This window comes from Paenarthrobacter aurescens (assembly GCF_041549525.1).
GTDB classification, from domain to species: Bacteria; Actinomycetota; Actinomycetes; order Actinomycetales; family Micrococcaceae; genus Arthrobacter; species Arthrobacter aurescens.
The window spans coordinates 851,867-1,082,552 of sequence record NZ_CP157456.1; the positions used below are offsets into that span (position 1 = coordinate 851,867).

204 protein-coding genes, 3 tRNA genes, 3 rRNA genes and 4 riboswitches (1 of these 214 only partly in view) are annotated in these 230,686 nt (G+C 62.1%); of the genes, 118 read left to right on the top strand and 92 right to left on the bottom strand.

Going from position 1 to position 230,686, the window contains the following annotated elements; translation table 11 throughout:
* Positions 1–4: 4 nt before the first annotated feature.
* The 3 genes from ABI796_RS04115 (at position 5) to ABI796_RS04125 (ending at position 2,973) form a co-directional block, all read left to right on the top strand.
* The gene (locus ABI796_RS04115; protein ID WP_141285577.1) at positions 5–844 is read left to right on the top strand and encodes an aldo/keto reductase; all 840 of its coding nucleotides are present in this window, start codon (positions 5–7) and stop codon (positions 842–844) included.
* A gap of 170 nt (positions 845–1,014) precedes the next feature.
* Entirely contained in the window at positions 1,015–1,788 is a 774-nt protein-coding gene (locus tag ABI796_RS04120; protein ID WP_141285579.1) for a formylglycine-generating enzyme family protein, read from the top strand.
* Positions 1,789–1,806: 18 nt separating this feature from the next.
* Positions 1,807–2,973: a DUF6226 family protein gene (locus ABI796_RS04125; RefSeq protein ID WP_141285581.1), complete on the top strand. Its 1,167-nt coding sequence runs from the start codon at positions 1,807–1,809 to the stop codon at positions 2,971–2,973.
* A gap of 98 nt (positions 2,974–3,071) precedes the next feature.
* On the opposite strand, the gene ABI796_RS04130 is transcribed toward ABI796_RS04125, so the two are convergent.
* Positions 3,072–3,144, bottom strand: a tRNA-Thr gene (locus tag ABI796_RS04130).
* Positions 3,145–3,375: 231 nt separating this feature from the next.
* Between ABI796_RS04130 and ABI796_RS04135 the strand changes: the two genes are divergently transcribed.
* A complete protein-coding gene (locus tag ABI796_RS04135) occupies positions 3,376–4,119 on the top strand; it encodes an HAD family hydrolase (protein WP_373092319.1) in 744 nt (247 codons plus the stop codon).
* On the opposite strand, the gene ABI796_RS04140 is transcribed toward ABI796_RS04135, so the two are convergent.
* Genes ABI796_RS04140 through tmk form a run of 3 tightly spaced genes read right to left on the bottom strand, consistent with a single transcriptional unit; the run spans position 4,116 to position 7,608 of the window.
* Positions 4,116–5,768 (bottom strand): alpha/beta hydrolase, encoded by a 1,653-nt coding sequence (locus ABI796_RS04140; protein ID WP_141285583.1) that lies wholly within the window; start codon positions 5,766–5,768, stop codon positions 4,116–4,118. The two genes, ABI796_RS04135 and ABI796_RS04140, sit on opposite strands and share 4 nt — an antisense overlap.
* Before the next feature lie 8 nt (positions 5,769–5,776).
* Positions 5,777–6,928 (bottom strand): DNA polymerase III subunit delta', encoded by a 1,152-nt coding sequence (locus ABI796_RS04145; protein ID WP_141285585.1) that lies wholly within the window; start codon positions 6,926–6,928, stop codon positions 5,777–5,779.
* A complete protein-coding gene (gene tmk, locus ABI796_RS04150; RefSeq protein ID WP_141285587.1) occupies positions 6,925–7,608 on the bottom strand; it encodes a dTMP kinase in 684 nt (227 codons plus the stop codon). The genes ABI796_RS04145 and tmk overlap by 4 nt, the downstream gene beginning before the upstream one ends.
* Before the next feature lie 73 nt (positions 7,609–7,681).
* On the opposite strand from tmk, the gene ABI796_RS04155 reads away from it, so the two are divergent.
* Both ABI796_RS04155 and ABI796_RS04160 read left to right on the top strand, forming a co-directional pair.
* A complete protein-coding gene (locus tag ABI796_RS04155) occupies positions 7,682–8,866 on the top strand; it encodes a trans-sulfuration enzyme family protein (RefSeq protein ID WP_141285589.1) in 1,185 nt (394 codons plus the stop codon).
* Positions 8,867–8,876: 10 nt separating this feature from the next.
* Positions 8,877–9,218, top strand: a complete 342-nt coding sequence (locus tag ABI796_RS04160; protein WP_141285591.1) for a DUF2516 family protein — start codon at positions 8,877–8,879, stop codon at positions 9,216–9,218.
* Between the two features lie 21 nt (positions 9,219–9,239).
* Here ABI796_RS04160 and ABI796_RS04165 read toward each other — a convergent pair whose 3' ends face one another.
* Positions 9,240–10,061, bottom strand: a complete 822-nt coding sequence (locus ABI796_RS04165) for a class I SAM-dependent methyltransferase (RefSeq protein WP_174754593.1) — start codon at positions 10,059–10,061, stop codon at positions 9,240–9,242.
* Positions 10,062–10,213: 152 nt separating this feature from the next.
* Here ABI796_RS04165 and ABI796_RS04170 point away from each other — a divergent pair, with 152 nt between their 5' ends.
* Entirely contained in the window at positions 10,214–10,960 is a 747-nt protein-coding gene (locus ABI796_RS04170; protein ID WP_141285593.1) for a phosphoglyceromutase, read from the top strand.
* A gap of 74 nt (positions 10,961–11,034) precedes the next feature.
* On the opposite strand, the gene phoU is transcribed toward ABI796_RS04170, so the two are convergent.
* The gene (phoU, locus tag ABI796_RS04175) at positions 11,035–11,688 is read right to left on the bottom strand and encodes a phosphate signaling complex protein PhoU (protein WP_141286485.1); all 654 of its coding nucleotides are present in this window, start codon (positions 11,686–11,688) and stop codon (positions 11,035–11,037) included.
* Between the two features lie 199 nt (positions 11,689–11,887).
* Here phoU and ABI796_RS04180 point away from each other — a divergent pair, with 199 nt between their 5' ends.
* A complete protein-coding gene (locus ABI796_RS04180; RefSeq protein WP_174754632.1) occupies positions 11,888–13,174 on the top strand; it encodes a cell wall metabolism sensor histidine kinase WalK in 1,287 nt (428 codons plus the stop codon).
* The gene (locus ABI796_RS04185) at positions 13,171–13,851 is read left to right on the top strand and encodes a response regulator transcription factor (protein WP_020608526.1); all 681 of its coding nucleotides are present in this window, start codon (positions 13,171–13,173) and stop codon (positions 13,849–13,851) included. The genes ABI796_RS04180 and ABI796_RS04185 overlap by 4 nt, the downstream gene beginning before the upstream one ends.
* An 84-nt stretch (positions 13,852–13,935) precedes the next feature.
* On the opposite strand, the gene ABI796_RS04190 is transcribed toward ABI796_RS04185, so the two are convergent.
* A complete protein-coding gene (locus ABI796_RS04190) occupies positions 13,936–14,472 on the bottom strand; it encodes a hypothetical protein (protein ID WP_141286487.1) in 537 nt (178 codons plus the stop codon).
* A 293-nt stretch (positions 14,473–14,765) separates the two neighbouring features.
* Between ABI796_RS04190 and ABI796_RS04195 the strand changes: the two genes are divergently transcribed.
* The 6 genes from ABI796_RS04195 (at position 14,766) to rlmB (ending at position 19,624) form a co-directional block, all read left to right on the top strand.
* Positions 14,766–15,248, top strand: a complete 483-nt coding sequence (locus tag ABI796_RS04195) for a CarD family transcriptional regulator (protein ID WP_011690592.1) — start codon at positions 14,766–14,768, stop codon at positions 15,246–15,248.
* Positions 15,249–15,381: 133 nt separating this feature from the next.
* Positions 15,382–16,164 carry a 2-C-methyl-D-erythritol 4-phosphate cytidylyltransferase gene (ispD, locus tag ABI796_RS04200; protein WP_141286483.1) on the top strand — a complete coding sequence of 261 codons (783 nt, stop codon included), beginning with the start codon at positions 15,382–15,384 and terminating at the stop codon, positions 16,162–16,164.
* Between the two features lie 11 nt (positions 16,165–16,175).
* Positions 16,176–16,715, top strand: coding sequence for a 2-C-methyl-D-erythritol 2,4-cyclodiphosphate synthase (gene ispF / locus ABI796_RS04205; RefSeq protein ID WP_141286481.1), 540 nt, complete (start codon positions 16,176–16,178; stop codon positions 16,713–16,715).
* Positions 16,708–17,061 (top strand): hypothetical protein, encoded by a 354-nt coding sequence (locus ABI796_RS04210; RefSeq protein ID WP_141286479.1) that lies wholly within the window; start codon positions 16,708–16,710, stop codon positions 17,059–17,061. The genes ispF and ABI796_RS04210 overlap by 8 nt, the downstream gene beginning before the upstream one ends.
* A gap of 35 nt (positions 17,062–17,096) precedes the next feature.
* A complete protein-coding gene (cysS, locus tag ABI796_RS04215) occupies positions 17,097–18,551 on the top strand; it encodes a cysteine--tRNA ligase (protein ID WP_141286477.1) in 1,455 nt (484 codons plus the stop codon).
* Between the two features lie 80 nt (positions 18,552–18,631).
* Positions 18,632–19,624 (top strand): 23S rRNA (guanosine(2251)-2'-O)-methyltransferase RlmB, encoded by a 993-nt coding sequence (rlmB, locus tag ABI796_RS04220; RefSeq protein ID WP_141286475.1) that lies wholly within the window; start codon positions 18,632–18,634, stop codon positions 19,622–19,624.
* Between the two features lie 317 nt (positions 19,625–19,941).
* Here the strand turns inward: rlmB and ABI796_RS04225 are convergent, their stop codons facing one another.
* Complete coding sequence (locus tag ABI796_RS04225) at positions 19,942–20,751, bottom strand: carbon-nitrogen hydrolase family protein (RefSeq protein WP_141286473.1); 810 nt, start codon at positions 20,749–20,751, stop codon at positions 19,942–19,944.
* A 238-nt stretch (positions 20,752–20,989) separates the two neighbouring features.
* Here ABI796_RS04225 and glgX point away from each other — a divergent pair, with 238 nt between their 5' ends.
* From glgX to ABI796_RS04240, 3 genes are read left to right on the top strand one after another with little or no spacing between them, the layout of a single operon-like run.
* Positions 20,990–23,104: a glycogen debranching protein GlgX gene (gene glgX, locus ABI796_RS04230; protein WP_141286471.1), complete on the top strand. Its 2,115-nt coding sequence runs from the start codon at positions 20,990–20,992 to the stop codon at positions 23,102–23,104.
* A 30-nt stretch (positions 23,105–23,134) separates the two neighbouring features.
* Positions 23,135–23,623 (top strand): ribonuclease domain-containing protein, encoded by a 489-nt coding sequence (locus ABI796_RS04235; protein WP_141286469.1) that lies wholly within the window; start codon positions 23,135–23,137, stop codon positions 23,621–23,623.
* Positions 23,624–23,640: 17 nt separating this feature from the next.
* On the top strand, positions 23,641–24,000 hold the full coding sequence (locus tag ABI796_RS04240; RefSeq protein WP_141286467.1) for a barstar family protein: 360 nt from the start codon (positions 23,641–23,643) through the stop codon (positions 23,998–24,000).
* A 142-nt stretch (positions 24,001–24,142) separates the two neighbouring features.
* Here ABI796_RS04240 and glgP read toward each other — a convergent pair whose 3' ends face one another.
* Positions 24,143–26,767: an alpha-glucan family phosphorylase gene (gene glgP, locus ABI796_RS04245; protein ID WP_174754628.1), complete on the bottom strand. Its 2,625-nt coding sequence runs from the start codon at positions 26,765–26,767 to the stop codon at positions 24,143–24,145.
* Between the two features lie 125 nt (positions 26,768–26,892).
* Here glgP and ABI796_RS04250 point away from each other — a divergent pair, with 125 nt between their 5' ends.
* The 8 genes from ABI796_RS04250 to ABI796_RS04285 all read left to right on the top strand — a co-directional run bounded on the left by ABI796_RS04250 (position 26,893) and on the right by ABI796_RS04285 (position 41,539).
* On the top strand, positions 26,893–28,977 hold the full coding sequence (locus tag ABI796_RS04250; protein WP_174754630.1) for an alpha-1,4-glucan--maltose-1-phosphate maltosyltransferase: 2,085 nt from the start codon (positions 26,893–26,895) through the stop codon (positions 28,975–28,977).
* Positions 28,977–30,773 carry a maltose alpha-D-glucosyltransferase gene (treS, locus tag ABI796_RS04255; RefSeq protein ID WP_141286461.1) on the top strand — a complete coding sequence of 599 codons (1,797 nt, stop codon included), beginning with the start codon at positions 28,977–28,979 and terminating at the stop codon, positions 30,771–30,773. Before ABI796_RS04250 ends, treS begins: the two co-directional genes overlap by 1 nt.
* A gap of 1 nt (position 30,774) precedes the next feature.
* On the top strand, positions 30,775–34,431 hold the full coding sequence (locus ABI796_RS04260) for a 1,4-alpha-glucan branching enzyme (protein ID WP_141286459.1): 3,657 nt from the start codon (positions 30,775–30,777) through the stop codon (positions 34,429–34,431).
* Between the two features lie 492 nt (positions 34,432–34,923).
* Positions 34,924–36,445 (top strand): 16S ribosomal RNA (locus ABI796_RS04265).
* Between the two features lie 547 nt (positions 36,446–36,992).
* A 23S ribosomal RNA gene (locus ABI796_RS04270) occupies positions 36,993–40,147 on the top strand.
* Positions 40,148–40,312: 165 nt separating this feature from the next.
* Positions 40,313–40,429, top strand: a 5S ribosomal RNA gene (gene rrf, locus ABI796_RS04275).
* Together the 16S, 23S and 5S rRNA genes form the textbook arrangement of a ribosomal RNA operon.
* Before the next feature lie 101 nt (positions 40,430–40,530).
* Positions 40,531–41,025 (top strand): SRPBCC domain-containing protein, encoded by a 495-nt coding sequence (locus ABI796_RS04280; RefSeq protein ID WP_141285798.1) that lies wholly within the window; start codon positions 40,531–40,533, stop codon positions 41,023–41,025.
* Complete coding sequence (locus ABI796_RS04285; RefSeq protein WP_373092331.1) at positions 41,018–41,539, top strand: N-acetyltransferase family protein; 522 nt, start codon at positions 41,018–41,020, stop codon at positions 41,537–41,539. Before ABI796_RS04280 ends, ABI796_RS04285 begins: the two co-directional genes overlap by 8 nt.
* A 41-nt stretch (positions 41,540–41,580) precedes the next feature.
* Here ABI796_RS04285 and ABI796_RS04290 read toward each other — a convergent pair whose 3' ends face one another.
* Together ABI796_RS04290 and ABI796_RS04295 are read right to left on the bottom strand one after the other, a co-directional pair.
* On the bottom strand, positions 41,581–42,603 hold the full coding sequence (locus ABI796_RS04290; protein ID WP_141285796.1) for a LacI family DNA-binding transcriptional regulator: 1,023 nt from the start codon (positions 42,601–42,603) through the stop codon (positions 41,581–41,583).
* Between the two features lie 19 nt (positions 42,604–42,622).
* Complete coding sequence (locus tag ABI796_RS04295) at positions 42,623–44,365, bottom strand: glycoside hydrolase family 13 protein (RefSeq protein ID WP_246095877.1); 1,743 nt, start codon at positions 44,363–44,365, stop codon at positions 42,623–42,625.
* A 208-nt stretch (positions 44,366–44,573) separates the two neighbouring features.
* Here ABI796_RS04295 and ABI796_RS04300 point away from each other — a divergent pair, with 208 nt between their 5' ends.
* From ABI796_RS04300 to ABI796_RS04340, 9 genes are all read left to right on the top strand, one after another.
* Entirely contained in the window at positions 44,574–45,872 is a 1,299-nt protein-coding gene (locus ABI796_RS04300) for a maltose ABC transporter substrate-binding protein (protein ID WP_141285792.1), read from the top strand.
* Positions 45,873–45,969: 97 nt separating this feature from the next.
* The gene (locus ABI796_RS04305; RefSeq protein WP_373092334.1) at positions 45,970–47,625 is read left to right on the top strand and encodes an ABC transporter permease subunit; all 1,656 of its coding nucleotides are present in this window, start codon (positions 45,970–45,972) and stop codon (positions 47,623–47,625) included.
* The gene (locus ABI796_RS04310; protein ID WP_141285788.1) at positions 47,625–48,557 is read left to right on the top strand and encodes a sugar ABC transporter permease; all 933 of its coding nucleotides are present in this window, start codon (positions 47,625–47,627) and stop codon (positions 48,555–48,557) included. The genes ABI796_RS04305 and ABI796_RS04310 overlap by 1 nt, the downstream gene beginning before the upstream one ends.
* A 2-nt stretch (positions 48,558–48,559) precedes the next feature.
* Complete coding sequence (locus ABI796_RS04315; RefSeq protein ID WP_141285786.1) at positions 48,560–50,518, top strand: glycoside hydrolase family 13 protein; 1,959 nt, start codon at positions 48,560–48,562, stop codon at positions 50,516–50,518.
* Positions 50,519–50,587: 69 nt separating this feature from the next.
* Positions 50,588–52,051 carry an FAD-binding oxidoreductase gene (locus tag ABI796_RS04320; protein ID WP_141285784.1) on the top strand — a complete coding sequence of 488 codons (1,464 nt, stop codon included), beginning with the start codon at positions 50,588–50,590 and terminating at the stop codon, positions 52,049–52,051.
* Positions 52,052–52,401: 350 nt separating this feature from the next.
* Positions 52,402–53,691 (top strand): MFS transporter, encoded by a 1,290-nt coding sequence (locus ABI796_RS04325; RefSeq protein WP_141285782.1) that lies wholly within the window; start codon positions 52,402–52,404, stop codon positions 53,689–53,691.
* A 107-nt stretch (positions 53,692–53,798) separates the two neighbouring features.
* A complete protein-coding gene (locus tag ABI796_RS04330) occupies positions 53,799–54,107 on the top strand; it encodes a DUF4190 domain-containing protein (RefSeq protein ID WP_218028024.1) in 309 nt (102 codons plus the stop codon).
* A gap of 102 nt (positions 54,108–54,209) precedes the next feature.
* A complete protein-coding gene (locus ABI796_RS04335; protein ID WP_141285780.1) occupies positions 54,210–54,701 on the top strand; it encodes a pyridoxamine 5'-phosphate oxidase family protein in 492 nt (163 codons plus the stop codon).
* A gap of 113 nt (positions 54,702–54,814) precedes the next feature.
* Positions 54,815–55,486 carry a GntR family transcriptional regulator gene (locus tag ABI796_RS04340; protein ID WP_246095876.1) on the top strand — a complete coding sequence of 224 codons (672 nt, stop codon included), beginning with the start codon at positions 54,815–54,817 and terminating at the stop codon, positions 55,484–55,486.
* Positions 55,487–55,548: 62 nt separating this feature from the next.
* Here the strand turns inward: ABI796_RS04340 and ABI796_RS04345 are convergent, their stop codons facing one another.
* The 5 genes from ABI796_RS04345 to ABI796_RS04365 form a co-directional block, all read right to left on the bottom strand.
* A complete protein-coding gene (locus tag ABI796_RS04345) occupies positions 55,549–56,964 on the bottom strand; it encodes a DUF4032 domain-containing protein (RefSeq protein ID WP_141285776.1) in 1,416 nt (471 codons plus the stop codon).
* A complete protein-coding gene (locus ABI796_RS04350) occupies positions 56,961–58,541 on the bottom strand; it encodes a beta-N-acetylhexosaminidase (protein ID WP_141285774.1) in 1,581 nt (526 codons plus the stop codon). The genes ABI796_RS04345 and ABI796_RS04350 overlap by 4 nt, the downstream gene beginning before the upstream one ends.
* Before the next feature lie 107 nt (positions 58,542–58,648).
* Positions 58,649–59,731 carry an ABC transporter ATP-binding protein gene (locus ABI796_RS04355; RefSeq protein WP_141285772.1) on the bottom strand — a complete coding sequence of 361 codons (1,083 nt, stop codon included), beginning with the start codon at positions 59,729–59,731 and terminating at the stop codon, positions 58,649–58,651.
* A gap of 206 nt (positions 59,732–59,937) precedes the next feature.
* A complete protein-coding gene (gene otsB, locus ABI796_RS04360) occupies positions 59,938–60,735 on the bottom strand; it encodes a trehalose-phosphatase (RefSeq protein WP_141285770.1) in 798 nt (265 codons plus the stop codon).
* The gene (locus ABI796_RS04365; RefSeq protein WP_141285768.1) at positions 60,725–62,218 is read right to left on the bottom strand and encodes a trehalose-6-phosphate synthase; all 1,494 of its coding nucleotides are present in this window, start codon (positions 62,216–62,218) and stop codon (positions 60,725–60,727) included. Before ABI796_RS04365 ends, otsB begins: the two co-directional genes overlap by 11 nt.
* Positions 62,219–62,394: 176 nt before the next feature.
* Here ABI796_RS04365 and ABI796_RS04370 point away from each other — a divergent pair, with 176 nt between their 5' ends.
* On the top strand, positions 62,395–63,273 hold the full coding sequence (locus tag ABI796_RS04370; protein WP_174754604.1) for a thioredoxin domain-containing protein: 879 nt from the start codon (positions 62,395–62,397) through the stop codon (positions 63,271–63,273).
* A 143-nt stretch (positions 63,274–63,416) separates the two neighbouring features.
* Positions 63,417–63,493 (top strand) — tRNA-Thr (locus ABI796_RS04375).
* 99 nt (positions 63,494–63,592) lie between these two features.
* Here ABI796_RS04375 and ABI796_RS04380 read toward each other — a convergent pair.
* A complete protein-coding gene (locus tag ABI796_RS04380) occupies positions 63,593–64,867 on the bottom strand; it encodes a Fic family protein (RefSeq protein ID WP_141285766.1) in 1,275 nt (424 codons plus the stop codon).
* A 310-nt stretch (positions 64,868–65,177) separates the two neighbouring features.
* Positions 65,178–65,441, bottom strand: a complete 264-nt coding sequence (locus ABI796_RS04385; RefSeq protein ID WP_141285764.1) for a hypothetical protein — start codon at positions 65,439–65,441, stop codon at positions 65,178–65,180.
* A 42-nt stretch (positions 65,442–65,483) separates the two neighbouring features.
* Here ABI796_RS04385 and ABI796_RS04390 point away from each other — a divergent pair, with 42 nt between their 5' ends.
* On the top strand, positions 65,484–66,173 hold the full coding sequence (locus ABI796_RS04390; protein ID WP_141285762.1) for a helix-turn-helix domain-containing protein: 690 nt from the start codon (positions 65,484–65,486) through the stop codon (positions 66,171–66,173).
* Positions 66,166–66,984, top strand: a complete 819-nt coding sequence (locus ABI796_RS04395) for a hypothetical protein (protein WP_141285761.1) — start codon at positions 66,166–66,168, stop codon at positions 66,982–66,984. The genes ABI796_RS04390 and ABI796_RS04395 overlap by 8 nt, the downstream gene beginning before the upstream one ends.
* Positions 66,985–67,200: 216 nt before the next feature.
* Here ABI796_RS04395 and ABI796_RS04400 read toward each other — a convergent pair whose 3' ends face one another.
* The 5 genes from ABI796_RS04400 to ABI796_RS04420 all read right to left on the bottom strand — a co-directional run bounded on the left by ABI796_RS04400 (position 67,201) and on the right by ABI796_RS04420 (position 69,158).
* The gene (locus ABI796_RS04400; RefSeq protein WP_141285759.1) at positions 67,201–67,602 is read right to left on the bottom strand and encodes a hypothetical protein; all 402 of its coding nucleotides are present in this window, start codon (positions 67,600–67,602) and stop codon (positions 67,201–67,203) included.
* 100 nt (positions 67,603–67,702) lie between these two features.
* Positions 67,703–67,936 carry a cold-shock protein gene (locus ABI796_RS04405; RefSeq protein ID WP_141285757.1) on the bottom strand — a complete coding sequence of 78 codons (234 nt, stop codon included), beginning with the start codon at positions 67,934–67,936 and terminating at the stop codon, positions 67,703–67,705.
* Between the two features lie 143 nt (positions 67,937–68,079).
* A complete protein-coding gene (locus ABI796_RS04410) occupies positions 68,080–68,253 on the bottom strand; it encodes a hypothetical protein (RefSeq protein ID WP_170224973.1) in 174 nt (57 codons plus the stop codon).
* Positions 68,187–68,444, bottom strand: coding sequence for an SdpI family protein (locus tag ABI796_RS04415; RefSeq protein ID WP_141285755.1), 258 nt, complete (start codon positions 68,442–68,444; stop codon positions 68,187–68,189). The genes ABI796_RS04410 and ABI796_RS04415 overlap by 67 nt, the downstream gene beginning before the upstream one ends.
* A 222-nt stretch (positions 68,445–68,666) precedes the next feature.
* Entirely contained in the window at positions 68,667–69,158 is a 492-nt protein-coding gene (locus ABI796_RS04420) for a DUF2306 domain-containing protein (RefSeq protein ID WP_141285753.1), read from the bottom strand.
* A gap of 302 nt (positions 69,159–69,460) precedes the next feature.
* Between ABI796_RS04420 and ABI796_RS04425 the strand changes: the two genes are divergently transcribed.
* Positions 69,461–71,911 carry a carboxypeptidase regulatory-like domain-containing protein gene (locus ABI796_RS04425; RefSeq protein ID WP_170224975.1) on the top strand — a complete coding sequence of 817 codons (2,451 nt, stop codon included), beginning with the start codon at positions 69,461–69,463 and terminating at the stop codon, positions 71,909–71,911.
* 52 nt (positions 71,912–71,963) lie between these two features.
* On the opposite strand, the gene ABI796_RS04430 is transcribed toward ABI796_RS04425, so the two are convergent.
* Together ABI796_RS04430 and ABI796_RS04435 are read right to left on the bottom strand one after the other, a co-directional pair.
* Positions 71,964–72,272 carry a hypothetical protein gene (locus ABI796_RS04430; RefSeq protein ID WP_141285749.1) on the bottom strand — a complete coding sequence of 103 codons (309 nt, stop codon included), beginning with the start codon at positions 72,270–72,272 and terminating at the stop codon, positions 71,964–71,966.
* A 306-nt stretch (positions 72,273–72,578) separates the two neighbouring features.
* On the bottom strand, positions 72,579–73,181 hold the full coding sequence (locus ABI796_RS04435) for a TetR/AcrR family transcriptional regulator (RefSeq protein ID WP_141285747.1): 603 nt from the start codon (positions 73,179–73,181) through the stop codon (positions 72,579–72,581).
* Positions 73,182–73,271: 90 nt separating this feature from the next.
* Here ABI796_RS04435 and ABI796_RS04440 point away from each other — a divergent pair, with 90 nt between their 5' ends.
* A complete protein-coding gene (locus tag ABI796_RS04440) occupies positions 73,272–74,720 on the top strand; it encodes an APC family permease (RefSeq protein ID WP_141285745.1) in 1,449 nt (482 codons plus the stop codon).
* Complete coding sequence (locus ABI796_RS04445) at positions 74,713–76,407, top strand: amidohydrolase (RefSeq protein WP_141285743.1); 1,695 nt, start codon at positions 74,713–74,715, stop codon at positions 76,405–76,407. The genes ABI796_RS04440 and ABI796_RS04445 overlap by 8 nt, the downstream gene beginning before the upstream one ends.
* 42 nt (positions 76,408–76,449) lie before the next feature.
* Here ABI796_RS04445 and ABI796_RS04450 read toward each other — a convergent pair whose 3' ends face one another.
* The 6 genes from ABI796_RS04450 to ABI796_RS04475 form a co-directional block, all read right to left on the bottom strand.
* Positions 76,450–77,103 carry a DedA family protein gene (locus tag ABI796_RS04450; protein WP_141285806.1) on the bottom strand — a complete coding sequence of 218 codons (654 nt, stop codon included), beginning with the start codon at positions 77,101–77,103 and terminating at the stop codon, positions 76,450–76,452.
* A gap of 155 nt (positions 77,104–77,258) precedes the next feature.
* A complete protein-coding gene (locus tag ABI796_RS04455) occupies positions 77,259–78,338 on the bottom strand; it encodes a LacI family DNA-binding transcriptional regulator (protein WP_174754599.1) in 1,080 nt (359 codons plus the stop codon).
* A gap of 38 nt (positions 78,339–78,376) precedes the next feature.
* A complete protein-coding gene (locus ABI796_RS04460) occupies positions 78,377–79,279 on the bottom strand; it encodes a carbohydrate ABC transporter permease (RefSeq protein ID WP_141285741.1) in 903 nt (300 codons plus the stop codon).
* The gene (locus ABI796_RS04465) at positions 79,276–80,157 is read right to left on the bottom strand and encodes a carbohydrate ABC transporter permease (protein WP_141285739.1); all 882 of its coding nucleotides are present in this window, start codon (positions 80,155–80,157) and stop codon (positions 79,276–79,278) included. Before ABI796_RS04465 ends, ABI796_RS04460 begins: the two co-directional genes overlap by 4 nt.
* Before the next feature lie 46 nt (positions 80,158–80,203).
* Positions 80,204–81,541 carry an ABC transporter substrate-binding protein gene (locus tag ABI796_RS04470; RefSeq protein ID WP_141285737.1) on the bottom strand — a complete coding sequence of 446 codons (1,338 nt, stop codon included), beginning with the start codon at positions 81,539–81,541 and terminating at the stop codon, positions 80,204–80,206.
* 44 nt (positions 81,542–81,585) lie between these two features.
* Positions 81,586–83,022 (bottom strand): GH32 C-terminal domain-containing protein, encoded by a 1,437-nt coding sequence (locus ABI796_RS04475; protein WP_141285735.1) that lies wholly within the window; start codon positions 83,020–83,022, stop codon positions 81,586–81,588.
* Positions 83,023–83,620: 598 nt separating this feature from the next.
* Between ABI796_RS04475 and ABI796_RS04480 the strand changes: the two genes are divergently transcribed.
* Complete coding sequence (locus tag ABI796_RS04480) at positions 83,621–84,241, top strand: dihydrofolate reductase family protein (RefSeq protein ID WP_141285733.1); 621 nt, start codon at positions 83,621–83,623, stop codon at positions 84,239–84,241.
* Positions 84,242–84,369: 128 nt separating this feature from the next.
* Positions 84,370–86,034, top strand: coding sequence for an ATP-dependent DNA helicase RecQ (locus ABI796_RS04485; RefSeq protein ID WP_174754603.1), 1,665 nt, complete (start codon positions 84,370–84,372; stop codon positions 86,032–86,034).
* Between the two features lie 11 nt (positions 86,035–86,045).
* On the opposite strand, the gene ABI796_RS04490 is transcribed toward ABI796_RS04485, so the two are convergent.
* Positions 86,046–86,975, bottom strand: coding sequence for an NAD(P)H-hydrate dehydratase (locus ABI796_RS04490; RefSeq protein WP_174754598.1), 930 nt, complete (start codon positions 86,973–86,975; stop codon positions 86,046–86,048).
* Positions 86,953–87,738 (bottom strand): histidine phosphatase family protein, encoded by a 786-nt coding sequence (locus ABI796_RS04495; RefSeq protein ID WP_141285729.1) that lies wholly within the window; start codon positions 87,736–87,738, stop codon positions 86,953–86,955. The genes ABI796_RS04490 and ABI796_RS04495 overlap by 23 nt, the downstream gene beginning before the upstream one ends.
* A 125-nt stretch (positions 87,739–87,863) precedes the next feature.
* Here ABI796_RS04495 and ABI796_RS04500 point away from each other — a divergent pair, with 125 nt between their 5' ends.
* Entirely contained in the window at positions 87,864–89,159 is a 1,296-nt protein-coding gene (locus tag ABI796_RS04500) for an NAD(P)/FAD-dependent oxidoreductase (RefSeq protein WP_141285727.1), read from the top strand.
* Here the strand turns inward: ABI796_RS04500 and ABI796_RS04505 are convergent.
* Complete coding sequence (locus ABI796_RS04505) at positions 89,145–89,429, bottom strand: DUF3040 domain-containing protein (RefSeq protein ID WP_141285725.1); 285 nt, start codon at positions 89,427–89,429, stop codon at positions 89,145–89,147. The genes ABI796_RS04500 and ABI796_RS04505 overlap by 15 nt on opposite strands.
* Positions 89,430–89,537: 108 nt before the next feature.
* Positions 89,538–90,224, bottom strand: a complete 687-nt coding sequence (locus tag ABI796_RS04510) for a 3-keto-5-aminohexanoate cleavage protein (protein ID WP_246095875.1) — start codon at positions 90,222–90,224, stop codon at positions 89,538–89,540.
* 152 nt (positions 90,225–90,376) lie between these two features.
* Between ABI796_RS04510 and ABI796_RS04515 the strand changes: the two genes are divergently transcribed.
* Positions 90,377–90,838, top strand: a complete 462-nt coding sequence (locus ABI796_RS04515) for a GatB/YqeY domain-containing protein (RefSeq protein ID WP_141285723.1) — start codon at positions 90,377–90,379, stop codon at positions 90,836–90,838.
* A 4-nt stretch (positions 90,839–90,842) separates the two neighbouring features.
* On the opposite strand, the gene ABI796_RS04520 is transcribed toward ABI796_RS04515, so the two are convergent.
* From ABI796_RS04520 to ABI796_RS04570, 11 genes are all read right to left on the bottom strand, one after another.
* Positions 90,843–91,574, bottom strand: coding sequence for a DUF72 domain-containing protein (locus tag ABI796_RS04520; RefSeq protein WP_141285721.1), 732 nt, complete (start codon positions 91,572–91,574; stop codon positions 90,843–90,845).
* 361 nt (positions 91,575–91,935) lie between these two features.
* On the bottom strand, positions 91,936–92,082 hold the full coding sequence (locus ABI796_RS04525; RefSeq protein WP_170224974.1) for a hypothetical protein: 147 nt from the start codon (positions 92,080–92,082) through the stop codon (positions 91,936–91,938).
* 604 nt (positions 92,083–92,686) lie between these two features.
* On the bottom strand, positions 92,687–93,943 hold the full coding sequence (locus tag ABI796_RS04530; protein ID WP_246095874.1) for a hypothetical protein: 1,257 nt from the start codon (positions 93,941–93,943) through the stop codon (positions 92,687–92,689).
* A gap of 236 nt (positions 93,944–94,179) precedes the next feature.
* Positions 94,180–94,875 carry a hypothetical protein gene (locus tag ABI796_RS04535; protein ID WP_141285719.1) on the bottom strand — a complete coding sequence of 232 codons (696 nt, stop codon included), beginning with the start codon at positions 94,873–94,875 and terminating at the stop codon, positions 94,180–94,182.
* A gap of 17 nt (positions 94,876–94,892) precedes the next feature.
* Entirely contained in the window at positions 94,893–96,146 is a 1,254-nt protein-coding gene (locus ABI796_RS04540; protein ID WP_344762412.1) for a hypothetical protein, read from the bottom strand.
* Positions 96,147–96,306: 160 nt separating this feature from the next.
* Positions 96,307–96,948: a hypothetical protein gene (locus ABI796_RS04545; protein ID WP_373092351.1), complete on the bottom strand. Its 642-nt coding sequence runs from the start codon at positions 96,946–96,948 to the stop codon at positions 96,307–96,309.
* 479 nt (positions 96,949–97,427) lie between these two features.
* On the bottom strand, positions 97,428–98,069 hold the full coding sequence (locus tag ABI796_RS04550) for a hypothetical protein (RefSeq protein ID WP_344762416.1): 642 nt from the start codon (positions 98,067–98,069) through the stop codon (positions 97,428–97,430).
* The gene (locus tag ABI796_RS04555) at positions 98,066–100,408 is read right to left on the bottom strand and encodes a DNA/RNA non-specific endonuclease (protein ID WP_344762418.1); all 2,343 of its coding nucleotides are present in this window, start codon (positions 100,406–100,408) and stop codon (positions 98,066–98,068) included. Before ABI796_RS04555 ends, ABI796_RS04550 begins: the two co-directional genes overlap by 4 nt.
* 2 nt (positions 100,409–100,410) lie before the next feature.
* Positions 100,411–100,749, bottom strand: a complete 339-nt coding sequence (locus tag ABI796_RS04560) for a DUF6507 family protein (protein ID WP_141286420.1) — start codon at positions 100,747–100,749, stop codon at positions 100,411–100,413.
* Between the two features lie 30 nt (positions 100,750–100,779).
* The gene (locus ABI796_RS04565) at positions 100,780–101,085 is read right to left on the bottom strand and encodes a pore-forming ESAT-6 family protein (protein ID WP_141286422.1); all 306 of its coding nucleotides are present in this window, start codon (positions 101,083–101,085) and stop codon (positions 100,780–100,782) included.
* 2 nt (positions 101,086–101,087) lie between these two features.
* The gene (locus ABI796_RS04570) at positions 101,088–101,426 is read right to left on the bottom strand and encodes a hypothetical protein (RefSeq protein WP_024819983.1); all 339 of its coding nucleotides are present in this window, start codon (positions 101,424–101,426) and stop codon (positions 101,088–101,090) included.
* Between the two features lie 456 nt (positions 101,427–101,882).
* Between ABI796_RS04570 and ABI796_RS04575 the strand changes: the two genes are divergently transcribed.
* From ABI796_RS04575 to ABI796_RS04600, 6 genes are read left to right on the top strand one after another with little or no spacing between them, the layout of a single operon-like run.
* The gene (locus ABI796_RS04575; RefSeq protein WP_105694255.1) at positions 101,883–102,146 is read left to right on the top strand and encodes a hypothetical protein; all 264 of its coding nucleotides are present in this window, start codon (positions 101,883–101,885) and stop codon (positions 102,144–102,146) included.
* Positions 102,143–103,495: a type VII secretion integral membrane protein EccD gene (gene eccD, locus ABI796_RS04580; RefSeq protein WP_141286424.1), complete on the top strand. Its 1,353-nt coding sequence runs from the start codon at positions 102,143–102,145 to the stop codon at positions 103,493–103,495. Before ABI796_RS04575 ends, eccD begins: the two co-directional genes overlap by 4 nt.
* Entirely contained in the window at positions 103,488–104,543 is a 1,056-nt protein-coding gene (locus ABI796_RS04585) for a hypothetical protein (protein ID WP_141286426.1), read from the top strand. The genes eccD and ABI796_RS04585 overlap by 8 nt, the downstream gene beginning before the upstream one ends.
* Positions 104,544–104,547: 4 nt before the next feature.
* The gene (gene eccCa / locus ABI796_RS04590) at positions 104,548–108,522 is read left to right on the top strand and encodes a type VII secretion protein EccCa (protein ID WP_141286428.1); all 3,975 of its coding nucleotides are present in this window, start codon (positions 104,548–104,550) and stop codon (positions 108,520–108,522) included.
* Positions 108,512–108,892, top strand: a complete 381-nt coding sequence (locus tag ABI796_RS04595; protein ID WP_141286430.1) for a hypothetical protein — start codon at positions 108,512–108,514, stop codon at positions 108,890–108,892. The genes eccCa and ABI796_RS04595 overlap by 11 nt, the downstream gene beginning before the upstream one ends.
* Positions 108,893–108,906: 14 nt before the next feature.
* Positions 108,907–109,833: a DUF6177 family protein gene (locus ABI796_RS04600; RefSeq protein WP_141286432.1), complete on the top strand. Its 927-nt coding sequence runs from the start codon at positions 108,907–108,909 to the stop codon at positions 109,831–109,833.
* A gap of 5 nt (positions 109,834–109,838) precedes the next feature.
* Here ABI796_RS04600 and ABI796_RS04605 read toward each other — a convergent pair whose 3' ends face one another.
* The 5 genes from ABI796_RS04605 to ABI796_RS04625 form a co-directional block, all read right to left on the bottom strand.
* Positions 109,839–111,104, bottom strand: a complete 1,266-nt coding sequence (locus ABI796_RS04605) for a MinD/ParA family protein (RefSeq protein ID WP_246095904.1) — start codon at positions 111,102–111,104, stop codon at positions 109,839–109,841.
* A gap of 105 nt (positions 111,105–111,209) precedes the next feature.
* Positions 111,210–111,980 carry a DUF6882 domain-containing protein gene (locus tag ABI796_RS04610; protein ID WP_141286434.1) on the bottom strand — a complete coding sequence of 257 codons (771 nt, stop codon included), beginning with the start codon at positions 111,978–111,980 and terminating at the stop codon, positions 111,210–111,212.
* Positions 111,981–112,068: 88 nt separating this feature from the next.
* Positions 112,069–112,599 carry a hypothetical protein gene (locus tag ABI796_RS04615; RefSeq protein ID WP_141286436.1) on the bottom strand — a complete coding sequence of 177 codons (531 nt, stop codon included), beginning with the start codon at positions 112,597–112,599 and terminating at the stop codon, positions 112,069–112,071.
* A 78-nt stretch (positions 112,600–112,677) separates the two neighbouring features.
* Positions 112,678–112,896, bottom strand: coding sequence for a hypothetical protein (locus tag ABI796_RS04620; RefSeq protein WP_141286438.1), 219 nt, complete (start codon positions 112,894–112,896; stop codon positions 112,678–112,680).
* A gap of 118 nt (positions 112,897–113,014) precedes the next feature.
* Entirely contained in the window at positions 113,015–113,473 is a 459-nt protein-coding gene (locus tag ABI796_RS04625; protein ID WP_062070546.1) for a MarR family winged helix-turn-helix transcriptional regulator, read from the bottom strand.
* A 139-nt stretch (positions 113,474–113,612) separates the two neighbouring features.
* Between ABI796_RS04625 and ABI796_RS04630 the strand changes: the two genes are divergently transcribed.
* The 11 genes from ABI796_RS04630 to ABI796_RS04680 all read left to right on the top strand — a co-directional run bounded on the left by ABI796_RS04630 (position 113,613) and on the right by ABI796_RS04680 (position 123,639).
* On the top strand, positions 113,613–114,551 hold the full coding sequence (locus ABI796_RS04630) for an SDR family NAD(P)-dependent oxidoreductase (protein WP_141286440.1): 939 nt from the start codon (positions 113,613–113,615) through the stop codon (positions 114,549–114,551).
* 2 nt (positions 114,552–114,553) lie between these two features.
* Positions 114,554–115,444 (top strand): amidohydrolase family protein, encoded by an 891-nt coding sequence (locus ABI796_RS04635; protein ID WP_141286442.1) that lies wholly within the window; start codon positions 114,554–114,556, stop codon positions 115,442–115,444.
* A gap of 1 nt (position 115,445) precedes the next feature.
* Positions 115,446–116,681, top strand: coding sequence for an acyl-CoA dehydrogenase family protein (locus ABI796_RS04640; RefSeq protein ID WP_141286443.1), 1,236 nt, complete (start codon positions 115,446–115,448; stop codon positions 116,679–116,681).
* 31 nt (positions 116,682–116,712) lie between these two features.
* On the top strand, positions 116,713–117,168 hold the full coding sequence (locus tag ABI796_RS04645; RefSeq protein ID WP_026542563.1) for a MaoC family dehydratase: 456 nt from the start codon (positions 116,713–116,715) through the stop codon (positions 117,166–117,168).
* Between the two features lie 67 nt (positions 117,169–117,235).
* Positions 117,236–118,561 carry an MFS transporter gene (locus tag ABI796_RS04650; protein ID WP_141286445.1) on the top strand — a complete coding sequence of 442 codons (1,326 nt, stop codon included), beginning with the start codon at positions 117,236–117,238 and terminating at the stop codon, positions 118,559–118,561.
* Between the two features lie 12 nt (positions 118,562–118,573).
* Positions 118,574–120,124, top strand: a complete 1,551-nt coding sequence (gene menE / locus ABI796_RS04655; RefSeq protein ID WP_141286447.1) for an o-succinylbenzoate--CoA ligase — start codon at positions 118,574–118,576, stop codon at positions 120,122–120,124.
* Between the two features lie 188 nt (positions 120,125–120,312).
* Positions 120,313–120,783 carry a DUF805 domain-containing protein gene (locus tag ABI796_RS04660; protein ID WP_141286449.1) on the top strand — a complete coding sequence of 157 codons (471 nt, stop codon included), beginning with the start codon at positions 120,313–120,315 and terminating at the stop codon, positions 120,781–120,783.
* Positions 120,784–120,962: 179 nt separating this feature from the next.
* A complete protein-coding gene (gene lhgO, locus ABI796_RS04665) occupies positions 120,963–122,180 on the top strand; it encodes an L-2-hydroxyglutarate oxidase (protein ID WP_141286451.1) in 1,218 nt (405 codons plus the stop codon).
* Between the two features lie 62 nt (positions 122,181–122,242).
* Entirely contained in the window at positions 122,243–122,449 is a 207-nt protein-coding gene (locus ABI796_RS04670) for a hypothetical protein (protein WP_141286453.1), read from the top strand.
* Between the two features lie 125 nt (positions 122,450–122,574).
* On the top strand, positions 122,575–122,877 hold the full coding sequence (locus ABI796_RS04675; RefSeq protein ID WP_024819766.1) for a DUF4193 domain-containing protein: 303 nt from the start codon (positions 122,575–122,577) through the stop codon (positions 122,875–122,877).
* Positions 122,878–123,093: 216 nt separating this feature from the next.
* Complete coding sequence (locus ABI796_RS04680) at positions 123,094–123,639, top strand: hypothetical protein (protein WP_141286455.1); 546 nt, start codon at positions 123,094–123,096, stop codon at positions 123,637–123,639.
* A 108-nt stretch (positions 123,640–123,747) separates the two neighbouring features.
* Here ABI796_RS04680 and ABI796_RS04685 read toward each other — a convergent pair whose 3' ends face one another.
* From ABI796_RS04685 to map, 4 genes are all read right to left on the bottom strand, one after another.
* A complete protein-coding gene (locus ABI796_RS04685; RefSeq protein ID WP_141286724.1) occupies positions 123,748–125,286 on the bottom strand; it encodes an APC family permease in 1,539 nt (512 codons plus the stop codon).
* Positions 125,287–125,298: 12 nt separating this feature from the next.
* Complete coding sequence (locus ABI796_RS04690) at positions 125,299–126,309, bottom strand: agmatine/peptidylarginine deiminase (RefSeq protein WP_174754634.1); 1,011 nt, start codon at positions 126,307–126,309, stop codon at positions 125,299–125,301.
* An 11-nt stretch (positions 126,310–126,320) separates the two neighbouring features.
* On the bottom strand, positions 126,321–126,461 hold the full coding sequence (locus ABI796_RS04695; protein WP_170224993.1) for a hypothetical protein: 141 nt from the start codon (positions 126,459–126,461) through the stop codon (positions 126,321–126,323).
* Between the two features lie 224 nt (positions 126,462–126,685).
* A complete protein-coding gene (map, locus tag ABI796_RS04700) occupies positions 126,686–127,459 on the bottom strand; it encodes a type I methionyl aminopeptidase (RefSeq protein ID WP_141286728.1) in 774 nt (257 codons plus the stop codon).
* Positions 127,460–127,528: 69 nt separating this feature from the next.
* Between map and ABI796_RS04705 the strand changes: the two genes are divergently transcribed.
* A complete protein-coding gene (locus ABI796_RS04705) occupies positions 127,529–127,831 on the top strand; it encodes a helix-turn-helix domain-containing protein (RefSeq protein WP_141286730.1) in 303 nt (100 codons plus the stop codon).
* Between the two features lie 17 nt (positions 127,832–127,848).
* Here the strand turns inward: ABI796_RS04705 and ABI796_RS04710 are convergent, their stop codons facing one another.
* Positions 127,849–128,430: a helix-turn-helix domain-containing protein gene (locus ABI796_RS04710; protein ID WP_303409116.1), complete on the bottom strand. Its 582-nt coding sequence runs from the start codon at positions 128,428–128,430 to the stop codon at positions 127,849–127,851.
* A 101-nt stretch (positions 128,431–128,531) separates the two neighbouring features.
* Here ABI796_RS04710 and ABI796_RS04715 point away from each other — a divergent pair, with 101 nt between their 5' ends.
* Positions 128,532–129,536, top strand: coding sequence for an NAD(P)/FAD-dependent oxidoreductase (locus ABI796_RS04715; RefSeq protein WP_141286681.1), 1,005 nt, complete (start codon positions 128,532–128,534; stop codon positions 129,534–129,536).
* 75 nt (positions 129,537–129,611) lie between these two features.
* Positions 129,612–129,824 (top strand): hypothetical protein, encoded by a 213-nt coding sequence (locus ABI796_RS04720; RefSeq protein ID WP_141286679.1) that lies wholly within the window; start codon positions 129,612–129,614, stop codon positions 129,822–129,824.
* Between the two features lie 163 nt (positions 129,825–129,987).
* Here the strand turns inward: ABI796_RS04720 and ABI796_RS04725 are convergent, their stop codons facing one another.
* The gene (locus tag ABI796_RS04725) at positions 129,988–131,211 is read right to left on the bottom strand and encodes an amidohydrolase (RefSeq protein ID WP_141286678.1); all 1,224 of its coding nucleotides are present in this window, start codon (positions 131,209–131,211) and stop codon (positions 129,988–129,990) included.
* 90 nt (positions 131,212–131,301) lie between these two features.
* On the opposite strand from ABI796_RS04725, the gene ABI796_RS04730 reads away from it, so the two are divergent.
* Positions 131,302–131,961 (top strand): cyclodeaminase/cyclohydrolase family protein, encoded by a 660-nt coding sequence (locus tag ABI796_RS04730; RefSeq protein WP_141286676.1) that lies wholly within the window; start codon positions 131,302–131,304, stop codon positions 131,959–131,961.
* A 70-nt stretch (positions 131,962–132,031) separates the two neighbouring features.
* On the opposite strand, the gene ABI796_RS04735 is transcribed toward ABI796_RS04730, so the two are convergent.
* On the bottom strand, positions 132,032–133,582 hold the full coding sequence (locus ABI796_RS04735; RefSeq protein ID WP_141286674.1) for an MFS transporter: 1,551 nt from the start codon (positions 133,580–133,582) through the stop codon (positions 132,032–132,034).
* Positions 133,583–133,655: 73 nt separating this feature from the next.
* On the opposite strand from ABI796_RS04735, the gene ABI796_RS04740 reads away from it, so the two are divergent.
* The 9 genes from ABI796_RS04740 (at position 133,656) to ABI796_RS04780 (ending at position 145,915) form a co-directional block, all read left to right on the top strand.
* Positions 133,656–134,195 (top strand): TetR/AcrR family transcriptional regulator, encoded by a 540-nt coding sequence (locus tag ABI796_RS04740; RefSeq protein ID WP_026542543.1) that lies wholly within the window; start codon positions 133,656–133,658, stop codon positions 134,193–134,195.
* A 93-nt stretch (positions 134,196–134,288) separates the two neighbouring features.
* Positions 134,289–134,386, top strand: a riboswitch (glycine riboswitch).
* A 181-nt stretch (positions 134,387–134,567) separates the two neighbouring features.
* On the top strand, positions 134,568–137,414 hold the full coding sequence (gene gcvP, locus ABI796_RS04745; RefSeq protein WP_141286672.1) for an aminomethyl-transferring glycine dehydrogenase: 2,847 nt from the start codon (positions 134,568–134,570) through the stop codon (positions 137,412–137,414).
* Positions 137,415–137,424: 10 nt separating this feature from the next.
* Complete coding sequence (gene gcvT, locus ABI796_RS04750) at positions 137,425–138,573, top strand: glycine cleavage system aminomethyltransferase GcvT (RefSeq protein WP_141286670.1); 1,149 nt, start codon at positions 137,425–137,427, stop codon at positions 138,571–138,573.
* A gap of 239 nt (positions 138,574–138,812) precedes the next feature.
* The gene (gene gcvH, locus ABI796_RS04755) at positions 138,813–139,199 is read left to right on the top strand and encodes a glycine cleavage system protein GcvH (protein WP_141286668.1); all 387 of its coding nucleotides are present in this window, start codon (positions 138,813–138,815) and stop codon (positions 139,197–139,199) included.
* A 302-nt stretch (positions 139,200–139,501) separates the two neighbouring features.
* A complete protein-coding gene (locus ABI796_RS04760) occupies positions 139,502–140,914 on the top strand; it encodes an L-serine ammonia-lyase (RefSeq protein WP_344762444.1) in 1,413 nt (470 codons plus the stop codon).
* A gap of 38 nt (positions 140,915–140,952) precedes the next feature.
* Entirely contained in the window at positions 140,953–141,774 is an 822-nt protein-coding gene (locus ABI796_RS04765) for a DNA/RNA non-specific endonuclease (RefSeq protein ID WP_141285894.1), read from the top strand.
* Positions 141,775–141,883: 109 nt separating this feature from the next.
* A complete protein-coding gene (locus ABI796_RS04770) occupies positions 141,884–142,972 on the top strand; it encodes a peptidoglycan bridge formation glycyltransferase FemA/FemB family protein (protein ID WP_141285892.1) in 1,089 nt (362 codons plus the stop codon).
* Between the two features lie 111 nt (positions 142,973–143,083).
* A complete protein-coding gene (locus ABI796_RS04775; protein ID WP_141285890.1) occupies positions 143,084–144,400 on the top strand; it encodes a peptidoglycan bridge formation glycyltransferase FemA/FemB family protein in 1,317 nt (438 codons plus the stop codon).
* A 27-nt stretch (positions 144,401–144,427) separates the two neighbouring features.
* The gene (locus ABI796_RS04780) at positions 144,428–145,915 is read left to right on the top strand and encodes a threonine/serine exporter ThrE family protein (RefSeq protein WP_141285888.1); all 1,488 of its coding nucleotides are present in this window, start codon (positions 144,428–144,430) and stop codon (positions 145,913–145,915) included.
* A 76-nt stretch (positions 145,916–145,991) separates the two neighbouring features.
* Here the strand turns inward: ABI796_RS04780 and ABI796_RS04785 are convergent, their stop codons facing one another.
* The gene (locus ABI796_RS04785; protein ID WP_141285886.1) at positions 145,992–146,831 is read right to left on the bottom strand and encodes a siderophore-interacting protein; all 840 of its coding nucleotides are present in this window, start codon (positions 146,829–146,831) and stop codon (positions 145,992–145,994) included.
* A 69-nt stretch (positions 146,832–146,900) separates the two neighbouring features.
* Entirely contained in the window at positions 146,901–147,671 is a 771-nt protein-coding gene (locus ABI796_RS04790) for a uracil-DNA glycosylase (RefSeq protein WP_141285884.1), read from the bottom strand.
* A gap of 106 nt (positions 147,672–147,777) precedes the next feature.
* Between ABI796_RS04790 and ABI796_RS04795 the strand changes: the two genes are divergently transcribed.
* The 5 genes from ABI796_RS04795 to ABI796_RS04815 all read left to right on the top strand — a co-directional run bounded on the left by ABI796_RS04795 (position 147,778) and on the right by ABI796_RS04815 (position 152,369).
* Positions 147,778–148,113, top strand: coding sequence for a DUF3263 domain-containing protein (locus tag ABI796_RS04795; protein ID WP_141285882.1), 336 nt, complete (start codon positions 147,778–147,780; stop codon positions 148,111–148,113).
* Positions 148,114–148,162: 49 nt separating this feature from the next.
* Entirely contained in the window at positions 148,163–148,813 is a 651-nt protein-coding gene (locus ABI796_RS04800) for a LytR C-terminal domain-containing protein (protein WP_141285879.1), read from the top strand.
* Positions 148,814–148,987: 174 nt separating this feature from the next.
* The gene (locus ABI796_RS04805) at positions 148,988–149,191 is read left to right on the top strand and encodes a cold-shock protein (protein WP_011773737.1); all 204 of its coding nucleotides are present in this window, start codon (positions 148,988–148,990) and stop codon (positions 149,189–149,191) included.
* A 322-nt stretch (positions 149,192–149,513) separates the two neighbouring features.
* Positions 149,514–151,139 (top strand): chaperonin GroEL, encoded by a 1,626-nt coding sequence (gene groL / locus ABI796_RS04810; protein ID WP_011773738.1) that lies wholly within the window; start codon positions 149,514–149,516, stop codon positions 151,137–151,139.
* Between the two features lie 210 nt (positions 151,140–151,349).
* The gene (locus tag ABI796_RS04815; protein ID WP_141285877.1) at positions 151,350–152,369 is read left to right on the top strand and encodes a ribonuclease HI family protein; all 1,020 of its coding nucleotides are present in this window, start codon (positions 151,350–151,352) and stop codon (positions 152,367–152,369) included.
* 156 nt (positions 152,370–152,525) lie between these two features.
* On the opposite strand, the gene ABI796_RS04820 is transcribed toward ABI796_RS04815, so the two are convergent.
* From ABI796_RS04820 to ABI796_RS04835, 4 genes are all read right to left on the bottom strand, one after another.
* Positions 152,526–152,816 (bottom strand): WXG100 family type VII secretion target, encoded by a 291-nt coding sequence (locus tag ABI796_RS04820; protein ID WP_141285875.1) that lies wholly within the window; start codon positions 152,814–152,816, stop codon positions 152,526–152,528.
* 193 nt (positions 152,817–153,009) lie between these two features.
* Positions 153,010–154,503, bottom strand: a complete 1,494-nt coding sequence (locus ABI796_RS04825; protein ID WP_141285873.1) for a cell wall metabolism sensor histidine kinase WalK — start codon at positions 154,501–154,503, stop codon at positions 153,010–153,012.
* Positions 154,504–154,506: 3 nt separating this feature from the next.
* Positions 154,507–155,217 carry a response regulator transcription factor gene (locus tag ABI796_RS04830; RefSeq protein ID WP_024819794.1) on the bottom strand — a complete coding sequence of 237 codons (711 nt, stop codon included), beginning with the start codon at positions 155,215–155,217 and terminating at the stop codon, positions 154,507–154,509.
* Between the two features lie 88 nt (positions 155,218–155,305).
* On the bottom strand, positions 155,306–155,941 hold the full coding sequence (locus ABI796_RS04835; RefSeq protein ID WP_141285871.1) for a LysE/ArgO family amino acid transporter: 636 nt from the start codon (positions 155,939–155,941) through the stop codon (positions 155,306–155,308).
* Between the two features lie 69 nt (positions 155,942–156,010).
* On the opposite strand from ABI796_RS04835, the gene ABI796_RS04840 reads away from it, so the two are divergent.
* Together ABI796_RS04840 and ABI796_RS04845 are read left to right on the top strand one after the other, a co-directional pair.
* Positions 156,011–156,958, top strand: coding sequence for a LysR family transcriptional regulator ArgP (locus tag ABI796_RS04840; protein WP_141285867.1), 948 nt, complete (start codon positions 156,011–156,013; stop codon positions 156,956–156,958).
* Between the two features lie 68 nt (positions 156,959–157,026).
* Entirely contained in the window at positions 157,027–157,248 is a 222-nt protein-coding gene (locus ABI796_RS04845) for a hypothetical protein (protein WP_141285865.1), read from the top strand.
* 8 nt (positions 157,249–157,256) lie between these two features.
* On the opposite strand, the gene ABI796_RS04850 is transcribed toward ABI796_RS04845, so the two are convergent.
* From ABI796_RS04850 to ABI796_RS04870, 5 genes are all read right to left on the bottom strand, one after another.
* Positions 157,257–159,299, bottom strand: coding sequence for a multicopper oxidase family protein (locus ABI796_RS04850; protein WP_141285863.1), 2,043 nt, complete (start codon positions 159,297–159,299; stop codon positions 157,257–157,259).
* Positions 159,300–159,311: 12 nt separating this feature from the next.
* A complete protein-coding gene (locus ABI796_RS04855) occupies positions 159,312–159,785 on the bottom strand; it encodes a hypothetical protein (protein WP_141285861.1) in 474 nt (157 codons plus the stop codon).
* A 208-nt stretch (positions 159,786–159,993) separates the two neighbouring features.
* On the bottom strand, positions 159,994–161,652 hold the full coding sequence (locus ABI796_RS04860; protein ID WP_141285859.1) for a DNA repair helicase XPB: 1,659 nt from the start codon (positions 161,650–161,652) through the stop codon (positions 159,994–159,996).
* A gap of 13 nt (positions 161,653–161,665) precedes the next feature.
* Positions 161,666–164,131 (bottom strand): helicase-associated domain-containing protein, encoded by a 2,466-nt coding sequence (locus ABI796_RS04865; RefSeq protein WP_141285857.1) that lies wholly within the window; start codon positions 164,129–164,131, stop codon positions 161,666–161,668.
* A gap of 77 nt (positions 164,132–164,208) precedes the next feature.
* On the bottom strand, positions 164,209–164,424 hold the full coding sequence (locus ABI796_RS04870; protein ID WP_141285855.1) for a hypothetical protein: 216 nt from the start codon (positions 164,422–164,424) through the stop codon (positions 164,209–164,211).
* A gap of 237 nt (positions 164,425–164,661) precedes the next feature.
* Between ABI796_RS04870 and ABI796_RS04875 the strand changes: the two genes are divergently transcribed.
* The 3 genes from ABI796_RS04875 to ABI796_RS04885 are packed head-to-tail and all read left to right on the top strand — an operon-like array spanning position 164,662 to position 166,992.
* The gene (locus tag ABI796_RS04875) at positions 164,662–165,045 is read left to right on the top strand and encodes a cold-shock protein (RefSeq protein ID WP_141285898.1); all 384 of its coding nucleotides are present in this window, start codon (positions 164,662–164,664) and stop codon (positions 165,043–165,045) included.
* Positions 165,046–165,053: 8 nt separating this feature from the next.
* On the top strand, positions 165,054–165,638 hold the full coding sequence (locus tag ABI796_RS04880; RefSeq protein ID WP_141285853.1) for a DUF3027 domain-containing protein: 585 nt from the start codon (positions 165,054–165,056) through the stop codon (positions 165,636–165,638).
* Positions 165,639–165,681: 43 nt separating this feature from the next.
* Positions 165,682–166,992, top strand: a complete 1,311-nt coding sequence (locus tag ABI796_RS04885; protein WP_141285851.1) for an MFS transporter — start codon at positions 165,682–165,684, stop codon at positions 166,990–166,992.
* Positions 166,993–167,070: 78 nt separating this feature from the next.
* Here the strand turns inward: ABI796_RS04885 and serC are convergent, their stop codons facing one another.
* Entirely contained in the window at positions 167,071–168,201 is a 1,131-nt protein-coding gene (gene serC / locus ABI796_RS04890; protein WP_141285849.1) for a phosphoserine transaminase, read from the bottom strand.
* A 296-nt stretch (positions 168,202–168,497) separates the two neighbouring features.
* Here serC and ABI796_RS04895 point away from each other — a divergent pair, with 296 nt between their 5' ends.
* The 10 genes from ABI796_RS04895 to ABI796_RS04940 all read left to right on the top strand — a co-directional run bounded on the left by ABI796_RS04895 (position 168,498) and on the right by ABI796_RS04940 (position 181,888).
* Entirely contained in the window at positions 168,498–169,193 is a 696-nt protein-coding gene (locus tag ABI796_RS04895; protein ID WP_141285847.1) for a metal-dependent transcriptional regulator, read from the top strand.
* A gap of 182 nt (positions 169,194–169,375) precedes the next feature.
* A riboswitch (cyclic di-AMP (ydaO/yuaA leader) is annotated at positions 169,376–169,617 on the top strand.
* A gap of 4 nt (positions 169,618–169,621) precedes the next feature.
* Entirely contained in the window at positions 169,622–170,458 is an 837-nt protein-coding gene (locus tag ABI796_RS04900) for a M23 family metallopeptidase (RefSeq protein WP_141285845.1), read from the top strand.
* A gap of 139 nt (positions 170,459–170,597) precedes the next feature.
* A riboswitch (cyclic di-AMP (ydaO/yuaA leader) is annotated at positions 170,598–170,767 on the top strand.
* Between the two features lie 4 nt (positions 170,768–170,771).
* Positions 170,772–171,515: a C40 family peptidase gene (locus ABI796_RS04905; protein ID WP_246095879.1), complete on the top strand. Its 744-nt coding sequence runs from the start codon at positions 170,772–170,774 to the stop codon at positions 171,513–171,515.
* 99 nt (positions 171,516–171,614) lie between these two features.
* A complete protein-coding gene (locus ABI796_RS04910; protein WP_141285841.1) occupies positions 171,615–172,406 on the top strand; it encodes an NlpC/P60 family protein in 792 nt (263 codons plus the stop codon).
* 216 nt (positions 172,407–172,622) lie between these two features.
* Positions 172,623–173,123 carry an HNH endonuclease gene (locus tag ABI796_RS04915; protein WP_011773756.1) on the top strand — a complete coding sequence of 167 codons (501 nt, stop codon included), beginning with the start codon at positions 172,623–172,625 and terminating at the stop codon, positions 173,121–173,123.
* Between the two features lie 42 nt (positions 173,124–173,165).
* The gene (locus tag ABI796_RS04920) at positions 173,166–174,107 is read left to right on the top strand and encodes an NTP transferase domain-containing protein (protein ID WP_141285839.1); all 942 of its coding nucleotides are present in this window, start codon (positions 173,166–173,168) and stop codon (positions 174,105–174,107) included.
* Positions 174,104–175,462, top strand: a complete 1,359-nt coding sequence (locus tag ABI796_RS04925) for a molybdopterin molybdotransferase MoeA (RefSeq protein ID WP_141285837.1) — start codon at positions 174,104–174,106, stop codon at positions 175,460–175,462. The genes ABI796_RS04920 and ABI796_RS04925 overlap by 4 nt, the downstream gene beginning before the upstream one ends.
* A 51-nt stretch (positions 175,463–175,513) precedes the next feature.
* Positions 175,514–177,820: an FdhF/YdeP family oxidoreductase gene (locus tag ABI796_RS04930; protein WP_141285835.1), complete on the top strand. Its 2,307-nt coding sequence runs from the start codon at positions 175,514–175,516 to the stop codon at positions 177,818–177,820.
* 1 nt (position 177,821) lies between these two features.
* A complete protein-coding gene (gene fdhD / locus ABI796_RS04935; RefSeq protein WP_141285833.1) occupies positions 177,822–178,733 on the top strand; it encodes a formate dehydrogenase accessory sulfurtransferase FdhD in 912 nt (303 codons plus the stop codon).
* Between the two features lie 125 nt (positions 178,734–178,858).
* Positions 178,859–181,888, top strand: a complete 3,030-nt coding sequence (locus ABI796_RS04940) for a glycoside hydrolase family 38 C-terminal domain-containing protein (RefSeq protein ID WP_141285831.1) — start codon at positions 178,859–178,861, stop codon at positions 181,886–181,888.
* 18 nt (positions 181,889–181,906) lie between these two features.
* On the opposite strand, the gene ABI796_RS04945 is transcribed toward ABI796_RS04940, so the two are convergent.
* The 7 genes from ABI796_RS04945 to ABI796_RS04975 all read right to left on the bottom strand — a co-directional run bounded on the left by ABI796_RS04945 (position 181,907) and on the right by ABI796_RS04975 (position 187,802).
* Entirely contained in the window at positions 181,907–182,914 is a 1,008-nt protein-coding gene (locus ABI796_RS04945) for a hypothetical protein (protein ID WP_141285829.1), read from the bottom strand.
* Positions 182,915–182,916: 2 nt separating this feature from the next.
* Positions 182,917–183,828: a hypothetical protein gene (locus ABI796_RS04950; RefSeq protein ID WP_141285827.1), complete on the bottom strand. Its 912-nt coding sequence runs from the start codon at positions 183,826–183,828 to the stop codon at positions 182,917–182,919.
* 50 nt (positions 183,829–183,878) lie between these two features.
* Positions 183,879–184,685 carry an amino acid ABC transporter ATP-binding protein gene (locus tag ABI796_RS04955; RefSeq protein ID WP_141285825.1) on the bottom strand — a complete coding sequence of 269 codons (807 nt, stop codon included), beginning with the start codon at positions 184,683–184,685 and terminating at the stop codon, positions 183,879–183,881.
* Positions 184,672–185,331 carry an amino acid ABC transporter permease gene (locus ABI796_RS04960; RefSeq protein WP_141285824.1) on the bottom strand — a complete coding sequence of 220 codons (660 nt, stop codon included), beginning with the start codon at positions 185,329–185,331 and terminating at the stop codon, positions 184,672–184,674. Before ABI796_RS04960 ends, ABI796_RS04955 begins: the two co-directional genes overlap by 14 nt.
* Complete coding sequence (locus ABI796_RS04965) at positions 185,332–186,147, bottom strand: amino acid ABC transporter substrate-binding protein (RefSeq protein ID WP_141285822.1); 816 nt, start codon at positions 186,145–186,147, stop codon at positions 185,332–185,334.
* A gap of 228 nt (positions 186,148–186,375) precedes the next feature.
* Positions 186,376–187,083, bottom strand: a complete 708-nt coding sequence (locus tag ABI796_RS04970; RefSeq protein ID WP_141285820.1) for a hypothetical protein — start codon at positions 187,081–187,083, stop codon at positions 186,376–186,378.
* Entirely contained in the window at positions 187,080–187,802 is a 723-nt protein-coding gene (locus tag ABI796_RS04975; protein ID WP_141285818.1) for a hypothetical protein, read from the bottom strand. Before ABI796_RS04975 ends, ABI796_RS04970 begins: the two co-directional genes overlap by 4 nt.
* Positions 187,803–188,001: 199 nt before the next feature.
* On the opposite strand from ABI796_RS04975, the gene ABI796_RS04980 reads away from it, so the two are divergent.
* Both ABI796_RS04980 and ABI796_RS04985 read left to right on the top strand, forming a co-directional pair.
* A complete protein-coding gene (locus tag ABI796_RS04980) occupies positions 188,002–189,663 on the top strand; it encodes an ABC-F family ATP-binding cassette domain-containing protein (protein WP_141285816.1) in 1,662 nt (553 codons plus the stop codon).
* 2 nt (positions 189,664–189,665) lie between these two features.
* Positions 189,666–191,579 carry an ABC transporter ATP-binding protein gene (locus ABI796_RS04985; protein WP_303409118.1) on the top strand — a complete coding sequence of 638 codons (1,914 nt, stop codon included), beginning with the start codon at positions 189,666–189,668 and terminating at the stop codon, positions 191,577–191,579.
* A gap of 28 nt (positions 191,580–191,607) precedes the next feature.
* Here ABI796_RS04985 and ABI796_RS04990 read toward each other — a convergent pair whose 3' ends face one another.
* From ABI796_RS04990 to ABI796_RS05000, 3 genes are all read right to left on the bottom strand, one after another.
* A complete protein-coding gene (locus ABI796_RS04990) occupies positions 191,608–192,021 on the bottom strand; it encodes an NUDIX domain-containing protein (protein WP_141286664.1) in 414 nt (137 codons plus the stop codon).
* Positions 192,018–192,476: a DUF6314 family protein gene (locus ABI796_RS04995; protein WP_141286662.1), complete on the bottom strand. Its 459-nt coding sequence runs from the start codon at positions 192,474–192,476 to the stop codon at positions 192,018–192,020. Before ABI796_RS04995 ends, ABI796_RS04990 begins: the two co-directional genes overlap by 4 nt.
* A gap of 1 nt (position 192,477) precedes the next feature.
* Positions 192,478–192,550, bottom strand: a tRNA-Arg gene (locus ABI796_RS05000).
* Positions 192,551–192,658: 108 nt separating this feature from the next.
* Between ABI796_RS05000 and ABI796_RS05005 the strand changes: the two genes are divergently transcribed.
* On the top strand, positions 192,659–193,444 hold the full coding sequence (locus ABI796_RS05005) for a DUF998 domain-containing protein (protein WP_141286660.1): 786 nt from the start codon (positions 192,659–192,661) through the stop codon (positions 193,442–193,444).
* A gap of 88 nt (positions 193,445–193,532) precedes the next feature.
* Here ABI796_RS05005 and ABI796_RS05010 read toward each other — a convergent pair whose 3' ends face one another.
* Positions 193,533–194,159, bottom strand: coding sequence for a hypothetical protein (locus tag ABI796_RS05010; RefSeq protein WP_141286658.1), 627 nt, complete (start codon positions 194,157–194,159; stop codon positions 193,533–193,535).
* A gap of 33 nt (positions 194,160–194,192) precedes the next feature.
* Between ABI796_RS05010 and ABI796_RS05015 the strand changes: the two genes are divergently transcribed.
* From ABI796_RS05015 to ABI796_RS05045, 7 genes are all read left to right on the top strand, one after another.
* Positions 194,193–195,038 (top strand): inositol monophosphatase family protein, encoded by an 846-nt coding sequence (locus ABI796_RS05015; protein WP_141286656.1) that lies wholly within the window; start codon positions 194,193–194,195, stop codon positions 195,036–195,038.
* Positions 195,039–195,208: 170 nt separating this feature from the next.
* Complete coding sequence (locus tag ABI796_RS05020) at positions 195,209–196,498, top strand: choice-of-anchor G family protein (RefSeq protein ID WP_170224990.1); 1,290 nt, start codon at positions 195,209–195,211, stop codon at positions 196,496–196,498.
* A gap of 42 nt (positions 196,499–196,540) precedes the next feature.
* Positions 196,541–196,723, top strand: a complete 183-nt coding sequence (locus tag ABI796_RS05025; protein WP_141286652.1) for a peptidase — start codon at positions 196,541–196,543, stop codon at positions 196,721–196,723.
* A 90-nt stretch (positions 196,724–196,813) separates the two neighbouring features.
* Positions 196,814–198,175, top strand: a complete 1,362-nt coding sequence (locus ABI796_RS05030; RefSeq protein ID WP_141286650.1) for a glycosyltransferase family 2 protein — start codon at positions 196,814–196,816, stop codon at positions 198,173–198,175.
* 5 nt (positions 198,176–198,180) lie between these two features.
* Positions 198,181–198,771 carry an exosortase S gene (xrtS, locus tag ABI796_RS05035; RefSeq protein WP_141286648.1) on the top strand — a complete coding sequence of 197 codons (591 nt, stop codon included), beginning with the start codon at positions 198,181–198,183 and terminating at the stop codon, positions 198,769–198,771.
* Positions 198,761–199,708, top strand: a complete 948-nt coding sequence (locus tag ABI796_RS05040; RefSeq protein WP_170224989.1) for a septum formation family protein — start codon at positions 198,761–198,763, stop codon at positions 199,706–199,708. Before xrtS ends, ABI796_RS05040 begins: the two co-directional genes overlap by 11 nt.
* Entirely contained in the window at positions 199,701–201,314 is a 1,614-nt protein-coding gene (locus ABI796_RS05045) for a hypothetical protein (protein ID WP_141286644.1), read from the top strand. Before ABI796_RS05040 ends, ABI796_RS05045 begins: the two co-directional genes overlap by 8 nt.
* 40 nt (positions 201,315–201,354) lie before the next feature.
* Here ABI796_RS05045 and ABI796_RS05050 read toward each other — a convergent pair whose 3' ends face one another.
* Genes ABI796_RS05050 through ABI796_RS05060 form a run of 3 tightly spaced genes read right to left on the bottom strand, consistent with a single transcriptional unit; the run spans position 201,355 to position 204,433 of the window.
* The gene (locus tag ABI796_RS05050) at positions 201,355–202,056 is read right to left on the bottom strand and encodes a LuxR C-terminal-related transcriptional regulator (RefSeq protein ID WP_141286642.1); all 702 of its coding nucleotides are present in this window, start codon (positions 202,054–202,056) and stop codon (positions 201,355–201,357) included.
* The gene (locus ABI796_RS05055) at positions 202,050–203,198 is read right to left on the bottom strand and encodes a hypothetical protein (protein ID WP_141286641.1); all 1,149 of its coding nucleotides are present in this window, start codon (positions 203,196–203,198) and stop codon (positions 202,050–202,052) included. Before ABI796_RS05055 ends, ABI796_RS05050 begins: the two co-directional genes overlap by 7 nt.
* Positions 203,195–204,433, bottom strand: coding sequence for a sensor histidine kinase (locus tag ABI796_RS05060; protein WP_303409120.1), 1,239 nt, complete (start codon positions 204,431–204,433; stop codon positions 203,195–203,197). The genes ABI796_RS05055 and ABI796_RS05060 overlap by 4 nt, the downstream gene beginning before the upstream one ends.
* A 74-nt stretch (positions 204,434–204,507) precedes the next feature.
* On the opposite strand from ABI796_RS05060, the gene ABI796_RS05065 reads away from it, so the two are divergent.
* The 5 genes from ABI796_RS05065 (at position 204,508) to sucD (ending at position 210,855) form a co-directional block, all read left to right on the top strand.
* Complete coding sequence (locus ABI796_RS05065; protein WP_170224970.1) at positions 204,508–205,191, top strand: response regulator; 684 nt, start codon at positions 204,508–204,510, stop codon at positions 205,189–205,191.
* Positions 205,192–205,246: 55 nt separating this feature from the next.
* Complete coding sequence (gene pcrA, locus ABI796_RS05070) at positions 205,247–207,793, top strand: DNA helicase PcrA (protein ID WP_141285327.1); 2,547 nt, start codon at positions 205,247–205,249, stop codon at positions 207,791–207,793.
* A 14-nt stretch (positions 207,794–207,807) separates the two neighbouring features.
* Entirely contained in the window at positions 207,808–208,506 is a 699-nt protein-coding gene (locus ABI796_RS05075) for a hypothetical protein (protein WP_141285329.1), read from the top strand.
* 264 nt (positions 208,507–208,770) lie between these two features.
* A complete protein-coding gene (gene sucC, locus ABI796_RS05080; RefSeq protein ID WP_011773779.1) occupies positions 208,771–209,940 on the top strand; it encodes an ADP-forming succinate--CoA ligase subunit beta in 1,170 nt (389 codons plus the stop codon).
* Positions 209,941–209,952: 12 nt separating this feature from the next.
* Positions 209,953–210,855, top strand: a complete 903-nt coding sequence (gene sucD / locus ABI796_RS05085; RefSeq protein ID WP_141285331.1) for a succinate--CoA ligase subunit alpha — start codon at positions 209,953–209,955, stop codon at positions 210,853–210,855.
* A 191-nt stretch (positions 210,856–211,046) separates the two neighbouring features.
* Here the strand turns inward: sucD and ABI796_RS05090 are convergent, their stop codons facing one another.
* Entirely contained in the window at positions 211,047–213,965 is a 2,919-nt protein-coding gene (locus ABI796_RS05090) for a chitobiase/beta-hexosaminidase C-terminal domain-containing protein (RefSeq protein WP_141285333.1), read from the bottom strand.
* A 198-nt stretch (positions 213,966–214,163) separates the two neighbouring features.
* Here ABI796_RS05090 and ABI796_RS05095 point away from each other — a divergent pair, with 198 nt between their 5' ends.
* Positions 214,164–215,297: an LOG family protein gene (locus ABI796_RS05095; protein ID WP_170224971.1), complete on the top strand. Its 1,134-nt coding sequence runs from the start codon at positions 214,164–214,166 to the stop codon at positions 215,295–215,297.
* 19 nt (positions 215,298–215,316) lie between these two features.
* Here the strand turns inward: ABI796_RS05095 and ABI796_RS05100 are convergent, their stop codons facing one another.
* From ABI796_RS05100 to ABI796_RS05110, 3 genes are all read right to left on the bottom strand, one after another.
* On the bottom strand, positions 215,317–216,318 hold the full coding sequence (locus tag ABI796_RS05100; protein ID WP_141285335.1) for a matrixin family metalloprotease: 1,002 nt from the start codon (positions 216,316–216,318) through the stop codon (positions 215,317–215,319).
* Between the two features lie 51 nt (positions 216,319–216,369).
* The gene (locus ABI796_RS05105; RefSeq protein ID WP_141285455.1) at positions 216,370–217,206 is read right to left on the bottom strand and encodes a matrixin family metalloprotease; all 837 of its coding nucleotides are present in this window, start codon (positions 217,204–217,206) and stop codon (positions 216,370–216,372) included.
* 142 nt (positions 217,207–217,348) lie between these two features.
* Positions 217,349–218,515, bottom strand: coding sequence for a VIT1/CCC1 transporter family protein (locus tag ABI796_RS05110; protein WP_141285457.1), 1,167 nt, complete (start codon positions 218,513–218,515; stop codon positions 217,349–217,351).
* A gap of 265 nt (positions 218,516–218,780) precedes the next feature.
* Between ABI796_RS05110 and ABI796_RS05115 the strand changes: the two genes are divergently transcribed.
* A complete protein-coding gene (locus ABI796_RS05115; RefSeq protein WP_141285337.1) occupies positions 218,781–218,972 on the top strand; it encodes a hypothetical protein in 192 nt (63 codons plus the stop codon).
* On the opposite strand, the gene ABI796_RS05120 is transcribed toward ABI796_RS05115, so the two are convergent.
* Together ABI796_RS05120 and ABI796_RS05125 are read right to left on the bottom strand one after the other, a co-directional pair.
* Entirely contained in the window at positions 218,969–219,286 is a 318-nt protein-coding gene (locus tag ABI796_RS05120) for a hypothetical protein (RefSeq protein ID WP_141285339.1), read from the bottom strand. The two genes, ABI796_RS05115 and ABI796_RS05120, sit on opposite strands and share 4 nt — an antisense overlap.
* A gap of 16 nt (positions 219,287–219,302) precedes the next feature.
* Positions 219,303–219,422, bottom strand: a riboswitch (SAM riboswitch).
* A gap of 338 nt (positions 219,423–219,760) precedes the next feature.
* Positions 219,761–221,278, bottom strand: a complete 1,518-nt coding sequence (locus tag ABI796_RS05125) for a sodium:solute symporter (protein ID WP_174754591.1) — start codon at positions 221,276–221,278, stop codon at positions 219,761–219,763.
* Between the two features lie 264 nt (positions 221,279–221,542).
* Here ABI796_RS05125 and ABI796_RS05130 point away from each other — a divergent pair, with 264 nt between their 5' ends.
* On the top strand, positions 221,543–222,118 hold the full coding sequence (locus ABI796_RS05130; protein ID WP_141285343.1) for a helix-turn-helix domain-containing protein: 576 nt from the start codon (positions 221,543–221,545) through the stop codon (positions 222,116–222,118).
* A 31-nt stretch (positions 222,119–222,149) separates the two neighbouring features.
* Here ABI796_RS05130 and ABI796_RS05135 read toward each other — a convergent pair whose 3' ends face one another.
* Both ABI796_RS05135 and ABI796_RS05140 read right to left on the bottom strand, forming a co-directional pair.
* Positions 222,150–223,055, bottom strand: coding sequence for a type IV toxin-antitoxin system AbiEi family antitoxin domain-containing protein (locus tag ABI796_RS05135; protein WP_141285345.1), 906 nt, complete (start codon positions 223,053–223,055; stop codon positions 222,150–222,152).
* A gap of 250 nt (positions 223,056–223,305) precedes the next feature.
* Entirely contained in the window at positions 223,306–225,279 is a 1,974-nt protein-coding gene (locus ABI796_RS05140) for an APC family permease (protein WP_141285347.1), read from the bottom strand.
* Between the two features lie 246 nt (positions 225,280–225,525).
* Here ABI796_RS05140 and speB point away from each other — a divergent pair, with 246 nt between their 5' ends.
* The 4 genes from speB to ABI796_RS05160 all read left to right on the top strand — a co-directional run.
* Positions 225,526–226,596 (top strand): agmatinase, encoded by a 1,071-nt coding sequence (speB, locus tag ABI796_RS05145; protein WP_141285349.1) that lies wholly within the window; start codon positions 225,526–225,528, stop codon positions 226,594–226,596.
* Positions 226,593–228,296, top strand: a complete 1,704-nt coding sequence (locus ABI796_RS05150) for a thiamine pyrophosphate-binding protein (protein ID WP_141285351.1) — start codon at positions 226,593–226,595, stop codon at positions 228,294–228,296. The genes speB and ABI796_RS05150 overlap by 4 nt, the downstream gene beginning before the upstream one ends.
* Positions 228,297–228,491: 195 nt before the next feature.
* Positions 228,492–228,974 (top strand): MarR family winged helix-turn-helix transcriptional regulator, encoded by a 483-nt coding sequence (locus ABI796_RS05155; protein ID WP_141285353.1) that lies wholly within the window; start codon positions 228,492–228,494, stop codon positions 228,972–228,974.
* Between the two features lie 10 nt (positions 228,975–228,984).
* Positions 228,985–230,686, top strand: partial view of an MFS transporter gene (locus tag ABI796_RS05160; RefSeq protein ID WP_141285354.1) — the 5' portion only. Its footprint extends 371 nt past the window's final position; the window shows 1,702 of its 2,073 coding nt (coding positions 1–1,702); the start codon lies at positions 228,985–228,987; the stop codon falls past the right edge of the window.

The window sequence follows — 230,686 nt, forward strand, 5'->3', positions numbered from 1 at the left end:
AGACATGACTTCGTCACCAACACTTACTTTCAACGACGGCAACACCATCCCCCAGCTCGGCTACGGGGTGTGGCAAGTTGAAGACGATGTAGCCGAAAAGGTGGTGCGCCAGGCTTTCGAGGCCGGGTTCCGCCACATCGATACCGCCAAAATCTACGGTAATGAGGCAGGCGTCGGCCGGGCCATCGCGTCCTCCGGCCTTTCCGCCGAGGAAATCTTCATCACCACCAAGCTGTGGAACGCCGATCAGGGCTACGAATCCACCCTCGCAGCCTTTGAGGAGTCCATGGACCGCCTCGGCTTGGAGACCTTGGACCTTTACCTGATTCACTGGCAGCAGCCCAAGCAGGAAAAGTACGTTGACACCTGGAAAGCCCTGATCGAGCTCAAGAAGCGCGGCCGGGTCAAGTCCATCGGCGTCTCCAACTTCACCAAGGAAGGCCTGCAGCACATCATCGATGAGACCGGAGTCGTTCCGGCCATCAACCAGGTGGAACTGCACCCGTTCTTCAACCAGGCTGAGCTTCGTGAATTCAACGCTTCCAAGGGCATCCTCACGCAGGCATGGTCCCCGCTGGGCCAGGGCGGCGAACTCCTCGAGAGCGCAACTGTTGCTGAGATTGCTGCGAAGCACGACGCAACCCCGGCTCAGGTGATCATCGCCTGGCACCTGGCTATCGGCAACGTGGTGATTCCCAAGTCCGTCACCGAGTCCCGCATTCAGGAGAACTTCGCGGCCCTCAACGTTACGTTGGACGCCACCGACGTCGAGGCCATCAACGCCCTGGACCGCGGTGCCGAAGGCCGTATCGGCCCGGACCCGGCAGTCTCTGACTTCGCCTAAGTCCCAAGCCTTAGCGCAATGCCCCGCCCCTTTCCTGGGGCGGGGCATTTGCAGTTAAGGCTCGACGACGGCACCCGCCTTAAGGATGCCACTGGCCTTGAGGGTCCGGCCCGCTGGGGCTACTACAGCCGTCGCCGTACTGATGTCCGGGCTGGGCTAGCATCAAACGGGTGAAAGCCCTCGACCTCGTCACCATCCCGCCCGGGGAAATCCAACTACGGGATGCCCGATCCCGCGGCACCCGCTTGGTTGTCCTGCAGTCCTTCTTGCTGGCTCCCATCTCTGTGACGGCCTCGCAATGGGCAGCGCTGGATGGGAGCGCGGAACGCCACGAGATGTCCGGGAACGCCCCGGTCCACGCAGTAACCTGGTTCGATGCCGTCCGTTGGTGCAACCGTGCCTCGGAGGCGGAGGGCTTGACGCCTGCCTATTCCCAGGAGAATCGAAACGTCGTTTGGCATCCCGGGGCCGACGGGTACCGGCTCCCCACCGAGGCCGAATGGGAGTGGGCCTGCCGGGCAGGTACAACCACGCCCCGGTATGGAGAGCTGGCAGAAATCGCCTGGACAGCCGCGGACGAGGTGGAAGGTCCCCAGGGCGTCGCGGGTAAAGCTCCCAACGGCTTTGGCCTGTTCGATACACTCGGCAACGTCTGGGAGTGGTGCTGGGACTTCGCGGACACTGCCCGGTACGGCGAATACCGCAGTCTGCGAGGCGGTGGTTGGGCCGATCCCGAGTGGAGTTGCCGTGCATCTGTCCGCCGGGGGAGCGCCCCGGACGCCGTCTTGGAAGACGTTGGTTTCCGGGTAGCCCGCGGGGCGGTTGAAACTTCAAGTGGGCAGTCGGCGCAAGGCTGGTCCGCCGTCGAGGACTGGCAGCGTGCGCAAGTCCGTGGGCCATTGCCCCTGGGGTGGACTCCGCACCGTGAGCTGAGAAGACCTTGAGAGTCCTAGGATGGCCTTATGGGGGAACTTGAAGGGCTCTTTGACGGGCCTGCAACTGGCTTGCCGGCGCTGATTTCGAACAAGGCCGTGCTAAGCCGGGGCACCGCTCAGTACAGGCTGGCGGCGGAGGAAGAGGCCCCGGTCAAGCACCTAGCCGGGTATGCGCCCTTCGTGATGTTCTGCGAAAGCAGGGGAGTTTCTGCTGGGCAGTTTGCCACCGACGTGAGCGCGCTGTTGGCATTCTTACGCACCACCATCGGCGACATCTCGGCTGAACCCGGGCTCAGCGAGTCCACCACCATCTTTGTGGGCAACGTCATTGCGGCCATGCGCCCGGACGCGCACTGGCGGGTTATGGCGGACGGGGCACGTGAAGTAGGAACCCGCGGAATGATGATCACGGTAGACCGCCTGATGGACGGGCTGCCGGAGGCCGACGACGGGATGGTGGCAGGTCTCCTCCGGCACCTTACTGAGTGGGCGGATGAGGAGTCCGATGGTCCGGCCCTGCCCCCGTTGCGGCCGGTTCCCACGGGGCAAGCCGCTGAGCTGTATGTGCGGCCGGAGTTGCCGTCCCGTCAGTATCGCCACGCTGAGGGCCAAGAGATCGAATACGGAAACCGGTGGGGTTCGGAGGGGCCGCCAGCGGACGCCTACAGTGTGGAGACCCACGGCGAACGCTTTGAGGGGCTCCATCTGGTGGCCCACGCACTGATCGAGTACCTGGGTGGCGCGTACTACGTCGATGTCAGCCGCGATCCGGCTCACGCAGCGGATGTTTCCGTGAATGCCCGTGAGGTGATTGATGTGGCGCGTCTGACACCACGGGACCCGCTCGCGGCTCCGCTGACGTTCGTGTTGACCAGTGCTCCGGGAGTGGTGGTCCGTGCAGGTGTACTGCACAACTTCCCGTTCCCTGTTTGCGGTTGCGATGCCTGTGACGAGACCGCAGAAAGTGAAGCTACCCGTCTGGAGGAACTGTCGCTGGCCGTTGCAGCAGGTGGCTACGGTGAACGCTACCCCGTGGGCAGAAAGAAATGGGCGGAGTACGCGCTCTTTGCTGCTGACGGATCCGGTAATCGCAGAGGTGCGGGTCCTCGGGGAGCCACCAGCGAACAACTGGCCGCCGCTGAGGAACGGCTCCGAGACGTCCCCGACGGGTGGAGGGCGTGGCCGCTCAGATGAAGCGGGCAGCCTCTTCGGGCACGCGCGGACGGCTCCGTCCCGGCCGTGGCAAGCGAAAAGCCCCGCCGGTTCAACGAGCCAGCGGGGCTTTTTCTCTGAGCTTCCTATCAGAATCGAACTGATGACCTTTTCATTACGAGTGAAACGCTCTACCGACTGAGCTAAGGAAGCACCGCGTTCATCACCGGTTTCCCGGGCGATCACGCAAGACATAACTGTAATAGAGGCACCGCACCCGGGTCAAAACGACGGCGGCGGCGGCCGTTGCGGGGATGTTCACCCGGGCGTCGGGCCGGGTTCAGGCGGTGGTTTCCCGGCGGCCGGAAGCTGGGGAATCACCTGTGGCGCGGTACGCCCGCCACCCCTACGAATCGAAGGAGCCGCTGTATGTTGGGGGACGCAATGAACGCAGGTCCAGTGATGGGACACGCGCTAACCAAGCAAAACCACGCACCGAACCGGCTGAGGCTCGCTGTGGTGGACATGGTGGGCACCACCATTACCGATGACGGGCGCACCGAGCGGGCAGTGTCCCGGGCGCTTGTAGAACACGGGATCGAACCGGGAAGTACCCGGTTTGAGGGCATGCTCGGCTATGCACGGGACACCATGGGCTTCTCAAAGTTGACGGTGTTCAGCCACCTGTTCGATGACCCTGCCGTGGCCTCCAGCGCCAACAAGGTTTTCGAGGACACCTATGACGAGCTGATTAAGGACGGTGGTGTCCGCGCCATCGCAGGAGCGGAGGATGCCATTTTGTGGATGCGTGAGTCCGGCATGCAGATCTGCCTGGCCACCGGATTCGGCCGCCATACCCAGAACATGGTGCTGGAATCGCTCGGATGGATGGGTCTTGCCGATCTCAGCCTTTGCCCGTCGGACGCCGGACGCGGACGGCCTTACCCGGACATGATCCTGACCGCCGTGCTCGCATTGGACCTCGACGACGTGCGGGAGGTGGCAGTGGTGGGCGATACCAGCTCGGACATGCTCTCCGGCGTTCGTTCGGGAGCATCCCTTGTGGCGGGTGTACTCACCGGCTCCCATTCCGAGGCGACCCTACGCGCGGCCGGGGCCACCGTCGTCGTAGATTCCATCAAGCAGCTCCCGCTGCTGATAGAGAAACGCGAAGCCAGGCACCTCTAGCACTTGAGGCCGTCCTGCGGCAGCTTGCCGTCAACAAAGTAGTCGTCGACGGCGGTGCTGACGCAGGTGTTCGCGCGGCCGTAGGCGGTGTGCCCCTCACCTTCCCATGTGACGAGGGAAGCATTTTCCAGCTGTTTGCGCAGCGACTGGGACCACTCGAGCGGAGTTGCGGGGTCTCCCGTGGTGCCGACTACCACGATGGGTGCAGAACCGTTGTACTCCACAGGTGCCGGAGTGCGCGTGCTTGGGTAAGGCCAGTCCTTGCAGGTAACGCCACCGTAGGCAAAGAAAGCGCCGAACGTGGGGGAGTCCTGCATGAGCCGTACTTCCTCGGCCCGCATGGCTGCGGTGTCGGTGACCATGGGGTAGTCCAGGCAGTTGATGGCCTGGAATGCAAAGGCGGAGTTGGAGCTGTAGGTTCCATTAGGTTCGCGGTCGGCGCCAAGATCGGCCAAGCGCATCATTTGCGTGACGTCCCCGGAGAAGGCGCTGTCCAGCGCCTGGGTCAGGGCGGGCCAGCTTTGGTCGTTGTAGAGGGGCAGGATGAGGCCGTTGACGAAGTCGTTGGCGGTCACCAGCCTGCCGTCCTTGGCGGTCTGGGGGTTCTGATCCACAGCAGCAATGAGCTCCCGGATTTCCTGAACACCGTTATCCGGCGATCCGCTCAAGGGGCACTGTTGCTGCTGCTGGCAGCTGGCAACGTAAGTTCTCAGGGCCTTTTCGAAGGCACGAGCCTGTCCGGCTGTCAGTTCCTCGTTACTGATGGCAGGGTCCACGGCACCGTCAAGGACCACCCGGCCCACGTTGTCCGGGAAGAGTGTGGCGTAGGTGGAGCCCAGGAACGTCCCGTAGGAAAAGCCCAGGTAGTTGAGCTTGGCATCGTTCGCCACTGCACGCAGGACGTCCAGGTCCTTCGCGGCGCTCACAGTGTCTATGTGCCCCAGGACGTCACCGGTTTGCTGGGCGCACTGCTCAGCGAAGGACTTGTTGAAGGCAAGCGCCGCGGCCAGTCCCTCGTCAGTGTTCTTCCGGAACACCTTTGCCCGGGCTGCGTCACGCTCGGCGTCAGTCATGCAGGTGACCGGGGCTGAGCGGCCCACACCGCGGGGATCAAAGCCGAGGACGTCGTAGTTGGCCCGCAATTTCTCCGTGAAGTGCGTGTTGCCGGCGTCCTTGACGAAGTCCACGCCTGAACCACCAGGTCCGCCGGGGTTCACCAGGATGGAACCTTGCCTGTTTCCGGTGCTGGGCAATTTGATGACAGAAAGCGTGATGTCCCCGGCGCCGGGATTGGCATAGTCCTTGGGTACCTGGACTTTGCCGCAATGGAAACCGTCTTCGCATGAGCTCCACTCCACGGACTGCGAGTAGTACTTCTCCAAGCCCTCGGGAGCTGAGGCGGCAATGGACGGATCCACGGTGCTGGTAGATGGCTGAGCTGTTGGAGCCGGCAGGAATGGAACGGTGCAGGCGCTCAGTACCAGCACGGAAGCAAGCGCGACGCAGAGCGCCGCAAAGCCGCGAAGGCGTCTACGCCCTGCAGCACTACCCCTCGCCGCGTCCCAGCCTGCCGAACCACCGCCCGCATCAAGCTGGGCAGACCGGTCCCTTGAAGGGGTACCGGCGGACCTGCGGGGTGCGGACTTCATGCATTCTCCTATTGCTGGATGAGGCTCGTGGCCATGGACTCGACCGCCAACAGCGGCGCCACGTTGGTGGTGGTAATTCGGACACGTGCTTTATTGATGGCGTCCATGCGGGCCAACGTGGTTTCCGGCGTTGAATGGCCCGCGTATTCTTCCAACTCGCTCTTGAGTTCAACGTTGACCAGTTCCACCGCGTTCCCCAGTTGAATGATCAGGACGTCCCGGTAAAAGGACAGCAGATCCGTCAGCGTGCGGTCCAACGAGTCCGTAATGGAGCGTTTGGCGCGGCGTTTTTGGTCGTCCTCAAGCTGCTTCACCTGGCTTCGCATGGACGGTGGGAGCGTGCCGGATTCGGGCGCGCCCAGGGAAGCCAACAGTGCGATTTTCTCGGCAGCGTCGCGTTCGTCGTTGGAGCTGTTGGCTTCCTCGGTAGCGATCTTGACCAGTTTCTCGGCCATCATCACCGCAGCGGTGACGCCGCGCAGCCCCAGGGGGATCCGAACCGTGTCCATCCGGCGCTGCCGCGCATCGGCGTCGCGGGCCAAGCGGCGCGCAATCCCTATGTGGCTTTGCGCCGCACGGGCCGCACGGTCCGCGAGTTGGCGTTCGACGCCGTCGCGCCTCACCAGGAGATCGGCGACGTCCGAGGCCGGGGGGAGCCGAAGGCTTACCGGACGGCATCGGGAACGGATGGTGACCAGGACGTCGGCAGGGGAGGGAGCACACAACATCCAGATTGTCCGGGGAGTGGGTTCCTCAATGGCCTTCAGCAGGACATTGGTGGTCCGCTCGGCCATACGGTCCGCGTCCTCCACCACAATGATCCGCCACCGTCCCGTGGCCGGGCGGTCACCGGCCTTGGAGACAAGTTCACGGGCTTCATCGATGGTGATGGTGACCTTTTCGGTGCGCACGAACGTCACGTCCGAGTGCGTCTCACCGAGGATGGTGTGGCAAGCCGCGCACTGGCCGCAGCCGCGCAGGGAAACGTCGTCCTGCTCGCAGTTCAAAGCTGCCGCGAAGGCCTTGGCTGCGTTTGAACGGCCCGAGCCCGGCGGCCCGGTGAAGAGCCACGCATGGGTGAGGCCCGTATCGCCCTGAGCCGCCTGCTTGAGCTGGGCAACAACGGGTGCCTGGCCCTGGAGGTCATCCCAAACGCTCACGGGTGCTCGCCCACAACGGTTTCGCTCTGGCCAGCCAAGGCATTCTCAGCCAGGAGCGACTCCACGCGCTCCAGGATCCGGGCGGCCAACGTCTCAATATCGGCGTTGGCGGGAAGCACCAGATAGCTGGCAGGCGCAGCTGCTGCAAGGTCAAGGAAAGCGTGCCGGATGGCGGAGTGGAAATCGTCAGGCTCGGACTCCAGCCTGTCCTCAGTGGCGTCCCCGGCAGTCCGGCGCTGCCGGCCATCGGAGGGGTCGACGTCGAGCAGTACCGTCAGGTCCGGATGGAGCCCCTCGGTGGCCCATTCGTTGAGCGACAAGACGCCTTCAGCGCCAAGGCCCCGCCCGGCGCCCTGATACGCCACGGACGAATCGATATAGCGGTCCGTAATCACAACTGTGCCATCGGCCAGGGCAGGACGGATCACCTGGGTGGCATGGGCAGCGCGGGCGGCCGCGAACATGAGCGCTTCCGTCCGGGGATCGATGGTGCCGTGCCCGTGGTCCAGGACCAAGGACCGCAGTTTCTCACCAATGGGGGTGCCCCCGGGTTCCCGTGTGCGCAGCACGGAGAGCCCCTGTGCTTCAAGGGCGTCGGAGAGCCGGGCGGCCTGGGTGGACTTGCCCGCTCCGTCCCCGCCTTCAAAGGCGATGAAAAGGCCTGGGCTCTTAATACTCACTGGACTAGCCTACCGATCACCGGCATGCGAGACGGCTTTTATCCACAGCATTGCCCGCGGCTACGCTGAATCCATGAGCCTTTCCGATCAGCACGCCGCCGATTTGTCTCCGGAAACCGTTGTAGTTGCAGCTGGTCGCCCCGACCGCGCCCATGACGAGCCCGTCAACCCGCCCATCGTCCTGTCCTCCACATACTTCGGGACAGGTTCATTGGGCGACGGAGACCGCGGCTACGGGCGCTACGCAAACCCCACCTGGGATCCTTTTGAGGACGCGCTGGCCAAGTTGGAGGGCGCCAGCCTGCCGGGCCTGCTCTACGCCTCCGGCCTTGCCGCGGTCAGCTCTGCACTCTCACTGGTCCCCGCCGGCGGTGTAGTGGTGATGCCCTCTCACAGTTACGCGGGCTCCCTGGTCATGGCCACTGAACTGGCAGAGAAGGGCTTCCTGGAACTGCGCACAGTGGACATCACGGACACCGAAGCCGTGAAAGCCCTCATCGATCCCGGTAACGGCAAGACCGCAGACCTGCTCTGGATCGAAAGCCCCACCAACCCCATGCTCGGCATCGCCGACGTTCAGGCCCTCACCGAAGCCGCTCACGCAGTGGGCGCAATCGTGGTCACGGACAATACTTTCTCCACGCCCCTGGTGCAGCAGCCCCTCAGCCTGGGGTCCGACGTCGTTCTTCACTCGGTGACCAAATACCTGGCCGGGCATTCGGATGTGGTCCTGGGAGCCCTCGTCACCTCCAATCCGGAACTGCGCGCCACGCTCCTGCACCATCGCATCATCCACGGTGGCATCGCCGGGCCGTTCGAAGCCTGGCTGGCTCTGCGCGGCCTCCGCACCCTGGCGCTGCGCATTGAGCGCTCGCAGGCAACAGCTGCAACCCTCGCCGAACGCCTCAGCACCCACCCGCGGGTTGAGGCGATCCGCTACCCCGGCCTGCCCACAGATCCGGGACATGAGCGCGCCAAGGTGCAGATGAAGGGCTTCGGTTCCATCCTCTGCATTCAGGTGGCCGGAGACGAACAGCGCAGCGGTGCTGACGCCGCGGACCAACTGGTCCGCGCTCTGCAGCTATGGCTGCCTGCAACATCCCTTGGCGGGGTGGAGTCACTGATTGAACGCCGACGCCGGCACACGGCTGAGCCGCTGAGCGTTCCGGAGAATCTGGTCCGGTTGAGCGTGGGGATCGAGAACGCGGAAGACCTCTGGTCCGACCTTGAGCAAGCGCTGAAGTCGCTGGACGGCTAGGCTAAAGGGCGTGGACGGAAAAATTTTGATCGCTTACGTTACCAGCGGGGTTTACTTCATCCTGGGCCTGGTAGCTCTTGCCTTGGAACTGTGGGCCTTTGCGGACTGCTTGCGCCATAGGCCGACGCTCTTCGTTGCTGCGTCCAAGCGCACCAAAACGTTCTGGCTGGCGCTCACTGGCGTGGCGCTGGCGATCGGCGCCCTGACTCTCCTGTCAGGCGGTAGCGGCCTGGGACTGTTCGGCATCGCCGCGGTTACCGCAGCATGCGTCTACCTTGCCGATGTCCGTCCCGCCCTGCGCGAAGCCGGCAGCGGCGGCAACCGCAATGTGGGTCCGTACGGCCCCTGGTAAGCAAGGCTTACAGCGGCCGGCTCACAGCGGCGCTACCGCGTCCCACGCCACCGTAACTTCACCCAGGCGCCACCTGGCGGGTCCATCCAAAAGCGGCCACCCGGCGTCGCGCAGTGAACGGCACATGCCCGTCCAGCGTTGCCGGTTACCGAACGATGCCATGGGAGCAGCTTCCAGCCATGCCTGGTCCATGGCCTGTAAGAAGGCATGGATAGGCTCGCCCGGCACGTTGCGGTGAATCAGGGCTTTCGGCAGCCGCTCCGCCACCTCGGATGGCAGCTCAAAACTGCCGAACCGCACGGAAAAACTGAGGCTCAAGGGCTTCGCAGCATCCATGGCCACCCATGTGACGCGCCTGCCGATTTCGTCGCAGGTGCCATCAATGAAGAGCCCGCCGGGCGCTAACCGCGACTGCACCAGCCGCCAGATCCCGGGGACGTCAGCTTCCTCATATTGGCGCAGCACGTTGAACGCCCTTACCAACACAGGATTACCCGGCACGGGAACTTCGAATCCGCCCACGTGAAAGCTCAGCCCGGGCCGTTCCAGCGCTTTGGCGGTCCGTACGCGCTCTGGTTCAATCTCGATCCCGCAGACCCGGACATCCGGCCGCACGGTCTGTAACCGTTCAAAAAGCTCCACGGCGGTGGTGGGCGAGGCACCATAGCCCAGGTCAACCACCAAGGGCTCGACGGCGGCGCGGAGCCGCCAAGCCTGCGGCCCGGCAAGCCAGCGGTCCAGGCGGCGCATCCGGTTGGGGTTGGTAGTCCCGCGGGTAATGTTGCCAACCGGCTTGCCGCCCCTGCTGCGGGGAGAGCCCACCCGTTCCGCTTTTTGCACCACGGCCCCTACTTTATCGCTGCGGGCGTGCACTACACCCCTATGCACTACGGCACCAGTGCTCTGGTGGTGCGCCGGGCGGGAACAGGTGCAGGAGTCCGTTGCCCTTCGTAACGCCGGGCAGGGCACGTGGCCGCTCAGCTAGGATGAAAACCATGACTTACAAGCTGATTCTGCTGCGCCATGGCCACAGCGAATGGAACGCCAAGAACCTGTTCACCGGCTGGGTGGACGTTGACCTGAACGATCAAGGCCGCAAAGAAGCAGTTCGCGGTGGAGAGCTCCTGGTTGAGAATGACATTCTCCCGGACGTCCTCTACACCTCGCTCCTGAAGCGTGCCATCAACACCGCCAACATGGCCTTGGACAAGGCTGACCGCGGCTGGATCCCGGTCAAGCGCGATTGGCGCCTCAACGAGCGCCACTACGGTGCGTTGCAGGGTAAGGACAAGGCCCAGACCCTGGCCGAGTTCGGCGAAGAGCAGTTCATGGAATGGCGCCGCAGCTACGACACCCCGCCGCCGCCCCTGTCCGATGACAGCGAGTTCTCCCAGGCGCACGATGTCCGCTACAAGGATCTCGGCGACGCCCTGCCCCGCACCGAGTGCCTCAAGGACGTCCTGGTCCGTTTGCTCCCTTACTGGGAATCGGACATCAAGGAAGACCTCAAAGCGGGCAAGACTGTCCTGGTCACGGCCCACGGCAACTCGCTGCGCGCGCTCGTGAAGCACCTGGACGGCATTAGCGACGACGCCATTGCCGGCCTGAACATCCCCACGGGCATCCCGCTGGTGTACGAACTGGACGAGGACTTCCAGCCGGTAAACCCCGGCGGAACGTATTTGGATCCCGACGCCGCAGCCCAGGCCATCCTCGCAGTGGCCAACCAAGGCAAGAAATGACGATTTAGTCGACGACGGCGGCCGGTCACCTTTCCATGAGAGGTGACCGGCCGCCGTCGTTTAACGCTGTGAAGCTAGAAGCCTTCCGGCTGCCATTCGCCCGTCACCAGGTAGGTGACCTTGCGGGCTACCGAGACGCCGTGATCGGCGAAGCGCTCGAAGTAGCGGCTTGCAAGGGCCACATCCACGGTGGTGGACGGGCTCTCGTTCCATTCGGGGGCGGCGATTGCCTTGAAGACGCTGAGGTGAAGGTCGTCCACGGCGATGTTGATCTTGAGGATGTCGCGGGCCACCTCAAGGTCCCGGGTCTCCAAAAGTTCAATGACCTTCGCGGTGATCTCGATGTCGTGCTGCGCCATGGCCTTGAAGGTCTGGGTCAGCGATGCGGGGATAACGGTGGCCGGGTAGCGCAGCCGCGCCAGCTGGGCAACGTGGCGGGCGAGATCGCCCATGCGCTCCAGCGACGCACTCATGCGCAGCGAACCCACAATCATGCGAAGATCGCTGGCCACAGGGCCCTGCAGAGCAAGGATGTCGATGGCGCGCTCGTCCAGGCTGTTCTGCAGGAAGTCGATTCGGGCATCTGCCGCGATGACGTCCTGGGCAAGATCCACGTCTGCGCCTTCGAAGGAAGTAGTAGCCTTCGTGATCGCTTCGTGAACCAGTTTGGAGATCTCGATGAGGTCGTCACCTACCTGGGTGAGCTCCTCCTGAAAAACCTTGCGCACTAAGGCGTCCTTTCCTTGGAAATCCTGCTCCCATGCCGGGCGGCGGATTTCAAAACCATTGACAGTCCAACCAGTAACTGTGTCAGGGGCCAGTGAACGGTTTGGCACCTTTAGATGAACGTTAGTTGAACCGTCAGCGTTTGGAGCCGGATCACTGCTTGGCCGTCTTTCCACAGCATAAGCTGGACACGTGGATCCATTGCTCATAGGTGTCGTCGCTGGCCTGGTAGGCCTGTCGTTGGGCGTCTTTGGCATGCTCGCGTTCAGAATCAGCGAGCGGCAGCGCAGCATCGTGGATCTGGATGTGAATGAACCCCTGCTCCCTGAAGGTGCCGCGGAGGTGCTGTCCGTGGTGGGGCGTGCTTTTGTGGTGGTGGATGCGATCGACGGCGTGGTTCGCGCCAGCCCTGCGGCTTATGCGTACGGACTGGTGCGAGGGCACACGGTAGTGCACAAGCAACTCCTGGACATGACCGCCAAGGTCCGCCGCGATGGCGTAATCCTGGAGGAACAATATGAGCTCCCGCGTGGCCCGTTGGGCAAGGGCACCATTGTGGTGCAGGTCAGGGCAGCCATGCTCGGATGGGAATACATCGTGCTCCTGGCCGATGACCGCACCGAGATCACCCGCACTGAGGAGATCCGGAATGACTTTGTTGCCAACGTCTCCCACGAACTAAAAACTCCGGTGGGTGCCATCTCGCTCCTGGCCGAAGCCCTCGAAGCTTCGCCCGATGATGAAGAAGCAGTCCGCCGGTTCGCCAAGCGCATGCATAAGGAATCCGGCCGGTTGGCGGCCCTTGTCCAGGACATCATTGAACTTTCCCGCTTGCAGGGCGCCAACGTGGCCCAGCAAGGTCATCCGGTGGATATCAATACCGTCATCTCCGAGGCCGTGGACCGCTCCCAGTTGCCGGCGGAGAGCAAGAACATTCAGATCGTGGTGGGTGGCCATTCGGATTCCTTGGTGTTCGGAGACCGGGACCTCCTGGTCACGGCCCTGCGCAACCTGATTGACAACGCCATCCGCTACTCCCCGGAAAACACCCGGGTGGGTGTAGGTGTCCGGACGCGGGAGGGCGTGGTCGCCATTTCCGTCACGGACCAAGGCGAAGGCCTCACCCCGGAGGACCAGGAGCGGGTGTTCGAACGCTTCTACCGCGTGGACGCCGCACGTTCCCGTCATACCGGCGGCACCGGCCTGGGCCTCAGCATCGTCAAGCACGTGGTGTCCAACCATGGCGGTGAAGTGACGGTGTGGTCACAGCCCGGCCAAGGATCTACGTTCACCGTCCGGCTGCCGGAGATGGAAGGCCAGGATGACGACGCCGGCCTGCCGCCTTCCGCTGCGACGGCGCCTTCCGAGCAAGAGCCGACAGCCGTCGTCGAGCCTCATCCCGTGAGCCAGCAACCGCATCGCGTGAGTCAGCACGTGAATGATCAAAAGGGCGCCAGCGGCGCCCAAGAGCAAGGAGCCAGCGCTTGAGCCGGATTTTGATAGTGGAGGACGAAGAGTCCTTCAGCGACCCCCTGTCCTATCTCCTGGGCAAAGAGGGTTTTGACGTAGAGGTAGTGGATAACGGCAGCGACGCCTTGGTGGAGTTTGACCGCAACGGAGCCGACCTCGTCCTTCTGGACCTGCAGTTGCCCGGTACTCCGGGGACCGAAGTGTGCCGCCAGCTCCGCCAGCGCTCCAGCGTCCCGGTGATCATGCTGACCGCCAAAGATTCGGAAATCGACAAGGTTGTGGGCCTGGAGCTCGGCGCCGATGACTACGTCACCAAGCCCTACTCCTCCCGCGAACTGGTAGCCCGTGTCCGTGCGGTTCTGCGCCGGCAAGGGGAGCCGGAGGAACTGATCACCTCAACGGTTCAGGCTGGTCCTGTGCGCATGGACATCGAACGCCACGTGGTGAGCGTCAACGGTGAGCAGGTTTCCCTGCCGCTCAAGGAGTTCGAGCTGCTGGAAATGCTGCTCCGCAACTCGGGCCGGGTTTTGACCCGTGGCCAGTTGATTGATCGTGTGTGGGGTTCGGATTATGTGGGGGACACCAAGACCCTCGATGTCCACGTGAAGCGGCTTCGCAGCAAGATCGAACCGGACCCCTCCGCGCCCCGTTACCTGGTGACTGTGCGCGGGCTGGGCTACAAGTTCGAGCCGTAAGCGCTGCGGCCTGTTCTCAGACAGACAAAGGAAGGGTCCCGCCACGGCGGGACCCTTCCTTTGTCTGTCTGATCTTGTGGCCTCTTAGTGGCCGGCGGCCGGAGCCTCTGAAGTAGTTGCCGTGGATGTAGGCGTTGCCGTGGGGCTCGGCGTAGTGGGCAAGTACTTGGCGTACTCGGGCAGTGTGCCGTCAAGTACGGGTACGTTGACCGTGGCGGAGTCGGAACCGCTGCGGATGGTGATCGGGACCAAACCACCGGGGATAACGCCGGCAGTGCTGAGGATCGCAGCATCGGCGGTGTCATTCAGGAAGGTTTCGCCGTTGGCCTTGACCGGGATCTCGGTCTGAGCCCCATTGGCACCGCTCATGGTGAGGGTTGCATCCGTCGCGGAGGTGTTGAAGACGGCGCCAATGACGCGGCCCGGCTCCTTCTCGCCCGAGGAAACAATCAGGATGTTACGCAACTGCAGGGGACCGAGATCAGCTTTGATCCCGTCCGATGCCGAGTACTGGTGGGTAGTCTGCTGGGCGTTGACGAATCCACAGCCGGTGACGGACAGAAGACCGACGCCGATTGCAGCCGCCGCAATTGCCAGCTTGCCGCGCTGGACAGGGTTCATCGCAGTATTGCGCACGACACCTACTCCTCAAGAGTCATTGGAACACTTTTCAGCCATAGCCTATCGGCAAACCGCCTGAAATATGGATTCGGGAAGGCTATGTGGCGCTGTGACCGGAAGAGATCTTGCTCGCACTTGGCCTCGTTGAAGCATCTTTCGCTGAATACGTCAAGACCTTGGACGAAGTCGTTTAAGGCCTTATTCCCTTTATTGGCGCGGCAGAAGGGGCTATCCGGTGCCAGTCGTATGCCTTAATCGTGATAGACTAATCTGCGGGAAAGGGGAAAGTCCACATGGTTTTTGAGGTCGGCGAGACAGTAGTTTACCCTCACCACGGTGCAGCAAAAATTGAGGAAATCAAGATGCGCACCATCAAGGGCGAAGAGAAGATGTATCTCAAGCTCAAGGTGGCTCAGGGTGATCTGACCATTGAAGTTCCAGCAGAGAACGTTGACCTTGTTGGGGTCCGGGACGTAGTGGGCAAAGAAGGCTTGGAGCACGTTTTTGACGTTCTCCGCGCCGAGTTCACTGAAGAGCCTACCAACTGGTCACGTCGTTACAAGGCGAACCTGGAGAAGCTTGCTTCAGGCGATGTCATCAAGGTGGCGGAGGTCGTTCGCGATCTTTGGCGTCGTGATCACGATCGCGGCCTTTCCGCAGGTGAGAAGCGGATGCTGGCCAAGGCGCGGCAGATTCTGATTTCAGAACTGGCCCTGGCTGAGAAGACAGATGAAGAGAAGGCTGCAAGCGTTCTCGACGAGGTCTTGGCTTCCTAAGAATTGAGCCCGGTGGTGCGAAAGCGCCGCCGGGTTTCTTTTTTTGCCTCAAGCCGGACACAAGCCGGCCGCGGCCTCGCGGAATCAGCCGGCATGCGGGTATTCCGCGCAGATTCCGCATAATCTTGGGCGCATGAGTATTCCTTCCAAGCGCGCCGTAACGGCTGTGATCGTGGTTGCTGCCGGTTCCGGCGAACGCCTCGGCTACGGCATGCCCAAAGCCCAGGTACCGCTGGGCGGCGAAACCATTCTGATGCACGCCCTGCGCGGCGTGGTTGCCTCGGATGTTGCCCGCCAGATCTGCATTGCCGTGCCCAAGGGGGACACCGCACTGCGTGAGTCCATCGCCGAGTTCACCATCGACCTCGTGGACGGTGGTCCTGAAATTTCAGTCGTCGACGGCGGTTCCTCCCGAGCGGATTCGGTTCGTGCCGCCATGGCCGCCTTGGAGGACGGCACGGAACTGGTCCTGGTTCACGACGCCGCACGGGCTTTGACCCCCGAGCGCGTGTTCCAACGTGTGTCCGACGCCTTATCCTCAGGAGCGAAGGCCGTCATCCCCACCATGCCGGTGGTAGACACCATCAAGACGGTGACTGAGACCAGTGGCACCGATGCCGCCATAGCTCCGGAACTCGTGACGGGCACCGCCCCCAGGGAACAACTCCGTGCCGTCCAAACCCCCCAAGGTTTTGAACTGGCAACCCTGCGCCGCGCCCACGAGGCTGCCGGACTCTTTGATGACAAGCAGTCTGCCGCTGTGACGGACGACGCCATGCTGGTGGAACTCCTGGGCGTCCCGGTCCACGCTGTCCGCGGAGCGAGTCAGTCCTTGAAGATCACCACGCCCCTGGACCTCATCATCGCCGAAGGCCTGCTCGAAGGGCCGCTGGGAATTCGTTGGGTGGAAGGCTAGTGGCGCCGGACATGGTCCTTCCTCGCACCGGAGTTGGCATTGATGTCCATGCATTCGCCCCTGAAGACGACCCGCAGCCGCTGTGGTTGGGCGGGCTTTTCTGGGAAGGCGAGCGAGGGCTTTCAGGGCATTCCGACGGCGATTGCGTAGCCCACGCTGCCGCCGACGCCCTCTTCTCCGCCTGCGGGATCGGGGACCTGGGTACCCACTTCGGCACCGACCGGCCCGAGTACTCTGGCGCGTCCGGGGTCAAGCTGCTCAGCGAGGCCGCCCGCATTGTGCGTGCTGCCGGATTTGAGATCGGCAACGTGGCGGTGCAGTTCGTAGCCAACCGTCCCAAGTTCGGGCCGCGCCGTGAAGAATCCCAGCGGGTCCTGAGCCAGGCCGCGGGTGCGCCGGTCAGCGTCACGGCAACCACCAGCGACGGATTGGGTTTCACTGGCCGCGGGGAAGGAATCTCTGCTGTTGCCACCGCCCTCGTGTATCCGGTATCCGCCCACGAGGACCACGCAACAGCGCCGGGACCCGCGAAAGGCGCGCCACATGCCTAAGCCAAGCGCCGGCGTCGTGCGTTCCGTTGTGGTGGCTGCAGCCCTGGCAGCCTCGCTCCTGCTCAGTGGGTGCGGCGGGAGTCAAACCATGGACGTGGCGGCCAGTTGCGCGTTCCTGAACGAGGACACTTTCAAGCCCGAGGGCAACCAGCAGCAGCAGTCCAAACAAATTGCCGAGCACTATCACCAGATCGCTGGGAAACTGGCGCCGGAGATCGGAAACCCCATCAAGGAGATGGCGGCAATCATGGATGAGGCGGCGGCATCCTCCCTTGGCGCAGCTACCCAGGACCAGCAGGAAAAGCTCAAGGTTCAGTTCAACAAGATCGGCGAATACTGCAAGTAGGCAGGTCACGCTTCGTCATCGGCTAATCTGGAGCGGTGACCCTGCGCTTCTATGACACCGCCTCCGCCGAAGTCCGTGACTTCGTTCCCATCGAAGACGGCAAGGCCAGCGTGTATTACTGCGGGGCCACTGTCCAGGGAATGCCGCACGTGGGCCACGTCAGGTCGGCTATCGCCTTTGACCAGCTGACGCGCTGGCTCGAGTTCCGGGGCCTCCGGGTCACGGTGGTACGCAACGTCACGGACATCGACGACAAGATCCTGGCTAAGTCCGCGCAGTCGTTCGGACCGGACTGGGACGCGGAGCCATCCGCGCGCCAGGCCGAAGAATGGTGGGCACTGGCATACCGCTACGAGCAGGAATTCGAGAACGCGTACGATTCCCTCGGCGTGCAGCGGCCCACCTATGAGCCCCGCGCCACTGGCCACATCCCGGAAATGCATGCGCTCATCCAGCGCCTCATCGACCGTGGCCACGCATACCCTGCATTGGACGATTCCGGCGATGTCTACTTCGACGTCCGATCCTGGAGCAAGTACGGCTCGCTGACCCGGCAGAATATTGATGACATGCAGGGAGCGCCCGACGCTGACCCCCGCGGCAAGCGCGATCCCCGCGACTTCGCGCTGTGGAAGGGTTTCAAAGACGGCGAGCCCGTCACCGCCAAGTGGGAGTCGCCTTGGGGCGCGGGTCGTCCCGGCTGGCATCTCGAATGCTCGGCGATGGTCACCAAGTATCTTGGTCCGCGGTTTGATATCCACGGTGGAGGATTGGACCTTCGCTTCCCGCACCACGAAAACGAGATGGCCCAATCCCAGGCTGCAGGCGACGATTTCGCCAACTTCTGGATGCACAACGGCATGGTCACCTACGAGGGTGAAAAAATGTCCAAGTCCATTGGCAACACCGTGAGTCCGGCCGAAATGCTTGAGCTCGCATCCCCGCGTGTGGTCCGCTATTACCTCGGCCAGGCCCACTACCGGTCCGTGCTGGACTACCGTCCCACCTCGCTGCAGGAGGCCGCGGCCGCCGTCGAGCGTATTGACGGTTTCATCCACAAGGCATCCGCCAAGGTGGGCACAGGTTCCTTGGAAGTGTCCCCCCAAGCCAACATGCCCGCCGCTTTCATAACGGCCATGGATGACGACCTCAATGTTCCGCAGGCGCTCGGCGTGCTGCACGAAACCGTGAGGGCAGGAAACACTGCCTTGGCTTCCGGTGATGTGGACGCTGCCAAGACCGCTCTCTGCAGCGTGCTGTCCATGACCGAAGTGCTTGGCCTGGATTCGGTGAAACGCCCGGAAGCTGTGCAGGGACGGGAGCATGCCGCTCTGGAAGTGCTGATCGAAGCCCAACTCGAAGCCCGGGCCGCCGCCAGAGCCGCAAAGGACTGGGCGGCATCCGACGCGATCCGCGACACCCTCGCTGCCGCCGGCGTCGTGGTCGAAGATGGTGCGGACGGCGCCACCTGGAGCCTCAAACGCGACTGACAAAACGGCGCGGCGGCCGAATTGCATCGGGTCAGTAGACTTGATTCCAGACTTACTCACAAAATCAAGGATGGAAACTCATGGCCAATAATGGTCGCCGGTCGGTCAAGCAGAAGAAGGGCCCCACCACCGGAACCGGTGGCCACGGCCGCAAGGCCCTGGAAGGCAAGGGTCCCACGCCCAAGGCGGAGGAACGCACCTACCACAAGGCATACAAGAACAAGCAGCTGGCTGAGCGCTCCGCCGCCAAGCGCGGCTCGGGCACCCGTCAGGGTGGCGCCGGCGCCCGCTCCGGTCCCAAGGGCCGTGCCACTGAAGAGCTGGTCACCGGCCGTAACTCGGTGGTCGAAGCCCTCCGCGCCGGTATCCCCGCCAAGGCCCTGCACGTGGCTATCCGCATTGAGATGGATGATCGCGTCAAGGAATCCCTGAAGCTCGCGGCCGAACGTGGGATCCCGCTGCTCGAAACCGGCAAGGTGGAGCTGGACCGCATGACTGAGGACGCTGTCCACCAGGGCCTCGTACTGCAGATCCCGCCGTACGAATACGAGGACGCCTACGACCTCGCCGAGACGACTCTCGCCAAGTGGAAGAAGGGGCACATCTCCAACGCCCCCATCTTCGTTGCACTGGACGGCATCACCGACCCCCGCAACCTCGGCGCGATCATCCGCTCCGTCTCCGCGTTCAGCGGCCACGGCGTCATCGTCCCCGAGCGTCGCTCCGTCGGCGTCACCGCGTCCGCCTGGAAGACCAGTGCCGGTGCCGCTGTCCGCGTACCTGTCGCCCGCGCGTCGAACCTCAACAACGCGCTCAAGCAGTTCAAGAACATGGGCATCTACGTCCTTGGCCTGGACGGCGACGGCGACGTCTCGCTGCCGGATCTTACCGTGGCAACCGAGCCTGTGTGCATCGTTGTGGGCTCCGAAGGCAAGGGCCTCAGCAGGCTCGTGCGCGAAAACTGCGATCAGATCGTCTCGATCCCCATCGACTCCGCCATGGAGTCACTCAACGCATCCATGGCCGTTGGTATCTCGCTGTACGAAGTGTCGAGGCAGCGCGCCGCTAAGTAATCCTCAAGAAGGCGCCGCAAGCGCCATCCTCTGCGTGCTGCTCCACCGTCGCTTTGACGCACGCTTCCGGATGGCCCTTGTGGCGCCTTTCGCATGCCCGACCGTCTCTCACATCCCATGGGCTTCCTGCGGACCCTCTTCCACATCCCTCGGGTTTGAGTCGGTCGCTCTCTCATGTCCCGCGTGCCTCAGCCTTCTCAGGATCTGTTCCGAACTTGACGAACGACGTCGACACACGCCTTAGAGGGCCGTCCGCCGCGGCGAGGATGTGAGAGAGGGATGGCCGGAAGGGCTCGGGAAGTGAGAGAGGGCTGGGGTTAGAAGTCGCGGCGGTTGGCCAGCACGGGGAGCTTGGTGCGGGCCTCTTCCACCACGGCGGGGTCGAGGTCGTAGAAGATCATGCCCGGCTCACCTTCGAGGGCTTCCAGTACCTGGCCGAACGGGGACACGACGGCGGAGTACCCCACGCCCGTGGGTGCGGCACCTTTGGCTTCGATGCCCCGGGTTGCGGGATCGCCTTGGCCGCAGGCGAGCACGAACGTGGTGGTGTCCACCGCGCGGGCACGGGCCAGGAGCTGCCACTGATCGGCTTTGCCCGGACCTGATCCCCACGAGGCAGAGACGATGTTCACCACAGCTCCGCGCTGGGCGTTGGCGGTGAACAGGGCCGGGAAACGGATGTCGTAGCAGGTAGCCACACCAAAGGTGAGGCCACCGGCGTCGAACGTTACTGGATCCGTGCCGGCCTCAACGGTGTCCGATTCGGCAAAGCCGAACGCATCAAAGAGGTGGACTTTGTCATAGCTCGTTTCCACACCCGGGCCTGTGACCAGGAGAGTGTTGCGTACCCGCGGGGACCCGGAGTCTGAGGGAGTTCCCGGGGTGAACATGCCGGCTACGATCACCAGCTGGAGTTCCCGGGCGAGGGACCTTACCCGGCTTGCCCACGGCCCATCCAAGGGTTGGGCGATGTCCAACAGCGAGTTTCCGAACGCGCGCATCATGGCTTCGGGGAAGACCACCAACTCCGCGCCGCCTTCCTTGGCCAAGCGGGCGTTCTCCTCAAGGAGCCGCAGGTTGCTGTCCGGATCCCGGCCGGTGATGACTTGGGCAAGTGCCACGCGCACGATAAAACCTCCAGTTGTCTTGGTCCCAGTATGCCAAGCGGGCTGGTCCCGGGAGGAGCATGCCGACACAATCGGCCTCGAGCTTTCGAATGCGCACCCGGTCAGGACAGCATTGCAGCAGGTGAGCGGCGCTTGAAATGCAGCAATCCTGGGGCAAGTAATGAAATCGAGACGCTGATCGTCGTCACATGGCCGCCCAGCGCGGTACATACTTTGCGTGGAACTAAACTTGCAAGCAATGGTTATGCCTATTTTTGACACAGCAGCTGCCCTGGATTCGTCAATGCCCAGGCCCCTCGGACTGAGCGCGCCCCAGCCCGGAGTTTTCGACGCCCAAAGCGCTCCGGACAATTCGGTGAACGTGGCCGTCTTCGCACCGGATCTGGATCGCGTGGAGGTGGTGTTCCAAGCCCCTGGCGAACCATGGCAGTCCCACATCCTGTCCAACACGGAGGACGGTGTGCACTTCGGCCTGGTCAACGGCATGCCGCCCGGCACCCGCTACGGCTTCCGCGCAGCCCCGGGCGAGGGCGGCCTTCCGCTGTCCATCCCCGCGGTGGATCTGGATGACGACGGCGGCCAGCCCCTGCTGCTTGATCCTTACGGCCGCGCCGTGGACCAGCGGGGAGAGTTTCTTACCAGCGTCCACGTCGATACTGGCTTTGATTGGGGCGAGGACCACCCGCCCCGCACACCCATGCGTACCTCGGTGATCTATGAGGCGCACGTCCGTGGGCAGACGATGCTCCACCCGGACATCCCTGAACACCTCCGTGGTACGTATGCGGGCATGGCGCACCCTGTGATGATCCAACATCTCACTGAACTTGGCATCACTGCCGTTCAGCTCCTGCCTATTCATTTCCACCTGGATGAGTCCCATCTCCAGGATCTGGGCATGACCAATTACTGGGGCTACAACACGGCGGCGTTCTTCGCCCCGCACGCCGCTTACGCCACGGAGGCGGCCCGCAACGCTGGTCCGCATGCGGTGCAGGATGAGCTCAAAGGCATGATCAAGCTGCTCCATGCGGCAGGGATCGAAGTCATTCTTGACGTGGTGTACAACCACACTGCCGAGGCGGGGCCTGACGGACCGGCCTTGAGCTTCCGCGGCTTGGCCGAGACGCGTTACTACCGCCATGATGCCCACGGCCGGTACTTGGACACCACCGGTTGCGGCAATACCTTGGATTTCAGTGATCCCGTAGTGGTGGACCTGGCGCTGGATTCCTTGCGGTACTGGGTGAACGACTTCCATGTGGACGGTTTCCGCTTCGACCTCGCCGTGACCCTGTGCCGCGATGCCAGCAACACCTTCGATCCTCAGCACCCGTTCCTGCAGGCGATTGCCGAGGACCCGGTACTTTCCGGGGTCAAGCTGATCGCCGAGCCTTGGGATGTTGGCTACGGTGGCTGGCAGACGGGACGTTTCCCTCAAGGATGGTCGGATTGGAATGACCACTTCCGCGACGGCGTCCGGAGCTTCTGGCTTTCGGACAGGGCTGCCATGGAAGCCGGTGGCCAAGGTGGCTCAGTTGCTTCATTGGCTGAGCTCATGGCGGGCTCCGCCAACCTCTTCGCATCCTCAGGACGCACCCGGCTGGCCAGCGTCAACTTTGTCACGGCCCATGACGGTTTTACCCTTAAGGACTTGGTCAGCTACGACCGCAAGCACAACGAGGCCAACGGTGAGCAGAACCGTGACGGCCACGGGGACAACCGCAGCTACAACCACGGTGTGGAGGGCAGGAGCGAGAACGAGGCCATTGTTGCCGCCCGTGCCCTTTCCGTCCGCAACCTCATGGCCACCTTGCTCCTGTCTTTCGGCGTTCCCATGATCACGGCGGGTGACGAGATCGGGCGCACGCAGCAGGGCAATAACAACGCTTACTGTCAGGACAATCCCACGGCCTGGCTCGATTGGAGCAGGACCCAGGAAGCCAACGCCATGTTCAGGACCACTCGTGAACTGGTGAGGTTGCGCCGCTGGTTCCTGCGGCATCAGCCGGAGAGCTTCCCGGGCAGCGCCAATGACTCGAGCCTTCAGTGGTTTGATGACAAGGGCAAGAAGATGACTCCGGCGCGCTGGAATGATCCCAACGTCCGCTCCGTCCAGCTCCTGATGGGTCACGAGGACAGTGAGATCCGCGGGTTGATCTCAGTGAACGGCAGCAACCAGGACGTGAAGATGGTGTTGCCGGAGATTTTGAGCGAATCGGGCATAGGAAAGCGCATGTTTGAGCTTCGTTTCACCACCTCGGTGCTGCATGAGCGCAGAAAGGGCGCGTTGGTGGCCTCCGGCGAGCGGGATATCCTGCAAGCCAACACCATCAACATCTACCGAACGTAGCCAGCCGAGCATCGAGGGGAGCCCGCCAGGGTGAATCGCAACCGCAACAAACTGGTGGCCTTCGCGGCGCTGGTGATCGCCGTCGTCGTGCTGGTGGTCGCCATGGTGGGCGGCGGCTCGCTGACGGCGCAAACCACGACGCCGGAAGCCGGGTCCACGTCTACGTCACCGGCGGCACGCAGCACCGCAGCGGCCAATACAGCAGCGGCCAGTTCAGCCATTGCCAATCCGTCCACACTGCCTGCCATCAACGCCTCGCAGCTGCCCAAGGAAGCACGCCAAACGCTGGCCCTGATTGCTCAGGGCGGCCCGTACCCGTACGAGCGCGACGGCGTGAACTTCGGCAATTTTGAGGGATTGCTGCCTAAGAAATCCGGTGGTTTCTACAAGGAGTACACGGTGCCAACACCCGGGGAGCCGGACCGCGGCGCACGCCGGATCATTGTGGGCAAGGACTCAGCCAAGTACTACACCCCGGACCACTACGAGTCGTTCACGTTCATCGAAGAAGACAAATAGCCAACAAGCAGGAGCCCATGAAGATCTATTCCGCCGACACCTGGACCCTTGAAGAACTGCAGGAGCAAATCTCCGACGCCGGCCGCCGCACCGTCCTTGTCCCGCCGGCGTCCACCAAGCAGGCAGTCCTTGAGGTTTTCGGCCAGGTCCTCGATTTCCCCGAGTACTACGGCGTGAACCTGGACGCCCTCAACGACTCCTTGCATGATTACGCGGATGCCCTTTCAGAGGACGACGGCGGCCCTGTCACCATGATCTGGCAGGTCCCGGCGGTCTACCGCACAGACCGTTCCTTCGGCGTCGTCTGCGAAATCCTCCAAGACGCAGAGAGCTACGCCGGCCGCGACCTCAAGGTCATCGCCGTCTTCGAGAATTAGTCGCGCCAACGGGTCCTATGGATCCCAACCGTAGCGGGCCTTGAGACGCAATTGGCGACCGCGACCCGGCAGCGTGCGTCAAAGCGACGAAGGAGCAGCACGCAGAGGGTTACGGTCGCCAATTGGGCGACGTGGTTCAGGCTTAGGCGTTCGCGATCAACCCCAGTTCAGCCTTGGATGCCAACGCCGAGTGCTTCGGGAACACCCGGACGGTGTAACCGAAGGAGCCGGAGCGGTTGATCACCAGGGAGCCGCTGAACAGGTGGCGTCCGCCGCCGAGGTCTTCAACGGAGTCCAGTTCAGCCACCACCACGTCCTCGAGTTCATCGGATTCCTCAGCGCGACCGAAGGCCACCTCCACTGAGACATCGTCCGGGGTGAGGTTGTTCAGGGCCACGTAGGCGTTGACTTGGAGGGTGTCGCCCACCTGGGGTTCCTCTGAGACGCCCACGGAGTCCACGTGTTCCACCACAACCTCGGGCCACGCATTGCGTACCTTGGTGGTCCAGGCGGCGAGTTCCTTGGCTTCCTTGAAGGACTCAGCAACAGCGCGTCGGCCGGACACTGCGGCCGGGCAGTAGAGGTTGTTGACGTAGTCGTGGAGCATGCGTTCGGCCGAAACTGCGGGGCCCAGGTTAGCCAGGGTGTGCTTGATCATGGACACCCAGTGGGTGGGCACGGTCTCGCGGCTGGATTCCGATGGCCCTGCGGCACCGGCGCCTTGGGCAACAGTGGTGCCGTAGAAACGCGGTGCTACCTGAGTTTCCAGGAGTTCGTAGAGCGCTGATGCTTCAATGTCGTCGCGTTCCTCGGAGGATGCGTTGTTGTTGGCGGTGGGGATTGCCCAGCCGTTTTCGCCGTCGTACATTTCGTCCCACCAGCCGTCCAGGACGGAGAGGTTGAGCGAGCCGTTGATGGCGGCCTTCATGCCGGAAGTGCCGCAGGCTTCGAGCGGCCGGAGCGGGTTGTTGAGCCAGACGTCGCAGCCGGGGAACAGCGTCCGTGCCATGGCGATGTCGTAGTTGGGCAGGAAGACGATCCTGTGCCGCACCTGGGGGTCGTCGGTGAACTTGACCAGGTCCTGGATCATTTTCTTGCCGGCGTCGTCCGCCGGGTGTGACTTCCCGGCGATGACCAACTGGATGGGGTGTTTGGGGTCCAGGAGCAGGGCCTTCAAGCGTGCCGGGTCGCGCAGCATGAGCGTGAGCCGCTTGTAGGTGGGCACGCGGCGTGCGAATCCGATGGTGAGGACGTCGGGGTCCAGCACGGAGTCTGTCCACCCGAGTTCGGCGTCGGCGGCGCCGCGCTTCTTCCAGGAGGCACGGAGCCGGCGTCGAACGTCGTCGATGAGTTGGGCACGGAGCTCCCGGCGGAGGGCCCAGACGTCTTCGTCGCTGACGTTGTAGGCCAGGTCCCAGCGGCCCATTGCCTCGGCTTCGGCCCCGAATTGGGTGCGTGCAAGGGCGGAGATCCGGGGATCCACCCAAGTGGGCACGTGGACGCCGTTGGTGACGGAGGTGATGGGGATTTCGGAGTGATCGAATCCTGGCCAGAGCCCGGCGAACATTTCGCGGGAGACCACGCCGTGCAGTTTGGCCACGCCGTTGGCGCGCTGGGCCAGGCGTAGGCCCATCACTGCCATGTTGAACACTGAGGGGTTGCCGCCGTCGAAGTTTTCGCGGCCGAGTTCCAGGATGCGTTCGGTGGGCACAGCGGGCGCCAGCCCGGCTTCGAAGAAGTGCTTGATCTGCACGGTCTCGAACCGGTCGATCCCGGCTGGGACGGGCGTGTGCGTGGTGAAGACCGTGGATGCGCGGCCGGCGGCGAGGGCTTCATCCCAACTGAGCGGGTGCTCGGGGTTGGACATGGCTTCCTGGATGCGTTCTATGCCGAGGAATCCTGCGTGGCCTTCGTTGGTGTGGAACACTTCGGGCGCGGGTGTGCCGGTGAGTTCCTGGTAGACCCGCAGGGCCTTGACGCCGCCCATGCCCAGGAGGAGTTCCTGCTGGAGCCGGTGATCGCCGCCACCGCCGTACAGGCGGTCTGTGATGCCGCGGGCGGCTTCGTCGTTGGAGGGGACGTTGGAGTCCAACAGCAGCAGCGGAACACGTCCGACGTCGGCACGCCACACGTGGGCGTGAAGCTCGCGTCCGTTGGGCAGCGGCAGCGAGATATGAACGGGCTTGCCTTGGGCGCCGTCCTTGGCCGGGTGGCGGAGAAGCGTCAGGGGGAGGCCGTCGGGGTCCAGCACGGGGTAGGTTTCCTGCTGCCAGGCGTCGCGGGAGAGGGACTGCTTGAAGTAGCCGGCCTGGTAGAGGAGCCCGACGCCGATCAGCGGCACGCCGAGGTCCGAGGCAGCTTTGAGGTGGTCACCGGCGAGGATGCCCAGGCCGCCGGAGTACTGCGGGAGCACTTCGGTGATGCCGAATTCGGGGGAGAAGTACGCGATGTAGGCCGGGGCGTCCTCGTTCAGTCCCTGGTACCAGCGCGGTTCGCTGAGGTAGCGGTCCAGATCGGCTGCGGCGTGTTGAACGCGTTCCACAACTTCACCGTCGTTGGCCAGGTCCTGCAACTGCTCGCGGCTGATCGAACCCAGAAGGGCTATGGGGTCATGCTGCGAGGCCTCCCAGAGAGCCGGACTAAGGCTCGCAAAAAGTTCCCGGGTTGGCCGGTGCCAGGACCAGCGCAAATTGGTCGCCAACCGGGCCAGGGGCCGGATGGGCTCGGGGAGGACGGTACGGACTGTAAACCTTCGAATTGCCTTCACGAGCGCCACACTAACGGACTCACATGGCAGCCGGAACCGGATTGGGTTTCTTTTAGGTAAAAGTCACCTTGCGTCGAGTAGATAGGTCGTGTGCTTAGCATTCTGTGATTTTTGTCGCTAACGTCGTGGTTGTGACGAAAACCGCGCGAACCATCACCGCCCTGAAATCCAAGACGACTACGGACATCACCGAGGGACTTCGCTTCGGCCGGTTCCCCATCACGGCCGTGCAGCCGGTGGTTGAGGGTGGCCGTTTCCCGGCGAAGGCTTTGCCGGGTGAAGACCTGGCTGTAGGCGCCACGGTCTTCCGTGAAGGCCACGACCAGCTTGGCGTCTCTGCCGTTCTGCTCGATCCCAGAGGCAAGGAGCGTCAGCGTGTCCGCCTGACCCCGGCCCAGGGCGAGCAGTGGAAGGGCCTGGACCGCTGGGAGGGCTTGATCACCCCCACCGGCACCGGTGCCTGGTCCTTTGTCATCGAGGCCTGGCATGACCGTTACGGCACCTGGCACCACAATGCCGAGGTCAAGGTAGGAGCCGGCATTGACGTTGAGTTGATGCTCGCCGAGGGCGCTGCCCTCCTGGCCGAAGCAGCCGACGACGCCGGTCGCAGCGCCGTGGAAAAGCGCACCTTGCGTGCCGCTTCGGTGGTGTTGGCCGATACCACCAAGACTGCCGAGGAGCGCCTTGGCGCCGGTTTCAGCACTGAGGTGCTGGCCGCCGTCGGACGCGTTCCCATCCGCGAACTGGTGACCGTTTCCGAGCGGTTCCCGCTGCAGGTGGAGCGCGACCTCGCAGGCCGCGGTTCCTGGTACGAGTTCTTCCCCCGCTCAGAGGGCGCCGTGCTGGATCACTCCACCGGTGTTTGGACTTCGGGCAACTTCCGTACGGCGGCCGGAAGGCTCGACGCCGTAGCGGACATGGGGTTCGACATCATCTACCTGCCGCCCATCCACCCGATTGGTTTCCAGCACCGCAAGGGGCGCAACAACACGTTGACGCCGGGCCCGCAGGATCCCGGTTCGCCGTGGGCCATCGGCTCGAAGGATGGCGGCCATGACGCCATCCACCCGGATCTGGGCACGTTTGAGGACTTTGATGCGTTCGTGGCCCGTGCCAACGAGTTGGGGCTCGAGGTTGCTTTGGACCTGGCCTTGCAGGCAGCTCCGGACCATCCTTGGGTGACGTCCAACCCGGAATGGTTCACCACCCGTGTGGACGGCTCCATCGCTTACGCGGAGAACCCTCCGAAGAAGTACCAGGACATCTACCCCCTGAACTTCGACAACGATCCCGCCGGGCTTTCCAAGGAGATCCTGCGGATCGTGCAGTTGTGGATCAGCCACGGCGTGAAGGTTTTCAGGGTGGACAATCCGCACACCAAGCCTGTCTGGTTCTGGGAATGGTTGATTGGCAAGATCAACAAGAAGAACCCGGAAGTTGTTTTCCTGGCCGAAGCCTTCACCCGTCCGCCGATGATGCACGCATTGGGTCGCGCCGGATTCCAGCAGTCCTATTCCTACTTCACGTGGCGGAACACCAAGACCGAACTGGAGCAGTACTTCCAGGAGGTCAGCCATGAGACCGCGGCATTCTTCCGTCCCAACTTCTTTGTGAACACCCCGGACATCCTCACCGAGTACCTCCAGTACGGTGGGCCCGCGGCATTCAAGATCCGCGCAGTCCTGGCCGCTACGGCCAGCCCGTTGTGGGGCGTCTACGCCGGGTACGAGTTGTACGAGCACGTGGCCCGTCCCGGCGCGGAGGAGTACATCGATAACGAGAAGTACGAGTACAAGGCCAGGGATTGGGAAGGCGCTGCGGAGTCCGGACGGACGTTGGCGCCGTACATCACCAGGCTCAACACCATCCGCAAGGACCACATGGCCCTGGGCGATCTGCAGAACCTGACGCTGCACAGCAGCACTGACGACGCCACGATTGTGTACTCCAAGCACAAGACGCTGCCGGACGGTACCAAGGACACCTTGATCATTGTGGTCAACGTGGATCCGCACAGCACCCGCGAAAGCACAGTGTCCCTGGACCTCGCGGCACTGCAACTGGACCCTTCGGACCTCAACGAGGACGGACAGTTCCGCGTTGATGACCTCATCAGCGGCCAGAGCTGGGCGTGGGGCGAGCACAACTACGTGCGGCTGGACGCGCATGTTGAACCGGCGCACATTCTGAGCATCCGGAGGCAGCCTTAGTGAGTTTTTCTCCGCAGAACCCCAGCCAGTACTTCACTCCGAAGAACACCTTCGAGTTGAACGCCCCAGGTCTCCAGCATGATCCGCACTGGTACCGCAAGGCAGTCTTCTATGAGGTACTGGTGCGGGCCTTTGCGGATGCCAACGGGGACGGTTCCGGCGACTTCCACGGCTTGATCGACAAACTGGATTATCTCCAGTGGCTGGGCGTTGACTGCCTGTGGCTGCCGCCGTTCTTCCAGTCCCCGTTGCGCGATGGCGGTTACGACATCGCGGACTATACGTCAGTACTGGACGAGTTCGGCACCATCAGTGATTTCAAACGGTTGGTGGCCGAGGCCCACGCACGCGGCGTCCGGGTGATCATTGACCTTCCGTTGAACCACACCTCGGACCAGCACCCGTGGTTCCAGGAATCACGGAAGGACCCCACGGGACCTTACGGCGATTTCTATGTGTGGAGCGATACTGATGAGAAGTACCAGGACGCGCGGATCATTTTTGTTGACACCGAGGAATCCAACTGGACGTTCGATCCCATTCGCCGGCAGTTCTTCTGGCACCGTTTCTTCAGTCACCAGCCTGACCTGAACTTTGAGAATCCGAAGGTCATTGAGGCTCTCTACGACGTTGTGAGGTTCTGGCTGGACCAGGGGATCGATGGCTTCCGTGCTGACGCCATTCCTTACTTGTTCGAAGAGGACGGCACCAACTGCGAGAATCTGCCGGCCACGCACACCTTCCTGCAGGACCTTCGCAGGATGGTGGACTCGAATTACCCCGGCCGGGTGATCATTGCCGAGGCCAACCAGCCACCGCATGAAGTGGTGGAGTACTTCGGCACTGAGGAAGCCCCCGAATGCCACATGGCCTTCCATTTCCCCATCATGCCCAGGCTGTACTACGCCTTGCGGGACCAGAAGGCCGCTCCCATTATTGAGACCCTGCGGAACACGCCGGAAATTCCCAAGGGGGCACAGTGGGGGACCTTCCTGCGCAACCATGACGAGCTGACGCTGGAGATGGTGCCGGCCGAAGAGCGTGCCGCCATGCTCGGCTGGTACGCCCCGGACCCGCGGATGCGGGCCAACATAGGTATTCGACGCCGGTTGGCGCCGCTGCTGGATAACTCCCGTTCCGAGATCGAGCTGATCAATGCGCTGCTGCTGTCCTTGCCGGGCAGTCCTTTCCTGTACTACGGGGATGAAATCGGCATGGGCGACAACATCTGGCTTGATGACCGCGATGCCGTTCGAACACCCATGCAGTGGAACCCGGACCGTAATGCAGGCTTCTCCAGCGCTGATCCGGGCCAGCTTTATCTTCCGGTCATCCAGTCTCTGGTTTACAACTACAGCATGGCCAATGTTGAGGCCGAGGCTGCGCACTCAGGTTCGCTGCTGCGCTGGACCCGGCAGATCCTGAGCGTTCGCAAGAACCATCCGGTGTTCGGTTTGGGCGGCTTCCGCCACATTGAAGCGGACCATGAGGTGGTGCTCGCGTACGTTCGGGAGTTGCCTGCCGGCAACCACGAAGGGGAAGACGCCGAGACCATCCTGTGCGTTTTCAACCTTTCCCAGCACCCCGTGGCGGCAAAACTGGACATTCCGGAGTTTGCGGGCCGGGGCCTGCGCGATATTTTCGGCGGCCAGCCTTTCCCGGCGGTCGGCGACAACGGTCACTTGACCGTGATGCTGGGCAGCCACAGCTTCTATTGGCTGCGGGTCCGCTCAGCATTTTCCAATCCCTCGTCGCCTTATACTCAGGCGATTCCCGTGGTGACCTCCAAAGGATGAGATGAACAAGGAAAACTTGAACCCCTCCATTGAAGGACTTCTCCGGACCTGGCTGCCGGGCAAGCGATGGTTCCCGGTGAAGAGGCCGGACTTTGCCTTGGAGCAGGTGGGCGGCTTCAGCCTGCCCCCTGCCGGCGGCGAAACGCAGCTGGAAGTTGTGCTGTTGGCGGTAACCCACAGAACGGCCGACGGCGGCTCGCGGACTGACGTTGTCCAGGTTCCGTTGAGCTTCCGGAGCCGGCCGCTGCCCGAGGCGCCCACGGCTTTATTGGGTGAGTTCACGGATCCTGATCTGGGCCTGCGGCTCGTCTATGACGCCGTCTATGATGCTGACTTCGTTACCGCCTGGCTGGAACTGATGCGCAGTGAAGGGAAGGTCGGCGGCGCCCAAGGACATCTGACGCGTGGCCGGGTGGCACTGCCCGAGCATCCCACGTCAGTGAAGGTCCTCTCCGGCGAGCAATCCAACACGTCCGTCATCATCGACGACGGTCATTCGGCAGCGATCATCAAAATCTTCCGTGTGCTCGCCGCCGGCAAGAACCCTGAAGTGGAACTCGGTGCCGCACTGACGGCAGCCGGGACTACCGAGGTTCCGGCCACGCTCGGTTGGATTACCGGCTCGTGGGACGGGCCGTCGTCGAACGGTTCCTCAACGGCCACGGGCGAGCTGACGGTCGCCCACGAGTTCCTCCTTGGGGGCTTGGATGCCTGGCGCCTGGCGGTTGAGGCCGCGGCAGCGGGCAAGGATTTCACGGCAGAAGCCCGCGGGCTCGGTGCCGCTACTGCCACGGTTCACGCCAGGCTGGCGGAGACGTTCGGTACCCTGGACGGGCAAGAGCAGGGTCCGGAGATCATCGCAACAGTAGACCGGCGTGTCCGGGGCTCATGGGCGGAAGCCTCTTCCGCCGTCGGGCCCCATGACCAGCAACTGAACGAGTTGCTGGCTGCTCTGGACCCCCGGGATGTGGGCCAGTTGCAGCGTGTCCACGGCGACCTCCACTTGGGCCAGATTCTTTTGGTACCCGGCGCTGAAGGGCAGCCGGGCAGATGGGCCATTCTGGACTTCGAGGGCGAGCCGCTCCGGACCATTGATGAACGCAATACCCCCGATCTTCCCTTGCGGGATGTCACCGGGATGCTGCGCTCCTTCGACTACGCAGCGGGTGCCGCCACGCGCGAGAACGCCGATGCCAAGGTGCCTGAAACCTGGGTGGATGACTGCGCTGCCGCGTTCCTTGAGGGTTATAGCGAGGTCACCCCGGGAACCATCGACCGCCGCTCGCCGCTCTTTGTGGCATTGTGGCTGGACAAGGCCTTATATGAGGTTGTTTACGAGTTGCGGAACCGGCCCGACTGGTTGTCGATCCCCGTGAATGCATCCCGACGAATCCTCGATAACACAAGCCGCGGCAAGCATGCGGCAGCTACAGCGGAAGGTAATGACATGACTGGCTCTGCACGCACCGAACGGCCGCGGGTTCCCCTGCACGTGGACTCCGAGACCTTGGAACGCGTGGCGGCAGGCGCCTACCATGCGCCCCACTCAGTTCTCGGCGCGCACCTGGACGACCACGGGCACGTCACCATCCGTACTGTGAAGCACCTGGCGAAGTCCGTGGTTGTGGTGACCGAAGCGGGCCGTACGGACATGGCCCACGAGGCACACGGTGTGTGGACTGCGGTCCTGGAACCGCTCCAGGCAGGCCACGTGCCTGACTACCGTTTGGAAGTGGTGTACGACGTCGAACCGGTCACCATTGATGACCCGTACCACTACCTGCCAACGGTGGGCGAGGTGGACCTGCACCTGATCGGTGAGGGCCGCCACGAACGTTTGTGGGACGTCCTCGGCGCACACGTTCAGCACTACCGCTCCGTGTTGAGCGAGGTGGACGGCGTCTCCTTCGCCGTCTGGGCACCCAACGCCCAAGCAGTCCGTGTGAAGGGCGACTTCAACGGGTGGGACGGCCGCTCGCACGGGATGCGTTCACTGGGCTCCTCGGGTGTGTGGGAAATCTTCATTCCCGGCGTTGTAGCAGGGGCGTGCTACAAATACGAGATCCTTACCAAGTCCGGACACTGGATTGAAAAGGCTGACCCCCTGGCCTTCGGCACCGAGGTCCCGCCACTGACTGCCTCCCGTGTTGTGGACGCCAGCTACCGGTTCAAGGATGCGGAATGGATGAATGCCCGCGCCGCCAAGGACCCGCACAACTCGCCCATGAGCGTCTATGAAGTCCATTTGGGATCCTGGCGCCTGGGCCTTGGCTACAAGGAACTTGCCAAGGAACTGGTGGACTACGTCAAGTGGCTGGGGTTCTCCCACGTTGAGTTCATGCCGGTGGCCGAGCACCCGTTCGGCGGTTCGTGGGGCTATCAGGTCACGTCCTACTTCGCTCCCACCTCGCGGTTCGGGCACCCGGATGAGTTCCGGTTCCTGGTTGATTCACTCCACCAGGCCGGGATCGGCGTCCTGCTGGACTGGGTACCTGCCCACTTCCCCAAGGACTCCTGGGCACTGGCGCAATTCGACGGCCAGCCGCTGTATGAGCATTCCGACCCCGCCCTGGGCGAACACCCTGACTGGGGAACCCTGATCTTCGACTTCGGTCGCAGCGAGGTACGGAACTTCCTGGTGGCCAACGCGCTGTACTGGCTGGAGGAATTCCACATCGATGGCCTCCGCGTGGACGCCGTTGCCTCCATGATTTACCTGGATTACTCCCGTGAAGAGGGGCAGTGGAGGCCCAACAAGTTTGGCGGCCGAGAGAACCTCGAAGCTATTTCCTTCATGCAGGAAGTCAACGCCACCGTCTACAAGTCCCACCCCGGCGCCATCATCATTGCGGAGGAATCCACCGCATTCCCTGGTGTCACGGCTCCCACCAACCACGGCGGGCTCGGCTTCGGCCTGAAGTGGAACATGGGCTGGATGCACGACTCCCTGAAGTACATCTCCGAGGACCCCATCAACCGCAAGTGGCACCACGGCACCATTACGTTCTCCTTGGTGTACGCCTTCACCGAGAACTTCCTGCTGCCCATCAGCCACGATGAAGTTGTTCACGGCAAGGGCTCCATGCTGCGCAAGATGCCCGGTGACCGCTGGCAGCAGCTGGCAAATCTGCGGGCCTTCTTCGCCTACCAGTGGGCGCACCCTGGCAAGCAACTGATCTTCATGGGCACTGAGTTCGGCCAGGAAGCGGAATGGTCCGAACAGTACGGGCTGGATTGGTTCCTCGCTGACATCCCCGCCCACAGGGGACTGCAACTCCTGGTCAAGGACCTCAACGAGCTCTACACGTCGACGCCGGCCCTTTACCAGCGCGACAACGAGGCCGGTGGTTTCCAATGGATTAACGGCGGCGACGCTGATCACAACGTCCTGACCTTCATCCGTTGGGACCATGAGGGCAAGCCTCTGGTCTGCGCGGTGAACTTCTCCGGCGGCCCGCACAAGGACTACATCCTGGGCGTGCCGGCGGCAGGGGAGTGGACTGAGGTCCTCAACACCGATGCTGAGACATATGGCGGCTCGGGCGTCGTGAATGCGGGATCGCTGAAGGCAACAACTCCTGGAACCGATGGCCAACCTGCAGCACTGTCTGTAACGCTGCCGCCGCTTGGTGCCTCGTGGTTCGCGCCGGCTGAGTAGTTCTTTGGATTCAGGGAGGGCCCGGAGCACGGCTTCGGGCCCTCTTTCCCTTTGTTTCCGGGGATTTTCCTCGGAGAACAGGGTGTGTCGTTGACGGGTTTTGCGATCCCGGGCAAGTAGGGGTATAGTTAGTACCCGCGCTGCTCCACGAGTAGAGATCGCAAGCTGACAAGAAACCGCAAGGAAAAATCAAGTCAAGCTTGCCGATTTGACTCGGAGGAAGCCAGCCGGTAACTTTGAAAAGTTGCTCCGGAGCGATCTTGGCCCCTTTGTGGGGGTTGAGTGGTGCCGGGTGTGTCTGTTGTTTGAGAACTCAATAGTGTGCCAAGTTTGTTGATGCCGATTGTTTTATTGATTGGTTGAAATTATGGCCGGATTGTCGCGCACCCCCGTGTGTGGTGGTCTGGTTTTCAGCTGGTTTCGAATTTTGTGCAGCCGTGTCTTGCCGTTATTTCCGGTGGGTGTGGTTGTGTCTGTTTGATTTGTTTTACTTCAACGGAGAGTTTGATCCTGGCTCAGGATGAACGCTGGCGGCGTGCTTAACACATGCAAGTCGAACGATGATCCCAGCTTGCTGGGGGATTAGTGGCGAACGGGTGAGTAACACGTGAGTAACCTGCCCTTGACTCTGGGATAAGCCTGGGAAACTGGGTCTAATACCGGATATGACCATCTGGCGCATGTCATGGTGGTGGAAAGCTTTTTGTGGTTTTGGATGGACTCGCGGCCTATCAGCTTGTTGGTGGGGTAATGGCCTACCAAGGCGACGACGGGTAGCCGGCCTGAGAGGGTGACCGGCCACACTGGGACTGAGACACGGCCCAGACTCCTACGGGAGGCAGCAGTGGGGAATATTGCACAATGGGCGCAAGCCTGATGCAGCGACGCCGCGTGAGGGATGACGGCCTTCGGGTTGTAAACCTCTTTCAGTAGGGAAGAAGCGAAAGTGACGGTACCTGCAGAAGAAGCGCCGGCTAACTACGTGCCAGCAGCCGCGGTAATACGTAGGGCGCAAGCGTTATCCGGAATTATTGGGCGTAAAGAGCTCGTAGGCGGTTTGTCGCGTCTGCTGTGAAAGACCGGGGCTCAACTCCGGTTCTGCAGTGGGTACGGGCAGACTAGAGTGCAGTAGGGGAGACTGGAATTCCTGGTGTAGCGGTGAAATGCGCAGATATCAGGAGGAACACCGATGGCGAAGGCAGGTCTCTGGGCTGTAACTGACGCTGAGGAGCGAAAGCATGGGGAGCGAACAGGATTAGATACCCTGGTAGTCCATGCCGTAAACGTTGGGCACTAGGTGTGGGGGACATTCCACGTTTTCCGCGCCGTAGCTAACGCATTAAGTGCCCCGCCTGGGGAGTACGGCCGCAAGGCTAAAACTCAAAGGAATTGACGGGGGCCCGCACAAGCGGCGGAGCATGCGGATTAATTCGATGCAACGCGAAGAACCTTACCAAGGCTTGACATGAACCGGAAAGACCTGGAAACAGGTGCCCCGCTTGCGGTCGGTTTACAGGTGGTGCATGGTTGTCGTCAGCTCGTGTCGTGAGATGTTGGGTTAAGTCCCGCAACGAGCGCAACCCTCGTTCTATGTTGCCAGCGCGTTATGGCGGGGACTCATAGGAGACTGCCGGGGTCAACTCGGAGGAAGGTGGGGACGACGTCAAATCATCATGCCCCTTATGTCTTGGGCTTCACGCATGCTACAATGGCCGGTACAAAGGGTTGCGATACTGTGAGGTGGAGCTAATCCCAAAAAGCCGGTCTCAGTTCGGATTGGGGTCTGCAACTCGACCCCATGAAGTCGGAGTCGCTAGTAATCGCAGATCAGCAACGCTGCGGTGAATACGTTCCCGGGCCTTGTACACACCGCCCGTCAAGTCACGAAAGTTGGTAACACCCGAAGCCGGTGGCCTAACCCTTGTGGGGGGAGCCGTCGAAGGTGGGACCGGCGATTGGGACTAAGTCGTAACAAGGTAGCCGTACCGGAAGGTGCGGCTGGATCACCTCCTTTCTAAGGAGCTGCTAACAACTGGTTGCTGTGCCTGTATGGGTGTGGTGGTGGTTGTCAGTGTTGCCCATTGCGCAGGCGTATGTTCTGCGGTGGGTGCTCATGGGTGGAATATCAACAAATCAAAGTTTCTTTGGCATGGCCTTTCCTGGTTGTGTCCTGGTGTTAGTACGGCTTCCTGTGTTCCTGCTTTGGTGGGGGTGTGGGTTGTGTGGAACGCTGCCGGGGCGTGGTTTGTGGGGGTTGTGTTTGGCGCACTGTTGGGTCCTGAGGCAACAGGACCTTTTTGCAGCAATGCATGGGGGCACTTCTGGTGTTTCTTTTGTTCCTGCGGCCGGTTCCTCTGGTCACCGTTGAGCGGCTACTCCTTTTGTTGGGGTGGTTGTGGTGGTTGGGGGTGTGGTTGACGGGGTTGTTGTTTGAGAACTACATAGTGGACGCGAGCATCTGAAACACACGCCTTTTTGGTGTGTGTTTCTACAGCAATTTCTTATGAATGAACCTGGCCCTTGTGGTCATGGTTCTCTCGAGTAAGTTTTTGATCTTGTGTGGTCAAGTTTTTAAGGGCACACGGTGGATGCCTTGGCATTAGGAGCCGAAGAAGGACGTAGGAATCTGCGATAAGCCTGGGGGAGTTGATAACCGAGCGTTGATCCCAGGATGTCCGAATGGGGAAACCCCGCACAACGCTGTCATGGTGATTGTGTGACCCGCATCTGAACACATAGGGTGCGTGGGGGGAACGCGGGGAAGTGAAACATCTCAGTACCCGCAGGAAGAGAAAACAATAGTGATTCCGTTAGTAGTGGCGAGCGAACGCGGATCAGGCTAAACCGTTTCCATGTGTGATAGCCGGCGGGCGTTGCATGGGCGGGGTTGTGGGACTTTCCGTTCTGGTTCTGCCGGACCAGTGAGGTGAGGTGCAGGCATAGGTGAACGGTCTTGAAAGGCCGGCCAGAGAGGGTGTGAGCCCCGTAACCGTAATGTTGTGCACGGCCTGGGGAGTATCCCAAGTAGCACGGGGCCCGAGAAATCCCGTGCGAATCTGTCAGGACCACCTGATAAGCCTAAATACTTCCTAATGACCGATAGCGGACCAGTACCGTGAGGGAAAGGTGAAAAGTACCCCGGGAGGGGAGTGAAACAGTACCTGAAACCGTGTGCTTACAATCCGTCGGAGCAGTCGTGAGTAATCACAAGTAACTGTGACGGCGTGCCTTTTGAAGAATGAGCCTGCGAGTTAGTGTTACGTCGCGAGGTTAACCCGTGTGGGGTAGCCGTAGCGAAAGCGAGTCTGAATAGGGCGAGTGTAGTGGCGTGATCTAGACCCGAAGCGGAGTGATCTACCCATGGCCAGGTTGAAGCGACGGTAAGACGTCGTGGAGGACCGAACCCACTTCAGTTGAAAATGGAGGGGATGAGCTGTGGGTAGGGGTGAAAGGCCAATCAAACTCCGTGATAGCTGGTTCTCCCCGAAATGCATTTAGGTGCAGCGTTGCGTGTTTCTTGCCGGAGGTAGAGCTACTGGATGGCCGATGGGCCCTACAAGGTTACTGACGTCAGCCAAACTCCGAATGCCGGTAAGTCAGAGCGCAGCAGTGAGACTGTGGGGGATAAGCTTCATAGTCGAGAGGGAAACAGCCCAGACCACCAACTAAGGCCCCTAAGCGTGTGCTAAGTGGGAAAGGATGTGGAGTTGCGAAGACAACCAGGAGGTTGGCTTAGAAGCAGCCATCCTTGAAAGAGTGCGTAATAGCTCACTGGTCAAGTGATTCCGCGCCGACAATGTAGCGGGGCTCAAGTACACCGCCGAAGTTGTGGATTTCACATAATGCCCTAGCCTTCGTGGTTCAGGGGTGTGGAGTGGTAGGGGAGCGTCGTGTGGGCAGTGAAGTCGCGGTGGAAACCAGCGGTGGAGCCTACACGAGTGAGAATGCAGGCATGAGTAGCGAAAGACGGGTGAGAAACCCGTCCGCCGAATGATCAAGGGTTCCAGGGTCAAGCTAATCTGCCCTGGGTAAGTCGGGACCTAAGGCGAGGCCGACAGGCGTAGTCGATGGACAACGGGTTGATATTCCCGTACCGGCGAAAAACCGCCCATGCCAAGCGGGGGATACTAACCGCCCGGAGCCTGCCCGCCCACCCTTGTGGTGTGTGGGTTTTGGCCGAGCGCGGGACCTGATCCCGGGAGGTAAGCGTATTAACAGGTGTGACGCAGGAAGGTAGCCGGGCCGGGCGATGGTTGCCCCGGTCTAAGGATGTAGGGTCAGGGATAGGCAAATCCGTTCCTGTGTGCTTCGAGCACGATCCTGAGATCTGATGGGACCCCCGTATGGGGGGATCCGGTGATCCTATGCTGCCAAGAAAAGCATCGACGCGAGGTTTTAGCCGCCCGTACCCCAAACCGACACAGGTGATCAGGTAGAGAATACCAAGGCGATCGAGAGAATTATGGTTAAGGAACTCGGCAAAATGCCCCCGTAACTTCGGGAGAAGGGGGGCCTGCCCCGTGATGGAGACTTGCTCTCCGTGAGCGGGTGTGGGCCGCAGAGACCAGGGGGAAGCGACTGTTTACTAAAAACACAGGTCCGTGCGAAGTCGCAAGACGATGTATACGGACTGACTCCTGCCCGGTGCTGGAAGGTTAAGAGGACCGGTTAGCCCTTACGGGCGAAGCTGAGAATTTAAGCCCCAGTAAACGGCGGTGGTAACTATAACCATCCTAAGGTAGCGAAATTCCTTGTCGGGTAAGTTCCGACCTGCACGAATGGAGTAACGACTTCCCCGCTGTCTCAACCATAAACTCGGCGAAATTGCAGTACGAGTAAAGATGCTCGTTACGCGCAGCAGGACGGAAAGACCCCGAGACCTTTACTATAGTTTGGTATTGGTGTTCGGAGTGGCTTGTGTAGGATAGGTGGGAGACGTTGAAACCCGGACGCCAGTTCGGGTGGAGTCATCGTTGAAATACCACTCTGGTCACTTTGGACATCTAACTTCGGCCCGTGATCCGGGTCAGGGACAGTGCCTGATGGGTAGTTTAACTGGGGCGGTTGCCTCCTAAAAAGTAACGGAGGCGCCCAAAGGTTCCCTCAGCCTGGTTGGCAATCAGGTGTCGAGTGTAAGTGCACAAGGGAGCTTGACTGTGAGAGAGACATCTCAAGCAGGGACGAAAGTCGGGACTAGTGATCCGGCGGTACATTGTGGAATGGCCGTCGCTCAACGGATAAAAGGTACCTCGGGGATAACAGGCTGATCTTGCCCAAGAGTCCATATCGACGGCATGGTTTGGCACCTCGATGTCGGCTCGTCGCATCCTGGGGCTGGAGTAGGTCCCAAGGGTTGGGCTGTTCGCCCATTAAAGCGGTACGCGAGCTGGGTTTAGAACGTCGTGAGACAGTTCGGTCCCTATCCGCTGCGCGCGCAGGAAATTTGAGAAGGGCTGTCCTTAGTACGAGAGGACCGGGACGGACGAACCTCTGGTGTGTCAGTTGTACTGCCAAGTGCATCGCTGATTAGCTACGTTCGGATGGGATAACCGCTGAAAGCATCTAAGCGGGAAGCTCGCTTCAAGATGAGATTTCCATACACATTTATGTGTGAGAGGCCCCCAGCCAGACCACTGGGTTGATAGGCCGGATGTGGAAGCGAGGACTAAAGACTCGTGAAGCTGACCGGTACTAATAGGCCAACAACTTACACCACACAACACACTGCACGCGTCCACTATGTGGTTCCCGAACAACAACCAATGTTCCAGGAACCAACACAACAAAATAACAACACCACAGTTGAAACAACACCACAGTTGAAACAACACCACAGTTGTAACCCAAAGATTTCCCACCCCACGGGGTCGGGTAACAGAGTTACGGCGGTCATAGCGTGGGGGAAACGCCCGGTCCCATTCCGAACCCGGAAGCTAAGACCCACAGCGCCGATGGTACTGCACCCGGGAGGGTGTGGGAGAGTAGGACACCGCCGGACATAAATTCAGGGAAGCCCCGACCATTAGGTCGGGGCTTCCCGCATTTAACGCTGGTTATCCCACCTGCACGCACCTGCTGCCACCGGTAGAGTTGGTGGTCATGGAAGATCTGTTTAGCCACCCAGAGTCCCAGCCCGAGGCGTCCAGGCAGGGCGAGGACGGTTTGGAACCCCTCATCATCACAGTGGTGGTGCCCACCAACGTTTCGCACGCCTTCCAGGGTTTCACCGATCATCCGCACCTCTGGTGGCCATTGGAATTTGAGAGTGTGTACGGCGAAGGATCCCACGTTGAGTTCGAAGAGAACCTGATCCTGGAGACTGCCGAGGATGGCCGCACATCCGTATGGGGAACAATCGACGACTGGCAGCCCCCGCTGTCCTTCCACGCCAGCTGGTACCCCGCCGGTACGCCGCTGTGGTCTACGGAGATCCGTGTGGTGTTCCGTGCTGTGGAGGAAGGCACGGAAGTACGCCTGATCCATGACGGTTGGGAAGGCGCGGAGGACCCCGCAGCTTCGCGGGCGTCCTACGCAGAAGGCTGGCCTAGGGTCCTTGACCGGTACGTGAGGTTCATGGGCGGAGCAGTTGCCTAGGATCCGCAGGCTCCGCGCGGGCGATTGGCAGTTGTTGAAGGCAGTACGGCTGGAGATGCTCACGGACACGCCCATGGCGTACGGGGAGAGCGTGGTTGCAGCGCGCCGGCAAACGGACACCCAATGGCAGGAGCGTGCAGCCGCAATGTCCGGGGATGACAGCATCACCCTGGTGGCAGATTTGGGCGTGGACGGCAGTAAACTGTGTGGCTTGATGCGTGTGGTGGTCAAGCATCCGCAAGCCCCGGAGAAGCCGTTGCAGGCCATGCTGATCAGTGTCTATGTAGCGCCTGCCCATAGAGGGCTGGGGCTGGCCGATCAACTGCTCAACGAATCATGTAAAGCTGCGGCGGAGGAGTTGGGTGCCGGAGGCATTGAGCTTGGCGTTCATGAGGAGAACGTCAGGGCGCTTGCGTTCTACCGGCGCCAGGGATTTGAGACTACGGGGGCCAGCCGTCCCTATCCGCAGGACGCCTCAAAGCTGGAGCTGGTGATGGAGCGGCACTTGCCCTAGGGAAGGCTTACGGGCAGGGAGGGCTCAGGAACCGGTAAGGCTCAGGAGCCGCTGGCCTTGGGTACGGCTGTGCTTGTCCGGACCACCAGTTTGGTGGGGTGCCGGGTATCGGCCGGTTCCAGGACCAGCCCGTTGTTGATCGCGCCGAGCAGTGTCCGGACAGCCAACGCCCCCTGTCCCTTGGCGTCCTGATCGATGGTGGTGAGGCCGAGGACTTTGCCGAGGTCGTGGCCGTCGATGCCCATCACCGAGAGGTCCTCAGGGATGCGCAGGCCAAAATCCCTGGCCGCAAGTATGGTGCCGATCGCCATTTCGTCTGACGCCGCGAAAACTGCGGTGGGCCTTTCGGGTGCGCTGGCCAGCAGCTGGCGGGCGGCAGCGTAAGCGCCTTCTATGGTGAAGTCCGCAGAAACGATCCATTCGGGCCTGACCGGGCAACCGGCGTCGTCCATTGCTTTTTCAAAACCGCTGCGGCGGGTTCCGGGCAGGCGGAAGTCCTGGTCATAGGCTTCGAGCCCAGTGATGTGGGCGATCTTGGTGTGTCCCAAACCGAGCAGGTGGTTGGTGGCTTTGAGCGCGATTCCGGAGTCGTCAATCCTGATGGTGGATGCTCCGGGCAAGGGGCCGCCGATCCCCACAATGGGCCGATGCACTGCGTGAAGCTGCTGGATCTCGTCCTCGCTGAGCTCGAGCGATACAGCAATGACCGCGTCCACCCGTTTGCGCAGCAGGAAATCGTTGAAGACGCTTTTTCGGTGCTCGGGGTTTTCTCCGATGTTGTACAGGGTGAGGTCGTAGCCGGCTTCAAGCAGCGCCGCGGAGGCTCCCTCGATCACCGCTGAGAAGAACCAGCGGTGGACCGAGGGAACCACCAATCCAACATTGTGCGTGCGCCCGGAGGCCAGGCTGGATGCATGGTAGGACAGGACGAATCCCAGCTCGGCGGCGGCGGAGCGGGCACGTTCCCGGCTGGCGGGGGAGACGTTTCCCTTGCCGCTCAGGGCCCGCGAGACCGTGGCAACGGACAGCCCAGCCCGCTCGGCGACGTCCTTGATGCCGGTCATGCTGCTCCTTGGTGGAAAGTTAGCTGGCAGTGAGCCAGATTGTCTCCCCTGAGCCTAGTAGATCAACGCCCGGAAAATCTGCGCTGTTCGCTCCTGTGCTCCGCAGGATGGTCTGTCCTGCCGGCAGCGGCATGGCCTCCTCCCCAACGTTCATGATCACCAGGGCGTTGCCGTTGAGGTAGGCCAGCGAGGTGTCGCTGCAGTAGTCCTCCACCCAGGCGAGGGAACCCTCGCCAAGGCGATGTGTAGCGCGGAGGGCGAGCATGTGGCGGTAGAGGTTAAGGTGCGACGCCGGATCTGCCTCCTGCTTGTCCCTCGCCAGCGCGGGCCAGGACTCCGGTTGGGGCAGCCAGGGATCCTGGCCGTTGCCGAATCCGGAGTGCGGCTCGGAGGAACGCCAAGGCAGCGGCACACGGCAGCCATCGCGGCCGATGCGCGCTCCGCCGGTCCTGGCGAACGTGGGGTCCTGGCGCATGTTTCCCGGGATGCTGAAGGAGTCGGGGAGGCCCAGTTCTTCGCCTTGGTAGATGTAGGCGCCGCCAGGCAGGCCCAGCATGAACATGGTGGCTGAGGCAGCCCGTCGTCGTCCGAGTTCCTCGTTGGGCTGGACGTCGTCAGGGCCGATTCCGTCGCCGTCCCGGGGTCCTGGTCCGTCGTAGCCGAAGCGGGAGACGTGCCGGACGACGTCGTGGTTGGACAGCACCCAGGTGCTCGGGGCACCCACGGCATCCAAGGAGACCAAGGAGTCAGTGATGATGTGGCGGAGGCGGTTTACGTCCAGTCCTGCGTGCAGGTAGGGGAAGTTGAAGGCCTGGTGCATTTCATCGGGCCGCACCCACTGTGCCAGGCGGGGAAGCGGGTCCACGTTGGCTTCTGCGCACAGGATGCGGTCTGGTCCGTACTCTTCCAGGATGGAACGCCAGCGGCGATAGATATCGTGCAGGGCAGGCTGGCCAAACATGGGTGCGTCGTGGCCCGGGAAGCCATCGGTGCTGTTGCCGTCTGCCCGGCCACCCCAGTTGGGCAGTCCTGTGGCTTTGACCAGGGCGTGGGCCACGTCCACGCGGAAACCGGAGATTCCGCGGTCCAGCCAGAAGCGGAGCACGCGTTCAAACTCGGCGTGGACGGCGGGGTTGTCCCAGTTGAAGTCCGGCTGCGAGGAGTCGAAGAGATGCAGGAACCACTGACCGGCTTGCCCGTTCGGCTCCGTGATGCGTGTCCAAGCAGGGCCGCCGAAGTGTGATTGCCAGTTGTTGGGAGGCTCATTGCCATCCGGACCTTGTCCGTCCCTGAAGATGAACATGTCCCGCTCCGCGCTGCCGGCCCCGGCAGCAAGGGCTGCCTGGAAAGCTACGTGCTGATCCGAGCAGTGGTTGGGGACAAGGTCAGCGATGACGCGCAGGTTGAGTCTGTTGGCCTCGGCAATGAGGGCATCGAAGTCGGTCAGGGTGCCGAAGAGGGGATCGACGTCGCAGTAATCACTGACGTCATATCCTGCATCGCGCTGGGGCGAGCGGTAGAAGGGCGACAACCATACGGCGTCCACGCCCAGCCCGGCCAGGTGGGTGAGCTCGGCAGTGATTCCCGCCAAGTCTCCTACACCGTCACCGTTGAGGTCGCGGAAAGAGCGCGGGTAGATCTGGTAGATCACAGCGGAACGCCACCAGCCGTGCGCCATGGAGGCGTCGTGGACCGGGGTCAGCTGCGTGAAAGCTGCAGTGGGCTCGTGGGTCGCAACCGAGAGCAAGGAATCAACGGACATGGAGACATCGTAGAAGAGTTTTCCTCCGATTGTAAACGTTTCCAGTCCTAAGGCTGCTGTCTTTGCCGTGCAATCGAAGCTTGGGCTTTCCAAATACTCATTCGGCACGGTAGTGTGTGGAAGCGCTTGCAGTTGTGAGCCATGTCACCGGCGATGCGAAGGTCCAGAGTCCTAGCCGTCGAAGCAGAAAAGAACGAAAGGGACACCAATGAAGGTGCACAATACCCTCGCGACTCAGACCACCCGGCGTGTTTTCGCCACTGGTGCGATTTCCGTAGCAGCAGCCTTGGCGCTGAGTGCCTGCGGTGGAAGCGCATCCACTGCCCCCGCTTCGGCAGAGGCAAAACCGGACCTCAAAGCTGCGGGAGCCGGTGTGATCACCATGTGGGTTGACGCTGAACGCTCCCCGGCGCTGAAGGACATCACCGAGAAATTCAAGTCAGATGCCGGCATTGAAGTGAAGCTGGTTGTCAAAGACTTCGCGGCTGTCCGTGACGACTTCATTACCCAAGTACCCACCGGTCAGGGCCCGGACTTGATTGTTGGACCTCACGACTGGATTGGAAAGTTTGTCCAGAACGGTGTGATCGCGCCGATCGAGCTGGGCGACAAAGCCGGACAGTTCCAGGACTCCTCCATCAAAGCCATGACCTACAACGGTGCTGTCTACGGTGTTCCGTACGCGATCGAAAACATTGCCCTGCTCCGCAACACCAGCATCGTGGAGAACAAAGCTGCCACGTTCGATGAAGTGGTGGCCAACGGAAAGAAGGCTGTTGCAGAGGGCAAAGCCACGTTCCCGTTCCTGGTAGGTATGGACCCGAAACAGGCCGATCCCTATCACCTCTACCCGCTGCAGGCCTCCATGGGTTCGCAGGTGTTCGGCAAGAACGCCGACGGCGGTTACGACGCCAAGCAGCTCCTGATCGGTGACGCGGCCGGCGTCGAATTCGCCAGGAAACTGGCCGCCTGGGGTGACGCCGGTGAGAAGATCATCAACTCCAACATCACCGGGGACATTGCCAAGGAGAAGTTCCTGGCCGGCGAATCTCCGTATTTCCTGACGGGTCCGTGGAACGTCCCGGACGTTCAGAAGAAGGGCATCAAGTTTGCCGTCGATGAGCTGCCCACCACCGGCAGCCAGCCCGCCCAGCCGTTCATCGGCGTCAACGGCTTCTTCATCAGCGCCAAGAGCGCCAATGCTTTGGCCACCAACGAGTTCGTCACCAACTACCTCACCTCAGAGTCGGCACAGGACTCCATGTACGCCGCAGGCGGACGTCCCCCGGCACTGAAGGCTTCGTTCACTAAAGCAGCCAGCGATCCCGTAGTGGAGGCGTTCGGCAAGATCGGTTCCACCGGCGTACCCATGCCTGCAGTTCCGGAGATGAGCGCGGTATGGGCTGACTGGGGAGCCACCGAGCTGGCCATCATCAAGGGTCAGGGTGATCCGGCTGAAGCCTGGACCAAGATGGCCGACAGCATCAAGTCCAAGATCGGCGGCTAGTACCGCAACCGGATAACTCCACCGGTCTGCCAGGGCCGGGCGGCACACCCACCGTCCGGCCCTGCGTGCCGTCAACCGCTCCACCCAAGGATCCACAATGCCAAAACCAGAACTCCGTGAACTGCCAACCACCCCAGCCCCCGCAGGCCCGGCCCGGCCGGACATCAACGGCAGCAGCGCGGGTCAATCCGTACGCCCAAAGAAACCCACCCGCCATCCGGATTCCCTCAAAGGCACCATTGCCAAAGTTGTCCTGCTGGGACTGGTGGACGCATTCGCGGTGTACGTCCTGATGATGCTGTTCCTCAGCCAGTCGTGGGCTGCGCTGGCAGTGTCCTCGCTGGTGGTTCTGGCGATTAACTGGATCTACCTCCGCAAAGGTGGGCTACCGGCCAAGTACCTGGCTCCCGGGGTGCTGTTCCTCCTGGTGTTCCAAGTCCTGGTGGTGGTGTTCAGCGGTTACATAGCCTTCACCAACTACGGCGACGGCCATAACAGCACCAAAGATGATGCCATTTCGGCCATCCAACTCACAGCCCAAAAGCGCGTACCGGACTCACCTGCCTACAAGGCTTCCGTCCTGACCAAAGGCAACGATTACTACCTGCTCTTTACCGATCCCTCAGGGAAAGCCCAAATAGGCAGCACGGAACAGCCGCTCACAGAAGCTCCGGACGCCGGCAAGGATTCAACAGGCAAAGCCACCACCCTGCCGGGCTACCAGACGCTGAAGTTCCAGGAGATTGTGGCCAGCCAGCAGGAGATCCTGAAAATCACGGTGCCGGTTTCGGACAATCCCGCCGATGGAACGTTGCGCACAGCGGACGGCAGTACCGCGTACCAGTTCAAGCCGGCACTGAACTACGACGCCGCCACGGACACCTTCACGGACACCGAAACGGGCCGGGAATACCGCGATAACGGAAAGGGCGCCTTCGCAGATGCAAACGGCGAAACCCTGGCCACCGGCTGGAAGATCGATGTTGGCATGGACAACTTCGTCCGGGCCTTCACAGATCCCAGCCTGCGCGGACCCCTCCTGGGCGTGATCCTCTGGACGTTCACCTTCTCCATTGCCTCCGTTGCCCTGACGTTTGTGATGGGTCTTTTCCTGGCCACAACGTTCAACCGCGAGGACCTCCGCGGTAAGAAGGTTTACAGGATTCTCATGATCCTGCCGTACTCATTCCCCGCGTTCCTGTCCGGCCTGGTGTGGTCCGGCATACTGAATCCCGAGTTCGGCTGGCTCAACCAAACATTGCTGGGCGGCGCGAACATCGGCTGGCTCACGGACCCGGTCCTGGCCAAGATCAGCGTGCTGGTGGTCAACGTTTGGTTGGGTTTCCCGTACATGTTCCTGGTGTGCACCGGTGCGCTGCAATCGTTGCCCTCAGAGATTGACGAGGCAGCCCGCATGGATGGAGCTTCTGCCTGGCGGGTGTTCCGCTCCATTAAGCTGCCACTTCTGTTGGTCTCCGTAGCGCCGTTGCTCATCTCATCCTTCGCCTTCAACTTCAACAACTTCAACGTGATCTACATGCTCACCGGCGGTGGCCCGCGCTTTGCGGACACTGACCGGGACATCGGATCCACGGACATCCTGATCACGCTGGTTTACAAGGTGGCGTTCGGCCAGGGAACGGGACGCGACTACGGCCTGGCCAGCGCTCTGGCCATCATCATCTTCATTATTGTGGCCACCATTTCGGCCATCAGCTTCAAGCAGACCAAAGCACTCGAGGACGTGAACTGATGAGCGTACGCACCATCGCCGCCACTAAGGAAACAACGCTCGACGCCGGCGCCCGGCCCCTGCAGGCAAAACGACGTCCTTTCGGGGCTTGGTTCAAGGACAAAGGCTGGCGGCACGTGGTTGGGGTTCTCACCACCATCTTTGCCGTGTTCCCGCTGCTCTACGTGTTGTCCGCCGCCCTGGATTCCAACGGCACCCTGGTGGGTTCCAACGGACTGTTCACCAGATTCGATACCGGCAACTTCGTGGCTCTGTTCAGCGACCCCACCCGTCCTTTTGCCCGCTGGTTCCTCAACACCCTGGTGGTGGGAACAGTGACATCGGCCGCCACCGTATTCCTGGGGGCCATGGCCGCTTACGCTTTCTCCCGCATGCGCTTCAAGGGGCGCCGCATGGGACTCTTGACCCTGCTCCTGCTGCAGATGTTCCCGCAACTGCTGGCCGTCGTCGCCATCTTCCTGCTCTTGAGCGGCATCTCCCAAGTGATCCCGGCCTTGGGGCTGGGCAGCCAGCTGGGCCTGATCATGGTCTACCTTGGCGGTGCGCTGGGTGTGAACACCTACCTGATGTACGGGTTCTTCAACACGGTCCCGCAGTCATTGGATGAAGCAGCCAAGATTGACGGCGCCAGTCATGTGCAGATCTTCTTTGGCATCATCCTGCGCCTGGTCACCCCCATCCTTGCCGTGGTGGGCCTGCTTGCCTTCATTGGCATCTCCAGCGAATTCGTGATCGCCAGCGTGGTGCTGACCGATCCGGACAGCCAGACGCTCGCCGTCGGCCTTTACTCCTATGTGGCGCAGCAGCGCTCCGAGAACTGGGGCGTTTTCGCCGCAGGTGCCGTGATCGCCGCGATCCCTGTCATGGCACTGTTCCTCTTCCTGCAGAAGTACATTGTCAGCGGCCTGACCGCGGGCTCAGTGAAAGGCTGACCATGACAACCGCCCTCCCTCACCATGACGGCTCCGGACTCCATGCTCCCCACACCGCCACCCTTGGCGACACCGTTCGCCTCAGGGTGCGTATCCCGCAGGGGTGGGGCCCGGCGTCTAAGGTGTGGGTCCGTTCAGTCCAGGACGGTGAGCCCCGCTATGACGCCGCGATTCGCCGCGGCTCCGCCGGCGGGTGGGAATGGTGGGAAGCAGCCATGCTCGTGGCGAATCCCGTGGCCAAGTACCGCTTCCTGCTGGAAGAACCACAAACGCACGACGACGGCGCTGCCGCCACCGTAGCAAGCGGAAGTACGGTTGGGCGACGCTACTGGAACCTCAACGCCCAAGGGCTGTTCAACAGGGACGTTTCAGACTCGGCTGACTTCAGGCTCACGGCGTTTGCTCCGGGACCGGAGTGGCTGCGCAAGGGCACCATGTACCAGGTGTTCCCGGACCGCTTCGCCCGATCCGCGCAGGCGGATGACCATCCCACACCAGATTGGGCCATCTCATGTTCCTGGGAAGAACCAGTAGCAGGAACGGGCCGGGAAGCCTCCACCCAGTTCTACGGTGGAGACCTGCCAGGGATCACGGACAAACTCCCTCACCTGGAGGAATTGGGCGTGACCATCCTCTACCTGACGCCGTTCTTCCCCGCCCGCTCCAACCACCGTTATGACGCTTCCACCTTCGATTCGGTGGACCCGCTCCTGGGCGGCGACCAAGCCCTGGTGGATCTTGTTGAAGCCGCACACGCGCGGGGGATCAAAGTGATGGGAGACCTCACCGCCAACCATTCCGGGGACGCGCACGAATGGTTCGTCAAAGCGCTCGCGGACCCGGGCTCGGAGGAAGCCGGTTACTACTATTTCAGCCCGGACCATTCCAGCTACGAATCGTGGTGGGGTGTACCGTCCCTGCCTAAGTTCAACTGGTCCTCGGCAGCCCTCCGCCGGCGCTTCATCACCGATGACGACTCCGTGGTGGCCCGCTGGCTGAAGCCGCCCTTCAACCTGGACGGGTGGAGGATCGACGTCGGCAACATGACCGGGCGCCTGGGCGCAGTGGACCTCAACCACGAGGTAGCGCGGCTCATCGCTGCCAGGGTGCGGGAAATCAACCCGAACGCGGCTTTGCTCGCCGAGTCCACGTCCGACGCCGCTCCCGACTTCACGGGCGAGCATTGGCACGGTGCCATGAGCTACTCCAACCTGACCCGCCCGTTGTGGTCCTGGCTTGCCAAAGATGCACCGAACGTGAACTTTTTCGGCTCACCACAAGCCGGGCCAAACAGAATCCCCGCTGAAGACTTCCTCGCCACCCATCAGGACCTTGCCGCCGGATTTAGCTGGGGTGTGCTGCAAAACAACATGAACGCCCTCAACACGCATGACACCGCGCGGGCGGCAACCGTCATGATCGACGGCGGCCCGGAAGTGGGCGCTGTGCTCACCTTCTGCCTGCCGGGCGTTCCTGTCATGTTCGCGGGCGACGAGTTCGGACTCGAAGGGTTCAACGGCGAGGACTCCAGGACACCCATGCCATGGTCCGGCTCCAGACGTGAGCACAAGGACCTGCGATCACTCTACGCACGGCTTGCACAGCTGCGCCGGGAATTGCCGGGCCTGACCAATGGCGGGGTTCGTTGGATTCATGCCGAAGGCCACTGCTTGGTCTTTGTCCGGGAAACCCCCGAATCATCGGTCCTGGTGTTCGTTGCCCGGGATACCGCCTCTGTAGTGCTGGACCGGTCCGTTCTCAGCAAAGCCCAGCTCGGGGCGCTGCTGGACTCGCCACTGCACCAATCCGGAACCGTGACGTCGGCACCCTCCGGGGCGGACGGCGTCGTTTCTCTGCGCTCTGAAGGAGTGTCCGCCGGAATCTGGGCGATTCCCGGAACCGCGATTCCCCCTCACCAAAGGAGTTCTGCCGCCGTGCCGGCCACCTGCGACGCTGACTAGACTGGCACTGAAAAGACTGCGAAGACTGCCGGTTTGGCGTGTCCGCAGAGCTCATGTGGAGGGAAAGTCTTGTCGGACGAAACGGCCGTTGCCGGAACATCAGAGGAAAGCATCAAGGCCCGGGCCGTGGACGCCGGGGAAACCGCGCAACCCACCGCAGCACAACATGCTTTTCTGCGGGATCTCCAGGCCGGACTGGGCACCGGGCAAACAGCGGTCGATCAAGAAAACCTCACCGTTTACTCCGCCGATCAAGGCCCCATCCTTGAGAGGAAACTGCCGCTCGCTGTTGTCTGGGCGGAATCTGTGGAAGACGTCCAACACGTTGTCCGGGTTTGTGCCGCGCACCAAGTGCCCATTGTTCCGCGGGGTGCCGGCACAGGTGTTTCCGGCGGCGCACACGCCACCCAAGGCTGCATCATCCTGAGCCTTGAACGGATGACCCGCATCCTGGACCTCAACCCGGACGACGAGACCGCCGTCGTCGAGCCCGGCGTCATCAACGCCGATCTGAACGCCGCCGCTGCAGAGCACGGCCTCATGTATGCGCCTGACCCCGCAAGCTACAAGATGTCCACAATCGGCGGTAACGTGGCCACCAACGCCGGGGGACTGCGGTGCGCCAAATACGGCGTGACCCGCGACTCCGTACTGGCACTGGACGTGGTGATGGCCGACGGATCACTGATGCACACGGGCCACCAAACCTTCAAAGGCGTGGCAGGCTACGACCTCACTGCGCTCCTGGTGGGCTCAGAAGGAACACTGGGGATAGTGGTGGGTGTAACAGTCCGGCTCAAGTACCTGCCCCGCGAGGTTCACACCATCGCCGCGTTCTACCAGGACTTCCGCAGCGCCGCCGCAGGAGTGCTCGCCGTGGGCAAGGCCCGGGTCCAGCCCGCCATCATGGAACTCCTGGACAACGGCACCCTGGTGCAACTCGACGAACTCCACGGCGGCGACCTCCAACAGCGCGGCAAGTCCCTGTTGCTCATCCAGACAGACGGTTTTGGAGCCGCTGCCGAGGCCGACGTCGTACGGCAGGTCCTCGCCGACGGCGGCGCCACCGTAACCACCGAAGCCAGCGCTGAAGCCGAGATGCTGGTGGAAATGCGACGCAACAGCCGCGGCGTGGAAGTTGACGACGAATTCCGTGTGGGCGAAGACATCGCCGTCCCGCGCTCGCGGTTGGTGGATTTCGTGGCCGAGCTCGAAGCCATGGCCAACAGATTCCAGGTGCGCCTCAAAGTGGTGGCCCACGCCGGTGACGGCAACCTGCACCCCACTTTCTGGATGGACCGCGTGGACCCCACCACCGACGCCCACGCCTTGCAGCGACTCAACGCTGCCTTGGACGAATCCATCCGGGTAGGCCTGGACATGGGCGGCACCATTACAGGCGAACACGGTGTTGGCCAGTACAAGCTGCGCTGGCTCGGCCTGGAACAGCCCCAACCCGTGCGGGAACTGCAGCGTCGGATCAAGGAGCTTTTCGATCCCCAGGGAATCCTGAACCCGGGCAAGGCCATCTAAGGCTGGCTCTTCGTGGGGCGGCCCACGGGGCCGCAACGCTCGGCCCGCTCGGTGGTACCTCCCTTAGACGCCACGCTCTATCACTTCCCGGGCGCTTTCTCCTGTCGCTCTCTCACGTCCCGGGTGCTTTCTCCTGTCGCTCTCTCACGTCCCATGTGCTCGGGCGCGACGCTCTCTCACTTCCCGGGGTGCTTGGGTGCGACGTTCTATCACTAGCGTCCTCTTGGTATTCCAAAGAGTTGTCACACCCAGACCTAGTCACATCTGTGTTGCTTATTCGGTGGCATTTACTTTCTACCACGCTCCTTCTAGCCTTACTTGGTATACCAAAATTGACGAGGGGGATTGACATGCGCGAGAAGCGGCAGACTGGTGTGGGACCGAGTCCGAGGCTGATGGCGGGGCTGGTGCTGCTTGCGCTCTTCATGGTTTCCATTAATCTTCGGCCTGCCATCACAACCATTGCCGGGGTAATGAGTCAGCTGCCGGGGCTATTTGGCCTTGATCCAGCTCTGCTCCCACTGCTGGGAACTCTGCCTGTGTTGGCCTTCGGCCTTTCGGGTCCGATCGGGCCTTGGCTGGCCCGGAGACTGGGCACTGGGCGGGCAGTGGCTGCTGCGTTGCTGGTTCTCGCTGCAGCCCTTATTGTCCGGGCTACTGTGCCCGCGCTTCTGTTGCCCGGAACGTTCTTGGCCGGTATGGCGATCATGACGGCAAGTGTCCTGGTGCCACAGATCGTCAAGGCAAACCGCGGCACGGGCTGGTGGACGGGGCTATGCACCATGGGCTTCGGGCTCGGAGCGGCGCTTGGGGCCGGGCTGGTCCAACCACTTGCTGCGGCTTTTGGCGGCAACCTTCAATCGGCACTTGCTGTGTGGGCGGTACCGGCGCTGCTGGGCGCCTTCCTGATTCACCGATCCAAAGGCAGCGCCCAGGGCGGCGTTCCTCAGGCACAAACGGGGGACGCGCCGTCGTCGGCTGTTGTACGGAAGCCTGCGCCTCTTCGGAAGCAGCGCACGGCGTGGGCGGTGACCGCATTCTTCGGGCTGCAAGCCATGCTGTACTTCGCAATCACGTCCTGGCTGGCGGTGTATCTGGTCTCCCGGGGACTGGAACCCGCCGATGCCGCTGCTCTGCTTGCGTGGTTCAGCCTGGCGGGCCTCCCGGCCAGTCTGCTGGCACCCGTACTGGCCAGCCGTCCCGCCATCCTGAGGATCATGGCTCCCGGGCTTGGCTTGTCCGTGGCGGCCGCACTGTTGGGAGTTTTGATGGCGCCGGTTGAATCACAGGTGTTCATGGTGGGCATTTTGGGAGTGGTGCAGAGCGCCGGATTTGGTCTGGCAATGGCGTTGGTGGTCATCCGATCCGACGGCCCGGAGTCCGCGGGCAGGCTCTCCGCCATGAGCCAAGGATTTGGCTTCGCTTTGGCGTCCCTCGGTCCGCTGGGCGCCGGAATGCTGCACGCTATGACAGGTGGCTGGGAGTTAACGTTTTGGGTGCTCGCCGCCGAAGCCGTAGTACTGGCCGGGGCAGGGTTCCTTGCCATTCGTGGCCCGCTCGTCAGCGTGGGCGCAGCAGGACAAACTGTACAGACTGAGCAAATAACCGCCCATGAGCCGAGAGCCACATTCGTCCCGTAGTGCTCCTCGTCCAACCCACCCTGTTGCTGCAACTGGGGAGGCTCAGCGGATGCTGGAGCCTCTGCTGCGCGGTTAGACTCATGTGACGCTTACGAAATGGGGAAACAGTGAGTGTGTCATCTACCAAAGCACCGCCGACCACTGGCCGGATCAACCTGCTGGCCATGGCTGCCATTGCCCTGGGCGCTCTTGCCTTTGCCGGTATCTGGTTCTTTGGCCTGGGAATTCTTGCCACCTTTGCAGTGGGTGCCGGACACGTCTCCCTGAATCAGATCAGACGAAGGAACGAGAGGGGCCGCACTGTGGCCATACTGGCCCTCATCCTCGGCTATGGACTTGCTACCTGGGCGCTGCTCAACGTTCTGACCTACATTCCTGTTGCACTGGAGCAGATGGCAAACCAGCCACCGATGTAGCGGCCCCGGGATGCTTACGCGCAGATAAGTTCAGAGGCGACTTGTTGCGACGTTCGTTGGCGGGCCTGTTCGGGCAGCAACTCCGCGCGTATCCTCTGCGATATGACCAATTCAGCAGCACCAGGAACCAATCAGCCGGAAACGCCAGCAACCGAAATCCTTGAGACCAACGAGTGTTGGGAACTTCTCCGCGGCGTGTCAGTGGGCAGGTTGGCCGTGGTGGTGGACGAACACCCGGACATCTTCCCGGTCAATTACAAAGTTGACCACGGGACCATGGTGTTCCGGACTGGCGAAGGCACCAAACTCCATGCCGCCCTCGGCGATGCTCCGGTGGCGATTGAAGCCGACGGCGTCAACGCCGAAACCGGGGTGGCGTGGAGCGTGGTGGTCAAAGGCCAAGCGACGGCCGTGAAGCTCACCGAGGACGTCCTGGATACCATAGGACTCCTCTTGTTCCCTTGGGAGGCGGGCCAGAAGGATCAGTTCATCCGCATTACCCCGAGCAAGGTGACTGGGCGCCGCTTCAAAGTGACGCCACCGGTCACATGGTGGTCGCCCCTGGATGATGCTCCGACGGCGCGGAACGAGTGAGGCTAAGGCCATTCCGGACACTGTGAATTTCTTGTATACCAAAGTAGTGTAGGGGTCGCCACTCATAGGACTGGCGCGTCTGCATGAAGGGAAGTTTTTCATTGGCTGAGGCAATGCCGGAAACCGGAAACGGCCGCGACGAAGAGGCTCGTGCGGAGAACGTCTACCAACTGGTGTTGGAGGGCATTGTCACCGGGACCTACGCGCAAGGAATGCGGTTGCGGGAACGCGAACTTTCGGAGCTTTACAACGTCTCCCGTATTCCTGTGCGCGAGGCCATTCAGCGCCTGGAGCAGGATGGCTTTGTGGCAACGTTCCCCCGGCGCGGGGCAGTGGTGCGTCAACTGACCCTCACGGATGTCAACGAGCTCTTTGACGTTCGCCTCTGCCTGGAAACCTTTGCTGCACGCATGGCGGCCACCCGTGTGGCCGAAGGCAGCGACGGTGGACGGCTGGAAGTTCTCCTGGAGGCCTCCAGGGCAGCCATCGACGACGAACGGGCCGACGACGTAGCCCTGATCAGCGCCGAGCTGCACGCCGAAATAGTGCGCCTCTCCGGGAACAGGCTGCTCGTTGAATCCGTGAAACCCCTGTTTGGGCGGATGCGGTGGATCTTCGGATTGGCACACAACCGCAGTAATGAACTCCAGCGTGATGAACACACCGAACTCTGCAACGCAATCCTGAAGGGTAAGCCGGACCTGGCCTACTCCCTGGCGTACTCGCACATCGAGCTGGGCCGGGAACCCGTTCTGGCCGGGCTGGCCGAGACACTGGAACCGTGAGTTTTTGTACAGCTAACGCCCTTTAGAAGCCCTCTTAGGGGCGTTAGCTGTACAAAAACTCGCTAGTCGTCCGCGTCCGGGTACTCGTCCTCGTCGTCGTACCGGCCGGATTCCTCTACCTCAACTTCAAGGATCTTGAGCAGCTCCGTGTCAGGGTTCAGCATGATGGCGGCCTCGTCGCGGCGGTGCTGCAGCACCGTGTCCAGGTAAGACTGGACTGTCTCCGCCAAGGGCACATACCTGTCCTGCTTCTGGCTCATGTACCAGCGGTGCTCCAAAACCTCGTGCACCACTTCGGCCGGCTCCAGCTTCCCGGCCAGGTGCCGCGGAATGGAACGGACAATGGGTTCGAAAATCTGGCTGACCCAGATGTGGGCGCTGATTTCCTCGTCAAGGTCCGGGTTGTTGTCCGCACGGAATTGATCCATGTCGTTCAGGAGCCTGCGGGCCTGGTTCTCCTGGGCGTCCAATCCGGTCAGGCGCAGCAAACGGCGCTGGTGGTGTCCGGCGTCCACCACTTTGGGTTGGAGCTGGATGGTGGATCCGTCCGCGGTGGTCTTGATGGCGTACTCTTCAACATCGAAGCCGAGCTCGTTGAGACGGCGGATGCGGGCAGCCACGCGCCACCGCTCGCCGAGTTCGAAGGACTCCTTCTCCGTCAGCTCAGTCCAGAGCCGGCGGTAGCTGTCCATGATCAGCTCGCTGGTGGCTACAGGATCCACCTTCTCCTCGATCAGCCCGCCGTCCAACAGGTCCATCAGTTCACCAGCGATGTTCACTCGAGCGATTTCGAGATCGTATTCACGCTGGCCCATGGACAGATCCGGGTACAGCTCACCGGTTTCGGCATCCACAAGGTAGGCGGCAAAGGCGCCGGCATCACGGCGGAACAGTGTGTTGGACAGCGAAACATCGCCCCAGTAGAAACCTACGAGGTGCAGGCGAACCAGCAGCAGCGCCTGGGCATCAATCAAACGGGTCAGCGTGTCCTTGCGGAGCATCTGGGAGAACAGCGCGCGGTACGGCATGGAGAATTTCAGGTGCCGGGTGACCAGCACAGGGTTCAGGGGTCTGCCGTCCACAGTGGTCCTGCCGGTAATGACAGCCACCGGCTCCACGCAGGGAACGTCCAGCCGGGCCAGCTTCCGCAGCATGTGGTACTCATGGCGGGCAACGTGCTCAGAGGTTTCCTTGATGGCGATGACCGAGCCGCCCAAATGCGCGAAACGGACAATATGCCGGGAAATACCGCGGGGGAGCGCCGCCAGGTTTTCGGCCGGCCAATCTTCCAAGGCAATATGCCACGGCAGATCCAGAAGTTCAGGATCTGCGGCAGCAGCGGTGATGTTCAGCGATCCGATGACACTCGCCGGCGGCGCGGTGTCCTGCGCACTGGCCGCTTCAGTTCTGGGGAGCTTGCCGATCTGCCCGTAATCGGTGGGTTCGTCGTGCCACTGGGCTTCGTTTTGCTCGCTCATGCCTCAATTGTTCCGTACTTGGGAGATGAAGACGGCGCCGCGACCACAAACGGCCATGTAGATGCAGCGGACCACTCGACGTCGGGTGCTTCCTGGAAGGCGACGCCCTGCTTGGCGAGCCGCTCGCCCAAGGCGCCCAGCCGACGTCGGAAGTCACCTGCGTTGCGGACCTCCGGACCGGACCAGGCTACTTCCGCCAAGGAAACCGCCCTCGGGTAGAGGAGCCATTGGGCCTGCTGATTGTTGCGGACAGTTTCAGACCACAAGGGCCCCTCCACGCCGAGGATGTGGTGGTCCTGCAGACCGCCTTGCGCGGGATCCCAGTTGTAGTACTCGGACCATGTGAAGGGTCCGCCTTCCACCCATTCCAAGCCAACAGGGCTGTCCGATGAGTATTTTTGATCCAAATAGCTGTTGGCCGCCGGAGACATGACTACTTTGGCCGCGTTCTGTTCCGCCTGCTGGAGGGTGGGGGCGAAGTCGCCGTGCCAGTACTGAATGACGGCACCCTGCGGGAGTTCGACGGCGGCGTACTCGTTCCAGCCCACCACGGTCTTGCCCGTGTGGGCGCCAATCCGTACGAACTCCTGAACCATGGCGATGTAGTGCTCACGGGTGGTGACGTGGGCTTCGTCGCCACCGATGTGCAAGTACGGTCCCACGGTAATGGCCGCGAGCTGGCTGAGGACTTCGCGGACAAACTCGTACGTGGTGGGAAGGTCCGCGTTCAGCGTTGACCAGCCTACCTCTGCCGTGGTGCTCATGGGCTTCGCCTGGCCGTCGGGATTGAGTTGCGGAATGGCAGCGAGGGCGGCGTTCACGTGGCCCGGGAGGTCAATTTCCGGAACCACCAAGACGTTCTTCGTGGCGGCGTACGCCTGAATTTCCCGGAAATCCTGCTGGGTGTAGAAACCGGAATTGCCCCGGACAGGCACTGCCGTTGGAACCTCCACGGCTCCCTTCCCACCCAGGGCAGTGAGGTTGGCGTAATCCAGCCCCGACGGGTTCTCTACGGGCTCCAGGATCTCGATGCGCCACGCCTGGTCATCGGTCAGATGGAGGTGCAGGGCGTTGAACTTGAACTGCGTCATCACGTCAATCTGCTCCTTCACCTCGTCCACGGTGAAGAAGTTGCGGGCAACGTCCAGCATCAGGCCCCGGTACGCGAAGCGTGGAGCGTCCGCAATCTCGACGGCGGGAATCACCCAGGAGCCGTTGCCAGGTTCTGTGTCCTCAATAGTTGCGGGGAAAAGCTGGCGCAATGTCTGGACGCCGTTGAAGAGTCCGGCGGCCGTGGAGGCAGACAACATGACACCGGACCCGGTGACTGTGAGGGCGTAAGCCTCTGGGCCGCCGTCGAACGTTTCTTCCAGCTCCAAGGTGATGTCACCTGGGTGAGTTTCCTGGACTATGGGCAACTCGAATCCGGTGGCGCGGCGCAGCAGTGCCGCGAGCTGCCCGGCGACTGGCACGCCTGGGTCCGCGGCGATCCGGGCGGTGGATGCGAGCGTGTAAGCCGGGCCGTCCAGGAGTGCGACGTGGGAGGGGCGGGGGATCAGGTGATCTGTGGTGTTCATGCCGTTCTTTCGCCGGAGTTAGGTTAACGCGAGAGCGGCCCGACCGGGAGGGGTCGGGCCGCTATCAAAATGCGGAACGTACAGACGCAGTAGCGCCGGGGTGGGGATTAGTCGCCCAGGCGGAGGCCGGTCTTGGTGTCGAACAGGTGCACGTGGCCGGACTGCGGACGAACGAAGATGGACTCACCCTTCATCGGAGGGCGGCGGCCATCAACGCGCGCTACGATGTCGTGGCTCTTGCCATCAAGGATGGTGTGGCCGTAGACGTAAGCGTCGGCACCGAGTTCTTCAACCACGTCAACCTCAACCTGGAGGCCTTCGCCGTTGCCCACAGTCTCGAGGTCTTCCGGACGGGAGCCGACGGTGACGGTCTGGCCGTGAGCCTCTTCGAGGACATCGCGCGGCACGGGGTAAACCGTTCCACCGAACTGGACGCCGCCGTCGACGACCGGCAGTTCAAGCAGGTTCATGGCCGGGGAGCCAATGAATCCTGCAACGAAGACGTTCTTGGGCTTGTCGTAGAGGTTGCGCGGGGTGTCAACCTGCTGCAGGAGACCGTCCTTCAGGACAGCAACGCGGTCGCCCATGGTCATGGCCTCAACCTGGTCGTGCGTCACGTAAACGGTGGTGACGCCGAGGCGGCGGGTCAGGGATGCGATCTGCGTACGGGTCTGGACGCGGAGCTTGGCGTCAAGGTTGGAGAGCGGCTCATCCATGAGGAAGACCTGCGGGTTACGGACGATTGCGCGGCCCATGGCAACACGCTGGCGCTGGCCACCGGAGAGAGCCTTCGGCTTGCGGTCCAGGTACTGCTCCAGGTCAAGGAGCTTGGCGGCTTCGCGGACACGCTCGGCGCGCTCTTCCTTGGAGACGCCGGCGATCTTCAGTGCGAAGCCCATGTTGTCCGCAACGGTCATGTGCGGGTACAGGGCGTAGTTCTGGAAGACCATTGCGATATCGCGGTCCTTCGGCGGAACGTCAGTGACGTCGCGGTCGCCGATCAGGATACGGCCTGCGTTGACGTCCTCAAGGCCTGCGAGCATGCGCAGCGAGGTTGACTTACCGCAACCGGAGGGTCCAACGAGGACGAGGAATTCGCCATCGGCGATGTCGATGTTGAGTTTATCGACGGCGGGCTTATCTGTGCCCGGGTACAGACGCGTAGCGTTATCAAAAGTAACTGTAGCCACAGTTATCAATCCCTTCACCGGCAGGTACGTGCCGGACGATCCGTTGTGAATGGTTCATTTTCTTCAGTTGAACTCCCCGGCCAATGGCCGGGGAGGATCGCATGATGCCGCACGGTACTGTGCGTCACATCACATCCAAGAGTATGTCAGACTTTTTGACTAACTACCTAAATGTTACGAACATCACATGTTGCGCTCGTCACGCATCAGGACCCCGAAGTGACCTGCCGCCGCTCGCGCAGCAAGGCTTCGAGCAACTCCGCCACATGCACCGGCGCTTCCACTCGATACTGCGCCTGGGTGAAGTCGAGGCCCACTTTGATGCCAACATCATCACCCATCAGCCGGCCGAGGGCGTCCTCATCAGTGACGTCGTCACCGGCAAACAAGATGGCAGTGGCACCGGTAGCCTGGCGCAGGAACTCCACAGCCTCGCCCTTTGACGCATGGACCACCGAGGTTTCCAGGACGCGCTTGCCCGTTTTCAGGTAAACCCCCGGATGCTCGCGGAGCACCCGCATGGCGGCCTCGACGGCGTCTTCCGCAACGTCGTCGTCGGCCATCCTCGTGTGAAGGACCACGCCCGCGGGTTTGTCCTCCAGCAACGTTCCCGGGGCGATGTTCACGATTTCTGCAAGGACCTCGCGGACCGCAGCCAGTTTGGTGCGCTGCTGTTCGTCCAGTTCCAGGCCCAAAGACCCCTCGCCAAGCCACACCTCCGCGCCATGGCTGCCGATGAGCAACGTGCCGGCAGGGGGCGAGGCAACCAGCCGCAGACTGTCCAATGCGCGGCCTGAGATGAGTGCCGTCGTCGTGCGCGGAAGCTGCGCCAAGGCCTCCAACGCTGCAGCGGACCGCGGCAGGGGCCTCGCGTCCTCGGCGTGATCCACCAGGGGAGAGAGGGTGCCGTCAAAATCGAGGGCGACCAGGAGGTGCTCTGTGCTGGAAATGCGACGGACGGCGTCCAGCAATTCCGGGGAGAGGGTGAGATTCTCAGCTGTCATCACGCACTACCTTTTCTTCGAGTGCGGCCAGGAACTCAGCTGACCAGTGATCGACGTCGTGGTCAAGGATCTGCTTGCGCATCAACTTCATGCGGCGCCGGGCTTCCTTGGGATCCAAGGTGATGGCCTTGAGCACTGTGGACTTGAGGCCATCGATGTCATGCGGATTGATCAGGAACGCTTGCTTGAGCTGATCAGCAGCGCCGGCGAACTCGCTGAGGACCAACGCGCCGTCGTCGTTTTGCCGCGCGGTGACATATTCCTTGGCAACAAGGTTCATGCCGTCGCGCAGCGCGGTGACCAGCATGACGTCCGCCGCGAGGTACAAGGCGACCATTTCTTCCACCGGGTAGCTGTGGTGAAGGTAGCGGACAGCCGTGTTTTGGATGGTGTCGTAGGTGCCGTTGATATGGCCCACGGTGCCTTCGATCTCCTCGCGGAGCAGCCTGTACTGTTCAACCCGCTCCCGGCTGGGGCTCGCCACCTGGATCAGGGTGGCGTCCTCCACCTTGATGTGGCCGTCCGCCAACAGTTCCTCGAACGCCTTGAGCCGGTGCCTGATGCCCTTGGTGTAGTCCAGGCGGTCCACGCCCAGGAGGATGGTCTTGGGATTGCCCAGATCCTTGCGGATCTGCTGGGCGCGTTCGATGATGTCCGGCCGGTCGGCGAGCTCACGGATCTGGGCAACATCGATGGAAATCGGGAAGGCCTGGGCCCGCGCGATGTGGGTGACCTGGCCGTTGGCGCCCTTGACGTGGACTTGCTGCTGCTTGACGCTGGCGCCCAGGAAGCGGCGTGCGGAACGCATGAAGTTGCCGGCGTCGCTGGGGCGCTGGAAGCCCAACAGGTCTGCGCCGAGCAAACCGTCAATGATTTCGCGGCGCCACGGGAGCTGCGCAAAGATCTCCGGCGGAGGGAACGGGATGTGGTTGAAGAAGCCAATCTTCAAGTCCGGGCGGGATTCGCGCAGAAGCCTTGGAACAAGCTGGAGCTGGTAGTCCTGTACCCAGACAGTGGCGCCGTCCGCTGCATGGCGGGCGACGGCGTCGGCGAACTTCCGGTTGACCTTGCGGTAGGAATCCCACCACGTACGGTGGAACTCCGGCGGCGCAATGACGTCGTGGTAAAGCGGCCAAATGGTCGCGTTGGAGAAGCCCTCGTAGAAGAGTTCAACGTCATCGCTGCTCAGCTGGACAGGGAGTAGATCCATGCCTTCGTGGCTGAACGGACGCACAGTCTCATCCGGGGCGCCATGCCAGCCCACCCACGCGCCGTCGGACTTGGTCATCATCGGCGCGAGCGCTGTGACCAGGCCGCCGGGCGAGCGACGCCAGCCACTTTCTTCGTTGTCATCGCTGATGCGATCCACCGGCAACCTGTTGGAGACCACCATAAAATCGAACGTGCTCGCCGTGGGCTTCTTGGTTGGAGAAGCCTTGGCGTTTTGTTCGGCGGTGAGTTTTTCGCTTGCCAAATCCTGCATTAATGCTCCCTGGGGTTGCTGTGACTCAACTCCCAGCCTACTAGCGGAATCATCCGCGGCACTTGATCGTTCAACAACAGGGTCACGAGGCATGGGCAAACCTTCAAGTTTGCTCCCGTAAACTGGCCCCGTTGCCCCAAGCTATGCACGTTGACGTCGAATACCCCGAGGAACTGATGAGCCCCGCAAACGAATCACGCCTGTCCAAGGCCGAAAGAACCGCCCAGGCGCGGGAGAAAGCGCGCGCAATCCGCGAAGCACAGCTGAAAAAGGAGAAGCGCAACAAGCTTCTTGTCGGCTGGGGCATCGTGGCGGCCGTGGTGGTCATCGGCGTCATCATTGCTCTCGTGTTCGTCAACGGTTCCCAGAACAACACAACCGTGGCCGATCAGGGTCCGACGCCGGCCAACGGCAACGTCCACGGCGGCATCACGCTGCTGGCCAACACCGAAGTGGTGAAAACGGAACCAGCCACCGTCAACGTCGCCGACGTCCCGGCTCCCCTTGAAACCAAGCCCGCCACAGTCACCGTTCCCGGCGGCGAGGCCGAAGCCGGCAAGCCCGTGAAGGTCATCGCCTACATCGACTTCATCTGCCCCGTCTGCAAGCAGTTCGAAACCGCCTACGGTGAGTCCCTCACGAACCTCCGCAACGAAGGCAAGATCTCCGTCGAGTACCGCGCCCTCGGCTTCCTGGACCGCCAGTCCACCACCAACTACTCATCCCGCGCAGCCAACGCTGCTGCCTGCGTAGTGAACTCCTCGCCTGAGAAGTACGCGGAATTCTTCAACCTGCTCTTCGAGCGCCAGCCGGCCGAAGGCGGAGCAGGCATCTCCGACAATGACCTCAAGAAAATGGCCACCGAAATCGGTGCAGCCAACATTGACTCATGCATTGACAGCAAGCAGTTCCGGCCCTGGGTAAAGGTTGCCACCCAGGAAGCAGCGGCAATCGGTGTTACGGGTACGCCCACCGTGTTCATCGACGGCAAGCAGTGGGACGGCAGGTCCGACCTGAACGCCGAGATCCAGACGGCCATCACCGCCAAGGGCTAACACCCTCAGAAGGCACGACGACGGCCGGTCACCTTTACGGGTGGCCGGCCGTTGCTGCTTGGCGGCGAATTTCGTCGACGGGGATGGTGTGGGCTAACCTTATCTAGCGCTGTTTCGCGCTTTGCTTCGGGTGACCGAAGCTTGCCTCCTTAGCTCAGTTGGCCAGAGCACCGCTCTTGTAAAGCGGGGGTCGTCGGTTCGAATCCGACAGGGGGCTCCACGAACCCCTCCATTCCGGCGATTTTGCCCGGAATGGAGGGGTTTTTAGTATTTGCCATGCAGGGCACTGCGCGAACCGGCCCGGAATAGCTCTCTCCGCTCAGCGGTGCCTGTTCCGGCGTCCTGCCCGGTCAGCGAAGGCATCCAGGGCTGCGATGATGTCTGGAGCCACCCAGACACGGGTGCCGCGGATTTTTCCGGCGGACGCCAGGACACCGGCTTCCTCCAGGCGCTCCACTGCGCGGTATGCGGTGGCCAGGGATGCTCCGGTGTGTTCTGCGACCATCTCAGCGGTCAGTGCCGGCTCGCGTGGTATCAGGTGCAGGACTTTGCGGACGGACGAGGGACCGCCGGCCAGGCGTTCCTGGTAGCTTGCCTCTACGGCCTCGATGTCGGTTGCGAGTTGTCGGCCATTGTCGACGGCCTGGACAGCGGATTCTGCAAAGCGCTCCACGATCGGCTTGATGTCCCCTTCCCGGTAGGCACCCAGTGCATCGAAGTACAGGCGGGTATCCGTCAGCAACCCCGAGGATACGGGCACGGTGACGTTCTCGGTTACGCCCTTGGCCCGCAGCAGGGCGCTGACGATGGCCCGCCCGGTGCGGCCGTTGCCGTCAGCGAACGGGTGGATGGTTTCGAATTGGGCGTGTGAGATCGCAGCCTGGGTCAGTGCCGGGATGTCGTCGCGCTGCATGAAGGCCACCAGGTCCTCGACTGCCGGCATCACCCGGTCGGGATGGGGCGGGACGAACTCGGCCGTGCGTGGGGAGCTGCCCCGGATCCAGGTCTGGGCGTCCCGGTACTCACCGGCGATGCTTTCGTCGGAGGCGTTCAGTAGGGCGTGGTGCATGACAGCAATGTTCTGCGCGGACAGATTCTCTGACAGGTCGATCGCTGCCTGCAGGGCCCTGACGTTGGAGGCGATCAGTGAAGCGTTTGAGCTGGAGGTGTCACCCAGCTGGGCCAGGGCGATTTTGCGGGCGCCGGCGGTCAGGTTCTCGATTTGGGAACTGGATGCGGACTCGCTTCGCAGCAGCAGTGCCGCGAATGGTGAGGTGTCCCGGCCAAGCTCGGCGTCGAAGCGCACCGTCTCCACCGTTGCCGCTTCTGCGAGTGCCTGGGTTCGGGAGTCAACGGCCGGGTCCAAGCCGGCGATCTTTGGGGCGACTGCTGCCTCGTAAGGTCCGCGGGCCAGCAGCCGCTGCCGTCGGGAGGCGCCACGGTCGGGGCCGGATTCCCAGGGATGCGCCTCGTAGCCGACGGTAGGCCAGCCTCCGGCGCCAGCGGACGGGGAGGTACCCGGTTCGGCGTGTGCGCTGGTGGCAAACTCTCCGCCCGCAGAGATGCCGGGGGGCTGTCGGTGACGGGAATCCATGGCTTCCTTTGAGAAGACTTAACCCTGATTTTCTCATAATCGATCTGGAATGAGAATATTAACGTCTCTTTTCATTTGTTCGTTGTGCGGCTAGGCCCTCAGTCATCAAGACCCCTTGACGGGAAATCGCGCCAAGGTCCGCGAAAGCCACAAACTTTCAACATTCACGCGTCGCTGCGTCATGGACATGCACACAGAACTAAAGCCGGGCGGCCATTGTTCGTCGACCAAGGACAGAACGCGTCAGGGCTCCCGAGCCTGCAGGGCCACATCACGTCCTGTCCTTAGCTGCGGTCCTATGCGGCAGTGGCTACCCAGGCCGAGCAACCGTAGATGCCAGCTGAACCATGCCGAAGTCAACCTTGAGGACCCGGCCAGCGTGGGTGAGTTTTACGAGCTCGTCTACGCAACCTGGCAGGCCTCCCCGGAGGGTACTCATGCGGAGCTTCAGGAGCCGTACTGCAACGCGGCTGGCGTTGCCTACGGCGAGCTGCTGGTACGCACGACTCCTCTGCTGTGGGTCATTGCCGAGGACTCCCTGGGCCGGGAAATGGCGCTGCACCCAGGAAGGCATTCGCTAATTGACACATATCCCTACAACTGTAGGGTTTAGTGTATGCAGTATAAGAATGGGATGACGGTCGGGGAGGTCGGGGAGAGGCTAGGTATTACGCGCGCCTCGGTGCATGACCTGCTCGACTCTGGCCAGTTGACGGCCAGTGGCCGCGCTGGCCGCATGTTGCTCATCGATCGTTCGTCGGTGGAGCGCCTGGCCCTGGCCGGCACACGTCGTGGCCGCGCCTGGACGGCCAAGACTGCTTGGGCTGCATTGGCGCTCCTCTCTGGCCAGAACCCCACCTGGATCAGCTCTTCGGAGAAGTCCCGGTTGAAGAGGCGACTGCGTGAGCTGGACGCCGACGCCATTCGTGTTCTTGCCCGGAACAAGGACAAGACCCACCGCTACAGGGCAACCCCGGACGGGCTCGCGGCACTTTATGACCACCTGATCCCAAGTGGCGCCTCGGCCATGCGCGAGGAATCCATTGCAGGGACCTTCGGGATGGCCGGCGGGAGCGGGACTGCCGAAGGCTATGTCATGGCCGGTGACGTATCAGCCCTGGCGGACGCGTTCGGCCTGGTTGAAGATCCCGACGGCAACACCATCATTCATGAAGTCGATTTGCACGAACCCTTCGTCGGCGGCCAGGCGCCGGTGGCAGCCATCGCCGTGGACCTCATGGACTCATTGGCAACCCGCGAACGCAGCGCCGGGCAACGCGTCATCAACGAACTGCTCCATGACTGAACCTGAACAGGACGCGGTCGCCGAAGGCTCCGATGACCGCGAGACCTGGGACGCGCCCGTACCTCCTGGAGGCTGGGGAACTCCATGGCCACAGTGCGTGGAACTGGCCCGGGCCCTGCCGTCCACCCAATGGACGTTGGTCGGAGGGCTCATGGTCCAGCTGCACGCTGCAGCTACCGGCCTCCCCGTCTCCCGGCCAACAGTGGATGTCGACATTGTGCTGCACATCGAGACCGGTGCGGCGACGACGGCTGCAGTCAGTGCTGTCCTGAACGGGCTCGGGTACACGCTGGAAGAGTCCATCTCTCATGACGCACCAGCCCACCGCTTCCTGCGCGGCAAGCAGCAGATCGACGTGATGGTGGCCGATCACCTGCCCCCGGCGAAGATACCGACCCTGGGTGGCCGCAAACCATTCCAAGTTTCCGGCGGCACGCAGGCGCTGCAGCGGACGGTGAACTGCCGAATGACCGTCGACAACGACCAACCGGTACTCATCAGCATCCCGAACGCCCTCGGGGCGTTGGTCTTGAAAGGCGCGGCCTACCGCGAAGACTCCCGGGACAGGGGCAGGCACCTCGATGATGCCGTCGTTCTCTGCGCGACCATCAGAACACCCCTGGTCACGGCGGCCCAGATGAAGGGCAGCGATAGGTCGCGGGTTCTTTCCCTACACAAAGAACTGGCCAACCCGGGGCACCGATCTTGGCAGCTGCTGGACCCGGCCGACCGAACACCGGCCACGGACGCGCTGCGCATACTTGCCGCCAATCACAGTCTGCCGCCAGCCAACCGCCTCAAATCAGGCTGACGACGCCGAGGAACGGCTGTCAAATGCCAATGGACAGAAAAATCAGGACATTGTTATTTGACCTGACGGCCAATCGCGGACTGCGCCTACGCATGGTCAATGGTGAAGGGGTTGATGCCCGAAATTTACGCCGTCGGGAAAAGTAAGCGGCCGGCGACCATCCGGCCCGTAGACCCTGCTGATCGGTCACTGCAGCGAAGCATTCCAGGAAGGTACTCATGATGACACCTTTGGGCCAGCAGCCCTGGCCTCCTCCAATTCGACATCAACTGAGGCGGCGCTGACCTCGGCTAGCCCAAAATCGCCCTCCAAGCGATAGACGTCGTCTTCGATTGTGAAGGAGTCGATTCCGCCGTAATCGATCTCGTCGTTGGCGCCGGTCGCCGCCTTAATGCGGCCCTGTCCGCTCCATGAAATGTCTTTGACGCCACTGAACACCAGGCGGCCTTTTCGATAGCAGCACTGTTCTCCCGGCAGGGGAGAGGCATACTGCAGGTGGCCTTCGCGGAGGACAAAGTCGAGCACGATGGAAAACCTGCCCGGGGTGGCCTGCAGGTCCAGCACGAAGCTGTCCTCCAGGTAGTACTCGCTGAGTGGCTCGAGGTCCCAGTACTGCATCAACAATTTCGCCCCGGCCTCATTTGGGTGGCCTGGCACCCGGAGTGGCACTTCGGTACTTGGTCCATCGGCTGGCCAGTGCTGATCGGGCGACCGAGCCTCATGAGTGGTTCTCGCTCTCAGCTGTCCTGACTGAGACCGCACTGAAGCCATACCCGTCCTGCTCAACGGCTTCCCACTCCAACTCCACTTCTTCCCCGGGGGTGAGTGAGCGGTAGCCGGCGACTTCAACGACGCTGAAATGGGCCCAGCAGCCGCCGGAAGTCAGTGGGGAGTCGATGACGCCCCACCCGTGTTCGTCGTTCCAGAAACGAACGACACCTTGAGATTCCATCGCACCAGTCTAGGTCCGCTCCCTATAGGAGCGATGGCATGAAATCCACGTGACTCTGCCATCGTCAAGCACAGGGCCATCTCGGGGAACGACGAGCCAACGCAGCGTCTCCACGGACGGTGGCAAACGCCGAAGGGGCGGCTCTAGTTTGTAACCGAACCGATCTTGGTTGCGACAGCATCAGCCTGAAGATATATGCGCATCAGAAGCACGACCAGGACTGCAGTGACGCCAAGGCCAGTGAAGAAGATCAACGGCCCGCTGGCGTCATCCTTGGGCAGGACGGCGAAGAGAACCCACAGGGCTGTCGTGCACACGAGCAAAAAACGACTGTCCCTCTCAGAATCCTCAAAGAAGCCTCATGCGTAGCTATCCAGGCCTCATCGGAGGCCATGGTTGCCTTGGACCGTATGCCGAAAGTGGGATTCGGTTTGGACTGCCCCGCCTCGATCTGTGAAGCCAACATCTTCAAGAGCCCGGCAACGACCAGGAAAGCGATGCTGAACATGGTCGTGCTGAAAGCTGCCCCCAAAAGCTACCCTTCCGTGGTGTCACTCATCCGATGGCCAACGCTAACCCAATCGGGATGCAGAGTGGTGGCGTCTCATGCACCCTGTGTCGCCAAGCGCTAGAAGACGGTCTCCCTCCATAAACGGCATCCCCCAGAAAAGCGTGCCACAACGGAACCGGGATTAGCGCCAGCGTACCGGGACGACTGGACGGTCTTCATTCAACCGTCCACACGGGCAACGTCAGCCTTTCGTCGTAGTTGCGACAGCCCGGCGACGGTCAGGCCGGCAGTGAGCGCGAGGGCCCCTACCCAGAGAGTCAGGCCCGCCAAGTCGTGGATGGCCATCTGGGGGAGTCGCCTGTCCGGCACGGCAACGACGCCGATGAATGCGCCGACGAGGCCGAAGTAGCTGCCGGTCATGAACCGCTGATGGGCGCGGATGTTGCCGCGGCGGACGGCTACCAAGCCTAAGGTCAGGGTGCAGAACGTCAGAACGGACAGGGCGTGGAGCCAGTTGAATCCGCCGTCGATGGTCCGGATCCCGAAGGAGGTGAGAACCACGATGTACATGGCTACCGCCCAGATGCGGCCCAGGATCTTGTGCGCTGCGCTGCCCTTGTTGAGGCGGAGCAGGTTCACGGCACCGAAGATCAGGGCGTAACCCGCTGCGATGGCATGCAGGGCGATCAGGAAAGTCCACGGCGAAGGCATGTGGCCAGCCTAGCGAGTCGGATGGGGCTCACCAGACCGTGGCGGCGGGGGCGGCTGAGGACTTTTCAGGGAACTGTAGAAGAGCTCAGGGTCGTCGTCATCCAATCACGCGGAGCAAGGTCGAGCAGTCCCGTCCCGGCGAGGTCCTAAATAAGCCCACCGGGCCGAGTGCCGCCGTCGTGAGTTCTTCGCCTTGGCGGACAGGGTAGAACTCCCCATGGCACTGCGGCGGGCCGACGCCTAGCATGGCAGGGGACCGCTCGGTCTGCTCAGTCACTTTTTTGGGGAAAAGGACCTTACCCATGCCGTTGCCTCGACCTGCCACTCACCATCCGCTTCGAAGGACACGGCAAGGGGTGTGGGCCGCCCTGGTGACCGCCGTCCTGGTGGCCGCTGGCCTCTTCGCCGGCGCCGCACCAGCTTCGGCTGCAACCTACACCTTCAAGGGAGTGGTCAAAGGAAAACTGACGGCCACTGCAACCGCCACTGCGCTGGGTGATGTGTGGGTGGGGGCTTACACCAATGACGACCGCGCCTCCCTGGTTGCCGGTGCGTGGTCTGCCCCCGACGGCTCGTACAGTTTCAGCGTGCCGGCTGCCGGCAGCTACAAATTGTGGACCACGTGCAGTAGCGGACCTTGCTCCGCCACGTACGCGGACGAGTGGAACGTCAATCAGTCCAGTTCATATGGTTCGACGCCGGTCGCCGTCACCGATGCTGCCCCCACCACCACGTACAACCCTCAGCTGGAAGCGTTCGGCAGCATGAGCGGCAGGGTCACCAATAAGGCCGGCCAGCCGGTGACGGCGGTGTCCGTCTCAGCTTCGCCCAACAATGGCGGACAAGTGAGCAGCACCACGCCCGATGCCAACGGCTATTTCACCCTCACCAGGATTCCGCCCAATCAGGCATACATCAGTGTCCGGGACGAGTCGGGCCAGCGTCTTTACCTGGAGCAGTATTGGAACGGCACCGGCACTGTGGACACCTACACCACAGCTACCGTCCCGCCCGGTGTGCAGTGGACCAACGTGAACTTTGTCCTCAAGGATGAAACCCTCATGGAGGCCACCGTAGTCGATCCCGCAGGCGCGCCGATTGCCGACGTCGGGTATGTCCCGTGGGTTTACAACGACGCGACTGCAGCCTGGGAAGGACCCCAGATGGGCCCGCTGACCTCGAATGCGCAGGGCAAGATTTACTGGCGTATGACGGTTGGCAAGAAGTACAAGCTGTGCGTTTCGGACACGGTTTACGAGGGCGCGCCCCGCGAAAAGCGGTACAAAGCCGAGTGTTACGACAACACGCCCACCAAGGACACTGCCACGGTTCTGACAGCAACCGCTGCCGGCCAGCGTGTAAAGCTGACCATGCAGCTGGACGTTGAGGGGTTGTCGCTGACACCTGGCAGGCCGTTCGTTTATGGTTCTGCCCAAGCCGGACAGAAACTGACCGTTGATCCCGGGGTCTGGGGACCGGCTCCGGTGACCCTTGCCTACCAGTGGCAGCGTTCCAAGGACGGCACAGCTGTCCAGGATATTGCGGGGGCCACAACCACCGCCTACGTTCCCACGGCAGCTGACGCCGGGTACGACATCTGGGCGAAAGTCTCAGGGACCAAGGCAGGATATGCGTCCTATTCCACCTCCGTGCATGGCGGTAAGTCGGGTGCCGAGGCCGTGACGGCTTCCAAGCCCTTCACGCTTCTGGGGACGCCCAGCGCGGGGAACACCCTCACCGTTGACCACGGCACCCTGAGCCCTGTCCCTGATTTTGGCCCCTACTACGACTGGTTCGTGGACGGTGTGCAGGACTACAGGACCAACGGGCCCTCGTTCCTTCTCCAGGCCGCCGACGCCGGTAAGAAAGTCACTGCCCGGCTGAGCGTCCACGACTGGCCCCTGCAGCCCTATTACGGCCAGGCCACAGTCACCGTCTCCGCGGGGACCATAACGGCTCCGGTCCCCACGGTTTCCGGGACGGTGAAGGTGGGCTCGGTGTTGACGGCTGTTCCGGGTGCGTGGGGTCCTGCTCCTGTGACGTTGGCTTATCAGTGGTTCCGCAGTGGTGTTGCTGTTACGGGTGCTACGGCAGCTACTTACTCGTTGACTGCCGCTGATTTGGGCAAGACCATGACCGTTCGGGTGACGGGAACCAAAGCTGGATTTACGACGGCGGCGAAGACGTCCGCCGCGACGGCTGCTGTGGCGGTGGGGACCTTGACGGCTCCGGTGCCCACGGTTTCCGGGACGGTAAAGGTGGGCTCGGTGTTGACGGCTGTTCCGGGTGCGTGGGGTCCTACTCCTGTGACGTTGGCTTATCAGTGGTTCCGCAGTGGTGTAGCGGTGACGGGTGCTACGGCAGCTACTTACTCGTTGACTGCCGCTGATCTGGGCAAGACCATGACCGTCAAGGTCACGGGTTCGAAGGCTGGATTTACGACGGCGGCGAAGGCTTCCGCTGCGACGGCTGCTGTCGCTGCCGGTACCCTAACCGCTCCGGTCCCCACGGTGTCCGGCACCAACACCGTGGGCAGCACGCTCACCGCGGCCCCCGGCACGTGGGGTCCTGCTCCTGTGACGCTGAGCTACCAATGGTTCCGAGGAAGCACTGCCATTTCCGGGGCCACTGCCCAAACGTACAAATTGGTGGCCGCGGACAAGGGCAGCGCCATCAAAGTTCGTGTGACAGGCACAAAGACTGCTTACTCCGCACTTGCCCGTTATTCGGCGGCCACGGCGTTGATCGGCTGATCTGCCAGCGCAGAAAGCTTGTGCGGTAGGCGGCCCAACCAGATTGGGCCGCCTACTGAGTCTTGAACGATGCCAGTTGGCTGATTCGACGCCGCACTACGGCAACGAGAGGACGTGCCGCACCAGCCCACGCCTTCAAAGAAACAAGAACCTTGTTGATGCTGCCGGAGAAGCGGCCCCTGGTGCGCCAGCTTTGCATCAGTTCCCACGTCATTCGGATGAAGTGAACAGCCAGCACAACGATGAAGAGGGAGATCACCAACCCGGCAACGGAGGCGGCTACGATCATCACACCCGTGATGTGCACCAGGAGGACGGCAGAGATCACAACTGTGTGGGCGTCAAGAAGTTCCATGTTCATTTCTCGTTTTGTGGGATGGTGGTTCGATCGGGCGTGGATGCCGGCGGCTAGGCGCTTGGGCGGCTTGTGCCCGCGCGCTAGCCAGCAGGCCGGGCTGGGGATGACTGTGAAAGTCTTAGGCTCCCGGATTCTTTCCGGGCAGCACTCTTACCGGGTTGTTCCCCCACAACACCAAGCCTTCCTGACCTGCAGTTTTGTCTAATCATAGCTACGGGCGCCAAAGCATTTGTTAGCCACGCGTCACGTACTTGTCAGAAGAGCCGGGGGAGGGTGCATGGCAAGCTTGGCGGCCGTCTGATGGCCCTTTCAGGCTGAAGTCCGGCATCCTATTTGCTCGGCAAACGCGAGCATTGCCGCACGGGCCATATCTACAGTAACGAGCCTGTTTCCTGCCACGATGTGCAGGCTGTAGGCGTCTTCGAGCGCAACCATGTTCATGGTGGCTTGTTCCAGGTCCGTGGAGATGGTGAAGGCGCCGGAGGCATTGCCTTCCTCAAAAATTGCGCGGTACGTGGCGGTCTGCCGCAAGTACATTTGCTGAACCAAGGTGTCGTGAAGTTCCGACTGGCCGGCCATGAAATCGAATTCGTAGAGCAAGCGCATGAGGGCGTCGTCCGGTCCGCTGGGCAGTCCCGCGTCGATGGCTGCCCGTAGCTTCTCAGCCGGCGATTCCAGTCCCGCCACAACGTTGTCCCGGTGATCGCAGAAGCGCTCTGTTCCGGCGCGGTGAGCCTCAACCAGAAGCGCGTCCAGGTCATCGAAGTAGTACAGCAGCGCGCCTCTGGTCAGTCCGGCTCTTTTGGCGACGTCGGTCAGGGACAGGGAGCGCAGGCCCTGTGTGGAGGCTTCCTTGAGTGCCGCTTCCACGAGCTCGGAGCGACGCCGTTCCTGCGTGTTGGGTCTTGCCATGCCCTTGACACTATCCGATGTGAACTGCCACACTCCAATAGTTATTTGACACTGACGTCAAAAAACTAAATTCGACCTGAATGGACTCCCATGGAACAGCCCATTACCTCCGTTCCCGCACAGCCTCCCAAGCCTGCAATCGGGGCAGCGAACTATGACGCCTCGCTCTCCCGGAGCTTGGGACTAGGCGGCAATATCCTTATTACTTTGTCCTCGATTTCGCCTGCTTCCAGCGTTTTCATCCTTGGCGGAGCAGCCTTGACTGCATTCGGCACCGGGGTGGTGTGGGGATTTCTGATTGCCGGTGTTGTCAGCATCCTCGTAGCTTTCTGTTACGCGGAACTAGCCTCGGCCTACCCCGTGGCCGGCGGCGACTATTCGCTGGTTTCCCGGGCGCTGGGGCCGGCGTTTGGCGTCGTCACTTTTTTCATCAGTTTGGTGTCCCTGCCCTTGATTGTGGCGGTCTTCGCACTGGGCGTTGCCGACTACCTCGGCGTGGCCATTGCAGGGCTGTCACCGCAGCAAACGGCATTGGTGGTGGTGGTTCTCACTACCGTCACCGCCTGCTTCAACATCCGGACGAATGCGTGGCTCACCGGCGTCTTCCTGTTCATTGAAATGGCCGCGCTGGTACTTCTGGCCGTTCTGGGCTTCGTCCACATGGAGCGCCCTGTGGAGTCTCTCTTCACTGCCCAGGCTTTGGACCCTGCCACGGGCACCTTGGCTCCGCTCGCCATCTCGGGGCTCATGATTGCCGTGACCCAGGGGATCTTTGCCTACAACGGCTACGGGGGAGCGGTCTACTTCGCAGAGGAGACCAAGAACCCCACCAAGACCTTGGCCCGAGCAGTGATTTGTAGTGCAGCGGTGACTATTGCCGCAGAGATAATCCCGTTGGCAGCGATCCTGCTGGGAGCCTCATCCCAGGAGGAACTGTTTGGCTCAGCACTACCAGTGGAAGCCTTCCTGAGTGAGCGTGCGGGGGAAGCCGTCACCATGTTGGTGCTATTGTCCGTGGCGTTTGCCATCATCAACGCCATTATTGCCATCACGCTGCAGGCCGGTCGTCTGCTCTACGCGGCCGCACGTGATCAGGCGTTGCCCGGGCGTCTTTCCCTCAGACTGCGCAAAGTGAGCAGCAAAGGCCAAGTGCCCGTCGTCGCCACAGCGGTCATGGGCGTCTTTGCCTTTGCGGCGTGCTTCGTTCCCATTGACGTTCTCCTGACCGCCACAGGATCCACGCTCACTTTCAGCTATCTCTTCATCGCGCTGGCCGCCATCAACCACCGCCGGACAAACCGGAATCGGGCAGGCTACCGGATGCCGTGGTGGCCTTTGCCTCCGGCCCTGTGTATTGCTGCCCTGGGCTTGGTATTCATTGTTGCCATCCTGGATCCGGCGCAGTGGCTGAGCCTGGGCATTTCCTTGGTATTCGTGGCCGCCGGTTTCACGTATTACTTCCTGTACCTCAGGCCGCGGAGTGGGACCCACCTGCTGTTGCTTGACGCTGTTATTGACGAGGAGAACCACAATGCTTGACCTGTTGCTTCACAACGGAGCTGTCCGCACGTTTGATGAGGCCGGGTGGGCCCAGGCAGTCGGCATTACCGGTGGCGTCATCACTTATGTGGGGACGGACAGTGACGCTCCAAAGGCCCGACGGCGGATCGACTTGAGCGGGCGGCTGCTGACACCGGGTGTCATCGACAGCCACAACCACTTGCTCCTCGGATTCGATCCTGACGCCGTCAGTCTGGAGGGTGCCCACTCCTTGGCCGAGGTCCGCCGCCGGATCGCTGATCACGCGAAGGAGCGTCCGGACCTGGACTGGGTGTGCGCCGAGAACGCCGTGTATTCGGTAGTGGAGGGTCGGCGGCCCAACGCCGGGGACCTTAGGGGCCTGACTGACCGCCCGGTGTTCATCACCACCTATGACCAGCACTCAGTGTGGCTCAACGACGTCGCCCTGCGGGTGCTGGGAATTGATGGGGGCACTTCCATCCCATGGGGTCGCCCGGAAGTCGGGGCCGATGGGCGGCCGACCGGCTGGGTCACGGACTTTTACACAAGTGCAATGACCACCGCAGGCTTGCGGGGACTCCAGCGCGACATTCCCATGTATTCTCCTGACCGCCGCTATCGTCGGATCACCTCAAGTTTGGCAATGGCGGCAGCCAGCGGCATCACCACGGTGGTGGAGCCTCAGGTGCCGCTCGCGGAGCTTGACCTGATGTACCGGGCGCGTCGGGAAGGGAAAATGCACTCCCGGGTGATAACCGCGCTATTCCACCCCGTTGGTTCCGATGCGGAGTTCCGCAGGGATCTGCGCGAGGCAGTTGACAGTGCACCCATGGACGACATGCTGCGGCTTGGGCCGGTCAAGCTCTACGCCGACGATGTGATCGAACCGCACACCGCGGCCATGCTTGCCGACTATGCCAACAGGCCGGGCCATCGGGGAGCCCCGAGCATGCCGCCCAGCGAGTTCACGGCGATGCTTGGCGAGTTGGACCGTATGGGTTTCCAGACGCACACTCACGCAACGGGAGACCTGGGTGTCCGGATGGCACTTGATGCGATCGAGCAGGCCCAGCACCATAACCGCACCACCGACCGCCGGCACGGGATCGTCCATGTGGAGTGTTTGGACGACGCCGACTTGCCCCGGTTCGCCCAGCTGGGGGTTGTTCCGGCCATGCAACCACGGCACTGCTCGCCCGATCTCGTGGCAGGTACCTGGATGGACAATGTTGGCGAGGAGCGCTGGAACCGTGCCTGGCGGTTCAAGTCCCTTGCCGGGTCCGGTGCCCGTTTGGCCTTCTCCAGCGATTGGCAAGTGGGTGAGATGGACCCGATCGTGGGCTTTTACTCGGCACTGACGAGGGCTGGACTCGACGGGGTCTCGGCCTGGACCCCCAGTGAGCGGCTTGATCTGGACACAACCATCCGCGCCTACACGCACGGCGGCGCTTGGGCTTGGCACGCAGAAGATGAACTGGGCGTCATCCGCGTAGGCGCGAGGGCCGACGTCGTGGTCTGGTCGGCGAACCTGTATGCGCTTGGAGCGGACGAACTCCTGGGTGAGCGAGCTGATCTAACGATCGTCAACGGCGCAGTGGTCCACGATGCCCGGAAAGAATACGGAGAGGAGCCACCCGTGCAGGCCACCGCGGCGTATGCGACCAACGGCGTCCCGTCCGCTGCGCATTCAACATGTTCGCATTGACGGTGAACCTCTCAGCCGCGTGCAAAAGCAAAAGTCGCTCAGCTACCGGGCGCTTTCCTTGCGCTTCTTGATTCTCCGGATGATGAGCCAGACGATGAACGCAGCGAGCCCCGCGTACACGGCGTAATTGAGGAATCGCGAGTACTGGTCAACCAGGTGGTATTGCTTGCCGAGCAATGCGCCCGCGCCGATGAGCAGGGCATTCCATACGCCGGTGCCGGCCACAGTAAAAATGCTGAACGTGGCCAGGTTCATTCGTTCGGCGCCGGCCGGGAGGGAGATGAGGCTGCGCACTCCGGGTAGCAGCCTGCCAAAGAAGATGGCTGACTTACCGTGGCGTTCGAACCATTTGGCGGCTTTCTCATAGTCTTCCCGGTCAACCAGCGGCAACTTTGACAGCAGCTTGATGGATCTTTCCAGTCCCACCTTGTATCCCAGCCAATACAGGAGCATTGCGCCCGCATAGGCGCCGAGAGTGCTGGTGAGAAACACCAGGATCAGGTTCATGCCGCCCTGCTGGGTGAGGAAACCGGCCAGGGGGAGGATCACTTCACTGGGTATGGGGGGAAACACGGTCTCCAACAGCGTGAGCAGGCCCACGCCCCATTCTCCAAGGGCCTCGATGACCTGTGCAGCGATTCCTACAATCCCGGTTAACTCATCGGCTGCAGCGGTCGCCTTGAGCAAGCTGATCAGGTCGATCTCCGTTCGTAAAGGATGGTGCCGTAAAAGTCTGAAGCGCAGCGAGCTGACGTTTCCAAAGGGAAGCCCAGTGATGGGGGACCACTGGGCTTCCACCTCAACGCTATGCCCATCCAGGCCCTCGGGCAACAAGCAATGTCAAGAGGTTTTCAGGCTGGCAGGTGCACTGCCACAGAGGCGCGCTCCACTGCAGGGCAGGCGATCTTCACAGCAGAATCGAGGGGCGCCGCATCCAGGCCCAACAGCATGCGAACACCGGCAGCGCCAAGTTCGTAGTGGGGTAGTGACACGGTTGAAAGTGGAGGACGCAGGTGGGCTGCGATGACTTCCTGGTTGTCGAAACCCACTACGGCAATGTCATCCGGAATGGAGAGGCCGTTCTCCCTCAGGCCATCGTAGAGTCCCATTGCCATCCGGTCGTTGTAGCAATAGACGGCGCTGACCTTGAGCTTAAGCAGGTCATCGGTGGCGCCGTAGCCACCTTCCTGATCCGGGTAGGCTTCGAGCACCAAATCGGGGTTGAAGGGAATTCCGGCGCCCTCGAGTGCGAACTTGTAGCCCTGGAGGCGACCGTCCTTGGCAGGTGCGGGGGTGGTGGTGTTGATGAAGGCAATCCGCCGGTGGCCTTCGCGAAGCAGGATTTCCGTGGCCGACTGTCCGCCCTGTGCCTCATCAGGTACCACGGCGCGGGCGGCACCGGCCTCGGGGGAGAAACAGTTGACCAGGACAAAATCCGCCTCGCGAAGGGTCTCCGGGACATCAGTGGGGCGGTGGAACCACGTGGAGTACAAGATGCCACGTACTTTGTACTCCAGCATCATGGCGATTGCGTCTTTTTCGAGGTCCTTGTTGCCTTCTGTGTTGGCGATCAGTAAGGCGTACCCATGCTTCCACGCTTCGTCCTGGGCCCCATGGATGATCTGGCCGGCGAAAGGCGTAGTGGCGACGCCGTCGGCTACCAAACCGATGAACTTTGAGGTTCCGCTGACCAGCGTTTTGGCCATGGCATTTGGGCGGTAGCCCAGCTTGGCTATGGCCTCGGTGACCCGTTGACGCGTCTCGTCCGCGATGCGCGCGTTCTTCTTTTTATTTATGACCAGCGAGACTGTGGCAGTGGAAACGCCAGCCAATTCAGCGACTTCACGGAGGGTCACCGGATGGGCGCGGTCTGCTCTGGCATGGACCGCCGGGCTGCCCGGGTTGCCTGAATTTTTCTCCTGCGAAATCATCTGTCCTCCGTCTGGAGTATATCCGTCTGCCGCGGTGGTCATCCCTTGGTCGCCCCGCTTTCCAGGCCTTGGATCATGGCCTTGTTCAGGACAAGGAAGACCAGGAGCAATGGAGTGATGGTCACGCACACTGCAGCAAACGTGGCAGTCCAATCCACCTTTCCCATGGCGCCGATGTAATTTTGCAGACCCAGTGGGATGGTCTTCAGGTCCTCGGACAGGACAAAGGTGTTGGCAAAGATGAAGTCGTTCCAAATGAAGATGCTGTTCACCAGCACAACAGTGACCACGGTGTTGAGTGAGAGCGGCAGGGTGATCAGACCAAAAATCCTGTAGGGTCCGGCGCCATCCAAGGATGCGGCTTCGTAGGTTTCACGCGGAATGTATTCGAAGAAGGAGGAGAACAGATAGATGGACATGGGCAGGGCGAAACCGGCCAAGGGGATAATCATGGACTGATAGGTGTCCAGCAGGTTCACGGCGGAGTAGTCGATGAACAGCGGGACCAACGCGATCTGAACCGGAACAATGATCCCGATCAGGAAAAGGGCACGGACGAAGCGGCTCAGCCGGAATCCCAGAACCTGTATGGCGTAGGCGGCCATCATGCCGAACAACACAATGAGGATGTTGGCGCCCATAGTCACAATGAAACTGTTCAGGATGTTCCGGCCCAAGTCGCCTGTTTCAAAGGCCCTCGCGTAGTTTTCCCACGTCAACGAACTGGGAAGTGCGAACGGATCGCCGGTTGCAAAGTCCTGTTCTGTCCGCAGGCTGGTGAGGAACAGCCAGGCGAGCGGGTAGACCTGAACGATCACGATAAGCAAGATCAGGACGCGCGATAGTGTCCGGTACAGGCTCGGCTTACGCCGGCGTCGTTGATGAACCGGCGAGGATGGAGCTGACGCGCGCGGGGTAGACGGGGCTGTCTGGGTGATCATGAATCTGCCTTCCGCTTGAGCATGAACAAGATGAGGCCGACGGCGACGAGGCACTCGATCACGATGAAGACGGAGATGGTACTTGCGTAGCCGAAGTCCGTGCTGGTGAAGGCTGTCTTGTACATGTAGGTGGTGAGAAGCTCGGAGGACTGCCCGGGGCCACCGTTGGTCATGAGGTAAGGGATGTCGAAACCGCGCAGGCCGTAGGTGGTGGCCATGATGGTGGTGGTGATCCACACGGGACGTATATAGGGGAAGCGGATCTTGGTGAAGAGTGTCCACTTCGAGGCACCGTCCAGCACTGCGGCTTCTTCCAATTCCTTGGGCACGGCGATCAAGGCCGCGTAAATGATGAGCATGTAAAGCCCCGTGAACCGCCAGCCTTCGGGGGCGGATACGGCGGCCAGTACCGTGTTCACATCGGAGAGCCAGGCCCGTTCAAGGGAACCCAAGCCAACCCAGTGCAGCAGCTGATTCAACAGGCCAACCGGGTCAATGGAGTAGATGCGGACAAAGAGGAAAGCAATCGCGACGGTGGAGATCACCGCTGGCAGCAAGTACAGGGTCTTGATGAGTTCCCGTCCCCGACGCAGTGATGTGAGCAGGCTGGCTACAACCAGTGCCCCGCCAAGCTGCAGCACCAGGCAGATGGCCAGGTAGAGGAGCGCATTGAAGAAGGACCGCCAAAAGATATCGTCTGCGGTGAGCATCCGGACGTAATTTTGGAGCCCAACGAACTCCATCTCGCTGATGCCGTTCCATGAGAAGAAGCTCAGGAACAGTGACTGAAGAATCGGGAAGAGTACGGCTGCGCAGTAGAGCAGCAGTGGTGGAAGCAGGAAGACCAGGACGGAGGTTCTTGACCTGTTGGGTAGCATGGTGGGCCTTTCGGGCGGGGGCTTCGGGAGCCCCCGCCGCTTCGGTTTACTTGAAGAACTTGGGAGCGTTCTGCTTGATGGCGTCGTCCATGGTTTTGGTGAACTGTTCGGGCGAGATGTTGCCTTGGACCAGTAGGACGAGCTCTTGTTGCAGCCGGCCGTTGGTGGTGGGGTCCAGCTGGGTATCCCACGGCATGGCTTGCTTGTCCCCAAGCGTGGTGGCCGTTTCCAGGGCCTTCTTGTACAGCGGAGTCGCGTTGGCCGGGATGGCCGTTTGCACGTTGGTGGTGGGGGAGAGGGCTCCGGTGGCGGCGTACTCAGCCGGGTACTTCGCCAAGGCGAACTTCAGGAAGTCGCTGACCAACGGATCATAGGTCTTGGAGTTCACGGCCATGCCAATGCCGGACGGCGAGACGAACTCGTTGGCAGCGGTCACCGAACCTTCAATGGTGGGCAAAGTGAAGAAATCGACGTCGTCCCGGACTTCAGGGTTGAGCTTGTCCGTGGCGAGGCTCGGAAGTTCCCAGGTGCCGATGTTGTACATGGCGGCTTGTCCCGAGGTGAACTGGTTCTGCGCATCCGAGTAGCCCTGGGCGGAGAAGCCCTCCTGGAAGCACTTGGCCTTGCCGAGGTCGGCCATCCAGTTCACGGTCTTCTGACCGGCCTCGTCCGTAAACGACGCCTCGCCCTTCTTCAACTTCTGGACGAAGTCCGGTCCGGCTTCACGGAATGGCTGGTAGGCAACGTAGCGCTCCAGCGGCCATTGGTCCTGCCCGTCGATGGCGATGGGCGTGATGCCTGAATTCCGCAGTGCAGTGCACATGGCGGGAATGTCATCAAGGGACTTCGGCACGGAAACGCCGGCCTTCTCGAACAGTGCCTTGTTGTACCAGATGAATTCGAGTTCGAACTGGAACGGAATCATGTACAGGGAGCCGTCGTCGAAGCGCTGGTAATCCAGTGCGCCGGGCCGGTAGTCGTCGTAGACGTCCAGTGATTTCAGGAGCTTGTCGGCGTCCACCATTTTTCCTTGCTTGGCAAGTTCCTGAGCGAAGGGGGTAGCATCCGTGTCAAACAATTCCGGCAGCTTGTTGGCTGCTGCCAGGGTTTCGAGTTTTTGAATGTAGGAGGGCCGGTCCGGGGTGGTGATGAGGTTCAGTGCGAAGCCCGGGTGGTCCTTAGCGTAATCGTCCGCGAGCTTTTTCATGATGTTGATGACAGCTCCATCCGCGGGCCTGGAGAGCAGCCATGATATTTCGCGGGGTTTGATCTCCCCAGTGGGGGTGACGTTGGAGGGGTCGGTGGCGGTCCCTCCACCGCCACAGGCGGTCAGTGCCAGGGCAGTAACAGCTGCCACGGCGGCGGCTCGGAGTAGTTTTTTCATTGAGGCAATCTCCCTTGATTGGAACAGAGGTTGGGGTGCGGTATTCAGTTGTCGGTACGCTGGCGTATCTCAAGTTCGGTAAGGGTCGCGGTTCCTTCTCCGGCGAAGACGCCTATCCGGCCGGCTGTGAAGTCGTAGATTCTGGCGCTGAGCGCCACCTGATGGTCGACGACGGCGACGCAAGTGTCGCCGTCGACGATGACCTCAAGGGTGTGCTCGCCAGGGGTGAGGTTGCAGGGCCGCTCAAGTTCGACGTCGAACGGGACGTCCCCGGAGACGTGCCACTGCGCGTCGCCGGTGATCGCTCGCGGCCAGCGGTCGAAGACGAGCCGGCCACGTTTGGGTTCCAGACGCAGGACGTAGGAATGGTCGCCGTCGTGGTTCGAGCGGAGCAGCAAGCCGCACTCTGTGGTGTTCGGGGCGATGTCCAGCACTGCCTTGGCGTAAAACTGCTGTGGCAACTCCTCGTCCGACACCAACGCCGTGTACCCGTCCGGCACCTCAAGCCGGGACGGCAGGGCACCGTTCAGAGAAACCGGGACGTCTTCCCAAAAGCTCTCCACCAGCTCCTCCGCGAAGGAGAATCCCAGCGTTCCGTCCGGATTTTGGCGGGCTTCCAGAACGGACATGGTTCCAGCCCACTGCCAGGGACCGTGATCGGTATTGCCTTCCTTGCTGGCAATCCATCCGAAGAAAAAGCGCCGCCCGTCGCGTTCTGCCGTCTTGGACGCGTAGAAGGCGCGGCCGTCAATGCTGTCCAAAGCAGGCACGCTCCATGGGCCCTCGGGGCTCTTGGCCATGCGGTAGCGGGTGGTGAACGATTCCGAGAACTCGGAGTACACCATGTACCACCAGCCGCCCCATTGGAAAACGTCCGGGCATTCATGCGTGATGTAGCGGCGCGGATCCCAGAACGGTTCGGTGTGCTGCCACGTTGTCAGGTCCGCGGACACGCACTGTGCAATCACGCCGCGTCGACGTTCGGGCCCGGTGGAGTGCCTTGCCGCGAGAAGCATCCTCCACTGGTTCTTGCTGTCATCCCGGAACACAAAGGGATCGCGCCAATCACCGGACTCATAGCCGGCCGGGGCGCCGAAAGTGTGTTCGGGGTGCTTGTGCCAGGTCCGCATGCCGTCAGTACTGGTGGCATGCATGACCAATTGCAGTGGCACCCCATCGGGTCCGAGGTTGCGGGGGTTCTGACCGGTGTAGAACAGGTGATGGACGCCGGAATCGTCCTTGACGATGCTGCCTGTGTAGGCGTTGAAGTCCAGCTCTGTTTCGCTGCCGTGGTGCAGCGAAACGCCGTGGTCCTCAAACTGGGTGAGGTCTTTGGTGGTGACCAGATTCCATGAGGTGCCCGGTTTCGGGTCGGAGCGGTCTTCGTGAAGGTAGAAGAGCCAGAACTCCCCGTCCTTCTCGAACGGGATGAGATCTCCAACCCAGCCGTCGGCTGGTTGGAAGAAGACTGGGCGTTTCATCTGCGCTGATGTCCATTCTGCTAAAGCGTTTGATCACTCGTAAGTTAGCGTGGATATCCAGCGTGTTCAAGCGTTTTAGCAAAATTTGTTTCGGGCATTTTTCCTCATGCTAAAACGCTTGACCATCGTCGCATCGAGCAACTAAGGTCGTGCGTAAGTGGGCGTGCGTGAGCGACGCCTGATGCGTTCGGTTGCCCGGCCGCCTTACCGGAAGTGGCTCATCGGGAGTTTGGTAGTCCTCTGTAGCCGACCCGGCCCGCGCTAGGCCCCGTGTGGCCGAATGCGGGCGTGGTGCCCGGATCTGACCTTCAATGAGGAAGGCCGAAACCGGTGGACGGCGCGAGGCTCGCCCCGTGGGTGGCGGGGGTGGCGTGCCCTGGGTTTGTGCTCCTCTTCGGCGCGCGAGGATGGGAGCAGGGCCAGCGGCAGGATGGTGGCTGCGAGCCAGACAACCACGCCGATAAGCACTAGAAGGATGGCTGAAGTGGGCTCCATGAGATCAGCATAGACACATTGGATGCCGTTGATAAGTAGCCTGATTACCCCATTCGTTGGGCGGTGTCCTTGACAACCCGGGTGTGGTCACCAGACTGATTTCATGTACAGGAACAGCCGCGTGTCAGCCCAGTTTTCCATGTCCCTCGACGGATTTATCGCCCGGGATGACGACGGAATCGGTCCGCTGTTTGACTGGTATGAGGCCGGCTCAGTGGAAACGTGGATGCCAGGTCACCCTGTGCCGTTCCATCTCAGCGAGGCCGATGCCGCTTATTGGCAATCACTTCCCCGGGAGGGTGCGTTTATTGCCGGCCGGCGCATCTTCGATATGACAAAGGGGTGGGGTGGCCACCCGCCCAACGAGTCACCAACGGTGGTCCTGACTCATCGTGAACCCCCGTCTGATTGGCCACCGGTGCGGCGGGATGGCCGGCCGGTCCCGTTCGAGTTCGTTGCGGACCTGGAGTCGGCGCTGGAACGTGCGGCCCATCTCGCTGACGGCAAAGAGATCGGTGTTGCCGGCGCGGACGTGGCACAGCAGTGTTTGCGCCTCGGCGTGGTGGACGAACTCCGGGTGGACTTGATCCCTGTTCTGCTGGGAAGCGGCATTCGCTGGTTCGGCGAACTTGGCGGGGACATCATGCTGGAGGATCCCGTGATCATCCCTGGGACCCGCGTGACGCACCTTAGCTACCAAGTACGTTCAGGGGACGTGCGCTAACGCCCAACAATTCGAGGTTATCCACACCCGGGCAAACTGCGTACGACGGCGGGGCCTCACCCGCGCTAGGCTGGTCACCTCGGCTGATGCAAGTGGCCGCAGGAACCACAACGCGGAGCCACATCTTCATGTCCGATGACCTTGCCCTGACCGCCCTGGCGGCCTCGTCCTTTTCCCTGCCTGAACTGCGCGACGGCCAGCTCGCTGGCATGACCGCCCTCGTCGAGGGGCGTGATGTCCTCGCTGTCATGCCCACTGGGTACGGAAAATCCGCTACCTATCAAGTGGCAGCACTGCACCTTCACAACGCAACCGGCAGACCCGCCGTCGTCGTTTCTCCGCTCATTGCCTTACAAGAAGACCAACTGGACGGGCTGAGTGAGGACTTGGGTGAGGGGGCCGCCGTCGTCGTCAATTCCTCACTGAGTGCTTCGGAGGTGGAGGCGGCTTGGCAGGCGGTGGAAGCCGGAGACGCGGTCTTCCTGTTCCTCGCTCCTGAACAGTTGGCCAAACCGGAAACCGTGGATCGTATCGCCAAGCTGGACATCACCATGTTCGTCGTTGACGAGGCACATTGCGTCTCCTCCTGGGGCCACGACTTCCGCCCTGACTACCTCGACCTTGGCAACGTCCGCGAGCGCCTGGGAAACCCGCCGGTCATTGCACTGACGGCAACAGCATCGCCACCGGTGCGTGAGGAGATCGTCCAGAGATTGGGTATGACGGATCCGCTGGTTCTGGTCCGTGGCTTCGACCGCCCCAACATCAGCCTCGACGTTGTCCGGCACCAAGAGGACAAAGGGAAGCGCAAAGCTGTTGTGGAGCAGGTTCTCGAGCTTGCCCGGACCGAGGGCCTGGGGCTGCTGTATGCCGCTACCCGCAAGGACACCGAGAAGTTCGCGGCCATGCTGGCAGATGGTGGTCTCCGCGCCGAGGCGTATCACGCAGGGCGTGCGGACTCGGACCGGGAAAGCATCCATGAGCGGTTCCTGGATGACCAACTCGATGTTGTGGTTGCCACTACCGCCTTTGGCATGGGGATCGACAAACCCAACGTCCGGTTCGTAGTGCACGCGAATATTCCGGAATCGCTGGACGCCTACTACCAGGAGATTGGCCGTGCGGGCCGCGACGGCCAACCGGCCTTGGCCATACTGCATTACCGTGCCGAGGACCTTGGGTTGCGTAAGTTCTTCGCTACCCATGCCCCGGATGCGGAGGAACTGATGGCTGTACTGAAGGTCATCAAGAACGCTGGCGCGCCTGCTCCTAAAACCGCCCTGGCAGAGCTCACCGGTTTCCCGGCCCGCCGTGTCACGGCACTGGTGAATCAGCTGGAGGAAGCGGGCGCCGTGAAAACCGGCAAGCGCGGTACCCGCCTGAGCTCCAAAGCCAAACTGACCGCGCTGGTGGAGCGCGCCGTCCATCTGGCCGAAGCCCGGCAACGTGTGGAACAGTCCCGGCTCACCATGATGCGAGGTTATGCGGAGACGGATGCGTGCCGTCGCCAGTTCCTGCTGGGCTACTTCGGGGAGGACCTGCCGGAGCCCTGCAGGAACTGTGATGCATGTGCAGAACATCCCGACGACGCCAGGTCAAGCGGCGTCGGAAATGGCACCTCGGCTGCGGAGAATCTGTTCCCCTTGCAGTCCACCGTGATCCACAAAGAGTGGGGACCGGGGTTGGTGATGCGCCACGAGGAAGACGTTATGACGGTTCTGTTCGAGCAGGAAGGCTACAAGACCCTGTCCCGAACCGCCGTCGTCGAGCATGAATTGCTCAGACCCGCTTAGCCGCGCGCGAATCAGGTATTGAGCTCCAGCATGAGGGCCGGCAGTTGGTCGGCGAGTTCCCGGGCAAGGAACCCCAAGGGCCCGAGCTTGCTGGCCAGGCGGTCCGCGGCGGCGGCATGAAGGTGGGTGCCCCAGCACGCAGCTTGGGCGTCGCTGGTGCCGCGCGCCCGGAGCCCGGCGATAGCGCCCGCCAAAACATCGCCGCTACCTGATGTGCCCAGCCCGCCGTAGCCGGTGGTGATCTTCCATAGCGCCGATTCCGTGGGGTCATCAGCAGAAGGACCGGAGATGTAGCCTTGGCAACTCACCACGGCATCAAAACGCCGGGCAATCTCAGCTACGTCGGCTCCCAGATCCTTCACATCCCTGCCAAGGAGGATTCCAGCCTCTGTGGGGTTCGGCGTGAGGATCAGCCTTCCGCGCCACGGACCTAAATCGTCTTGGATCTCCACCAAACCGCCCAAGGCGAAGGCATCCAGGACGATAGCGGGAGCGCCGCCGTCGTCCGTGGTGTCGAGTGACTTTTCGCGTTCCAGCAGCGCTCGCAGCAGCGATTCGGCGAGGTCCGGATGGTCCAGCCCTGGTCCGATCAACACTGCATCAGCACGATCCAGGTATGAGGAGATCCTGTTGAGTCCTTCTCCGGTGACGGACCCTTCCGGGGTTTCGGGCAGGCCCACGGAGCCACATTCCGGGAGTGCAACTCCCACCGGGACCGCTACTGATTCGGCCACCGCAAGAGTGATCTTTCCCGCGCCGGCGCGTAAAGCGGAGGTTCCCGCCAGCAACGCTGCACCGGGGGTTGCACGTGCGCCACCAATCACCAGCACTGCACCGCGCGAGTATTTGTCCTCTCCGGGGGCGGGCAACGGCCAGTCACGCAGAAGCGATGGGGTCACCAGCGTGGGGTCTTGGGAGTCACTGTGGGTGGACACTGGCATCTCCGGCGTGTTCTGTGACAGTGACGCCCTGCTCGGTGAGGTGATCCGCAACGTTGAAGCTTTCGAGTTCCCAGGGCCCCGCGCCAGTGGGCCTCACGTACCGTGTGATTGACGCATTGAGGACTGAGGTGGTGGCGGCAAGGTTGAGGATTTCCTTCTCCGTCATTCCTTCCAACACGTAGCGCACCAGCAGAATGACGGCGTCGTGGCAGACCAGCATCACCCGGTGGCCTGTACCCAGGGTGTTGAGCTCATCCAGAATTGAACGCAGGCGCAGTGCTACGTCAGCCCACGATTCTCCGCCGGGCGGCCGGTAATACAGCTTGCCCAGCCAAAGCCGCCGCTCAGCTTCGTCCGGATAGCGGCTCTCGACGCCCAGACGTGTCAGCCGGTCCAAAATTCCCAGTTCCCTGTCGCGGAGACGCTCATCCGTAAGTACTTTCATGGGCCAACCGGCGGTCTCAACGGCGATCTCCGCCGTTTGCAGTGCCCTTGCGTAGGGGGAGGAGACAATGGCATCAGGGCGAAGTTCATCGGCAATCCGGGCGAGTGCCGCCCCCAGGGCCTTCGCCTGGTCCTGCCCGGTGCTCGACAAATTTACATCAGCGTCCCTGGCCGGAACATCAATGACTTCGGCGCCCGCCAAACGTGCCTCGGTGGCGGCCACGTTGCCTTCGCTCTCGCCGTGCCGGATCAGGAGCAACTCCACGGCGCCTGCTTCCTGCACTGCGTCCGTCAGCCCGTCCTCGTTCACTAAGATCACCCTTCCGCGTGCGTTGCCGAATGCAGAACACTACCCACTGCGTACCCACAGGAGAAGAACATAAACGCTCGACGGCGGGTCACGGGCCTCTGTTGTCCGGACGTGGAGTGCAGTAAGTTGCTCGCATGGAGGACTCATACCCAGTCATTATTGTCGGTGGTGGATTCGCTGGTGTCGCAGCGGCGAAGGAGTTGGGGCGCAAGGGCGTCAGCGTCCTGTTGATCGACGCGAATAATTATCACCAATTTCAGCCGCTCCTTTATCAAGTGGCTACCTCACAAATTGGGGTTTCGGCCATTGCCCGGCCACTGCGTTCTGTTTTCCGGCGTTACAAGACAGTGAAGGTTCTGACGTCGAAAGTGGACTCCGTTGATGCCGCCGGGCGGGCGGTTACAACCGCTGACGGCCGCGTTTTCCACGCAGAAATCCTGGTCATCGCTGTGGGAGCGGTGCCGAACTTTTTCAACACGCCTGGAGCCGAGGAGAATGCTTTTCCTCTGTATTCGGTCACAGATGCCACCAAGCTGGGGACCGGCCTTACCCGGCTGCTGGACCAAGCTGACAGAAACCCTGATGGGTCTGTGGATGTAGTTGTGGTGGGAGGCGGGCCCACCGGGGTTGAAACAGCCGGAGCAATGGCCGAGAACGTCAAATACGTGGTGAGCAAGTACTTTTCGCCGGAACTCGCGGCACGCTGCAGAGTTCATTTGGTGGACATGGTGCCCAGCGTCCTGAACATGTTTTCCAAGAAATCCCAGAACTACGCCACCGATCATTTGAAAAAGGTGGGCGTCCAACTCCACATGGGAGTGGGCGTGACCGAGGTCCGGCCGGACGGAGTGACATTAGCCGACGGCAGCTCCGTCCCGGGGCAAATCGTCGTGTGGGCCGGTGGGCTGAAGGCGGGCGATCTCATTGCCGGCTCAGGCCTTGCCCAGGGGAGAGGCGGCCGAATTGATGTCCGAACGGACTTGACCGCCCCGGACGCGGACGGCGTTTATGTGATCGGGGATGCAGCCAACATCACGGACTCAACGGGGGCGAAGCTACCCCAGCTGGGCTCCGTTGCCCAACAAGCCGGAAAGTGGGCCGCGAAGAACATCCTTGCGGACCTTGGCGGCGGCAGTCGCGCCCCCTTCAGATATGTGGACAAAGGCTACATGGCGATGGTGGGTCGTGGCGCTGCGGTGGCAGAACTGGGCCGCAAGCGGCTCCAACTCCAGGGCATCCTTGCCTTTCTGTCATGGCTTTTGGTGCACCTTGCCCTGTTGTCCGGACTCCAGCAGAAAATCCGTGCTTTGTTCTCCTGGCTCAACGGGTACCTTCTCCACAGCCCAGCACAAGTTGTAGTCAGCGGGCCCACTGAAAAGGAGACAACTGAGCAGGATCCGCCTGGGCGGTTGCCTTCAAAGGAGTCTTGAGGAGGACTCGTTCCTGTACGCGCGGTGAGCGAACACACCGTGCCCGGCAAGGAACATGCCGACCAGCGCAATAAGAAACCCTTGCAGAGGGATGGCCAGCAGGAGCAACAGCACTCCGACGGCGATGGCCAGGACGTCGCGGACGCGTGGCTGAACCGGCCCGCTCACCGGAACCCCGGATTCCAATTGACGGGCCAGCTCCGGGTCCTGGATGAAGAGTTCGCGCTCAAGCTGCTGTAGAACTTTGCGCTCCCTTTCTGAAAGTGGCATGGGAGTCCCCTCCTAAGCGCTAAGGCTCCGTTGTGCGATTGGCGGGTCAGCTGGTTCCGTGGACAACCCCGATTTCCAGTGACTCGACAAGCTAAGCATGCTTACTATTCACATCGCAAGGAAAAATTTGGCCGCAACAATAAGATCGGCATTGCCGCCGGCCCGCCTCCCGTCCGGGAGCAGAAGGGTGTCTTCGAGGCCGATTCTGGTGCCCAATCCCCACCGGGCAGCAAGCTGCACCGCAGCCCATGCTGACCCCTCCTCACCGTGCAGCAGGACGGGTGCCTGGAATGCTTGCCGGCTACCGGAATGATTCGGTCCCTTCACCAGTTCCAGGAGGCGAACCGCCTCGCTTTCCACAGTTTCGGCTGGGACGTCCTGCACTTCGATCAACACCCTTAAACATTGGGTTTTGAGCGGAGATGAGGCCCACTTGCGTGCAGCGTCGGCCTGCCAGATGCCGGCCTCGACGGCGACGCCCCGGTGGTGGAGGAGTGCCGCCACCTCTTCCGCACCTTCCTCGTGCCAATTCACGGAAGCGAAATCCGGGAGCTCATACCAGGACCGGATCATCTCCAACCGGGCCGGAGCATCGGGGGAACTCCAAGCGCCCGTTGTCACGCCCAATGGCGTGCCCGGGCACGCTTTACGGAGGGCACTCAACCATGCGGCTACGTACTGGGGTTCCAGCGTGTCCTGGCCTTGTGAATTCTTCGGATGGACGTGCAGGGTTTGCGCGCCGGCAGCCACGGCAGCCGCAGCCTCTTGTGCAAGGGCTGCCGGATCCGTGGACAATCGAGGATGGTGAGATATGTCCCGGGCGCCGTTGAGACAAGCCTGTAGCATCACGCCATTCATGCTAAAGGTTGGCGGCTTGCGGCGGGAGACCGCCTTGAGCGCCCAAGCTGGGAAGATAGCAAGAGAACCCCCCAACAAGGAGCCACATCATGACACTCAAAGAACGCCTCAAAGCGGACGTCGTCGACCATATGAAGGCGGGCAACAAGGTTGCCTTGACCACTGTGCGCAACGTTCTTGGTGAAATTACTACCCGCGAGAAGTCAGGCAAGACGCCGGTGGAGCTCGACGACGCCCAGGTCACCTCGCTGCTTCAGAAGGAAGCCGCAAAGCGTCGGGATACGGCTCGGATCTACACCGAGGCGGGCGAGGCAGATCGGGCCGCAGCCGAGGTGGCGGAGGCCGAAATCATCGAGGCTTACCTGCCGAAAGCCCTCACTCGGGAAGAAGTGGAAGCAATCGTTGACGATGCCGTGGAGGCTCTGAAGGCTGATGGCCAGGAGCTGTCCATGCGTTCCATCGGAGCTGTCATGAAGCCCGTGACCGCCAAGGTTGCTGGCCGTTTTGATGGCAAGACTGTCAGCGAGATCGTCCGGGGTCGCCTGGCGTAGAGAGTCAACTGACCCCAAGCAGCCACCGCAGAGTGTCAGCGTTCCGCACGGCGTTACCACCGCCGTCGTTGTTGAAGTAGACGTATACGTCCTTGCCGTTGCCGTCCCACTCGCGAATCCGGTCCGCCCACCATCGCAGATCATCTTCGGAGTATGAGCCGCCGTAGAGGTGCTCATGGTCCGGGCCGTGCAGCCGAATGTACACGAATGGTGCGGTGGCCCGGAGGATGCACGGCAGATGGGCGCCGCTCATGATGCAGTAGGCGGCGCCTCGACGCTCCAGCAAGGCGTACACGTCCGGGTGGTCCCAACTGTCATGACGAAACTCGACGGCGATGCGGACCCACTGCGGAACGGTGGCCAGGAAGTAGTCGAGTCGGGCGTCGTCCCGTTGAAGATCAGGTGGTAGCTGGACCAGCAGGACAGCCCTTTTGTCGCCGAGTTCGTGCCAGCAGCGCACAATCCGTTCCACCCAAACTTCGGGACTATAGAGCTTCTTGCCGTGCGTCAGGCCTCGCGGCGCTTTTACCGACATGGCGAAACCGGCCGGGAGTCGCTCCCTCCAACTCGCGAAGGAAGTGTCGCGAGGCCATCGGTAGAAACTCGCATTCAGCTCGACTGTGTTAAATCGCGACATGTAGTGGGCCAGGCGCTTGGCCGCAGGAAGACCCGGGGGATACAGCACGTCCTCCCAATGGTCGTAGCTCCAGCCCGAGGTGCCAATGCGGATGCCCATGATGTGGATGGTAGCGGGATTTGGGCCGAAAGGGTGGTTGGCTTGGGCAGCATCATCCCTATGGGCCCCGGATTCCACCAGTGCCGTAGCTGCATCAACGGTTCGGGGTAGAACGTCGCCTCCAGCGGTGACTGGAGCGGCTCGGGGCGACAGAGATCCATTCCATAGACCCAGGATCCAGCCACTTCCAGGGCCGAAGCGCTTGCAAGGATGGTCGCAGCACTCTCATGCACCTTATCGGTTTTTGTACCCAATTGGAGCCTGAGACTCAGCGTACCCAAAGCTAGATCAAAGATCGTGTGGCCGTCTTCTTTCACAGTGTCGCCCTTCTTTGAACGGTCTCCCTGCCTTAAACATAGTTCTATCCGGTCCCGGCAGCTCTGCGGGGGATACCGTCGGTGACAGCGCTGAAAGCCTCGCCGTACGCGAGGATGGCATTCAGGGTCCACTCCTTGAGCACGGCCAGCACCCCATGAGGCAGCGGACGCAGATCAACGAGTTCGTCCATGGGTAGCATGTAGCCGCTGTCTGCCGCTGTCTGCCGCTGAGTACGTGAGTGCGCCGACTGGCGGGTACCAGATTTGTTCCCCGCGTCTTCGTCGGCTGATTTCGTAGCCGAAGATGCCGCCGTGTGTGGGTCTCCAGACCTCCACCAACGACGCAAAGGTGTTGACAATGGCGTCTCTGCCCTGCACCTGCGCTTTCTCAAAGGTCAATGAGAACGAATCGCTGGAAGGCACGTGGTGTGCTCCATTGCTAATGGCACCGCGACAGGTCCACGACGGCGGCTTGGGTTTTGCGATGGCGAAAAGTTCGAGTGCCTGAAGTCAAGAAAAGAACCTTGACGGGTCCCGTTCCTCTTAGGCTCCGAAGAGTTTCTTGCTGATTTTGGCGAAGACGCCTGGTTTAAGCGAGTTGGAACAGAGTGAGCTTTGAAGGCAGGCCGGGTTTGGGACTCGGGGTGGGAGTCATTTCCCAGTCCAAACTTACGGGTTTTCCTGCGGTCAGGTGCTGTTTCACTTCTCCGATTATCTCGGCTTCGACCTTCCCGACGATCTTTTCCCGATGCCCCTATTATGCCAAGCGTGCTGTGTGGAAATAAGCCTGCGCCTTCACCGATGAATCCCAGAGCAGACAGGGCTGCGTGGCCGACGTCGTAGCCGGGTCTGCCGAGCCAGCCTGCTTTGCGTTTGTTGCCATCCGTTGCGGTTCGCTTCCCCGACGGGGTAGCGACCGGTGTGGCTTTTGGCTGATTCGAGGTGCCCGTCGGCGTCCATTTTGAGGGTGAAAGTGTTTTGCAGCCCGCCGTCGACTTGGACGACCACGTTGTAGGTGACGTTGGGCATGGGCTTGTTCAGTTCCACGGACCAGGCGCCTCTTACCCCGGCGTAGGTGTCAACGATGACGACTTTGCCGTGTTCGTCGGTGTAGAACTTCTCAAGTGTATTGGCGTCGTGGCTTCCAGTGACGTCCCTCATTTTGGTGCGATGATCGACGATGTACTCGGCGTTCGGCTGCAGCCCGGTTTTGGCGGCGAAGTTGTCTCTACGGCTGACGGGGAAGAGCAAGTCTCCGTGTTTGACGATTATCGTGTTTTCGACTTTTGTCGGGAGGACGAAGTGGTCGGGCACGACGGCGGGTTCGGCCGGGTGGGACGGCAGCTCTGTGCTGTCAGCCTGGGGCGGCACGAATGCCGGTGGATTGTTTTGGCGGATACCGGCGGCGGTGCTGTCGAGCTTGTCGGGGAAGCCAGTGTCCATGCTGCTGCGGGTCATGACGCCGCTGGGATCTGGCGTGAGAACTGCGGGGATGCCGGATTCGACCGACCGGAAACCGTCGGCAAGGCGTTCGAGCCCGCCGGCCACAACCCGTTTGACGCCGCCGGCTGTCTCCACGGTGGTGGTTGTTGCAACTGTGATCGCGGGCCAGGTGGCCGCGCTGGCCTTGGTCATTGCATCCTGCACCTTGGCCGTGGTGTTTGGCATGAGGATGTCAGAGATCTTCAGGGTGAGGGAGCCGGGTTTGGCCAGGAACACTGCGGTCGTGTTGAGGCCATTCGCGGTTGTTCCGAGCATGGCCGAGAGATTCCCGAGGCCTGTTCTCTGCACGGTGGCAACGCTGAGACGTTCGGCCAGGGACCCGGCTTTGCTGGCCAACGCCCCGGATTTTAAGGCCGCACCGGCATCGTAGGAAGCGGCGATGCCGGCGATGTTAAACACTGTGGCGCCGGCGGCCCAGTTGGCGTTCGTGTCGGCCTCATCGGCATGGATGAACGCCGGCCCCATGGATCCGAACAGGTCCAAAGCCTTTTGGACGTCTGGGGCTTCGCGTTGCTTGCGTTCTTCGTCCCAGAGGGACAAGGGTGTCATGGCAAGTGGTTCCGAGCGCCCCTGGTGTGGCGTTGAGCCCCTGTACGAGTCCCCACGTTTCGTTCGGGCGATAGGGGACTGTTGCTTTGCCCAAGGGTGCTCCTCTTGAGGGTGTTCGCTTCCCAAGAAGGTCCCGGCGTTCCAAAGGACTTCGTCGGGGTTGGAAGTGGAAAACTCGACGACGGAAATCGGCTGGTTGCCCGACATTCTGGTAACGTCCGGCGACCAGTCAGGCGTTAAATTCGTGCTGCATGAACCTTTCGGGCATAAGCGATCGCATGCTCGATGTCTAAGTCATGAATGACTGCTATCGTTCCTTTTGCTGTTTTCCAAACGGTCGCTTCATCCAGAGCCGGCAATGGCGGTTGCAGGCTATCAGCCCAATAGGTCACGAGGCCAACACCTGGCTGGCCAATGGGGCGATTGACCCTGTCGGATATTTCGTCGGTGAGAGCCGCGCACCAATCGGCCTCCCAAATTTCGCCCACGAACTCCACCAGCGTGGTCAAGCCCGTAGAGGAGGGAATGCGGTGAGGATCGTCGGTTCGGAACGCGATCCTGAGGGAGTTTCCCAACCGGGTGCTGGCACCAATAGTGCCGGTGACGGAGACAAGCTCTCCCTCCGGCAACCCGTTAGTGCTTCCGTAAAGAGGCAGAGCCACTCCTCCCCTCGTCCACACCCGGTCGTCATCACCCAACGTCATGAATGGCCTGAGATCTACCGCAGCAGGCTCTCGGTGGGTGGGAAAGGGTCGCATAACGATGCGGTCTTCGTCACCGACATCGGCGGCCCAGCTTAGTTTTACGCCCACGACCGACTCGATCGTACCTAGGGTTCTGAGGAGTTTTTCCGCCAGCTCTTGTTCTTCCTCGGCTCTCATTGGCCATCGGCCGATGATGATGGGCCGACGGTGTGCGTTTGCTTCGATCATTCCGCCTGTAGTTTCTGTCACTTGTTGCGTGGGAGATATTTAACTTCAACAGGGTAGTCGAGCTCCCTGGCTGCACGCTGGAATCTTATGGCAAGATCCTCGTTACGAGTAAAAATCCATTCCAACCGTGCATCGGACGGTAGCGCTTCAAACTGCCTTTTAAGTTGATTGTCGACCCATTTACTGATCGTCTTGTCGGTGGCACCTATCTTCTGAAAGAAGCGTTTTTCCAAATAGGTGTAGTTTCCCTTGACCTCCTGAAAAACCTCAACTGGTGGATGTCCTCGCCACAGATGCCCGTCGAATTCAACCTTAATGTTGTCTTGGATTACGACATACTCAACCAACTTGCCTTTGGGGCCAACGCTATCAACCCCGGTCCCGAAGATCTGGTCAGGGACGCCATTCTTGCTTCGACCGCCGGTGGGTTCTTGCCAGATCCCGGGTCCTCCGTCGGTGTCGCCGATGGTGGGTTGGAGGTCGGGGTGGCGTCCTGGGAGGGACGGGTCTCCGAGTGTTTGGTCGGAGATGCTGGGGAAGGGTTCAGGGGCTGGCTTGGCCTTAGCGCCGGCTGCGCTGGTCTGGTCGACCTTGGCCAGCCACGGGGTTTCTGGGACTGGTGTGGGGAGTTGGTGCGGGATACGGGAGTAGGCGGGTGGTGGTCCGTTGAGGGTTTGGTTGAGCTTGGTGAGTCCGTTGTCGAGTTTGTCGAGGGCGGTGCCGATGCCGTTGTCCCAGATGGCGACCCGTGCTTGGGTGAGTTTGGCGGTGATGGCTGCTGTAGTTTCGCCGAGCAGATTGCGGGTTGTGCCGGTGATACTGGTGGTTGCTTTGGACAAAGTGGCGGCTTTGGTGAGGGCGGCGGCTTCGGTGCCTAGTTTGCCGCCGAGGGATCCTGCTTTGAGACCGGCGCCGGTGCCGCCGATGAACATCGAGCCGACGTCGAAGGTGGTTGCGCCGAGGGCGTAGGCGGGGTCGGTGCCCCATTCGTCGTAGTGGATGGTTTCTTTGGCCGCGTTGAGGGTGGTCAGGACGGCTTGGGTTTCTTCGGCGGTGACGTCTTTACCTCCGCGGGCAAACACGTTTCTGGTGGTGAGCGCCGCGCCGCCGAGGGCGAACATCCCTTGCCAGGCTTGGGCTTGTTTGATTTTGTCGGTGGTTCCGAGCAGGGTGTGCAGGCCTTGCCCTGCGCTGATCAGGGCGCTGATGAAACCTTGGCCGGCCGAGCCGGCCCCGCCGCCGAGCCGGACCGAGATGTTCGGTGGCCCCAAGGCAGCTCGGGGAGTTTTTCTTCGTTGCCCAGTGTGGACGCGGAGTAGGGCCATGCGGTGCGGTTGATGTCGCCTTCAGCAGATGAACCTCGACGACGGCGTAGGCAGCTCCGCTTCTTCGTGGAGCTTTGGTTGCGGCTGCTGGAGAAGTTGGGGCTGCCTAGCCGAAGAGCTTGCGGCCGACTTTTGCGAAGACCCCTGGTTCTTTGGACGGGTCGATGATCTGCGGTTGGGCGGAGAAGTCGGTGCCGGTTTCGGTGACGGGGAGGCGTTTGTTGTTCCACTCGACTGTTTGCAGTTGTGGGTTGTAGACAGGGGGTGTGATGCCTTCGGCGCGGAACACCGTCCACATCCACTGGGGTATGTTGTCCAGCGTGCGTGGGAAAGCTTTGAGGTCCTGGAACAATGTCAGTGCGTCCGCCGGACGATCAGGGATGGTTGTTTCATGGGCGGGTCTGAGGAGTTCCACGTCGAAGACCTCAAGTCTGCCGTCCGAATCCGGATAGAGGTAGACCTTGCAGCTTGTCCACGTCCCTTTACCCTGGACGTACGACTCGCGGCGGATTTCCTCTAGCCAATCAATCATGGACTCGCGGGAAAACTCCAAGGAGAAGCTACGCGGTCCCCAGACACCATCTCGCAAGATCTTCTCAGTTTGTTGGGACCAGGCCTGATGAATGACCGAGGTACTTATAACTTCTTGGGCACCGAAACCCAGAGCGCCTTCCCTGAAGGTTTCGCTCCTCAACCGGGTGAGGCCTACTAGCACGGAGGGCCTGGAAATGATTTCGCTGCTGCTCAAAGTGACTCCTTCTGCTCCACGGGCAAATTCGGAAAACGGCGAGTCGTTGATGTCTCCGCGTCGCACCGGAATGTAACGTCCACCCTGCTAGGCAGCCCGTTTCGGTGCAGGTGCGGCTTGTACCTTTAGACGTACGTCTAGGGGTTGTGCGGTGTCGACGCGGTGGAGGGCCTTGGTCATGAGGTCTCTTTCGAGTTGGTAGAAGGCCAAGGTGTTCGCCGATACATTGGGGGTTCCGTGGCCTCGGTTCTGGAACATGAGTTGGGCCATGAGGTTGGCGCCTTCTCCTGGTCCTGCGAAGAAGGATGCGATGAGGTGCCCGCCCTCCTAGCCGCGTCCGCCGACACGGATGCCGGCCAGTATTTGCTGCCATGCGCTGCGATTGATGTCGCCTTAAGCAGGTGAATCTCGACGACGGCGTAGGCAGCTCCGCTTCTTCGTGGAGCTTTGGTTGCGGCTGCTGGAGATGTTTGGGCTGCCTAGCCGAAGAGCTTGCGGCCGATTTTTGCGAAGACCCCTGGTTCTTTAGATGGGTCGATGATTTCCGGTTGGGCGGAGAAGTCGGTGCCGGTGTTGGTGACGGGGAGGCGTTTGTTGTTCCACTCGACTGTTTGCAGTTGTGGGTTGTAGACAGGGGGTGTGATGCCTTCGGCGCGGAACACCGTCCACATCCACTGGGGTATGTTGTCCAGCGTGCGTGGGAAAGCTTTGAGGTCCTGGAACAATGTCAGTGCGTCCGCCGGACGATCAGGAATTCCATCTTCGCTGTCCGGCCTAAAGAGTTCAAAATCGAAGGTTTCGAGTCTGCCGTCCGAATCTGGATAGAGGTAGACCTTGCAGCTGGTCCACGTACCAGCTCCGGTGCGATACGATTCGCGGCGTACTTCTTTTAACCACCAATCCATGGAGTCATGAGAAAAGTCCACTGCAAATTCGCGGTATCCCCAGATGCCGTTTCGCTTCACATCCTCCGTGCGCCTAGACCACGCCTGATGTATCACGGAGGTACTCACCACCTCCTGAGACCCGAAACCCAGGGACCCTTGGCGGAAAGTTTCATCTTTCAGGCGTCGTAATCCCATCGATACCGCAGGGCTAATTGCGGGCGAACCGTCAGTCACTGCATCTCCTGTTCACCGATGGGCATATTTGAGAATTGATTTGTCCTCGGGAGACCTCCGTCGAAGCTATGGGTTACCTTCAATGATTCAGGCAGTCCGGGTTTTGGTCCGGGGACGGCTTCTATCTTTAAATGCAAGTCTAGTGGTTGCCCAGTGTCGACACGGTGGAGGGCCTTCGTCATGACTTCTCGCTCGAGTTGGTAGAAGGCCAAGGTATTCGCCGATACGTTGGGGGTTCCGTGGCCTCGGTTCTGGAACATGAGTTGGGCCAGGAGGTTGGCACCTTCTCCTGGTCCTGCGAAGAGGGATGCGATGAGATGGCCGCCCTCGTAGCCGCGCCCGCCGACACGGATGCCGGCGAGTATTTGCTGCCATGCGCTGCGGTTGATGTCGCCTTTAAGCAACCCGGTGATGTGTGCTTCGACGCTCTTGGGCTTGGCGAAGTCATCGGTGATGATCGTGAAGTGATTTTCCAGGCCTCCGTCAGTTTTCGCGACGACGTTGTAGGTGACATTGGGCATCCGCTTGTTCAGTTCAACGGACCAGGCACCCCTAACGCCAGCGTACGTGTCTACGCGTTCGACTCGGCCCGTGGCATCTGTGTAGAACCGTTCAAGACTGTCGGCTGTGAGGCCGCCGGTGTTATCTGGCATTTTGGTGCGGTTGTCCACGATGTACAAGGTGTTGGGTTCCAGCCCGGTCTTGGCTGCGAAGTTGTCTTTGCGGCTGACCGGGAAAAGATCGTGACCATGCTGAAGGACGACGGTGTTGGTGATGTTGTTCTGTGGCGGGAAAGGGTCAGGGACCACGGGTGCGTGCGGCGCCCGTGAAGCGTCGTTAACGAGTGCACCGGAACCGCCCCGTGCGTGAGGGGCGTTTTCCCGGATGTCGGCAGCGCTCTTGTCCAGCCAGTTTGGTACTGCTGAGTTGTCCGCGGTCCGTGCCAACAGACCGCTGGGCTCGGGGTGAAAGGCGGTTGGAAAGTCCGTATCGACATTACGGAGGCCCTGGGCAAGGGAGTTCATCACGTCCGCGGTAACGTGTTTGCCTCCCGAGACGAGGTGCGTCACGCCACGTTTGGCGTTTTCTAGAGCCGCCCAAGTCGCCGCTTTTGACTGGGTGATTGTATCGAGCACCCTAGCCGTAGTGGATGGCATCACCAAGTCCGATAGTTTCAGGGCCAGCGAGCCGGGTTTATCCAGTAAAAGACCGGTTCGGTGGAGTCCGTTGGCGGCGTTACTGAGCGGCGAAGAAAGCACTCCCAGCCGTGGACTGCCCATGGTTGCGGTGCTGAGTCGCTGCGCAGCCAGGCCTAGCCTGCCGGCGGTCGAACCGGCTTTAATCCCCACCCCGGCACCACCGGCAAAGAGAGTCGCGACGTCGAAGGTGGTTGCGCCGAGGGCGTAGGCGGGGTCGGTGCCCCATTCGTCGTAGTGGATGGTTTCTTTGGCCGCGTTGAGGGTGGTCAGGACGGCTTGGGTTTCTTCGGCGGTGACGTCTTTACCTCCGCGGGCAAACACGTTTCTGGTGGTGAGCGCCGCGCCGCCGAGGGCGAACATCCCTTGCCAGGCTTGGGCTTGTTTGATTTTGTCGGTGGTTCCCAGCAGGGTGTGCAGGCCTTGCCCGGCGCCGATCAGGGCGCTGATGAAACCTTGGCCCGCTGAGCCGGCCCCGCCGAGCCGGGCCGAGATGTTCGGTGGGCCCCAGGGAAGGTCGGGGAGTTTCTCGTCGGTGCCCATGTAGTGCTGGACGTGGGTCAGGGCGTTGGAGAGCAGGTCGGTTGAGGAGTTGAGGTTCGCCCTGGGGATGGCCGGGGGATGGTAGCTTTGCCCGCCGGTCAGGGCGGCCAGTGCGGTGGCGCAGGTGGCGTCGGAGTCGAGGATGGCTTGGGCCAGGGCGCTGGCTTTGTCCATGGTTTCGCGGTGACGGTCCACGATTGTCAGGTTTGAGCGCCAGTCGTCGTTGCCGCCGATGACCTCGTCCAAGGCGTGGACCTCGGCCCGGAGGGTGTTGATGCGTTGTTTCAGTTCCCTGGCCCGGTCCGCGTACGCGGCCAGCACGGTTGCGGCGTTGCTGGTCAGGTTGGCCAGGCCCTGGGAGCGGGAGAACACCGGGGTGAAAGCGGTCAGGACCTGCCCGGCTTCGGGGGCCTCGTAAGCTCCGGAAAGACCGGCCCAGGACCTTGCGGCGTCGTTGACGCCGGAATGAACGGCGTTCCCGGACGCTGCGAGGGCCTGGCCCTGGCTGTCCAGGGCGTCCGGGTCCGGCAGCGGCGGGAGCCCGTCAACGCTGATCCCGGACGCGCCCGGACCTGCGACACACACCTGACTGAAGTCCATTCTTACCGCCCTAATGCCGAAACGGACAGGTGCACGGTTGAGGCACTGGAGGCCGCTGTTGATGCCATGGCCAGATCACCGTTGGCGTAATGGCCCACGGCTTCGGAGGTCCCGGTCAGGATGGTGGTGCTGCGCTCGAGCACGTCCGTGGTGGCCGGAACCACCCCGTTCTCGATCAACGCCCCCAACGCTTCTTGAACCTGGGCCGACGGCACGGCCGCGGCGATTCCTTCCACCGCGCCCTGTAACCTGGCCAACGGTTCCTCCAACGCCGAAACAGAGCCTGCGGTAGAGGAGATCACCGCACGCGCGGTGCCAACATCAATACTCCACACAGCCATATCAGTCACCTGCCTCTAAAGACCGGCGGGTTAGCCGATGCTCTGCACGGCGTTGCGGGCAGAGGTCGCGGCGGTGGTGGCGGTGTCGTCGTTGGTGCCCAGGGTGGTCCGGACCAGGGCGATGATGGCTTTGACTTCGTCCGCCGCTGAGCTCCAGCGGGTTTCGACTGCCTGGTATTCGGCGTCGACGCCGTCGGCGCGGAAGTCGGCCATGGCCTGGTTCACGTCGGCTTGGCGGGCGGCGATGAGGGTTTCCAGTTGCGCGGCGAGGGCTTGGATGTCGGACTGGACCTGGGCTGAGACGTTGGTGTCGTAGGCGATGCGGTTGGTGGTCATGATTATGCCCGTCCTTGGAAGCGTGCGGCGTCGAAGTTCGCGGCGCCTTCGGAGCGGCGTGCGTTATCGGAGGCGGTCAGGTCGCCTTGGGTGAAAGCGGTGTTCATCCCGGACTGGCCGGTCACGATGCCGGCCAGGGCGGTGTTCAGTTCGGACGCGACCAGGTCGGACCGGTTCTTGAACGAATCGAACGCGGCCTTGCCCGCGCCGCTGAATTTGCCTTCCAGCGGGGTGACGGCGTCCACGAAACGGCGGACCAAGGCGCCGAGGTCCTGATGGGACGCGTCGGTTTGCTTGCTCAGGTTCCCGAGTGTCTCGGCACCCATATCAAAGATAGCCATTGATTCCCCCAAAGGTAGATGGTTGTGCTGGAGCACTTTAACAGCATGGTGAACACAACATGTTAAGTCCAGTCGATGCAGTAACAAGAAGCAAGTGCCTTATGACGGCTTAGTCACAAACCGAAAAGGTTGCCGACGAAGCCCCACGGGGTTCACCCTGCCCCACCAGAGCGGACACCTAGGGCCGAAAAGCACCCTCTAGGTGCCGTTTCGGGTCTGTCTAGGTGCTGAAAACACCCAAAATGAGTGCTCCCCACCACCGACTAGGTACTCCGGTGCAATAAAGACAAGGACCTGGCCTTCGCGCCGCGGATGACGCAGCCCTTGCGCCAGAAGTCCTGGAGCAAACTTTGTCTCAGGCAGATGCTAGGGTCTGGACCGTTATTGAAACCGACCCATGGATTAGGGTTGATGGCACTATGACGCCGTACAGGAGCCTGATGGGGAGGGCCGCACATGGCTGAAGACTACGATTCCCGGCTGCTTGAGTCCGCCCGGGTCAGGAAGCATAGACTCGACGATTCTTTGTTGTTTGGGCAGAACCCACAGGAACGTAGCTATAAGACGGCCACCACGCGGCTCATGCAATCACTCCTGGTCGCAGCGCTCATCGCCGCAATCTGTGTTGGCTTCAGTTTCGTCCAACATCTGCTCAGTGAGCAGGCGGCCAAACAAGCAGTGACGTCAGCATCAGCAACTCTCATCAAAGGAACCCTATGAGTATGGCCCTGAGCCGGGTCACCATTATCGCGGCGCACCGGCATCTCGATGTAAGGCTCCCTTCCGATGAACCCATCGCATCGCTCATGCCGCAAATTTTGAGCTTGATGAACGAGCCCAGCAGCTCCCGGACTGCCACCGCAGCCAGCACCGCAATCCTTATGTCGTCCGTGCTGACCACCAGCGTGGGCATCACCCTGGAAAGTTCATTGACTCTGCGCCAAGCGGGCATCTCCGATGGCTCCATGCTTTACCTGCGCGACGAACGCGATGTCCCGGCAGCGCCTGATGTTTATGACGTTCCTTCCTTCGCGGCCGAATCAACAGAGCGGCTCCCGGCTGTGTGGGCCGGGCCGCTGCGGACTGTTGGCCTCGCGACTGTTGCCGGTTTGTTGATGGCTGCTGCCGGTTCGTCGTTCGTTGTGCTTCTGCGGGGAACCGGAAACAGGGATTCCGCCATGATCGGCATCGCGATTGGTGCCACCCTGATGTTGCTCGGTGCCATAGCCGGACGCGTACGCTCCGTCCCTGGCGGACTCGCGTTGGTTGCCGCTGGGCTGGCAACGGCCGGTTCCACGGCCTTTATGGTGTCGCCTTTCGCTACCGGGGCTCTTCTCCTGTCCGCCGCCTTGGTCCTGGCCGTGGTTGCCTCGGGCATGGCAACGGGTAAGTACATCCCTTTCCTTTCAAGTGCCGGGCTGCTCCTCCTTCTGGGTGGATTGTGGGCAGTGCTGGCCTTGAGCACTCGGGATCAGCCGCTCTCAGCCGGTATTTCGGGAATCGTGGCTATCTTCGCGTTGGGTGTCGCACCCAGGCTGGCCACCGTATTGACTGGCCTTAGCGGTTTGGATGACGATCAGCGCCAAGGTAAGCGGATCACCCGCAGCACAACGCTGGATGCCGTCCACGCAGCACACGCCACTTTGACCGGTTGGACGCTCACTGCAGCATTGGTGGCTGGAGTTGCGGTGGTGGTGGTTGCGACCGCGAAGAACCGGCCGGTGTGGGCGGTCCTGCTTGCGGTGGCGCTGTTGGGCGCCTTGACGTTCAGGGGCCTGGCGTTGCCGCTGCTAGCGCAGCGCGCCGGAGTCTATGTAGCAGCAGCTGGTGCCTGCTGGGGTGCCACGCAGGTCTTTGCCTTGGCAACCAAACAGCCTCTATGGCTTGCTGTTGCAGCAGCGTTGGCAGTTCTCGTGCTGGTGGCCTCTGTAATTAAGGTCAGGGAACAGACGGCCGCCAGGCTGCGAGTCATCGCCTCAAGGCTCGAGCTCCTCTGCGTCCTTGCCACCATTCCCTTGGTTCTGGGACTCTCAGGAGCCTATACACAGCTAGGACAGACTTTTGGGTGAACAACCGCGCTCCGGATTCCCGATTGACGAGACAAGCACGACGCCGGTGGGCGGCTTCCCGGGGATGGGCAGCACCGCGGCACCAGCGCCAGCCGTGACCGGGGCGGGTCTTGCCGCACCAGCAGCCGCCACCAAGGCGACAACGCCAGCCCCACCTAAGCTGCCGCCGTCGACCCCTCCTGCCCTTGAGCCGCGCTCCACACGGGTGGCCACATCACGCCGTAAAAGCGGCGATAGTTGGTGGGAACGCGTCCGCTTCGAGGTGACCGATGCAGTGACCTCCGGATCGTTGTCCGAGCGGCTCATCAGGGCAAGCTCAGCCGTTGAAGCCCCCATCACCACCGGGCGGCGAATAGTGGTTTTGGGCACGGCGGGTGGCGTGGCAACCACCACCGTTGCGGCGATGCTGGCAAAACTGCTCGGCAGCATCCGTCAGGAACCCGTCATCGCTATAGACGCCACTGATCACAGTGGAAATTTGATGCGATACCTCGGTGCATCGCAGGTGGCCCCGTTGGCCAAGCTGATGCATCAGTTCCGCACAGAACCCGTGCGGACGCTTCCGGATGCCGTCAAGAACGCAGCAGCCTGCGGCAGTCAGGTCTTCGCGGCGGGCAGGGCTGACGTTCCTGCCTTGGCGGACCAACCGCTCGGCTTACAGGAGTGGACAGATGTGTCATCTACGTTCTCGCGCTTTATGGCGGTAACAATCGTCGACGGCGGCGCCTCGCCTTTGTCCCGACACGCGGCGGCGCTTCTGGAGACTGCGCACGCCGTGGTGCTGGTTGCACCGCCGGGTAACCCGGAGGCCGCAAAACTCGCATCCATTCAAGAGTCCTTGAACAGCACTTTCCCGGACGTCCAACAGGTGACCGCGGTGGTCCGTTCCCGCCAGAGTCACGATGCCGCAGTGCGCGACGGCGTGCTGCCCTATGACCGGCACCTGGCCAGTGGCAGCAGCCTTCAACTCAGCCGTCTGGGCTCCCGAACCAGGATCGCCGCCACGGAACTGACCGGCAAGGCCCTGATGGCCGCGAACAGGGCATGAGCGCATGACCACACGGATCGTCCACCGCCCTGCCAGGACCACACTTCCTGAAAAGACGCCTGAAGCTGCACTGCTGGATGCCCCACCGCAGCTGGCCGGGGGAGCAGGCGGGATGAACCTCCTTGCCCTGGTGCCCATGTTGGGAGCCGCTACGTCGGTGACGGTGATGATGCTTTTCCGGGGCTCGTCTTTGGCCGGCATTGGCGCGATCATGATGGTGGCCACGGTCCTTGCTTCGGTTGTGCTCATGTTTTCCCAGCGCGGTAAGGCCACCCGTCAGAGGGCGGCCAAGCGGAGACTGTATATGGACTACCTCAGGCGCCGCCGCTCTGATTTTGAGTCAGAGGAACAGCGTGCACGGTCTGGGGCAAATGCGGCGCATCCGCCGGTGAGCCGCTTGGTGCAAAGCGTGGTCAACCATCCCCACCGGCTTTGGGAACGTCGCAGGACGAGTCCTGACTTCCTGGTCACCCGGTTCGGCACCGGCAGTGTTCCGCGCAGACCCATCACGATTCAGGACAGCGGCGATGCTGTTGAACGTCCGGATGCCTTCATGCTCTCTGAAGCCGAACAGCTTCGCCAACGCTTTGGCAGCAATCCGGATATGCCGCTGACGCTGCCGCTGGCTGCGGTGTCCGACGTATCAATCGTGGGGGACCGGGAAACGGCACTAATCGTCTGCCGCGGCCTGCTCTGCCAGCTTTCTGCCGCACAATCTCCCGAGGATGTGGAGTTGGCGATTGTTGTTGGTGATGACCAGCTGGAGGACTGGGAATGGACCAAATGGCTGCCCCACCTACAGGAGCGGGGAACCCTGCGAAGGGCGGGTTCACTGGCTGAGCTGGCCGGCCTGCTGGAAGGTTCCATGGGTGCGCGGCTCACGGCGGTGAACAGCGCCGCCCGCAACTTCCAGCAAGTTCCCGCGGATGCCCTTCCTAGGCTGATTATCATTACGGACCTTCCAGGGCAGAACGCCGGGGCGCTCCCTGGAGTGCCTGCTGACCTTCCCCTAACCAAGCTTGCGGTGACCCGGATCCATGTGTTGGCTGAGCAGCAACAAGAGCCGGAACGGGTTGACCTCCGTCTGATGGTCTCGCCCGACGCACTGAGTATGGAAGCTACTGCCACCGGCCAAACCATGCAGGGCGTTGCTGATGGCGTGTCTCCTGTGGTTGCCGAATCCGTAGCCAGGGCCTTGGCTCCGCTGCGTCTTTCGGAGTTGTCCCACGAATTCGGCGAGCACAAGTCCTCGCGGAGCTACGCCGAGGCCCTCGGTCTGAGCGACTACACGGCCGAGGCCATGCTCCAGTCGTGGAAGAGCCAACGAGGCTCGGATTTCCTGAGGGTTGCCATCGGAGAAGACGAGGACGGAACACCGGTCCACCTGGATCTAAAGGAACCGGCCCAGCAAGGCATGGGACCGCACGGGCTCTGCGTGGGAGCAACCGGTTCGGGCAAATCCGAACTCCTGCGCACAATAGTCCTGTCGTTGATCGCCACACATTCCCCCGAGGACCTGAGCATGGTCCTGGTGGACTACAAGGGCGGCGCAACGTTCGCCCCCTTCGAGGCCGCCCCTCATGTTTCAGGTTTGGTCACTAACCTGGTCAGCGATGCCAGCCTGGTGGACAGAATCTATTCCAGCCTCGCGGGAGAGGTTAAACGCCGGCAGGAGTTGCTGAAGAACGGTGGCGACTTTGCCCACATCAACGATTACCGGAGCGCCCGGAGCAGGACCCCGGACAACCCGGCCCTTGCTGAACCGCTGCCCTACTTGTTCGTGTGCATCGACGAGTTCGGGGAGTTGCTCACCGCACGTGCTGACTTCATCGATCTCTTGCTCTCCATCGGCAGGATTGGGCGTTCGATCGGCATCCACCTGCTCCTGGCTTCCCAGAAAGTGGAGCAAGGCATGCTCCGCGGCCTCGATACCTACCTGGCCTACCGGATAGCACTCCACACCAATTCGGAAAGCGAAAGCCGCACCATCATTGATGTCCCCGATGCCTATCACCTGCCCAGCACCCCGGGCCACGGCATCCTCAAAGTGGACACCACCGTGTTCAAGCGATTCCGTGCAGCCTACGTCTCCGGCGCCTTGCCCCTGGCGGAGGACGACGCCGTCGATTCAGTGACGGAGTCAGTCCCCGTGCAGACCTTCCACCTGGCAGAAGAAACCGTCAACGGGGTGCCCGATCCGGTCCTGATAAACAGCACCATGACGCGGGGCGTTCCCGTAGAGGGCAAGCGCCCCTCAAACCAGGCAGAAAGTGCAACCATCCTCTCCGCCGTCGTAGGTTTCGCCGCACAGCAACCGCGATCAACGCCACCGGTGTGGCTTCCGCCCCTGCCGGTTGCTGTGTCCCTGGCGGGAACCGGCGCCTCACTGGACCTCACGTCCACAGGCCCCAGGCTCGGCCAACCGCAATACCTCAGTCCCGCAATCGGGATCCTTGATGACCCGGCCCGGCAGTGGCAAGGACCGTGGCACCTTGATCTCACCGCCCGAGGCGGCAACCTCGCGATCATCGGTGCCCCGCAAAGCGGCAAGTCCACCGCGCTGCGCACCATCGCGGCGTCTCTGGCCTTGAGCCATGGGGTGGAGGACGTCAATATCTACGCGGTGGACCTCCTGGGCAATGCGCTCGCAGGGCTGGCGACGCTGCCGCATTGCAGTGGGGCGGCCGGCCGTGGCAACAGGGAGCTGCTTCGGAGGACCATTGAAGAGGTCCAAGGCCTGCTGAATGTCCGGCAATCCGTGTTCGATCACCACAAGCTGGATTCACTCCAAGGGATGCGTGCGCTCCGGTCCAGGGGTGGGCTTGGGGAGCTGGCATGCACCGATGCTTTCCTTCTCATCGACGGTTTTGGAAGCCTGACCTCCGAGTTCCCTGAACTGGAGGACTCGGTCCACGACATCATGACCCGCGGCAGCACTCTGGGCGTCCACGTCCTGGTCAGCCTACGGAGCTGGTCCGAGGTACGGATGTCCCGGCAATCACTCTTGGGAACAAGGATTGAGCTGCACCTTGCCGATCCCGCGGATTCACTGGACCGCCGCCTCGCAACAACACTTGGGGCAAACCGTCCCGGACGCGCACTGACCATGGATAAGACCATTGGTCACTTTGCCCTACCGTCGTTGTCCCCAACGCCGGATCGGGACAATGCCGGGCAGGAACTGGCCGAGCTCGGTGGGGTTTTGGGCCAGTACAGCCCGCTGACCGCGCCTCCCGTACGCGTCTTGCCTGCACTGACCCGGCTTTCGCCGGATCACAGTCCGGGCGGCGGCAGCATAGCGCTTGGCATTCGGGAGCACGACGCCGGCATCGAGAACCTTGATCTGTTGGGCACGGACAGGGGAGCCGTGGTGATTGGTGACCCCGAAACCGGCCGGACCAACCTGCTGAGGACTGCGGCCTCACAGCTGATGGCATCCCACGAACCGGGTCAACTGGCCTTTGCGGTGTTCGATCCTCGCCAACAGCTGCAGGACTTCATCCCTGACGAGTATCTGGGCGAGTATGCCTCCAACGGGCAAAAGGCAGCCCAGCTGGCCGAGTTCGTTGCGGGGCAGGCACGGGACAGGTTAGGGGACGGAAGCACGGCACCAGTGCGTTCGCCAAAGATCGTGCTCTTGGTGGACGACTACGACATTCTGGCGGCTACCGGAAACCAGCCCCTGCGTGCTTTGGCAAGCTACCTTCCCTCCGGTGCCGACATTGGACTTTTCGCCATGGTCACCAGCAGGACCACCGGCAGCGGCATGATGATGCACGACTCCTTCATTGCCAGTCTCCGGGCCGCCGGCGCCCCCGTCATCCTGTTCTCGGGCGACCGCTCAGAAGGAGTGGTCGCCAACGGTGAACGTCCTGTTCCGCTACCTGCGGGCAGGGCAAGGATTCTTCGCACCAGCCGCCCCCCTGTGACCGTCCAGACCTTCCACCACCATCATGAGGTTGTTCACCATGAGCTATGACTTTCACCTGATTTGCGATCAAGACCCTCGCGAAGGTCGCTTTGAGTATGCGTGCGGCGAGTTCGAAAACAAGTTCTTTGTCAACGCAGTGGAGGGCTCCGAGAACCTCGTGGTGAACCTCGCGGGGGAAGATCTGGGGCTCATCAGCGTTCCCCTGAACGTGCCGAATTCTGAAGTGCGCCGGGTCTTTGGTGAGGAGGTAGCCCACCAGCTTGCCGGTGACGCCTGGGTCTCTGAGGTCAACTGCCCTTATGACAAAGACACCGCCGAAGCCGTGCGCGCCTTCCTCATGATCACGGTGATCGGAACCAAAGGACTTCTCATTGATCCGCAGTCCAACGAGGTCATCAACGCGGAATGGGGAGCATGAGTTCAATACCGTGGGTGCCCGTTCCAACTCCAGCGGCCCGTCCCTGGCTTAGCAGGACGCTGCGCAGGGACCTGCAGCACGCTGCGGCTGCGTCGGCGGGAAACGGCATTGTCGCCCTTCAGACACGAGCCGATGCGGCCATCACTTACCCGCTGCTGGCATTTCTCAAAGCCGCGGGAATCCCATGGTTTGCGGAAGACCTCAACGGTGAGGTGCGCGACGCCCTGGCGGCGGCCGACGCCGCTCAGTTCAGCGACACCGCTGCGGCGAGCGGCCCGCCTGCGGTGAGTCCCGCCGTCGTGATCCGAGGCAGCGTGCTGCATGCTGCCTCAGGTGACCTGATACTGGGAACTTTTACGTCCAGGATGTTGGCAGCCGCCGGGTGCACTCCGGAATATCTGGGTCCCGCAGAGCCGCTTCAGCAGAGGTGGAATGAAGCGGCGCTTACTGCCTGGCTGCGCGAAACCATGCCTTTGGGGATTGCCGTTCTGTCCGGGCGGGGCTTTGCTGGAGTAGTGACGGCCTACCGCACGGATTCAGGAGTGGTGGAGGCGTTCGATGTATTGATGTCAGCCCCTTCCAGCAGTGCTCTTCCAGATCTTGTAACCCTTGAGGCTGCAGCCGTGGAAGCCAATGCACAGGAACTAACGGTGGAACTACACTTTGGCGCCTCCGGGCTAAGCATCCCCGTCGGCGGGGACGCCATGAGGGTTCCGCAGTTGCTGGTACTGGGGCCATCGCTGCACAGAGGTGTTCCCGAAGCGGCGGAACTGGATACTGCCGGGGCGGCCGCGGCGCTCCGTGGACACGTCCCCTTCCAGCATCTGGCCGTCCGATACCCGACGGCTTCCACCTGGGATGGTGGAAAAGCCCGCCGCGCCCAGGAGCTCATCCTCGGAGCGGCGCAGGGCAAAGCACAGGGTAACCCCCAGGGCCGGTAGCCGGCCTAGATGTAGCCGTCCACGATCGCGGCGGCTATCTCCTTGTAGGCCCTGCGGGTCCCGGCCGAAATCTTGTCCAACGAAATGCGGTCACCATCGGCGACGCCGCGATCGTGCGGGACTGTAATGAGTTGCCGGCAGAAGCCTGCGAGGTGCTCTTCAATGGCACGCTTATTGACCCGGCTGGAAACTTGGTCCTTGTCCGTGACCACCACAATGGCGTTTCTGGCCAGATTCTCATACCCATGGTCGGCAAGCCACTGGAGGGTATTGCGGGCACGCTTGGCACCGCTCACGGCATAGCCGGACGCGATAACCAAGTTGGTGGCTTCCGGGAGCACTCCGGCCATGGCCGGATGTGACACGCCCGTGCCGCAGTCAGTGAGAGTCACCGAGTAGTACTGGGACACCAAGTGTTTGATCTTCAGGTATTCAGCAGCCGTCAGGGCATCGGATAACGCGGGATCCTGCTCGCCTGCCACCAAATGCAGTCTGTTGGCGTGATGCATGTAGTCGGTGAGCATTGTCAGCGACGTGATCTTTTCGATGTCCCGGACAATATCCGTGATGGTGCGCGGCTTGACCTTCTGATAGAGCATTTCGCCGAGTGCGCGTTCGGCCAGGTCCCCGCTATCAGGGTTGGCGTCGATGGCGCACGGGTGGTCGCCGCGGTATTCGGCGAGAATCATGCCCACGCCCACGGTGGTGGAGGTCTTGCCGATTCCGCCCTTGAGGCTGAGGACCGCTGTGTTGAAGCTGCCGGAGAGCGGACGGGCGATCCGGCGTTCCAGCTCGGCCTCGTCCTGGTCCCTGGCGCTGGGGCCGAGGTTCACGAAACCACCCGTAGCCGAATACAGGGCGCCGCGGAAGCCCGTGGTGGGACGTGGCCTGTCCGGCCGGACGAACTGTGTCTCAAGGTGCGTCGAACCGTAGCTTGGGGTTGTCGGAGGAGCCACCACCGAGTCTGAAGGAGCCACCACCGAGTCTGCAGGGGCTTCTGCCGAGTCTGCCGGAGTGCTGTCTACGGCACCCGGGAATCCTGTCACCGCTTCGGCGCGACCGTCCGGATGCACGTGGAACCGGCCTTCCTGGCCCTTGACATGGTCTACCGCATCCGCCAGAACAGGCGCTCCGGACGACTTGGCATAGTCAGCAAGCACCGCTATTGCAGCCGAGTAAGGATCAGTTCCCTCGGGCGGAGAGATGGCCTCGCCACCTACTGTTACCCTGCCGTCGGCAAACACTTCGACGCGTGTGGACCCCAGTTCCATCGCTGTACCCTTCGATATTCCGCAGTGCATCTGGTGACGCTCCAACCAGTGATACTAGCCGGGGTGGGCATGGCGGGTCATGTCACGTGTCCCGCCCAAGTACATTCAGGACGAGGGCAAACCGGTCAACGAGGCATTCATGGTGGTCAGTCTGTTGTTCTCGTCGAACGCAATAGTGGCCTGGCCGTCGTCGAACGTCACCTCAAGGGTGCCCGGTGACGGTTCGGTGACCGGTGTTTGAAGCCGAAAGCGGGCGTAGCTTTCCACGGCTCGGCGGTGGTCCTCGATCATGCCGGCGGCCACCGCCTCCATGAAGCGCATCTGGAATGTGAGGGCTGATGGCGGCCCCAGCTCCAGGCTGCCGTGGTTATAGGCAACCACGGCCATGGAGCCCCTGCCGATGTCGGACGTGAAGTGATTCGCCCGGCCGGTGATCATTTTCACTGCAGTGGCAATCTTGAAGGCCACCAGAGTTGATCCGGCCTTTTCTGCGCTGAGCCTGAATTCCTCATCCGCGAATGCAGGGACGATGCTTTCGAAGGGAACCTCACCACTGGTCAGTTCCTCAATGCCGTAGTGCCGGCCGAATGCTACAACCTGGTCAAAGACTGCCTTCTGGGCAGGCGTCGCCGCAACATTGGGATTGGCCCATGCCCACAGGAAAGTCTTGGGACCAGGGCCGGACGTTCCCACAAAAGCAGTCTGCAAATGCTTTGAGCTTCTCCCGGGAAAGTGGAACTCCACACTGGCGAACTGATCGGCAGTGTGCCAACGCTCGTAGCCCCATTCCTCAAAACGATCATCCTGCATGTGATGGGTTTCGAGGAAAAGGATGGCACCGTCGTCGACGATGTTTTGGAAGGTCAGCTCAGTCATGGGACCCAGCCTAGACATGGGGCCGGACAGTGAAGCAAGTCAAGAAGGCCGGTTGTTGATAAGTGTCTCTTGACGCTGATGCTGAAAGTTACGTGTGGCTGTAAATCGTGCGCCAATGTCCGGGAAAGTTCTCTTCGACCGCCGCAAAAAGTTCTTCGTGGTCCCAGGCGTAAAGGGCAATTGCGAGGTTGCCGTGCGCCACTCGGGAATGCTCATCAGCGAAGTCCACCACCGGTTTCTCTTCCCCGCATGCGTCACAGGAGACGCTCGGCTGCGTCCCAAGTGTCCAGTCGGTGGCGGCCCAGTCGCTATAAGCGTCAAACAGGATGTCTTCATCCAGCGTCTCACCGCATGCCGGGCAGGAGGGAGGAGCGAAATTCTCTCCCATGGAGTAACCATCCCGGTCATGAATCAGGGTCAAATTGCTGGTTTCCTTTGCGAGCCCTCGCTCAAGGGCCCGCGGTCCGGGTGTCAGGCAAAGACCCTCCACCCAATCGGACTCCCGTTCGGCACCCACCCATCCGGTGGTGACCAGCCATTCTTGAAGCCGATGGACGGCACTGTCCGCCTCTGCTGAAGAAGCAGAAAGATCCACCAGGTACCAGATGTGTACGCTCACGATTCAGCCCCTCAAAAGTCGACTACTCGTTTGGATACTACCCAACCTGCGCAGCGACTTACGGGTATTGAGGGTCAGCTAGTGCCGTCCGCTGGTCCGCGCCATCAAAGCCTGGAGGTCTTCGGCAACCTTGGCTACCTCTCGCTGCCGGGAGGTGCGTGCAGGCTTGGATCCATGTGTGGCTGGGCGAGCCGGCCTGTTGTTTGTGCGGCTTTGGCGGTGGACTTGAGGATCGCGGGCGGGCGCGTCTACGGTGACGGCGCCCTGCAGGGGATCGTGGAAAAGAGGGAAGCTCATAGTTTCAGATCCTGACAGAACCGCCCGTCAGCCGGTATGGACAGGTGCATACGTGAGCCAGGTTCTGCTGTGCAGATGTCCATCGGGCTGCCTCAGCTAGCGCCGGGCAGCACTCAAGCTAGCCCCACAGGGCCTTCTTCAGCAACGCCCTTAGCTGCGCGTTCTCGTCTTCAGTCAGTGTGGCCAACTGCGTCCGCTCGCACTCTTCGAGTCCGGCCCTCGCTTTGTTGTGGATCCGGCGTCCTTCAGCGGTGGAGACGATGATCTTGGCGCGCCGGTCCTGCTTGCCTTGAGCTCGTTTGACCAGTCCGCGGTGTTCAAGATCGTCAACCAGGCTGACCACTTGGCTGGGGTCCAGGCTGAGGAAGTCCGCGAGCTCGCGTTGGGTGGGTTCCAAGCCGCTGCATGCGAGCGTCAGTACGGAGAAGGACCGCTCCCGGAGGCCGTAGTCCGCCAGTGCCTTGTTGTTCAGGAGCGAGCCCGTGGCGTGCAGTTTGGCCAGTAAGAGGCCTACATCGCTGCCGATTTTTGCTGCGGCCAGGCGCGGGGTTTCCACTTCGGTGCTTTGCGGGCCCATGACAACTCCAATAGTAATGAAAAACAATCGTTGACTTTTTCAATGATCCGTATTCTCATTGATCATGACAAGGATCTCACGATGCAGTGGGATCGGCCTCACCGGCTCAGGCCGGTTACTGCATGCGAAGGAGCACGCCATGAGCTTGAACGGCAAGGTTGCAATCGTCACCGGGAGTGGACAGGGTCTTGGACTCGCTTACGCGAGGGAGCTCGCCCGCCAGGGTGCCGCCGTCGTTATTAATGACGTGAACGCCCAGACCGCTGCGGACGCTGTTGCGCAGATCGAGGCCGACGGCGGACGCGCCACTTCCGTTGTGGTTCCGGTGGGCGGCACGGACGCCGCGAAGGCCCTGGTTGCGGGTGCCGTTGAAGCCTTCGGTCGGCTGGATATCCTGGTGACGAATGCCGGCATCCTGAGGGACAAGAGCATTCTCAAAATGACCGACGAGGACTTTGACCTGGTCATCAATGTGCACCTGAAAGGGACGTTCACTTGCGTCCGGGAGGCGTTCGCGTACTTCAAGGAGAACGGCATCGCCGGCCGGATCATCACCATCGGCTCGCCCACCGGTCAGCGCGGCAACTTCGGGCAGACCAATTACGCCGCTGCCAAGGCCGGGATCGTGGGCATGGTCCGCACCTGGGCTCTGGAGATGAAGAAGGCCGGGGTGACGGTTAACTCTGTGATTCCGGTGGCCGCCACCGCCATGACCAAGACGGTCCCGTACTTCCAGAAGGCCGTTGAAGCTGAAGAGCGTGGTGAGGCCATGCCGCCGTTCTTCCGTCACGATCTTGGTTTTGGAACGGCCGACGACGTCGCCGGGCTGATCGCGTTCCTCGCCTCTGATGCGGCTGCTGAAATTACCGGCCAGGCAATCGGCGCCGGCGGTGACCGGCTGCAGGTATGGACACATCCGACGGCGGCCACCACCGAGTACCGTGAAGGCGGGTGGAGTTACGAGGCCCTGCAGGAGAACGCTGGATCGCTTTTTGGTGCTGAGGCACTGCAGAGTTACGGCGAGGAATTCCTGCCGCTGCCCGCGGAGCTCCAGCCGGAACCCGTACAGGCCCGCTGATCATGGCTACCCGTTACGAATTGGGCATCGACGCCACTGCGTTGGATGCGATCGACATGCATGTCCACCTCGAAGTGGACAGTTGCGGCCACGGTTCCCTCCCGGAAGCGTTGACGGAGGCCTCGGCGAAGTACTTCAAGTCTGAGGACCGTACGCCATCGCTGGACAGGATCGCCGAGGTGTACCGCGAACTGAACATGGCCGCCGTCGTGTTCACTGTTGATGCCCGCACGCAGCTCAAGCACGAGCCCAACAGCATCCCGGAACTGATCGAGGGCGCTGCCCGGAACAATGATGTGCTGATTCCGTTCGGCAGTGTTGACCCGCGGACGGGGGAGGACGCGATCGCCGGGGCAAAGCATCAGGCTGTTGAGCTCGGTGCCCGCGGTTTCAAATTTCACCCATCGCTGCAAGGCTTTGATCCGTCCAACGAGACGTTCTACCCACTGTGGGAGACCCTGCAGGAGTTGGGGCTGCCTTGCATCTTTCACACTGGCCAGAACGGTATGGGCGCAGGACTCCCGGGCGGGTACGGGATTAAGCTCGCCTTCTCCAACCCGTTGTTGCTGGATGCTGTGGCGGCAGATTTCCCGGGCTTGCAGATCATCATGGCCCACCCCTCGGTGCCGTGGCAGGACGAGGCCAACTCGATCGCGACGCACAAATCCAACGTGTTCATCGATCTCTCCGGCTGGTCGCCAAAGTACTTCCCGGAGTCATTGGTGAAGGCCTCCAATTCAGTGCTGCAGGACAAGGTCCTGTTCGGCACCGACTTCCCGCTGATTACGCCGCAGAAGTGGTTGGGTGCGTTCGCGGACCTGCCGCTGAAGGATGAGGTGCGGCCGAAGATCCTCTTGGACAACGCCGTTCGGCTACTTGGTTTGGGTGGTTGAGATGACGGCGACTGCTACCACCAACACCAGTCAGGAACAGCGGCTGTATTCCGTGGCGGACTGGTACGACGCCGAAGCGCTGCTCAACACTGCCGAACGCCAGGTACTGGGCCGGCTGCGGGACTTCCTTGACGCTGAAGCCAAGCCTTTGTTGGCCGATTACTGGGAGAAGGGGGAGTTCCCCGAACAACTGGCACGGCCGTTGATCGACCTGGACCTGATGGAACCGGCCGACCTCACTGTTGAGGCCCCTGCGAGGGGGATTTACCACGGCTTCCGGATCTTCGAACTGGCCCGTACTGACGCTTCGCTGGCCACTTGGTACACCGCCCAGGCGGGGTTGTTCCGGACAGCAATCCGGGTGGGTGCGTCCGAAGAGCAGCAGAAGGAGTGGATGCCCAAAGTCATCGACTTCTCCCTCAAGGGCGTCTTCTCCTTGACCGAACCCGGGCACGGCTCGGACATCGCCGGCGGTTTGTCCACCACCGCCCGTTACGAAGAAGATCCCGACGGCGGCACGGGCTCCGGCTCCTGGGTTCTGGACGGTGCCAAACGGTGGATCGGGGGCGCTTCCACAGCCGACGTCCTGTGCGTATTCGCCCGCGATGTGACCGACGGGCAGGTCAAAGCGTTCCTCATAGACCGTACGGCTCCGGGGGTGTCCCTGGAGAAGATCCAGGGTAAAACTTCACTGCGGATGATGCAGAACGCCCATATCACCCTGAACAACGTCAGGGTTCCCGAAGCCATGCGCCTGCACAACGTGAACTCCTTCAAGGACGTGGCCGCTATGCTCCGTGCGATGCGCTCGGACGTTGCCTGGATCGCCGCCGGAATCCAGGCCGGCGCGTTCGAAGCTGCGTTGGCTTATGTGAAGGAGCGTCAGCAGTTCGGCCGGTCCTTGGGCTCCTTCCAGCTGGTCCAGGAGAAGCTGGCCCGCATGCTCGGCAACGTCACCGCTTCGCTTTCACTCGTTGTCCGGCTGACCGAGCAGCAGGGCTGGGGCATCTACCGGGATCAGGACTCAGCCCTGGCCAAGATGCAGACGTCCCTGATGATGCGCGAAACCGTCGCCCTGGCCCGCGAAGTGGTGGGCGGCAACGGCATCACCCTCGCCGCCGACGTCGCGCGTTTCCATGCCGACGCCGAAGCCGTCTACTCCTACGAAGGCACCCACGAGATCAACGCCTTGATCGTAGGCCGCGCCCTCACCGGCGCCAGTGCTTTCACCCACTAAATCTCTTCAAACAACAACACAGGAGGCAAAGATGCCCAATCTCGTGGTCGATTTCGACACCCTGCTCACCATGTCCGGCAAGGACCTCGGCACTACCGACTACCGCGAAATTACGCAGCAGCAGATCAACCTGTTCGCCGATGCCACTGATGACCAGCAGTGGATCCATGTTGATCCCGAACGCGCCAAAGACGGCCCTTTCGGTGCGCCGATCGCGCACGGCTTCCTCACGCTGTCCCTGATCATCCCGTTCTGGGGCGAATTGTTCGACGTCGACGGCGTCACTACCAAGGTCAACTACGGCCTGGACAAGGTCCGCTTCACCTCACCGGTCAAGGTGGGCTCCAAAGTCCGCATGAACGGCAGCATCGCCGAGGTCACCGAAGTCAAGGGCGGCGCCCAGATCAAGGTCAACGCCACCATCGAAATCGAAGGCCAGGAACGCCCCGCCGTCGTGGCCGAATTCCTCGCCCGCTTCTACAAGTAGGAACCGCTTCTACAAGTAAAGCGATCCGTAAACCCACTTCCCTTCCCTCCTCTCCCAAGGAACAGACATGTCAGGACACACTGCGCTCGCACAGTCGAGCACGGCCGCCAAGCGCAAAGAAGCGCGCACGGTCATCATGTCCAGCTATCTGGGCAGCACCATCGAGTTCTACGACTTCCTGCTGTACGCAACGGCCGCAGCGGTTGCCTTCCCCAAGGTGTTCTTCGCCGGTACTGATGAGTGGGTGGGCGTCGTAGCCGCGTACGCCACGTTCGCCGCCGGCTATGTTGCCCGGCCTTTGGGCGGCATCATCTTTGGGCACTTCGGTGACCGGATCGGCCGCAAGGGCATGCTGATTGTGTCCATGGCCATGATGGGTATTGCCTCCACGCTGATTGGGCTGATTCCCGGAGCCAACGTCATTGGCCCCTGGGGCGCTGTGATCCTTGTGGTCCTGCGTGTCTGCCAGGGAATCGCTGTGGGCGGTGAATGGGGCGGTGCCGCGCTGATGGCCTTGGAGCATTCGGATCCCAAAAAGCGGGGGTTCGCGGCGTCGTTCGTCAACGCCGGCGCCCCCACCGGCGCTGTCCTTGGCACCGTGGTGATGGGCATCTTCTCCGCCCTTCCACAGGATGCGTTCCTGGCGTGGGGTTGGCGCGTGCCGTTCCTGTTGTCCTTCGTCCTCCTGATTGTGGGCATGTTTGTGAGGTTGCGGGTTTCGGAAAGCCCGATCTTCGCCGAAGCTGTTGCCAAGGAAAGCGCCCAGGGCACCAAACGCAAGATCCCGTTGCTGGAAGTGCTGAAGCGTCCCAAGGCTCTGATCATGATCATGTTCGCCGGTGCTGCGGGATTCGGCCTCCAAGTTGTGCTTCCTACGTTCTCCGTCACCTACGCAGTATCCAAGGGCGCACCACAACAGGGCGTGCTCTATGCCTTCGCTGGCGCCTCAGCCATCTCCATCCTGTTCGTGCTCCTGGGCGGCAGGCTCTCGGATCGCTTTGGTCGCCGTCCGGTGATGGTCACGGGTTTGGCCTTGTTCATCCTGTACCTGTTCCCAATGTTCGGGATGCTCAGTTCCGGCAACATCGCCCTGGTTTTCCTGGCCTTCACGGTGGCGCTGGTTCTGCATTCATCCCTTTACGGTCCGCTTGCAGCGTTCGTTTCGGAGCAGTTCGGCACCACTAACCGCTACACCGGCGCGGCCGTCGGCTACCAGCTGGCAACACTGATCGGCGCTGGCTTCACGCCCGGCATTGTGGCGGGCCTTTATAAGGACGCCGGTCAGAGCATCGTCCCTGTGGTGGTCTTCCTTTCCATCATGTCGCTGGTATCGATTGTCTTCATCCTGCTGACGCGGGAGTCTAAGAACAACGACCTCTCTACGGTCAGTTAGGAGCACTGCACCATGGACAACAACGGAGTTGGATCCTGGCTGCACCGGCGCCGGATAAAGTCCGGAACCAAAACAGCTGTCATTTCCGGCGGGACGAGTCTTAGCTACGCCGAACTTGCAGACCGGACCGCCCACTTGGCCAACGCCCTCAAGGAAAGAGGCGTAGGCAAAGGGGACAGGGTGGCCTACCTCGGCGAGAATCACCCATCATTCGTGGAGACGTTCTTCGCATGCGGGCTGTTGGGCGCGATCTTCGTCCCGCTCAACACCCGCCTGGCGGCCCCGGAGCTGCAGTATCAACTGCAGGACTCAGGCTCACTGCTGCTCATCAGCGCCGCATCTTTGGAAACCGTTGCCGCCGCGTCCAGCAGGGAGACTGAGGTGACCCACCGTCTTGTGGTGGCGCCCGACGACGTCACTGACGGTTCCGCTCCCACGCTGCCATCCGGCGTCGAGCACTATGACGACGTGATGGCCAGCGCAAGCGCGGCACCGCCGGATGAAGCGGTGACGCTGGACGACGGCGCCATGATCCTCTACACCTCCGGAACCACCGGCAAACCCAAGGGTGCGCTGCTGACGCACGGCAACATCACCTGGAACTGCATGAACACGGTGGTGGATATGGACCTGAACCGCAACGATGTAGCGCTCATGATCTCGCCGCTGTTCCACGTTGCATCACTGGACATGGGCCTGCTTCCCATGCTGCTCAAAGGCGCAACCGTGGTGCTTGAAGCCAAATTCGACGCCGGCCGGGTACTGGAGTTGGTGGGTCAGTACAAAATCACCACACTCAACGGCGTCCCCACCACCTTTCAGATGCTCTGTGACCATCCCGGATGGTCGACGGCGGACCTCAGCTCCCTGGACAAGCTCACCTGCGGCGGTTCAGCGGTTCCACAGAGAGTGCTCGATGCCTACGAGCAGCGCGGCATAGGTTTCACCAGCTGCTATGGCATGACCGAAACCGCACCTGGGGCAACCATGCTGCCGGTATCCAGGTCCAAGGAAAAGGCCGGATCTGCCGGGCTGCCGCACTTCTTCACGGACGTGAGGATTGCCGATCCGCTCGGCGGAGTTGCTGTCCAGGGCGAGGTGGGGGAGATCCAAATCTCCGGCCCCAACGTGATCAAGGAGTACTGGAACCGGCCGGAAGCCACCGCGGAAAGCTACTCCGATTCCTCCTGGTTCCGTTCCGGGGACATGGGCTACCAGGATGCGGAAGGCTTCCTGTTCGTTTCGGACCGCATCAAGGACATGATCATTTCCGGGGGCGAGAACATCTACCCCGCCGAGGTTGAAGCTGCCATCGCGGAGCTCACGGCTGTGGGAAGTGTGGCCGTCATTGGTGTTGATGACCCCAAATGGGGAGAAGTACCCCGGGCGATAGTCACCCTGCGTGAAGGCGGATCCCTCACGGAGGAGCAACTGCGCTCGCATTTGGAAGGCCGGCTGGCGCGGTACAAAATCCCCAAGTCCGTGGTGTTCGTTGAGGAAATGCCACGAACCGCCAGTGGCAAAATCCGCAAAATGGACCTCCGGAAGCAGTACGCACAGTAACTAATGCCTGCGTGGAAAAGCTGCTCCGTGAGGAACCTCTCGGGGCGAAATATTCCGTTACCAAGCTAAATCCGGGTTAATTTCCTCCATCGAACTGCGTAATAGGCTGTTGGGGCATTACGATAAGCACGACTCACTCAGAGCATGATGCTTCATCACGACTCACACCTAACCCGGGGGATATACCAATGAGCACTTACCCGCAACAACCGCAACAAACCGAACAGTACGGCGTCCAGGCCGGCGAGCCGCCGCTGTGGGCTCCGTACTACGGCGCTCCGATTGGTGCAGCCGTCAAGCGTTTCTTCAAGAAGTACGCCACGTTCAGCGGCCGCGCGAGCCGCAGCGAATACTGGTGGTGGGCCTTGGTCAATGCAGTAGTTCTGATCGTTTTCCAAATTGTGATGACAACCGGTCTTTCAGTAGATGCCGAGGGACTGCCGGTCTTTGGCGCGACGTACTTTGTTGGAGTGGCCGTTGTGACCATTTGGGGTCTTGCAACTCTGGTCCCGTCAATTGCCTTGTTGGTCCGCCGTCTCCACGACGCCAACCTTAGCGGCTGGTTGGCGCTGCTCATCATCGTGCCCATCGTTGCACTCGTGCTCTCGCTCCTGCCGTCAAACCCGGCCGGCCAGCGTTTTGACCAGCCCACTGCATAGTCAGTCACGTAGCAAGTAACACGCAGTAAGCAATACGATCCAAGGAAAAGGGCGGCACCTTTTTATGCCGCCCTTTTTCGCGCCGTTTTCCGGCCAGTACCTGCCGCGCGGTCAATGCCCATGAAATGCTGAGGTGGACCCACCCCAACGACTGACCCACCCCAACGACGAGGAGTGTCATGCCCCACCCTCCACAGACGAGGACCATCAAGCGGTGCGCAGTTGTAGGTGGCGGCATCATCGGCATTGCGGTGGCCAGGGAACTGTCCAACAGACTCCACCACGCCCAGATCACCGTCTATGAAAAGGAAGACCGGCTCGCAGCACACCAGACCGGCCACAACTCGGGTGTGGTTCACGCGGGCCTGTACTACGAGCCCGGCGGGCTGAAGGCAAAGCTGTGCCGCAGGGGAGTGGAGCTGCTGCAGGAATTCTGCGCCACAAAAGACCTGCCCTATGAAGCCTGCGGCAAGCTGGTGATCGCCCAAACGCCGGAAGAGCAACACCGCCTGGACAACATTTTCGCCCGCGCCACAGCCAACGGCGTCCCCGGCGCTCGCATGCTTCGCGGTGACCAGATACGTGAGGTGGAGCCGAACGCCGTCGGGCTTTCCGCTTTGCACTCGCCGGAAACGGCGATCGTTGACTACACAGCCATCACCAACGCGCTCGCCGACGACGTCCGCAGTGCCGGCGGGACCATCCGGCTGGCACAGGAAGTCACCGCGCTGAATCAACAGGGCAGCGGGGTGCTGGTCACTACCAAGGACGGCAGCGAGCATTACGACCTTGTGGTGGTCTGTGCGGGTCTCCAGTCGGATCGCGTGGCAGAATCCACTGGCGAACCGGCCACCCCCAGGATCGTGCCGTTTTTTGGGCAGTATTTCCTCTTGGGGGCGGACGCCCGGGATCAAGTCCGCGGGCTGATTTACCCGGTGCCGGACCCCAAACACCCCTTCCTCGGTGTCCACCTCACAAAACGCATTGACGGTGAAATGATGCTGGGCCCCAATGCGTTTATCTCATTCGGCCGTGAGTCCTATGCGTGGAATGAGGTCAATGTTCGCGACGTCATGAATTACACGCTCTTCCCGGGTTTCTGGAATTTTGCCCGGCAGAACGTACCCTCAGCCTTCCGCGAATTCCAGACCGTTATGAGCAAGAAGAAATTCATCCGCGAGGCCGTCCGCTTTGTACCTTCATTGGAGGGCGCCACCATCCTCCCCGGCACTCGCGGCGTGCGCGCCCAGGCCATGAACGGCAACGGTTCGCTGGTTGACGACTTTGTGATTGCGCGACGCCGGGACACAGTTTTGGTGCGCAACGCGCCTTCTCCGGGGGCTACTTCGTCCATGGCCATAGCGGAGTACATCGTGGAAAAGGCTTTACAGGACTGAAGTTAACAAGCTCGTGATCCAACGGAAATCGCCTCAACATGCGCTATGCATAGCGTTGCCGCATGATCGGATCATTAGCCTCGTTTGCCACGAAAGTGGGCACCACCATTGCGGCCTGGATCGAGTCCGCCTACGTCCTGGACGCTCCTGGTCCGTCAGCGGAGGAGGACGGCAGCCGATTGGCGTGGTTGCCTGCCCTCAGTGGAGTCACCGTTGCCGGTGCACAGGCCATCCAATCGCATGCCGTGAGGGTACCAACAGAGCCCTAGGCCCAGCCCGGAATGCTGCAGAATGTCGCGTTGGGCACAGTATTCGTTTATCTCCTGAGGTATGCCCTAAACTGCTTCACTGAGGTGCCGGAAGAGGCACTATGCAGCAACGAAAGCGAACCTCAATGGCTACTGATTACGATGCCCCGCGCAAGACCGAAGAAGAGTCTCCCGCCGAATCGCTTGAGGCCCTTCAGGCATCCCGTGGAAACACTGCGCAGACCGCGGTGATCGACGTCGAGGAAAACGATACTGCCGAGGGAATTGACCTGCCCGGTGCAGATCTTTCCGGTGAAGAACTGACCGTCATTGTTGTCCCTGAGCAGTCCGACGAATTCACGTGTGGCTCCTGTTTCCTGGTCCGCCACAGGTCCCAGATTGCCTTGGAAAAGAACGGGCTTAAGTTCTGCAAGGACTGCGAAGGCTAAAGTAACGCCCGGGTCTCGTTATCGTTGATCACGAACATGGGCGCGACGCCGCTTCATGCGGCTGCCTTCACCCCAAAAACGGCCCTTGAATAACCCTCTTGTGACCGCAGCTTTGTGCACTTAACAGTTGTGCCCCGAAGCGGTCACAACCCACCCGCGCACCCCGTTGCACTCCTACTGTTGAAGTATCAACTTCGCCTGAAGGGGGCACAAAAAATGAGGAAAATTGGAGCGGGTTTGGCAGCCGTCCTGGCAGCTGTCGGGCTCGGTCTGGCGGCACCGGGACCGGCCTCGGCCGCATCATATTGCGGAATCGCATGGGGTTCCTTGGCCAAGGCCGATCCCGACATGAGTTCCGCCAACGTCACCAATGTCCGCACGGGCCAGCAGCCCTGCTATGACCGTTTAGTCATTGACATGACCGGAAAGGTTGCCGGTTATGCCGTTCAGTACGTACCGGTAATCACGCAGGACGCCACGGGATATCCCATCCCCGTGCTGGGCGATGCTGATCTGCAAGTGATGGTCACTGCGCCGTCCTACAACCAGTACAGCCAGCCAACCTATGAGCCGGCAGCCAAAGCCGAACTATCCAACGTCTCCGGATACCGGACCTTCCGGCAGGTGGTTTACGCGGGCAGTTTTGAGGGCACCACCAGTATTGGGCTGGGTGTCCGGGCACGGCTTCCATTCCGGGTGTTCACTTTGGACGGACCCGACGGCGGCTCGCGCCTGGTAGTGGATGTGGCCCACCGCTGGTAGCAGCTTCCCCCGGAACGCGGGAGTGCTGCCAAAGCATACGAAAGCTGCCAATTCGCCGGACCTATCCGGCGAACTGGCAGCTTTCCAGCGTTTTCGTGGCTTCCGGACCTACTCCGGAACCACCAGCGCCGGCGTATCCTTCCGAATGGTCTCGCCGCGGAAGAATCCGGGCCGGATTCGGGACATGATCAGCATGACCACGGCGCCCAGGACCAGGATGCCGATGCCCAGGACGAACACGAGCCCCACACCGAAGATCTCCGAGCCGCTGCCGAACTCCGGAGCCCAGCTGTCCACGGCGGTCTGGAGGAACACCACAAACAGTCCAACGCCGCCCACCAGCGGGCAAACGAGCCGCAGGAAGAAGTTCCTGGCGCTGGAGAAGACGCTGTTGCGGAAGTACCAAGCACAGGCGATTGCTGTGAGTCCGTAGTAGAAGCAGATCATCAGGCCCAGGGCCAGGATGGTGTCGTTCAGGACGTTTTCACTGATCACGTGCATCACGGCGTAGAAGCCCGCGGACAGGACACCGGCCGCAATGGTGGCGAAGCCCGGCGTCGAGAACTTCTTGCTCATGTGGCTGAAGCGCTCCGGAAGGGCGCCGTAGTGCGCCATGGCCAGCAGGCTGCGGGACGGCGAGGTGAAGGTGGACTGCAGGGATGCCGCGGAGCTGGAGAGCACGGCCAGTGACATGAGGATGGCGAACGGGCCCATCACCGGTGATGCCAGTGCGGTGAAGACGTTGGCGTGGTTTTCCTCGTTGTTCAGGCCAATCCCGGTATCGCCCACTCCGGCGAACATCATGGTGGCAATGGTGACCAAGAGGTAGATGCCCAGCACTATCACTGCCGTCAATGTGCCCGCCAGGCCTGCGGTCTTCTTACCGTTGGCGGTTTCCTCGTTGACCGTGAGGCAGACGTCCCAGCCCCAGTAGACGAAGATCGACAACGAGATACCGGCGGCAATCTGCCCGAAGGTCTCAATCTTGGTGACGTCGAACCAGTCCCAGCTGAACGGCACAGCGGTCTCGGAGGTGGACCAGTTGGCGAACGCCATGGTAACGAACAGGCCAAGGACCAGCAGCTGGAAACCTACCAAGCCGTACTGGACGATCTTGGTGGTGTGCAGGCCGCGGTAGCTGATCCACACGGCGAGCGCCACGAAGACGAAGCAGGTGGCAACGTTGAGCAGTTTGTTCGATGCCAGGTCTGCGAGTTCCGGTGAACCCGTGGCCTGTGCCAGGAACAGGTAGAAGAAGTCCACGGCCACGCCGGCCAGGTTGGACAGGACAATGATGTTGGCGGCCAGCAAGCCCCAGCCACCCATCCATCCAACCCATGGGCCGAACGCTTTGGTGACCCAGGTGAAGGTGGTGCCGCTGTCCGGGGAGTCAGCATTGAGCTCCCGGTAGGCCAGCGATACCAGGATCATGGGGATGAACCCGATCAGAAAAATGACGGGCAGTTGGAGCCCGACTTCGTTGACTGTTGGACCCAGCGCGCCGGTGAGCGTGTACGCGGGTGCGATGGTTGAAATGCCAAGAACGACGACGGCGAGGAGCCCCAACTGCCCCGTCTTCAGTCCCTTGCCGCTGATCTTGTGCGACTCTGCAGCGTCATTGCCGCTGCGGCGGATTGTCTGGCTCATGTGAGGCCCTTTCTAGATGGCCGAAGGCTGCTGCTGCGTAATGCAGTGGATACCGCCGCCCCGGGCGAAGAGTTCGCGCGCGTCAACACCGATCACGCGGCGTCCGGGGTAGGCGTCGGCGAGAAGGCGGAGTGCTTTCTCGTCCATGGGGTCATTGAAACTGCAGGCGATAACTCCGCCGTTGACCACGAGGTGATTGATGTAGCTGTAGTCCACAAACCCCTCGTCGTCGGTAAGTGTCTCCGGGGCGGGGACTTCGATGATGTTCCAGTCCCGGCCCGCTGCGTCATGGGTGGTGCGCAGGAAGTCGATGATCTCGCGGGAGACCGTGTAGTCCGGGTGTTCGGGGTTCTGCTGGGAGTGGACCAGAAGTGTGCCCGGGCTGGGGATCGCGGCCACAATGTCCACGTGTCCGCGGGTACCGAATTTTTCGGAGTCACGGGTGAGGCCCCGTGGAAGCCACACCACGTGCGTGGCGCCGATGGTACGGGCAAGTTCCTGCTCGATGTCCGCTTTGGTCAGGCCGGGGTTCCGGCCCTGATCAAGCTGGACAGTTTCTGTCACCAGAACGGTGCCTTCACCGTCAACCTGGATGCCGCCGCCCTCGTTGACTATCCCGGAGGGGATGTGCCGGGCGTTGGCGCGGCCACTGATGTCCTCGGCAATGTGCGAGTCCTTGTCCCAGGTTGCCCAGTCCTGGCCGCCCCAACCGTTGAAGATCCAGTCCACGGCACCCAGTTGCCTGTTCGAATCCAGCACGAACGTCGGCCCGATGTCCCTCATCCAGGCATCGTTGAGCTCAGCGGTAATCACCTCAACGCGTGGGTCCAAGTAGCGGGCGGCTGTTTGGACGTCGTCGGGCGTTACCACCATGGTGACGGGTTCAAACTCAAGGATGGCGTTGGCAACTGCCGCCCAGGTGGAACGTGCAGCGTGGGCTTCTTCCTCCGATTCACCCAAGGTGTAGCCGCCAGTGGGGAAGGCCATCCAGACGCGGTCCTGGGGAGCCGTTTCCGATGGCATGCGCCACACACTCACGCGGTGACTGCCTGAAGGTGTGGGGTTTTCGCTGAGCCGGGCGAGGTGTTGGGGTCCGTCGCTTGGGTTGCTTGCCGGCGTGTTGCCGGGCCGGCGGTCAGGAAAGCGGGGGCTTCCCAGTGTCTGATTTCAATCATGGGGGGTTTACTCCGTGAGACGACTGTCACTAAATGAATAGCGTTCATTTAGTATGACGGGAGTCACCCTCAAGCGCAAGACGCCGTGTGGGGCGTCTCATTGTGTGAACCGAAATGCCCGGATCCCGCACTCGTTCGCCCCGGATCCCGCGCTCGTTCGTCCCGCGCCCCGTTCAGCGTTGAGTCACCCGAACAAGCGGGGGAGTGCCCGGGAAATCATTGGCTCAGAGTGTCGGCAGGGTCAGGATCTCGGCTCCGTCCTCCGTGATGGCGATGGTGTGCTCGCTGTGGGCCGTGCGGCAACCGGTCACACTGCGCAGGGTCCAGCCGTCGGGGTCGGTAACGAGCTGGGCGGTGTCGGCCATGACCCACGGCTCCAGGGCAAGCAGCAGTCCGGGGCGCAGCTTGTATCCCCGGCCGGGGCGGCCCATGCTGGGTACATGCGGCTCCTGGTGCATGGTGGAGCCAATGCCGTGCCCGCCAAACTCGGTGTTGACGGGGTAGCCGGCCTCGCTGAGGACTGAACCTATTGCGTAGGAGAGGTCGCCGATGCGGGCCCCGGGGCGGGCCGCCTCTATGCCTGCGCGCAATGCACGTTCGGTTGCCTCGATCATTGCGAGGCTTTCGGTCGGCTTGGACTCGCCCACTATGAAGCTGATGGCAGAGTCAGCGGCGATTCCGTCCTTCAATACCGCCAGATCCAAGGTGAGGAGGTCGCCGTCGGCCAGTTTGTAGTCCGTGGGCAGGCCGTGAAGGACGGCGTCATTGACGCCGGTGCAGATGTAGTGGCCGAAAGGGCCGCGTCCAAAGGAGGGGGCGTAGTCCACGTAGCAGGAAATACCGCCGGCCTCGAGGATCATGCTCTTAGCCCATTGGTCGATGTCCAGGAGGTTGGTGCCCACGGTTGCCCTGCCCTTGAGGGTGTGCAAAATGTTGGCAACCAGCGCGCCGGCCTCCTTGGCGCGGCCTAGTTCTGTTCGGCTCAGAATCTCAATCATGCGGGACCTCTCGTATTCATCAACCAATAACTATCCCGGCCATATTATCCCGGTATTACAATTGGAGCCATGGTTAGATTGCCGCTTACACCCGCAGAGGCCGAGCGCGGACAACGCCTCGGGGCTCTACTGCGTCGTGCGCGGGGTGAGCGGTCCATGCTGGAGACGGCCCTGGATGCGCGCGTCTCACCCGAAACGCTTCGGAAAATCGAATCAGGCCGGGTAGCCACACCCGCGTTTCCCACTGTGGCCGCGATCGCCGAGGTGCTGGGGCTTTCCCTCGATGAGGTCTGGGCAGAGATCAATCAGCAGGAACGCGTGGTTGAGCCCGGCAGCCGGCGCCGAAGCGCACGTGAATGGTTGGCTTCCTAGCCTCAGGTGCAAATGCCTCAGCGTTTGGGCCGCGCCCGCACGTGAAGCCTTTCGCCCTGCTGGCCGAACAACGTGAGAAGCTCAACCGGTTCTTTACCGGCGCTGGCAAACCAATGCGGGGTGCGGGTATCAAATTCCGCCACCTCGCCCGGCTTCAGGACAAAGTCGTTCTCGCCCAGCACCAGCCGGAGCTTGCCGTTGAGGATGTACATCCAGTCATACCCCTCATGGGATTGGGGCCGCGGTATCTCCTTTCCCGTTCCGCTCTTCAGCACCATCTTGAAGGCCTGAATGCCGCCGGGGCGTCGAGTGAGAGGGACCGCTGTTCCCCATTCGTGAACGTGCGGTTTGAGGTGAATCCGGGGATCGCCAGTTTCTGGAGCGTCAATGAGTTCTTCCAGTGGAACCTGATGAAGCCGGGCGATGGGGAGAAGCAGCTCCAGGGTGGGTTTGCGTTGACCCGATTCCAGGCGCGAGAGGGTGCTCACTGAGATCCCTGTTGCTGCCGCGGCCTCCGCGAGGGTCACGTTGCGTTGGGTCCGCATGGCACGCAGGCGAGGGCCAACGGCGTCGAGCATGGTGTTGAAATCCGAAGTCATGCGCCCAGTTTGCCATATCAGCAAACTTCCTTGCTGTTTCTCACACCACTGCTCAACCATGGAAGAAGCGGCGCAGAGCCGCTGGAAACGTGGAGGCACTGGTGAGTACGGAAACTAAGAACAGCCCGATAGCAGGGGAGTACGACGTCGTTGTGGTGGGAGGTGGCGCTGCCGGGCTCAGTGCGGCCGTCACGTTGGGCAGGGCGTTGCGGTCCGTGCTGGTGATCGACGCCGGCGAGCCGCGCAACGCGCCCGCGGCCGGGGTACACGGGTTCCTCTCGCGAGACGGAATCAATCCCAAGGAACTGCTGGAGCTTGGGCGTGCCGAGGCGCTCCAATATGGCGCGGACGTGGTGTCCGGCGTCGCCGTCGGAGCACGCTCGACGGCGGAACTGGCGGACGGCGCGGATCCCGCCTTCGAGGTAAACCTGGCAGATGGCCGAACGGTCAAAGCGCGCCGGCTGCTGGTCACCACCGGACTGACGGACATCCTCCCTGCAATTGAGGGCATCCGCGAACGCTGGGGCCGTGACGTCCTGCACTGCCCTTACTGCCACGGCTGGGAAGTCAGGAACAAAGCGATCGGGATCCTGGGTTCAGTGCCAATGGCACTGCACCAGGCATTGCTGTTCCGCCAATGGAGCCCCAACATCACCTTGTTCCTCAATGACGTTGTGGAGCCCACTGAAGAGCAATGGGAGCAATTGGCGGCCCGCTCCATCACCGTGGTGGACGGAAAGGTCCGGGCACTGGAAGTCATTGACGACTCTTTGTCCGGTGTTGAACTGGAATCGGGCAAAGTCATCGCCGTAGAGGCAGTTGTCACAGGCCCACGATTGGAAGCGCGGTCCGGCGTCCTGGAATCCCTCGGCGTCCCGTTGGTGGAGCACCCCATGGGCGTCGGAACCCATGTTGAAGTAAATCCCCAAGGGGCAACGTCAGTGCCCGGTGTATGGGCTGCCGGAAACGTCACTGATCTGACGGGACAGGTGATGGCCTCCGCAGCCGCCGGTGTCATGGCAGGTGCCGCCATCAATGCGGATTTGATGATGGCAGAGACCCGGGCCGCTGTGGAGGACGCACGCCAAGCCGCTCTTTCCCGCTGATCACAACGCACAAAAGCATCGACCTGGGGACCCTGCGCGAGGACGATTAAGGGACAGCCGTAAAGGAGGTTGGGTATGTGCTACGCGTACTACGACGACTTTGAGCGGCGCACGAAGAAGGACTCCGCGCGCAAGCCTGAAGCACGCACATCAGAAACATCCAAGGATCAGGAACCAGCACACAGCCGTCCCCGGACGGAAGGAACGCTGTGGACCTTCCTGGCCCGCCGTCGCAGGGAATCCGAGGTTTCCGCACCGAGGATCGACCGCATCCGCGAGAAAGTCTAGGAACTCCTGGACCGGGTTGGAAAAAGGCCAAACCGCATCAACCAAAAGGCCAAACCGCATCAACCAAAAGGAAAGGCGCTGCGCTCGCAGCGCCTTTCCTTCGCTTAGCGCTTTCCTTGGCTTAGCGGTTCCCTTGGCTTAGTCGGCCGCAAGCTCCTGCGCCCTAGGACTGAGCAGCCAGGAACTCCCGGGCAGCCGTGACCAGAGCTTCCGTTCCACGGGTCAGTGTGGGCTGGATGACCGGGGCAAAGTACGGCGAGTGATTAGAGGGGATGTCCTCGGGGAGGCGACCAGTGGTGGCGAATTCCTTGAACAATGCAGGCTCGGCACCACCAAGGAACCAGAACACCAGGGGAGCGCCGGCGGCCTTCGCCAAAGCTCCCACATCCTCACTTCCGGACACGGGGCCGGGATCAATGATCTGTGTTTCCCCGAACTTTGCAGTGAAAGCGGCGGAGACCCTGCCGGTTGCAGCGTGATCGTTGACGGTGAGCGGGAAATGCTCCTCGAACTGGATTTCGGGGTCCTTGGGCGCGCCGGATGCTGTGGACTCTCCCTGGGCTATCCGCTCAATGGAACTAAGGATTTTGTCCCGGGTGTCGTCACTGAAGGTGCGGACGCTGAGGCCCAACGTTGCTGTTTCGGGAATGATGTTGTTCTTGGTCCCTGAGTGGATCTGACCAACCGTCACTACAGCGGAGTCACTGGCGGCGAGCTCGCGCGAGACAATGCCTTGCAATCGCACAGTGGTGGCAGCTGCCATCAGAACGGGGTCAACGGTGGTCTCCGGACGCGATCCGTGGCCACCCCGCCCATGCAAGGTGATGTTGAGGGAATCAGCGGACGCCATGGTAACGCCGGGCCGTATGCCGAACCATCCGGCGGGGAAGGGGGCCACATGTTGGCCCAGAACGATCCCGGGTTTCGGCACTTTGTCATACAGTCCGTCCGCAACCATGGTTTCGGCCCCGCCTCCCCATTCTTCGGCCGGTTGGAAGAGGGCGATCAGCGTGCCTTGCCATTCATCGCGTTGCGTCGCCAGGACCTCTGCTGCGCCAACAAGGCAGGTGACATGTACGTCGTGGCCGCACGCGTGCATCACCGGCATGTCCTTGCCCTCATGGTCAACGCCCATTGCGGTGCTTGCATAGTCCAAACCCGTTGCTTCCTTGACCGGCAACGCATCCATGTCCGCCCTGAGCATCACTACAGGCCCTGGCCCGTTTTCCAGGACACCAACAACGCCGGTCTTTCCGATGTTTCGGCGAACGGTGAAGCCAAGGTCTTCCAAATATCCCGCGGCGATTCCCGCAGTTCGAGTTTCCTGGAACGACAACTCGGGATGGGCGTGCAGGTCTTTGTAAAGCTCTTCGAGGTCAATGGTCATGAGTCTGCCCTTTTCGATCGACGCCTAGGTCTGGCCAGTGTATCCAGCCCGAAGCTGCAAACCCTGGGAAGCCCGGGCACACTGGAAGGCATGAATGATTCTGAATCAGTCACCACGCAGCTTTCCACTGTTGAGGAGTGGACCAAAGCGCTGGCGGAATCCAGCGGATCACCGGGAGGAGGCGCTGGAACAGGGGTGATGCTCTCCATCGCCGCTTCCCTGACGTCCATGGTTGCCGGTTACACCGAAGCGGAAAAATCTCACCAAGAGCACCTGGCCGGCATTCACTCCCGAGCCCATGAACTGCGCAAAACCGCGCTTCAGCTAGCCGACGACGACGCTTCGGCCTCCAACGCGTTCGGCGCTGCCTTCCGCCTGGACCCGGGACCCGAACGCGAGGATGCCATCCACCAGGCATCCGTCGATGCCGCGAAAGCCTCCGCTGTGCTTGGCGAGCGGGCCATTGACGCCATTGAAGATCTCGGCTGGCTCTCTTCCCACGGCAATCCCGCGCTGATCGCGGACGTCGTTGTGGGCTTTGGGGCCCTCCGGGCAGCCATCGCGGGAGCCCGAACCAACGTGAGCTTCGACCTCGCATCCTTAACCTCCGCGGGCGCCACACTGGAGGAAGTCAGGGAAGAACATCCGGAACTGTGGAACACCGTCAGCCGGCTCACCGATGCCCTCCACCAAATAGACCAACTGACCGCCGGCGTCGACAAGAAAGCGGCACCAACCGAAGACTTGTGAGGCCCGGTTTGCGTGGCAAATCCCCAAAAAACCACGCAAAGCAGGCCTCACAACGGCATCGCTGGGCTAATTACTGCGCCTTCGGCACACGCCGGAGTACGACGGCGGCGAGCACTGCCGCGCCGGCCATCAGTACCAGCCCGATCGCCGCAGTGATGTGGACGCCGGACTCGAAAGCTGTCCGGGCGGCGACTGTCAGCGCCTCCGACAACGGGGCCGGAAGGGCAGCGGCAGCATCAACTGCGCCGGCGAGCGTCTCGCCGGACTTGCCTGCCGCTTGCGTGGAAACACCGTCCGGAATGATGAGGTTGTGCTGGTAAGAAGCGGTGAGGATGGAACCAAGCACTGCCGTTCCCAAGAGTGATCCCAATTCGTAGCCGGTCTCGGAGATAGCCGAGGCGGCGCCGGACTTGTCGGCCGGCACCGAGGCCAAAATGAGGTCATTGGAGATGGTCTCCGCAGCACCCACGCCAACAGCCAAAACGGTCAGGGCGGACAAAAGGAACACCGGTCCGCTGCCGTGGTCGCCCACCACCACAATCAGGTAACCCACTGCGCTGAGCGTCAGACCAGCGGCCACAACGAATCCGGGCCGCACGCGCTTGACCAGCGGCACCACCAGCAGGCCTGCGATCACCGTTGCCAGGAGTGCCGGAATCATGGCGATACCAGCCTCCATGGGGGACTGCCCCTCAACAAGTTGCAGGTGCTGGGCGAAGAAGTAGATGAAACCCGTCATGGAGAACAGGGACAGGACGTTGGCGATGATTGCCGTGCTGAACACCTTGTTCTTGAACAAGGAAACGTCCAGCATGGGGTTGGCAATCCTCTGCTGGCGACGCACGAAGAGAATGCCCATCACCACGCCGAAGCCCATGAACGCAGCCGCGGAAGCGCCAAAGCCATGAACCGCGAATTCCTTGATGCCGTAAACGAATGGCGCCATGGTCACCACGGACAAGAGGATGCTGCGCACGTCCACGCGTCCGGGATTGGAGTCCTTGGACTCGGGAATCAGGACCCTGCCGAAAGCCAGCAGCGGCAGGAGCAGGAAAGCGGCAACCAGGAAAACAGCACCCCACCAGAAGTGTTCAACCAACCAGCCACCAAAAATGGGGCCAAGGGCGGCGCCACCGGAGAAGCCTGCAGCCCACACGGCAATGGCCAGCCGGCGGCGGTTGGGGTCGGTGAAGATGTTCCGGATCAGGGACAGGGTGGACGGCATCAGCATGGCGCCAAAGACACCAAGGCCGGCGCGGCCGGCAATCAGCCATTCAGCGGAGGGAGCGAATGCCGTAGCAGCCGAAACCGCCGCGAAGCCCGTGCTGCCGATCAGCAGCAGCCGCCGTCGTCCGATCCTGTCGCCCAAGTTGCCCATGGAGACGAGCAATGCGGCGAGGACCAGGGGATACGCGTCCACAATCCACAGCAGTTGGACGCCGCCTACGTCGAGGGACCGGGCGATTTCGGGGAGGGCAAAGGTGAGCGCGGTGTTGTCGACGGCCACCAGCAGCACCGGAAACATCAGGAGTGCCAGCGCCGTCCAGTCGAGCCACGGTGCAGCCTGGCCCTTGACGGGGTTGGCGGAACGGGATGCTTGGGTTGAGGACGGCGAGAACATGGCCCTTACTATACCGTCCAGACGGTACAGTTACAAATAGTACCCCGCTGAGCCTTTAGGGAATGATGGACACATGCCACGAAAACCAGTTGCCCGGGACGCCGTTCTGGACGCCTTTGAAGCCCTCCTCATTGAAGTAGGGGAGCGGGCCGCCACCCTCGATGCCGTCGCCAAGCGGGCAGGGGTGTCCAAGGGTGGGCTGCTCTACCACTTCCCCAACAAAGAAGCGCTGATCACAGCACTCCTGGAGCGACTGGACCTGCTGGCAGATGAAGACACCGAGCTGATGAAGGCTGCCCCTGATGGCTCCGCCGCCTACTTCATCCGTTCCTCACTCTGGGCGGATACACCCATGGACCGGGCGTTCGTCGCCGCCACCAGGCTGGCCGAGGTTGCCCACGAAGAAACCCGCCGCCGATTTGCCGCCATCCAACAGCGGTGGCTGGACGTGCTGGCAGAAGACGTGGGGCCGGAAGTTGCCAAGGCCGTCAGTTACATGGGAGACGGCCTCTACTTCAATGCAATCTTTGAAGGCGGCCAGGAAGGCGGCAACGCCGGGCGGGAGGCCGACGTCGAAATCCTCCTGGGAGTCCTGGAACGGCTGCGGAAGTAGAGGTTCTTCCATTTGCTGCAAAGCCCGGCGCGTAGGACAATTAAGTCTTGTGACGTGCCCAACGTGGTGCCCACACACAACTGAACATGCCTTTGATCTGCGGCGGGAGAGTCCTGCAAGCAAGTGATGCAGGCGCCGTAGGAGCAAACCCTCCCCAGGAATCTCTCAGGCCCACGCACCGCCGCGGCGAGGCAACTCTGGAAAGCAGCAGGCACTCAGCCCACCTCAGGGTGAATGAGCGCTGTGCTCACCGACGGTGCAAGCGATGGTTGTTCACGCAACGGCGCGGAAACTCTCAGGTCCAATACAGTGCGGGGAGGAACCCAGCCACTGCGGCGTACCCAAACGCCGCCCAAGTAATGGAGTTCCTTCGTGACGGTTAGTTCTGCCTCCACCACCTTCGTCGATCGGCACATCGGCGCACGCCGCCAGGCCGATATTGAGACCATGCTCAAGTCCGTTGGCTACGACACCGTCGATTCGCTGGTGGACACCGCCGTCCCGAACGATATCCGCCAGGACGTTGCCCTTACCCTGCAGAACGCACTGAGCGAAGTTGAAGTTCTGGCCGAGCTGCGCAAGCTCGCGTCCAAGAACAAGACCGCCGTCCAGATGATCGGCCAGGGGTACTACGACACCGTGACGCCCCCGGTGATCCGCCGCAACATCCTCGAATCCCCGGCCTGGTACACCGCGTACACCCCCTACCAGCCGGAAATCTCCCAGGGCCGCCTCGAGGCGCTTCTGAACTTCCAGACCATGGTGCAGGACCTGGTTGGCCTGCCGATCGCCAACGCCTCCCTGCTGGATGAAGCAACCGCCGTGGCCGAGGCCGTGCTCATGATGCGCCGCGCCAACAAGAACAAGGCCGCCCAGGATGGCAAGACGGTCCTCGACGCCGATTGCCTCCCGCAGACCATCGCAATCGTCAAAGGTCGTGCAGAGGCGCTCGGCTTTGAGGTTGAGGTAGCTGATCTGTCCTCGGGTCTTCCCGAAGGTGCCATCAACGGCGTCGTCCTGCAGCAGCCCGGCGTGTCCGGCCGCGTGTTCGATCACTCCGCCGTGATCGCAGAGGCCAAGGAACGCGGCGCACTGGTCACAGTCGCTGCCGATCTCCTCTCACTGACGCTCATCACCCCTCCGGGTGAGCAGGGCGCGGACATCGCTGTTGGTTCCGCGCAGCGCCTGGGCGTGCCGCTGTTCTTCGGCGGACCGCACGCTGCTTACATGGCCGTCCAGAAGGGCCTGGAGCGTTCCATGCCCGGCCGTCTGGTGGGCGTTTCCAAGGACGACGCCGGTGTCCCCGCCTACCGCTTGGCGCTGCAGACCCGCGAGCAGCACATCCGCCGCGAGAAGGCCACGTCCAACATCTGCACCGCGCAGGCACTGCTGGCCATCGTCGCCTCCATGTACGCCGTTTACCACGGACCCGAGGGCCTGAAGGCAATCGCTGAAACCGCCCACGGCCACGCCCGCACCCTGGCAGCGTCACTGAAGGCTGCCGGCGTCGAGGTCCTTCACGGTTCCTTCTTCGACACCATCACCGTTCGTGTCCCCGGCAAGGCCGGCGAGCTCGTGGCCGCTGCCGAGGCCCAGGGCATCAACCTGCGCGGCATCGACGCCGACACAGTTGGTATCTCGGTTGATGAAACCACTACTTCCGGGATTGTGGCCGACGTCGCAGCGGTGTTTGGCGCTTCAGTACTTGAGGCAGCTGAGGGCTTTGCAATTGAGGCTTCCGTTGAGCGCACCAGCGACTTCATGCAGCACCCGGTGTTCAACACCCACCGCTCCGAAACCCAGCTCCTGCGCTACATCCGCAAGCTCTCGGACCGCGACCTCGCGCTGGACCGCACCATGATCCCGCTGGGTTCGTGCACCATGAAGCTCAACGCCACGGCCGAGATGGAAGCCATCTCCTGGCCGGAGTTCGCCTCCATCCACCCGTTCGCCCCGGACTCCCAGACCGAGGGCTGGCGTGAACTCATCACCGACCTCGAGTCGCAGCTGACGGAGATCACCGGTTACGACCAAGTCTCCATCCAGCCCAACGCCGGTTCCCAGGGCGAGCTCGCGGGTCTGCTGGCCATCCGCGGCTACCACCTGTCCCGCGGAGACGAGCAGCGCAACGTCTGCCTTATCCCGGCTTCCGCGCACGGCACCAACGCAGCCTCCGCAGTGCTCGCCGGCATGAAGGTGGTAGTGGTGGCCACCGCACCCGATGGCACCATCGACCACGTTGACCTCAAGAACAAGATCGAGGCCCACCGGGACGCTCTCTCGGCCATCATGATCACCTACCCGTCCACGCATGGCGTGTACGACGCAGACGTCCGCGAAGTCTGCGACGCCATCCACGAGGCCGGTGGCCAGGTGTACATCGACGGCGCCAACCTCAACGCACTGGTTGGGCTTGCGCAGCCGGGCAAGTTCGGCGGGGACGTGTCCCACCTGAACCTGCACAAGACCTTCTGCATCCCGCACGGCGGCGGCGGACCCGGCGTTGGCCCGGTCGCAGCCAAGGCACACCTCGCGCCGTTCATGCCCGGCGATGCCGCTTCCTGGACCGAAGGCAATGACGTCCCCATTTCGGCTTCCCGTTTCGGCTCCGCCGGAGTGCTGCCGATCTCCTGGGCCTACGTGAAGCTCATGGGCGGCCAGGGCCTCACCGACGCCACCAAGTCCGCGCTGCTGGCTGCGAACTACATCGCTTCCCGCCTCAACGATCACTTCCCGGTCCTCTACACAGGCGAAGGCGGACTCGTGGCTCACGAGTGCATCCTGGACCTCCGCGAACTGACGGCCAAGACCGGCGTCACCGCTGAGGACGTTGCCAAGCGCCTCATCGACTTCGGCTTCCACGCACCCACCCTGGCCTTCCCGGTTGCAGGAACCCTGATGGTGGAACCCACCGAATCCGAAGACCTCGCGGAGATCGACCGCTTCATCGAAGCCATGATCACCATCCGCAAGGAAATCGACCAGGTAGCCCACGGCGATTTCTCCGTGCAGGATTCCCCGCTTCGCCGCGCGCCCCACACGGCAGCCGCCGTCGTAACTTCTGAATGGGATCGCGCCTACCCGCGCGAGCAAGCCGCCTTCCCGGTCCACCACCTGAAGCAGGACAAGTACTTCCCGCCCGTTGGTCGCATTGACGGCGCAGCCGGAGACCGTAACCTGGTGTGCTCCTGCCCGCCCATCGAAGACTTTGAAAACTAAGGACCCGGATATGTCTGAGAACTACACCGCGCTCTACGAGGAGCACAAGAAGCTCGGGGCCTCCTTTACCGACTTCGGTGGCTGGCAGATGCCCCTCAAGTACTCCTCGGAGCTGGCAGAGCACCACGCCGTCCGCAAGACCGCCGGCCTGTTCGACCTCTCCCACATGGGCGAAGTCTGGGTGTCCGGCCCCGAGGCTGCTGCCTTCCTCGACTACGCCCTGGTGGGCAAAATCTCCGCCATGGCAGTGGGCAAGGCCAAGTACTCGCTGATCTGCCAGGAAGACGGCGGCATCATCGACGACCTCATCGTCTACCGTCGCCCCTCTCCCGAAGAAGGCACCGAGAAGTTCCTGGTGGTGCCCAACGCAGGCAACGCTGCGGTTGTCGCCGCGGCATTGCTGGAGCGCGCCGCCGGTTTTGACGTCGTCGTTGAAGACGCCTCCGCTGAGACCTCGCTGATCGCTGTACAGGGTCCGCTCGCTGAATCGATCCTCCTCCGCCTGGTGCCGGCCGAACAGCACGCACTGGTCACTGACCTCAAGTACTACGCGGCGGTTGACGTCCCGTTCACGTTCGACGGCGGCACGCAGGAACTGCTGCTGGCCCGCACCGGGTACACCGGCGAAGACGGTTTCGAGATCTTTGTAGCCAACGAATCCGCAGCAGCTCTCTGGCAGGCAATCGCCGACGCCGCCGAAGAAGGTGAACTCACACCCGCAGGCCTGGCTTCACGCGACTCACTCCGCCTCGAAGCAGGCATGCCGCTCTACGGCAACGAGCTCTCCCGTGAAGGCAACCCCTTCGCAGCAGGGCTCGGTCCCGTGGTGGCACTGTCCAAGGAAGGCGACTTCGTGGGCAAAGAGGCACTGGCTGCCCTCAAAGCTGATGGTGCGGGCGCCACGAGCGGCCGCAAACTCGTTGGCCTCAAAGGCCTGGGACGACGCGCTGGACGCGGCCACTACCCGGTCCTCAAAGACGGCGCAGTGGTTGGCGAAGTCACGTCCGGTCAGCCCAGCCCCACGCTCGGCTACCCGGTAGCGTTGGCGTATGTCGACGTCGAGCATTCAGAGCTTGGTACCGCGCTGGACATTGACCTGCGCGGCAAGAGCGAGCCGTTCGAAGTCGTCGCACTGCCGTTCTACAAGCGGGTCCGCTGAGTCAGTCGCCTTCGGCCGGCGGGTCCGACCTCCTCTGCATGCTCGGTCGCATGTGCGCCCGCTGAGCGGACGCGATGCTCCCTTGGACGCATGCTGCCGGAGGCCGGACCCGCGTGGCCGTGCGGTGGGGGAGCGGATTCCGGAAGCGTGCGTCAAAGCGACGAAGGAGCAGCACGCGGAGGAATTCGGTGCCCCACCATCCCAGCCATAGTTTTGACCAACCATAGTAAGGAATCAGAATGCCCAAAGTAGCGCCCGAACTTCAGTACTCCGACGAGCACGAGTGGGTTTCACGCGGAGACGGGAACTCCGTGTCCGTTGGTATCTCCGAAGTTGCCACCGACGCACTGGGTGACATTGTGTACGTTGACCTGCCCGAGGTTGGTTCCTCTGTGACTGCAGGCGAGACCTGTGGCGAAGTAGAGTCCACCAAGTCGGTTTCGGACCTGTACTCGCCCGTCACCGGTGAGGTCACCGAGATCAACGACGCCGTTGTTTCCGACCCCGCCCTGATCAACAACGATCCCTACGGCGCTGGCTGGCTGTTCAAGGTTGCCGCCGAGTCTGAGGGCCCGCTGCTCTCGGCCGAGGAGTACGCCTCCAAGAATGGCGGAGACCTGGGTTAAGTCCTGGGCGCCGCCCGATGGGACCGACGTCCTCTGCGGCCTCGGTCGCGTAGACGCCCGCTGGGCGGACGTGACGCTCCCTTGGACGGCCGCTGCCGGACGTCTGCCCCAAACGGCCACCCACGTCTGAGCCCTGTGGCGTAGCGTGGGATTGTAGAACTGAATAAAATTGCGACGCCGGGTTGCCGCCTTTGGGGGCCATCCGGCGTCGTGCTTCGGTCGCCTGCTGCCATAAGCGGGGGTGGCCCTCCGGCAGGACCATCTGCCGGACCGTTTTCAAGCTTTGTTAAGGAATCCCGACCATGGCTGTTGGCGTTTTCGATCTGTTTACTGTGGGTATTGGCCCGTCGAGTTCTCATACTGTGGGGCCGATGCGTGCTGGGGCGGTGTTTGCCGGGGAGCTCAAGGACGCTGGTGTCCTGGGTTCGGTGGCGTCTTTGCGTGTTGATTTGTATGGGTCGTTGGCTGCGACGGGCAAAGGCCATGGGACCATGACGGCTACGTTGCTGGGTTTGGAGGGGTACCACCCCGAGCTGATCCTGCCTGAGGAGGTAGAGGAGCGGCTCGCGGCGATCGCGGAGACGGGTGTGTTGAATCTGGCGGGTGCTTCCGGTGGGGGTGTGGAGGTGCCGTATGCGGTGGAGGACATGATTCTGCATCCGTTGACGGTGTTGCCGCGGCATACGAACGGGATGAAGTTCGCTGTGTCCGATGCCCAGGGGAACGTGTTGCGGGAGGCGACGTTCTTCTCGGTCGGTGGTGGGTTCATTGTCCGGGAAGGTGAGGAAGACGCGGCCCGGGAGGAGCTTGAGGAGTCCAAGAAGGAGTTGCCGTTGCCGTTCAGGACGGCGGCGGAGTTGATGGGCCGGTGTGCGTCCAAGGGTTTGGGGATCAGCGACATCATGTTCATCAACGAGCGGGCGTCCCGGTCTGAGGAGGAGATCCGTGAGGGTCTGTTGCATATCTGGGCTGTGATGGAGGCCTGTGTTGAGACCTCGTTGAAGCGTGAAGGCGTGTTGCCGGGTGGGTTGCGGGTTCGTCGTCGTGCACCGGATTGGTTGGAGCGGCTCCTGAAGGAGGACAAGGACCGGAACGATCCGAAGTACTGGCAGGAGTGGGTGAACCTGATCGCGTTGGCGGTCAATGAGGAGAACGCCACTGGTGGCCGGGTGGTGACGGCGCCCACCAATGGTGCTGCGGGGATCATTCCGGCGGTGTTGTATTACGCGTTGAATTACGCGCCGGGGATGGACAAGGCGACGCAGCAGGACCGGGATGATGTGGTGGTGAAGTTCCTGCTCGCTGCTGGTGCTGTGGGTGTGTTGTATAAGGAGCAGGCGTCCATTTCGGGTGCTGAGGTGGGGTGCCAGGGTGAGGTGGGGTCGGCGTCGTCGATGGCTGCTGCTGGTCTGGCTGAGGTGATGGGCGGTACTCCGGGTCAGGTGGAGAACGCGGCGGAGATCGCGATGGAACACAACCTGGGGCTGACGTGTGATCCGATCGGGGGGTTGGTGCAGATTCCGTGTATTGAGCGGAACGCGATCGCTGCGGCGAAGGCCATTAACGCGGCGAAGATGGCGTTGTGGGGCGATGGAACACACCGGGTGTCCTTGGACGAGGTGATTGTGACCATGCGCGAAACGGGCAAGGACATGTCCCACAAGTACAAGGAAACAGCGATGGGCGGCCTCGCCGTCAACGTCGTCGAATGCTGAAACCCAAAACTGTCAGTCCCTGATGCAATGCTGTATCCATGAGTGGGGGATACAACAGAGACTTCTTGAGGACACGGCTTGAACTGCCCAGTCCGAGCGCTACTACGGTTCTTTTGGACTACACCCATTTCTCTGTGCGGTTCCGGGTTGCCCGGAAGCTCGCGGCGATCGTGGGGGTCAACATCAACGGCAAGGAACTCATGCCCTTGGCCCGTGAGGGTTCGTGGCATCTGGATGACAGAATCCCCAGCGAACAGCAAGCCGGCCCGGATCTGTACAAGAACAATGCCTTTGACCGCGGTCACCTGGTTCGCCGCTTGGATCCGGTATGGGGTGATGCAGCAACAGCCAAGAAGGCCAATCAGGACACTTTCAGCTACACCAATGCAGCACCGCAGATTGATGACTTCAATCAAGGCAAAGAGCTGTGGGTGGGGCTCGAAGACCACGTTCTGGGCCACGCCGGCGCCCATGAGGCGAAGCTAAGCGTGTTCACGGGGCCGGTGTTCGTCGATGACGATCCTGTATATAGGGGAGTGCAGATCCCCCGGAAGTTCTGGAAGATCGCGGCATGGACCAACGACGCCAAGCTGGCCGCCGTCGGCTTCGTGCTGGACCAATCGCCCATGCTGGGAAAAGTGGAGCTGAAAAAGGCGATCGGCCAGCGGCTCCTTGAAGGTGAGCCGCCGCCGCTGGGGCCGTTCCGGACTTTCCAGGTACCCATCGGGCAGATCGCCGACCTCACTGGGCTCAGCCTCAGCAGGCTTATCAATGCGGATCGACTGGTGAGCCACCAACGCGAAAGCGGAATTGAACAGAAGGCCATCAAGCTGGAGAGCGCAGACCAGATCAGGCTCTAATACCTTGGTAGATCAGCGGAATCGGGCGATATCCACATACCCCGATAGACTTGGGGCTGCATGTCCGCATGCGCACTACGCTTTTGAACACTGCACCAAAACCCTGAGATTGGACACGGCCACCTTGCGAGAATTTACCGCCCGCTTTGCCACCGCCGAGGAAATCGAAAACTGGGACAAGCACGTCACCGCGAATCCGCACGGCGGCAACATGCTGCAGTCGGACGCCTACGCGGCTGTCAAGGACGGAAACGGCTGGCTGGTCCGGCGGCTCGTCGTGGAGACTCAGGAGTACTCCAGCTACAACCTGCTCCTGGAGAAGAAGTTCCCTGTGATGGGTCGGCTCTGGTACCTGATCAAGGGGCCGGACGTCCCGGATGTCAGCGATATTCAGCCTGCACTGAAAGCAGTCGCCGCGCTGGCTCGAGAGAAGAAGATGAACGTCTTCAGCATCAAGATCGAGCCTGACATTGTTGAGTCGCCTGAGGCAGCAGCAGAACTCCAAGCTGCCGGCTTGGTCAAGGCTCCCAATATCCAGTCCAACGATTCCACGGCGCTGCTGGACATATCGGCGCCGGCCAATGAAGTCCTCCGCAGCATTTCTTCCCGTGCCCGTAACGCAGTGCGCAGAGCCGAGCGTGAGGGTTGCCAGGTAACGCAGGCAGAACCGGGCGAGGACAGCTACCGCAAGCTCTACGCCCTTATGCAGAACACTGTGAACGCCAAGGGGGCCATGCCACTGCGGAGCTATGAGTATTACTCCACATTCTGGGAAGAGTTCTGCACACGCGGACAGGGCCATTTCTTCTTCGTCTACGAGGATGGTGCACCCAGCGTTGGTGCTTTCGTCATCAACTACGGCTCCAAAGCAACGTACAAGGACGGTGGGTCCACCCAGAACCGTAAGCAGTACGGCGACTCGCATCTGGTCCAATGGGCGGCCATCCAGCGCATGCAGGAATTGGGGTGCGTGGAATACGACTTCTGTGGAACACCGCCCGCTGCAAGGATCAAGGACAAGACTCACCCGCTCTATGGCCTGGGTTCGTTCAAAACGAGCTTCAGCAAGACCGTGACGGACTTCGTGGGCTGTTACGACCATGTCTTGGGGCCCGTCCGCCACAAACTGTGGCTCAAGGGTGCGGAGCGCATCTTCCGTCGACTCGAAACCATGCGCACCGGCGGCCAGTTCTACTGAGGCCCCACCCGCAGCCAGCAAGCTAACTTCAGGCCCGCCCCGGCCACCAACGGGTGCAATCTACTTTTAGGTGAGGTAATTTCTTTGACTCCGATTGAGGCTGGAACCGACATGGAATTCGTGATTCTCAGTGACGCTGATTTCGAGACATTCGCCAAGGGACACCCGCAGGGCAGCTTTATCCAGTCCCTCGATCTCACACGCTTCCAGCGTGCCCGGGGACAGGAAGTCGAACTCTTTGGAGTGAGGCGAAACGGCAGCCTAATTGCTGCGGGAAAGCTCGTGTACACCTCCAACCGGATCGGGTACAAGACCGCCGACTGCGCCAAGGGACCACTGATGGACTACAGCGACCCCGCAGTGGTTCGGTTCGTCGTCGAGCAGTTGAAGAAGCATGCGGCTTCGAAGAAGGCCGCCGAACTGCGAATCTCGCCCAACATCCGGTACATCGCGCGGGACGAAGAAGGCGCTGAGCACCCCGAGGTTGAGGACAACCGCCCGTTGTTGAAGGAGCTTGAGGGCCTGGGCTTCAAGCACCAGGGCTTCGACATGAACTTCGCCAACATCAACTGGATGTTCATCAAGCAGCTGGATGGGATCGCCGATTCCGAAGAGCTCATCATGGGGATGAACTACCGCACCCGCAAGGCCATCCGTAAAGCGGAGAAGAACGGCGTTTACCTGGAACAGGCCACGCTGGAAACGCTGGATGACTTCTACAACGCCCTCAGCACTGCCGGCGATGAGAAGGGCTTTACGTACCGCGAACGCGAGTACTACGAGCAACTCCTGCGCAATACCTCCGATGAGTTCACCAAGCTCATGATGGCCAAGATCAACATTCCGGAATACCGGGCCTCCATCACGAAGCGGCTGGACGCCGAGTCCAAGACCCTGGCCGACCTCAAGCGCGAGGTGGAGGAAACCGGCAGCAAGAAGAAGGCCAACCGCATCAAGGTTGTCCAGGACCTGGTGGACAGCTACGAGCGCAGCCTCAAGGATATTGAGCGCTTCCCGGACTCTGTGGGTGTGGCCACCGTGGCAGCAATCCATTTTGCATGCTCAGGGGACGAACTGGTGTGCGTCATCGGCGGGACGGTTCAGGACTACATCTACTTCAACGGCGCCACCTCCCTTTACTGGGGCATGATGCTGCACGCCCTGAACAACGGATACTCGCGCTACAACTTCTACGGCACGTTCGGGATCCAGGGCCAGGACGAAACCGGCCACGGCGGCTACGAGTTCAAGAAGGGCTTCGGCGGCGAGGTAGTTCAGCTGGTGGGCGATTTTGTGGCCCCGGTAAACCCGCTCGTCTTCCACGGTTACCGCGCGGTCAGGAAGCTCGCAGGGGCCGCCCAGACAGTTCTGGGACGATTGCCCCTTGAGAAATTGCCGGTAGTAGGAAAATTTCGGAGGAATCGCTAATCACACAAGCCAAGGGAGGATCACCGCGTGACTGAACGCCCTGACGGGTCCGCCAACAGGCCCCCTACAGACGGGTTGCCCAAAACCCAGCCGTTGCGGCCATCCCAAGTGCGGCAGAACGTCAACGCCAAACGCATGCTGATGCGTCTGGTTCAAGGCGACAGCCCGCCCACCGCTCCTATGAATATTGTGGACAGGCTGGCCGGAAGTCCTTACGCCAACCCCACCATTCAAGTAGTAGGTGTGGACGCTTCGGCCCGCAAAACCATCGACTTCGCGCTTCATCTGGCAGAAGTCATGTTCCGTTACGGTGCCGGTGCCCTCGAAGTGGAGACCAGCATGATTGCGGTCACTGCAGCTCTTGGCCTGAAGAACGTTGAAGTGGACATCACCAACCAGTCGGTGGCTATCAACTATGCGCCCAAGGACCAGACTCCCATCACGCTGCTGCGTGTAGTCCGCTCCTGGACCAACAACTACGCCGGCCTCGCCCAGGTTCATCAACTTGTCACGGACATCGTGGCAGGGGGAGTGGGCCGCGACGAAGCCGTGCGCAGGTTGAACGAGATCATCCGTAGCGCGAAACCCTTCCCGCGGTGGATGGTCACCATCGCGTTCGGCATCTTCGCCGCAGTGTTCGTGGGCGTTCTGGGTGGGGGCCTGGGCGCATCCGCGGTTGCCTTCTGCTCCAATATCCTGATCAGCCTGCTTTCACGGCAGCTTGTCAGGTGGCGGACAGCGGACTTCTTCAACACCATGGCGTGTGCGTTCCTTGTCACGTTCATCGCCCTGATGCTGCGCTGGGCGGGGGTGGAAATTGCTCCATCCATTGTGGTGGCGGGAGGAATCCTGCTGCTGCTACCCACCGGCCGCCTCGTCTCGTCCGTGCAGGATGCCATTAACGGATTCCCCGTAACGGCTGCAGGCCGCTTCCTCTCCACGCTGCTCACCTTCGGTGCCATTGTTGCGGGAATCGGCGTGGCCGTCGTCGTCGGAACGCTGATGGGCAGCGCTGTTCTGGATGTCACACAAACCTTCCCCGACGCTTACCCTTTGTGGATCCAGGCGATCCTCATTGCTGTAGCTGTGGTGGCAATCGGCGTCACCGAACAGACTCAGATGCGGCTGCTGATCCCGACGGCGGCAGTCGGCTTGCTGGGCTTCTTCACCTTATGGGCGGTGGGCGAAGCCGGGCTCGGTGACCGTTTGTCGCCGGCAGTCGCTGCGGTGGTGATTGGCTTGTTGGGCCGTGTGGTGGCGCTCAAACTTGGTGCTCCGCAGCTGGTAGTTGCTGTTCCCGCAGCATTGATCCTGTTGCCGGGTCTGACTATTTTCCGCTCCATGTACGCTCTCACGGTTGAAGGCGGGAACATCCTGATCGGTGCAGGCGGCATGCTCAACGCCGGTGCGATCGTCCTGGGAGTCGCTGCGGGCATTGTGCTCGGCGACAACCTGGCCAGGCCGCTCACAAAGGGCCTGTCCAGCAACGAACGCCGCAGGGTACGCAGACGATAAACCACGAAAGCCGAACGGCGCCGCCATGGGGCGGCGCCGTTCGGCTTTAAAGACTGATGCCGGATCAGCCCTGACGCTAGATCTGGCCTACGGGGAGCTTCTTCTCAGCCTGGAAGACTTCCTCCACGCGGCCCTGGGCCCAGTACCCGGACAGCGAGACTTGCGACCTCTCCAGGCCGTGTTGGGCAAAGAAGATCTCCCGGAGCCCCTTCATGTAGCCCCGTTCACCATGGGCGAAGACGTCAACGCGTCCGGGCAGCCACTCGGTGTTCCTGAGCGCTTCCAACAGCAGGTTGCTGGAACCCGCTTGGACGCCTTGCCGGAGCAACCAGTGCAATTCCACGCCGGTGGGCGCGTTGATGGGAAGAATATCCGCCTCGTTGTCCACCTCAAGGAATACTGAGCCGCGGGCATCGGGAGTGAGGCTCTCAACACAGGCTGCGATAGCCGGGATCGCGGCGTCGTCGCCGGCGAAGAGATACCAGTCAGCCTCGGGTGCGGGGTTGTACGCGCCACCTGGGCCGGTGAAGGTCAGGGAGTCGCCGGGCTTTGCTGTGGCAGCCCAGGGACCAGCCAGTCCTTCATCGCCGTGGACCACAAAGTCGATGGCCAGTTCCCGGGCTTCCAGGTCCACCCAGCGGATGGTGTAGGTGCGGGTATGGGGCCACTGCTCGCGCGGCATGGTCTCGCGGATAGCCCACAAGTCCAACGGGAGCTCGTACTCGACGCCGGGTTGGGGGAAGACGATTTTGACGTAGCGGTCCACGTATTCGTTGTTCACATAATCGCTGAATCCGGGTCCGCCTGCCACGATCCTCACCATGTGCGGTGACAGGCGTTCGTTGCTCAAAACGGTCAGGTTGACCTGCGGGCGGGTTTTGCGTGAGGCGGACGAAGTGACGGGGAGTGCAGTCATGTAGGTAAGCCTAAGCTAATTCTCTGCATGCTGGCTGGGTATGAGTCGAAGGTTACAGCGCGGTATTGGTTACAGAACCGGCAGTTCCCAGTCAATGGGCTCAGCACCCATGCCCACCAGCAGTTCGTTGGTCCGGCTGAAGGGCTTTGAGCCGAAAAATCCTCGTGATGCGGAGAGCGGACTCGGATGGACCGAAGCGATCGACGGCGCCCCGTCCAGCAGCGGCGTGACGCTCTGGGCGTCCTTGCCCCACAGGATCGCCACCAGCGGCCTCTGCCGCCCCGCACCGTCCGTACGGTTGGCGACGGCGGTAACGGCCGCCGTCGTCACCGCTTCCCATCCCTTGCCACGATGAGAGCCGGCGTTCCCCGCTTCGACGCTCAGGACGCGGTTCAGGAGCAGGACGCCTTGTTCGGTCCAGGCGCTGAGGTCACCGTGCACCCGGGGTGGCAGGCCGAGGTCGTCGTGAAGCTCGCGGTAGATGTTTGCCAGGCTTCGTGGAATGGGCCGCGTTGGACGGGACACGGCGAATGAAAGCCCGATCGCATGGCCAGGAGTCGGGTAGGGATCCTGGCCGAGGATCAGGACTTTGACGTCGGCGAGCGGCTGCTTGAAGGCCCGCAGCAGGTTGGTGGGCCCGGGGAGAACGTGCGCGCCGTTGGAGGACCTGCCGGCCACGAAGCTCAGCGTCTCACGGAGTTGGCTTTCAACCGGACGCAACGCCTCTGCCCAGTCGGCAGAGATGAGCTCTTCGAGTGGCAGCTCACAGAGCGCCGCGAAGCCTGGCTCGGCCGCATTGGCAGGTTCAAGATCAAAGAGTGCATCCTCGCCATTCACCACGCCATTGTCCCCCGCGCGGCGTCGTCCCCACGAATGACAGCGTTGTTATTCGCCCGTAACATGGGGGTAGGACATTTTCCCCCAACAAGCGTCGAAGGAGTGTGCCGTGGCAGAACCAGCACCGGAGCCGATGGCGTCGCAAGCTACCGGTTTCGCGCTCGAGGACCTCGCAGCCGAGACCCGCAGCGACTCCCCATTGAGTGAACGGGACCAGCAGATGCTGGCGCTGGAGCGGCAGTGGTGGAAGTACGCAGGGGCCAAAGAACAGGCCATTCGCGAGCTGTTCGGTCTCTCCGCCACACACTATTATCAGATCCTGAACGCGCTGATCGATACCGAGGACGCGTTGGCCCACGATCCCATGCTCGTCAAGAGACTGCGTAGACTACGTACGTCCCGCCAGCGCGCGAGGACTGCACGTCGCTTGGGGTCCGACGCGTAAATCGCCAAGCTGATCAGTCAGCAGCAACCAGCAAGGACAACGCTTCACCATGACCAAATATGCCAAGGACGAATTCGATCAGGTCCCGCAGAACACGTCCCGCCAGGGCGTTCACCGCGATGCCCAAGAGACCGCCCGCCCCACTTTGTGGCCGGTCCTGACCGTAGGGGCCGTTGCCTTGGTACTCGGGCTGGTGGCTTTCCTGATCCTCCCCAACCTTGGGTTGGTAGCGCCGGGCGCTGCGTCAAACATCACGACGCCGGCACCCCAGCAGACGTCTACGGCACCCTCAGCTGCGCCCACTGAATCGGGCAGCGCCCCCACCCCTTCGGGCGAACCCACTGCGTCGGGCGAACCGGGCGGCGAAGCGACTGCTGAACCGACGCCGTCGGCATCTCCTTCTGCCACTGCGTCCTCAGCTCCTGTGGACAAGACCACTCCGGTGGCCGTGTACAACGGGGCTGGGACCGCTGGCTTGGCCGGACGGGTAGCAGGCCTGGTTCAGGGTGACGGTTGGGCACTGAGCACGGTAGGAAACTGGGGCGGACTGCCTCAGCAAACGTCCGTGATCTTCTACAACGCTCCCGAGCAGAAGGCCAACGCCGAAGCGCTGGGAACCTTGCTGGGTATTGAAACCATTGTGGAAACACCTGAGGTTCAACAGCCTCTGGTGGTTGTTGCCGGCCCCGGCTTCCAGTAGCCACCCGGCCGCCATGACGGAGCGTTCAAGCTCCAACTCGGTTAAGCCTCAATAACAAAAGCGCTGCCCTGCCCGTCCACGGCAGCGCAGTGATGGTGACTGTGGTTACAGTGGATTGATTCCGGTACGGAGATCCCGGCAACCGGTCTTGGCTACTGTGAAAGTGTGGGCATCATGGCTTTGGGAACCGTCAAATGGTTCAACGCCGAAAAAGGCTACGGATTCATCACTGTGGATGAATCCGGTGACGACGTCTTTGTGCACTGGTCCGCTATCCAGATGGATGGCTTCCGCGCCCTGGAAGAAGGCCAGCGGGTTGAGTTCGAGTTGGGGGAGGGCCAGAAAGGCCCGCAAGCCGAAGGCGTCCGCGTCGCTTAGCTCATCGCGGCCTCAACGCCCATCCCGTCAGCCCTCGGCTGAAACCCCTTTGTTTATGGAGCAAAGTGGCATCTCTGCTTGCACTCTCCCCGGTCGAGTGCTAATTATTGATTTAGCACTCCTATGGTTCGACTGCTAAGTCCGGCCCGGCTAACCCCGGTATTGGATGGGCGGCGGACCTGCGGAGGATCAAGAAACACCTTGGTGGGGTGAGGTTCGGAGCGCGGGGCATACAGAGGCCGCAAGCAAAGGACCGTCCGTCGCGGGCACCCCATCTGACAGGTACCTTCTTAACGACTGTCCCGAAAGGACTACCGCCGTTATGGCCAAGATCATTGCATTTGATGAAGAGGCACGCCGCGGCCTCGAGCGGGGCCTGAACATCCTCGCAGACGCCGTCAAGGTCACCCTCGGCCCGCGTGGACGCAACGTCGTCCTCGAAAAGAAGTGGGGCGCCCCCACGATCACCAACGATGGCGTTTCCATCGCCAAGGAGATCGAGCTGGACGATCCTTACGAGAAGATCGGTGCAGAACTGGTCAAGGAAGTTGCCAAGAAGACGGATGACGTCGCTGGCGACGGTACTACCACTGCAACTGTTCTTGCTCAGGCACTGGTGAAGGAAGGCCTGCGCAACGTTGCCGCCGGCGCCGACCCGCTGTCCCTCAAGCGCGGCATCGAGAAGGCTGTTGAGGCAGTCATCAGCGAACTGCTGGCCTCCGCCAAGGAAATCGAGACCAAGGAAGAGATTGCAGCTACGGCTTCCATCTCCGCCGGCGATCCTGAAATCGGCAGCCTGATCGCCGAAGCCCTGGACAAGGTGGGCAAGGAAGGCGTCATCACGGTCGAGGAATCCAACACCTTCGGCCTGGAGCTCGAACTCACCGAAGGCATGCGCTTCGACAAGGGTTACATTTCCGCTTACTTCGTCACCGACGCTGAGCGCCAGGAAACGGTCCTCGAAGACCCGTACATCCTGATCGTGAACTCCAAGATCTCCAACGTGAAGGAACTCGTCACGGTTCTGGAGAAGGTCATGCAGTCCAACAAGCCGCTGCTGATCATCGCCGAAGACATCGAGGGCGAGGCCCTGGCCACCCTGATCGTCAACAAGATCCGTGGCACCTTCAAGTCTGTTGCCGTCAAGGCTCCGGGCTTCGGTGACCGCCGCAAGGCTCAGCTGGCCGACATCGCCATCCTCACCGGTGGCCAGGTCATCTCCGAAGAAGTTGGCCTCAAGCTCGAAAACGCTGGCCTGGAACTCCTCGGCACCGCCCGCAAGGTTGTTGTCACCAAGGACGAGACCACCATTGTTGAAGGTGCCGGCGACGCCGAGCAGATCGCAGGCCGCGTAGCCCAGATCCGCGCCGAGATCGAGAACTCCGATTCCGACTACGACCGCGAGAAGCTGCAGGAACGCCTGGCCAAGCTGGCCGGCGGCGTTGCAGTCATCAAGGCCGGTGCCGCAACCGAAGTTGAGCTCAAGGAACGCAAGCACCGCATTGAGGACGCAGTCCGCAACGCAAAGGCTGCCGTTGAAGAAGGCATCGTTGCCGGTGGTGGCGTAGCCCTCATCCAGGCAGGCGCCAAGGCATTCGCCAACCTCACCCTCCAGGGTGACGAGGCAACCGGTGCCAACATCGTCAAGGTTGCAATCGATGCTCCGCTGAAGCAGATCGCCTTCAACGCCGGCCTCGAGCCGGGCGTTGTGGTGGACAAGGTTCGCGGCCTGCCTTCGGGCCACGGCCTGAACGCTGCCACGGGCGTCTACGAAGACCTTCTGGCTGCCGGCGTCAACGACCCCGTAAAGGTCACCCGCTCGGCTCTCCAGAACGCTGCTTCCATCGCTGGTCTCTTCCTGACCACCGAGGCTGTAGTTGCTGACAAGCCTGAGAAGAACGCTCCGGCTCCCGGCGGCGACGACATGGGCGGCATGGGCGGCTTCTAAGCCTTCCGCTGTAGCTTTACAGCACCAAGAATCACGACGGCGGTCCTCACCAGTTTTGGTGGGGGCCGCCGTTTTGCGTCGGCACCCTTGGCTTCCGCCTGCAAGGAGGTAGGAGTAAATGCCCTTCGGAACGCTCATAGAGACATCTACTGCTGCTCAGTTGGGTGCCGGCATGATTTTAGTGTCGGTGGGGTCTGGCAGGATTAACCCATGACGATTATTGCTGCCGCCGATGGGTCCGCCCTCGGTAATCCTGGGCCGGCCGGTTGGGCCTGGTACGTTGATGACTCCTGTTGGCGAGCAGGCGGTTGGCCGCACGGAACCAATAACCAAGGCGAATTGATGGCCGTCCTGGACTTGTTCCGGTCCACGGCTCATGTGCCCCAGGAAGAGCTGCTGATCCTGTGCGACAGCCAGTACGTCATCAACTGCATCACCAAGTGGATGCCGGGATGGAAGCGCAAGGGCTGGCGAAAGGCCGACGGCAAGCCCGTGCTTAACGTGGACCTGCTCAAAGACATCGACCAAGCGATTGTGGGCCGCAAATATACGTTCGAGTGGGTAAAAGGCCACGCTGGCCACGATCTCAACGAAGCTGCTGATGAGCGCGCACGAGCCGTTGCTACCGCCTACCAGCAGGGCGTAGCGCACCGGGCCGGGCCCGGCTACCCTGGCGCCCGGGAAGACGATAAGGAAGTACGTCTGGCCCATTCTTCGACGCCTGTCCCTGCCGGTGCTGGTGCCTCCTCTCTCACGGCTGGTTCTGCAACCCTCAAGGCTGATCGCAGTCCCCGCCCGCATTTTGAGCCCACACTCTTTGGCGAATCCGGCATCTTTGGCCAGGCTGATCTTTTCAGCGAGCTGGACGACGACGCCTCAGCTCAGCAGTTGTCAGCCGAGGACACAGTCCTGGCATTGGAGCGGGAACTGCTCCGGCCGGACGTCAGGGCGGACATTGGCAGGATCGGGGTGCTGCTCCACCCGGACTTCGCTGAGATTGGCAGTTCGGGCAGGTTTTGGACCCGGGACGCCATGATGGTGGCTTTGGAAGAGGACCCCGGCGAGCCCACTGAACTGGAATTGCTCAGCGCGGATCGTCTGAGTGAAAACACCATATTGCTGAACTACCGCAGCTTTGCACCCAAAGGCTCAGCGCTACGCAGTTCTATCTGGATGCTGGACCGTGGACAATGGCGGCTGCGTTTCCACCAGGGGACTGTTGAAGGCTAGACGCTGAGAGCCCAGCACAGAGGCCTGGGCACCCTGCTGTTTACTGATGACCAGCTGCACTGATGACCTGCTGCACTGGTGACCTGCGGGGCGGCTGCACAGGGGGAAGACAACCAGCCCCGCAGGAGATCAAGGGGAGCAGAAGAACAGAGGCAGCTAGTAGCTGAAGCGCTGGGTGTTGCCTTGCTCCACTTCCATATAGTTTGTGGCCGCTGAAGACAGGGCAAGGTTGATCGAAGCCAGGGAGGCCTCAACCTTGCTCTGCGTCAGGGACCACTCGAGGACAAGCGCTTGGAAGTTTGTGGCAGCTGTTCCCCGCCAGGTCATCTCAAGTTCTTCCAGTCCACGCCGCATGGTGTGGACATCGGAACTGATGCGATCAACAGTTCCTTTGACATTGGCTGACTTGAGCTGGAGCAGTTCAGTATCGACGGAGATGACGCTCATGGGTGATGCCTTTCGACGGGGTGTTCCGCGTTTGCGGGGGAGGCGTGGCTACACCATTGAGCCTAAGCAGCCGCCCCCGCCTGCAGAACAGACGTTCGTCGCTATGTGGACAACACCGGCTATGTGGAGAACACCCTTTACGTGGACAGCACCTTCTACTTGGACAGCACACCTTCTACTTGGACAGCACCTTCTACTTGGACAACAGTTCAGCAGGTTCCTCGTGGAACGGCAGGCTGACCACCAGCGTGGCACCGCCGCCGTCGGTCTCTGCAACCTGAACCGTACCGCCGTGCGAGCCGACGATCGCAGCAACAATGGCCAGGCCGAGGCCGCTGCCGCCGGTCTCCCGGGTGCGTGAAGTGTCCGCACGGTAGAAGCGTTCGAAGATCTTGTTGGTCTCGGATTCCGGAATGCCCTGCCCGTGATCGCGGATCTCGATCACTGAAACGGGGCCGGACGGCGTCTTTCGCACACCGACAGCGAGCTCAATAGGGCTGCCCTCGGGGGTGTACCTCAGCGCATTTCCCACCAGGTTCCCAATCACTTGCCGAAGTTTGGCTTCGTCACCTTGAACCGGCGCTGCAGTGGGGGAGGCGCCGTCCAAGCCCGTGAGCGTGATGGTCCGATCCCCGGAGGAGGCCTTGGTATCAACCACGGCGTCGTGCGCCAGGAGCTGCAGGTCCACAGGCTTGAGTTGAAGAGGACGCTGCTCATCAAGCCGGGCCAGCATCAACAGGTCTTCCACCATGGATCCCATGCGTTTGGCTTCGCTTTCGATCCTGCCCATGGCCATGGCTATATCTTCCTTGGTGGACAAGGCGCCGTGACGGTAAAGCTCAGAGAAGCCGCGGATGGTCACCAAGGGCGTCCGCAGCTCATGGGAGGCGTCTGCCGCGAAGCGGCGCATACGCCCTTCCGAAGCGGCGCGGGCAGCAAAAGAAGCCTCAATGTGGGCAAGCATGGCATTGAGGGATCCGCCCAAGCGGCCAACTTCGGTATTGGGATTATCCACTTCCACGCGGCGGGAAAGATCACCGGCCGCGATGGCGGCGGCCGTCTTTTCCACTTTGGCCAGTGGCCGGAAGGACCTGGCAACGGTCCAGGTGGCGATGAAGAACGCCAGGACCAGGGTCAACAGGCCGACGCCTACCACCACCAGGACGGCATGCTCCATGACTTTGTCCACCGGGGTGAGCGGCAGCCCGATGATCACTACGCCGTTTTGGCCGTTGGCGGTGACGCCGATTGCCACTACGCGCCAGTTGCTGCCAGTAGTGCCTTTGACCTGGAAGGGGGCGTTACCGCGGAGCTTTGCCTCAGCGGCGGTGATGTTGGCGATGGCCGGACGATCGCTCTGGCTGCCGCCAAAGGGATAGGGGTCGAGGCCAGGTACATATAGCGTCAGGGAGTAGTCGGTGGGAACGGCGGAATCGGTGGGAGTCTCCGGGTTCGGTTGCGTCGGCTGGTTGGGATCCGGGTTTCTTGGGGCCAACTTGTCAAAGGACTGCTGTTCCACGGCCAACGCGACGGCGGCCTTGAGTTTGTCGTCCACCTGGCCCTGAAGGTAACTCTTGACCAGCGTCAGTGTTCCCGCGCCCGTGGCAGCCAGTGCCAACAGGAGCAGGCCCATGATGATGGCGACCAGCTGGGACCTCAGGGACGCCGATTTCCAGCGTTGCAGCAAGGGTCAGCGCTTCTCTGCCGTTCGCAGGACATAACCCACGCCGCGCTTGGTTTGGATGAGGGCTGCAGCATCGGGATCAATGTCCACCTTGCGGCGCAGGTAGGAAATGTAGGACTCCACAATCGAGGCGTCGCCGTTGAAGTCGTACTCCCAAACGTGGTCCAGGATCTGGGCTTTGGACAGGACGCGGTTGGGGTTGAGCATGAGGTACCGCAGGAGCTTGAACTCGGTAGGGGACAGCTCAATGACGGTACCGCCGCGGCGTACCTCATGGGCGTCGTCGTCGAGTTCAAGATCGTCAACGCGGATCACGGCGTCGTCGTCTTCCAACGGCTGCGTGCGGCGAAGGACGGCGCGGATGCGCGCCACCACTTCGTCAAGGCTGAAAGGCTTGGTGACGTAGTCGTCGCCGCCCACGGTGAGGCCGGTGACTTTGTCCTCGGTGTCGTCCTTCGCCGTGAGGAACAGGACGGGGAAGTGCTTGCCGGCAGCGCGGAGGCGCCGGGTCACCGTGAACCCATCCATGTCCGGCAGCATGACATCCAGTACTGCCAGGTCCGGGGAGTGAAGATCGGCTGCGGCGAGGGCTTCGCGACCGTTGGCGGCCGCAACGACCTCGAAGCCTGCGAAACGCAGCGACGTGGAAAGCAGCTCGCGGATGTTGGGCTCGTCGTCTACAACGAGAAGCTTGGCTTCGGGACCGTTCTTTTTCATGACACCCATGATGCTCCCAGTAACTGGGAGTTTTCTGGATGCTGCATGGGAGCGGCCTGCGTGGCTTTGCCTGGCTCCCCGGCCCCGATCAAGCCCCCAGGACCAGCCCCACCCCCAACGCCACCATGGTCACAGCTATCCCGCCATCCAGGAATCGCCAGGAAAGCGGGCGCGCGAAGAAGCCCCGGAGGAAACGCGCTCCGAACCCCAGGGAACAGAACCACAGAATGCTCCCCAGCATGGCCCCGCCACCAAACCACCACTGCAGCTGGGTGCCTTGGGAACTGGCGATCGAACCCAGCAGCGCAATATCCAAGTACACATGGGGGTTCAGCCAGGTCAGCGCCAGGACGGTGGTGATGGCCGCCGCGAGGCCGCGCTTCGGCCCGCCGTCGTTGACTGTCCCTTCGCTGGGCGTCAGCACTTGGGGCCGGAGGGCGCGCCGGGCGGCCATCATGCCGTACGTCACCAGGAAGGCAGCGCCTATGTACCGGAGAACGACGACGGCGGCAGGGGCTGCCGTAATGAGCGCACCGGTGCCAAGAACTCCAGCCGCGATAAGGACGGCATCCGAGAGGGCACAGACCGCCACAATGGGCACAATATGCTCGCCCCGGATTCCCTGGCGGAGCACGAATGCATTCTGGGCTCCGATGGCGACGATGAGGGCAAGGCCGGTGGCCATGCCGAGGCCGGCGGATTGGAAGAAGTCAGTAAAGTTCACCTTTCGAAAGTACGTTTCGCACGCGTCATTAGACCAGCTAAAGAATTTTAGGCGGCATAAGATCTTCTTATGCCGCACTTTCCTTCCGAGCAGCTCCTTACCTTTGCCACAGTCCTTTCGGAGGGCACTTTGGATGCCGCCGCGCGCCTGCTTCACATCACGCCGTCGGCCGTCTCCCAACGGCTCAAGGCGCTCGAACAGTCGGCCGGACGGGTCCTGCTGCAGCGCAGCAACCCGGCCCAGGCCACCGAAGCAGGCGAAGTGGTACTGCGCCTGGCGAGGCAAATGGCACAGCTGGAAGCTGATGCGGGACGCGAATTGGGACTGGATGGCGATGGCGCGCCACTGGCCGTGCCGGTTGTGGTCAACGCGGATTCGCTGGCGGTGTGGTTCCTGCAAGCGCTCGCACAGGTGCCGGAAGGGCTCAATGTCACCTTCGACCTCCACCGTGATGACGAGCAACACTCCACGTCTTTGCTTCGCTCCGGCACGGTGATGGCAGCCGTGACGGCAACTCCCGAGCCTGTACAAGGGTGCCGGGTTGAGAGCCTTGGAGTGATGCGTTACCGCGCGGTGGCCGCGCCGCAGTTCGTGAAACGGTGGTTCCCGGGCATGGGGGAGGGCATGGGCGAACGCTCGGTCAAGCGTATGGACGGTGCCACACTCAATGCCGCTACCACCGTGGACTTTGACCGGAAAGATACTTATCAGTGGGCTTTTGTGCAGGCGGCGTTCAGGGCCGAGGGTAGGCCGGCCCCGGAACGGAAGGGCCCCAGGCATTACGTCCCGGCGTCCCAGGACTTCGGCGATGCAATCCGCCTGGGCCTCGGTTGGGGTCTGATCCCGGAAGTTCAATGCGGGCCGGACATCGCCGACGGGCGGCTGCTGGAACTTGCCCCGGACAATCCCTTCGATGTGCCGCTCTACTGGCAACGCTGGCGGACGGCATCAAGGGTGCTCGATGTGCTCAGCCATACCGTCCGGGAGGTCTCGGCGCAGTACTTGAGAAAGTCCTGAACCCGCAAAATCCCAACACGCCTGCGGATGCTTCCAATAATGTCAGTGCCCCGTTCCACACTTAAAACATGGCAAACACAGCAGCTCCCGCAAGCATCCACCAGAACCGCACCAGCGATCACGAGTTTCATGTGACCTATTTGGACACCGAATCAGGCCGTATCCGGCGTGAGGATTTTGACGACCTTGCTGCGGCAGAACGGTTCGCCAGCGCCCAACTCCGTGACGAGGACGGCTGGGCTGTGGTGGACCACGTCAAGATCGAGGTCACCAGCCGGATGGTCGCCTAAGCACCAGCCTACTCAGGCCTGTTGCCTGAGTGGCCCCCATGCACGAACGGTGATGACACACCCTGGTACTTCAGGAGCATCATCATCCCTTCTGCCGCATGGTCCAGGTTGTGGCAGTGGTCCATCCAGATTCCAGGGTTGTCGGCGTGCAGCAGCAGTTCCCACACTTCGCCCGGCAGTACGTCCACGGTGTCCAGGACGAGCGGTGAGCCGCTGGGGACTACGCCGTTCCTGCTCAGCACCTGCACATGGTGACCATGCGGGTGCATGGGATGCGGCTCGGAGGTACGGTTCACAACCGTCACTTTGACGGTGTCGCCCTCAGCTACCTCAATGGAGGGAACCAGGGGATACGCTGCCCCATTGACGGTGAAGGCGTAGCGGGGGATCCCATCAACAAAACGGAACTGCCGGTCCAGTACCATCACCTCTTCCCGGGTGATCGGTTCTTCCCCGGTTGCCGGACGGATCAGCTCTGAACCATCACCATTGTCAACCGCGTGTTTGCCTTCCTCCAGGGGCTTGCCATACTCCAGGAGGTCGAGCACGGGTGTGGTGGTGAAAACACCTGCGCCCGGTTTCTCAGGGGTGAGGTCCTCAGAATCGCCGGCGGTCACTCCGGACGGAGCTATGACAACAACAGCCCCGGCCGCGGCGTCCGAACGCACGGCCACCGGCGATTCGGGCATAGTGAAGGCGACGTCCACCCTGCCGCCGGCACCAAGGCGGAGCAGTTTGCCGTCCACATCCTGCGGTTGGTTCACGTCTGTCCCATCAACCGCGGCGGCCTTGAACGTGGTGCCTTGGATCAGGTACCGCTGCTGAACCGAATCGGTGTTGATGAGCCGGACCCGCACGCTCGAGCCCGGAGTGGCCGTGTGCTTGGTGGCACGGTCTGAGGAGCCCAGCAACCCCAGACCGCTGAGATCGTGCCCCGCCACCACAATGTCCGTATCAGCACGGGGCGCTGTGGGGTGGTGCACGACGAACGTGCCGTAGAGGCCCTTGCGGACTCCTTCGGCCGAGTCCTGGTGTGTGTGGTACCAATACGTTCCTGTCTGTGCCGCAGTGAACCTGTACGTCATGGACTCTCCGGGCATCACGGCATCCTGTGTAGCCCCGGCAACCCCGTCCATGGCGTTGGGGACGTCGTAGCCGTGCCAGTGGAGGGTAACGCCGGCCGCCACATCCCGGTTGTTGAGCACAACTTCCATGACATCGCCCAGTTCAGCCTCCAAGGCAGGGCCCGGCAGGCTGCCATACGTCCAGGCCTGGGTGGTTTGCCCGGATGGCAACGTCAGCTGTTCAACCCGGGCCGTAAGTTCGTAGTGCCGGACCACGGCACCGGCGGAGGCATCGCCCACAAGGCTGGTCACCGGCGTCGGATCCTGCACTTGGCTGCCGGCTCTGCCATGGTGACCGACGGCGGCAGCGATGGTGGCGCCGTCCGCCGAGCGGCTCCCAAGCCAGGCAAAGACTCCCGAGCCCAAAGCGGTACAGATCATCAGCCCGGCCACTGCGGCAGCCGCCGTCGGACGCCTCCGGCGTGTAAAGAGCGCAAGCCTGGCAATCAACACCGAGGCCGCCACCATGAACAGCACCACCACAAGGCTCCACAGTGACGGGAAAGGCCCCAGGACGAACGTCAATACCAGAGATGCCACCGCTGATGCGGAAGCTGCCACCAAGGCCAGGACCGCCCACTCGCGGGAACGTCTTGGATCCGCCTGCACAGATGTGGAGCCGGTGTTCCGCCTCCTCAGCAAGAACGGAACACCGGCCGTCGCGGCCCAAGCCGCGGGGATGGCGGTCAGAGGCACGTTGATGGTTATGCGTTCGCTGGCAAACCACCAACTGCCCGCCACCAAAGCGGGAAGCAAGGCGTACCGTCCCACTGTCACTGCAACGGCTGCACCCACTAAAAGCAATGCAAGGTCAATACGGCGGGACCTGTCCCTGACAGACGCCGTCATCCACGCGGCGCCGATCCAGGCTCCGGCTGACGCGAATGAGAACAGGAGGTCCAACGCCAGCAGCTGCGAAGTGTTCACAGCTGCAGGTGCTCAGGCTGTGCTGGGGGATGTGGAAGCATCCGAAGAGGCAGCCTTGGGCGGCAACGGTTGGGGGTTGAGGGCGGCCGCTTGGGCACGCTTGAACAACCAATAGGACATGAAAATCATCAGGGCGCCAACGATCGGATGGATGGCCACCACCCAGGAGCCCGCGGGCGTGATGAACTCCGGTGAGGAACCGGTCAACATACCGCCCACAATGAAGATGATCAGTTGAAGCCACGTCAGCAGGAAGATCCCTGCAGCAAGCCAGATGGTGCGGGAGCCCACCTTGGCAATGGCGGCTACGATCGCGGCCAGCAACGCTGAGTACCGCAGCACGTATTGGCCGTTGACGGCATGGTAGACACCGGCTTCACGCTGGGCTTCGATGGTGTTTTGGAAGTGGAAGTATCCGGCAAAAAACAACTGTGCGAGTGCTGACAGCAGGACAATCGCGGAAAGGACCAGGAGGGCTTTGCGCATGGGGAATCCTCTGGTAATCAATTCACAGATTCTTCAAGGCCTTCGAACCGTCGGCTCCCTGGCTGCGGGCTTCCCCCACCGCCGACGGCTGGCCGCCAGGCTGCCTGGACCAGGGGCAACCCTTAAGGGCGGAGAGCTTCACTAGGAATCGTAAAGTTGCTGGAGATCAATAGCAAGAGCCCTGGGAAACATTGTGGGGGCCGGGCGCCTACTGCTCCTGCCCTACGTCCTTGCCTACGTCTTTGGCGTCCATGATCCTGTACGCATAGCCCTGCTCGGCCAAAAACCTCTGGCGTTTCGCCGCGAAATCCTGGTCCAGAGTGTCCCTGGCCACCAAGGAGTAGAACCGGGCCGCCCGGCCGTCCTGTTTGGGCCGGAGAAGGCGTCCCAAACGTTGTGCCTCTTCCTGCCGTGAGCCGAAAGACCCTGAGACTTGAATGGCAACCGAGGCTTCGGGGAGGTCAATGGAGAAGTTGGCCACCTTGGACACCACCAGGGTGTGAATTTCACCCTTGCGGAAGGCATCGAAGAGTTTCTGCCGGACCTTGACGCTGGTTTCACCCTTGATCAGTGGAGCATCCAACCGCTCGGCAATCTCATCCAGCTGGTCTATGTACTGGCCGATCACCAACAGCTGCTCACCCTTGTGGACTGCCACGAGCTCTTCCACCAGGGCGGTTTTGGTCTCCGAGGTGGCACAGAGGCGGTATTTGTCCGCGTCATCTGCCATGGCGTAAGCCACCCGTTCATCCCGCGGGAGGTCCACACGGACTTCAACGCAGTCGGCAGGGGCAATGTAACCCTGTGCCTCGATGTCCTTCCACGGTGCGTCATACCGCTTGGGCCCGATCAGGCTGAACACCTCACCTTCACGTCCGTCTTCCCGCACCAGTGTTGCCGTAAGGCCCAGCCGACGCCGGGCCTGGAGGTCAGCGGTCATCCGGAAAATCGGGGCAGGCAGCAAATGGACTTCGTCGTAAATGATCAGGCCCCAGTCGTGCCCGTCAACCAGTTCCAGGTGCGGGTAGAGCCCCCCGCGCTTGGTGGTGAGCACCTGGTACGTGGCGATGGTGACGGGCCGGACCTCTTTGACGGCGCCGGAGTACTCGCCAATCTCGTCTTCGGTCAACGAAGTCCGCTTGAGCAGCTCATCTTTCCATTGCCGGGCAGAGACGGTGTTGGTCACCAGGATGAGCGTGGTGGTGGAGGACGTGGCCATGGCGGCGGCGCCCACCAGCGTCTTTCCCGCACCGCAGGGAAGCACGACGACGCCGCTGCCGCCGGCCCAGAAGTTCTCCGTGGCCAGCTTCTGGTACGGGCGCAGTTGCCAGCCGCTTTCGTCCAGCATGATGAGGTGAGGTTGACCGTCCACGTACCCGGCAAGGTCCTCCGCGGGCCACCCCAGTTTCAGAAGCAACTGCTTGAGCTGACCGCGCTGTGAGGAGTGCACCACCACGGTTTCGCCATCGATCCGCGGGCCCAGGAGCGGAGCGATCTTCTTGGCGCGGATGACTTCCTCCAGTACGGGGTAGTCATCGGTCCGCATCACCAGTCCGTGCTGCGCGTCCTTCTCAAGCCGCAGCCGGCCGTAGCGGGACATGGTCTCTTCGATGTCGATCAACAGGGCATGGGGGACCGGGAAGCGGGAGTACTTCAAGAGGGTGTCCAGCACCTGTTCGGCATCCAGCCCTGCAGCCCGGGCGTTCCAGAGGCCCAGCGGCGTCAGCCTGTAGCTGTGCATGTGCTCCGGGGCGCGCTCCAGCTCGGCGAAGGCGGCAATTGCGTGCCGGGCCTCGGTTGCCAGCTCGTGGTCCACTTCCAGGAGGATGGTCTTGTCACTTTGTACGATCAGCGGACCATCGGTCACTGTTGAGTCCTTTTCACGAGCGCAGTTCTCCTGCGGGTTCCACATCTATGATCCGGTGGATGGACAAGACGCGTTCGGTGTCCTTGGCGGGATCGAACACCCTGACACGCCCACCGGAGACGGATACAGGAACAACGGTTTCAGTGTTGGCATTCCCCAGGTTGTCCACCACGTTCATGGTGACCGCCTGTTTGAGCCTGATGGCCGTTTGCAAAGTTTCCAGACCGAGCTGGGTGGACGCCTCGCCAGTGGTCCCGGCCGGGACGGCGCGGTGCTGGCGCAGGACCGAAAGCTGTGCCTCGACGTCGTCCTCCGGCGGAGCCGTCCGGGGCGCCGTGTAAACCGGGCGCGCACTGCCGGCCACCGCCGTGGTCCGCTTGAAGCGCACGACGGCGGTCTCAGCCTCCTGCACTGCCGGTGAAAGTCCCAGCTCGCGAAGGACACGCGCAGTTTCGCGCGGACTGGCCGAAGACGTCAGGACAGTGGGTGCAATACGCACCAGGCTCAAGGCAGACGTGCGGGCCTCGCGGAGGAGATCGGTGATGGCAGTTTCGTCATCACTCTGGATGAAGCTGGCACTCGTGCCGATTCGAAGACGCCCATGCCGGGACGCAGTGTCCTGGACCAGGTACTCCAAGGGCTGCGGCACGTCCGTGGCCGAATGCTCACGGAGGAACGCCAACAGCGCTTCCGCATCCTGTCCGGCGTCGAGCGCCCTCCGGATGGAGGTGGCCGAGAACCGGTAGATCGACGCCGGACCCTGGCCCTCGGCGTCGGCCATCAACAACAGCGTCTCGCTCAGTTCCGGGGCGAGGTACCCGGGCGCCACAGCCGTGAGATCGGCCTGAAGGAGGATATGGTTCACGGCAGCAGGCAAGTGCTCACCCAGAATGTCCATGGCCTTCTCCGGCTGGCCGTCAGCCATGGCAGAACCCAACTGCGTCAACGCTCCGGATCCCATCAAACCCAGGAGCGTGGCTTCTTCAAGGATGCCGCGGACCAGGGAACTGAACCGGCGGGACATCCGCGGCTGAGCCCACTCGGCCCGTTGCAGTACGGCTCGGGCATCCAAAACGGGCGCTTTGCCATCCGGGGCGGCAGCCTCGGCCGTCAGCTCATTCAGGATTTCCAGGACCCGACGCCGGACCACGGGGGCGTCTGGCCGTTGCGCTTCAGCGGACAAAGCGTTGATGGTGGTCCCGGCCGCCCCCTGATGGGCTGCCGAGGACGACGGACCGGTGAGGGGCTGTCCCACCAAGGAAGGCGCACGCTCACTTGCCAACCAGGCATTGACAAGCCACAGCCACTGTTCCTGCCGGGGCAGGTTGAGCCACTCCAATGACGGCGGCTGAACCCAGGTGGAACTGTCCACGTCAAGGCGGAGCAGCCCGGCCATGGCGCACAACTCAAGGAGCACGGCTGTCTCGTGGACGCCCAAACGAATGGATTCGGCCAAACGCCGAAGCTCGCGGACCCCCACACCGCCACTCCGGAGCGTAGCCAAGGGCTGTTCCCGGACTGCGAACAGCAGCTCCGCGGCCAGCCGCAGGATCTCGGCAATAGCTCCCATGGCGGCGTTGCGACGCAAGGCAGCACTGGTATGGCCGAGCTCTGGAACAGGCGGGGTAAGGGTGAAATCATCCACGATCGCACCCCCGCGCAGGGCAAGGCCCACGCTGTGGGGCAGCTCCACATGGCCGGCGTCCAAGGGGACCAGCAAACCGCGGGCCAACAGCCAATCGATAGGCCCGACGTCATGACTTTCGTGGGTGACCGACGCCCGGCGTTGTGCTTGAGGTACTGCGCCCATGGCCCAGCTGCCGAACTTGTCCAATAAGCCCACGGTACGTTCCGGTGCGGCGGCAAGGATGGCGCGAAGATTCTCCGGTGTGGAGGTCCAGCGTTGGAGAGCCAGTGCAGCATCCATCGGTGTGCTCGCAGCATGGATATCGGCCCCGCTCTGACGAAGCTCAGCCACCAACTGCACCACCCGCTGGGCAAAGGCCGGTTGAAGCCGGACAAGCTCGGTATAGCTCCGGCCCAGGCCCGCCGGGTAGATCCCGATCACATCCTTGAGGCTGCCCACCGGAAGGTAAAAACGCTGACGGGAGGAGGTTGCCGGCGATCCCGCAGGCGGATCAGCCCTGTGAACCAGCGCCAGTTCCTGCAATTTGGCGAGGATGGGATCCAGCGCAGAAAGGGTGGATCCGGCAATGACCTTCTTCAGCCCGGCCGCGGAAACACTGTGGCCGGTATCTGCATTGGTGCACAAGTGCAGCGTTTCCAGAACCTGCATCTCCGGCTTGTTCAACCGTTCCAAGGCCCGTTGAACACTGACCCGGGCGCTCGCCCTGGCAGCCAGGGCCGGGAAGTCCGGTGCCATGGGGGAAATCAAGTCCGGCCGCGCGGCAAACAAGGCCCGCAGCGAATCATCGCTGCGCGCTTCGAGTTCCTTGCTGAGCGCGCGTATAAGGGACATCAATCCAACGTTACCGCCCCGCGCCCAATGGTGCCTGTCCGAGGGGCCGCAGCTTAGGCCGCAGCTTAGGCCGCAGGTTATTGCCGACGACGCTGGCGGACGGAATCAAGGACCAGGAAGATGGCGAGCATAAAAGCTACCGGCAGTCCGTAGAGGGCGGTCCACGTCACCCATACCGGGGGAACGTCACCGTTGAAAGCAACCGCCATGACCGTGCCAACGGCAGCCAGGGATACCACTGCAATGACGGCGGCGATGATCATGAGGGGGCGGCGGTAACCCGGGGAAGTCATGGGCACAACGCTAGCAGCAGCCCGCAGCGGGGACCCACGTCCGCAACATTGCTGCGCCTCCTGCGCACTTTGGCTGCTGCATGATCGCGGCAAAGCGGGAATAGGGGGTCCGGCAGGATAACCTTGAAGGAACAGACCAACACGGACAGGGCTGTCACCCTCGATCCCGCAGATCCCTGCGGATGCGGTGAGCGGCCCGACGTGTCTCCCAAAGCAAGAACGAAGAAGGTTGATTACGTGCCTACCGGCAAGGTCAAGTGGTATGACAAGGAAAAAGGCTTCGGATTCCTCGCAGCTGAGGACGGCCAGGAAGTATTCCTGCCCAAGACGTCCCTGCCTGCAGGCGTAACGGAGCTCAAAGCCGGAACCCGCGTTGAGTTCGGCGTGGCAGACGGCCGCCGTGGTGCGCAGGCGCTGGGACTGCGTGTCCTGGAAAAGACGCCCTCCATTGCCAAAGCCAAGCGCATGAACGCCAGGGACCTCGCACCCATGGTGCAGGACCTGGTGACAGTGCTGGACAACCTCTCCGGCTCCCTGTCTTCAGGAAAGTACCCTGACGGCAACAAGGCCAAGGCCATCAGCCTGGCACTGCGCAAGGTTGCCGACGAGCTGGAAGCTTAGGACCGGCCATGACCTCGGAATCCGCACAGGACACCAAGGCCGCCCCTGAAGCTGCCCAGGCTCCTGGAAACGGGGACGCCCCCGCGCGGAAGACCGGCGCGGCCAAACCCCGCACAGGTTTACCCGTGTGGCGCACCGGCAAGCCGGACGCGTTCCTGGCTGCCGCCGTCGATACCGCGCGTGCGGCAGTGGAAGGCATAGCCAATCCCGGTGAAGTGGGCGCGCATCTTGGCGCCAAGTCGGAGGGCGACCGCGTGGTCACGCACCTGTTCGAGTCCCGGCTCGCCGGTTACGGCGGCTGGCAGTGGTACGCCGTGGTGACCCGTAACTCGCGCTCCAAGATCGTGACGGTGAGCGAGCTTGGTTTGCTTCCCTCCGAGGACTCCATCCTGGCTCCGGAATGGGTGCCGTGGGCGAAGCGTGTTCGTCCCGAGGATGAGACTCCCTTGGTGGAAGAGAGCGTTGAGGACGTTTCAGAAGAGTCGGTGCAGGCTGCTGAAGACGAGGCCACTGACTCGGCCGTGGACGCCGGGGATGCTGAAGACCTGGACGAGACCGATGACTCCGAAGCCGACGAATCCGGGGCTGAATAAGCATTGCGGATACCCGGGGTGACCACAGTGGAGGCGGACGCTGATGTCCACCTTTAGGTCACTGGGAATCCTCAATTACCGCATCTGGTTCTTCGGTGCCCTGATCTCCAACATCGGCACCTGGATGCAGCGGACAGCGCAGGACTGGCTGGTTTTTGACCACCTGACCGCCCATGACGCCGGCGCCATGGGCATTACATTGGCCCTCCAACTCGGTCCGCAGCTGTTCCTTGCTCCATGGGCCGGGCTGCTGGCTGACCGTTACAGCCGGCGGAAGCTCCTGCTCCTCACTTTGGTAGCCATGGCCCTGCTGAGCACGGGGCTGGGCGTCCTGGTGCTGCTGGGCATTGCCGAACTCTGGCATGTTTACCTCTTTGCCTTGATGCTCGGAATCGTCACCGCCGTGGATGCTCCCGTCCGGCAGACCTTCGTCTCCGAGCTCGTCACCGACGACTACCTGCCCAACGCTGTAGCCCTCAACAGCGCCTCCTTCAATGTGGCCCGGATGATCGGCCCCGCCGTCTCCGGTGTTTTGACGGTGGTTGTAGGGCCCGGTTGGGTGTTCCTCATCAACACCCTGTCCTTCGTAGCCATGCTGTGGGCGTTGAAACTCATTCCGGCCTCCTCACTGCGCGTCCAACCCAGGGCAGCCGCCGGCAAGGGCCGCATCCGCGAAGGCGTGCGGTACGTCAGGAACAGGCCCGATATCCAGGTGGTCCTGGCAGCGATCTTCATAGTGGGGACGTTCGGGCTCAACTTCCCCTTGTTCATCGCCGCAATGGTGGGAACCCAATTCGGCATGGACGCCGGCGCGTTCGGCGCTTTGAACTCTGTCATGGCCATCGGCTCAGTTACTGGTGCGTTGTTGGCTGCCAGGCGGGGAAGGCCGCGGCTCAGGCTGATTTTCGGGGCCGCCGGGGGCTTCGGCATTGCCAGCGCGCTGGCCGCCATGGCACCCAACGCCGTGCTTTTCGGGCTGGCGCTCATCCCTTGCGGGCTCTTCGCCCTGACCCTGATCACCAGCGCCAACGGCTATGTCCAATCCACCACGGAGGCCGTCATGCGCGGGAGGGTCATGTCCCTCTACATGGCCATCTTCATGGGCGGCACCCCCATTGGTGCACCTTTGGTGGGCTGGGTGGCCAACGTTGGTGGCCCGCGCTGGGCCGTTGGCGTGGCGGCGATTGCCGGCGTCAGCACCGCCGTCGTGGGGTTGCTCTGGATTATCCGCGCGAAGCAGCTGCGGCTGCGTTTTGACCGCCGGGCCCGCGGGCTGAAGCATTTCCGGGTGGAATCGCTGCTTTCGCCTCCGGACACTGACGACGACGACGGCGCACGCCGGCAGGGAGCGTAACCCGCCTCAAGCGGCGGTGGCTTAAACAGCGGCGCCGTCCGGGATGTCCCCGAACGGCGCCGACGTCACTCTGCGGTGCTACTTCTTCAGTTGGCCCACCACGTAGTCGATGCTGGTGAGCAGCGCGGAAACGTCGTCCGGCTCAATGGCGACGAACGTGGCAATGCGGAGCTGGTTGCGGCCGAGCTTGCGGTACGGCTCGGTGTCCACCACGCCGTTGGCGCGCAGGACTTTGGCGATTGCTGCGGCGTCAATGGAGTCGTCGAAGTCGATGGTGGCAATGACGTTGGAGCGGTCTTCGGCCTTGGCGACGAAAGGCGTTGCGTACTCCGAGGCCTCGGCCCAGGAGTAAATGCGGTTGGCGGAATCCGCCGTGCGCTTGCTGGCGAAGTCCAGGCCGCCGTTGCTGTTGAGCCACTGCACCTGAGCGTCCAGGGTTACCAAGGTGGACAGCGAGGGCGTGTTGTAAGTCTGGTTCAGCTTGGAGTTATCAATGGCGGTCTGCAGGTCCAGGAAGTCCGGGATCCACCGCCCGCTGGCTTTGATGCGTGCGGCGCGCTCCAAGGCGGCGGGGGAGAAGAGGCCCAGCCACAGTCCACCGTCGGAGGCGAAGTTCTTTTGGGGGGCGAAGTAGTAGACGTCCGACTCGGAAACGTCAACGTCCAGCCCGCCCGCTGCCGAGGTGGCGTCAACCAGGACCAGGGAACCTTCGTCAGCACCCTGGACGCGCTTTACCGGAGCGGCCACGCCGGTTGACGTTTCGTTCTGCGGCCATGCATAGACGTCCACGCCGGCTTCGGCCTGAGCCACCGGCCGGGTGCCGGGCTCGGCCTTGATGATGGATGAAGCATCAAGGAAGGGAGCCTTGTTGGTGGCGGCGGCGAACTTGGAGCCGAACTCACCGAAGGACAGGTGCTGTGCCTTCTTCTCCACCAAGCCGAACGCAGCTACATCCCAAAACGCTGTTGAGCCGCCGACGCCCAGGACTACCTCGTAGCCGTCCGGAGCACGGAAGAACTGGCTGAGTCCTTCACGAACAGAACCCACGAGGTTCTTCACAGGAGCCTGGCGGTGGGAGGTGCCAAGGATGGTGGACGATGCTGCAGACAACGCCTCGATCTGTTCCGGGCGAACCTTGGACGGTCCAGCGCCGAAGCGTCCGTCCTTGGGCAGCAGGTCGGCAGGAATGGTGATGCTGTTGTCGCTCACGTGGCGCTCCAATGGGTGTCGGGCTAGAGATGGGAGGTGGCATGGGGCATCAACTGCCCCTTCGACACCCCCAATTCTGCCTGACACGGCCCAAGCGCAGGAACCTGCCGCCGTCATAGTCCGCCACGTGGAATGTGGTCCCACCGAATGCGACCGGAATTATCCAGAGTAATTCCAAATAAGCTAGGCTGGGGGTTGGCGTTCGCCAGGACGGCGGTGCACATCCGCCACCCTGGCCAAGGACGCGGTACGGTGGAAATTACGCAAGGAACTGCGTTCGAGGAGAGCTGAGCTGGATGACGGATCTGATCGATACCACTGAGATGTATCTTCGGACCATTTTGGAGCTTGAAGAAGAAAACATTGTGGCTCTCCGGGCCCGCATCGCCGAGCGGCTGCGGCACTCCGGACCCACTGTTTCCCAAACCATCGGACGCATGGAGCGCGATGGCCTGGTGATTGTGTCCAACGATCGCCACTTGGAACTGACGGAAACGGGCCGGAAGCGCGCCACCGAAGTCATGCGCAAGCACCGCCTTGCAGAGCGCTTGCTGGCCGACGTGATCGGGCTGGATTGGGCCTACGTGCACGATGAAGCCTGCCGCTGGGAACATGTGATGAGTGAGCGCGTGGAGCGCCGCCTCTATGAACTTTTGGAACATCCCACGGAGTCTCCGTACGGCAACCCCATCCCCGGGCTTGAGGCGCTGGGTGGCCTTGCCAGCCAGCCTTTCCCGCGGCTGGATGTGAACCTGCTGCAGGCCATGGACGGATATGCCACTGATTCCCGCGTGGTGGTCAGCCGACTCGCCGAACCCATCCAGGTGGAGCCGGAGCTCCTCACCCAGCTGGACGAAGGCGGGATCCGCCCTGGAGCCAGTGTTTCCCTGGAACGCGTTGGCGAGTACATCTCCGTCCGGGTTCCCGGCATTGAAGGCGCTTTGGAGCTTCCTCCGGAAGTTGCCGCGCACGTGTTTGTCTCTCTCAACTGACCAGAGCTGTACGCTGCCGTGTCAAACCTCACTTTTGGCTGTTTCCAGCGCGTGTGACCTGCGGTTTTCTGCAAATGATGATAAGGGCCTTCTGCGCTGAGCGCGTTCCTGTTGATAACGAATTTATTACCGAAGGCCTTAATCCCCTATAGTTATCTACTAGCGCTGATACCAAAGCGTTACCTGATCCGGAGCCGAGCTCTGCCAGCGGATCAGGTGTGTCATCCACCACTGGCAGAGGCGGGGGAACCACAAGCGGCTGTCTAAAGAAGCAGCCTTGGGGTGAAGTCCGCAGCAGAAGTGCCCACGTATTCAAGTCCCTCTTGGGATACCTGTGTGCCGTGAGCGCTTCGTGCGGACCGGGTCTTTGTACTCTCTGACCCGAATCCGACAGCTAACTTCGCAGGCTTTTGAGAGAGGAACAGAGTTTGACATCGCAGAACGTCAGGGGCCGTCGCCGCGCGTCGGGCCCCGCTGCTGAGCTGCGGCCAGCCACCGTCGTAACGGAGATCCGGCCACGCGACACCGAGCGTCAGGTGCGCCGCCGTAAGAGCCCGTTGCGCCAGGTTGCCGACTTCGCCGCTGCCAGCGGCGTAGGGCAGAAGGCCGGTGTTGCGCTTGCCGCCACCGGACTTGCCCTCACTGTCGGTCTGCCCGCCACCAGCCCCGTCATGGCCACTTCGGAATCGGGCCAAACCGAATCCGCCCTTGCTGTTGCCGCTCCTGCCGGTAGCCAGCCCGAGGTCTCCGCTGCAGCGTCGGCCAAGATCGACTTCAGCCGGGCCGCCGTCGCCACTGCCGCTGACCCCGATGGAAAGCTGAAGCAACTGCTCAGCGCCCAATCGGCCGAGAGCATCCAGCGCGCGTCATCCGTAGGCACCATGGCCAGCCCCCTTGATACGCTCGCCACGGCTTCCCCGTTCGGCTACCGCATCAGCCCCTTGACCGGCGGCGCCGGTGACTTCCACCGCGGCCAGGACTTCGTAGCCCAGTGTGGCACCGCGGTTCACGCAGCAGCCACCGGCAAGGTCACTTTCGCCGGATGGCACGAGTACGGCGGAGGCAACCGCGTGGTCATCGATCACGGAAACGGCCTGGAAACCACGTACAACCACCTCTCGTCCTTCACTGTCCAGGTAGGGCAGACCGTTAACCGTGGCGACACCGTCGCGCTGAGCGGCACCACGGGCGCTTCCACCGGCTGCCACCTCCACTTTGAGGTTCAGGTCAACGGCGAAGTTGTAGACCCCATGGGCTGGCTCTAAACGAAGTTGATGGTCGTCTCTCGCATGTGCAGGACGCCCCGTGACCTGAATGTGACATTCGCGGTGAACTGTTATAACGTACAGAGCGCATCGGCTTTTTAGGGGGCCGATGCACTTGAGTGGATTGCCTAGCTCTGCCACCGCTCAAGGTCCGTTCGCAAAAATCGTCTGGCAGGGGCGGGGGAACCACTTCCGGTCTTCGCAAGAAGGCCTTGGGGTTAAGTCGCAAAACTTTCTTTGAAAGCCGCGCGGCCGGATGACTCCCATCCGAATCCGACAGCTCACCTCGCAGGCATTGGGAGAGGCTACCTACGTGTCATCACGCACTACCCCTGCGCGCCATCGCGCCCAAACGGTTCGTACGAACCCGTTGAACACGCTTTCAAAAGCTGTTTCCTCCAACGCCGGAACCATGGGCCGTCAGGCCGTTGTTCTGGCCGCAGCTTCAGGCCTCGTCCTCACCGCCGGATTGCCCGCACAGGCAGTGGACGCCGAGCTTTCCAAGACCGAAGCCTCCAGCACCCAACAGCTGGTAGCTACTGCAGTGGTCACTGCAGAGCCAACAGCCACCGTCTCTTTCGAGAGCCCCACTGTTGCCACCCAGGAAGCCCCCAAGGTAGTACAGCGCGCAGTTCAGGTAACCGAACGCGCCGCGTCCACCACTGAGGAAGCTCCTGAAGCCGTTACGGCGAAGTCTTCCGAGGCCAAGGACCCGGCTGCCAGCGCAGCTGCTTCCGGCCTGGCGGCTATTGCCTACACCGGAATCGGCTCTCCCTACGTTTGGGGCGGAACAACGCCTAACGGTTGGGATTGCTCCGGCTTCACCCAGTGGGTTTACGCACAGGCAGGCATCAGCATTCCCCGCGTGAACGCCTGGACGGCCATGACGCCCACCAGCACTCCTTCTCCCGGCGACCTCGTCATGCAGAACGGCGGAGCCCACGTGGGCATCTACGTCGGCAACGGCATGATGATCAGCGCTTTGAACCCCGGTCAGGGAACGCTGCTGCACTCCGTAGCTTCCACCGGCACCTCCTCGTTCTACACCCTCCGCTAGAAATAACCCGGTTCGGGGTGGGGCGGCATGCCCACAATGCCGGCCAACCCACTACCCGCGTGCACCCCAACTGCACTCGGATACGAAAAGAGAAAAATCATGACCAGTGCAAACAAGCTTGCACGGCACCGCGCTGAGGCCCCTAAGACCAGCTCGCTCGCCGTCATTGCCAAGGCTGTCAGCTCCAACGCCGGTGGCGTTGGCCGCCAGGCAGCAGTGATCGCCGCAGCTTCGGGCCTGGTCCTGACCAGCGGCATCGCGGCAAACGCTGCGGACACCAATGTTGATCGTGAATCGACGTCCACGTCTGCCCTGGACGTTCAGTCTGTAGCCCAGGCCACCATTGCCGCAGACTCCACTGTGGCTATCTCTTACGAGCGCCCCGTGGTCACCACCGTTGAAGCCCCGCCTCCCGTTGTAGTGGAAGAAGCCCCTGCAAAGGTTGAAGCCAAGGAAGCAACCACGGTTGCCGCCAAGGCTGCCCCGGCAGCAAACGCCACGGTCGCCGTCAGCAACGCAACTCCCGCTCCGGCTCCAGCAGCTCCTGCAGCTTCCAGTGGGCTCGGAGCATCCATCGCTGCAGCTGCCTACGCCCAGCTTGGCGTCACCCAGGACTGCACCATGCTGGTTACCAACTCCCTGGCAGCAGTGGGCATCAACTTCCACGACTGGCCTGCAGGCTACCTGTCCCTGGGCCGCACCGTCAGTGCAGCAGAAGCCCAGCCCGGTGACCTCGCCTACTACGCAAACGGTGGTTTGGCCGGACAGGCCCACATCGCTGTTTACGTTGGCAACGGCCAGGCTGTCCACGGTGGATGGAACGGTTCCACCACGGCACTGTTCAGCGTCAACGTAGGCTCCGGCCCGGTTTTCATCCGCGTCAACGGCTGATCCATCTTCTTCAGAACACCCCGCAGGCTCCGGCCAGCGGGGTGTTCTGCTTTAACCGCGCATGAATTCTTGCCGACACTGTGAGCGAAACGACAGAAAAATTCGTTGATACGGCATATAAGTGCTTACCCTTATGTTGTCGATCCACAGCCCGTACATGCAGAGGGCAGCCGGCCCTCGTGCCCCTGACGGGTGCGGCCGTGAAGAGGTACGTGCATGCGCACACTCGTTCTGAATGCTGGATATGAACCGCTGGCGGTAATAACATTCCGCCGGGCGCTGGTCCTTGTGCTGACCGGGAAAGCTAGCGTAGTGGCTGAAGGCGACGAGCCTGTCGTCGGGCCACAGGAAGTTCTCGGACGTCCATCCGTGATCCTTCTCAACCGCTACATCCGCCCCCGGTACAACAGGATTACTGCCGTGAGTCGTCGTGGAGTTCTTCGCCGCGACGGACACCGCTGTGCCTACTGCGGGAAAACAGCCCACACCATAGACCACGTCCACCCCAAGTCCAGGGGCGGCGCGGATTCCTGGGAAAACCTGGTTGCGGCGTGCTTGAAATGCAACAACGCCAAGAGCGACCACACACTGGCTGAGATGGGCTGGAAGCTCCGTTTCAAACCCGGTGTGCCCCAGGGAACCATGTGGCAGATCAAAGAACTCGAGAAACCTGCGCCGGACTGGGACCCGTTCCTTTTGCCGGAATCCGCTGCCTGATCGATTTCTGTTGTGCTTCGGCCGCCCGGGTAGTCTGGGCGGATGGAGTTCAATGCCGTGATTTTGGCGGGTGGCAGGGCCACCCGCCTCGGTGGCGTGCCTAAGCCATCTTTGAAGTACGACGGCGACACCCTCCTTTCGCATGCCCTGCAGGCTGCCCGGGGTGCTTCGGCTGTTGTGGTGGTGGGACCTGATACGGGCCCGGAGGATGCTGAAGAGCTCATCAACAGTGGACAGGCAGATGGCGGCGGGCAAGTCCCGGGCAAAATCCTGCGGGCACGTGAGGAGCCGGTGTTCGCCGGACCTGCGGCAGCCATTGCAGCGGGCCTGGCTGAGCTGAAGAAGAGTGGACCCCGCGCTCCGTGGACGCTGGTTCTGGCCTGCGACATGCCCCATGCTTCCCGCGGTGTTGACCTGCTGTGGGCCGCACTTGAGTCCAGCCCAGGAGTGGAAGGAGCCATGGCTGTTTCATCCGATGGCCGGAAGCAGCCTCTTTTGGGGGCCTACAGCACAGCTGCCCTGGACAGGGAGGTGGCCGTAGCTTCGGCAGGTGCGGGATTAACGAACTCTTCAGTGTTCCGGCTGCTTGCTAGGCTGAACCTGCTGGACGTTGAAGTCCCCGCAGGCTCCACTGATGATGTGGATACATGGGAGGACGCTGCGGCCTTGGGCATTGATTACGAGTTGGAGGCGGACGTGAAGAGCCAGGAAGAGACACTCGAGGAATGGTGCCGGACACTGCTTCAGGCTTTTGAGCTTGAGGGCGTGGAAGTGGACATCAACGAGGTCCTCGCGGTCGCAGGAGTAGCGGCGCACTCCGTGGTGCGCCCCGCCGCGCCCCTGACAACCTTTATTGCCGGGTACGCGGCAGGCATGGCCCGCGGGATCGGCCAGGCCAGTGACGATGCTTCCATGAACGCAGCACTGGAACTGGCCCGCAGGATTGCCAAGGAGTATTCGGAGACCGGGACCGGCCCGGAATGACCGGGGCCCCCAACGAGGGCCATCACGCGGCACACACATGGCATGAGGCCCGGCAGCGCGCGTTTGATGTTGCTGCCCCCATCCCACCTGGCCCGGTGCCCCTTGGCCAAGCACTGGGGCGCACCTTGGCTTCGGATGCCTTGGCTGTACAGGACATGCCCCACTATGCCTCGTCCGCAATGGATGGGTGGGCCGTCAATGGCAGTGGCCCCTGGATCCTCAGTGAGCCGGGGCAGCGGCTGGCACCGCATCAGGCAAGTCCCATAGTTACTGGCGGGCTGATTCCGCCCGGGGCCAAGGCAGTACTTCGCAGTGAGAGCGGCGTGATAACCACGGACGAGGACGGCCTGCCGGTTCTCGCGCTGGGCGGCAGCGCCAAGCCGGGGGAGCCCCGCAATGGTCAGCACATCCGCAAAGCCGCCGAAGAGGCCGCTGAGGGTGATGTTCTGATCAAGGCTGGAACGTTGCTGAATCCGGCCCACATTGCCCTGGCGGCGCTTGCGGGTTTGGACCACGTGGAAGTTCTTGGAAAACCGTTGGTCCGTTTCCTGTTGTCCGGTTCCGAGGTGGTCTCCCAAGGCGTCCCCAGGCCCGGTCAGGTCAGGGATACCTTCGGCCCTCAATTGGGTGCGGTGGTGGAGCTTTTGGGAGGGATCCCGGGGGAGCAGCTCAGGGTAGGGGACAGTTACGAAGAGTGGATCGAGGCCCTCCGCGATACCGAGCCGACGCTGGACGAGCTGAGCCCCGGCGAAGGGTTGGTTGAAGCGGAACCGCCTGCCGACGTCGTTATTACCACCGGTGGGACAGGGCGCTCCGGAACGGACCACCTGCGTAAAGCGGTAGCTGAACTCGGTGGCAGTTTGCTCATTGACGGCATTGCCATGCGGCCCGGACATCCGGCGGTTTTGGCGGAATTGCCCGACGGCCGGTTCGTGTTGGGCCTGCCCGGAAATCCGCTGGCTGCCATGATGGCGTTGTTTACCGTGGGCGCACCCCTGCTGGCCGCTTTGGGCCATGGCCGCTTGGAAGAGGTGGGTGAAGTTCCTTGTGGCACCCAGATCGACGCTGAACCGGGACGAACCCGTTTGATGCCGTTCAGGCTGGTGTATGGCTTGGCGTCGCCGGCAAACCATGCGGGTCCTGGAATGATGCGCGGCCTTGCCGGCGCGGACGGAGTGATGGTGGTGCCGCCGCACGGAGTCCAGTTGGGCGAGCTGGTGCCCGCGTTCGCCCTGCCTTGGGGCCAGGCGCTGCCTGTGCCCAAAGCTCCGGAGGAGAAGAGCCGAAAACCAGCCCCGCGGCAACAAAGGAAGGCTCCTTCCGGCCCGGTGGACTGGAGTGCGCTGGACAACTGAGGCACGTCATGAAGGGCTTTGGGTCCGGTCACAAAGTGCAATGATGGACGTATGAACAGGCATGCTCCCGAACAGGACATCAACGAAGATGACCTGCAGATCCACCCGCCCAAACAAGCCGCGGCAGGCCTCAAGGCTGTCACCGTTGCCCTTGAACGCGGCTATGCCCAGGCCGGTGTAAGCCGGACCGTCCGTTCCATGCTCAGAGTCAACCAGCATGGCGGCTTCGACTGTCCGGGGTGCGCGTGGCCGGAATCCATCACGGGCAAACGCAGCCCCGCCGAGTTTTGCGAGAACGGCGCCAAGGCAATTGCCGAGGAGAGCACCACCCGCACAGTCGGTGCCGAGTTTTGGGCCAGGCATTCCCTGGCGGAACTTGAGGATAAAACCGAGTACTGGCTGGGGAGCCAAGGAAGACTGTCCGAGCCGGTGGTCATCAAGCCTGGCGACACCCATTACTCACCCATCAGCTGGTCCGATGCGTTCGCCCTGATCGGCGAACACATCAACGCCACAACCCCGGACAAGTGTGTTTTCTACACCTCGGGCCGGACAGCCAACGAGACCGCGTTCATGTACCAGCTGTTTGCGCGAAGCCTGGGCACCAACAACCTCCCCGACTGCTCCAACATGTGCCACGAGTCTTCAGGCAGTGCACTTAACCCCACCATCGGGATCGGCAAAGGCACAGTCTCGCTGGAGGACATCCACCACGCGGAGTTGGTCCTGGTAGTAGGCCAAAATCCCGGAACCAACCATCCGCGCATGCTCTCCGCCCTCCGGGACTGCAAGAACAACGGCGGCAAAATCATTGCGGTCAACCCGCTCCCTGAAGCCGGTCTTCTGAACTTCAAGGATCCCCAGTCCCTCAACGGCGTCATCGGCGGCGGCACCACCATTGCTGATGAGTTTCTGCAGATCAAAGTGGGCGGAGACCTTGCACTGTTCCAGGCGCTGGGCCACCTGCTCCTGGAGGAGGAGAAGCGCAACCCAGGGACCGTCGTCGACCATTCCTTCATTGATGACCAGACCGAAGGTTTCGCTGCCTACAACGAAGCCCGCTCGGTGCTGGACTGGGATGAAACGGAACGGGCAACCGGGCTGACCCGGGCAGAGATCACCAAAGCTGCCGGGATGATGGCTGCTTCGAAGGCAACCATCATCTGCTGGGCGCTCGGCCTGACGCAGCAGCCCCACTCGGTGGATACGCTCCGGGAAATCATCAACCTCCTTCTCCTGCAGGGAAACTTCGGCAAGCGCGGAGCCGGCGCTTGCCCTGTCCGGGGCCACTCGAACGTCCAGGGCGACCGCACCATGGGCATCTGGGAAAAACCCAAGGAATCGTTCCTCGCGGCCCTGGATGCGGAATTCGGCTTCCACATGCCCCGGGATCACGGCTACGACTCCGTGGAAACCCAGCACGCCCTGGAAAAGGGCGAGGTGGATGTGTTCGTTTCCATGGGCGGAAACTTCGCAGCTGCAGGTTCGGACACGGCGGCCCTTGAAGAAGGCTTGAAGAAAGCCGGGCTCACAGTCCATATCTCCACCAAACCCAACCGTGCCCACGTGGTGCATGGAAAAACGTCCCTGATCCTGCCTACGCTGGGCCGGACGGACACTGACGACAAGCACCCCAAGGGCAAGCAGTTCCTCTCGGTGGAGGACTCCATGTCCGTCATCCACAAAACACAGGGACGGCTGGAACCTGTTTCAGAGCACCTGCTGAGCGAACCGGTGATTGTGGCCCGGATGGCGCAGGCCACGCTGGGGGATCACCACAGCGTGGACTGGCGGGCCATGGCCGAGGACTACGACGTCATCCGGGATCACATCTCCCGCGTCATTCCCGGCTTTGAGGACTTCAATGCCCGTGTCCGCACCAAGAACGGCTTCGTCCTCCCCAATCCGCCCCGGGATACCCGCACCTTCGCCACGGACATCGGCAAGGGGCGTTTCTCCGTGCGGCCACTTGAGTACCTCGAAGCACCGCCCGGGCACCTGATTCTCCAGACGGTCCGCAGCCACGATCAGTACAACACCACGTTCTACGGTTTGGATGACCGGTACCGTGGCGTCTCCGAAGGGCGCCGTGTGATCCTGGTCCACCCGGAGGACCTGGCGGACCTGGGCTTCGAGGACCGTGACCTGGTGGATGTCATCTCCACCTTCGCCGGAACGGAACGGCGGGCCAACAGGTTCCGGCTCATCGGATACCCCACGGCGAAGGGATGTGCCGCGGCATACTTCCCCGAAGCCAACGCACTGGTGCACCGGGAACTGGTGGCACGTGAATCCAATACCCCCGGCTACAAAGCCATGACGGTACGCTTCGTCAAGCATGAGGAGAACGGATCCTGATATGGGACGCGTAACCCAGCGCCGCAAGGTGCACAAGTTTGTTTTGGACGGCTCACCCCAGGCCTTGGAGCATCCTGTCCGGTTCAAGGAAGACGTCCTGGCCGTGGAGGAGCCGCTGGAGATCCGTTTGGGGGAGATGTCCTTCTCCGTGACCATGCGGACCCCCGGGGATGACTTCGACCTCGTGGCTGGATTCCTGGTGTCCGAAGGGATCATTTGGGAGCCGGGCCAGCTGGTCTCGGAGCGTTTCTGCTCCGGGGAGGACGAAAACGGGGTGCAGACGTTCAATGTGGTGGATGCACAGCTCCGCCCTGACGTGGAGCGGCCCGATACCGGCCGCAACGTCTACACTTCCAGCTCCTGTGGAATCTGCGGCACGGACTCGATCGAAGCTGTCCGCAAGTCCTCCCATCACAGTCCACGCGAGGACAACCTCACGGTGCCGGTCCGGGCCTTGGCCGCCCTGCCGGACCGCCTGCGCGAGGCACAGGCGGTCTTTGACAAGACGGGCGGCGTACACGCTGCCGGACTTTTCAGGATTCACGACGACGGCACTACAGAGCTGCTGTGCCTCCGGGAAGACGTGGGCAGGCACAACGCCGTGGACAAGGTAGTGGGCTGGGCCTTGCGGGCGGGCATGCTCCCGCTGAGGGGTACGGTGCTTCAGGTATCCGGCAGGGCCTCGTTCGAGCTGGTCCAGAAAGCAGCCATGGCGGGCATTCCGGTGCTGACGGCTGTGAGCGCGCCATCCAGTCTGGCGGCGGACTTGGCGGAGGAAACAGGAATCACCTTGGCCGGTTTCAGCCGTGGACACAGCCTGAATGTGTATGCAGGACGGGACAGGGTTGTTGCCGAGGTCACCGACCCGGAGCCGCAGCCTGTGGGTGATAGCCAGCAGTCACTTGGCTATTAAGCTGGAACAACGTAGATTTTATCCATCGATTGGAAGCGCGGCGACCCCGAATCGCCGTCCGCACCCGGCACGCTCGGGTTACGGAAACGAGCCTTCCCACCAGCGAACGCCCAAAGGGGAACTCATTGCACGACGACCGCCGGATCACTGAACAACGTCTCGATCGCTTTGTTCGGGAACGTATTCTTCCGGCTATTTACGGTAGGGCGATCCCGCTTCAGCTGAGCAGTTGGGACGCCCCGGGCGAACCTGTGCCGGCCGCCGAAGCGCTTCGCCAGGTGTTTGCGCCCCAGGAGCCGGGCGCTGCGTGGGGCAAGGCGTGGAGCACCAAGTGGCTGCGCCTCCAAGGCGAGGTGCCGCAGGACTGGGGAATGACCGAGTCCACAACAGTGGAGATCATTGTTGACCTTGGCTTCAACAGCGATGTCCCCGGCTTCCAGTGCGAGGGCACGGCCTGGCGCTCCGATGGAAGCATCATCAAGGCAATTTCGCCCCGGAACTACCACGTCCCCCTGAAGCTTTTGGGCGGCGGCCATTCCGTGGACTTCTACGTTGAGGCCGCAGCAAATCCGGACGTGGCGCAGGGGTGGTCCTTCGCCCCTACGCCGCTGGGGGACAAGGCCACCTCAGGCGATGAACCCCGCTACAAATTTGGCCGCATTGCCATTGCTGAACTGAACGAGACCGTGTGGGAACTCAACCAGGACATCTGGACCCTCAGCGGTTTGATGCACGAGCTTCCCATGGAAATGCCCCGTCGCCACGAGATCCTCCGTGCCCTTGAACGCATGCTGGACGTCATGGACCCGGACGACGTGGCGGGAACGGCCGCCGCGGGCCGGGCGGAGTTGGTGGAGGTCCTGAGCCGTCCTGCCTATGCATCAGCCCATGAACTGCTGGCTACCGGCCACGCGCACATCGATTCCGCCTGGTTGTGGCCCGTCCGTGAAACCATCCGCAAATGCGCCCGCACCTTCTCCAACGTGGTGGCGTTGATGGATGAAGACCCGGACTTCGTGTTCTCCTGTTCTTCGGCCCAGCAGATGGCATGGATGAAAGAGTTCTTCCCCGAGCTGTTTGTTCGCATCAGGGAAAAGGTTAAGGCCGGCCAGTTTGTGCCTGTGGGTGGTATGTGGGTGGAATCGGACACCAACATGCCTGGCGGCGAGGCCATGGCCCGCCAGTTCGTGGAAGGGAAGAGTTTCTTCCTGAACGAGTTCGACATCGAGTGCCAGGAGGCGTGGCTGCCCGATTCATTCGGCTATTCCGGTGCCATCCCGCAGATCGTCAAGGAAGCCGGCTCGCGGTGGTTCCTTACCCAGAAGATTTCCTGGAACAAGGTCAACCGGATGCCTCACCACACCTTCGCCTGGGAAGGCATAGACGGCACCCGGCTGTTTACACATTTCCCGCCGGTGGACACATACAACGCGGAGCTGCACGGACGCGAGTTGGCCCATGCGGAGCGCAATTACCGTGATCACGGCCGCGGGACCATGTCCCTGGTGCCGTTCGGCTATGGCGACGGCGGCGGCGGACCTACGCGTGAAATGGTTGCCGCTGCGCATCGAACAGCTGATTTGGAAGGCTCACCGAAGGTCCGTATGGGCACCGCCAAGGACTTCTTCGTCAAGGCTGAAGCCGAGTACACCAAGCTGCCGGTCTGGGTGGGGGAGATGTACTTGGAGATGCACCGCGGTACGTACACCAGCCAGGCAAAGACCAAGCTGGGCAACCGCCGCAGCGAACACCTCCTGCGCGAAGCGGAGCTGTGGTGCGCCACTGCCGCCGTCCGCCTGGGCAGTGCCTACACCTACCCTGCGGACGAGCTCAAGCGGCTGTGGCAGCTGGTCCTCCTCCAGCAATTCCATGACATCCTGCCCGGCAGCTCCATTGCCTGGGTCCACCAGGACGCTGAGCGGAATTATGACGCCATAGCCCGGGATCTGGAGGGCATCATCAACCACGCCGCTCAGGCCTTGGTGGGCGAGGGCAATCACCACTTCCTGCTCAACGCCGCTCCCCATCCACGCAACGGCGTCCCCGCACTGGGGGCGGCCCCGGCCTCGACGCCCCAGTCCGGAGTCACGGTGGACGAGCTGGAGGACGGCTACGTTCTGGACAACGGCATTATTCGCGCCGTCCTGAACCAGGATGGCCTGCTGACATCGCTGGTGGACCATGCCAGTGGCCGCGACGCAATCGCCCCAGGGCACGCCGGAAACCTCCTGGAACTCTTCCGCGACACCCCCAACGAGTGGGACGCCTGGGACATCGAGGAGTTTTACCGGCGCAACGTCACTGCCTTGACCCAAGCGGACGCTGTGGACGTTGAACGCTCGGCGGTTGCCGCCGTCGTGGTGGTCAAACGCAAGGTGGGTGCGTCCACCATTACCCAACGCCTGACTCTGGACGCAGGTGCGGCGTCGCTGGGGATCAGCACCACGGTGGATTGGCAGGAGCGCGAGAAAATGCTCAAGATCGCCTTCCCGCTGGATGTCAGGGCGGACCGTTCAGCATCCGAGACCCAATTCGGCCACGTCTTCCGCCCCACGCACACCAACACGTCCTGGGAAGCTGCCAAGTTCGAAATCTGTGCCCACCGCTGGATCCACGTTGCCGAACCCGGCTACGGCGTGGCAGTGAGCAACTCCTCCAGCTATGGGCACGACGTCACCCGGGCGGTCCGTGCCGATGGCGGAACCACGACGACGGTCCGCACCTCGCTGCTGCGCTCGGCCCGGTTCCCGGATCCGGAAGCAGACCGGGGTGAGCACACGCTGGAGTTGTCCATCAGGCCCGGCGCTGCGATCGCAGACGCCGTGGAAGAGGGCTACCGCACCAACCTTAAGCCGAGGTTCATCACCGGCGGGCGGGCCGTTGAGCCGCTGCTTGCCGTGAGCAACCCTGCCATTGTGGTGGAGGCGGTGAAGCTGGCGGAGGATGGCTCGGGGGACGTCATTGTCCGGCTCTATGAATCGTTGGGGGAGCGTTCAACGGGAACCCTGAGCGCCAACTTTGAGTGCTCTTCTGCGATGGCCACAGACCTTCTGGAGCGCCCCACCGAGGCCCCGGGCGTGGTTGTTGAGGAGGGCCCCGTAGTCAAGATGGTGCTCAGGCCCTTCCAGCTGGTCACGCTGAGGTTGATTCGCTGATAGACGTGGTTCGCTGAGTTACTCCGCCAGGTCTGCGTCGATCGCGTCCTTGAGAACTTGGACCCGGATGGGGATGACGGCGTCGTGGTGTTTGATGTGGTCTGAGACGTTCTTTGAGAACACCTCTTCAACCAGGGTGGGCATGTCCCTCACGCCGTTGAGGTAGCGCTTGGCCGCAAAATCGAACTCTGACCTGTTGTTCTTTATCCGGGTATTGAGGGCCTTGAGTTCGTCCGCGAGCTTGAGGTATTCGGCGTCGGGGGCATTCCGCGCTGTAGCCTCATCAATCTTCTTGACATACTCATCCTTGAGCCGGACAAACTCGTTGTAGTTTTCCTCGGACTTCGCAGTTGTTTCTGCGTGTGATTCCAACTGTGCAATCTCGTTATCAAGAGTGCGGGCAAACTCAACGTATGCAACGTTCTTGGATTGTTTGAGTTGGTTAACGGCTTCGCGGCACGGGACAGCTGCCTGAGCCAGGAGCGTTTGGCGTTCCCGGAGGTTGGCTGCTTTGGAGCCCACAAAGAGTCCGCTGCACCCGGCGTCCTGCCTGAAGAGGCCTTCGAACAGGGGATAGGAATCCACCAGTCCTTCCATGGACTCGAGGTAGGCCTGGTAGGAATCGCTCAGCAGGGCAACCGCCTCAGGGACCGTATCCTCTTCTGAGCCCGCGGTGTTGCCGCCCTGCACCTCGGTCAAGGCCGCGCGGGCGGAGTTGATGGTCTGCTGGAACTCGTCCCGCTCCTTGGCGGAGCTCTTCTCAGCCTCCTCAAGGGATGCGGGGGCATTGCGGGCCTTTTTGTAAGCGGCCAGGTAGGTGTTCACTGCGGGCTGGATCTTACCTCTGGCCTCAACGAGTGCCGTCAGTCGCTCATCCTTGAGGCGGACCAGGCTTTCCTTGCGCTGCTGAGCGGCCGTTGTGGTCAAGGAAATCACTGTTACCGAGGCAATCAAAGCCAGCACAAGGGCAATGGTGAGGACAATCAGGACCGGACGGCGCTTACTGCGAACAGGCTCAATGGTCATTGCTATTTCCCCTCACCGGACGCTGCATCAAACTGTTCCAGGCTCGTCTTAAGGACGCCTTCGAATTCGGTGTTTGAGCTGTTGGCGCTTTCGATGATTTTTGTGTATTTGTCCTTGGTGGCAGTTTCATAATTTGTTTGGGCCTTGCCGAATGCCTCATTGATATCCAACAGTGCAACGGCGGCAAGGGTGCTCTTGCTGAGGCGCTCCAAAGGTTCCTTGCTGTTGAGCACTTCCTGTTGCTTGTCCCGCTGCCCCCGGATGACGGACTCTACCTCCGTGAGAAGGGTAGTGGTCTCGGCATCGGCACCGTCCTTGGCTGTGCCAAGGGCTGCCAGGCACTCATCTGCATTCTTGACGTAGTCCTGGGCGTAAGACTCGCTTGCTACGTTCAGCGATGAATGCAGGGATGCGCAGGGTCCGCCCACAGAACGGTAGATGTTGGCGGTGTTGACCAGCAGTTGATCGTTGTAGGCGATCACCGCACCGTACTGGTCCTTGAAACGGTTGAAGGATTCTGCGAGCTTTTGATCCTGCAGTGCCGGCGATTCCGCCATGTGTTCCAGCCGGGCACGGTTTGCCTGGGACTCACGTACTATGCGCTCACGGTCCAGGCTGAGGACTTTTTCCTCTTCAGGCTGTCCGGCCTTTTCGGAGATGGCGTTCGAGTACCGTCCGGTGAACTGCTTGACCAGGGGATCGTACAGATTCATCGAGTTGTCCACCATGACCCGGTGCTTGTCCAGGCGGACAACGTCAGTACGTCCTGTTCCAGCCGGGCGGGAAAGGGCAAACCAGGTGCCAATCCCAACGGCCACCAACGCCGCAACGAGGACAACAACAATGATTGCCGTGCGTTTGGAGCCACCCCTGCCGGGCGTGCTGGCCGTCTCTTCCAAGGATTCATCCCCCATATTTGCGAACTGCCTAAATCCTGCAAACCCTATTAAAGCCTGTCCGCAGCCTAGACGTCGTGCTGGAGCCGCTTCACAAAGAGCTTGGTCCGCTCCTGCCGCGGTGCCCGCAACACCTCGGCTGCAGGACCCCGCTCGACCACCACGCCGCCGTCCATGAAAATTACTTCGTCAGCCACATGCTGGGCAAAGGCCAACTCATGGGTAACGATCACCATGGTCCACCCCTCCTCCGCGAGTTCCTTGATGACGCCCAGGACGTCCCCCACGAGCTCCGGGTCCAGAGCCGATGTGGGCTCGTCAAAGAGGAGCAGTTGGGGCTTGAGCGCCAACGCCCGGACGATTCCCACCCGCTGCTGTTGGCCACCGGAGAGCTCAAAAGGGTAGGCGTCGCGTTTGTCCGCCAGGCCGACTCGCTCCAACAGGCGTTCGGCCTCGGCGATGGCCTCTGCACGCGGCCGTTTTTGGACCTGGACGGGCCCTTCGATGATGTTTTTCAGCACCGTCATGTGAGGAAACAGGTTGTAGTGCTGGAAGACCATGGCGCTGCGATCCCGGAGCGCAGCCACCTCTTTCTTTCCCACCTTGGCACCGAAGTCGATGGAAAGCCCGCTTGAGGAATCGCCGCTTCCAAAGGTGACCGTGCCGGCGTCGGGAATTTCCAGTCCGTTCAGGGAACGCAGAACCGTAGTCTTGCCGGAGCCTGATGGCCCGATCAGGGCAACCACCTGGCCGCGCAGGATATCAATGTCAATGTCCCGCAGGACCACGTTGCTTCCGAAAGCCTTGGCCAGGTTCCTGGCCTTCAGCACCGGGGCGACGCGTGGCTGCTCTGCGGATTCGTTAGTGGGCGACATAGCGGTCCAATCTCTTTTCCACGGCGGATTGGGCTGTGGAAAGGACCAGGCAAATCACCCAGTAAACAAGGGCTGCCTGCAGGTAGAGGGCCATGAACTCCTGGCTGAACGCCGCGATTTGCTGGGCGTTGCGGAACAGTTCGGTGACCAGGATGAGCGAGGCGAGGGAGGTGTCTTTCACCAACGAAATGAAGGTGTTGGACAACGGCGGAACGGACACCCGTGCTGCCTGCGGAAGGATGATGCGTACCAGCGCCTGCGGCCGGGACATGCCAATGGTGTGACCGGCTTCCCACTGGCCCTTGGGGACGGACAGGATGGCAGCACGAATGATCTCGGCAGCGTAACCGCCCACGTTCAGTGAGAAGGCGATGATGGCGCTGGGCCAGGGGTCAAGGCGAATGCCTATGCTGGGCAGGCCAAAGAAGATCACAAAGAGCTGCACCAAAAGGGGAGTGCCGCGGATCACCGAGACGTAGAAGCGGCCAATGCCTGAGAGCAGCCAGTTGGGGCTCAGCCGCATCAGGGCAACCAGCAACGCAAGCACCAGGCCGAAGGCGAAGGACGCAAGCGTCAGTGGGATGGTGCCCGTTACGGCACCGGTGATCAGAGGACCGAAGGAACTCCAGATGAGGTCCCAGTTCATCTATTTGGTGACGTCCGCGCCGAAGTACTTCTCCGAGATCTTAGCCAGCGTGCCGTCAGCCTGCAGATCGGCCAGGGCCTTGTCCACGGCGGCCGTGAGCTCCGTGGAACCCTTGCGGAACACCATGGCGCTCTGGGTCTTCTCCGGTGCCTCGGCAGCAACCTTCAGGCCGGAATCGGGAGTGTTCTTGGCGTAGTCCAAGTACGTGAGTTTGTCATTGACGGTGGCATCCACGCGTCCCTGCTGCACCAGCGTGGCGGACTGGGCCCAGCCCTCAACGGCCTGGACATTGGCACCGGCTTCAACGGCCATCTTGTAGAAGTTGCTGGTCAGAGACTGCGCGGTGGTTTTGCCCTTGAGATCCGCAAAGCTGTTGATGCTGTTGTTGTCCGACTTGGTAACCACCACCCCGGTGGAGATGGTGTACGGCGTGGAGAAATCGTACTTGGCCTTGCGTTCGTCATTGATGGAGATCTGGTTGGCGATGGTGTCAAAGCGCTTTGATTCCAGGCCAGCGAAGATGCCGTCAAACTGGGTCTCCTGGAAGGTTGCCTTCACGCCGATTTTCCCGGCAACGGCCTGGGCAATTTCCACGTCAAAACCGGTGAGCTCGCCGGCCCCGTCAGCGTGGAAGCTGAAGGGGCGGTAAGTACCTTCGGTGGCGATGATGAGTTCGCCCTTGGATTTGACGTCTGAAAGGGATGTATCTCCGCCGGACTGGGCAGGCGCGGACCCTCCGCCGCACGCGGAAAGTGCAAGGGCGGCCGCGGCCACGGTTGCTGCGAGGACAGAGCGGCGGGTACGAAGGCTGTTCATGGAGCCATCTTAGTCACCGGCTTGGCAAGGCTTGGTGGTGACGTGCAACGAGCCGTTAAAAAGGCTGAGTGGGGGCGGTCCCCAACAGCCCGCCACCACTCATCCCCCCAATTGTGATCACGTGGGCGCCACATCCACCGGAAACCCGTTCTCTGATTCCGGTGTCAGGCTGCAAGCCGCGTTCACACATTCATGATTGTGCCACGATCTAATGGTTTTGTGAAAGTCTTACGTCGAGATTCGTTGCTTTCTGCGCGCAAATGACTTGGAGACCCAGATTCCGGCCAGGCCGATCGCCGTGAAAGTGGCCGCTGAGTAGTTGATAAGGACCCGCAACCAGGCCTCTGAGAAGGGAATCAGGGGGAACAACTGTGACAGCAGGAGCAGTGACAAACCGAGCAGCAGCAACGCCGAAGCAATCCGCAACAGGATAGGCGCGGTGCTCACTACGGTCCGCCAGATGGCTGGGAGCAGGCACGCGGCTACGAATCCGGGGTAAAGGCGGCCCATGAACGCGTACGCTTCCAATGATGGCCCCCAGTGCAGGCCGCTCATGCCGGCGGAGGAACCCTGGGTGTCCGTGATGATGAAGAAGTAGATGGTCAAAGCACCCACAAGCACCGCGGCGGCAATGCCCAGAGGTCCTTTGATGGCGCGCACAGCAGAGTCTGAACCGAAGGCTGTGGCGATCTTGATGCCCATGAAGTAGAAAGTGCCGTAGAGCAGGAAGCGGAGAATCAGATTGCCGATGTTCATCCCGCCCAGCCACCCGTCAATCACCAGGTAGGGCGCTTCGATACTGATGAAGATACTCAGCGAGATCAGCGCGAAAATATAGAAAACCTCACGATTTTCACCGCGCAGTGCGCTGGGAATCCGGGCGAGGGTAATGGCAAGGCAAACCGCCAGCGTGACCCAGGGCAGGACAGCCGTCATCCGAGGTTCTCCCAAATTCGTTCAGTTCGTTCGTGGTCTTGTTCCTGGCGCTTCAACGTTTTGCCCAACGCCAGAAGCCGCTCGCCGGCAAGGGTGGCCAAGGCACTTTGGGACATCCTGTCCAGGGCTTCCTGCCGGGCATTGGGTGCCCAACCGGCTTCGGCCTCCGTAATGAGGCCTCCTGCCACCAACCCTCCGGCGGGTCCCACCCCTGCAGCGCGCGAGGTAGCAATGGCCAGTTCCGGCGGTAACCTGTTGGCCGTCAGGTGGGCGGAGAAATTCTGCGGTGCGATCCCGGTGGTGTGGCTGACCCGGTGGCGTAACTCGCCGTCGTCGATCGCGTCCACCCAGTTCCGCACCGACGTGGGGTGCGGTGGCTCCGAGAGGCGCGGCGCCGGAGTGGTTCCGGGTTCGCTGCGGTCCACCACTGCGCGCAGCAAGTCGATGGTGGCCACCTGGCTGACCAGTTCGCAGGACGTCGGCGGAACGGGGTCTCCCAGGAGATCGGAGTAGAGATCAAATGTGGCCAGGGCTTCTACGGGATTGATGTTGAAGCCGCGGCTGATACTCACCAAAGTGGACTCGGCAACCTTGCCTCGGACCAGTTGCTGGGCCAATGTTGTTCTCTTGATGCCCGCGATCCTGCAGACGTCAGCAGTGCTGGCATCGGGTGCAACACCATGAAGCCAGCGCTGAAACGCCTTGGACTGTAAGGGCATGTGGAACTTTCCTGGATGGGCGGCGGAGGCGGAGACCTAAGTGGGAGTACGAAACGATTTTACGCTGACGCCACATTGAATTATGCTTAATGACTGAACCCGCTGGTCCGTACACCCCCCAAGTCCGGACCGGCGGGTTTTTCCATGCCCGCGGGAATCGCGGCCTGAAATTCTGCGTTCCCTTGGTGGAGGATAGACAATGACTGCAACTTTGGTGGCCAAGGATCTTGCCGGTGGTCATGGCCACCGGACACTTTTTTCGGACCTTTCCCTGACCGTTGCGCCCGGCGATGTTGTGGGCGTGGTGGGAGCCAACGGCGCCGGTAAATCCACGCTGCTGCGCATCCTCGCCGGAGTGGACCAGCCACAAGCGGGGAACGTCAGCCTTGCTCCTTCGGATGCCTTTGTGGGCTGGTTGCCGCAGGAACACGAGCGCACCGCCGGCGAAACAATCGCGGCGTACATTGCCAGGCGAACCGGCTGCGCCCAGGCAACACATGAGATGGAATCCACGGCCGAAGCTCTCGGCTCGGGGGCTCCAGGAGCTGATGATGCGTACTCGCTGGCCTTCGACCGCTGGATGGCGTCGGGCGCAGCGGACCTGGAGGACCGGGTGCCTGCTGTGCTGGCAGACCTCGGCCTGGAGCTGGGCGCGGATGCCCTGATGACCGGCCTGTCCGGCGGACAAGCCGCCCGGGTGGCGCTGGCCGCACTGCTGCTCAGCCGCTTCGACGTAGTCCTCCTGGACGAACCCACCAATGATCTTGACCTTGATGGGCTGGCCCGGCTCGAAGCCTTCGTGCAAGGCCTGCGTGGAGGTGTGGTCCTGGTGTCCCACGACCGCGAATTCCTGGCCCGTTGCGTCACCACCGTGGTGGAACTGGACCTCGCCCAGAACTCCGTAGCCGTATACGACGGCGGATACGAGGCTTTCCTGGAAGAACGCGCCGTGGCCAAGCGCCACGCCAGGGAGCGCTATGAAGAGTTCGCCAACACCAAAGCGGATCTGGTCTCGCGGGCACGCACCCAGCGCGAGTGGAGCTCCCAGGGCGTCCGGAACGCCATGAAGAAGAACCCGGACAATGACAAGATCCGCCGCGCCGCGAGCAGCGAATCGTCCGAGAAGCAGGCCCAGAAAGTCCGCCAGATGGAGTCCAGGATCGCCCGGCTTACTGAGGTGGAGGAACCCCGCAAGGAGTGGCAGTTGCAGTTCAGCATCGGCCAGGCACCCCGCTCCAGTGCCGTCGTCGCCACCTTGCGCAACGTCGTCGCCCGTCAGGGTGACTTCACGCTGGGGCCGGTGAATCTCCAACTCAACGGCGGCGAGCGCATAGGCATCACAGGGCCGAACGGTGCCGGGAAGTCCACGCTTTTGCGCCTGTTGTTGGGGACCCAAAAACCTGACGACGGCGACGCCTCCATGGGTGCCTCCGTGGCCGTTGGCGAAATTGACCAGGCGCGTGGCCTGCTCGACGGCGGGCGGCCGCTCGGTGACGCCGTTGAAGCTGTGCTGGTGGACTGGAACAGCGCGGACGTCCGCACTCTGCTGGCCAAGTTCGGCCTGAAGGCCGATCACACCTCCCGCACCGTGGATTCCCTGTCACCGGGGGAGCGGACCCGTGCAGCGCTTGCCTTGCTTCAGGCCCGTGGCGTGAACCTGTTGGTCCTGGATGAGCCCACCAACCATTTGGATTTGCCGGCCATTGAGCAACTGGAGGAGGCGCTGGAAAGCTACGAGGGCGCACTCCTGTTGGTCACCCATGACCGGCGATTGTTGGAAAACGTCCGGCTCGATTCGCGTTGGCACTTGGAAAACGGCCAAGTGCAGGAACTTCATCACACCCCAAGCCAGGAGAAGTAACCATGAGCATGGACCGCGTGGCCTGGAGCTCGCTGTACAACATCACCACTGCCAAGAGCGGCTCCAAGCCGTTCTCCAAGGAAACCCTGAAAAGGGTCATGGCCTTTGCTGCGCCGCACAAGGGCAAGCTCATCGCTTTTGTGATTGCCTCCATCGCCGGGGCCTTCCTTGCCGTGGCCACTCCTGTGCTGGCTGGCCAGGTGGTGGATGCCATCATCGCCAACGCAGGCGTGGGAACAGTGATCTGGTTGGCGGTCCTGATTGCGATCGTCGCAGTGGGTGAAGCCGGTGTGGGGCTGGTGACCCGGTGGTTGTCCTCCATCATTGGCGAGGGCGTCATTGTTGACCTTCGCACCCGGGTGTTCGATCACGTGCAGCGCATGCCCATCGCGTTCTTCACCCGGACACGGACCGGTGCGTTGGTCAGCCGCCTGAACAATGACGTGATCGGGGCGCAGTCTGCTTTTGCGGGCACGCTGTCCGGGGTGGTCAGCAATGTGGTGGCCTTGGTCCTGACGCTTGCAGTGATGCTCAATACGTCCTGGCTGGTGACTGTGCTGGCCATGGTGCTGCTTCCCATCTTCCTCATCCCCGCCCGGCGTATGGGCTCCAAGCTGGCGGACCTCCGCCGCGAAGCCGCTGCGCACAACGCAGCCATGGGCACCCAAATGACGGAGCGCTTCTCCGCCCCGGGAGCCACGCTGGTGAAGTTGTTCGGCCGGCCGGATGAGGAATCGCGGGAGTTCGCCGAACGCGCCGGCAGGGTCCGCGACATCGGGATCCGCACCGCCATGCTGCAGTTCACGTTCGTCACGGCGCTGACTCTGGTGTCGGCGCTCGCTTTGGCCTTGGTGTATGGTCTGGGTGGTTGGCTGGCAATCGGTGGGCAGCTCGCCCCTGGAGACGTAGTGGTTCTGGCGCTCCTGCTGACACGGCTTTACGCCCCGTTGACGGCGCTTTCGAATGCGCGTGTGGAAATCATGAGTGCGTTGGTCAGCTTTGAGAGGGTCTTTGAAATCCTTGACCTTAAGCCGCTGATCACCCAGAAGCCGGATGCTGTGGAAGTTCCGGACGGCCCGGTTGCCGTGGAATTCGACGACGTCCGCTTCTCCTACCCTTCGGCTGAGAAAGTTTCGCTCGCCTCCCTTGAGGACGTTGCCACTTTGGACACCCGCGGCGGGGAGGAAGTGCTCCACGGGGTCAGCTTCAGGGTTGAACCCGGGCAGACGGTGGCCCTGGTGGGTTCATCCGGCGCCGGCAAGTCCACGGTGGCCCAGTTGCTGTCGCGCCTGTACGACGTCGACTCCGGCGCCGTGCGTCTGGGCGGGCAAAAGCCCGGAACAGGGGTGGACGTCCGTGATCTGAGTTTCGACTCCCTGCGCGAGACCATGGGCATGGTGACCCAGGATGGGCATCTCTTCCACGAAACCATCGCTTCCAACCTTCGCCTCGCCCGGCCCGATGCCACCGAGGAGGACATGTGGGAGGTGCTGCGACGCGCACGGTTGGAGCCCATGATCCGGTCCCTGCCTGATGGCCTGGAAACCGTGGTGGGGGAGCGTGGCTACAGGCTTTCCGGTGGTGAACGCCAACGGCTCACCATTGCCCGGCTCCTGATCAAGCAGCCCCGCGTTGTAATCCTCGACGAAGCCACTGCTGCTTTGGACTCCACCAACGAAGCCGCCGTCCAGGCCGCCTTGGGCGAGGCGCTCGAGGGGCGTACCGCCGTCGTGATTGCGCACCGCCTGTCCACCATCCGTGCCGCGGACGCCATTTTGGTGGTTGAAGACGGCAGGATTGTGGAGCGTGGCACGCACACCGAGCTGCTTGCTGCCGATGGTCGCTACGCGGAGCTCTATCAAACCCAGTTCGCTGAAGCTACGGCTGTGGCACAGGAAGCCGTCCCGGAGCTGTAACCCAGCTGCTGACTACTTGGGCCACCACCTACTTGGGCGGCGTCAGCAGCGGGATGACGTGGTCCGTCAGGAGCGGCGCCAGGTCTGCGGGAAGCGGGGCATCCAGATCCAGCCAGCGGATCTCCGCGATCTCTGCCGAAGGGTGCGCCTCCCACGTTCCGGGGGCGGTGAAGACGGTTGCTTCAATAGTGGTTGCTGCCTCGTTGGCTGCCACCGCCAGCCACACGCCGAACGGCTCAAGGCGGTCCGCGGCTACTTCAATGCCCACTTCCTCGAAAAGCTCCCGGGAAGCTGCCTCAGCAGCAGTTTCACCCGGTTCCGGCTTACCTCCCGGATGCATGAACTTGTCCGTGCCACGCTTGCGGACGGTCAGCAAATGGCCTTCCTGGTTGTAGACGCAGACGGCGCTCACGACGATCAGGTCAGTTCCGGTTCCAGTCATTGTTGCCTCCCGGCGTCAATCCGAACAAGGTGCGATTCCAGCAGCAGATTCTTCGCCGGCCCCCGGACATCCCACGTAAAGCTGAACGAATCCGGGCCGTGGCAGATGTAGTTGACGCGGTAATCGTCAGGATCGCACCAGTGCTTATCCTGGTTGCCCTCTTCGGAGAAGCTCATTACATGGAACGGCCTGCCATCGGGGAAAAACACGTCCATGGAATCCGGAGTGGAACCCGGTTTCAGAAGGTACTCGCGGAATGCCCGCCCCGTGTGGGTGGGCCAGTGCATGGTTCCGTCTTCGCGGTAGTCCAGGCCGCCGTCGGGGCTGGCGGTGTAACGCACGACGCCGGTGAAGGTTCCGTTGGTGCCGGACGTCCGGTCCGTCAGGGTCCGCTCCAGGCTCCAGCTGCCGGCCAGGTAGGCCTGCAAATCCTGGGTGGGCTGCTGGTGGTTCAAGTGCCCTCGATTGGAATCGAACCAACGACACCGGCTTTAGGAGAGCCGTGCTCTATCCACTGAGCTACGAGGGCCTGTGTGTCCATGGCTCTAAATCCCACTGCTGGAGCTCAAGGGCCCGGACACGACTACAAGCATACAAGCTGCCGGGGCGCTGCCCGAACACCGCTAGGCTGACGTTCATGAAAGGGCACGTGACTGAACCGGCAACAGCTGGATCCTTCCTTCCGGATACCCGCAGCATCAGGGCGAACATCGGCGGGTGGGCGCAACTGAGCGTGGTCCAATACTTCGTGGCCGAGGCCGCGGTAATTCAGGCCTGGGCAGGTCCGGAGCCCTACAGCAGGGCCACCGGATTCATCAGCGACCTCGGCGCGGTCTCGTGCGGCATCTACGAGGACAGGGCAGTCTGTTCGCCGTTGCATCTGCTGATGAATGCCTCGTTCGTGGTACAGGGCCTGGCCCTGGTTCTCGGTGCGCTGTTCCTGACGGCGGGGCTGTTGAGCGTTGCGGCGCGGCCCGGTGTGCAAGCCCGGCGTTTTCGGGCTGTGGCCGGAGGATCCGCTCAGACTCGCGTATTGACCGTGCCGTGGATACTGGCTGTCACCATCCGGATCCTCACCGGCGTTGCCGGGCTGGGAACGGTGATTGTGGGCCTGGTACCCGAAGACCTGGGCTCTCCCTGGCACTTTGCGGGCGCACTGATGTTCTTCATCGCCGGTGGCTTTGCCCTGCTCTTACTGGGAATCCTGTGGTGGCGGCAAACCCCTGTGAGCTGGTTCCTCGCCGCGTGCGGACTCACCTGCATCGGTGCCCTGGTGATCGGCGCCATCACGGGGATGGAGGTGCCACTACCGGGATTGCTGGAGCGGTTCATGGGATACCCGGTGACCATAGGCCTGGCAACGGCCGGCCTGGTGATTGCCCAACGTGTCCACACGGAGCGGCGGAGCCACCGGAGCGTGTGAGTTTCCCGCACCCGTAGCCGCCATCCGCGCCCGTAACCACTGGTGCGCCGGGCGCGTAGGGGTGCGGCGATGGGGAATGTGTGGACGGTCAGACAGGCGTGGGGTTCTTCTTGCCCAGGAACACTGCCAGCACGCCGCACAGGAGACTGACCAGGAAAAGTACCCAGGACGCAACGGTGACAACCGAAGCGACGGCAACCGAACCGGCGTCGGGCGCTTCAGCCGCCAGCACCGAATCAATGGCCACATTGGACCAAAGGTGCGCCACCACGAACAGCAGGGGAGCGGCCCACAATGCCCAACGCCACGACTTTCGCGCCACGTTGGTGCCGATCAGCAGCAGCCAGCTGAAGCCGAAAATCAGCGGAAACAGTGTGCCTGCAGTCTTGTGCACGTAATTGAGCTGACCCCGGGCCGATTCGTCCATGGCATCGCGCAGCTGGACGATGTAGTCCTGCGAGAAACCGCCGATCAGAGAATCGGGCATGGCCAAGCCGCCGGAGAGCTGCGTCATCTGGTTCAAGGTGAGCAGGTGCAGGTACCAGAACAGGAACAAGCTGGCCACCACGCCCGCGATCACAATGAGTTTGGAGTTGCTCTGCGCCTTTTGCGGGGTGCGCTGTGTGGTGGTGTTGATCACGGGAGGCAGTGAGTGATCGGGAACCACTGCCTTTGCTCCGTGCTTCTTGATGCGCTGGGCGGGTGTCTTGGCCATGTCATTCATTATCCCGCCACATAAGCTGGATCCATGACCACCGGCAGGCACACAGCAACTGAACTCGATCCAACACTCAATGACTACCAACTGGCCAGTGCACTGGTCCGTGAGGCAGGCCAGTTGGCGCTGCTCATGCGGATGGGCGGACTGCAGGGCGAACGTAAAACGTCAGTGTCCGACGTCGTTACTGCTGCCGATCACGCAGCCGAAGCTTACGTCCTTGAACAGCTGCGGCGCTGCCGGCCCGAGGATGGCATCCTCGGCGAGGAAGGAGCCTCCGTTGCCGGGACAAGCGGCCGCACGTGGGTGATCGACCCCGTTGACGGCACCTATAACTTCCTGCACGGCTCCACGTACTGGTGCTCGGCCATCGCCCTCAAACGCGATGATGCCGATCACGGCGGGAAGCCGATCGCTGATCCGGAGGTGCTGCTCGGGGCCATCTACCAGCCCGAACTGGACAAGCTCTGGCTGGGCGGCCAGGACCGCCCATCCACCCTGAACAACCAACCGATCTCCGGCTTCGGCGACCTCCCCGTCAACCAGATCTCGGCAGCTACCTATATCCATCCCACGTGGCTTGCGGACCCCCGCGCTGCCATGCCCTGGCACGCGGCTGCAGTGTCCGCGGCGTCCCTGCGCATGTTCGGCTCAGGCTCCTGCGACCTCGGCCGGGTGGCTGACGGTGAACTGGGCTGCTGGTTCCAGCACAGCTGCCCGGAATGGGACTGGCTTCCCGGCAAGGCGATCGTCCGCGCTGCCGGTGGGGACACCGCCGTCGTGCAGGTCAACGGGCTGAACTGGTTCGTAGCAGGAGGCCCGACGGCGGTACGCGAGTTGAGCGCCGCCCTCACCTCTGTTCCCCAATTTGCCTAGTTCTGTTCGGGCTGTTGAGGCCCTGAAACGGGGCGGTTAACCCCTTCGGGTACCTCCGCAAGGTTGGGCCCTTCCCTCTTGTTATTTTGCACCGGGGAGGCGATTGCCTCCACGGTCTCAGCTGCAGGCGAGCCCTGACTTGTCCTGCAGCGTTCGCAAGGGGGAAGTACTTGAACAGCAAGAGCAAGTTGTGGCCCGCCGCTGTCGGCGTCACCGCCGTCTCGGCTTTGGCCATTGGCCTGGTGGCCGCACCGGCTGCAAACGCAGCACCCACTGACGTGATTTCGATCGGCAGTGGCCAGATCATTGATGGCACAGTCCTGGCCATCCCGAACTTCGCCGGACTCGCTGCCAACGGCGCAGCAACCGCCCAGCAGATCGGCACCCCGCCGTCTGGACCGGTCGTCATCGAAAACACCACCCCGCTGGACCTCAGCGCCGTCTTCGGCGTGGTCAACGTGGGCGCCGGCAACATCCCGTTGCTGCAGAACAACGGCATCATCCAGGTTGGTGCAGTCAGCCAGTACGGCAAGGCAGTCAACGACGGCTCCTCTGAAGCCTTCTCCGGTACCGTGAGCGGCGCTCCCGGCTTGGTGACCCTGCCCGGCGGCCTTCCGAGCAACGGCGATCCCGCCATCCCGGCAGCCCGCGTGAACGTAGGCACTGCCTCCATTCTTGGCGGAGCCGACCTGGTGAACGTCAACCTCCAGATCACCACCCTCGCCGCTGCAGCCAAGAAGGACCAGGGTGCAGCGCCCCAGGGCGCCTACGCACTTGCAGGCGTTTCGGCTGAGGTGGGCGGCACCGTTGTTGGTGGCGTTGCAGGTACCATCAGCGCGGCCATCAACACCGCCAATGCCGTCCTCACCCCGCTGGGCGTCACGGTGGAAAACCCGGTGGCAGGCGGCACCATCGCCATCACCGAAGCTGACCTCCTGGCTGTTGCCGGTGTAGCGGACCTGAACTCCCTGCCTGCCGGCACGGACCTGATTTCCTTCCTGCCGCAGGCTGTTGCCAACAAGCTCACCTCCGTGGTCAGCACCACCCTGGCAAGTGCCACCGCAGCTGTGAACAACCTCGGCCCGATCGCCCAGATCGTAGCCGGACCTGCCTTGGCAGTGCTCACCACCGCGCTCAACGGCGTAACCAGTGCAGTAGCAACCACCGTTGTGGCTCCTCTGAGCACCGCACTGACCGCCCTGGTTTCGGCCAAGGTCAACGTTCAGGAAACCGCTCCTTCGGGCGCCTTCACCCAGCGTGCCCTGCAGGTGGCAATTGCCGGCGGCTCCATCGCCACCGTCAACCTGGCCAACGCAACTGTTGGTCCCAACCTTGATGCAGCGGCGATCCCGCTGGTCAACGCTGACACCATGGCCATCACCGGTGGCGTGGCCCTCCTGGCACTGCTCAGCTGGCTGTTCGTTCGCTCGCGCCGCCGCACTGCAGTAGCTGCTGTCTGATCGCCTTGCGCGAATCAAGCATCAGCGAAAGGAGAATCCCTCATGTACGGCAATAACTGGACTGCCGGCGGCACTGCTGCAGGTGGTACCACGCTGGCTGTCACCGGCGCCCCAACCCTTGGTTGGGTCATCCTGGTGGGTGTCGCCCTGCTGATCACCGGTTTTGTGGTCCTGCGCAACAGCAGGCTCAAAGCGGCAAAGCGGGGAGCAGACCCCAACCCGTAATACCATCGGCGGGGCGGATCCTTCGGGGTCCGTCCCGCCACACCAATTTTCCCCGTGGCCTTCATGGCCTTGCACAAGCATCGGAATTAAATGTCGGTACTCGAATCCGCACAGGCGCTGGCTTTTGTGCTCCTGGTGGTTTTTTTGTCGTACATCCTGGTGATTCTGGTGCCCTTCCTGCGGCGTAAACCCGATCCCGAGGGCGATCCTGACGCTTTCTCCTGGCATGTGTTCATCCCATGCCGTGATGAGGAAGTGGTGATCGGCAATACTTTGGAACTGCTCCGCGCCCGGTTCCCACAGGCACACGTCTGGGTTGTCGATGACGACAGCGATGACTCCACTGCGGGCATTGTGGAAGCCGCCTCCGATCACGACGCCATGATCCATCTGGTGCGCCGCCGCCGTCCGCTGGCCCGCACCGGCAAGGGCGACGCCCTCAACGCCGCATACCGGACGTTGGACGCCTGGCTGCCCACCGGCGTCGACCGTTCTTCAGTGATCGTCCTGGTAGTCGACGCCGACGGTCACCTCGCGGACAATGCCTTCCGTCAAGCAGCCGGTCCCCACGCTTTCGGCGACGCTGAGGTGGGTGCTGCCCAGACCGCCGTCTGGATGTCCAACCTGGATGACCCGAACCTTACGGGCGGGACGGGCATGGCCCGCCTCAGGAAGTCGTTCGGGCGCTACCTGGTGCTCATGCAGGACATGGAGTTCCGCACCACCATCGCGGCCATGCAGTCGCTGCGACGCCACACCCTGACGGTGGGCCTGGGCGGCAACGGCCAGTTCACCCGATTGTCCGCACTGGACGCAATTGCCAAGACGTCCGGGCAGCCATGGCACGGCGCCCTGCTGGAGGACTACGAACTCGCCATCCACATCATGCTGGGCGGCTACAAAACCGTGTACATGCATGACACCCACGTAGCGCAGGAGGCACTTCCGGACCTCCGCCGCCTCCTGACGCAGCGGACCCGCTGGTGCCACGGCGGCATGCAGTGCAGCGTCTACCTGAAGAGAATCTTCGAATCGCCCTACTTCAGCAATGTGGGTGCGATCGAGTCCAGTTACTTCCTGGTCCAGCCGTTCATTCAAATTGTTGGCCTGATTCTTTGGCCCACACTGTTCATCACCATGGTGGCCCAAGGTGCACTCACCATGGGCAGCTTTGGGGCCTGGATCAGCGCCGCCTGGTTCATCATTCCCTTGATCTTTGCCACAGGCGTGCTGCCCTTCGCCTTGTGGGGACTGGTGTACAGGCGCCAGGTCACGCCGGAAAAGAACTTCATGCTGGGCGTGGTGTGGGGCCTTGGCTACTGGCTCTACATGTACCAGAACTACATCACCGTCCTGAGGGCCACTTACCGCCTCATCACCGGCCGGCAAGGGTGGGCCAAGACGCGCCGGAACCAGGAAACAGACGTCAAACTCCTAGCGAAGGAAGCCTAGTGGCCATGAGTGCCGAGATCAGCGACGTCCAGGTCCCCAAAGGACCGAGGGCCATACCGGTAAGGAAAGCACGCGGCGGTGGGCTCATCGGGCTGGTCTTCCTCGCGGCAGCCGCTGCTGCAATGATGCAGCAGGAGCAGATCCGGGCAGCGGAAGCCTGGCTGATGGCAGCTGTGTTCGACGGCATCCTCGGTGGCGCGTCCTACAGTGTGGACGACATCATTTTTCACAACGTAGGCGGAGGTCAGCCCTTCGCCCTTCAGGTCACCGGGCTGTGCTCCAGCGCAGTGCTCCTGGCCCCCATCGCGGGCTTGGCAGGAGTCTTGTTCCTGATGGGGCGCATCCCGGTATCCCGGCTGATGCCTGCCGCCATCATCGCGCTGGTCATAGTGAGCGTCAGCAACGCCACCCGTTACTTCATGATCGCCGCGGCCCAGCAGAGCTGGGGCCAACAGGGCTTTGACCTCATGCACCACTTCCTCGGGTCCTTCGTGGTGATCTTCGGCTTTGTGGCCGCGATCATCGTCCTGGTGCGTGCCGCCGTCGTCCGCAAGGGCCGTTCCGGCTCCCGTCCCAAGGGCCGGCGTGCGTCCTGATCTGCCGCTTCCGCTTGTTCCTGGTGCCCGTGCCCGCGCCCGTGCCCGCGCCCGTGCCCGTGCCCGCGCCGGTGCCCGTGCCGGTGCCGCAGCTGCAGTGCTGGCGATCCTGCTTGGCCTGACCGGGTGTGGCATTGCCGGGCCAACTGCATCGGACGCCGCGAAAGTCTCCGCGGAAAGCCCTGTGGAAGTGGACAGCTGCCACGTCATCACAACGCCGGAGGAATTTGCGGCACCCAGCGACGGCCGGCCAGCGGTGGACTGCGCGGAGCCGCACACTACCCAAACGTTCCTCGTCACCACCTTCCCGCAGCCGTTGGCGGAGCAGAAAGAGCGGCCCCTGCAGGAGCAGCTTCGCAATGCCACCAGCCGTCTGTGCCCCGCTCATGAACTGCGCAAATACCTTGCCGGCGCTCCCCGGGACGCCACAACCGGGATGGTGATCGCCGGCTACTACCCCAGCCGGGCCGAATGGGCCGCTGGAAGCCGTACGGTCCGTTGCGACGTCCTCCTGACCGAGAAGAACGGGGCCCCGCAGGAAACCACCCTTAACCTCAAGGACGCGCTGGCAGGTCCGGACTCGGCACGGATCCGCCTCTGCTATTCGCAGGACATCAAGGACGGGATCCTCAGTGCCGAGGGCGCCGATACCCTCTGCTCCGAACCCCACACCGCAGAAGACGTCAGCGCTTGGATTGGCCAGGACGCCTCCCTGGTCAGCCTCGCCGCGCAGCAAGAGCGTTGCCTGCCGTTCGTGCTGGAGTTCCTCAAGGCCGAAGTCCTGCCGGAAGACAAAGAAGTCCGGCCAGTTCTCAGGGTAGACGGCGGCGCAAGGGCCATCCGCTGCGCCGTAGCACCCAAACAAGACGTTCCGGCCCCGTGGACCGGCACCTTGGCACCGGCACGTGCCGCCAGCGATGGAGCAGCAATTGGTTGAGACCAAGCCCGAAACACCGGCACCGGCGGAAGAATTCGAGCCCACGCCTGTAAGAACCGGCAAAAGTCCCAGCCCGGGTCCGCTGCGCAGAGCGGGCAGGTTCATTGCCCGGATATTCGGTCCCGGTGACCTCAGGACCGGTGGCCTCCTTCTGCCTGCCCTCATCACCGGTGTCCTCTCAGCCCTTGCCATGATTGTTCGGCTGTTCGTCCCCGGCCCCGCAGGCATGGCTGACCAAGGCGACGGACACGCGCTGCTCTGTTCGCTGGGAGTCAGCAACGTCCGCCCCTGGGATTACGGCGAGTTCACCCGCTTCATCTACCCCAACTGGGTGCCGCATGAATTCGCGGGTGAAGCATGCGGTGCTGCGGGCTCCGGTGAAGCTCTCTACTCGTCCCAGCTCGCCTTCCTGTGGCTGGGAAAGCTGATCACCCCGATCCTGGGTTGGGGACCCGGCCTGGACACCCGCGCCGTGGGCGTTGTGTGCTGCCTCGCCTTCGGTGCGCTGATGGCTGCACTGGTTGCCGTCCTCCCCGGCCGGGCCAGCTTCCGGATCCTGATTGCCGCATTGGTCACCGTGGTGATGGCGGACGGCGTCTTCGCCGGCTTCTTCGTCTCGCCCTACCCCGAAGCCGCCGCTTTCCTGGGAACCCTGGGCCTGATGGTGGCACTCCTGCACTACTGGAATGGCCGCGGGAACCGATGGCTTGCTGTTGCCTGGGTGGTGGTTGCCGGAATCTTCACCATTGCTGCCAAGCCCGAGATGGTGTCCTGGCTGCCCCTCGTGGCCCTGGCCCTCCTCTGGTTGCCGGAAGGCCCGTCACGGCGCTCCGGACGCCGCCTGCCGCAGAAGAACTGGTGGCGGAAGCGGATCCTGCCGCTTACTGCGGTGGTGGCCATCGCCGTCATGTCGGTAGGGATCCTTTCGCTGCAGCCCAAACGTACAACCGAGATCAACCTGTACAACGCTGTTTTTGCCGAGTTGCTGCCCCATAGTCCTGTTCCGGAGGAGGACCTCGCATGGCTGGGACTGGACCCTGGCTTCCTCGCTTCAAGCGGCACCACAGTGGCATCACCTAAGTCGGCGGCCTTGAACCCGAAGTTCCACGAGTTCCAGGAAAGGATTGGCCCGGCCAAACTGGCTGGCTTCTACGCCTCGCATCCTGAGCGCCTGATTGGCATGGGAGAGCGCGGCATCACAGCATTGTTGACTCCCGAACTGGGCTACGTTGGCTCCTTCATGGAAGGCCAGGGCCAGGAACCGTTCGCCAAGGACCGCAGGTTCCCGGTGGTGCTGGGGTTGTACACCGCAATGAAGGCCGTGCCCGTAGCGCTGGTTGCCCTGCAACTCCTGACCCTCATGCTGGGGCTGGCCGTTGCCTTCCGTAAGAAGGCCGGAGTAGGGCGCCTGGCTGTGGTGGTGGTCCTGGCAGGATGGCTGCAGTTCTGGGTGGTCATGATGGTGTCCGGACAACCCGAAATCTACCGGCAACTGATCGTCCCGGGGTTCCTCGGGGCTTTGTGTGTGCCCCTGCTGGTGGCGTTGATCAGTATTCTTGCGTCAAATCCGGCGCTGCCCAAGGTCCGCGATCATGCGTCCGGGTAGTCACGCGTCTGAGTGAACATGCGGGTGAGGGAGCCGGCAGCTACGTGATCCAGCCGTCCGTGCTGAGCTGCCGGCGCAGGCTGATCACATTACCCAGCTTGATTCCCGCTGCTCCGTACCGCTGGCGGATCCTGTGCAGGTGGGCTTTGACAGTCTGTTCGCTGATTCCCATGGCATCGGCCACACCGCGCACGGACATGGCCTGGCTTCCAAGGTAGAGCTCCGCAAGCCGTTGTTCGCGGAGGGACAACTTGATGCGGACCGGGGCGGTGTCCACCATAATCGCTGCGGCATCGGGGTGAAGGTATTCGCGTCCGGCCGCGGCTGCCCGTACCGCCGCCTCGGTGTGCCGTGGGCCGGCCGATTTCGGCACGTAACCCAGCGCGCCGGCCGCCCGGGCTGCTCCGGCTTCCCACCCGTCCAGGTGGGTGGCGAGCACTACTACGCGCAGTCCCTCGTTCACCAACTGGCCAACTGCCGGGATCAACTGCGTGTGAAAATCCAGGGTGCCCAGGATTGCCACAGTGATTCCTTGCTCTGCCCACGATGTCCCGGTTCCTGCTGACGCGGCCTCTTCCGGGTGCCGGTCATCCGGGTGCACGGCTTGCGGGTACCGGTGGTTGCCGGGGACTGCATTGAGTCCGGCAGCCACCACCAGGTCCGGGGCGCTGCACCGGAACCACGCAGCCAGGGTGTCAATCATCAGCTGGTGGTGATCCACAACAAGTAAACGCGTCACCATGGCCTGGGCGCCTTCACATGGACCATAATGCTGGCTCCTCCTGGATCAGTGTGTACACGGGGTGATCCGAGTAATTCGAGCTCGTTCCACAACGCGGGCGTGCAGCGCTGGGGGTTCAGGTTGGTCACCCGCCAGGTGATGAGCAGCATCTCGTCCACATGGGGTTCAACATAGACGTGGAGCCGCGTAGCCGCTTCCGTGGAAGGAGCTTCGGGGGTGGTGACGGGCGTGGCGGACAACAGCATGGTGCTGGCCAGGACAGCGGAACGGGATGCCTGCGGAAGGTGTTCCACCAGGTCCGGCTGCGCCACTACAACCACCTTGGAGTCCAGTCCGGCCAAGGCCAGGGACTCGGTGAGCCAGTTGGTGGACTGGGAGCCCATCAGCTGTGCCCTGAGCTGAGTGGCCAGTTCCTGCGCTTGCTCGGACAGCTCGGGCTGCAAGGGAAGGCTGTGGGTCTTTGAGACCCTGGCGAAGAGTTCCTGGATGTGCTGATGTGTTTCCGCCAGTTCCCCGGAGAGGGCCGATGCCCGGGAATCAGCGTGTGGCGCGAGCGTTTGCAAGGACTCGATGGTTTGCCGGGCTGATTGTGCTTCCACCAAGGTGCGGAGAATGAAGACGGTCAGTCCGCCCAGGAGCCCGGGGCACAGTGTGATGAAGAAAATGAGCAGACCGTCCCCGGAGCCGAAGCGGGGAGTGGTGGCGTAGTAGATGCCGCTGAGGACGGAGTTGGCGGCAATCAGAACCAGGAAGCCCAACAGGTCCCAGCGCATGGCCACCAGAAACACCAAGGACGTTGCCAGCAGGACGTTTAAGGCCAAGGCAGGGAAACCGGCCGTGGTGGTTACCGCCTGTGCGGTCATCACGCCCGAGGCAACCGAGGATGCGAGCCACACCAGCCGCAGGCAGGGGAGGTGGCCCCGCGGGGTTGTGGGATGCGAGGCGATGACGGCCACCACAAAGCCAAGGAGGTCAGCACCCAGGGCCCAGAACTTTAGCTGCCCGGCCTCACCTTCATGAGAAGACAGCGCAGCGGCAACCACCGAAACTACCCACAAGGTGAGGCTGGAGATCACGAGGATGCTGCGGGAAATGAAGAGCGGCCCGGCCGAAGCAGCCGGCTGCAGAGGAGGTCGGCTCATGGGGTCCCTGCATCAGGAACAGCGGCTTCCAGGACCACGGTGGTTCCGCGGCCGGGCGTGGACATCACCTTTGCCCTGCCACCCACCTCTGCCATGCGGTCCACTACGGACCGCCGGACGCCGAGGCGCTCCAGCGGAATCGACTCGGGATCGAACCCGCAGCCGGCATCGCTGATCAGGACGGACACCATGGAACCGGTACGGGAAACCAAAACGTCAACGGTGTCAGTTCCCGCGTGCCGTGCGGCATTGACCATGCATTCCTCGGCGGCATCGGCAAAGGCCGCCTGCGTCGCCTCCGGAAGAGTTCCGGCGTCGCCAAAAACACTGATGGATACCCCGCGGCGGCTATGGCGGACAGCCCGTGCCGCCAGCAGGTCCGAAAGCTCCGCTGCGGTGGCACGCTCGACGACGACCACCCCGCCGTGGGTGCGTCCGGGACCGCCCGCCTCTGCAGCCAAAGCGGAACCAGGCAGGGAAAGCCTGGAACCCGGCGCGCCGCCGTCGAAAGGCCTGAAGGCGAGCAGTTCCTGCAACGCATCAGGGTCCGCTCCTGTTCCGCCGCGGGCCACAACAGCCAGCGAGCGCAGGACGGTATCGTGCAGGAGCCGGGCGTCTGCCTGCTTTGCACTGATGGTGCTCCCGGCCACTGCGTGGGCAGCATTGGATACAGCTTTGACCTCTTGGTCGGTCCACAATGCATCCAGCGCTTTGGGCAGCGTGTGCCTGATGGCCAGGGTGATCAACCAGAAGCCCGCGACGATCAGGAGTGTGATGGGGCCAAGGTTATGGACCAGTGAGGAAGTAAGAGTGTGTCCAAGGACCAGGACAGCCAGCAACGCCGTGAAAGTGACGGACTTCCAGGTGCGGCGCAGGGACAACGCCACCACGGAACTGGCTCCCAGGGCCAGGCTGTGGGCCAGGAGCAGGGAATCGGACTCCTGACGGTAGGTGACACCGGCCATTAGCTCGGAGAACGTGATCAGGCCTGCCACCAGGACCAGCCGAAGAGGCCAAATATCTGTCCACACCATGGCAGCAAGGCAGAGAACCAGGAAAATGACCAACAACGAAGCTGCTGCCTGGTGCCATAGCGGACCGCCCATGATCGGCCTGACATACAGCCATGAACACGCGACGTAAACAAAGCCCGCCAAGGCTCCGCCTCGAACCACCAGATCTGAACGATCCAGGTTCAGTAAGCGGGCTCTCAGCCCGCCAATTACTGCCCCCACAAAATGTCTCCCCCGAAACCTGCCACCGAATATGATGACCACTTAGGCAGAATCATATGTTGGGGAGGCCGGAAATGCTGCGATACCCGGTGTCCCGGCCCACCGTTGAAGTAGACATTGTGGAAGACCATGCCGTGCTGCGTGAGGGACTTGCCGAATGGCTCCAGGCCAACGCCCCGGAAATCAGCGTGGTGGGACGGTACGGGTCCTGGGCTGAGGCGGCAGGAAACCTTGGTGCGTTGTCCGACGTCGTTATTCTTGACGTCCTGCTGGGCGACCAGATTCCCTTACGCGCCAAGATCCAGGCAATCCTGTCCTCCGGACCACAGGTGGTGGTCTGCAGTTCCGTTGTGGATCCAGCGGTCATCCGGCAAGCGATCACTGCAGGTGCCCTGGCCTATATCCCCAAGACTGCGGCAGCGGCTGTGGTGGAAGCCGCCGTCCGGAAGGCAGCACAGGGGCTGGCTTATATTACGGCGGAAGTCGCTTCAGCCATGGAAGCCGCAGAGTCCGGTCCGCAACTATCGGCCAGGGAACACCAGGTGGTGTCGGTATACCTGGGTGGTGTTGCCGGCACCATGGGGGAGACCGCGCATGTGCTGGGAATTTCGGTGGATGGTGTGAAAAAGCACTTGGCGTCCGTCCGGCGGAAGTTCCAGGACGGCCAGGAGCCGTTGACGAGGTTGGCGCTGCGGGAACGGCTCGTCTCCGGTGGCTGGCTGGTGGAAGACCAGAGCCGGCAAACCCCGGAAAGCTGACCCGAACACGGTTCGCCTTAGAGTGTCAGAGCCACCGCCTAGACTGGTAGGCACCATGGATATGTTGTTTGACCCCTACGCTGACGGACCCTTCAAAGCAGGCACCAAAGCCGCACTCAAGGCTGCCCCCGAGCTTTCCGCTTCCGGTGGAGGCGCCTCCGGGCCCCGCCTTCAGGAGGGAACGGGCGGGCCGGGAAACACCCACCAGGAACCTGCCCCGGGTGGATGGGGCAACCAGGGTTCCCACGGCTTGCCCACAGCTGATGCTCTTCTTGAGGGACTGAATCCACAGCAGGAAGAGGCGGTGAAGCACGCCGGAAGCCCACTGCTGATCGTCGCAGGCGCAGGCTCCGGCAAAACCCGCGTACTGAGCAACCGGATTGCCTACCTGATCGCCACCAAACGCGCGCATCACGGGGAAATCCTGGCCATCACGTTCACCAACAAAGCCGCGGCAGAAATGCGGGAACGCATCGAAGCGTTGGTAGGCCCCCGGGCCAAGGGAATGTGGATCTCCACCTTCCACTCATCCTGCGTGCGAATCCTCCGCCGGGAAGCGGCCAACGTGGGCTTGAACTCCAACTTCTCCATCTACGACTCCGCCGACTCCTTGCGCCTGATCACTTTGGTGTCCAAGAACCTGGACCTCGATCCCAAGAAGTTCGCGCCCAAGGCCATCCAGCACAAGATTTCCGCGCTCAAGAACGAGCTCATTGATGCCGACTCCTACCTCTCCTCGGCAAACCACAATGACCCCTTTGAGCAGGCCGTAGCCGAGGTGTTCAAGGGCTACACGCAGCGTCTGCGGCAAGCCAACGCCATGGACTTTGATGACCTGATTGCCGAGACCGTGTATATGTTCCGGGCTTTCCCGGCGCTTGCCGAATCCTACCGGCGCCGGTTCCGGCACGTGTTGGTTGATGAGTACCAGGACACCAACCACGCGCAGTACGCACTGGTCCGGGAAATCGTGGGCCTGGGGACAGGCACGGACGTAGCCCCGAGCGAGCTGACGGTAGTGGGCGATTCCGATCAGTCCATCTACGCTTTCCGCGGCGCGGACATCCGCAACATTGTGGAGTTCGAGGCAGACTACCCCAACGCGCGCACCATCAAATTGGAGCAGAACTACCGCTCCACGCAGAACATCCTCAGCGCCGCAAACTCGGTGATTTCGCGTAACCCGAACCGCCAGGAAAAGCGCCTGTGGACCGCGGAGGGCGATGGCGAGAAGATCGTGGGCTACGTGGGGGAGAACGAGCACGACGAAGCCCAGTTCATCGCCAAGGAAATCGACCGCCTGCAGGACGAGGAAGGCCAGCGCCCGGGCGACGTCGCCATCTTCTACCGCACCAACGCCCAGTCGCGGTCCATTGAAGATGTCCTGGTCCGGGTGGGACTGCCGTACAAGGTGGTGGGTGGTACGCGCTTCTATGAGCGCAAGGAAATCAAGGATGCCCTGGCGTACCTTCGTGTCCTGGTAAACCCTGATGACGACGTCAACCTCCGCCGGGTACTGAACGAACCCAAACGGGGGATCGGGGACCGCGCCGAGGGTGCTGTTGCTGCTTTGGCCGAGCGGGAACGCACATCCTTCATGGCCGCCGCCCGCCGTGCAGATCAGGCACCCGGCATGGCCACACGCTCGGTCAACGCCGTGCTGGGCTTTGTGAAGCTGCTTGATGACCTGGCCGAGGTAGCCTCCGGTTCCGGAGCCGCCGCTGCCTTGGAAGCAGTCCTTGAACAGACCGGCTACCTGGCCGGCCTGCGGGCCAGCAACGATCCCCAGGACGAATCCCGGGTGGAGAACCTCGCCGAACTGGTGGCCGTGGTCCGGGAGTACGAGCGCGACAACCCGGACGGTTCCCTGGGTGAATTCCTGGAACAGGTTTCCCTGGTTGCCGACGCCGACCAAATCCCGGATGCTCCGGGTGCGGACATTGATGCTGCCGTGGCTGAGGCCAAGAGGATGGGCGTAGTCACGCTCATGACCCTGCACACTGCCAAGGGCTTGGAGTTCCCCGTAGTCTTCCTCACCGGCATGGAGCACGGGATCTTCCCGCACCAGCGCTCGGCAACGGATCCCAAGGAACTCGCCGAGGAACGGCGCCTGGCCTATGTGGGTCTCACCCGGGCACGCAAGCGCCTCTACGTCACGCGCTCGGAAGTGCGCAGCATGTGGGGCCAGAGCCAGTACAACCCGGCCAGCCAATTCCTGGAAGAAATTCCCTCCGAACTGGTGGAGTGGAAGCGCGAAGGAATGAGCCGTCAGGCCGCTGGTGGCTGGGGGAGCGCCCCCATCGGGTCCAACCGCTACGGCGGTTCCTTCTGGGGTGCGGGCACCTCCCGCGGTGCTGCCGCCAGCCCCACCGCAGGGTTCGACGCCGACGTCCCGGCCGCCGTCGTACGCAACAGGGTCCAGCCGCAAAAGGAAGTTATTTCCGTTGCTGCGGGGGACAAAGTCAACCACACGAGCTTCGGCAACGGAGTGGTGCTGGGCGTCGAGGGCTCGGGGGACAAGACCGTGGCGAAGGTGAAGTTCGACGTCGGAGAGAAGCGCCTGCTGTTGCGGTATGCGCCATTGACCAAGTTGGACGCGTGAAACCGGGCGGCATAATGAGGGGCATGCGACGGACTGTTTGGGCGATCCTGGCCGCCATGACCATGGTGCTGATGGCGGGATGCTCCTTTGCCACCAAAGATCCCGACTATGTGCCGCCGGCGCCTTTGCCGCCGCTTGAACAGCTCCAGCAGGTGCCCCTCACCGAGCAGACCACCCTGTCCGCCGGCGAGGATGTTACTGCCTTTGTGACCGCTGATAAGAACATTGTGTGTGCCATGACCTCCTCGCGGGGCGGGCACCTCAACCTGCCATATGAGGCCAACTCCTACTCGGATGCCGCCAACAACAAGTTCGCCGTTGTTCCGGTGGTGCACTGTGAGCTGGCCAAGTATGCCGCCCCGGATCCCGCTGACATCTCTGATGACTGTGCAGGGATCGGGCTGGGATACCTTGGCGGGACAATCCTCCTGACTCCGGAGAAGGCGAGCTACGGCTCGTGTCGTTCCGGCGTAACACAAATGGAATCGGAGTTCGGGCCCAAGGGCAGCCGGGAGGGTCCCATCTCCAAGCTCCGTGAGTTGCCGGAGGGGCAGAACATTGAGCGCAACGGTCTGCGGTGTTCGGCCTATAACGGCGGTGTGGCTTGCGGGAATATCTCCGGTGGCGTGGCTTTCTTCGTCAGCCGCGAGGGCTACCAGTTGATTTCCGACGCCGGCAAAACAGTCACCGGGACCCTGAAACAAGGGTCCTGATCGCGCCCGGAAGACGGCGGAACAGTCCAAAATCCCCGTCATTCTGCGGTTTTTCTACAGCCGATAGAAGTGTAAGGTTACTCACTTAACAGGTAGTGTGTAGCTGGCGGGACTCCTCAAAGGGCTAAAGTTCCGAGAGGACCTTACGCAATGTGACCGGCTTCAATCCTGGTTGTTACCGCGTACTTTCCGCAGCTGGCTATCGCGGTCATCGCGGTTCCCGGCTGAACAGAAAACTACTTCGACGTAGAAGGACACTAAACCGTGGACCTGTTTGAATATCAGGCGCGCGATATGTTCGAGGCGCACGGTGTACCCGTGCTCGCCGGCATCGTGGCGCACACTCCTGAAGAAGCAAAGGCAGCTGCCGAGAAGATCGGCGGCGTAACTGTCGTCAAGGCACAGGTTAAGGTTGGTGGCCGCGGCAAGGCTGGCGGCGTCAAGGTTGCCAAGACTGCCGAAGAGGCACTTGAGCACTCCACCAACATCCTGGGCATGGACATCAAGGGCCACACCGTCAACAAGGTGATGATCGCCCAGGGTGCTGACATCGCCGAGGAATTCTACTTCTCGGTCCTTCTGGACCGCGCAAACCGCAACTACCTGGCCATGTGCTCGGTTGAGGGCGGCATGGAAATCGAACAGCTTGCCGTGGAGCGTCCCGAGGCCCTGGCCAAGATCGCAATCGACCCCGCCGTGGGAATCGACCAGGCAAAGGCTGACGAGATCGTCGCAGCTGCAGGTTTCGCTGAAGAACTGCGCGGCAAAGTGGCCGACGTCATTCTGAAGCTCTGGGACGTCTTCAAGAAGGAAGACGCCACCCTGGTTGAGGTCAACCCGTTGGTCCGCACCGGCGCCGGAGAGATCGTTGCCCTCGACGGCAAGGTTTCCCTGGATGAGAACGCTGACTTCCGTCACGTGCACCACGCACACCTGGAAGACAAGGACGCCGCTGACCCGCTCGAGGCCAAGGCCAAGGCGCAGGACCTCAACTACGTCAAGCTGGACGGCGAAGTTGGCATCATCGGCAACGGCGCCGGTCTTGTGATGTCCACTTTGGATGTTGTTGCCTACGCCGGCGAGAACCACGGAAACGTGAAGCCCGCCAACTTCCTGGACATCGGCGGTGGAGCTTCCGCCGAGGTCATGGCCAACGGTCTGGACGTCATCCTGGGCGACTCCCAGGTCAAGAGCGTGTTCGTGAACGTCTTCGGTGGCATCACCGCTTGTGACGCGGTTGCCAAGGGCATCGTCGGCGCACTGGCTGAGCTGGGTTCCTCCGCGAACAAGCCGCTGGTAGTTCGCCTCGACGGAAACAACGTTGAGGAAGGCCGCCGCATCCTGACCGAGGCCAACCACCCGCTGGTTACCCTGGCCGCCACCATGGACGAGGGCGCCGACAAGGCCGCCGAGCTCGCCAACGCAGCTAAGTAAAGGGACGCGACAATGTCTATCTACCTCAACAAGGACTCCAAAGTCATCGTTCAGGGCATCACCGGCGGCGAGGGCACCAAGCACACCGCACTGATGCTCAAGGCCGGCACCAACATTGTTGGTGGCGTCAACGCCCGCAAGGCCGGCACCACGGTCCTGCACGGGGACAAGGAAATCAACGTCTTTGGCACCGTCAAGGAAGCCATTGCCGAAACCGGCGCCGACGTCTCCATCGTCTTCGTACCCCCGGCATTCACCAAGGACGCCGTGGTTGAAGCAATCGAAGCCGGCATCGGCCTCGTTGTAGTCATCACCGAAGGCGTTCCGGTTCAGGACTCCGCCGAATTCTGGGCACTGGCCCAGTCCAAGGTGGACGCTGACGGCAAGCAGGTCACCCGCATCATCGGACCGAACTGCCCCGGCATCATCACCCCCGGCGAGGCCCTGGTTGGCATCACCCCGGCGAACATCACGGGCAAGGGCCCCATCGGCCTCGTGTCCAAGTCCGGTACGTTGACCTACCAGATGATGTACGAACTGCGTGACCTCGGCTTCTCCACCGCGATCGGCATTGGTGGCGACCCCGTCATCGGCACCACGCACATCGACGCCCTGGCTGCGTTCGAAGCTGACCCGGAGACCAAGGCAATCGTCATGATCGGTGAAATCGGTGGGGACGCTGAAGAGCGCGCTGCAGACTTCATCAAGGCCAACGTCACCAAACCCGTGGTGGGCTACGTTGCCGGCTTCACGGCTCCTGAGGGCAAGACCATGGGCCACGCAGGCGCCATCGTGTCCGGTTCTGCAGGCACCGCACAGGCCAAGAAGGAAGCTCTCGAAGCTGCCGGCGTGAAGGTCGGCAAGACGCCGTCCGAGACCGCCAAGCTGCTGCGCGAAGTCTACGCAACGCTCTAGTCAGGACAACTGACTCACGACGACGGCCCTGTCCCTTCCCAATGGAAGGTCCCTTCCCAATGGAAGGTCCCTTCCCAACGGGAGGTCCCTTCCTAACGGAAGGTACAGGGCCGTCGTCGTTCTTTAAGCAGCTGACGCGAGCCGAAGAGTCTGGGGGAAAACTCCGACCCGCGCCAGGTCTGGGGGGCTGGCTAGGCGATGATCTTCATGGCCTGCCACCCGGTGCCGAGGCTGATGGGCGGCACAGTGCTGAATGCTCCGCTTCCCGTCCCCGGGTACAGCCACAGGGTGTCTCCGATCCGGCCTATGACGTCGTTGCTGGAATCACCATTGAGGTCGCGGGGCCCGGCTATTGATGTTCGGTTGTCCCAACCCGTGGAGATCTGCTTCCACTGGAGCCATCCGCGGGTTCCGTTTCCGGGGTAGAGCCAGAGGGCGCCTGTATCAGAGCGCCGCGCCAGCACATCTCCGGTCCCATCTCCATTAAAGTCCCCTGTGCTCAGAATTGCATTCATAACATTCCAGCCGGATCCAATGGTGGTGGGAGTTCGCTGGCCACCGGTTCCGTTGCCTTCGTAGAGCCGCAACTCCCCGGAGCTCAGCCGGCCAATGAAGTCCGGAATGCCGTCGCCGCTGAAGTCACCCGGGGAGAACAGCTGGCTCATGGTGCTCCAGCCGGTGCTGACCTGGACCCGTGCTCCGAAACTTCCGGCACCGTTGCCCGGGTAGAACCACAGGACATCCCCGGCCCGGGCCAGCAGGTCCGGTTTGCCGTCCCTGTTGAAGTCACCGGGGGTGATGGTCTCATTGATGGTTGACCATGCCGGGGCGGCCAGCGCCACCTGCCGTGGAAGGAGGCCGCCTGCACCGTCGCCGGGGTACAAGTACAGGTTCCCGGCGGTATCGGAGGCCAGGACGTCGGCTTTTCCGTCGCCATTGAAGTCATGGGCCGACGGCGGTCCGGCTGCGGGAACGGTGTACGTCTGGGTGCCCACGGCCGAGGCGTTACCGGCGGTGTCCACCCCGATGTACTTCAGGTTCAGGGTTGTGGTGCCCATGGAAATCGGGGCCGAATACTTGATGTTGGTGGCCGATTCCGTTGCCGTGGGCGTGCTGCCATCGGTGGTGTAGTAGATGGCCGCACCCGGTTCATTGGCGGAGAGGGTAATGGTGGCCCCGCTGGCCAATGCCCGGCTGGTGGGATTGGCTGTGACCACCGGAGCCGTGGTGTCCGGGGGCACCGTGTACGTCTGAGTGGCGACGTCGGAGACGTTTCCGGCAGGATCGGTGGCTGAGTACTTCAGCGTCATGGGGCCCGGGCCTTCAAAAATGATCGGCGCGGAGTAGACCACACCAGCGGTCAGGGGATCGGAGCCATCCTTGGTGTACTTGATCACCGAGTTCGCCTCATTGACCGTGAGGGTGATGGCCGTGCCGGGAGCGTAGGCGCCACCGGCCGGGTTGGCAGTCACCACTGGCTTGGTGACGTCGGGGCCGGTGGTGTAGCTCTGCGTCACCACGGCGGACGGGTTGTTGGCAGTATCTACGGCAAAGTACTTCAACGTCAGCGGACCGTTCACGGTCAGGGGAGTGGCGTATTTGCTGCTGGCCGTAGTCGGTGTGGAACCGTCCACGGTGTAGTAGATGGTGGCAGGCTCGTTCACGGTCAGCGTTATCTTTTGACCGGCGTCGTACGTTCCGCCCGCCGGGGTGGCTGTGACCACGGGGGCAACAACATCGGCGGTGATGTGGGCCTCGAACTCTGCCAGACCCACGTTGGTGGTTGTACCGCTGACGGAGCCGATGTTGAAGCGCACCGAAGTTACGGTCCTGGCGGGAAAATTCACCGTCAGGCCGGAGCCGTTGTTGGGCAGGGCACCCACCGGGACGGTGCTGCCATCTGAGAACACAAGGTTGCCGCCGGTTACCTGATCACCGGGCAACGGCCGGTCAAAGAGTGTCACGGCATTGATGGTCCGGGCCGGGGTGAAGTTGTACTGGATCCAGCTGCCGGCTTTACCGCCGTTGCTGACCCATTCCCGGTTGGCGTCCATGGGAGTACCCCAGGCAAATCCGTCCCGTGCCTTCTCCGGACTTTGTGCCGAGGCCTTTTGAGAGGAAGCTGAGACGGTGGTTCCCGCCGATTTTGCTGCGTTGCCGGTCCATTCGATCGCAGTGATGTACTGCCGTTTGAGCCAGTCGCTGTACGGCGTGTCAGGGCAGATATCGCCGCACAGGTACTGATCGAATTCAGCGAAGCGCCGGAACACATTCACTTTGCTGGTCAGCTCCGCCCCCGTAACGTTCTGGGCGTATTCGTCAATCACGTAGGCGTCATAAGCGGAGGAAGTGTGAGGGCCTGTGTAGGCACGGGTAGCCAGTTGACCGAACTTGGCTGCCGCCCAATGGTCACTGTGGTCATAGGGTGTGGTGAAATTGCCGGTCCAGTCCTGGGTACGGAACGTGGTGGGTTTGAAGTTGGCCACCAGCCGGTTCAGTACACTCTGCAGCTGGGCTTTTGTGTACGTGGCAGATCCATCAACGGGGCGGATAGTGGAGATGCGGCCGTCCCACAGTTTCAGGATGCTCTGGCCGTTGTAGCGTGACGTGCCGTTTCCGTTGGGAAAGCCGTCCGGGAGCCGCAGGAACACCACCGAAACATTCGGAGCGGCATTAAGCGTATGAACGGTCAGCGCGCGCTCAGGAACACCGGCGTCCGAAGCCGTCCAGGCATTGGCCACCCCGGCCATCAAGGCATAGCTGGAACGGATGCCATCCTCCAGCCCGCCCCAATAGGACTGCCCTTCACCGGCTTCACCTGCTGTGACGTAAATGGTCTGGACGCAGCGTTTGGCCTGAATGTCCCGCATGAAATCCGGACTGACGAAGATCAGATCGTCATCGGTGTGCGCGACGATCATCTGTGCACCGCCGGTACCCGGACAAGGCGGTACTGCCGCGGATGCGGGCATGGCCAGTCCGAACACCAAGGAGGAAAGGGCAACAGAAAGGCCCAGCAGGAATCCCAGGATTCGCCGGGCAAATGTACGGGTGTTGATCAGTGGTAGTCGAGTATGACGACGGGCGTATTTTGGACGGTCCACAACCATGCTCCTTGAGCAGATGTTGGGCCCCCCAGCCGGCAAACTTACGACGCCCCCAGGACGCCATTTCGAATTGAGTTATTCACTGCCCCTGCCCCGACGGATGACCGGCGTGAAAGCGATGCAGTGAGCGCAACTGTACTCCGGCAGGCAGGCCGTGGGTAGGGTCCGGGCGAATTTTCGTGGCAGCATTACGCTGAAACCATGAACCGCTCCGGAGCTCTGAACCCGAGTCCTCGAACACTCGATGTTGAAAGCGTGGCCCACTTCAGCCATTTGGTCAGCACAGGGACGGGGTCCATGCACGGCTGGCACGCACAGTCGCTGGACCTCCGGGGCCACTCGCGGGAGCTCAAGGCTTTGGATCCCGAAGGCGCGATTTTCCTGGGATGCACCTTCGATGACGGCGTGGAAGAAAGCCTCCGACGGCGCGGTGCCCTGATTTTCCCCCAGCTCCATAACGTGCCGTTCAACCCCTACCGAAGCGGCCTCTACACAGCCCATGAACTGTACGGGGACATCCCCACCGCTGAGTACGAGTCCACCCTGGACGCCCGCGTTTACCAGTGGAGCATCCTGCCGGGGCGGCGAGGCAGCCTGGACGCCACCCTCGCCGCAGCCCTGCACGATCACGCAATTGGTGATGCCTTGGACGAATTGCTGGAGCACGGCGCGCTCTCCGGCACCAAAGTGGTGGGTGTGATGGGCGGGCACGCCGCACAGCGGGGCAGCAAAGAATTCGCCGACGCCGCGCACCTGGGACGGCTGCTTGCACAGGACGGCTTCACTGTAGCCACCGGTGGAGGTCCCGGCGCCATGGAAGCGGCCAACCTCGGTGCCTACTTAAGCGGACTGCCCGACGCCGACTCCACCGCCGCGCTTGAGGCGCTCGCCGTTGTACCGGGGTTCAGGCCCTCGGTGACGGATTGGGCGCGGCAAGCAGCCGCCGTCGTCGGGCGTTACCCTGACGGTACCCCGACGCTTGGCATTCCCACCTGGTTCTACGGCCACGAGCCGCCCAACCTGTTCGCCACCCACATTGCCAAGTACTTCGCCAACGCAGTCCGTGAGGCCATCCTTCTGGAGCTCTGCAACGGCGGGATTGTGTTCCTTCCCGGTGCGGCAGGAACAGTGCAGGAGATCTTCCAGGACGCCTGCGAGAACTACTACGGCGCCCCGGAGACCATCACACCCATGGTGCTGGTTGGACGCGAACATTGGGAACGAACCTTTCCCGCCTGGCCCATGCTGCAAAGCCTCGCGGCCGGGAAGCCGATGGCGGAGAAGATCTTCCTGGTGGACACGGTGGAGGAAGCCCTGGCGGTGGTTGCCGGCTAAGGGTGGTTCCCCGGTAGGCTCAGAAGTCCTTGCTGCAAGGTCCCCTGCCCAGCTGGGCCAAGCCCGTCAGATCACCGGCAGCGTAGCCGCGCACCCAGGAAGCCTGATCGAACATGAGCTGCCGCGGATCGTCCACGTGGTCCAGGCCCAACAAGTGTCCGAGCTCGTGCATGATCACCGCTGTGCCGATCTCTTCTCCGTTGGGAGCGTTCACGATCTCAGCAAACTGTGGGGCATCCAAGGACACCGTGCCCGTGACGTAGGCCTTGTAACCGTTGCTCAGGCCGATGGAGGAGCTTCCACCAAGGCCCACTGTCTGCCCGGTCAGGCGCGGGACCTGCTCCGGCGTACTCCAGGCAATCAGGACAGGTGCCCAGCGGTCCCCGTACCTTTCGGGCTGGTACCCGGACCGGTTGGGGGAGGGAACTTCGGAACTGGGGCCGTCGTAGATAAACCTCAGCCCCGTGGCTGCACCTGCCTTTTCAACGGCCTCTTCCACCAAGGGCTGCCAGGAAGCCGGTGCCAGGTCCGGGTTCACCACGTAATGGATGGGCCTGCACGGCGAGTAAGCCAACGGGGTTCCATCTTCCTTGACGGCCAGGAATTTGTAGGAGGAACTGGTGCGGTTCAAGGGTGCCGGCGTGCCAAGCGGGGCATCTGCTTCCTCAAGGCCCGGCAAGGGTTCCTGGCGCTGGCCGAACGGAACCAGCCCGGGCCGGGGAGCCTGGCTTTGCGCGGCTGATGGGCCATAGATGAGCTGGCGCAGTTCACCACTGAAGTAAGCCCCGGCGCACACCAGCGCAAGGACCCCAAAGAGGAAGAAGATGGCCACCACGCTGCTGTGCTTGATGGGCGGCCTGACCTGGGGAGGATCCGGCGGGCGCGTGGAATATGGGAGGTACTTCGGACGAGGGGGATCGGGGTCCGGCCACTTGGGCGACCCATAAGGTTCCATGGAACCCCCTGACGTGATGGCCGCGACGGAAGGTGGGGCGCCGCCGTCGGCCGTATTGGCCAGCATAAGTCCCCATCCGCCCGGAGTCCATGGCAGAACTGCCCGCTGCGAAAGCTCTCAGATGTCCTTGCGGCAGGGGGCCGAAGCAAGAAGATGCAAGCCGTTCAGGTCGCCCGCGGCGAGTCCGTCAGGGGCTCCGATTTCCGGGTACATCAGTTGGATGGGATCATCCACGTGATCCAAACCCATCACGTGTCCCAGTTCGTGTTGCATGACCGCCAGAACATAGTCCGCTCCGCCCGGGCTGGCGAGCAGCTCCGTTACCTGGGGGGTGTCCAGTTCCAGGCTCCCGCTGATGTAGCTTTTGGGACCCTTGTTCAGGGAGTACATGGTGCTGCCGCCGGTGCCGATCACGTTGCCGGCCAGCGCCGGTGCAGCCTCCGGTGTGGTCCAGGAGATGAGCAGGGGAGCCCACCTGTCCCCGTACTTGGCGGGCTGATACGGCTCACGCCGGTCCACGGGCAACTCATCAGTAGTGCCGTCGTTGATGAACTGGATGCCGGACGCCGCTGAAATGTTCGCCAGTGCGGTGCTCAGCAGGGCATCTGAACCAACGGGAGCGGAGGCATTGTTGACTACGTAATGAAGTGGCCGGCAGGGCGAATAACCTACTGGAGTGCCGTCGTCGTTGGTGGCCAAAAACTTGTAGGAATCGTTGGTGGTGCCTGGGGCGGAAGGGGAGGCCAGCGGAGCGTCCGCCTCCTCAAGCCCCGGCGGTGGAGCGTCAAGGGCCCTGGGCTGTTGGGTATCGATGGGCCCTTGCAGCGGAGCGCCTGGAACACTCACGCCCGGGAACAGTGCGGTGATGCGCGGATCGCCTTGAAGGTAGCCGCTCACCAGAACAGCAACGACGCCGGCAATTCCGGCCATGAGCACTCCGCGGAGAACCCGCACCACTGTTCCACTGCGCCGGTGTTTTGGCGCGCGCGTTGCTTCCCGCTCCGGGTCCACGGTTCTCCATTCATGATGCCCTGGTCACGCGGGGCAGCGCGGAGGACGAACCAACATTACGGTCTGCGGCCCGAGCCGTCCAAACTTAGATGATGGTTGCCCCGAACAACAGGCCCAGCCCGTACGTGGCTGCCGCCGCTCCCAGGCCAATAGCCAGCTGCCGCAGGCCGCGGCTCAACGGAGACGTTCCGGACAACAAACCCACCACGGCGCCTGTGGCCAGAAGGGCGATGCCCACCAGGACCCCGGCAACCATCAAGGCCGCAATGCCCGTCATGCCAAAAATGAAGGGAAGGATAGGCACTATTGCACCTGAGGCGAAGAAGCAGAAGCTGGACATGGCAGCGCCCCATGCGGAACCAACGGATTCGTGCTCATCGGCCGGTGGTTTTTCCGGTTGCAGGGACAGGCTCGGATCGCAGTCGCAGCTGAACAAGCCCATGCGCTCGGCGGCGCGGTGCTCCGCCGCCTCACGGGTCATGCCCCTGGCAAGGTAGACCAGGACAAGCTCGTTGTGTTCGATGTCCAGGGACGGTGCCGCAGTGAGAGTTGCCTGCGTGGGCAAGGTGGCATTGAGCAGTTCACGCTGGGAGCGGACCGAGACGTACTCGCCCGCGCCCATGGACAACGCACCGGCTAGAAGACCGGCCACGCCACTCATCAGGACCACCGGGCTGGGAACGCCGGTTGCCGCCATGCCCATCACCAGGGAAAGGTTGCTCACCAAGCCGTCGTTGGCGCCGAAAACAGCAGCGCGGAAGGTCCCGGAAAGCCTGTTGCGTCCGCGGGTGGCAAGGCCACGGACCACTTCTTCATGGATTTGTTCATCGGCCACCATGGCAGGAGTTGCTGCAGGTTCGGTGCCGTAAGGGGAACGGCCCTCGGCGCGCTGAGCCAACGCGAGCACAAAAACCGAGCCGAAGTTGCGGGCAAGGAAACCCAGGAACTGGCTACGGGTGGATGCTGCCTTGGGCATTCCGGCATGCTCGCCAAGGAGCTTGAGCCAATGGGCCTCATGCCGGCCTTCAGCTTCGGCCAGGGCCAGAAGGATCTGGCGCTCCTCGCCGTCACGCCGCTGGGCCAACTCACGGTAGACGGCAGCCTCGGCGCGCTCATCGGCCAGGTACTGGCGCCAGCGGCGGATGTCCGCGTTCGACGGTGCAGCTGCTGGGGTGCCGGCGTTCCCGGCTGCTGCCGAATCGGGGGTGGGGTCCGGAGCGGGGCTCGACGAACTGGTGGATTCCTGGTGCATCTGCACTTTATCTCCTGTGCTGGGTGGGGTAGTAGCGGCCCCATTGCATGCCCCACACTACCGCTTATTCCCGCGGATTTTTGGCCGGTATTCCTTAGTGGGAATGTTCGGCGCACCGTAATTTCCGGGGCTCCTTGACCCTCGGTTGAGCCGGTGCTCAGATGGAGGGACAGGGGAATGGGGGCCTCCCACCCTTGGATTCCTGCATTCGGGTCAACGGGCTGAACTGCCTGGGAGAACAGGCCCACGAGACGGAGGTTGCATCATGAACACCACCGAATCACACGGCAACTACCCGGAACGGACAACCATCGAGTCCGACCCGGCCTACGACTACGCCGAGGACCAGGAAGTGGACGAACCCTGGGTTGAGGAAGTAGACGCACCTGAGGACGACGAACGCGTAGTCCCCATTGACGAGACCGAAGAGTTCCGCGAAGAAGACGAGGAAATCTAGCGCTGCTGTGCGTGGTTCAGGGCGAAGTTCCTTTCCACGCCTGCGCGTTTGCCTGCGCCGGCAACCGCCACCGTGAGGGTCTTCGTGGCTACACACCAGCGCGTCGGCCGGACGGCCTGGGCCAGCGCCTGAGCTATCAGCTGCGGTTCGGAATATCTGAAGTGCTCCGTTCCTGCCTTGGTAGTAATTGTCACCGTGCCCAGGAAGAGGTCGACGGCGGGAATCACCATCACCGTCCCGGCGGCGGTTAGAGCTGGGGTGCTTACTGCTGCTGGGGTGCTTGCGGGGTGGGTGGTATCGCCTTGGTACGGCAAGGGATTGCTCCTTGGGGGAGTGCTCTTGCCCGCTCGGTTGTCTCTGGTCCGGGACGGGCCGCTTCCTCATCCGAACCACCCGTGAACATGGGGTTGGCGTGTGGCAAGTCGGAGCTTGGCGCCACATCTCTTGAAGCTGGGACCACCCTACCCCACACCCCTGCGTTGTGGGGCCTGGTTTGCGTGGTTTGTGGTTGTTTTGGGGCGCAGAGCGGGCCCCGCAACGTGGAGCCCCTGGTGTTGTGGGGCCTGGTTTGCGTGGTTTGTGGTTGTTTTGGGGCGCAGAGCGGGCCCCGCAACGTGGAGCCCCTGGTGTTGTGGGGCCTGGTGTGCGTGGTTTGTGGTTGTTTTGGGGCGCAGAGCGGGCCCCGCAACGCCACTCGAGTTCTGCGTCTCAGTACGCCAACGCAAAGCGGCGCCGCCCCGTAAAGGGGAGGCGCCGCCGTCGAGCGTTGCTTGTTTCTTTGCCCTTGCTTACGGGGCGGGCGTGGTGAGTTCTTCCTCTGCCACGCGGGTTCCGGCCACACGGTCCGTCCAAGCCTTCATGACGGCCGGATCGGTGGGCTTACTGGCCAGCGAAACCACTACGTACACCAGTGCCGAGGCGATCAGGCCGAAGTAGATGGGCTCGTTGGCATAGATGCCGTCCAGCGGAACTTCCGCATTGATCTCGAGGATGATCATGGTTCCCAGGGTTACCACTGAACCGGCAGCCATGGACCATGCTGCGGCAATGCCTGTTCCGCGCTTCCACACCAGGCCGCCGATGATGGCCACCAGCAGGCCACCCACCAGGATGTCGTAGGCGATTGTCAACGCTGCCACCACGTCCTTGGTGGAAATGGCGATGATGATCGCTACGATTCCCAGCCCGAGGACCCAGTAACGGTTGGCCTTGACGTCGTGCTCAGGGTTGTCGGAGTCGGAAGTGTCCACCGTCTTGCCGAACCAGCTGGCAACGAACGGCATGACGTCTGCGCGGGCCACGGTGGCCGCAGCAATGAGTGCACCGGAGGCGGTGGACATCATGGCGGCCACAGCAGCGGCGAGCACCAGGCCGCCAATGCCGATGGGCAGGAGGCGGGTGGCCACCTCGGCGTAAACGTCATCCTTGGCAGCGATTTCGACGCCGGCAAGGGCAACGTTGGCCGCCATGCCGATCAGGGCGCCAGCGAAACCGTAGAGGATGCAGTAGACGCCAGCGGTGGCGCCACCCCAGCGCGCCACGGTGGGGGTCTTGGCGGTGAAGACGCGCTGCCAGATGTCCTGGCCGATCAGGAGGCCCAGGGTGTAAACGACGAAGTAGGTGATGATGGTCTGGAGGCCGATGCCACCGATGTCAAAGAAGCTCTCATCGACGCGTGCACGGATGCCGTCGAGGCCCCCGGCAGCGTTCAGGGCGAACGGGAGCATGAGGAAGAAGATGCCCACGGTCTTGATGACGAACTGGACCTGGTCTGCAAGGGTGATGGACCACATTCCGCCGATGGTGGAGTAGACCAGGACGATCGCGCCGCCGATTGCGATGGCGAGCCAACGCTCCCAGCCGAAGAGGACCACAAAGATGGTGGCGTACGCGCCGGTAGAGGTAGCGCACAGCATCAACGTGTACGCCAGCATGACAATGCCCGAGGTCTGCGTTGCCGTGCTGCCGTAGCGGAGGGTCAGCATCTGGGAGACCGTGTAGATCTTGAGCTTCTGGATGGTGCCGGCGAACAGGAGGCTGAGCAGCAGCACGCCCGAACCGATTGCCACAACAAGCCACATGCCAGAGATGCCGAATTTGTAGCCCAGGCCGACGCCGCCCACGGTGGATGCGCCGCCCAGGACCACTGCAGCCATGGTGCCTGTGTAAAGGAAGGGTCCCAAGCGGCGGCCGGCCACCAGGAAGTCGCTGTTGTTCTTGGTGCGGGACTTGCCCCACCAGCCGAATGCCAGCATGGCGAGCAGGTACACCACCACGATTGCGATGTTTATAGCCGAAGATTCCATGAACGGTCCTTGGAGCTGATGCACAGAGGTTGGGGTTCTCGACGATACTCCTGCGAAGTGGAGAAGTCTCTGTGCTGGTGATTGGAGATTGGGGATGTTGTGTGCCTCACAGACAACACTTGTTGCCTATGAGGATATGTTGTGATGGGAGTAACAGTCAAGATCCTTTAGTCATGCTTCCGCGTATTCTGGCGCTCTTGGCCTGTGGCCCGGCTACTATTGCTCCAATGACAGGGCCACATGACAGGCCTGAAAGGTTCGTGAATGAAGGCTCTACCCGTTGAACCGAGCAACGTCCCAGTTGCCATCGGTTCCAGAATCCGCGCCGCCCGGCAAGCGCAGCGCCTCACCATTGAACAAGTGGCCGATGCCACCGGACTGACCAAGGGCTTCCTCAGCCGTGTGGAGCGGGACCTGACGTCGCCGTCGGTGGCTTCCCTGGTAACCCTGTGCCAGGTGCTGTCCGTCTCCGTGGGTGATTTGTTCGCCGCTCCGGAGACCCACCTGACAAAGCGCGACGACGGACCCCGCATCTCCCTGGGTGGCCAGGGCATTGTGGAGCGCTTGCTGACGGCCCGTTCCGAGCGGCGGCTCCAGATCCTGCAGGCGACCATAGAGCCCCATGGCCGTGGTGAAAACGAGCTCTACGCCGTGGACTGCGACGTCGACGTCCTGCACGTGGTGAAGGGGCGGATTAAGCTCATTTTGACCAACGAGGAGTACGACCTCGAAGAAGGGGACACCCTCTCTTTCCCGGGCCGTGAACCCCACACCTGGATCAACCCCACGGACGAGACCGTCGAGGTGTTGTGGGTGCTGGTACCGGCAGCCAGCCGCTAGTTTTCACGCCGCGTGCTGCGCTCCCTCCCAGTTAGCTCCGGTTCTGGAACCGGGGGAGTGTAGCGGGCCCTGAGGAACCGGGGCTGGGCCGGGCAAGGTCGCCTGGGAACTGGGCAGGAGCGTCACGACGCAGCTCCAAAACCGCGCGGATCTCCGCGATCACGCGCTCCGGTTCGAACCAGATGACTTCCGGTGCGTACCTCAGGACCAAATACCCGTTGATGGTGGAGGCGTTGTTGCGTGCCAAGTCGTTGCGGAGGGACTTTCTGTCGGAGTGAAACGCGAAACCGTCCACTTCAACGATGAGGAATTCTTCGAGAAGGAGGTCGACGCGCCCGATGCCAGGTATTGCCACTTGGGCGTCGAAGGCAATTCCGTGGGTGCGGAGCAGGTGCTGTGTATCGACCTCCACAATGGATTCTGCACGCAGGTCGAGATCCTTGAGCGCGTTGAGGACGGGCCGCGACCTGTCTCCACGCAGCTGTTCCTTCAGCAGGTCCAGCGGCACACCGTGCAGTCGAATTGCCGAGACGGCCATTGCCGTTGAAGCGGGCGCCTCCAGGCAAGCCATGGCGTGAAGGACCACATCCTCAACCGCGGCGATTGGGAGGCTGGGATGGGGATCGAATCTGATGGTTCTGTGCCTGACGAACCCGGTGCCGTGACCATGATTGCATGCCAGATGGTGGAGCTCAGGTGCTTTGCGTATCCACAATCCGTAGTGTTCGGCAGCGCTTGCGCAGGAGACATAGGAGTTGTAGCGGAGAGCAGTTGCAAACTCGGGTCGGTGCTCCGCGAGGATGAAGATTCCCCGCCGAGGTTGCTTCGCCCCCTGGCTTGGAAGGCGCGCGAGGTCCCTGCGGGAATAGCCCGCGGCCAGGAGCTGTCCGGTCCGAGCCACGCCGCCTACTTTTTCGAGGTACTGGAGGGCGTCCATCGGACCAGTCCACAGGCTTCCAAGGTTCCACGAAATGGCGCACTTGCCGTATGTGGGAAACTCCTCCCGACGCTCCATCCCGGTTGAGCTGCTGGTGGCAGCGCTCCTCCCCGGTTGCCGGAGCCCCTCATCCCACAGGCCAAGCGGAACGCGCGAAATCCGGAGAGGAGCGCAGCTTGCGAGGGGGCGAACCGGGAAGGAGCGCAGCTTGCGAGGGGGCGAACCGGGAAGGAGCGAGCGAATCAGGCGGTCAGCCCACGTGCACCCACGGCCGGCGGGTGATGTCCGGCTCGGCTTCCCTGAGCACTTCCCGGGTTACCGGCGCGATCTCTCCTTCGCCGAAGAACAGGAACTTGCTGAGGTTGGAAATGGGGTTGCCCTCGGTCCAGCGGAAGTAGATGTGGGGCATGAATCCCGTGACGTCCCGGATGTGGAGGAGTACTGCGGCCACTGTGTTGGGCACGTTGTTGCTGTGCACTTCCAGGATTTTGAACCCGTGCCGGCGCTTGCCCACCACTTGGAGCTCCTGCTCGAAGTCCGAGCTGTCGTCCACAATGACCTCAATGAAGACGGCGTCGCAGTCAACGGGGAGATGGCTGGCCTGTTGGGCGTGCTGAAGTTTCTCCCGGTATCGGCTCGCACTGAGGTGTTTGGGTTCGTGGGCGATGATGCGGACTGGGCCCTCGGCGGCGTTCGCGGTGAATTCAAGGGCTTTCTCGTCCATTTTGATGTGGGTGGCCCGGAGTTCGAAAGCACGGCGCATACGGGAGATGAAGCTGACCACCATGATGGCCAGGATGAAGAGGGCTGCAATCTTCAGGCCGTCCGGCCGTTCGATCGAGTTGACCACCGTGGTGTAAACGAACACGAGGGAGATCAGCCCGAAGCCGATGACCTGCGCCCGTTGTTTCTTTCTCCGTGCGGACAGGGTGACGGCTATGGAAGCTGAGGTGATGAGGACCAGCACGCCGGTGGCATACGCTCCACCCTGGGCGTTGACGTCGGCCTGGAATATGACGGTGACGATGAATGCGATCACGGTGAATACCAGTACCAGGGGTCGCAGGGCGCGGGCCCACGCCGGTGCCATACCGTAGCGGGGCAGGTAACGGGGGACGAGGTTAAGGAGCCCAGCCATGGCTGATGCGCCCGCAAACCAGAGGATGGCGATGGTGCTGACGTCGTAGACAGTTCCGAAGCCGTCGCCGAGGAATTTGTGCGCAAGGTAGGCCAGTGCCCGGCCTTCGGCTTTGCCTCCGTCCTGGAATTCGGCGGCGGGGATCAGCATGACGGTGGTGAAGCTGGAGGTAATGAGGAACGAGCTCATGATGATGGCGGCGGTGGTGAGGAGCTTGTGGGCCCCTTTGATCCGCCCTGCGGGGTTGGCATCGGTGTCTGTGGCGTGGCCCTTGATCTGGGGCATGACGGCCACACCTGTCTCGAAGCCGGAGAGTCCCAGTGCCAGGCGGGGGAACACCAGGAGTGCCAGGGCGATCATCATGATGGGGTCGCCATGGGAGGTGGTGAGTGCGGTCCACCAGTCAGTAATGACACCGGCTTCTGTGAAGAGGTGGGTCATGGAGACGACGATCACCACCAGGTTCAGCGCCAGGAACGCCGCAACCAGTACTACGGCCACGTTGATGGCTTCCTTGAAGCCGCGCAGGAAGACGACGCCCAGGCCTGCGATCAACGCCAGGGTGATGACCACTTGCTGGCCCTCGAGGAAGTGCGGGGCGAAGGGGTTCTCAATGAGGTGGGCCGTGGCGTCTGCAGCGGAAAGCGTAATGGTGATCATGAAGTCTGTGGCAGCGAAACCCAGAAGGGCCAGGACGAACAGCTTGCCTCCCCAGCGCGGGAGCAGGCGTTCGAGCATGGCGATGGATCCTTCGCCGCGGGGGCTTTCTTTCGCAACGCGGCGGTACACGGGGAGGGCTCCGGCCAGTGTTGCGAAGACGAGGAGCAGGGTGGCCAGCGGGGACAACAGTCCGGCGGCCAGTGCGGCGATTGCCGGCTGGTAGCCCAGTGTGGAGAAGTAGTCCAGGCCGGTGAGGCACATGACCTTCCACCAGGCTTGGGGTTTGTGTGAGTCCGAAGGGCGTCCGTGAGGTCCTTGCCGCTTCCCTGAGGTGTCCGGCATTCCTTCCAACAGCCAGGGTTTGAGCTTGAAGGAATTCTTGGGCTTGTCGGCCGGGTCGGCCGGAGGCCTCGTCAGGGTGGTCACGGTGTCCTTTCGCGCAGCAGGATGCTGCTTCCGCTTGAGCGTATGGCCGCGTTCGACGCCGGCACCCCGGTTTTTATGGAATCTTTACGCCCGCTGTGACCGGGATCTCATGACGCACGCCCACTAGGCACGCTTCTGGAATCGAACCACCTTGTAAACAGGTGATGCATATAAGGCAACTTCGAGTGTATGATGGGTGTCACAGTGAACGACTTAACCCCTAACTACTTAAGGAGTGGGCATATTTTGGAAGAGCTCCGCATTGAGGCCAACGGCAACCTGGGCCCCATCGATTCATCCCGCATCCCGCGTTACGCCGGTGCCGCCACCTATGCCCGCCTGCCCCGCTTGGACCAGGTCTCCAAAGCCGACGTTACTGTGGTGGGTGTTCCGTTCGACTCCGGTGTCTCCTACCGCCCCGGCGCTCGCTTCGGTGCCAACCATGTGCGTGAGGCCAGCCGCTTGCTGCGCCCGTACAACCCGGCCTGGGATGTAAGCCCGTTCGAGAACATTCAGGTTGCCGATGCTGGCGACATGGCCGTGAACCCGTTCAACATCAACGAGGCCATTGAGACCATCCAGCAGAACGCCTTGGACCTGACGGCCAACGGCAGCAAGCTGGTAACCCTTGGTGGCGACCACACCATTGCGCTTCCGCTCCTCCGCGCGGCAGCCGAACGAGCCGGCGAGCCCATTGCCATGCTCCACTTCGATGCCCACTTGGATACGTGGGACACCTACTTCGGTGCTGAGTACACGCACGGTACTCCCTTCCGCCGTGCGGTGGAAGAGGGCATCCTGGACACCGAAGCCATCAGCCACGTGGGTACCCGCGGCCCCCTGTACGGCAAGAAGGACCTCGACGACGACCACCGCTTCGGCTTCGGAATCGTCACCTCTGCAGACGTCTACTACCAGGGCGTCCTGGAGACGGTAGCCAAGATCCGTGACCGAATCGGCAACCGTCCCCTGTACATCTCCGTGGACATCGACGTCCTGGACCCCGCCCACGCACCCGGCACCGGCACTCCGGAAGCCGGCGGCATCACCAGCCGCGAACTCCTCGAATTCATCCGTGGCTTCCGCGGCATGAACCTCGTTGGCGCGGACATTGTTGAAGTTGCCCCGGCCTACGACCACGCAGAGATCACCGGCGTCGCAGGCAGCCACGTAGCCTACGAGCTCGTGACCCTGATGGCGGACAACGCCGTCGAAGGCGACCGCCAAGGTGCCCCGAACGGCTACGCACAGCAGGCGCTGGGCGCCCGCATCGCGGAGCTTGCGCAGGCAACCGGAACAGCCGGGGACCAGCGATGATCGACTTCGATCCGGGCACGGCCGCCCCCACCAAGGGCACTAACCAGCGCAACGGCGGGGACCTCGTGGTCGAGACCCTTGAAGCGCTGGGTGCCAAGACCGTTTTCGGTATTCCCGGTCAGCACGCGCTCGGGCTGTTCGACGCCATGGGCCGCGGAAACCTGCACTTCGTTTCCTCCCGTGTGGAGAACAACTCGGCATTCGCCGCTGACGGCTACTCGCGTGCCACCGGCGAGGTTGGCGTGCTGTTCCTGTCCACCGGTCCCGGCGCGCTGACGTCCCTGGCAGGTTTGCAGGAGGCGTATGCCACGGGTGTTCCCATGGTTGTTGTTGCCAGCCAGATCCCGCTGGACGGCCTGGGCGCCCGCCGCAAGGGCATGTTGCACCAGCTCGATGACCAGAAGGCATCCGCGGCCAACGTCACCAAGAGCCAGCGACTCATCCAGCACGCTTCGGGTATCCCGTCGGCCATTCAGGACGCGTGGACCGAGGCGATTTCCTCGCCGCAGGGCCCGGTGTGGATCGAAATTCCGCAGAACGTCCTGCTGGATCCAATCATGGTCCCGCCGGTGGAGGACGCTCTCGCCGAGGCATTCGATAACCCGCCGCGCGTGGAGCTGATTCGCGAGGCCGTGAAGTGGCTTTCGACGGCGGAACGTCCGGCGATCATCGCAGGTGGCGGTACGCGTCGTGGCCGGGCCGAGAAGTCGCTGCTCTCAATTGCCGAGCAGTTGCGTGCACCGGTGATTTGCACCCCCGGCGGCAATGGCGCGTTCCCGTGGACCCACGAGCTGTCCTTGCAGTCGTGGATCGAGGACCGGTACATGACCGATGTCCTGGAAGACGCCGACGTGTTGATCGTCATTGGCTCGTCGCTGGGTGAAGTGACCTCCAATTACTTCACGTTCGAACCCCGGGGCCGCATCATCCAGATCGACGCCGAACCTCGCGTCCTCGAATCCAACAGGCCAGGACTGGGCATCCGTGCCGACGCCGGCCAGGCACTCGCCGCGTTGGATGAAGCCCTCGCCGCGGCAGGGGCAGCGGACGCAACAAAACGGTCATGGCACGGCCGCAGCCCGGAAGACGTGGTCAAGGAATCCTTGGCCAAGGTCAAAGCCCGCCTGGAATCACAGGACCTGGCCAAGGAACTGAAGTTCATGGCCGATATCCGCGAGGCTGTTCCGGCGGACATGCAGACGTTCTGGGACATGACCATCTCCGCGTACTGGGGCTGGAGCTGCTGGGACGCCCGGCAGGGCCAGTTCCACTCCGCCCAAGGCGCCGGTGGGCTCGGCTACGGCTTCCCGGCGGCGATCGGCGGCGCCGTGGGACTCGAAACCATCGGCAAACCCGGACGTGTGCTTGCTGTATCCGGTGACGGTTCCTCCATGTACTCCATCTCCGAGCTCGCCACCGCCAAGCAGCACAACGTTCCGGTCACCTGGTTGATCGTGGATGACGGCGGATACGGCATCCTGCGCGAGTACATGGTGGGCGCCTTCGGCCAGGCCACGGCCACCGAGCTCGCCCGTCCTGACTTCGTGAAGCTTGCTGAGTCCTTCGGCGTCCCGGCCCGCCGGGTAGCCCCGAAGGAAGTGGGGGACGCGCTCAAGGCGTCCTTCGAAGCGGACGGCCCCAACGTCGTCGTGGTTGAAACGCTGTTGAAGATGTTCGGCCCCACTCACCTGGACAACTAAGCAAAGCAAGCAGCCCCCGCACGGTACTCCGTGCGGGGGCTTCCTGCGTTGTGAGGCCTGCTCTGCGCCCCACATCGAGTGAATGGGGCGCAGAGCTGGCCTCGCAACGGCCGGACGAACCCTCATCTTTAGTTTCCCAAAGCAATCAATCTGAGTTATAGTTGCTTTAGGCAAACAAAAAGAGGGGTGTTTCCCATGTCCGTCGGTTCTGCCACCGCAACCGATCTTGTGCATCAAATCTTCGATCTCCAACGCACGCTCCGCTGTGTGGTGACCGCCCACATGGCCCGCGTTCCCGACGTCGGAATGGCTGTTCAGGGAGTGATGCGCTTCATTGGCGAGGGGGAGACCCGCGCTACGCATTTGGCCACGCGGCTAGGTGTGAGCGCGCCGGTCCTCAGCCGCCACATCAGCGAACTCGAGGAACTGGGCTTCGTGGTCAGACGGCCGGACCCAGCGGACGGCAGGGCCCAACTCCTTGCGCTGACGGAGAAAGGCTCCGCGAAACTACGCGAATTTGAAGAACAACGCAGCGTGAGACTGCGGGATTACCTGGCGGATTGGAGCGAGGCGGACGCCCTCGAGGCCTCCCAGGTCATCAACAAACTCACGGAGTCCCTTAAAGACTCAATCCGGGCAACGGCGGCCGGCTCCATCACAACAAACCAGACAGCTTAGGAGCCCACGCATGGCTACACCAGTACAAAACTCCAAGGCGGTGGACGCCTCATTCACCGCGCACAAGGCCGCCGCACCCATGACGCACCGTCAGATCATGGAAGCCCTCACCGGCCTCCTCGCGGCGTTCTTCACAGCGATCCTCAGCAGCACGATTGTTGCCAACGCACTGCCCACCATCATGTCCGAGCTCAAGGGCACCCAAACCGACTTCGCCTGGGTCATCACGGCTGCGTTGCTGGCAAACGCCGCCACCACGCCCATCTGGGGCAAGCTCGCGGACCTCTTCGACAAGAAGCTCCTGGTCCAGCTGAGCATCATCATCTTCGTGGCCGGTTCGGTCATGGCCGGCCTGTCCGAAACCATTCCGCTGCTGTTGACCGCCCGCGTCATCCAGGGCGTGGCCATGGGTGGCCTCACCGCCCTGGCGCAAGCGATCATCGGCTCCATGATTCCGCCGCGTGACCGCGGTAAGTACTCCGGGTACATGGGTGCTGTCATGGCGGTGGGCACCGCAGGCGGCCCGTTGCTGGGCGGCTTCATTGTTGACAGCCCGCTGGGCTGGCGCTGGACGTTCTTCGTCTGCGTGCCGCTGGCCGTCGTCGCTCTCATCCTGCTCCAGGTGACGCTGAAGATCGAGCACATCAAGCGTCCGGCCAAGATCGACTGGCTCGGATCCATCCTTCTGACCTCCGGCGTGAGCCTGCTCCTCATTTGGGTTTCCTTCGCCGGCAACCCTGACTACTACGACTGGTTCTCCTGGCAGTCCGCCCTCATGGTGGGCGGCGGCGTGGCACTGCTTGCAGTGCTCGTATTCGTGGAAACCAAGGTGGCCCAGCCCATCATCCCGCTCAAGATCATCTCCGAGCGCACCACCGCCCTGGCCATTGTTGCCTCCGTTGCTGTGGGAATCGCCATGTTCGGTTCCTCCACCTTCCTGGGTCAGTACTTCCAGGTTGCCCGCGGTGCAACACCTACCGAGGCCGGCCTGCTGACGCTGCCCATGATTGCAGGCAACCTGATTGGATCGGTGGCATCGGGCATCCTGATCAGCCGTTTTGGCAAGTGGAAGAGGTTCCTGATTGCAGGTTCCGTTCTGCTCATTGGCGGCCTCGCGTTCGCTGGAACCATGGACCACACCACGGAACTGTGGATTGTGGCCATCTACACCGGTGTGTTCGGCCTGGGCCTTGGCATGCTGATGCAGAACCTGGTGCTGGCTGTGCAGAACACCGTTCAAGCCAAGGACATCGGTACGGCCAGTGCCTCGGTGGCGTTCTTCCGCTCGGTTGGTGGCGCGATCGGCGTGTCCGTCCTCGGCGCCATCATGTCCAACCACGTCAAGGACCTCGCAGTTGAAGGCATGGCTGCCGCGGGCATCCCGGCCCAGGGTGGCGCGTCCGGTGCCAGCATGGACCTGGCCGACATGCCGGCGCCCATCGCTGAGATCATGCGCGCTGCTTACGGTGACGCCACCGCCCAGATCTTCCTGATCTCCGCGATCATCAGCGTGGTTGCCCTCCTCGCGGTGCTGTTCATTAAGGAACGCCCGCTGCGCCGCACGGTTGACGCTGCTCCTGAGAAGGAACTCATGGCTGCGGCATCGGGAGACGCCGGAATGTCGCTGGACACGGCGTCCATGGACGCAGTCAAGGCGTCCGACGACGACGCCCGCCGCTTGGGTGCCAACTCCGCCATTTCGGTGGGGGAGC

Bases quoted from the DNA above. Each gene is read 5' to 3' on its own strand.
- ABI796_RS05125 (WP_174754591.1), bottom strand. From the start codon at position 221,278: ATGGAATCTTCGGCTATAAACATCGCAATCGTGGTGGTGTACCTGCTC.
- ABI796_RS04910 (WP_141285841.1), top strand. From the start codon at position 171,615: ATGACCAGTGCAAACAAGCTTGCACGGCACCGCGCTGAGGCCCCTAAG.
- ABI796_RS04395 (WP_141285761.1), top strand. From the start codon at position 66,166: ATGACTGAACCTGAACAGGACGCGGTCGCCGAAGGCTCCGATGACCGC.
- ABI796_RS04390 (WP_141285762.1), top strand. From the start codon at position 65,484: ATGCAGTATAAGAATGGGATGACGGTCGGGGAGGTCGGGGAGAGGCTA.
- ABI796_RS04295 (WP_246095877.1), bottom strand. From the start codon at position 44,365: ATGTCCGTTGATTCCTTGCTCTCGGTTGCGACCCACGAGCCCACTGCA.
- ABI796_RS04620 (WP_141286438.1), bottom strand. From the start codon at position 112,896: ATGAGCTTCCCTCTTTTCCACGATCCCCTGCAGGGCGCCGTCACCGTA.
- ABI796_RS04530 (WP_246095874.1), bottom strand. From the start codon at position 93,943: ATGACACCCTTGTCCCTCTGGGACGAAGAACGCAAGCAACGCGAAGCC.
- ABI796_RS04985 (WP_303409118.1), top strand. From the start codon at position 189,666: ATGAGCATGGACCGCGTGGCCTGGAGCTCGCTGTACAACATCACCACT.
- rlmB (WP_141286475.1), top strand. From the start codon at position 18,632: ATGGCCAATAATGGTCGCCGGTCGGTCAAGCAGAAGAAGGGCCCCACC.
- ABI796_RS04480 (WP_141285733.1), top strand. From the start codon at position 83,621: ATGTACAGGAACAGCCGCGTGTCAGCCCAGTTTTCCATGTCCCTCGAC.
- ABI796_RS04645 (WP_026542563.1), top strand. From the start codon at position 116,713: ATGCCCAATCTCGTGGTCGATTTCGACACCCTGCTCACCATGTCCGGC.
- ABI796_RS04440 (WP_141285745.1), top strand. From the start codon at position 73,272: ATGGAACAGCCCATTACCTCCGTTCCCGCACAGCCTCCCAAGCCTGCA.
- ABI796_RS04740 (WP_026542543.1), top strand. From the start codon at position 133,656: ATGCCACGAAAACCAGTTGCCCGGGACGCCGTTCTGGACGCCTTTGAA.
- ABI796_RS04610 (WP_141286434.1), bottom strand. From the start codon at position 111,980: ATGACTGAGCTGACCTTCCAAAACATCGTCGACGACGGTGCCATCCTT.
- ABI796_RS05050 (WP_141286642.1), bottom strand. From the start codon at position 202,056: ATGGTGACGCGTTTACTTGTTGTGGATCACCACCAGCTGATGATTGAC.
- ispF (WP_141286481.1), top strand. From the start codon at position 16,176: ATGGTCCTTCCTCGCACCGGAGTTGGCATTGATGTCCATGCATTCGCC.
- ABI796_RS04640 (WP_141286443.1), top strand. From the start codon at position 115,446: ATGACGGCGACTGCTACCACCAACACCAGTCAGGAACAGCGGCTGTAT.
- ABI796_RS04965 (WP_141285822.1), bottom strand. From the start codon at position 186,147: ATGAACAGCCTTCGTACCCGCCGCTCTGTCCTCGCAGCAACCGTGGCC.
- ABI796_RS04960 (WP_141285824.1), bottom strand. From the start codon at position 185,331: ATGAACTGGGACCTCATCTGGAGTTCCTTCGGTCCTCTGATCACCGGT.
- ABI796_RS04370 (WP_174754604.1), top strand. From the start codon at position 62,395: ATGAGCCCCGCAAACGAATCACGCCTGTCCAAGGCCGAAAGAACCGCC.
- ABI796_RS05110 (WP_141285457.1), bottom strand. From the start codon at position 218,515: ATGCACCAGGAATCCACCAGTTCGTCGAGCCCCGCTCCGGACCCCACC.
- ABI796_RS04465 (WP_141285739.1), bottom strand. From the start codon at position 80,157: ATGCTACCCAACAGGTCAAGAACCTCCGTCCTGGTCTTCCTGCTTCCA.
- ABI796_RS04405 (WP_141285757.1), bottom strand. From the start codon at position 67,936: ATGGAATCTCAAGGTGTCGTTCGTTTCTGGAACGACGAACACGGGTGG.
- sucD (WP_141285331.1), top strand. From the start codon at position 209,953: ATGTCTATCTACCTCAACAAGGACTCCAAAGTCATCGTTCAGGGCATC.
- ABI796_RS05095 (WP_170224971.1), top strand. From the start codon at position 214,164: ATGAACCGCTCCGGAGCTCTGAACCCGAGTCCTCGAACACTCGATGTT.
- ABI796_RS04685 (WP_141286724.1), bottom strand. From the start codon at position 125,286: ATGAGCCAGACAATCCGCCGCAGCGGCAATGACGCTGCAGAGTCGCAC.
- lhgO (WP_141286451.1), top strand. From the start codon at position 120,963: ATGCCCCACCCTCCACAGACGAGGACCATCAAGCGGTGCGCAGTTGTA.
- ABI796_RS04625 (WP_062070546.1), bottom strand. From the start codon at position 113,473: ATGGGCCCGCAAAGCACCGAAGTGGAAACCCCGCGCCTGGCCGCAGCA.
- ABI796_RS04945 (WP_141285829.1), bottom strand. From the start codon at position 182,914: ATGACCATTGAGCCTGTTCGCAGTAAGCGCCGTCCGGTCCTGATTGTC.
- ABI796_RS04570 (WP_024819983.1), bottom strand. From the start codon at position 101,426: ATGGCTATCTTTGATATGGGTGCCGAGACACTCGGGAACCTGAGCAAG.
- ABI796_RS05055 (WP_141286641.1), bottom strand. From the start codon at position 203,198: ATGAGCCGACCTCCTCTGCAGCCGGCTGCTTCGGCCGGGCCGCTCTTC.
- ABI796_RS04680 (WP_141286455.1), top strand. From the start codon at position 123,094: ATGAGGAAAATTGGAGCGGGTTTGGCAGCCGTCCTGGCAGCTGTCGGG.
- ABI796_RS04950 (WP_141285827.1), bottom strand. From the start codon at position 183,828: ATGGGGGATGAATCCTTGGAAGAGACGGCCAGCACGCCCGGCAGGGGT.
- gcvH (WP_141286668.1), top strand. From the start codon at position 138,813: ATGCCCAAAGTAGCGCCCGAACTTCAGTACTCCGACGAGCACGAGTGG.
- ABI796_RS04435 (WP_141285747.1), bottom strand. From the start codon at position 73,181: ATGGCAAGACCCAACACGCAGGAACGGCGTCGCTCCGAGCTCGTGGAA.
- ABI796_RS04345 (WP_141285776.1), bottom strand. From the start codon at position 56,964: ATGAGCGAGCAAAACGAAGCCCAGTGGCACGACGAACCCACCGATTAC.
- ABI796_RS04800 (WP_141285879.1), top strand. From the start codon at position 148,163: ATGACCAAATATGCCAAGGACGAATTCGATCAGGTCCCGCAGAACACG.
- ABI796_RS04660 (WP_141286449.1), top strand. From the start codon at position 120,313: ATGAGCACTTACCCGCAACAACCGCAACAAACCGAACAGTACGGCGTC.
- ABI796_RS04595 (WP_141286430.1), top strand. From the start codon at position 108,512: ATGAGCTATGACTTTCACCTGATTTGCGATCAAGACCCTCGCGAAGGT.
- ABI796_RS05005 (WP_141286660.1), top strand. From the start codon at position 192,659: ATGAAAGGGCACGTGACTGAACCGGCAACAGCTGGATCCTTCCTTCCG.
- ABI796_RS04980 (WP_141285816.1), top strand. From the start codon at position 188,002: ATGACTGCAACTTTGGTGGCCAAGGATCTTGCCGGTGGTCATGGCCAC.
- ABI796_RS05015 (WP_141286656.1), top strand. From the start codon at position 194,193: ATGACCACCGGCAGGCACACAGCAACTGAACTCGATCCAACACTCAAT.
- ABI796_RS04525 (WP_170224974.1), bottom strand. From the start codon at position 92,082: ATGGACGAACTCGTTGATCTGCGTCCGCTGCCTCATGGGGTGCTGGCC.
- ABI796_RS04425 (WP_170224975.1), top strand. From the start codon at position 69,461: ATGCCGTTGCCTCGACCTGCCACTCACCATCCGCTTCGAAGGACACGG.
- ABI796_RS04775 (WP_141285890.1), top strand. From the start codon at position 143,084: ATGGAATTCGTGATTCTCAGTGACGCTGATTTCGAGACATTCGCCAAG.
- ABI796_RS04840 (WP_141285867.1), top strand. From the start codon at position 156,011: ATGCCGCACTTTCCTTCCGAGCAGCTCCTTACCTTTGCCACAGTCCTT.
- ABI796_RS04725 (WP_141286678.1), bottom strand. From the start codon at position 131,211: ATGACCATTGACCTCGAAGAGCTTTACAAAGACCTGCACGCCCATCCC.
- ABI796_RS04855 (WP_141285861.1), bottom strand. From the start codon at position 159,785: ATGCGCAAAGCCCTCCTGGTCCTTTCCGCGATTGTCCTGCTGTCAGCA.
- ABI796_RS04415 (WP_141285755.1), bottom strand. From the start codon at position 68,444: ATGTTCAGCATCGCTTTCCTGGTCGTTGCCGGGCTCTTGAAGATGTTG.
- ABI796_RS04310 (WP_141285788.1), top strand. From the start codon at position 47,625: ATGAGCGTACGCACCATCGCCGCCACTAAGGAAACAACGCTCGACGCC.
- ABI796_RS04975 (WP_141285818.1), bottom strand. From the start codon at position 187,802: ATGCCCTTACAGTCCAAGGCGTTTCAGCGCTGGCTTCATGGTGTTGCA.
- ABI796_RS04880 (WP_141285853.1), top strand. From the start codon at position 165,054: ATGACCTCGGAATCCGCACAGGACACCAAGGCCGCCCCTGAAGCTGCC.
- ABI796_RS05135 (WP_141285345.1), bottom strand. From the start codon at position 223,055: ATGGACGCCCTCCAGTACCTCGAAAAAGTAGGCGGCGTGGCTCGGACC.
- ABI796_RS04765 (WP_141285894.1), top strand. From the start codon at position 140,953: ATGAGTGGGGGATACAACAGAGACTTCTTGAGGACACGGCTTGAACTG.
- ABI796_RS05025 (WP_141286652.1), top strand. From the start codon at position 196,541: ATGTACGGCAATAACTGGACTGCCGGCGGCACTGCTGCAGGTGGTACC.
- ABI796_RS04920 (WP_141285839.1), top strand. From the start codon at position 173,166: ATGGAGTTCAATGCCGTGATTTTGGCGGGTGGCAGGGCCACCCGCCTC.
- ABI796_RS04190 (WP_141286487.1), bottom strand. From the start codon at position 14,472: ATGAACCCTGTCCAGCGCGGCAAGCTGGCAATTGCGGCGGCTGCAATC.
- ABI796_RS04565 (WP_141286422.1), bottom strand. From the start codon at position 101,085: ATGACCACCAACCGCATCGCCTACGACACCAACGTCTCAGCCCAGGTC.
- ispD (WP_141286483.1), top strand. From the start codon at position 15,382: ATGAGTATTCCTTCCAAGCGCGCCGTAACGGCTGTGATCGTGGTTGCT.
- ABI796_RS04560 (WP_141286420.1), bottom strand. From the start codon at position 100,749: ATGGCTGTGTGGAGTATTGATGTTGGCACCGCGCGTGCGGTGATCTCC.
- ABI796_RS04485 (WP_174754603.1), top strand. From the start codon at position 84,370: ATGTCCGATGACCTTGCCCTGACCGCCCTGGCGGCCTCGTCCTTTTCC.
- ABI796_RS04690 (WP_174754634.1), bottom strand. From the start codon at position 126,309: ATGCCATCGGAAACGGCTCCCCAGGACCGCGTCTGGATGGCCTTCCCC.
- ABI796_RS04400 (WP_141285759.1), bottom strand. From the start codon at position 67,602: ATGCAGTACTGGGACCTCGAGCCACTCAGCGAGTACTACCTGGAGGAC.
- ABI796_RS04675 (WP_024819766.1), top strand. From the start codon at position 122,575: ATGGCTACTGATTACGATGCCCCGCGCAAGACCGAAGAAGAGTCTCCC.
- ABI796_RS05030 (WP_141286650.1), top strand. From the start codon at position 196,814: ATGTCGGTACTCGAATCCGCACAGGCGCTGGCTTTTGTGCTCCTGGTG.
- ABI796_RS04575 (WP_105694255.1), top strand. From the start codon at position 101,883: ATGGCTGAAGACTACGATTCCCGGCTGCTTGAGTCCGCCCGGGTCAGG.
- ABI796_RS04475 (WP_141285735.1), bottom strand. From the start codon at position 83,022: ATGAAACGCCCAGTCTTCTTCCAACCAGCCGACGGCTGGGTTGGAGAT.
- menE (WP_141286447.1), top strand. From the start codon at position 118,574: ATGGACAACAACGGAGTTGGATCCTGGCTGCACCGGCGCCGGATAAAG.
- ABI796_RS04305 (WP_373092334.1), top strand. From the start codon at position 45,970: ATGCCAAAACCAGAACTCCGTGAACTGCCAACCACCCCAGCCCCCGCA.
- pcrA (WP_141285327.1), top strand. From the start codon at position 205,247: ATGGATATGTTGTTTGACCCCTACGCTGACGGACCCTTCAAAGCAGGC.
- ABI796_RS04170 (WP_141285593.1), top strand. From the start codon at position 10,214: ATGACTTACAAGCTGATTCTGCTGCGCCATGGCCACAGCGAATGGAAC.
- glgX (WP_141286471.1), top strand. From the start codon at position 20,990: ATGGTTATGCCTATTTTTGACACAGCAGCTGCCCTGGATTCGTCAATG.
- ABI796_RS04915 (WP_011773756.1), top strand. From the start codon at position 172,623: ATGCGCACACTCGTTCTGAATGCTGGATATGAACCGCTGGCGGTAATA.
- ABI796_RS04430 (WP_141285749.1), bottom strand. From the start codon at position 72,272: ATGAACATGGAACTTCTTGACGCCCACACAGTTGTGATCTCTGCCGTC.
- ABI796_RS04760 (WP_344762444.1), top strand. From the start codon at position 139,502: ATGGCTGTTGGCGTTTTCGATCTGTTTACTGTGGGTATTGGCCCGTCG.
- gcvT (WP_141286670.1), top strand. From the start codon at position 137,425: ATGTCTGAGAACTACACCGCGCTCTACGAGGAGCACAAGAAGCTCGGG.
- ABI796_RS04865 (WP_141285857.1), bottom strand. From the start codon at position 164,131: ATGTCCCTTATACGCGCGCTCAGCAAGGAACTCGAAGCGCGCAGCGAT.
- ABI796_RS05100 (WP_141285335.1), bottom strand. From the start codon at position 216,318: ATGCTGGCCAATACGGCCGACGGCGGCGCCCCACCTTCCGTCGCGGCC.
- ABI796_RS05090 (WP_141285333.1), bottom strand. From the start codon at position 213,965: ATGGTTGTGGACCGTCCAAAATACGCCCGTCGTCATACTCGACTACCA.
- ABI796_RS04635 (WP_141286442.1), top strand. From the start codon at position 114,554: ATGGCTACCCGTTACGAATTGGGCATCGACGCCACTGCGTTGGATGCG.
- ABI796_RS04280 (WP_141285798.1), top strand. From the start codon at position 40,531: ATGGAAGATCTGTTTAGCCACCCAGAGTCCCAGCCCGAGGCGTCCAGG.
- ABI796_RS04340 (WP_246095876.1), top strand. From the start codon at position 54,815: ATGCCGGAAACCGGAAACGGCCGCGACGAAGAGGCTCGTGCGGAGAAC.
- fdhD (WP_141285833.1), top strand. From the start codon at position 177,822: ATGGGACGCGTAACCCAGCGCCGCAAGGTGCACAAGTTTGTTTTGGAC.
- ABI796_RS04300 (WP_141285792.1), top strand. From the start codon at position 44,574: ATGAAGGTGCACAATACCCTCGCGACTCAGACCACCCGGCGTGTTTTC.
- ABI796_RS04210 (WP_141286479.1), top strand. From the start codon at position 16,708: ATGCCTAAGCCAAGCGCCGGCGTCGTGCGTTCCGTTGTGGTGGCTGCA.
- ABI796_RS04260 (WP_141286459.1), top strand. From the start codon at position 30,775: ATGAACAAGGAAAACTTGAACCCCTCCATTGAAGGACTTCTCCGGACC.
- ABI796_RS05115 (WP_141285337.1), top strand. From the start codon at position 218,781: ATGAACACCACCGAATCACACGGCAACTACCCGGAACGGACAACCATC.
- ABI796_RS04155 (WP_141285589.1), top strand. From the start codon at position 7,682: ATGAGCCTTTCCGATCAGCACGCCGCCGATTTGTCTCCGGAAACCGTT.
- ABI796_RS04500 (WP_141285727.1), top strand. From the start codon at position 87,864: ATGGAGGACTCATACCCAGTCATTATTGTCGGTGGTGGATTCGCTGGT.
- ABI796_RS05150 (WP_141285351.1), top strand. From the start codon at position 226,593: ATGATCGACTTCGATCCGGGCACGGCCGCCCCCACCAAGGGCACTAAC.
- ABI796_RS04695 (WP_170224993.1), bottom strand. From the start codon at position 126,461: ATGATTGAAATCAGACACTGGGAAGCCCCCGCTTTCCTGACCGCCGGC.
- ABI796_RS04605 (WP_246095904.1), bottom strand. From the start codon at position 111,104: ATGGAACTGGGGTCCACACGCGTCGAAGTGTTTGCCGACGGCAGGGTA.
- ABI796_RS04470 (WP_141285737.1), bottom strand. From the start codon at position 81,541: ATGAAAAAACTACTCCGAGCCGCCGCCGTGGCAGCTGTTACTGCCCTG.
- ABI796_RS04460 (WP_141285741.1), bottom strand. From the start codon at position 79,279: ATGATCACCCAGACAGCCCCGTCTACCCCGCGCGCGTCAGCTCCATCC.
- ABI796_RS04315 (WP_141285786.1), top strand. From the start codon at position 48,560: ATGACAACCGCCCTCCCTCACCATGACGGCTCCGGACTCCATGCTCCC.
- ABI796_RS04380 (WP_141285766.1), bottom strand. From the start codon at position 64,867: ATGGATTCCCGTCACCGACAGCCCCCCGGCATCTCTGCGGGCGGAGAG.
- ABI796_RS04830 (WP_024819794.1), bottom strand. From the start codon at position 155,217: ATGAAAAAGAACGGTCCCGAAGCCAAGCTTCTCGTTGTAGACGACGAG.
- ABI796_RS04925 (WP_141285837.1), top strand. From the start codon at position 174,104: ATGACCGGGGCCCCCAACGAGGGCCATCACGCGGCACACACATGGCAT.
- otsB (WP_141285770.1), bottom strand. From the start codon at position 60,735: ATGACAGCTGAGAATCTCACCCTCTCCCCGGAATTGCTGGACGCCGTC.
- ABI796_RS04335 (WP_141285780.1), top strand. From the start codon at position 54,210: ATGACCAATTCAGCAGCACCAGGAACCAATCAGCCGGAAACGCCAGCA.
- ABI796_RS04350 (WP_141285774.1), bottom strand. From the start codon at position 58,541: ATGAACACCACAGATCACCTGATCCCCCGCCCCTCCCACGTCGCACTC.
- ABI796_RS04710 (WP_303409116.1), bottom strand. From the start codon at position 128,430: ATGACTTCGGATTTCAACACCATGCTCGACGCCGTTGGCCCTCGCCTG.
- ABI796_RS04555 (WP_344762418.1), bottom strand. From the start codon at position 100,408: ATGGACTTCAGTCAGGTGTGTGTCGCAGGTCCGGGCGCGTCCGGGATC.
- ABI796_RS04325 (WP_141285782.1), top strand. From the start codon at position 52,402: ATGCGCGAGAAGCGGCAGACTGGTGTGGGACCGAGTCCGAGGCTGATG.
- ABI796_RS04455 (WP_174754599.1), bottom strand. From the start codon at position 78,338: ATGATTTCGCAGGAGAAAAATTCAGGCAACCCGGGCAGCCCGGCGGTC.
- ABI796_RS04785 (WP_141285886.1), bottom strand. From the start codon at position 146,831: ATGACTGCACTCCCCGTCACTTCGTCCGCCTCACGCAAAACCCGCCCG.
- ABI796_RS04195 (WP_011690592.1), top strand. From the start codon at position 14,766: ATGGTTTTTGAGGTCGGCGAGACAGTAGTTTACCCTCACCACGGTGCA.
- ABI796_RS04805 (WP_011773737.1), top strand. From the start codon at position 148,988: ATGGCTTTGGGAACCGTCAAATGGTTCAACGCCGAAAAAGGCTACGGA.
- ABI796_RS04970 (WP_141285820.1), bottom strand. From the start codon at position 187,083: ATGACGGCTGTCCTGCCCTGGGTCACGCTGGCGGTTTGCCTTGCCATT.
- ABI796_RS04140 (WP_141285583.1), bottom strand. From the start codon at position 5,768: ATGAAGTCCGCACCCCGCAGGTCCGCCGGTACCCCTTCAAGGGACCGG.
- ABI796_RS04930 (WP_141285835.1), top strand. From the start codon at position 175,514: ATGAACAGGCATGCTCCCGAACAGGACATCAACGAAGATGACCTGCAG.
- ABI796_RS04705 (WP_141286730.1), top strand. From the start codon at position 127,529: ATGGTTAGATTGCCGCTTACACCCGCAGAGGCCGAGCGCGGACAACGC.
- eccD (WP_141286424.1), top strand. From the start codon at position 102,143: ATGAGTATGGCCCTGAGCCGGGTCACCATTATCGCGGCGCACCGGCAT.
- ABI796_RS04955 (WP_141285825.1), bottom strand. From the start codon at position 184,685: ATGTCGCCCACTAACGAATCCGCAGAGCAGCCACGCGTCGCCCCGGTG.
- ABI796_RS04505 (WP_141285725.1), bottom strand. From the start codon at position 89,429: ATGCCACTTTCAGAAAGGGAGCGCAAAGTTCTACAGCAGCTTGAGCGC.
- ABI796_RS04730 (WP_141286676.1), top strand. From the start codon at position 131,302: ATGAATGATTCTGAATCAGTCACCACGCAGCTTTCCACTGTTGAGGAG.
- ABI796_RS05130 (WP_141285343.1), top strand. From the start codon at position 221,543: ATGAAGGCTCTACCCGTTGAACCGAGCAACGTCCCAGTTGCCATCGGT.
- ABI796_RS04125 (WP_141285581.1), top strand. From the start codon at position 1,807: ATGGGGGAACTTGAAGGGCTCTTTGACGGGCCTGCAACTGGCTTGCCG.
- ABI796_RS04895 (WP_141285847.1), top strand. From the start codon at position 168,498: ATGACGGATCTGATCGATACCACTGAGATGTATCTTCGGACCATTTTG.
- ABI796_RS04515 (WP_141285723.1), top strand. From the start codon at position 90,377: ATGACACTCAAAGAACGCCTCAAAGCGGACGTCGTCGACCATATGAAG.
- eccCa (WP_141286428.1), top strand. From the start codon at position 104,548: ATGACCACACGGATCGTCCACCGCCCTGCCAGGACCACACTTCCTGAA.
- groL (WP_011773738.1), top strand. From the start codon at position 149,514: ATGGCCAAGATCATTGCATTTGATGAAGAGGCACGCCGCGGCCTCGAG.
- ABI796_RS04630 (WP_141286440.1), top strand. From the start codon at position 113,613: ATGAGCTTGAACGGCAAGGTTGCAATCGTCACCGGGAGTGGACAGGGT.
- ABI796_RS04720 (WP_141286679.1), top strand. From the start codon at position 129,612: ATGTGCTACGCGTACTACGACGACTTTGAGCGGCGCACGAAGAAGGAC.
- ABI796_RS04650 (WP_141286445.1), top strand. From the start codon at position 117,236: ATGTCAGGACACACTGCGCTCGCACAGTCGAGCACGGCCGCCAAGCGC.
- ABI796_RS04520 (WP_141285721.1), bottom strand. From the start codon at position 91,574: ATGGGCATCCGCATTGGCACCTCGGGCTGGAGCTACGACCATTGGGAG.
- ABI796_RS05010 (WP_141286658.1), bottom strand. From the start codon at position 194,159: ATGGCCAAGACACCCGCCCAGCGCATCAAGAAGCACGGAGCAAAGGCA.
- ABI796_RS04420 (WP_141285753.1), bottom strand. From the start codon at position 69,158: ATGCCTTCGCCGTGGACTTTCCTGATCGCCCTGCATGCCATCGCAGCG.
- ABI796_RS04820 (WP_141285875.1), bottom strand. From the start codon at position 152,816: ATGAGCGTCATCTCCGTCGATACTGAACTGCTCCAGCTCAAGTCAGCC.
- ABI796_RS04990 (WP_141286664.1), bottom strand. From the start codon at position 192,021: ATGACTGGAACCGGAACTGACCTGATCGTCGTGAGCGCCGTCTGCGTC.
- ABI796_RS04735 (WP_141286674.1), bottom strand. From the start codon at position 133,582: ATGTTCTCGCCGTCCTCAACCCAAGCATCCCGTTCCGCCAACCCCGTC.
- ABI796_RS04115 (WP_141285577.1), top strand. From the start codon at position 5: ATGACTTCGTCACCAACACTTACTTTCAACGACGGCAACACCATCCCC.
- ABI796_RS04670 (WP_141286453.1), top strand. From the start codon at position 122,243: ATGATCGGATCATTAGCCTCGTTTGCCACGAAAGTGGGCACCACCATT.
- ABI796_RS05155 (WP_141285353.1), top strand. From the start codon at position 228,492: ATGTCCGTCGGTTCTGCCACCGCAACCGATCTTGTGCATCAAATCTTC.
- ABI796_RS05065 (WP_170224970.1), top strand. From the start codon at position 204,508: ATGCTGCGATACCCGGTGTCCCGGCCCACCGTTGAAGTAGACATTGTG.
- map (WP_141286728.1), bottom strand. From the start codon at position 127,459: ATGATTGAGATTCTGAGCCGAACAGAACTAGGCCGCGCCAAGGAGGCC.
- ABI796_RS05075 (WP_141285329.1), top strand. From the start codon at position 207,808: ATGAGGGGCATGCGACGGACTGTTTGGGCGATCCTGGCCGCCATGACC.
- ABI796_RS04135 (WP_373092319.1), top strand. From the start codon at position 3,376: ATGAACGCAGGTCCAGTGATGGGACACGCGCTAACCAAGCAAAACCAC.
- ABI796_RS04490 (WP_174754598.1), bottom strand. From the start codon at position 86,975: ATGCCAGTGTCCACCCACAGTGACTCCCAAGACCCCACGCTGGTGACC.
- ABI796_RS04845 (WP_141285865.1), top strand. From the start codon at position 157,027: ATGGCAAACACAGCAGCTCCCGCAAGCATCCACCAGAACCGCACCAGC.
- ABI796_RS04365 (WP_141285768.1), bottom strand. From the start codon at position 62,218: ATGCAGGATTTGGCAAGCGAAAAACTCACCGCCGAACAAAACGCCAAG.
- ABI796_RS04870 (WP_141285855.1), bottom strand. From the start codon at position 164,424: ATGACTTCCCCGGGTTACCGCCGCCCCCTCATGATCATCGCCGCCGTC.
- ABI796_RS04290 (WP_141285796.1), bottom strand. From the start codon at position 42,603: ATGACCGGCATCAAGGACGTCGCCGAGCGGGCTGGGCTGTCCGTTGCC.
- ABI796_RS04815 (WP_141285877.1), top strand. From the start codon at position 151,350: ATGACGATTATTGCTGCCGCCGATGGGTCCGCCCTCGGTAATCCTGGG.
- ABI796_RS04385 (WP_141285764.1), bottom strand. From the start codon at position 65,441: ATGCCTTCCTGGGTGCAGCGCCATTTCCCGGCCCAGGGAGTCCTCGGC.
- ABI796_RS04535 (WP_141285719.1), bottom strand. From the start codon at position 94,875: ATGATCGAAGCAAACGCACACCGTCGGCCCATCATCATCGGCCGATGG.
- ABI796_RS04445 (WP_141285743.1), top strand. From the start codon at position 74,713: ATGCTTGACCTGTTGCTTCACAACGGAGCTGTCCGCACGTTTGATGAG.
- ABI796_RS04885 (WP_141285851.1), top strand. From the start codon at position 165,682: ATGTCCACCTTTAGGTCACTGGGAATCCTCAATTACCGCATCTGGTTC.
- ABI796_RS04240 (WP_141286467.1), top strand. From the start codon at position 23,641: ATGAAGATCTATTCCGCCGACACCTGGACCCTTGAAGAACTGCAGGAG.
- xrtS (WP_141286648.1), top strand. From the start codon at position 198,181: ATGAGTGCCGAGATCAGCGACGTCCAGGTCCCCAAAGGACCGAGGGCC.